Origin of the sequence: Mariniflexile aquimaris, from assembly GCF_042676825.1 — a bacterium.
GTDB lineage: Bacteria > Bacteroidota > Bacteroidia > Flavobacteriales > Flavobacteriaceae > Mariniflexile > Mariniflexile aquimaris.
On the sequence record NZ_JBHTIB010000002.1, the window covers coordinates 1 to 230,686 of the forward strand.

At 34.6% G+C, this 230,686-nt stretch carries 201 protein-coding genes and 2 tRNA genes (1 of these 203 cut by a window edge); 78 read left to right on the forward strand and 125 right to left on the reverse strand.

Features of this window, described 5'->3' with window-relative positions; all coding sequences use genetic code 11:
* Positions 1–874 (reverse strand): hypothetical protein (locus ACFQ0I_RS00005; RefSeq protein WP_379938234.1); only part of this gene is annotated, 874 nt, incomplete at its 3' end.
* A gap of 494 nt (positions 875–1,368) precedes the next feature.
* Positions 1,369–1,950 carry an NUDIX hydrolase gene (locus ACFQ0I_RS00010; RefSeq protein ID WP_379938236.1) on the reverse strand — a complete coding sequence of 194 codons (582 nt, stop codon included), beginning with the start codon at positions 1,948–1,950 and terminating at the stop codon, positions 1,369–1,371.
* 217 nt (positions 1,951–2,167) lie between these two features.
* Here ACFQ0I_RS00010 and pyrE point away from each other — a divergent pair, with 217 nt between their 5' ends.
* Both pyrE and ACFQ0I_RS00020 read left to right on the forward strand, forming a co-directional pair.
* Entirely contained in the window at positions 2,168–2,812 is a 645-nt protein-coding gene (gene pyrE / locus ACFQ0I_RS00015) for an orotate phosphoribosyltransferase (protein WP_379938238.1), read from the forward strand.
* 84 nt (positions 2,813–2,896) lie between these two features.
* Positions 2,897–3,292 carry an SRPBCC family protein gene (locus ACFQ0I_RS00020; RefSeq protein WP_379938240.1) on the forward strand — a complete coding sequence of 132 codons (396 nt, stop codon included), beginning with the start codon at positions 2,897–2,899 and terminating at the stop codon, positions 3,290–3,292.
* Here ACFQ0I_RS00020 and ACFQ0I_RS00025 read toward each other — a convergent pair.
* On the reverse strand, positions 3,289–4,020 hold the full coding sequence (locus ACFQ0I_RS00025; protein ID WP_379938242.1) for a biotin--[acetyl-CoA-carboxylase] ligase: 732 nt from the start codon (positions 4,018–4,020) through the stop codon (positions 3,289–3,291). The genes ACFQ0I_RS00020 and ACFQ0I_RS00025 overlap by 4 nt on opposite strands.
* 94 nt (positions 4,021–4,114) lie before the next feature.
* On the opposite strand from ACFQ0I_RS00025, the gene rsfS reads away from it, so the two are divergent.
* The 6 genes from rsfS (at position 4,115) to ACFQ0I_RS00055 (ending at position 8,893) form a co-directional block, all read left to right on the forward strand.
* Positions 4,115–4,486, forward strand: a complete 372-nt coding sequence (gene rsfS, locus ACFQ0I_RS00030) for a ribosome silencing factor (protein ID WP_379938244.1) — start codon at positions 4,115–4,117, stop codon at positions 4,484–4,486.
* Positions 4,487–4,494: 8 nt separating this feature from the next.
* Positions 4,495–6,438: an ATP-dependent zinc metalloprotease FtsH gene (ftsH, locus tag ACFQ0I_RS00035; RefSeq protein WP_379938246.1), complete on the forward strand. Its 1,944-nt coding sequence runs from the start codon at positions 4,495–4,497 to the stop codon at positions 6,436–6,438.
* Positions 6,439–6,555: 117 nt separating this feature from the next.
* A complete protein-coding gene (locus ACFQ0I_RS00040) occupies positions 6,556–7,164 on the forward strand; it encodes an LUD domain-containing protein (protein WP_379938248.1) in 609 nt (202 codons plus the stop codon).
* A 1-nt stretch (position 7,165) separates the two neighbouring features.
* The gene (locus tag ACFQ0I_RS00045) at positions 7,166–7,987 is read left to right on the forward strand and encodes a phosphatidate cytidylyltransferase (RefSeq protein ID WP_379938249.1); all 822 of its coding nucleotides are present in this window, start codon (positions 7,166–7,168) and stop codon (positions 7,985–7,987) included.
* A complete protein-coding gene (locus ACFQ0I_RS00050) occupies positions 7,977–8,627 on the forward strand; it encodes a phosphatidylserine decarboxylase family protein (RefSeq protein WP_379938251.1) in 651 nt (216 codons plus the stop codon). Before ACFQ0I_RS00045 ends, ACFQ0I_RS00050 begins: the two co-directional genes overlap by 11 nt.
* Positions 8,627–8,893 carry an acyl-CoA-binding protein gene (locus ACFQ0I_RS00055; RefSeq protein ID WP_379938252.1) on the forward strand — a complete coding sequence of 89 codons (267 nt, stop codon included), beginning with the start codon at positions 8,627–8,629 and terminating at the stop codon, positions 8,891–8,893. The genes ACFQ0I_RS00050 and ACFQ0I_RS00055 overlap by 1 nt, the downstream gene beginning before the upstream one ends.
* A 24-nt stretch (positions 8,894–8,917) precedes the next feature.
* Here ACFQ0I_RS00055 and argS read toward each other — a convergent pair whose 3' ends face one another.
* Positions 8,918–10,693 (reverse strand): arginine--tRNA ligase, encoded by a 1,776-nt coding sequence (gene argS, locus ACFQ0I_RS00060; RefSeq protein ID WP_379938254.1) that lies wholly within the window; start codon positions 10,691–10,693, stop codon positions 8,918–8,920.
* 386 nt (positions 10,694–11,079) lie between these two features.
* Between argS and ACFQ0I_RS00065 the strand changes: the two genes are divergently transcribed.
* Positions 11,080–13,134, forward strand: a complete 2,055-nt coding sequence (locus tag ACFQ0I_RS00065; RefSeq protein WP_379938256.1) for a tetratricopeptide repeat-containing sensor histidine kinase — start codon at positions 11,080–11,082, stop codon at positions 13,132–13,134.
* A gap of 174 nt (positions 13,135–13,308) precedes the next feature.
* Here the strand turns inward: ACFQ0I_RS00065 and ctlX are convergent, their stop codons facing one another.
* Positions 13,309–14,244 (reverse strand): citrulline utilization hydrolase CtlX, encoded by a 936-nt coding sequence (gene ctlX, locus ACFQ0I_RS00070; protein ID WP_379938258.1) that lies wholly within the window; start codon positions 14,242–14,244, stop codon positions 13,309–13,311.
* A gap of 166 nt (positions 14,245–14,410) precedes the next feature.
* On the opposite strand from ctlX, the gene ACFQ0I_RS00075 reads away from it, so the two are divergent.
* Positions 14,411–15,352: an aldo/keto reductase gene (locus ACFQ0I_RS00075; RefSeq protein WP_379938260.1), complete on the forward strand. Its 942-nt coding sequence runs from the start codon at positions 14,411–14,413 to the stop codon at positions 15,350–15,352.
* Between the two features lie 112 nt (positions 15,353–15,464).
* Here the strand turns inward: ACFQ0I_RS00075 and ACFQ0I_RS00080 are convergent, their stop codons facing one another.
* The 36 genes from ACFQ0I_RS00080 to rpsL form a co-directional block, all read right to left on the reverse strand.
* Positions 15,465–16,379, reverse strand: coding sequence for a dimethylarginine dimethylaminohydrolase family protein (locus ACFQ0I_RS00080; protein WP_379939930.1), 915 nt, complete (start codon positions 16,377–16,379; stop codon positions 15,465–15,467).
* Positions 16,380–16,447: 68 nt separating this feature from the next.
* The gene (locus tag ACFQ0I_RS00085) at positions 16,448–17,734 is read right to left on the reverse strand and encodes a citrate synthase (RefSeq protein ID WP_379938261.1); all 1,287 of its coding nucleotides are present in this window, start codon (positions 17,732–17,734) and stop codon (positions 16,448–16,450) included.
* Positions 17,735–17,908: 174 nt separating this feature from the next.
* A complete protein-coding gene (gene eno, locus ACFQ0I_RS00090; RefSeq protein ID WP_379938263.1) occupies positions 17,909–19,201 on the reverse strand; it encodes a phosphopyruvate hydratase in 1,293 nt (430 codons plus the stop codon).
* Positions 19,202–19,357: 156 nt separating this feature from the next.
* Positions 19,358–20,461, reverse strand: coding sequence for a glutamine-hydrolyzing carbamoyl-phosphate synthase small subunit (carA, locus tag ACFQ0I_RS00095; RefSeq protein WP_379938265.1), 1,104 nt, complete (start codon positions 20,459–20,461; stop codon positions 19,358–19,360).
* 201 nt (positions 20,462–20,662) lie between these two features.
* Entirely contained in the window at positions 20,663–21,136 is a 474-nt protein-coding gene (gene rplQ / locus ACFQ0I_RS00100; protein WP_379938267.1) for a 50S ribosomal protein L17, read from the reverse strand.
* A 122-nt stretch (positions 21,137–21,258) separates the two neighbouring features.
* Positions 21,259–22,251 (reverse strand): DNA-directed RNA polymerase subunit alpha, encoded by a 993-nt coding sequence (locus ACFQ0I_RS00105; protein ID WP_379938269.1) that lies wholly within the window; start codon positions 22,249–22,251, stop codon positions 21,259–21,261.
* A 95-nt stretch (positions 22,252–22,346) separates the two neighbouring features.
* The gene (gene rpsD / locus ACFQ0I_RS00110; protein ID WP_379938270.1) at positions 22,347–22,952 is read right to left on the reverse strand and encodes a 30S ribosomal protein S4; all 606 of its coding nucleotides are present in this window, start codon (positions 22,950–22,952) and stop codon (positions 22,347–22,349) included.
* A 184-nt stretch (positions 22,953–23,136) separates the two neighbouring features.
* Entirely contained in the window at positions 23,137–23,529 is a 393-nt protein-coding gene (gene rpsK, locus ACFQ0I_RS00115) for a 30S ribosomal protein S11 (RefSeq protein WP_379938272.1), read from the reverse strand.
* A 101-nt stretch (positions 23,530–23,630) separates the two neighbouring features.
* A complete protein-coding gene (gene rpsM, locus ACFQ0I_RS00120) occupies positions 23,631–24,005 on the reverse strand; it encodes a 30S ribosomal protein S13 (RefSeq protein ID WP_379938274.1) in 375 nt (124 codons plus the stop codon).
* Between the two features lie 2 nt (positions 24,006–24,007).
* Positions 24,008–24,124, reverse strand: a complete 117-nt coding sequence (ykgO, locus tag ACFQ0I_RS00125) for a type B 50S ribosomal protein L36 (protein WP_074961360.1) — start codon at positions 24,122–24,124, stop codon at positions 24,008–24,010.
* 5 nt (positions 24,125–24,129) lie between these two features.
* The gene (gene infA, locus ACFQ0I_RS00130; RefSeq protein ID WP_028289261.1) at positions 24,130–24,345 is read right to left on the reverse strand and encodes a translation initiation factor IF-1; all 216 of its coding nucleotides are present in this window, start codon (positions 24,343–24,345) and stop codon (positions 24,130–24,132) included.
* Positions 24,346–24,354: 9 nt separating this feature from the next.
* Positions 24,355–25,701, reverse strand: a complete 1,347-nt coding sequence (gene secY / locus ACFQ0I_RS00135; RefSeq protein WP_379938275.1) for a preprotein translocase subunit SecY — start codon at positions 25,699–25,701, stop codon at positions 24,355–24,357.
* A 15-nt stretch (positions 25,702–25,716) separates the two neighbouring features.
* On the reverse strand, positions 25,717–26,169 hold the full coding sequence (rplO, locus tag ACFQ0I_RS00140; protein ID WP_379938277.1) for a 50S ribosomal protein L15: 453 nt from the start codon (positions 26,167–26,169) through the stop codon (positions 25,717–25,719).
* Between the two features lie 12 nt (positions 26,170–26,181).
* The gene (rpmD, locus tag ACFQ0I_RS00145) at positions 26,182–26,364 is read right to left on the reverse strand and encodes a 50S ribosomal protein L30 (RefSeq protein WP_379938279.1); all 183 of its coding nucleotides are present in this window, start codon (positions 26,362–26,364) and stop codon (positions 26,182–26,184) included.
* Between the two features lie 11 nt (positions 26,365–26,375).
* On the reverse strand, positions 26,376–26,900 hold the full coding sequence (gene rpsE, locus ACFQ0I_RS00150) for a 30S ribosomal protein S5 (protein ID WP_379938281.1): 525 nt from the start codon (positions 26,898–26,900) through the stop codon (positions 26,376–26,378).
* Between the two features lie 6 nt (positions 26,901–26,906).
* On the reverse strand, positions 26,907–27,263 hold the full coding sequence (gene rplR, locus ACFQ0I_RS00155) for a 50S ribosomal protein L18 (RefSeq protein ID WP_379938283.1): 357 nt from the start codon (positions 27,261–27,263) through the stop codon (positions 26,907–26,909).
* A 10-nt stretch (positions 27,264–27,273) separates the two neighbouring features.
* The gene (rplF, locus tag ACFQ0I_RS00160) at positions 27,274–27,816 is read right to left on the reverse strand and encodes a 50S ribosomal protein L6 (protein WP_379938284.1); all 543 of its coding nucleotides are present in this window, start codon (positions 27,814–27,816) and stop codon (positions 27,274–27,276) included.
* An 11-nt stretch (positions 27,817–27,827) separates the two neighbouring features.
* Positions 27,828–28,226, reverse strand: a complete 399-nt coding sequence (gene rpsH / locus ACFQ0I_RS00165) for a 30S ribosomal protein S8 (protein WP_304386786.1) — start codon at positions 28,224–28,226, stop codon at positions 27,828–27,830.
* 69 nt (positions 28,227–28,295) lie between these two features.
* Positions 28,296–28,565 carry a 30S ribosomal protein S14 gene (rpsN, locus tag ACFQ0I_RS00170; protein WP_379938286.1) on the reverse strand — a complete coding sequence of 90 codons (270 nt, stop codon included), beginning with the start codon at positions 28,563–28,565 and terminating at the stop codon, positions 28,296–28,298.
* Between the two features lie 3 nt (positions 28,566–28,568).
* Positions 28,569–29,120, reverse strand: coding sequence for a 50S ribosomal protein L5 (gene rplE / locus ACFQ0I_RS00175; protein WP_379938288.1), 552 nt, complete (start codon positions 29,118–29,120; stop codon positions 28,569–28,571).
* A gap of 2 nt (positions 29,121–29,122) precedes the next feature.
* Positions 29,123–29,434 carry a 50S ribosomal protein L24 gene (gene rplX, locus ACFQ0I_RS00180; protein WP_379938290.1) on the reverse strand — a complete coding sequence of 104 codons (312 nt, stop codon included), beginning with the start codon at positions 29,432–29,434 and terminating at the stop codon, positions 29,123–29,125.
* Between the two features lie 15 nt (positions 29,435–29,449).
* Positions 29,450–29,818 (reverse strand): 50S ribosomal protein L14, encoded by a 369-nt coding sequence (gene rplN, locus ACFQ0I_RS00185; RefSeq protein ID WP_132218421.1) that lies wholly within the window; start codon positions 29,816–29,818, stop codon positions 29,450–29,452.
* Position 29,819: 1 nt separating this feature from the next.
* Complete coding sequence (gene rpsQ / locus ACFQ0I_RS00190) at positions 29,820–30,077, reverse strand: 30S ribosomal protein S17 (RefSeq protein ID WP_117172447.1); 258 nt, start codon at positions 30,075–30,077, stop codon at positions 29,820–29,822.
* A gap of 12 nt (positions 30,078–30,089) precedes the next feature.
* Positions 30,090–30,281, reverse strand: coding sequence for a 50S ribosomal protein L29 (gene rpmC / locus ACFQ0I_RS00195; protein ID WP_092848742.1), 192 nt, complete (start codon positions 30,279–30,281; stop codon positions 30,090–30,092).
* Positions 30,282–30,294: 13 nt separating this feature from the next.
* Positions 30,295–30,714, reverse strand: a complete 420-nt coding sequence (rplP, locus tag ACFQ0I_RS00200; RefSeq protein WP_379938292.1) for a 50S ribosomal protein L16 — start codon at positions 30,712–30,714, stop codon at positions 30,295–30,297.
* 21 nt (positions 30,715–30,735) lie between these two features.
* On the reverse strand, positions 30,736–31,464 hold the full coding sequence (rpsC, locus tag ACFQ0I_RS00205; protein ID WP_379938293.1) for a 30S ribosomal protein S3: 729 nt from the start codon (positions 31,462–31,464) through the stop codon (positions 30,736–30,738).
* A 9-nt stretch (positions 31,465–31,473) separates the two neighbouring features.
* A complete protein-coding gene (gene rplV / locus ACFQ0I_RS00210; protein ID WP_379938294.1) occupies positions 31,474–31,881 on the reverse strand; it encodes a 50S ribosomal protein L22 in 408 nt (135 codons plus the stop codon).
* A 6-nt stretch (positions 31,882–31,887) separates the two neighbouring features.
* Positions 31,888–32,166: a 30S ribosomal protein S19 gene (rpsS, locus tag ACFQ0I_RS00215; RefSeq protein ID WP_028283873.1), complete on the reverse strand. Its 279-nt coding sequence runs from the start codon at positions 32,164–32,166 to the stop codon at positions 31,888–31,890.
* Between the two features lie 3 nt (positions 32,167–32,169).
* Positions 32,170–32,997 carry a 50S ribosomal protein L2 gene (gene rplB / locus ACFQ0I_RS00220; RefSeq protein ID WP_379938296.1) on the reverse strand — a complete coding sequence of 276 codons (828 nt, stop codon included), beginning with the start codon at positions 32,995–32,997 and terminating at the stop codon, positions 32,170–32,172.
* A gap of 10 nt (positions 32,998–33,007) precedes the next feature.
* The gene (gene rplW, locus ACFQ0I_RS00225; RefSeq protein ID WP_346240341.1) at positions 33,008–33,298 is read right to left on the reverse strand and encodes a 50S ribosomal protein L23; all 291 of its coding nucleotides are present in this window, start codon (positions 33,296–33,298) and stop codon (positions 33,008–33,010) included.
* A gap of 5 nt (positions 33,299–33,303) precedes the next feature.
* Positions 33,304–33,933, reverse strand: coding sequence for a 50S ribosomal protein L4 (gene rplD / locus ACFQ0I_RS00230; RefSeq protein WP_379938298.1), 630 nt, complete (start codon positions 33,931–33,933; stop codon positions 33,304–33,306).
* On the reverse strand, positions 33,933–34,550 hold the full coding sequence (gene rplC, locus ACFQ0I_RS00235) for a 50S ribosomal protein L3 (RefSeq protein ID WP_379938300.1): 618 nt from the start codon (positions 34,548–34,550) through the stop codon (positions 33,933–33,935). The genes rplD and rplC overlap by 1 nt, the downstream gene beginning before the upstream one ends.
* 128 nt (positions 34,551–34,678) lie before the next feature.
* Positions 34,679–34,984 carry a 30S ribosomal protein S10 gene (rpsJ, locus tag ACFQ0I_RS00240; RefSeq protein WP_111309258.1) on the reverse strand — a complete coding sequence of 102 codons (306 nt, stop codon included), beginning with the start codon at positions 34,982–34,984 and terminating at the stop codon, positions 34,679–34,681.
* 11 nt (positions 34,985–34,995) lie between these two features.
* Positions 34,996–37,122 (reverse strand): elongation factor G, encoded by a 2,127-nt coding sequence (fusA, locus tag ACFQ0I_RS00245; protein WP_379938302.1) that lies wholly within the window; start codon positions 37,120–37,122, stop codon positions 34,996–34,998.
* A gap of 6 nt (positions 37,123–37,128) precedes the next feature.
* Positions 37,129–37,605, reverse strand: a complete 477-nt coding sequence (rpsG, locus tag ACFQ0I_RS00250; RefSeq protein WP_117172458.1) for a 30S ribosomal protein S7 — start codon at positions 37,603–37,605, stop codon at positions 37,129–37,131.
* Between the two features lie 22 nt (positions 37,606–37,627).
* Positions 37,628–38,041 carry a 30S ribosomal protein S12 gene (gene rpsL, locus ACFQ0I_RS00255; RefSeq protein WP_106659416.1) on the reverse strand — a complete coding sequence of 138 codons (414 nt, stop codon included), beginning with the start codon at positions 38,039–38,041 and terminating at the stop codon, positions 37,628–37,630.
* Between the two features lie 155 nt (positions 38,042–38,196).
* Between rpsL and ACFQ0I_RS00260 the strand changes: the two genes are divergently transcribed.
* The 5 genes from ACFQ0I_RS00260 to ACFQ0I_RS00280 all read left to right on the forward strand — a co-directional run bounded on the left by ACFQ0I_RS00260 (position 38,197) and on the right by ACFQ0I_RS00280 (position 49,771).
* Complete coding sequence (locus tag ACFQ0I_RS00260) at positions 38,197–39,915, forward strand: POTRA domain-containing protein (protein WP_379938304.1); 1,719 nt, start codon at positions 38,197–38,199, stop codon at positions 39,913–39,915.
* Positions 39,916–40,014: 99 nt separating this feature from the next.
* Positions 40,015–43,119: a SusC/RagA family TonB-linked outer membrane protein gene (locus ACFQ0I_RS00265; protein WP_379938305.1), complete on the forward strand. Its 3,105-nt coding sequence runs from the start codon at positions 40,015–40,017 to the stop codon at positions 43,117–43,119.
* 10 nt (positions 43,120–43,129) lie between these two features.
* On the forward strand, positions 43,130–44,695 hold the full coding sequence (locus tag ACFQ0I_RS00270) for a RagB/SusD family nutrient uptake outer membrane protein (protein WP_379938307.1): 1,566 nt from the start codon (positions 43,130–43,132) through the stop codon (positions 44,693–44,695).
* Between the two features lie 376 nt (positions 44,696–45,071).
* Positions 45,072–48,335 carry a SusC/RagA family TonB-linked outer membrane protein gene (locus tag ACFQ0I_RS00275; protein WP_379938309.1) on the forward strand — a complete coding sequence of 1,088 codons (3,264 nt, stop codon included), beginning with the start codon at positions 45,072–45,074 and terminating at the stop codon, positions 48,333–48,335.
* Between the two features lie 11 nt (positions 48,336–48,346).
* The gene (locus ACFQ0I_RS00280; RefSeq protein ID WP_379938312.1) at positions 48,347–49,771 is read left to right on the forward strand and encodes a SusD/RagB family nutrient-binding outer membrane lipoprotein; all 1,425 of its coding nucleotides are present in this window, start codon (positions 48,347–48,349) and stop codon (positions 49,769–49,771) included.
* A 523-nt stretch (positions 49,772–50,294) separates the two neighbouring features.
* Here the strand turns inward: ACFQ0I_RS00280 and ACFQ0I_RS00285 are convergent.
* Positions 50,295–52,997, reverse strand: coding sequence for a T9SS type B sorting domain-containing protein (locus ACFQ0I_RS00285; RefSeq protein ID WP_379938314.1), 2,703 nt, complete (start codon positions 52,995–52,997; stop codon positions 50,295–50,297).
* Between the two features lie 890 nt (positions 52,998–53,887).
* On the opposite strand from ACFQ0I_RS00285, the gene ACFQ0I_RS00290 reads away from it, so the two are divergent.
* The 4 genes from ACFQ0I_RS00290 (at position 53,888) to rlmB (ending at position 60,178) form a co-directional block, all read left to right on the forward strand.
* Positions 53,888–57,112 carry a SusC/RagA family TonB-linked outer membrane protein gene (locus ACFQ0I_RS00290; protein WP_379938315.1) on the forward strand — a complete coding sequence of 1,075 codons (3,225 nt, stop codon included), beginning with the start codon at positions 53,888–53,890 and terminating at the stop codon, positions 57,110–57,112.
* Between the two features lie 13 nt (positions 57,113–57,125).
* Positions 57,126–58,613, forward strand: coding sequence for a RagB/SusD family nutrient uptake outer membrane protein (locus ACFQ0I_RS00295; protein ID WP_379938317.1), 1,488 nt, complete (start codon positions 57,126–57,128; stop codon positions 58,611–58,613).
* Positions 58,614–58,649: 36 nt separating this feature from the next.
* Entirely contained in the window at positions 58,650–59,378 is a 729-nt protein-coding gene (locus ACFQ0I_RS00300) for a hypothetical protein (RefSeq protein ID WP_379938318.1), read from the forward strand.
* Between the two features lie 62 nt (positions 59,379–59,440).
* Complete coding sequence (rlmB, locus tag ACFQ0I_RS00305; protein ID WP_379938320.1) at positions 59,441–60,178, forward strand: 23S rRNA (guanosine(2251)-2'-O)-methyltransferase RlmB; 738 nt, start codon at positions 59,441–59,443, stop codon at positions 60,176–60,178.
* 64 nt (positions 60,179–60,242) lie between these two features.
* Here rlmB and ACFQ0I_RS00310 read toward each other — a convergent pair whose 3' ends face one another.
* Positions 60,243–60,968, reverse strand: coding sequence for a rhomboid family intramembrane serine protease (locus tag ACFQ0I_RS00310; RefSeq protein ID WP_379938322.1), 726 nt, complete (start codon positions 60,966–60,968; stop codon positions 60,243–60,245).
* 238 nt (positions 60,969–61,206) lie between these two features.
* Here ACFQ0I_RS00310 and ACFQ0I_RS00315 point away from each other — a divergent pair, with 238 nt between their 5' ends.
* On the forward strand, positions 61,207–62,484 hold the full coding sequence (locus tag ACFQ0I_RS00315; protein ID WP_379938324.1) for a replication-associated recombination protein A: 1,278 nt from the start codon (positions 61,207–61,209) through the stop codon (positions 62,482–62,484).
* A 108-nt stretch (positions 62,485–62,592) separates the two neighbouring features.
* On the opposite strand, the gene ACFQ0I_RS00320 is transcribed toward ACFQ0I_RS00315, so the two are convergent.
* Genes ACFQ0I_RS00320 through radC form a run of 6 tightly spaced genes read right to left on the reverse strand, consistent with a single transcriptional unit; the run spans position 62,593 to position 68,169 of the window.
* Complete coding sequence (locus ACFQ0I_RS00320) at positions 62,593–63,459, reverse strand: hypothetical protein (protein ID WP_379938326.1); 867 nt, start codon at positions 63,457–63,459, stop codon at positions 62,593–62,595.
* Positions 63,449–64,852 (reverse strand): DUF5723 family protein, encoded by a 1,404-nt coding sequence (locus ACFQ0I_RS00325; RefSeq protein WP_379938328.1) that lies wholly within the window; start codon positions 64,850–64,852, stop codon positions 63,449–63,451. The genes ACFQ0I_RS00320 and ACFQ0I_RS00325 overlap by 11 nt, the downstream gene beginning before the upstream one ends.
* Positions 64,849–65,412 carry a hypothetical protein gene (locus ACFQ0I_RS00330; RefSeq protein WP_379938329.1) on the reverse strand — a complete coding sequence of 188 codons (564 nt, stop codon included), beginning with the start codon at positions 65,410–65,412 and terminating at the stop codon, positions 64,849–64,851. Before ACFQ0I_RS00330 ends, ACFQ0I_RS00325 begins: the two co-directional genes overlap by 4 nt.
* Before the next feature lie 36 nt (positions 65,413–65,448).
* Entirely contained in the window at positions 65,449–66,138 is a 690-nt protein-coding gene (locus tag ACFQ0I_RS00335) for a YjjG family noncanonical pyrimidine nucleotidase (RefSeq protein ID WP_379938331.1), read from the reverse strand.
* Entirely contained in the window at positions 66,128–67,429 is a 1,302-nt protein-coding gene (locus ACFQ0I_RS00340; RefSeq protein ID WP_379938332.1) for a polysaccharide deacetylase family protein, read from the reverse strand. The genes ACFQ0I_RS00335 and ACFQ0I_RS00340 overlap by 11 nt, the downstream gene beginning before the upstream one ends.
* A 41-nt stretch (positions 67,430–67,470) precedes the next feature.
* Positions 67,471–68,169 (reverse strand): RadC family protein, encoded by a 699-nt coding sequence (radC, locus tag ACFQ0I_RS00345; RefSeq protein WP_379938334.1) that lies wholly within the window; start codon positions 68,167–68,169, stop codon positions 67,471–67,473.
* A gap of 89 nt (positions 68,170–68,258) precedes the next feature.
* Between radC and ACFQ0I_RS00350 the strand changes: the two genes are divergently transcribed.
* The 7 genes from ACFQ0I_RS00350 to rlmF all read left to right on the forward strand — a co-directional run bounded on the left by ACFQ0I_RS00350 (position 68,259) and on the right by rlmF (position 72,565).
* Positions 68,259–68,855, forward strand: a complete 597-nt coding sequence (locus tag ACFQ0I_RS00350; protein WP_379938336.1) for an FMN-binding negative transcriptional regulator — start codon at positions 68,259–68,261, stop codon at positions 68,853–68,855.
* Positions 68,856–68,862: 7 nt separating this feature from the next.
* Positions 68,863–69,102: a CBU_0592 family membrane protein gene (locus ACFQ0I_RS00355; RefSeq protein WP_379938338.1), complete on the forward strand. Its 240-nt coding sequence runs from the start codon at positions 68,863–68,865 to the stop codon at positions 69,100–69,102.
* A 6-nt stretch (positions 69,103–69,108) separates the two neighbouring features.
* Positions 69,109–69,975, forward strand: coding sequence for an alpha/beta hydrolase fold domain-containing protein (locus tag ACFQ0I_RS00360; protein ID WP_379938339.1), 867 nt, complete (start codon positions 69,109–69,111; stop codon positions 69,973–69,975).
* Between the two features lie 273 nt (positions 69,976–70,248).
* Positions 70,249–70,524: a PID-CTERM protein-sorting domain-containing protein gene (locus tag ACFQ0I_RS00365; RefSeq protein ID WP_379938341.1), complete on the forward strand. Its 276-nt coding sequence runs from the start codon at positions 70,249–70,251 to the stop codon at positions 70,522–70,524.
* A complete protein-coding gene (locus ACFQ0I_RS00370) occupies positions 70,511–71,107 on the forward strand; it encodes an archaeosortase/exosortase family protein (protein ID WP_379938342.1) in 597 nt (198 codons plus the stop codon). The genes ACFQ0I_RS00365 and ACFQ0I_RS00370 overlap by 14 nt, the downstream gene beginning before the upstream one ends.
* Complete coding sequence (locus tag ACFQ0I_RS00375) at positions 71,085–71,489, forward strand: hypothetical protein (protein ID WP_379938344.1); 405 nt, start codon at positions 71,085–71,087, stop codon at positions 71,487–71,489. The genes ACFQ0I_RS00370 and ACFQ0I_RS00375 overlap by 23 nt, the downstream gene beginning before the upstream one ends.
* Positions 71,490–71,599: 110 nt before the next feature.
* Entirely contained in the window at positions 71,600–72,565 is a 966-nt protein-coding gene (gene rlmF, locus ACFQ0I_RS00380) for a 23S rRNA (adenine(1618)-N(6))-methyltransferase RlmF (RefSeq protein ID WP_379938346.1), read from the forward strand.
* An 81-nt stretch (positions 72,566–72,646) separates the two neighbouring features.
* On the opposite strand, the gene ACFQ0I_RS00385 is transcribed toward rlmF, so the two are convergent.
* Together ACFQ0I_RS00385 and ACFQ0I_RS00390 are read right to left on the reverse strand one after the other, a co-directional pair.
* Positions 72,647–74,002 carry a UDP-N-acetylmuramate--L-alanine ligase gene (locus tag ACFQ0I_RS00385; protein ID WP_379938347.1) on the reverse strand — a complete coding sequence of 452 codons (1,356 nt, stop codon included), beginning with the start codon at positions 74,000–74,002 and terminating at the stop codon, positions 72,647–72,649.
* Positions 74,003–74,160: 158 nt separating this feature from the next.
* On the reverse strand, positions 74,161–75,114 hold the full coding sequence (locus ACFQ0I_RS00390; protein ID WP_379938349.1) for a tetratricopeptide repeat protein: 954 nt from the start codon (positions 75,112–75,114) through the stop codon (positions 74,161–74,163).
* Between the two features lie 135 nt (positions 75,115–75,249).
* Between ACFQ0I_RS00390 and ACFQ0I_RS00395 the strand changes: the two genes are divergently transcribed.
* Genes ACFQ0I_RS00395 through ACFQ0I_RS00405 form a run of 3 tightly spaced genes read left to right on the forward strand, consistent with a single transcriptional unit; the run spans position 75,250 to position 83,517 of the window.
* Positions 75,250–81,549: an alpha-2-macroglobulin family protein gene (locus tag ACFQ0I_RS00395; protein ID WP_379938351.1), complete on the forward strand. Its 6,300-nt coding sequence runs from the start codon at positions 75,250–75,252 to the stop codon at positions 81,547–81,549.
* 49 nt (positions 81,550–81,598) lie between these two features.
* Positions 81,599–82,093 (forward strand): hypothetical protein, encoded by a 495-nt coding sequence (locus ACFQ0I_RS00400; protein ID WP_379938353.1) that lies wholly within the window; start codon positions 81,599–81,601, stop codon positions 82,091–82,093.
* Between the two features lie 2 nt (positions 82,094–82,095).
* On the forward strand, positions 82,096–83,517 hold the full coding sequence (locus ACFQ0I_RS00405) for a T9SS type A sorting domain-containing protein (RefSeq protein ID WP_379938354.1): 1,422 nt from the start codon (positions 82,096–82,098) through the stop codon (positions 83,515–83,517).
* A gap of 2 nt (positions 83,518–83,519) precedes the next feature.
* Here ACFQ0I_RS00405 and ACFQ0I_RS00410 read toward each other — a convergent pair whose 3' ends face one another.
* The 3 genes from ACFQ0I_RS00410 to ACFQ0I_RS00420 all read right to left on the reverse strand — a co-directional run bounded on the left by ACFQ0I_RS00410 (position 83,520) and on the right by ACFQ0I_RS00420 (position 86,424).
* The gene (locus tag ACFQ0I_RS00410) at positions 83,520–84,041 is read right to left on the reverse strand and encodes a DUF4136 domain-containing protein (RefSeq protein ID WP_379938356.1); all 522 of its coding nucleotides are present in this window, start codon (positions 84,039–84,041) and stop codon (positions 83,520–83,522) included.
* A gap of 216 nt (positions 84,042–84,257) precedes the next feature.
* Complete coding sequence (gene obgE, locus ACFQ0I_RS00415) at positions 84,258–85,256, reverse strand: GTPase ObgE (protein WP_379938358.1); 999 nt, start codon at positions 85,254–85,256, stop codon at positions 84,258–84,260.
* 58 nt (positions 85,257–85,314) lie between these two features.
* Positions 85,315–86,424 carry an adenylate kinase gene (locus ACFQ0I_RS00420; protein WP_379938360.1) on the reverse strand — a complete coding sequence of 370 codons (1,110 nt, stop codon included), beginning with the start codon at positions 86,422–86,424 and terminating at the stop codon, positions 85,315–85,317.
* Between the two features lie 137 nt (positions 86,425–86,561).
* On the opposite strand from ACFQ0I_RS00420, the gene ACFQ0I_RS00425 reads away from it, so the two are divergent.
* The 4 genes from ACFQ0I_RS00425 (at position 86,562) to ACFQ0I_RS00440 (ending at position 91,130) form a co-directional block, all read left to right on the forward strand.
* Complete coding sequence (locus tag ACFQ0I_RS00425; RefSeq protein WP_379938362.1) at positions 86,562–87,716, forward strand: 5-(carboxyamino)imidazole ribonucleotide synthase; 1,155 nt, start codon at positions 86,562–86,564, stop codon at positions 87,714–87,716.
* Positions 87,717–87,856: 140 nt separating this feature from the next.
* Positions 87,857–88,339: a 5-(carboxyamino)imidazole ribonucleotide mutase gene (purE, locus tag ACFQ0I_RS00430; RefSeq protein WP_379938363.1), complete on the forward strand. Its 483-nt coding sequence runs from the start codon at positions 87,857–87,859 to the stop codon at positions 88,337–88,339.
* A 145-nt stretch (positions 88,340–88,484) separates the two neighbouring features.
* Positions 88,485–90,524 (forward strand): M3 family metallopeptidase, encoded by a 2,040-nt coding sequence (locus ACFQ0I_RS00435; protein ID WP_379938365.1) that lies wholly within the window; start codon positions 88,485–88,487, stop codon positions 90,522–90,524.
* A 51-nt stretch (positions 90,525–90,575) separates the two neighbouring features.
* Entirely contained in the window at positions 90,576–91,130 is a 555-nt protein-coding gene (locus ACFQ0I_RS00440) for a sigma-70 family RNA polymerase sigma factor (RefSeq protein ID WP_379938367.1), read from the forward strand.
* Positions 91,131–91,391: 261 nt separating this feature from the next.
* On the opposite strand, the gene ACFQ0I_RS00445 is transcribed toward ACFQ0I_RS00440, so the two are convergent.
* Complete coding sequence (locus ACFQ0I_RS00445) at positions 91,392–92,222, reverse strand: hypothetical protein (protein ID WP_379938369.1); 831 nt, start codon at positions 92,220–92,222, stop codon at positions 91,392–91,394.
* 120 nt (positions 92,223–92,342) lie between these two features.
* Here ACFQ0I_RS00445 and gcvP point away from each other — a divergent pair, with 120 nt between their 5' ends.
* The 4 genes from gcvP (at position 92,343) to ACFQ0I_RS00465 (ending at position 97,783) form a co-directional block, all read left to right on the forward strand.
* Positions 92,343–95,192, forward strand: coding sequence for an aminomethyl-transferring glycine dehydrogenase (gene gcvP / locus ACFQ0I_RS00450; protein WP_379938371.1), 2,850 nt, complete (start codon positions 92,343–92,345; stop codon positions 95,190–95,192).
* Positions 95,193–95,292: 100 nt separating this feature from the next.
* Complete coding sequence (locus ACFQ0I_RS00455) at positions 95,293–96,351, forward strand: 3-oxoacyl-ACP synthase III family protein (protein ID WP_379938373.1); 1,059 nt, start codon at positions 95,293–95,295, stop codon at positions 96,349–96,351.
* Positions 96,352–96,385: 34 nt separating this feature from the next.
* A complete protein-coding gene (locus tag ACFQ0I_RS00460) occupies positions 96,386–96,907 on the forward strand; it encodes a methyltransferase (RefSeq protein WP_379938375.1) in 522 nt (173 codons plus the stop codon).
* A gap of 24 nt (positions 96,908–96,931) precedes the next feature.
* Positions 96,932–97,783 (forward strand): glycosyltransferase, encoded by an 852-nt coding sequence (locus tag ACFQ0I_RS00465; protein ID WP_379938377.1) that lies wholly within the window; start codon positions 96,932–96,934, stop codon positions 97,781–97,783.
* Between the two features lie 40 nt (positions 97,784–97,823).
* On the opposite strand, the gene ACFQ0I_RS00470 is transcribed toward ACFQ0I_RS00465, so the two are convergent.
* A complete protein-coding gene (locus tag ACFQ0I_RS00470) occupies positions 97,824–98,600 on the reverse strand; it encodes a DNA/RNA non-specific endonuclease (RefSeq protein ID WP_379938379.1) in 777 nt (258 codons plus the stop codon).
* 34 nt (positions 98,601–98,634) lie between these two features.
* Positions 98,635–100,287 carry an alkaline phosphatase PafA gene (pafA, locus tag ACFQ0I_RS00475; protein ID WP_379938380.1) on the reverse strand — a complete coding sequence of 551 codons (1,653 nt, stop codon included), beginning with the start codon at positions 100,285–100,287 and terminating at the stop codon, positions 98,635–98,637.
* A gap of 110 nt (positions 100,288–100,397) precedes the next feature.
* Here pafA and ACFQ0I_RS00480 point away from each other — a divergent pair, with 110 nt between their 5' ends.
* Positions 100,398–101,135, forward strand: a complete 738-nt coding sequence (locus ACFQ0I_RS00480) for an MlaE family ABC transporter permease (RefSeq protein WP_379938382.1) — start codon at positions 100,398–100,400, stop codon at positions 101,133–101,135.
* Positions 101,135–101,902, forward strand: a complete 768-nt coding sequence (locus ACFQ0I_RS00485) for an ABC transporter ATP-binding protein (RefSeq protein ID WP_379938384.1) — start codon at positions 101,135–101,137, stop codon at positions 101,900–101,902. The genes ACFQ0I_RS00480 and ACFQ0I_RS00485 overlap by 1 nt, the downstream gene beginning before the upstream one ends.
* A 1-nt stretch (position 101,903) precedes the next feature.
* Here the strand turns inward: ACFQ0I_RS00485 and ACFQ0I_RS00490 are convergent, their stop codons facing one another.
* The 4 genes from ACFQ0I_RS00490 to ACFQ0I_RS00505 form a co-directional block, all read right to left on the reverse strand.
* On the reverse strand, positions 101,904–103,373 hold the full coding sequence (locus ACFQ0I_RS00490) for a DUF389 domain-containing protein (RefSeq protein WP_379938385.1): 1,470 nt from the start codon (positions 103,371–103,373) through the stop codon (positions 101,904–101,906).
* A gap of 78 nt (positions 103,374–103,451) precedes the next feature.
* Positions 103,452–104,531 carry a mannose-1-phosphate guanylyltransferase gene (locus ACFQ0I_RS00495; RefSeq protein WP_379938387.1) on the reverse strand — a complete coding sequence of 360 codons (1,080 nt, stop codon included), beginning with the start codon at positions 104,529–104,531 and terminating at the stop codon, positions 103,452–103,454.
* A 4-nt stretch (positions 104,532–104,535) separates the two neighbouring features.
* Positions 104,536–105,132 carry a SprT-like domain-containing protein gene (locus ACFQ0I_RS00500; protein ID WP_379938389.1) on the reverse strand — a complete coding sequence of 199 codons (597 nt, stop codon included), beginning with the start codon at positions 105,130–105,132 and terminating at the stop codon, positions 104,536–104,538.
* A 135-nt stretch (positions 105,133–105,267) separates the two neighbouring features.
* Positions 105,268–105,948: a hypothetical protein gene (locus ACFQ0I_RS00505; RefSeq protein WP_379938391.1), complete on the reverse strand. Its 681-nt coding sequence runs from the start codon at positions 105,946–105,948 to the stop codon at positions 105,268–105,270.
* Positions 105,949–106,275: 327 nt separating this feature from the next.
* On the opposite strand from ACFQ0I_RS00505, the gene ACFQ0I_RS00510 reads away from it, so the two are divergent.
* The 4 genes from ACFQ0I_RS00510 to ACFQ0I_RS00525 all read left to right on the forward strand — a co-directional run bounded on the left by ACFQ0I_RS00510 (position 106,276) and on the right by ACFQ0I_RS00525 (position 109,687).
* Complete coding sequence (locus ACFQ0I_RS00510; protein WP_379938392.1) at positions 106,276–107,496, forward strand: sulfite oxidase; 1,221 nt, start codon at positions 106,276–106,278, stop codon at positions 107,494–107,496.
* On the forward strand, positions 107,497–107,970 hold the full coding sequence (locus ACFQ0I_RS00515; RefSeq protein ID WP_379938393.1) for a monoheme cytochrome C: 474 nt from the start codon (positions 107,497–107,499) through the stop codon (positions 107,968–107,970).
* A gap of 55 nt (positions 107,971–108,025) precedes the next feature.
* Positions 108,026–108,901, forward strand: coding sequence for a sterol desaturase family protein (locus ACFQ0I_RS00520; protein WP_379938395.1), 876 nt, complete (start codon positions 108,026–108,028; stop codon positions 108,899–108,901).
* Positions 108,902–108,979: 78 nt separating this feature from the next.
* Entirely contained in the window at positions 108,980–109,687 is a 708-nt protein-coding gene (locus tag ACFQ0I_RS00525; RefSeq protein ID WP_379938396.1) for a VIT1/CCC1 transporter family protein, read from the forward strand.
* A 22-nt stretch (positions 109,688–109,709) separates the two neighbouring features.
* Here the strand turns inward: ACFQ0I_RS00525 and ACFQ0I_RS00530 are convergent, their stop codons facing one another.
* From ACFQ0I_RS00530 to porU, 7 genes are all read right to left on the reverse strand, one after another.
* Positions 109,710–110,345 carry an HAD family hydrolase gene (locus tag ACFQ0I_RS00530; RefSeq protein WP_379938398.1) on the reverse strand — a complete coding sequence of 212 codons (636 nt, stop codon included), beginning with the start codon at positions 110,343–110,345 and terminating at the stop codon, positions 109,710–109,712.
* 3 nt (positions 110,346–110,348) lie between these two features.
* On the reverse strand, positions 110,349–111,032 hold the full coding sequence (locus ACFQ0I_RS00535; protein ID WP_379938400.1) for an SDR family NAD(P)-dependent oxidoreductase: 684 nt from the start codon (positions 111,030–111,032) through the stop codon (positions 110,349–110,351).
* A gap of 103 nt (positions 111,033–111,135) precedes the next feature.
* Entirely contained in the window at positions 111,136–112,785 is a 1,650-nt protein-coding gene (locus tag ACFQ0I_RS00540; RefSeq protein ID WP_379938401.1) for a pyruvate dehydrogenase complex dihydrolipoamide acetyltransferase, read from the reverse strand.
* A gap of 3 nt (positions 112,786–112,788) precedes the next feature.
* Positions 112,789–113,787, reverse strand: a complete 999-nt coding sequence (gene pdhA, locus ACFQ0I_RS00545) for a pyruvate dehydrogenase (acetyl-transferring) E1 component subunit alpha (RefSeq protein ID WP_379938403.1) — start codon at positions 113,785–113,787, stop codon at positions 112,789–112,791.
* A gap of 210 nt (positions 113,788–113,997) precedes the next feature.
* On the reverse strand, positions 113,998–114,480 hold the full coding sequence (cdd, locus tag ACFQ0I_RS00550) for a cytidine deaminase (protein WP_379938404.1): 483 nt from the start codon (positions 114,478–114,480) through the stop codon (positions 113,998–114,000).
* Positions 114,481–114,574: 94 nt separating this feature from the next.
* On the reverse strand, positions 114,575–115,816 hold the full coding sequence (gene porV / locus ACFQ0I_RS00555; RefSeq protein ID WP_379938406.1) for a type IX secretion system outer membrane channel protein PorV: 1,242 nt from the start codon (positions 115,814–115,816) through the stop codon (positions 114,575–114,577).
* 34 nt (positions 115,817–115,850) lie between these two features.
* Complete coding sequence (porU, locus tag ACFQ0I_RS00560; RefSeq protein ID WP_379938407.1) at positions 115,851–119,735, reverse strand: type IX secretion system sortase PorU; 3,885 nt, start codon at positions 119,733–119,735, stop codon at positions 115,851–115,853.
* A 265-nt stretch (positions 119,736–120,000) separates the two neighbouring features.
* Between porU and gldJ the strand changes: the two genes are divergently transcribed.
* Together gldJ and ACFQ0I_RS00570 are read left to right on the forward strand one after the other, a co-directional pair.
* Entirely contained in the window at positions 120,001–121,692 is a 1,692-nt protein-coding gene (gene gldJ / locus ACFQ0I_RS00565) for a gliding motility lipoprotein GldJ (RefSeq protein ID WP_379938408.1), read from the forward strand.
* 175 nt (positions 121,693–121,867) lie between these two features.
* Positions 121,868–123,148 carry a UDP-N-acetylmuramoyl-tripeptide--D-alanyl-D-alanine ligase gene (locus ACFQ0I_RS00570; RefSeq protein WP_379938409.1) on the forward strand — a complete coding sequence of 427 codons (1,281 nt, stop codon included), beginning with the start codon at positions 121,868–121,870 and terminating at the stop codon, positions 123,146–123,148.
* Positions 123,149–123,230: 82 nt separating this feature from the next.
* On the opposite strand, the gene ACFQ0I_RS00575 is transcribed toward ACFQ0I_RS00570, so the two are convergent.
* From ACFQ0I_RS00575 to ACFQ0I_RS00610, 8 genes are all read right to left on the reverse strand, one after another.
* A tRNA-Val gene (locus ACFQ0I_RS00575) sits at positions 123,231–123,305 on the reverse strand.
* Positions 123,306–123,367: 62 nt separating this feature from the next.
* Positions 123,368–124,585, reverse strand: a complete 1,218-nt coding sequence (locus ACFQ0I_RS00580) for a bifunctional folylpolyglutamate synthase/dihydrofolate synthase (RefSeq protein WP_379938411.1) — start codon at positions 124,583–124,585, stop codon at positions 123,368–123,370.
* Positions 124,586–124,588: 3 nt separating this feature from the next.
* The gene (locus ACFQ0I_RS00585; RefSeq protein ID WP_379938413.1) at positions 124,589–125,437 is read right to left on the reverse strand and encodes an energy transducer TonB; all 849 of its coding nucleotides are present in this window, start codon (positions 125,435–125,437) and stop codon (positions 124,589–124,591) included.
* A gap of 62 nt (positions 125,438–125,499) precedes the next feature.
* The gene (locus ACFQ0I_RS00590; protein WP_379938414.1) at positions 125,500–125,892 is read right to left on the reverse strand and encodes an ExbD/TolR family protein; all 393 of its coding nucleotides are present in this window, start codon (positions 125,890–125,892) and stop codon (positions 125,500–125,502) included.
* Positions 125,893–125,894: 2 nt separating this feature from the next.
* Entirely contained in the window at positions 125,895–126,602 is a 708-nt protein-coding gene (locus ACFQ0I_RS00595; protein ID WP_379938415.1) for a MotA/TolQ/ExbB proton channel family protein, read from the reverse strand.
* A 51-nt stretch (positions 126,603–126,653) separates the two neighbouring features.
* A complete protein-coding gene (nhaD, locus tag ACFQ0I_RS00600; protein ID WP_379938416.1) occupies positions 126,654–128,045 on the reverse strand; it encodes a sodium:proton antiporter NhaD in 1,392 nt (463 codons plus the stop codon).
* Between the two features lie 12 nt (positions 128,046–128,057).
* Positions 128,058–129,284, reverse strand: a complete 1,227-nt coding sequence (locus ACFQ0I_RS00605) for a Glu/Leu/Phe/Val dehydrogenase dimerization domain-containing protein (protein ID WP_379938418.1) — start codon at positions 129,282–129,284, stop codon at positions 128,058–128,060.
* A 146-nt stretch (positions 129,285–129,430) separates the two neighbouring features.
* Positions 129,431–130,501: an anhydro-N-acetylmuramic acid kinase gene (locus ACFQ0I_RS00610; protein WP_379938420.1), complete on the reverse strand. Its 1,071-nt coding sequence runs from the start codon at positions 130,499–130,501 to the stop codon at positions 129,431–129,433.
* A gap of 94 nt (positions 130,502–130,595) precedes the next feature.
* Between ACFQ0I_RS00610 and ACFQ0I_RS00615 the strand changes: the two genes are divergently transcribed.
* The 11 genes from ACFQ0I_RS00615 (at position 130,596) to ACFQ0I_RS00665 (ending at position 143,348) form a co-directional block, all read left to right on the forward strand.
* Complete coding sequence (locus ACFQ0I_RS00615; protein ID WP_379938422.1) at positions 130,596–131,738, forward strand: acyl-CoA dehydrogenase; 1,143 nt, start codon at positions 130,596–130,598, stop codon at positions 131,736–131,738.
* A gap of 159 nt (positions 131,739–131,897) precedes the next feature.
* A complete protein-coding gene (locus ACFQ0I_RS00620) occupies positions 131,898–132,233 on the forward strand; it encodes an arsenosugar biosynthesis-associated peroxidase-like protein (RefSeq protein ID WP_379938423.1) in 336 nt (111 codons plus the stop codon).
* 87 nt (positions 132,234–132,320) lie between these two features.
* Positions 132,321–133,373 carry an arsenosugar biosynthesis radical SAM (seleno)protein ArsS gene (gene arsS / locus ACFQ0I_RS00625; protein ID WP_379938425.1) on the forward strand — a complete coding sequence of 351 codons (1,053 nt, stop codon included), beginning with the start codon at positions 132,321–132,323 and terminating at the stop codon, positions 133,371–133,373.
* A 25-nt stretch (positions 133,374–133,398) separates the two neighbouring features.
* Positions 133,399–133,893 carry a rhodanese-like domain-containing protein gene (locus tag ACFQ0I_RS00630; RefSeq protein ID WP_379938427.1) on the forward strand — a complete coding sequence of 165 codons (495 nt, stop codon included), beginning with the start codon at positions 133,399–133,401 and terminating at the stop codon, positions 133,891–133,893.
* A 9-nt stretch (positions 133,894–133,902) separates the two neighbouring features.
* Positions 133,903–134,568 (forward strand): TIGR04282 family arsenosugar biosynthesis glycosyltransferase, encoded by a 666-nt coding sequence (locus ACFQ0I_RS00635; protein ID WP_379938429.1) that lies wholly within the window; start codon positions 133,903–133,905, stop codon positions 134,566–134,568.
* The gene (locus ACFQ0I_RS00640; protein WP_379938431.1) at positions 134,561–135,373 is read left to right on the forward strand and encodes a purine-nucleoside phosphorylase; all 813 of its coding nucleotides are present in this window, start codon (positions 134,561–134,563) and stop codon (positions 135,371–135,373) included. Before ACFQ0I_RS00635 ends, ACFQ0I_RS00640 begins: the two co-directional genes overlap by 8 nt.
* Positions 135,374–135,478: 105 nt before the next feature.
* Positions 135,479–136,447, forward strand: coding sequence for an arsenosugar biosynthesis arsenite methyltransferase ArsM (gene arsM, locus ACFQ0I_RS00645; protein ID WP_379938433.1), 969 nt, complete (start codon positions 135,479–135,481; stop codon positions 136,445–136,447).
* 84 nt (positions 136,448–136,531) lie between these two features.
* Positions 136,532–138,055 carry a hypothetical protein gene (locus ACFQ0I_RS00650; protein ID WP_379938434.1) on the forward strand — a complete coding sequence of 508 codons (1,524 nt, stop codon included), beginning with the start codon at positions 136,532–136,534 and terminating at the stop codon, positions 138,053–138,055.
* A gap of 36 nt (positions 138,056–138,091) precedes the next feature.
* The gene (locus tag ACFQ0I_RS00655) at positions 138,092–138,976 is read left to right on the forward strand and encodes a DUF547 domain-containing protein (protein WP_379938436.1); all 885 of its coding nucleotides are present in this window, start codon (positions 138,092–138,094) and stop codon (positions 138,974–138,976) included.
* Entirely contained in the window at positions 138,969–139,718 is a 750-nt protein-coding gene (locus ACFQ0I_RS00660) for a TIGR04283 family arsenosugar biosynthesis glycosyltransferase (RefSeq protein WP_379938437.1), read from the forward strand. The genes ACFQ0I_RS00655 and ACFQ0I_RS00660 overlap by 8 nt, the downstream gene beginning before the upstream one ends.
* 177 nt (positions 139,719–139,895) lie before the next feature.
* Entirely contained in the window at positions 139,896–143,348 is a 3,453-nt protein-coding gene (locus ACFQ0I_RS00665; RefSeq protein WP_379938439.1) for a pyruvate carboxylase, read from the forward strand.
* Here the strand turns inward: ACFQ0I_RS00665 and ACFQ0I_RS00670 are convergent.
* Complete coding sequence (locus ACFQ0I_RS00670) at positions 143,345–144,076, reverse strand: metallophosphoesterase family protein (RefSeq protein ID WP_379938441.1); 732 nt, start codon at positions 144,074–144,076, stop codon at positions 143,345–143,347. The genes ACFQ0I_RS00665 and ACFQ0I_RS00670 overlap by 4 nt on opposite strands.
* Before the next feature lie 116 nt (positions 144,077–144,192).
* A complete protein-coding gene (locus ACFQ0I_RS00675; RefSeq protein ID WP_379938443.1) occupies positions 144,193–145,200 on the reverse strand; it encodes a glycoside hydrolase family 113 in 1,008 nt (335 codons plus the stop codon).
* Positions 145,201–145,294: 94 nt separating this feature from the next.
* On the opposite strand from ACFQ0I_RS00675, the gene ACFQ0I_RS00680 reads away from it, so the two are divergent.
* The 7 genes from ACFQ0I_RS00680 (at position 145,295) to ACFQ0I_RS00710 (ending at position 153,397) form a co-directional block, all read left to right on the forward strand.
* Positions 145,295–146,593 (forward strand): NAD(P)/FAD-dependent oxidoreductase, encoded by a 1,299-nt coding sequence (locus ACFQ0I_RS00680; RefSeq protein WP_379938445.1) that lies wholly within the window; start codon positions 145,295–145,297, stop codon positions 146,591–146,593.
* 59 nt (positions 146,594–146,652) lie between these two features.
* Positions 146,653–147,213, forward strand: coding sequence for a transposase (locus tag ACFQ0I_RS00685; RefSeq protein ID WP_379938446.1), 561 nt, complete (start codon positions 146,653–146,655; stop codon positions 147,211–147,213).
* 60 nt (positions 147,214–147,273) lie between these two features.
* On the forward strand, positions 147,274–148,866 hold the full coding sequence (locus tag ACFQ0I_RS00690) for a 4Fe-4S binding protein (protein ID WP_379938448.1): 1,593 nt from the start codon (positions 147,274–147,276) through the stop codon (positions 148,864–148,866).
* Positions 148,867–148,940: 74 nt separating this feature from the next.
* Positions 148,941–149,633 (forward strand): glycosyltransferase family 2 protein, encoded by a 693-nt coding sequence (locus ACFQ0I_RS00695; RefSeq protein ID WP_379938450.1) that lies wholly within the window; start codon positions 148,941–148,943, stop codon positions 149,631–149,633.
* Positions 149,630–151,120: a cellulose synthase family protein gene (locus ACFQ0I_RS00700; RefSeq protein ID WP_379938452.1), complete on the forward strand. Its 1,491-nt coding sequence runs from the start codon at positions 149,630–149,632 to the stop codon at positions 151,118–151,120. Before ACFQ0I_RS00695 ends, ACFQ0I_RS00700 begins: the two co-directional genes overlap by 4 nt.
* A gap of 483 nt (positions 151,121–151,603) precedes the next feature.
* Complete coding sequence (gene meaB / locus ACFQ0I_RS00705; RefSeq protein WP_379938454.1) at positions 151,604–152,614, forward strand: methylmalonyl Co-A mutase-associated GTPase MeaB; 1,011 nt, start codon at positions 151,604–151,606, stop codon at positions 152,612–152,614.
* Between the two features lie 30 nt (positions 152,615–152,644).
* Positions 152,645–153,397 carry an acyl-[acyl-carrier-protein] thioesterase gene (locus tag ACFQ0I_RS00710; protein ID WP_379938456.1) on the forward strand — a complete coding sequence of 251 codons (753 nt, stop codon included), beginning with the start codon at positions 152,645–152,647 and terminating at the stop codon, positions 153,395–153,397.
* 29 nt (positions 153,398–153,426) lie between these two features.
* On the opposite strand, the gene ACFQ0I_RS00715 is transcribed toward ACFQ0I_RS00710, so the two are convergent.
* Complete coding sequence (locus tag ACFQ0I_RS00715; protein WP_379938458.1) at positions 153,427–154,194, reverse strand: DeoR/GlpR family DNA-binding transcription regulator; 768 nt, start codon at positions 154,192–154,194, stop codon at positions 153,427–153,429.
* Between the two features lie 314 nt (positions 154,195–154,508).
* On the opposite strand from ACFQ0I_RS00715, the gene ACFQ0I_RS00720 reads away from it, so the two are divergent.
* From ACFQ0I_RS00720 to ACFQ0I_RS00735, 4 genes are read left to right on the forward strand one after another with little or no spacing between them, the layout of a single operon-like run.
* A complete protein-coding gene (locus ACFQ0I_RS00720; RefSeq protein WP_379938459.1) occupies positions 154,509–156,065 on the forward strand; it encodes a glycerol-3-phosphate dehydrogenase/oxidase in 1,557 nt (518 codons plus the stop codon).
* A gap of 35 nt (positions 156,066–156,100) precedes the next feature.
* On the forward strand, positions 156,101–157,597 hold the full coding sequence (glpK, locus tag ACFQ0I_RS00725; RefSeq protein WP_379938461.1) for a glycerol kinase GlpK: 1,497 nt from the start codon (positions 156,101–156,103) through the stop codon (positions 157,595–157,597).
* Positions 157,598–157,630: 33 nt separating this feature from the next.
* On the forward strand, positions 157,631–158,368 hold the full coding sequence (locus tag ACFQ0I_RS00730; protein WP_379938462.1) for an MIP/aquaporin family protein: 738 nt from the start codon (positions 157,631–157,633) through the stop codon (positions 158,366–158,368).
* Between the two features lie 33 nt (positions 158,369–158,401).
* The gene (locus tag ACFQ0I_RS00735; RefSeq protein WP_379938464.1) at positions 158,402–159,169 is read left to right on the forward strand and encodes a hypothetical protein; all 768 of its coding nucleotides are present in this window, start codon (positions 158,402–158,404) and stop codon (positions 159,167–159,169) included.
* 315 nt (positions 159,170–159,484) lie between these two features.
* Here ACFQ0I_RS00735 and scpA read toward each other — a convergent pair whose 3' ends face one another.
* The 8 genes from scpA to mce all read right to left on the reverse strand — a co-directional run bounded on the left by scpA (position 159,485) and on the right by mce (position 169,036).
* Complete coding sequence (gene scpA / locus ACFQ0I_RS00740; protein ID WP_379938465.1) at positions 159,485–161,617, reverse strand: methylmalonyl-CoA mutase; 2,133 nt, start codon at positions 161,615–161,617, stop codon at positions 159,485–159,487.
* A gap of 4 nt (positions 161,618–161,621) precedes the next feature.
* Complete coding sequence (locus ACFQ0I_RS00745) at positions 161,622–163,430, reverse strand: methylmalonyl-CoA mutase family protein (RefSeq protein ID WP_379938467.1); 1,809 nt, start codon at positions 163,428–163,430, stop codon at positions 161,622–161,624.
* 68 nt (positions 163,431–163,498) lie between these two features.
* Complete coding sequence (locus ACFQ0I_RS00750) at positions 163,499–164,788, reverse strand: acetyl-CoA hydrolase/transferase family protein (protein ID WP_379939932.1); 1,290 nt, start codon at positions 164,786–164,788, stop codon at positions 163,499–163,501.
* A gap of 58 nt (positions 164,789–164,846) precedes the next feature.
* Positions 164,847–166,163, reverse strand: coding sequence for a sodium ion-translocating decarboxylase subunit beta (locus ACFQ0I_RS00755; protein ID WP_379938469.1), 1,317 nt, complete (start codon positions 166,161–166,163; stop codon positions 164,847–164,849).
* A 47-nt stretch (positions 166,164–166,210) separates the two neighbouring features.
* Positions 166,211–166,630 carry a biotin/lipoyl-containing protein gene (locus tag ACFQ0I_RS00760; protein WP_379938471.1) on the reverse strand — a complete coding sequence of 140 codons (420 nt, stop codon included), beginning with the start codon at positions 166,628–166,630 and terminating at the stop codon, positions 166,211–166,213.
* A 44-nt stretch (positions 166,631–166,674) separates the two neighbouring features.
* Entirely contained in the window at positions 166,675–167,037 is a 363-nt protein-coding gene (locus tag ACFQ0I_RS00765; protein WP_379938472.1) for an OadG family protein, read from the reverse strand.
* On the reverse strand, positions 167,037–168,596 hold the full coding sequence (locus ACFQ0I_RS00770) for an acyl-CoA carboxylase subunit beta (RefSeq protein ID WP_379938474.1): 1,560 nt from the start codon (positions 168,594–168,596) through the stop codon (positions 167,037–167,039). The genes ACFQ0I_RS00765 and ACFQ0I_RS00770 overlap by 1 nt, the downstream gene beginning before the upstream one ends.
* 35 nt (positions 168,597–168,631) lie before the next feature.
* Positions 168,632–169,036: a methylmalonyl-CoA epimerase gene (gene mce / locus ACFQ0I_RS00775; RefSeq protein ID WP_379938476.1), complete on the reverse strand. Its 405-nt coding sequence runs from the start codon at positions 169,034–169,036 to the stop codon at positions 168,632–168,634.
* Between the two features lie 178 nt (positions 169,037–169,214).
* On the opposite strand from mce, the gene ACFQ0I_RS00780 reads away from it, so the two are divergent.
* Complete coding sequence (locus ACFQ0I_RS00780) at positions 169,215–170,642, forward strand: mannosyltransferase (protein ID WP_379938478.1); 1,428 nt, start codon at positions 169,215–169,217, stop codon at positions 170,640–170,642.
* An 8-nt stretch (positions 170,643–170,650) separates the two neighbouring features.
* On the opposite strand, the gene ACFQ0I_RS00785 is transcribed toward ACFQ0I_RS00780, so the two are convergent.
* The 16 genes from ACFQ0I_RS00785 to ACFQ0I_RS00860 form a co-directional block, all read right to left on the reverse strand.
* Positions 170,651–171,064 (reverse strand): VOC family protein, encoded by a 414-nt coding sequence (locus tag ACFQ0I_RS00785; protein WP_379938480.1) that lies wholly within the window; start codon positions 171,062–171,064, stop codon positions 170,651–170,653.
* Between the two features lie 11 nt (positions 171,065–171,075).
* The gene (locus tag ACFQ0I_RS00790; RefSeq protein ID WP_379938482.1) at positions 171,076–171,306 is read right to left on the reverse strand and encodes a hypothetical protein; all 231 of its coding nucleotides are present in this window, start codon (positions 171,304–171,306) and stop codon (positions 171,076–171,078) included.
* A 21-nt stretch (positions 171,307–171,327) separates the two neighbouring features.
* Positions 171,328–171,735 (reverse strand): hypothetical protein, encoded by a 408-nt coding sequence (locus ACFQ0I_RS00795; RefSeq protein WP_379938484.1) that lies wholly within the window; start codon positions 171,733–171,735, stop codon positions 171,328–171,330.
* A gap of 17 nt (positions 171,736–171,752) precedes the next feature.
* The gene (locus tag ACFQ0I_RS00800; RefSeq protein WP_379938485.1) at positions 171,753–172,739 is read right to left on the reverse strand and encodes a deoxyhypusine synthase family protein; all 987 of its coding nucleotides are present in this window, start codon (positions 172,737–172,739) and stop codon (positions 171,753–171,755) included.
* On the reverse strand, positions 172,720–173,655 hold the full coding sequence (gene speB, locus ACFQ0I_RS00805) for an agmatinase (RefSeq protein WP_379938487.1): 936 nt from the start codon (positions 173,653–173,655) through the stop codon (positions 172,720–172,722). Before speB ends, ACFQ0I_RS00800 begins: the two co-directional genes overlap by 20 nt.
* Positions 173,645–175,042 carry an arginine decarboxylase gene (locus ACFQ0I_RS00810; protein ID WP_379938489.1) on the reverse strand — a complete coding sequence of 466 codons (1,398 nt, stop codon included), beginning with the start codon at positions 175,040–175,042 and terminating at the stop codon, positions 173,645–173,647. The genes speB and ACFQ0I_RS00810 overlap by 11 nt, the downstream gene beginning before the upstream one ends.
* A 332-nt stretch (positions 175,043–175,374) precedes the next feature.
* Complete coding sequence (locus ACFQ0I_RS00815) at positions 175,375–176,253, reverse strand: pseudouridine synthase (RefSeq protein WP_379938491.1); 879 nt, start codon at positions 176,251–176,253, stop codon at positions 175,375–175,377.
* A 70-nt stretch (positions 176,254–176,323) separates the two neighbouring features.
* On the reverse strand, positions 176,324–177,229 hold the full coding sequence (locus ACFQ0I_RS00820) for a geranylgeranylglycerol-phosphate geranylgeranyltransferase (RefSeq protein WP_379938492.1): 906 nt from the start codon (positions 177,227–177,229) through the stop codon (positions 176,324–176,326).
* A 53-nt stretch (positions 177,230–177,282) separates the two neighbouring features.
* Entirely contained in the window at positions 177,283–178,212 is a 930-nt protein-coding gene (locus ACFQ0I_RS00825; RefSeq protein ID WP_379938493.1) for a mevalonate kinase family protein, read from the reverse strand.
* A gap of 37 nt (positions 178,213–178,249) precedes the next feature.
* The gene (locus ACFQ0I_RS00830; RefSeq protein WP_379938495.1) at positions 178,250–178,603 is read right to left on the reverse strand and encodes a four helix bundle protein; all 354 of its coding nucleotides are present in this window, start codon (positions 178,601–178,603) and stop codon (positions 178,250–178,252) included.
* Positions 178,604–178,618: 15 nt separating this feature from the next.
* Complete coding sequence (locus ACFQ0I_RS00835; RefSeq protein WP_379938496.1) at positions 178,619–179,734, reverse strand: diphosphomevalonate/mevalonate 3,5-bisphosphate decarboxylase family protein; 1,116 nt, start codon at positions 179,732–179,734, stop codon at positions 178,619–178,621.
* Position 179,735: 1 nt separating this feature from the next.
* The gene (locus tag ACFQ0I_RS00840) at positions 179,736–180,275 is read right to left on the reverse strand and encodes a DUF1697 domain-containing protein (RefSeq protein ID WP_379938497.1); all 540 of its coding nucleotides are present in this window, start codon (positions 180,273–180,275) and stop codon (positions 179,736–179,738) included.
* Between the two features lies 1 nt (position 180,276).
* On the reverse strand, positions 180,277–180,549 hold the full coding sequence (locus ACFQ0I_RS00845; protein ID WP_379938499.1) for a hypothetical protein: 273 nt from the start codon (positions 180,547–180,549) through the stop codon (positions 180,277–180,279).
* Positions 180,539–180,784, reverse strand: coding sequence for a hypothetical protein (locus ACFQ0I_RS00850; protein ID WP_379938501.1), 246 nt, complete (start codon positions 180,782–180,784; stop codon positions 180,539–180,541). The genes ACFQ0I_RS00845 and ACFQ0I_RS00850 overlap by 11 nt, the downstream gene beginning before the upstream one ends.
* 39 nt (positions 180,785–180,823) lie before the next feature.
* Positions 180,824–182,035 (reverse strand): BaiN/RdsA family NAD(P)/FAD-dependent oxidoreductase, encoded by a 1,212-nt coding sequence (locus ACFQ0I_RS00855; protein WP_379938503.1) that lies wholly within the window; start codon positions 182,033–182,035, stop codon positions 180,824–180,826.
* The gene (locus ACFQ0I_RS00860) at positions 182,032–182,718 is read right to left on the reverse strand and encodes a glycerophosphodiester phosphodiesterase (protein ID WP_379938504.1); all 687 of its coding nucleotides are present in this window, start codon (positions 182,716–182,718) and stop codon (positions 182,032–182,034) included. Before ACFQ0I_RS00860 ends, ACFQ0I_RS00855 begins: the two co-directional genes overlap by 4 nt.
* A gap of 489 nt (positions 182,719–183,207) precedes the next feature.
* Here ACFQ0I_RS00860 and ACFQ0I_RS00865 point away from each other — a divergent pair, with 489 nt between their 5' ends.
* Positions 183,208–184,005, forward strand: a complete 798-nt coding sequence (locus ACFQ0I_RS00865) for a hypothetical protein (protein ID WP_379938505.1) — start codon at positions 183,208–183,210, stop codon at positions 184,003–184,005.
* On the opposite strand, the gene ACFQ0I_RS00870 is transcribed toward ACFQ0I_RS00865, so the two are convergent.
* Entirely contained in the window at positions 184,002–187,688 is a 3,687-nt protein-coding gene (locus ACFQ0I_RS00870; protein WP_379938506.1) for a metallophosphoesterase, read from the reverse strand. The genes ACFQ0I_RS00865 and ACFQ0I_RS00870 overlap by 4 nt on opposite strands.
* 42 nt (positions 187,689–187,730) lie before the next feature.
* Between ACFQ0I_RS00870 and ACFQ0I_RS00875 the strand changes: the two genes are divergently transcribed.
* Positions 187,731–188,906, forward strand: a complete 1,176-nt coding sequence (locus ACFQ0I_RS00875) for a Pycsar system effector family protein (protein WP_379938508.1) — start codon at positions 187,731–187,733, stop codon at positions 188,904–188,906.
* A gap of 1 nt (position 188,907) precedes the next feature.
* On the opposite strand, the gene ACFQ0I_RS00880 is transcribed toward ACFQ0I_RS00875, so the two are convergent.
* The 16 genes from ACFQ0I_RS00880 to ACFQ0I_RS00955 form a co-directional block, all read right to left on the reverse strand.
* Positions 188,908–191,250, reverse strand: coding sequence for a GAF domain-containing protein (locus tag ACFQ0I_RS00880; protein ID WP_379938510.1), 2,343 nt, complete (start codon positions 191,248–191,250; stop codon positions 188,908–188,910).
* Between the two features lie 109 nt (positions 191,251–191,359).
* Positions 191,360–192,226, reverse strand: coding sequence for an acyl-CoA thioesterase (locus ACFQ0I_RS00885; protein ID WP_379938511.1), 867 nt, complete (start codon positions 192,224–192,226; stop codon positions 191,360–191,362).
* Positions 192,227–192,334: 108 nt separating this feature from the next.
* Positions 192,335–193,279, reverse strand: a complete 945-nt coding sequence (locus ACFQ0I_RS00890; protein ID WP_379938513.1) for an aldo/keto reductase — start codon at positions 193,277–193,279, stop codon at positions 192,335–192,337.
* A gap of 29 nt (positions 193,280–193,308) precedes the next feature.
* Positions 193,309–194,871 (reverse strand): protein adenylyltransferase SelO, encoded by a 1,563-nt coding sequence (locus ACFQ0I_RS00895; RefSeq protein ID WP_379938515.1) that lies wholly within the window; start codon positions 194,869–194,871, stop codon positions 193,309–193,311.
* Positions 194,872–194,875: 4 nt separating this feature from the next.
* Complete coding sequence (locus ACFQ0I_RS00900) at positions 194,876–195,364, reverse strand: peroxiredoxin family protein (RefSeq protein WP_379938517.1); 489 nt, start codon at positions 195,362–195,364, stop codon at positions 194,876–194,878.
* Between the two features lie 39 nt (positions 195,365–195,403).
* Entirely contained in the window at positions 195,404–195,943 is a 540-nt protein-coding gene (gene msrA / locus ACFQ0I_RS00905) for a peptide-methionine (S)-S-oxide reductase MsrA (protein WP_379938519.1), read from the reverse strand.
* Positions 195,933–196,394, reverse strand: coding sequence for a peptide-methionine (R)-S-oxide reductase MsrB (gene msrB / locus ACFQ0I_RS00910; protein WP_379938521.1), 462 nt, complete (start codon positions 196,392–196,394; stop codon positions 195,933–195,935). The genes msrA and msrB overlap by 11 nt, the downstream gene beginning before the upstream one ends.
* Positions 196,395–196,603: 209 nt before the next feature.
* Complete coding sequence (locus ACFQ0I_RS00915) at positions 196,604–198,265, reverse strand: alpha-amylase family glycosyl hydrolase (RefSeq protein ID WP_379938522.1); 1,662 nt, start codon at positions 198,263–198,265, stop codon at positions 196,604–196,606.
* A 1-nt stretch (position 198,266) separates the two neighbouring features.
* Complete coding sequence (locus ACFQ0I_RS00920) at positions 198,267–200,147, reverse strand: alpha-amylase family glycosyl hydrolase (RefSeq protein ID WP_379938524.1); 1,881 nt, start codon at positions 200,145–200,147, stop codon at positions 198,267–198,269.
* 4 nt (positions 200,148–200,151) lie between these two features.
* Positions 200,152–202,542, reverse strand: a complete 2,391-nt coding sequence (locus ACFQ0I_RS00925) for a glycoside hydrolase family 31 protein (protein WP_379938526.1) — start codon at positions 202,540–202,542, stop codon at positions 200,152–200,154.
* 8 nt (positions 202,543–202,550) lie between these two features.
* Complete coding sequence (locus tag ACFQ0I_RS00930) at positions 202,551–203,681, reverse strand: alpha/beta hydrolase (protein WP_379938527.1); 1,131 nt, start codon at positions 203,679–203,681, stop codon at positions 202,551–202,553.
* A gap of 1 nt (position 203,682) precedes the next feature.
* The gene (locus ACFQ0I_RS00935; protein ID WP_379938529.1) at positions 203,683–205,632 is read right to left on the reverse strand and encodes a glycoside hydrolase family 13 protein; all 1,950 of its coding nucleotides are present in this window, start codon (positions 205,630–205,632) and stop codon (positions 203,683–203,685) included.
* A 15-nt stretch (positions 205,633–205,647) separates the two neighbouring features.
* Positions 205,648–207,954 (reverse strand): glycoside hydrolase family 65 protein, encoded by a 2,307-nt coding sequence (locus ACFQ0I_RS00940; RefSeq protein WP_379938531.1) that lies wholly within the window; start codon positions 207,952–207,954, stop codon positions 205,648–205,650.
* An 89-nt stretch (positions 207,955–208,043) separates the two neighbouring features.
* The gene (pgmB, locus tag ACFQ0I_RS00945; protein WP_379938533.1) at positions 208,044–208,697 is read right to left on the reverse strand and encodes a beta-phosphoglucomutase; all 654 of its coding nucleotides are present in this window, start codon (positions 208,695–208,697) and stop codon (positions 208,044–208,046) included.
* A 4-nt stretch (positions 208,698–208,701) separates the two neighbouring features.
* Complete coding sequence (locus ACFQ0I_RS00950; RefSeq protein ID WP_379938534.1) at positions 208,702–210,063, reverse strand: MFS transporter; 1,362 nt, start codon at positions 210,061–210,063, stop codon at positions 208,702–208,704.
* A 131-nt stretch (positions 210,064–210,194) separates the two neighbouring features.
* Positions 210,195–211,268, reverse strand: a complete 1,074-nt coding sequence (locus ACFQ0I_RS00955) for a LacI family DNA-binding transcriptional regulator (protein ID WP_379938536.1) — start codon at positions 211,266–211,268, stop codon at positions 210,195–210,197.
* A 340-nt stretch (positions 211,269–211,608) separates the two neighbouring features.
* Between ACFQ0I_RS00955 and ACFQ0I_RS00960 the strand changes: the two genes are divergently transcribed.
* From ACFQ0I_RS00960 to ACFQ0I_RS00980, 5 genes are all read left to right on the forward strand, one after another.
* On the forward strand, positions 211,609–214,512 hold the full coding sequence (locus ACFQ0I_RS00960; RefSeq protein ID WP_379938537.1) for a SusC/RagA family TonB-linked outer membrane protein: 2,904 nt from the start codon (positions 211,609–211,611) through the stop codon (positions 214,510–214,512).
* 11 nt (positions 214,513–214,523) lie between these two features.
* Positions 214,524–216,125: a RagB/SusD family nutrient uptake outer membrane protein gene (locus ACFQ0I_RS00965; RefSeq protein ID WP_379938539.1), complete on the forward strand. Its 1,602-nt coding sequence runs from the start codon at positions 214,524–214,526 to the stop codon at positions 216,123–216,125.
* A 17-nt stretch (positions 216,126–216,142) separates the two neighbouring features.
* Positions 216,143–217,273 carry a SusE domain-containing protein gene (locus ACFQ0I_RS00970; RefSeq protein ID WP_379938541.1) on the forward strand — a complete coding sequence of 377 codons (1,131 nt, stop codon included), beginning with the start codon at positions 216,143–216,145 and terminating at the stop codon, positions 217,271–217,273.
* 17 nt (positions 217,274–217,290) lie between these two features.
* The gene (locus tag ACFQ0I_RS00975; protein WP_379938543.1) at positions 217,291–218,967 is read left to right on the forward strand and encodes a SusE domain-containing protein; all 1,677 of its coding nucleotides are present in this window, start codon (positions 217,291–217,293) and stop codon (positions 218,965–218,967) included.
* 67 nt (positions 218,968–219,034) lie between these two features.
* Positions 219,035–221,941, forward strand: a complete 2,907-nt coding sequence (locus tag ACFQ0I_RS00980) for an alpha-amylase family glycosyl hydrolase (protein ID WP_379938545.1) — start codon at positions 219,035–219,037, stop codon at positions 221,939–221,941.
* Positions 221,942–222,014: 73 nt separating this feature from the next.
* Here ACFQ0I_RS00980 and ACFQ0I_RS00985 read toward each other — a convergent pair whose 3' ends face one another.
* Genes ACFQ0I_RS00985 through ACFQ0I_RS00995 form a run of 3 tightly spaced genes read right to left on the reverse strand, consistent with a single transcriptional unit; the run spans position 222,015 to position 225,441 of the window.
* Positions 222,015–222,701: an NUDIX hydrolase gene (locus ACFQ0I_RS00985; protein ID WP_379938546.1), complete on the reverse strand. Its 687-nt coding sequence runs from the start codon at positions 222,699–222,701 to the stop codon at positions 222,015–222,017.
* 35 nt (positions 222,702–222,736) lie between these two features.
* Positions 222,737–223,393: a fructose-6-phosphate aldolase gene (gene fsa, locus ACFQ0I_RS00990; protein ID WP_379938548.1), complete on the reverse strand. Its 657-nt coding sequence runs from the start codon at positions 223,391–223,393 to the stop codon at positions 222,737–222,739.
* A gap of 11 nt (positions 223,394–223,404) precedes the next feature.
* The gene (locus ACFQ0I_RS00995) at positions 223,405–225,441 is read right to left on the reverse strand and encodes a transketolase family protein (RefSeq protein WP_379938550.1); all 2,037 of its coding nucleotides are present in this window, start codon (positions 225,439–225,441) and stop codon (positions 223,405–223,407) included.
* 358 nt (positions 225,442–225,799) lie between these two features.
* Between ACFQ0I_RS00995 and ACFQ0I_RS01000 the strand changes: the two genes are divergently transcribed.
* Positions 225,800–226,843 carry a Gfo/Idh/MocA family oxidoreductase gene (locus ACFQ0I_RS01000; protein WP_379938551.1) on the forward strand — a complete coding sequence of 348 codons (1,044 nt, stop codon included), beginning with the start codon at positions 225,800–225,802 and terminating at the stop codon, positions 226,841–226,843.
* Between the two features lie 54 nt (positions 226,844–226,897).
* Here ACFQ0I_RS01000 and ACFQ0I_RS01005 read toward each other — a convergent pair whose 3' ends face one another.
* Together ACFQ0I_RS01005 and ACFQ0I_RS01010 are read right to left on the reverse strand one after the other, a co-directional pair.
* Positions 226,898–229,336, reverse strand: coding sequence for a DUF4982 domain-containing protein (locus tag ACFQ0I_RS01005; RefSeq protein ID WP_379938552.1), 2,439 nt, complete (start codon positions 229,334–229,336; stop codon positions 226,898–226,900).
* Between the two features lie 184 nt (positions 229,337–229,520).
* A tRNA-Leu gene (locus tag ACFQ0I_RS01010) sits at positions 229,521–229,602 on the reverse strand.
* Positions 229,603–229,745: 143 nt separating this feature from the next.
* Here ACFQ0I_RS01010 and ACFQ0I_RS01015 point away from each other — a divergent pair.
* On the forward strand, positions 229,746–230,686 hold the 5' portion of the coding sequence (locus ACFQ0I_RS01015) for an alpha/beta hydrolase (RefSeq protein WP_379938553.1). Its footprint extends 1 nt past the window's final position; only the first 941 of its 942 coding nucleotides appear in the window; its start codon is at positions 229,746–229,748; its stop codon straddles the right edge of the window (only 2 of its three bases are visible, at positions 230,685–230,686).

Here is a 230,686-nt window from a genome sequence, read left to right on the forward strand (position 1 = left end):
TTGCACTGATGGTTGCTTTACCATTGATTAATGTTACAGATTCTGAATCTGCCATTAAGCTCCCGGCATCGGCTGCACATTCGGTTACCATAAATGGTGCTCCGGCCACGTCTAAACTCGCACAAATACTACCGCCTCCTGCTATGATTAAACCATAAACATCAAATCCTGTTGTTTGTCCTGGTACTACAATGCCTGTATCTAAAGTTTCTGCATTAAATACAATACTATGGATAGTATAATTTCCTGCTTCCATGACTTCGAAACTCGGGGTTCCACCTAAGGCCTGAATCACTAATCCTTCACCTTTGGTTAATACGTAAGCATTTGTATAGCCTGACGGTATATAAGGCGCATCTTTTACTGTTGCACTGATGGTTACTTTACCATTAATCAAGTTTACTGATTCTGAATCTGCCATTAAGCTTCCGGCATCGGCTTTACAGTCTGTTAAAGAAAAAGTATATGTTGCCAAATCACATTTACTGCCAAAAGCAAAATTGTACTTATGCAAAGACACTGTTACCTTATACCTCCCAACACCTAAACTCCACGGCCTATTACCCGCTGGAAATGTGTAAGGCTCATAATTTTCGGTAATTCTATATTTCTTACCTGTATCTAAATTTTCAACAATATATCGAGCACTTTGAGAATACCCCTCCACTTGCAAACGCAAATAAAAATTATCTGGCAAATCTCCAAGTTCGTACGTTCCTCCATCAGTTAATTTGACAGAGTTTTGCTCATTGGCAAATTCTAATCCATTTATTTCTCCACATGTTGTAGCAAAAGCTTGAACAGAAATAAAAAGTATTAAACAACTAAGTAGATATCTAAATTTGGGGGATCGAGTAAGTAATTTAACTATCATAATATTTTGTTTAATGTATTCTTTGTAAAATTAAACAAAAATATATTATGTTTAATCTTTTTTACTTTTATTTAAACAAAAAAATCTGCGCTTTGTCGAAAAACTCATGATTAGATCGCATTATTTTAGATATATTCTTACAAAAGATCAAAAAAAAATAATTAATAAAAAATATTATGTACGTATAAAAATTTAGAAATAGCGGAACGGAACAGCCGATTTATATGTTGCTATTTATGAAAAAAAAGAATTATTAATAATTGATTTTCAACACATTAATATTATACTAAAGAGATATAAAATCATTTGAAAATGTTAAAGACTTGGTGTCACCACTTTAAATCAACCCTGTAATCATTATAAAGTCAAATTAAAAAAGTGACATAAATTTGAGAAGAACAATAAATTTCGATAAGATTTAAAGCACAGAAGCTTTCTACACTTCTTAATTATACCTTAAAATAAAATATAAGTAAATATATCTGATACGATTATTAAATTAGAAGCCTGATGTTAGCGTAAGAATTTCCAAGCGCTTTTTGCGTTTGCTCATGGTTTAACCATTCTACTTTAGTAATGCCTTCTTCTTCTTGCGCATATAGATTCCCGTTAAAGCTGGTTTTCATCTCAAACCAATAAGTGACCTTGATTCTATGATTTCCGTTGCGCTTAAAAATATGGTAGGTAGTTTCCAAAGGTTTTGTTATTTCTAGTCCTGCAACCCCTGTTTCTTCGGTAACTTCACGAATGGCAGTCTTTTCAATACTTTCTGTCCCTTCTATTTTACCCTTTGGCAAGTCCCATTTGTCATTTCGGTAAATAAATAAAATCTCATTATTATCATTTATTACTTTACCACCTCCAGCAATAACATTGGGTAATTTTTTAAGAAATTTGTTAAGCAGTTTTTCACCATTTTTATGAATCAATCGTACCTCTTCTAATTTTGTGGTGCTAAGTTCTTTAATAACTTTTCCAACATTTACGGTATTGAGTAAATAGTTTTTAAAGTTCGTTTCTTGTTCAACAACGGTGGTTAAAATGATAGGTTTATCGCCAACAAATATTTTATACATGCTTTAACTAAATAATTTAATCCGATTCTAAAATCTTGTTTTACAGCTTCCTTGCAACAGTCTTTATAATAGACCTGACTGAATAAATTTTAAAAAGGAATATTTCATTTTGGTAAAAATATCATTTTTAGTTACAATTAATACATTGTTGAAAAAAATATTTTAAATCACAACCAACAAGACTTGTAAAACTAATTTAATGTTTATTTTTGCCTTCATGATTTTCAATAAAGATACTGCTCGAAAAACTGCTGAAGTTTTATTACAGATAAATGCAATAAAACTTAGCCCGAAGGAGCCATTTACTTGGGCTTCAGGCTGGAAATCGCCAATTTATTGCGATAACCGCATTGTATTATCGTTTCCGCCAATTAGAAATTATATTCGCGAAACCATGGCTAAACAAATAGAAAAGCAATATGGCAAACCCGATGTGATTGCGGGAGTCGCCACTGGCGCTATTGGAATTGGCATGCTGGTTGCCGAATATATGGGATTACCATTTATATATGTAAGACCAGATGCGAAAGGCCACGGACGAAAAAACCAAATAGAAGGATTTATACAAGGCGGACAAAACGTTGTTGTTGTTGAAGACCTTATTAGCACAGGTGGAAGTAGTCTAAATGCTGTAAAAGCTTTAAAGGAGGCACGCATAAATGTAAAAGGCATGATTGCTATTTTTACTTATGGATTTGATGTTTCTATTGAAAACTTTGAGAAGGCTGGCGTTAAATTACAAACACTAAGTGACTACAATAGTTTGTTGGAACAAGCTTTAAAAACCAATTATATTTCTGAAAAAGAGCTAAAAACATTATCAGAATGGAATTCCAATCCGAGTGAATGGAACGCTATTTGATATAAATAAAGCATGCCGTTTAGCTGTTAAGTCGTTTATTTCTCTAACACCTAAACAACTTAATGAATAACAACAAACAATAAAATGAATTTAGAATCGCCAAAAATAAGTGTAAAGAAATCGCCCGAAGACGTATTTAATTTTTTATCGGAAATTAAAAACTTTGAATCTTTAATGCCTGAAAACATCAGTAAATTTGAGGTTTTAAGTGAAGACACCTTCTTATTTGCACTTAAAGGCATGCCCGAAATTATTTTAAAAAAGAAAGAATCGCTCCCTCCTAACAAAATTGTTTTAGGAGCTGCCGGTGGAAAAATTGATTTTTCACTAATAGGAAACATTACCAAAAAAGAAGATAACTCTAGCGATGTACAATTAGAATTTACGGGAGATTTTAACCCAATGATGGCGATGATGATAAAAGGCCCAATTAGTAAATTTATTGAAACGCTTGTTACTAGTATTCCTAAAGCTATTTAATACAACAGCGTTATTGTTTTAAATTCGAATTCTTTTATAACATTATCTTCTAACAAGACTTGAAGACTTCCGGTTTCGGAAACACTTTTTATAAAACCAGCAAATACAGAACCCTGAGCATCTACAAATGTTGAGGGTTTGTTTTTTCTAAACAGATAAGATTCATATTCAGCCTTTAAAACATCAAACTGATTTCTTTTTAAAAGAAGAAAATAATGCTTTAAATTTTTGATTATTTCGTGCAATACTTCATCTACATCGTAAAAGCGTCCTGTAATTATCTTTAGAGACGATGCTTGGGGTAAATTATCAAACTCTGTTTGATTGACATTCAACCCAATACCAATAAAAGACTCATAGAATTTATTATGTTTTATAACGTTTTCTATTAATATACCACAAATTTTCTTGTTTTCTGACAAAATGTCGTTCGGCCATTTCACACTTAATTTAGTAATTGAAAAAAATTCTAAGGTCTTTAATAGGGCCAACGCGGTTACAATACTTATATAAAACGGATACTCAATTTGATACCGCGAAATATCTTTATAAACGCTGAATGTGAGGTTTTTAGCAGACTCAGAACTCCATACCGTACCCATTTGTCCGCGTCCTTGCGTCTGTTTTTTTGCCAAAACACTCGTATAATCTACAACAGATTCGCTTGCACTAAGCCTTTTTAAATAGCTATTAGTCGAATCGGTGGCATTAAGTTTGATTATACGCATTTACAAGTTATTAAAAGTATCTGAAATCTTATGATTATTTTAAACTATAAAGAACTAAAAAAATAATAACTTTGCAAAAATTTAAAATTAATTAATGGCGAAAAAAAATATAGGAGCAGACGAACTAATCTCTGTCATAATAAGTGGTATTGAAGATGTAAAAGGCAAGGAAATCAACATTCTAGATTTAAGAGAAATTGACAACACGGTATGTGATTACTTTATAATTTGCGAAGGTACATCAAACACTCAAGTAAACGCTATAGTTAATTCGGTTCAAAAGAAAGTCAGCAAAGAACTTAAAGATCATCCTTGGCACACCGAGGGCATGGACAATGCCGAATGGGTGCTCATAGATTATGTAAATGTGGTTGTACATGTATTTCAAAAACACATAAGACAATATTACGATATTGAAAGTCTTTGGGGTGATGCAAAAACAACAGTAATAGAAACTAGTTACTAAAAAAAAGAATGGCAAACGAGAAAAAAAACATAAATGACAACAAACCTAAATTCAGTCCGTACTGGATTTATGGTATATTGATTGCTCTATTTTTAGGGTTCCAATTATTTAACAATAGTGGTTATGAAGAAGGTAGCAGTACTACCCCTTCAGACTTTTTTAGATATTTAGAAGATGGCGATATCGCTCAAGTTGATATTATAAAAAACACGCGAGTTGCAAAAGTTTATTTAACTTCTGAAGCAGAAAGCAAAGAAGTACACAAAAAATCGAAACCTACATCGTTTATACCTTCTGCAACCAAATTACCTAATTATAAATTTGAATTTGGTGATCTTCAGAATTTTGAAAATCAGTTAAATCAAATCACAACAGAATTACCAAACAAACCAATCATAAAATTTGATACAGAAACTGATAATTGGGGTAGCCTTTTAATGGGATTACTACCATTTATTTTGTTGATTGGAGTTTGGATTTTTATCATGCGACGTATGTCTGGTGGTGCTGGCGGAGGCGCTGGCGGGCAGATTTTCAATATTGGAAAATCGAAAGCAAAACTTTTCGATCAAAATACTGAAGTTAAAACAACTTTTAAAGATGTTGCAGGATTAGAAGGCGCTAAAGAAGAGGTGCAAGAAATTGTAGACTTTTTAAAACAGCCAGAAAAATACACTTCTTTAGGAGGTAAAATTCCAAAAGGAGCCTTATTAGTAGGACCTCCAGGAACAGGAAAAACCTTATTAGCAAGAGCCGTTGCTGGCGAAGCTAAAGTACCTTTCTTCTCGTTATCGGGATCAGATTTCGTTGAAATGTTTGTAGGGGTTGGAGCCTCAAGGGTTCGCGATTTATTTAAACAAGCTAAAGAAAAATCGCCTTCAATCATTTTTATTGACGAAATTGATGCGATTGGTCGCGCCAGAGGTAAAAATGCCATGTCTGGAAGTAATGACGAGCGTGAAAATACCTTAAACCAACTGTTAACAGAAATGGATGGTTTTGGCACAAACACAAACGTAATTGTATTGGCAGCAACCAACAGAGCGGATATTTTAGATACTGCTTTAATGCGTGCAGGCCGATTTGACAGACAAATTTATGTGGATTTACCAGATGTTAGAGAACGTAAAGAAATCTTTGAAGTTCATTTAAGACCTTTAAAAAAGGCTCAAGATTTAGACTTAGACTTTTTATCGAAACAAACCCCTGGGTTTTCTGGAGCAGATATAGCTAACGTATGTAACGAAGCGGCTTTAATAGCAGCCAGAAACGGTAAAAAAGAAGTAGATAAACAAGATTTTCTTGATGCTGTAGATAGAATTATTGGTGGTTTAGAAAAGAAAAATAAAATCATTACACCAAGTGAAAAAAGAGCTGTGGCGTTTCACGAAGCGGGTCATGCGGTTGTTAGCTGGATGTTAGAACATGCTGCACCATTAGTAAAAGTAACTATTGTACCACGTGGACGATCGTTAGGAGCTGCTTGGTATTTACCAGAAGAGCGCTTAATTGTTCATCCAGAGCAAATGCTAGACGAGATGTGTGCCGCTTTAGGAGGTAGAGCCGCTGAAAAAGTTATCTTTAATAAAATATCTACGGGTGCTTTAAGCGATTTAGAAAAAGTAACAAAACAAGCCAGAGCCATGGTTACTATTTATGGTTTAAGTGATAAAATTGGAAATTTAACGTATTACGATTCTAGCGGACAAAACGAGTATGGATTTACAAAGCCCTATAGCGAACAGACTGCTGAGTTAATAGATAAAGAAATTTCAGATATTATTGAAACACAATATAAGCGAGCTATTAAGCTGTTAGAAGAACATAAAGATAAACTAACAGAACTTGCCGAAGTATTGCTAGAGAAAGAAGTTATCTTTAAAGACAATCTTGAAAAAATATTTGGCGAGCGTACCTTCGATAAAGAGGAAATAAAACAGCCGGAAGAATAAATGTGCTTGATATATTATTAAGCTTCAAGTAAAAATCTTAAATTAGCTGTATGGTTAATTTAAGATTTTTTATATTTGATAACCTCAACAAAAATTTGATTAATAGCAGCTTACTAAATGAGTTTATTTAGAAAAATATTTGGTCTCAAACCAGATCAATCGTCAGACGAGATTAAGTCTACTGAAAGAGGCAAATACATGCCTGAAATTAAGCTACCTATAGATGAAAAATTTACCATAAACTTTAAAGCCAACGGCGGAAAATTCTTGTATTGCGAAAACTTAAACGAGATATTTCAGAACTTACAAAACATCGTCGAAGAAAATAATTGGGATGACAAGAAGGTATTATTATTTGATACAAACTTAAAAGATAAGTTTAAAAATTCCGGTTTAAACCCTACAACGAAAATAAGTGAGTGTGCTTTTTTCTTAACAACTTGCGAAAACTTAATTGCCAACGACGGTTCGCTACTAATTTCGTCGAAACAAATATTTGAAAAAAAGCTTCCTGAATTACCTGTAAACTTTATTGTGTTTGCTACTACCAGTCAGATTGTAGAAAATATTGGCGAAGGATTACGCGGTATAAAATCTAAAAACAAACAGAAAATCCCAACTAATATTACTACAATAAAACACTTTAAATCTAACGACGAAAAAGATTTTTTAAGTTATGGTAGTAGTGCAAAAAACCTATACTTACTTCTATTAGAAGACCTGTAGAATGAAAGAATTCCTAACTCGATCACTTTCTGGTATACTTTACGTAACATTACTAGTTTTATGTTTAAATTATGAAGCTTCATTAATTGCTTTATTCTTTATTTTCGGACTTATATGTTTAGCAGAGTTTAATAAATTGATTCAATTAAAAAGTTATATTCCCTACTTAATTTTCATATTACTGTATGGTATTTTTGTGTATTGGCAACTTATCTTAAATTCAAACGAAGGTTTAGTACAAGCAACCCAAATACTTTTGGTGCTTACTATATTTGTTGAATTGTTTTTAATTAAAGATTTATTTTCAGAAAAAACAATTCCTCTGTTTAGTACAAAACGATTTATACTCACCACGTTTTATTTATCAAGCGCCTTTGTTTTTTTAATTTTAATTACAGACTACCACGAAAATTATAATCCTAATGTCTTATTAGGCTCGTTTATATTAGTATGGGTAAACGACTCGTTTGCCTACCTAGTAGGTAAGAATTTTGGTAAACAAAAGCTCTTTGAAAAAATTTCACCTAAAAAAACTGTTGAAGGTTTCTTAGGCGGTTTACTTTTTTCCTGTATTGCAAGCTATTTTATTGCTACCTTTACACACACTTTAAACTTTAACAGCTGGTTAGTTTTAAGCATCATTATAAGTGTATTTGGCACCTTAGGCGACCTTATAGAATCGAAGTTTAAAAGACAAGCTAATGTAAAAGATAGCGGTGTTATTATGCCTGGGCATGGTGGTTTATTGGATAGATTGGATAGCATCATTTTTGCTGCGCCTTTTATATATTTATTTTTAAGAATTTTTTCGTATGTTTCATAAAGAAGGTCATAAAATCATATTAATTACATTTTTAATAGTTGTTGGTGGTATTTTTGTAACCGACTTAGTTATTTCTCTGGAATGGCTCCGCGTTACTATTATGCTACTTTTTCTAGTGTTTTTAATCCTTATTCTTCAATTTTTTAGAAATCCTAAAAGACAAACATCTATAAACGACAAACAAGTGGTTTCTCCTGTAGATGGTAAGGTTGTTGTTATTGAAGAAGTTTTTGAAAAGGAGTTTTTTAATGAAAAGCGCTTACAGGTTAGTGTTTTTATGTCGCCAATAAATGTGCATGTTACGCGTTATCCTATTGGGGGAAAAGTGATTTTTAGCAAATACCACCCAGGAAAATATTTAGTTGCATGGCACCCAAAAGCAAGCGAAGAAAACGAACGCACTACGGTTGTGGTAGAAAACGAAACCTATGGTAAAGTGTTATATAGACAAATTGCTGGTGCTTTAGCAAAACGTATTGTAAATTACGCCAAGGTTAACGACAACGCTATTCAAGGTGGCGATTCTGGGTTTATAAAATTTGGTTCGAGAGTTGATTTGTATTTACCTCTTAACACCAATATAAAAGTTAAACTTAACCAAAAAGTTCGCGGAGGAGAAAGTATTATTGCAGAATTATAATGACTAGTGAAGAATTAGAAATAGAATTTCAAGAAGCTGTATCCCGGGTAAGTGCTTATACCGACCCGTTCCCTGCAGATATTCTCCTTAACCTGTATGCTTACTACAAAAAAGCTACGAATAATTATAGCCGACCAAAAAGTAAAAAGGCCATTATAAATGCCTTTAAAACAAACGCATTATTTCAAGTTAAAGATTTAACCCAAGACGAAGCAAAACGTTTGTACATCGATTTGGTAAATAAGTACTTTTTATACGGCAAATAGAATCTTAACCCAACGATAATAAAATTACATCCTTTCAGGAACCTGAATCCCTAAAACACTAAACGCATTTTTAATTGTTTGCGCTACCGCTTTAGAAAGTTGTACTCTAAATACTTTTTCATTTAAATTATCGGCACCTAAAATAGAGACGTTTTGATAGAATGAATTAAATTCTTTTACCAAATCGTATGTATAATTAGCAACTAATGCCGGACTATGTTGTAATGCTGCATTTTGAATAACTTCAGGAAATAACTCTAACTGCTTTAAAAGTTCTTTTTCTTTTGGATGCAGAGACACATCTATTTTAGTTGACAAATCGAAATCTGCCTTTCTAAGAATGGCTTGAATTCTAGCGTAGGTATATTGTATAAAAGGTCCTGTATTCCCTTGAAAATCGATTGATTCTTTGGGGTCGAATAGTATCCGTTTTTTAGGATCTACTTTTAATATGTAATATTTTAAGGCTCCTAAACCAATGGTTTTATATAAGTCTTGTTTTTCTGCTTCCGAATACCCATCAAGTTTTCCTAATTCTTCAGAAATTTCAGCAGCAGTTGCTGCCATCTCGTCTATTAAATCGTCTGCATCAACCACAGTTCCTTCTCTACTCTTCATTTTTCCGCTAGGTAAATCTACCATACCGTAGCTTAAATGATAGAGATTCTTAGCCCATTCAAATCCTAATTTTTTCAGAATTAAGAATAGCACCTGAAAATGGTAATCTTGCTCGTTACCAACGGTATAAACCATACCACCAACATCTGGAAAATCTTTAATTCGCTGTATAGCGGTTCCTATATCCTGGGTCATGTACACAGCCGTTCCATCAGATCGTTGTACTATTTTTTTATCTAATCCGTCTTCTGTTAAATCACACCACACAGAACCATCGGCTTCTTTAATAAATACCCCCGATTTTAAGCCTTCAGCAACAAACTCTTTACCCAACAAATAGGTGTTACTTTCGTAATATAAAGTATCAAAATCGACTCCTAAGTTTTTATATGTTTCATTAAACCCTTCATAAACCCAACCATTCATTTTTTCCCAAAGAGCTACCGTTTCTTCATCTCCAGCTTCCCACTTTAAAAGCATTTCTTGGGCTTCTAACAAAAGAGGCGCTGTTTTTTTCGCTTCTTCTTCAGATTTCCCATCATTGATTAAATGCTCTATTTGCTTCTTATATTCCTGATCGAATTTCACATAATAATTTCCAACCAATTTATCACCTTTTAAACCACTGCTTTCTGGTGTTTCGCCTTTACCAAAAAGTTTCCAAGCCAACATACTTTTACAAATGTGAATACCGCGATCGTTTATAATTTGTGTTTTATACACTTTTTTACCCGATGCCTTTAATATTTCGGCAACACTATAACCCAACAAGTTGTTCCTAACATGCCCTAAATGCAAAGGTTTATTGGTGTTGGGTGATGAATACTCGACCATAATAGCCTTTTCATCTGCTTTTGGCGATACAAAACCAAAGGTGCTTACATCTTTAATACCATTAAAGAATTGCATGTAATACGCATCGCTAATTTCAATATTTAAAAAACCTTTTACAACATTAAATGCTTTTACCTCGTTAACCTGTTCTACGAGATAATTACCAATTGTTTCGCCGATTTGTACCGGATTTCCTTTTATAAAGCGTAGCATGGGAAAAATTACCACAGTAATATCTCCCGCAAATTCTTTGCGTGTCGCTTGAAATTCTACCGTTTCTAAATCTGTATTAAAGGTTAATTTAACCGCTTGTTTTACATGGTTTGATAAAGTGTCTTGAAGGCTCATTAATACTAACTTTTTTTAGGTGAGCAAAGATAAAACTTTTATTCACGCATTTAATTAATTTTGTGGTTTTATAAAAAACAGCCTATTTGTAAGCTAATTTTTAAATCAAAAAAACGCCGTGCATTTCATCGACAAAAGTGCTCTTATTCTATGAATTTTGCCGTTAATCTATTCGTCGGATTTTTGCCCTTTTTTGCTATGTCTGTTTAACTAATTTATTGGTATTAAATCGCAGAAATTAGATTTTAAAGTCTCTTTTTCCAACTTTTGTTTAGTAAAAGCTATTATAACTAACAAGTATTACAATTTAATAAAGCAGTCTTTATTTCCCTCAAATAAAACAAATCTGTTTCGTGCTTTATAATTTGTTGTAATGTGTTCATTGTATGAGGAAAATAATTACTTTAATTATCTGCATGTCCTTTTTCTTTGGTTTGTCTCAAACTAAAGAGATAGATAGCTTGTCCTTAAGATTAGCCTACGAATCGCAAGATACCTTAAAGGTTCAAACCTCCTTAAAACTTATTAAATCGCTTTATAAATTAAAAGATTATGATAGAGCTTTAAAATATATTATCGAGAGTGAAAAACTTTCTACCAGTTTAAAATACACCAGAGGCATTGCCGATATTACCTACTACAAATCCTTAATTTATGCCGAAAAAGGCGACTATATTAACGCCGTAAGTGGTTATATTAAATCGAAAGAATTATATAAAAAACTAAATGATTCGCTCGGTGTTGCCAAGGTAAATAACAGTATTGGTTTAATAGAAATTAAACGCGGTAATTACGCCAAAGGGTTGCAATATTCGCTCGCAGCCATTAAAGAATTAGAAAAACAAAATCTTTTAAAAGACCTAAGCTTAGCTTATAGCAATTTAGCAAATGCATATTACAAAGTAAATGCTGTTGAAAAATCGATAGAATTTAATTTAAAAGCCAGAGATATTCAGCAACAATTAAAAGATGTTACAGGTCTTATAGAATCCAACATTCAGTTAGCCGAACTTTATTCTTATAAAAATGAAAATAGAAAAGCTATTGAATATTATGAAAAAGCACTTAACATATCTAAAAATGGTGCCGATTCGTTGCGAGGAAGCATTTTCCCAAGATTAGGGTCTGAATATTTAAAATTTAACGACTTTAATAAAGCATCCCAATATCTGTTAGAAGGATTAGAAATTAACCGTAAAGCGAATAATAAATCTGGAATTCTATTATCGTTAAATAGCTTGGGTGAATTAAACCTACAAAATAACCGCTTAAAGCTAGCAGAACAACTACTTTATGAGGCAGGTACTATCGCTAAACGTATAAACAACAAACCAGAGCTATTAAGATATTACAAATTAATGATTGCCCTCGATTCTACTCAAAAGCAATTTGATAGAGCCTTTATCTGGCAACGTGAATATTACAACTTAAAAAGCAGTCTTAACCGATCTTCGAATTTTAAAGTTTCTGATTCTGTAGAATTAGAATTTAACCCAGATTTCGAAAAAGAAATACTTAGTTCTAATTACCCGATATCGTCACCCGAAGACTTCCAAGAAGTCCACGAAGAGTTTGATAAATTTAAATTAATATTTTACGGGCTCTTAGCGGCACTTGCCATCGTTTCTACTTTTTTAGTTTTAATCTATTTAAAAAGAAACAGCAACATAAAATACACACAAGAATTAGAAGAGAAAAACCTTAAAATCGAATTACAAAACCAGGCATTTTTAGAACAAACTAAACATCTGGAAAATGTTAATAATGTAAAAGATAAATTATTTTCAATCGTTTCTCACGATTTAAAAGATTCTTTGTCTTCTATAAATGGCTTTATCGATTTATTAAAAGACGGTTCGTTATCTAGAGAAGAATTCGATAATTTAATTCCAGAATTAAGCGAAAATGCTAATAACGCCTCGTTGCTGCTATTCAACCTTTTAAACTGGTCTAAGTCTCAAATGCAGTCCTTAGAACCAAAACCAACCTTATTCGACGTACAGGAAGTGTTTGAAGAAAAAGTGCGATTAATTGAGCAGCGCATGGAAAATAAAGGCATTGAATTAATCGACCATTCTCTGCGCGATTTTGCTTATGCCGATAGAAGCATGTTCGAAATAGTGGTTCAAAATCTACTTGCCAACGCACTAAAATTCTGTAAAAGGGGCGATACCATTACCATTTCTAACCATATTAGCAATGGCAATTGCATTATAAGTATTGCAGACACTGGTATTGGCATTTCAAAACAAAACATCGATAAATTATTCAAAAATAGTTCGTTCACTACAGTCGGTACTAATAACGAAAAAGGAACTGGCTTAGGATTATCTATCTGTAAAGAACTGGTAGAACTTAACAATGGTAAAATTTGGGTAGAAAGCACCCTAAATGTTGGCAGCACCTTCTACGTGCAGTTACCAAAATCTAAACCAGCATAATTTATTTTTTGGGCGTTACCCAAGGGTCGGGCTTTTCGCTATATCTTTTGTTTTTTTACTTCTAATAAGTTAAAAAGCTATCTCAAAAATTAAGGGCTTTCTAAAGCACATTTTTAGGTATCAAGAAAAACAAAAGGATGCCGCTTCAATCCCTAACGCAAACCTATCAGCCAATTAAGCTTTAGGCAAAAACACCTCTGCCATCATACAACGTGCACTACCGCCTCCGCAAGCTTCAATAGTATCTAAAGAACTAGAAAGAATATTACTGTGTTTTTTAAGCTTTTCTAGTTGATTTTCGGTTAACGCATCGTGAGCAGCTTGACTCATTACCAAATATTTAATACCATTATCACCAATAACCTGCAACATATTACCAGCAAAATTATTTATTTGTGCTTCAGTAATATCTATTATCTCTTTGCCATCTTCCTTTAAATGGTCAATCACATTTCTTCGTTCTTTTTTATCGTCAATACTACTTAAACAAATAACTGCAAATGTTTCGCCCAAACACATCATCACGTTTGTGTGATAAATGGCTTTTCGTTCCCCACTTACGGTTTGGTTTGCCGTAAAAATTACCGGCATAAACTCAAAATCTTCACAAAATTCTATAAACAATTCTTCATCGGCTCTGGGCGACAAAGCGCAATAAGCTTTATGGTTCACTCTGTCTAGTACAACGCTTCCTGTGCCTTCAAGAAACAAATGTTCTTCTTCAGCACTTGTATAATCAACAATGTTATTTATTTTAAAGCCTTCGGCCTCCAGAGTTTCTAATATGTCTTCTCTACGCTCTAAACGCCTGTTTTCGGCAAACATAGGATATAACCCCACATCGCCATTTTCATGAAAAGACACCCAGTTATTCGGAAAAATAGAATCGGGTGTGTCAAACTCTTCGGTATCATTTACAACAATTACGTTTACCCCGACACTTTTTAATTTCTCAACAAAAGCATCAAACTCTTGTTGCGCTTTCGCGTTAACCGTTTGAGGCATTAAATTATCTATTACCTTTTGGTAATAATTATTTACAGCGGTTTGTTCGTTCATCCTAAAATTAATTGGACGAATCATTAAAATGGTGTTTGTGGTTTGTTGCATAACAATAAATTATTTTACAAAAATATAACTATTTATGCGATAAAAGTTAGAATTACAAATTTGAATTAAAGTAGAAAAATACCTAAATTTGAGTATCTAAGACTTGATATTTCATGCGGTGTACTTCTTAAAATGTCAAGGCTATAAAAAAAATTAATATCAATTCATGAAATACAATAAATTAATAAGCAATGCTCCTTTAGTTTCAGAAATAGGACTTGGGGCTTGGCAGTTAGGAATAAATTCTGGCTGGAAAAGTTTAGAAGAGAATGAGGCTATAAATTTGGTCCATAAATCCATTGAATTGGGCGTTAACTTTTTTGATACGGCGCCTAATTACGGACATGGCACTGGCGAGCAAAGACTAGGAAAAGCATTGAAAGGTGTTGATAGAAGTAACATTGTAATTAACACCAAATTCGGCCATACCCATACCGGGCAAACTAATTATAATGCAAACTACATTCGCGAATCTTTAGAAGGCAGCTTAAAACGGTTACAGCTAGATTATGTAGATTCACTGATAATTCACAACCCGCCGTATGAATATCTTGATGGCAATAAAAACGACCATTATGAAATTTTAGAAAAACTTATAGACGAAGGTAAAATTAAAGCCTATGGCGCGTCTTTAGATACACCGAAAGAAATGACGCTTTTTATGAATACTACCAGATGTGAAGTTATCGAAGCTTTTTTTAATATTTTGCATCAGGATGCGGCTGATTCTTTTGACTTGGCAAAAGAAAAAAAGGTTGGAATTATTGTTAAAATACCGCTTGACTCTGGTTGGCTTTCTGGCAAATACAATGAAGCCAGTGTTTTTAATGATATTAGAAGCAGATGGTCTAGAGAAGATATAAAAACGCGAGCCAAATTAATAGATGCTGTTAAAAATATTATTGATAAGAACATGAATCTTGCGCAAGCCGCTATAGCATTTTGTTTAGCGTATGATGCCGTATCAACTGTAATTCCTGGTAACACAAGCATCGACCAATTAAAAAGTAATCTAGACAGTATTAAAAACCCACTTCCAAAACAACTTATAGAACAACTTGAAAAATTCTATCAATCTGAGGTTAAACAATTAAACTTACCTTGGTAAGATTCAGTAATTAACCTATCAAATTTTTAAAATAGCTTCAAAGATTATGCTTTAAATAAGATTCCAGAGGCAGTAAATCGCAGTTAAATAAAGCGCTTTTAACGCGCATTATTTAATCGCGTACTAATGGCATTGTAGAACATCTTAGCAATCCTTCTTGCTTAGAAATTTCGGCATAAGGCACTTCTTCAACTGTAAACCCTTGGCTTCGCAACCAGGTGTTTAGACGCGTAAAGTTCTTTTCTGAAATAATAACGTCTTCCGAAATAGAAAAAATATTGCTATTCATATCGTACATTTCATCTTTAGTAATTTCAAAAATGTTTTCTTTTCCGAAAAAATCAACCAACCAATTATATTCACGTTCTATTAAAAACCCATTTTTGTGAATAATGGCTTTTCCTTTGCCTATAGGTTGAAAACAGCAATCTAAATGCAGCGCGTTTTCTTTGGCATTGGTATTTGATTTTCTAAGCTCGAAAGACTTTACAATTTTATCTGGAAATAATTCTTGAATCGCAATAACCGCGTCCATATTAGTACGCGCCGTAATTAATTGCGCATAATCTTCACCAGAATAGGTTCCAATAAAAATATAATCGTTCCAAGGCATGACATCGCCGCCTTCAACATGACATTCTGGGGGTAATATAATTCTGTTTTTTCTATCTACTTGGTTCCAAACATACCTTATGGCTTCGATTTCACGTTCTCGATCGGGCAAAATATTGGCTCTAATAATTTTATCTTCGATTACAAACGCGATATCGCGAGAAAATATCTGATTACAGTCTTTAATGACTTTCGGTCTATAAACAGTAACATCGTATTTTTTAAAAACGGCAGCCACAGCCTCCATTTCCCGAATCATATCCGCTTCTTTAGGATAAGTACCAGCAAGCACATGTTCGACACTTTTAGGGTCGTAACAATCTTCTAAACTAGGTTCAGGTCCGTTGCTCTCCGCAGTTCCTAAAATAACTGCTCTAAGCCTTGATGTTTCGTTTTTTATATTGAGTTGTAGCATAGTGTAAATATAAAAAAGCTTCATAATGTTTAGTTATGAAGCTTCTTATTTTTTTACACTAAAATGTATTATCTTTTATCTAAAGGTACAAAAGGTCTGTGGGTAGCACCTACATATATTTGTCTTGGTCTTCCTATTGGTTCTTTATTTAAACGCATTTCTCGCCACTGGGCTATCCAACCTGGTAAACGCCCTAAAGCAAACATTACAGTAAACATATCTGTTGGAATACCCATACCACGATAGATTATTCCTGAATAGAAATCGACATTAGGATATAATTTTCTATCTACAAAGTATTGATCTTCTAAGGCTTCTTTTTCAAGACCTTTCGCGATGTCTAAAATAGGATCTTCAACGCCTAAATTAGCTAATACTTCATCGGCAGCTTTTTTAATAATCTTAGCGCGTGGATCGAAGTTTTTATAAACACGGTGACCAAAGCCCATTAAACGGAAAGGATCGTCTTTATCTTTAGCTTTCGCCATATATTTTTTTGTATCCCCATCGTCTGCTTTAATAGCCTCCAACATTTCTAATACGGCTTGATTAGCACCACCATGAAGTGGGCCCCAAAGCGCAGAAATACCGGCAGATAACGATGCAAATAACCCCGCATGAGAAGAACCTGTAATTCTAACTGTAGAGGTAGAACAGTTTTGTTCGTGATCTGCATGCAGAATTAATAATTTATCTAAAGCATCCACTAAAATTTTACTTTGTACATAACATGCATTAGGCTGGCTAAACATCATTTTAAGTATGTTCTCCACATACCCCAATGAATTATCGCCATAATCTAACGGTAAACCAAATTTTCTACGATAAGTCCATGCAACTAAAACCGGGAATTTACCTAATATTTTAACGATTGCTTTATACATATCCTCTTCAGAATTAACATTTACTGAAGAAGGGTTAAAAGCTGTTAAAGCACTTGTTAAAGAGGCAACAACACCCATTGGATGTGCCGTTTTTGGAAATGCATCTACAATTTTTCGAACATCATCATCTACAATAGATTGTGCTTTTATGTCGTTGTGGAATTTATCATTCTGCTCTTTCGTTGGTAATTCACCAAAAATTAAAAGATAAGCCACCTCTAAAAAATCTGCTTTTTCTGCTAATTCTTCAATAGAGTAACCTCTATATCTTAAAATACCTTTTTCTCCATCTAAAAACGTAATAGCACTTTCGCAAGATCCTGTATTTTTGTAACCTGGATCGATAGTTATTACCCCTTCTGAGGCGTTTCTAAGATTGGAAATATCAATTGCGAATTCTTTTTCTGTCCCTTCTATTACCGGAAGCTCTATTCTTTTTCCGTTGACTTCGATGGTAGCCGTGTTTGCCATAAGTTTGAATGAGTATTTAAATTTTAAATTGGAAAGCTAATTTACAAAATATCTCATCATTTTAATGATTGTAGAAAGCAAAAGATTTACGCATTTAACAAATTATTTAAATTTAATGCAAAAAAAAGCGATTATTAAAATAATAACCGCTTTTTAAAGTAATAATATTTACTATTATTTAATTTTAAATGCTTTTTCTTGTGGAAAATAAGCTGTTTTACCTAATTCTTCTTCTATACGAAGTAATTGGTTGTATTTAGCCATACGGTCGCTACGTGAAGCAGAACCTGTTTTAATTTGACCACAGTTTAAAGCAACTGCTAAATCGGCAATCGTGTTATCTTCAGTTTCTCCAGAACGGTGAGACATTACAGAAGTATAACCCGCATTTTTAGCCATATTTACAGCCGCAATAGTTTCGGTTAACGAACCTATTTGGTTTACTTTAATTAAAATTGAATTTGCGATACCATTTTCAATACCACGTGATAAACGCTCTACGTTAGTTACGAATAAATCATCTCCTACTAATTGAACTTTATCACCAATTTTATCGGTTAATAATTTCCAACCTTCCCAATCGTTTTCATCCATACCATCTTCAATAGAGATGATTGGGTATTTAGCTGCTAATTCTGCTAAGTATTCTGCTTGTTCTGCTGAAGTTCTAACTTTTCCTTTATCACCTTCAAATTTAGTGTAATCGTATTTTCCGTTTACATAAAACTCTGCCGCAGCACAATCTAAAGCAATCATAATATCACCACCAAAAGTATATCCAGCTTTTTCAACTGCTAATTTGATAGAATCTAAAGCGTCTTCAGTTCCACCAGCTAATGTTGGAGCAAAACCACCTTCATCACCAACAGCAGTACTTAACCCTCTGTCGTGTAAAACTTTTTTAAGGTTATGGAAAATTTCAGTTCCCATTTGCATAGCGTGTGTAAAAGTTTTAGCTTTTACAGGCATAATCATAAACTCTTGAAACGCGATAGGCGCATCACTATGAGAACCACCATTAATAATGTTCATCATTGGAACAGGAAGTGTGTTAGCTGATACACCACCAACATAACGGTAAAGAGGCATATCAAGCTCATTAGCTGCTGCTTTAGCAACTGCTAATGAAACACCTAAAATAGCATTAGCTCCTAATTTTGATTTGTTTTTAGTTCCATCTAAATCAATCATTAATTGATCGATTAAATTTTGTTCAAAAACTGAAACTCCCATTAATTCTGGAGCAATTATAGTGTTTACGTTTTCAACCGCTTTTAAAACACCTTTACCCATATAGGCTTTTCCGCCGTCACGTAATTCTACAGCTTCATGCTCTCCTGTTGAAGCGCCCGATGGCACTGCAGCTCTTCCTAACACATTGTTTTCTGTAATTACGTCTACTTCTACTGTTGGATTTCCTCTTGAATCCAAAATTTGTCTTGCGTGTATATTAATAATTATACTCATAATTGGTTTATTTTACCTTTTTTAATAGTTCAAATTTACGTTTAAATCTTGTTTTTTTTAAGTGTTTTATAACAAATATTTAAAAAACACTTCTACAACGTTTTAGTAATTGATAACCTCATAAATTCATACAATTTTAGAGGTTCTACAAATTACTTATTTTTTTATGTTTTCAATAAATTGATCGAATAAATATGACGAATCATGTGGTCCAGGACTTGCCTCTGGATGGTATTGAACAGAAAAACAGTTTTTGTTCTTCATTGCTAATCCGGCAACTGTATGATCATTTAAATGTATATGCGTTACTTTTAAATCTGGATGCGCTTCCGCTTCTTCTCTATTCACAGCAAAACCATGATTTTGCGATGTAATCTCACCTTTTCCAGTAAGCAAATTCTTTATTGGATGGTTAATACCTCTATGCCCATGGTGCATCTTATAGGTAGACACTCCATTTGCCAAGGCAATTACCTGATGACCTAAACAGATACCAAACAATGGTAAATCTCTTTTTATTATTTCTTTAGCTAAAGCTTGTGCTTCTACCAAGGGTTCCGGATCTCCAGGTCCATTCGATAAAAAGTAACCATCTGGTTTAAAAGCCTCTAAATCTTCAAACTTAGCATTATACGGAAACACTTTTATATAGGCGTCTCTTGATGCGATGTTGCGTAAAATATTCTTTTTTATGCCAATATCTAAAGCTGCAACTTTGTAAGTTGCGTTTTCATCACCAAAATAATACGGTTCTTTTGTTGACACTTTAGACGCTAATTCTAAACCTACCATGTCTGGAACTTCCGCAAGTTGCTTTTTTAATCCTTCTATATTATCCACATCTGTAGATATAACGGCATTCATCGCGCCATTGTCTCTAATATAGCTTACTAACGCTCGTGTATCGACGTCTGAGATTGCGAAGAGTTTATTTTCATCTAGAAAACTCTCTAGCGATCCATCTGCTGCAGGACGCGAATAATCATAACTGAAATTTTTACAAATTAAACCAGCTATTTTAACAGAATCTGATTCAACCTCTTCATTATTGACTCCATAATTTCCGATGTGCGCATTGGTTGTAACCATTAATTGACCGAAATAAGATGGGTCGGTAAAAATTTCCTGGTAACCCGTCATTCCCGTATTAAAACATACTTCACCAAACGCAGTTCCCTGTTTGTTACCTACCGCCTTTCCATAAAAAATGGTACCATCTGCTAAAAGAATGATGGCTTTTTGTTTTTTTTGATATTTCATGTGTTAGTTTATATTTTTATCGATTGACATCTCGTGTTGCACCCAAACAATATCTGTAGTAGCATCCATACAATTTCTGTATAAGCGTTTGATATTATGCAACATGGATGATTTCATTTAATAAAAAGTTTTACAAAAATGCATAAAAAAAAGGATAAACTAAAATAGTTTATCCTTTATATTTTCAATGCTTATTAACATTTACTCTTCTTCTTTTGTGTCTTTTGGTTCAACAGCTGGAGCAGCGGCCGGTTTAGCACCACCTCTTCTACTTCTTCTAGTTGTTTTCTTTTCTGGCTTAGCAGCGTTATAAATTTCGTTATAATCTACAAGCTCAATCATTGCCATATCAGCGTTATCTCCTAAACGATTTCCAAGTTTTATGATTCTTGTGTAACCTCCTGGACGATTCGCAACTTTCGCTGCAACATCTCTAAACAACTCTGCTACTGCATCTTTTTGTCTTAAACGAGACATAACAATACGTCTGTTATGTGTTGTATCTTCTTTAGACTTAGTAATCATTGGCTCAACAAATTGTTTTAAAGCTTTTGCTTTAGCAACTGTTGTGTTGATACGCTTGTGCTCTATTAAAGAACAAGCCATATTTGCCAACATAGATTTTCTATGCGCAGTCTGTCTACTTAAATGATTTATTTTTTTTCCGTGTCTCATGACATTTTTGTTATCATCATCTTGCTTCTATACCTTTTTAGGGAGCAAACTATGATGGGTTAATGATTTACAATTTTTGATTTACGATTTCAGGTATCCAAAACCGTAAATCTTAAATTGTTCTAGTCTTTATCTAATTTATATTTGCTTAAATCCATTCCGAAATTTAAACCTTTAACGTTTACTAGTTCTTCTAGCTCGGTTAAAGACTTTTTACCAAAGTTTCTGAATTTCATTAAATCATTTTTATTGAAAGATACTAAGTCTCCTAAAGTATCAACCTCTGCAGCTTTTAAACAGTTAAGTGCACGTACAGATAAATCCATATCGATTAACTTAGTTTTAAGCAACTGACGCATGTGAAGTGATTCTTCATCATAAGTTTCAGTTTGTGCAATTTCATCAGCTTCTAAAGTGATACGCTCATCAGAGAATAACATGAAGTGGTGAATTAAGGTTTTAGCAGCTTCTGTTAAAGCATCTTGAGGAGTAATAGAACCATCAGTAATGATTTCAAAAACCAGTTTTTCGTAATCTGTTTTTTGCTCAACACGATAGTTTTCTATACTATACTTAACATTTTTTATTGGTGTGTAAATTGAATCTGTAAAGATTGTTCCAACTGGTGCAGCAGCTTTTTTATTTTCTTCTGCAGGAACATATCCTCTACCTTTTTCAATTGTAATTTCCATGTTGAAATTAACTTTAGGATCTAAATTACAGATTACTAATTCTGTATTTAATACTTGGAATCCTGAAATAAATTTTTGAAAATCTCCAGCTGTAATTTGCTCTTGACCAGATATTGATATTGAGATTGACTCATTATCGATATCATCTATTTGTCTTTTAAAACGCGCTTGTTTTAAGTTTAAAATGATTTCGGTAACATCTTCAACCACTCCAGCTATTGCTGAAAATTCATGATCGACGCCTTCTATTCTAACCGATGTAATTGCAAATCCTTCTAATGAAGAAAGCAAAACTCTTCTAAGAGCGTTACCTACTGTTAAACCATAACCAGGTTCTAAAGGTCTGAATTCGAATTTACCTTCGAAATCAGTAGAATCAATCATGATTACTTTATCTGGTTTTTGAAAATTAAATACTGCCATGTTTTTCTTCGTTTTAATTGTTACTTAGTTGCGCGGTTTAAAAGTTTGAAGAAGACTAATAAACCCTTTGGCTAAATACCAATGTGATTAATTTATTATTTAGAATATAACTCGACGATGAATTGTTCGTTTATATTTTCTGGAATTTGAATTCTCGCTGGAACAGAAACATATGTTCCTTGTTTTGTGTCGTCGTTCCAAGTAATCCACTCATAAACTTTACTTGAGTTTGCAAGAGATCTTTCAATTGCTTCAAGTGATTTAGATTTTTCTCTTACTGCAACAACATCTCCAGCTTTTAATTGGTATGAAGGAATGTTTACTAATTCTCCGTTAACAGTAATGTGTCTGTGAGAAACTAATTGTCTTGCAGCACTTCTAGAAGGTGCAATACCCATTCTGTAAACAACGTTATCTAATCTAGATTCGCAAAGTTGTAATAACACTTCACCTGTAATTCCTTGAGCAGCTCTTGCACTCTTGAAAATGTTTCTAAATTGACGCTCTAAAATACCATAAGTATATTTAGCTTTTTGTTTTTCTTGTAACTGAATTGCGTATTCAGATTTTTTTCCACGACGTCTTGCGTTTCCGTGTTGTCCCGGAGGATAATTTCTTTTTTCGAATGATTTATCTTCTCCGAAAATAGCTTCACCAAACTTACGAGCTATTTTAGTTTTAGGACCAGTATATCTTGCCATTTTAAATTGTTTTTTTAAGAGTGATTATGAATTAAGGTCTTAATCTTATCCTTCGATAATCGTTGATCTCTTGTTGATACTTGTTAATATTATTTTTTTTCAGTTTGCAAATTTACACATAAAAAATTAATATCAACTGTTTAAAAACAATTGATACTAATTTTATTTATAATGTTATGTAAAATTATACTCTTCTACGTTTTGGAGGACGACATCCATTATGTGGAAGTGGCGTAACATCGATAATTTCTGTTACTTCAATTCCTGCATTGTGGATAGAACGGATAGCAGATTCTCTACCGTTTCCTGGTCCTTTAACATAAACTTTTACTTTCTTTAATCCAGCCTCTGATGCAACAGCTGCAGCATCTTCAGCAGCTAATTGCGCAGCGTATGGGGTGTTCTTTTTAGAACCTCTAAATCCCATCTTACCTGCAGATGACCATGAAATAACATCTCCTTTTTTATTTGTAAGTGCAATGATGATGTTATTGAAAGAAGCATTAACATGAGCTTCTCCTACAGAATCTACTATAACTTTACGTTTTTTAGTACTCTTTGTATTTGTTTTTGCCATTTTTAATAGTTTTCAGTTATTAGTTGATAGTCGCTAGAATCCTAAACCTTTTATAATTTCAAACAGATTCCTTCCAACGTCTAAATACTAAAGACTAATTGTTATTTAGTTGCCTTTTTCTTGTTAGCAACAGTTTTTCTTCTACCTTTTCTAGTTCTAGAGTTGTTCTTAGTACGTTGCCCTCTTAAAGGAAGACCCGATCTGTGACGAATTCCTCTGTAACAACCAATATCCATTAAACGTTTAATGTTTAATTGCGTTTCAGAACGTAATTCACCTTCGATTTTAAAAGTACCAACAGCTTCACGAATACCACTAATCTGGTCGTCGTTCCAATCTTGAACTTTAATACTTTCATCAACATTAGCTTCTGCTAATATTTCTTTAGCTCTACTTCTACCTATTCCATAGATATAAGTTAAAGAGATAACTCCTCTTTTGTTTTTTGGTATGTCTACACCTGCAATTCTTGCCATAATTACCCTTGTCTTTGTTTAAATCTAGGATTCTTTTTGTTTATCACGTAAAGTCTACCTTTTCTTCGCACGATTATACAATCTGCACTTCTCTTTTTTACTGATGCTCTTACTTTCATCTGTGTTAGTATCTATAAGTTATTCTAGCCTTAGATAAATCATAAGGACTCATTTCTAATTTTACTTTATCTCCTGGTAATAATTTAATATAATGCATACGCATCTTACCAGAGATATGCGCAGTCACAATGTGACCATTTTCTAATTCAACACGAAACATAGCATTTGATAATGCTTCTATAATCGTTCCGTCTTGCTCTATTGCTGCTTGTTTTGCCATAGTATAATATTAAGCTATTGCCTTTCTATTCTTACCTGTTTTCATCAAGCCGTCGTAGTGTCTATTTAACAAATAAGAATTTACTTGTTGCATAGTATCAATGGCAACACCCACTAAAATAATTAATGAAGTGCCTCCAAAAAATAGCGCCCATCCTTGTTGAACACCCATAATTTTAACTATTATCGCTGGGAACACAGCTAAAAAGGCTAAAAATATAGAACCCGGTAAGGTTATTTGAGACATTATTTTGTCAAGATATTCTGAAGTTTCAGAACCTGGACGAATCCCTGGAATAAAACCACCGCTACGTTTTAAATCATCGGCCATTTTATTTGTAGGTACGGTTATCGCTGTATAGAAATATGTGAAAATTATAATCAATATAGCGAATGTTATATTATAGGCTAAGCCAAAAATATCTGCATAATTAGTTTGCATCCATGCTCCAAAAGCCGTTTCTTTTAAAAGTGACGACCCTCCTATTAAACTAGGAACAAACATAATTGCTTGCGCAAATATGATAGGCATTACTCCAGAGGCATTAAGCTTTAATGGAATATACTGTCTTGATCCTGCCATAGCACTTTTCTCGTAACTACCTGTAGCCGTTCTACGCGCATATTGCACAGCAATTTTTCTAACAGCCATTACAAGCATAATACAAGCTAAAATGATTGCGAACCATAACACTAATTCAAAAAGAATAAGCATTACGTTATTACCTTCTAATCTTGTTGCAGCATTTTGAATAAATGATGCAGGTAGTCTTGCGATAATACCCACCATAATTAATAAGGATATACCATTACCAATACCTTTATCGGTAATTTTTTCTCCTAACCACATCGCAAAGATACATCCTGTTACTAATATGGTAACAGAAGAGAAATAGAATAATGGACCAGTACCTAATAAGAATGCACTTGTAGGAATACCTAAAGCTGGTAAACTAGCTAAGTAACCTGGTGCCTGTAGCAAACAGATCGCTATGGTTAACCAACGTGTAATCTGATTAATTTTCTTTTGACCACTAGCACCTTCTTTTTGTAGCTTTTGTAAATAAGGAATAGCAATTCCCATTAATTGCACCACAATAGAAGCAGAAATGTAAGGCATAATACCCAATGCAAAAACCGAAGCATTTGCAAAAGCACCACCTGTAAAGGCATTAAGTAATCCTAATAAACCTCCATCTGTACTATCTGCTAAACCTCCTAATTGAGCAGCATCAATACCTGGTAATACAACTTGAGCACCAAAACGATAAACTAATAACAAACCAAGTGTAATCGTGATTCTGTTTCTCAGTTCTTCGATTTTCCAAACATTCTTTAACGATTCTATAAATTTCATACTTATAATAAGGTCTTATAAAGTTACGGCTTCTCCTCCAGCAGCTTCGATAGCAGCTTTTGCTGAAGCAGTAAATTTATGTGCTGATACTTTTAATTTTGCTTTTAATTCGCCTCTACCTAATATTTTAACAAGATCATTTTTTCCTGCTAAACGGTTTGAGAATAATGTTTCAAAATCTACTGTATCAGTTGCTTTTTTCTCATCAACCAATAGTTGTAACGTATCTAAATTAATACCTTGATACTCCACACGGTTAACGTTTGTAAAACCAAATTTAGGAACACGTCTTTGAAGTGGCATTTGCCCACCTTCAAATCCTACTTTCTTAGAATAACCAGAACGAGATTTAGCTCCTTTGTGACCACGTGTAGCAGTACCACCTTTTCCAGAACCTTGTCCTCTACCTATTCTTTTTCCTTGATTTTTAACTGAACCCTCTGCAGGTTTTAAATTACTTAAATCCATTTCAGTATATTATTATTTAATTTCTTCTACAGAAACTAAGTGATTTACTTTACTTACCATACCAAGTATACTTGATGTAGCTTCGTGCTCTTTTACTTGACCAATTTTTCTAAGACCTAAAGATTCTAAAACTCTTTTTTGTCTTAGCGGACAATTGATTGCGCTTTTTACTTTTGTTACTTTAATTTTTGCCATCTCTGTCTGTATTAAGCTTTAAAAACTTGTTCAAGTGAAATACCTCTGTCTCTAGCAATTGTATTAGCGTCTCTTAATTGTAATAAAGCATCAAATGTTGCTTTTACAACGTTATGAGGATTTGAAGATCCTTGAGATTTAGATAATACGTCATGCACACCAACTGCTTCTAATACTGTTCTAACAGCACCACCAGCAATTACACCGGTACCAGCAGCTGCAGGAATAATATTTACTCTTGCTCCGCCGTATTTACCTTTTTGTTCGTGTGGTAAAGATTTTCCTTTTAATGGAATACGAACTAAGTTTTTCTTAGCATCTTCAACAGCTTTTGCAATTGCACTCGCTACGTCTTTAGATTTTCCTAAACCTTGTCCTACTACACCAGCTTCATCACCCACTACAACAATAGCTGAAAAACCAAATGCTCTACCACCTTTAGTTACTTTAGTAACTCTTTGTACACCAACTAAACGATCTTTTAAATCTAATCCACCTGGTTTTACTAATTCTGCGCTTTTATATTTACGATACATAATTTCTTAGAATTTAAGTCCTGCTTCTCTAGCTCCTTCAGCTAATGATTTTACTCGACCATGATATAAATAGCCACCTCTATCAAAAGCAATAGTTTCTACACCTGCTTTTAAAGCTTTTTCAGCAAGAGCTTTTCCTACTAATTTAGCTACTTCAATTTTAGTTGCTTTCGCAGAACTAACATCTTTATCTCTTGAAGAAGCTGCACTGATTGTTACACCAGTTACGTCATCTACAATTTGAGCATAAATTTCTTTATTGCTTCTAAAAACAGATAATCTAGGTCTGGCTTCAGTACCAGATACTATCTTACGAATTCTGCTTTTAATTCTTATTCTTCTTTCGTTCTTTGTTAATGCCATAACTTAATTATTAAGCTGATTTACCTGCTTTTCTTCTTAATACCTCACCAACAAACTTAATTCCTTTTCCTTTGTAAGGTTCTGGTCTTCTAAAATCACGGATTTTAGCCGCTACCTGACCTACAAGTTGTTTATCATGCGAAGTTAGTTTTATAATAGGGTTTTTTCCTTTCTCACTTATTGTCTCAACTTTAACTTCTGGAGCTAAACTCATAACAATTGCGTGAGAATATCCTAATGCTAATTCCAATTTTTGACCTTGGTTACTAGCTCTATATCCTACACCTACTAATTCTAATTCTTTAGTCCACCCTTTAGACACACCTTCAATCATGTTACGCATTAATGATCTGTATAAACCATGTTTTGCTTTTTGATCTTTAGTATCTGAAGAACGTGTTACTAATACATTTCCATCTTCAACTTTAATATCTACAGAATCAAAATTTTGAGTTAATTCACCCAATTTTCCTTTAACTGTAACTACTCCGTCGTTTATATCAACTGTAACGCCTTGTGGAATTACTACTGGGTTATTACCTATTCTTGACATATCTTATCTTTTTAGTAAACGTAACACAATACTTCACCACCTACGTTATCTCTTTTTGCTTGTTTACCTGTCATTACTCCATGAGAAGTAGAAACGATGGCAATACCAAGACCATTAAGAATTCTAGGTAGTTCTTTAGAACTTGCATACTTACGTAAACCTGGTTTACTGATTCTTTCAATCTTTTTAATTACAGGCTCTTTAGTTTCTTTGTTGTACTTAAGGGCTATTTTAATAGTACCTTGTACTGAAGAATCATCGAACTTGTAACTTAAAATATATCCTTGCTCGAATAATATTTTAGTGATGTCTTTTTTAAGATTAGAAGCAGGGATTTCAACCACTCTGTGGTTTGCACGCACTGCATTTCTAATTCTTGTCAAATAATCCGCTATTGGATCTGTGTACATAATGAATTGATTTTGTGATTTTGGTTTTCAACCTCGTGTTGAACCTTAAATCTGATTATTTAAATAATATTACCAACTTGCTTTTGTTACTCCAGGAATTAGGCCTTGATTAGCCATTTCTCTAAAAGTTACACGTGAGATACCAAACGTTCTCATGTATCCTCTAGGTCTTCCTGTTAATTTACATCTATTATGAAGACGAACTGGATTGGCATTTCTTGGTAACTTTTGTAATGCTTCATAATCGCCAGCTTCTTTTAAAGCCTTACGTTTTTCAGCATATTTAGCTACTACTTTAGCTCTTTTTACCTCACGGGCTTTCATTGATTCTTTAGCCATAACTTAGTTCTTTTGAAAAGGTAATCCTAATTCGGTTAATAATGATTTTGCTTCTTTATCAGTTTCAGCAGTCGTTACAAATGTAATGTCCATACCTGAGATTTTGTTCACTTTATCAATGTTAATCTCTGGAAATATAATTTGCTCAGTAACTCCTAAATTGTAGTTACCACGTCCATCAAATCCTGTAGCTTTAATTCCGTTAAAATCTCTTACACGTGGAAGTGCAGAAGTAACTAAACGATCTAAAAACTCGTACATTTTTTCGCCACGTAACGTAACTTTACAGCCAATTGGCATCCCTTTACGTAATTTAAACGATGCAACGTCTTTCTTAGAAATTGTTGCTATAGCTTTTTGTCCAGATATAGTAGTTAATTCTTCTACTGCGTAGTCAATTAACTTTTTGTCTGCAACAGCTGCTCCCACACCTTTAGATATTACTATCTTTTGTAGTTTAGGAACTTGCATTACATTTTTATATCCAAATTCATCTGTAAGAGCTGCAATTACTCTGCTTTTATACTCTTCTTTAAGTCTCGGTGAATATGCCATAACTATATTACTTCTTTAGATTTTGTTGAAAATCTTACTTTCTTTCCGCCTTCAACTTTGTAACCTATTCTTGTTGTTTCTCCTTTAGAAGTTAACAATGATAAGTTAGAAATATGAATAGCAGCTTCTTTTTCTACGATTCCTCCTTGAGGGTTTTTAGCACTTGGTTTAGTATGTTTCTTAACCATGTTTACACCTTCAACGATCGCTTTGTTCTTGTCTATTAATACTTTTTGTACTTTACCTTCAGAACCTTTATGGTCTCCAGCAATTACTTTTACAGTATCTCCAGTTTTTATTTTAAGCTTTGTCATCTTAAATTTAATGTATTAAAGCACTTCTGGTGCTAATGATACAATTTTCATGAATTGTTTATCACGAAGTTCTCTAGCAACCGGACCAAATACGCGTGTTCCTCTCATCTCACCTTGAGCGTTTAAAAGCACACATGCGTTATCGTCGAATCTAATATAAGATCCGTCTGGTCTTCTTACTTCCTTTGTTGTACGAACAACCACTGCAGTTGAAACAGCACCTTTTTTAATGTTTCCATTAGGTGTTGCATCTTTAATTGAAACAACTATTTTGTCTCCCACAGAAGCATATCTTCTTTTAGTACCACCTAGAACACGGATAGTTAAAACTTCCTTTGCTCCAGTGTTATCTGCTACTTTTAATCTTGATTCTTGCTGTAACATATTATTTAGCTCTTTCTATGATTTCAACTAATCTCCAACATTTAGATTTACTTAAAGGTCTTGTTTCCATGATTCTTACGGTATCTCCAATGTTACAATCGTTCGTTTCGTCGTGCGCAACATATTTTTTAGTTTTTAACACGAACTTTCCATACATAGGGTGTTTTACTTTTTTAACCTCTGCAACAACTATTGATTTTTGCATTTTGTTACTAGTAACAACTCCTATACGTTCTTTTCTTAAATTTCTTGTTTCCATCTTGTAGCAGAATTATTGTAATTCTCTTTTAGTTAATTCGGTCGCAATTCTTGCCACGGTTCTTCGTAAAGAACGTAACTGAATTGGATTTTCTAAAGGAGATATTGCATGAGCTAATTTTAGGTCTGAATAACTCTTTTTTGTTTCACCAAGTTTCTCTTGTAACTCAGCTACAGATAATTCTTTAATTTCTGATTGTTTCATAATATCAAATAAATTATGCTTCGTAATCGTTAGCAATTATAAACTTAGTTTTTACTGGAAGTTTTTGTGCTGCTAGACGTAACGCTTCTTTTGCGATTTCTAACGATACACCTCCCACTTCAAAAAGCATTCTTCCTGGTTTAACAACAGCTACCCAATATTCAACGGCTCCTTTACCTTTACCCATACGTACTTCAAGAGGTTTCTTTGTAATAGGCTTATCTGGAAATATTTTAATCCAAAGTTGACCTTCTCTTTTCATATAACGAGTAGCAGCAATACGTGCAGCTTCTATTTGACGTGATGTTAAAAACTCAGACTCGAGTGATTTTATACCAAAAGTTCCGTTTGAAAGTAAGTGTCCTCTTTGAGAAAGACCTTTCATACGTCCTTTTTGTTGCTTACGAAATTTTGTTCTTTTAGGCTGTAACATTTTTCTTTACTTTATAAAAAATTACTTTCTACGACGTGGCTTAGAATTATTTCCTCCACGTGGTGCTCCTGCACCTGCCTTTCCTTGCTTTTTGGACAATCCAACTAGCGGAGAAAGTTCTCTTTTACCATATACTTCACCTTTCATAATCCACACTTTCACACCTAATCTACCATACGTAGTGTGTGCCTCAACAAGTGAGTAATCAATATCGGCTCTAAAGGTTGATAAAGGAATACGTCCTTCTTTGTAGTGTTCTGAACGAGCCATCTCAGCACCATTTAAACGACCACTAATTTGAACTTTAATTCCTTCAGCGTTCATACGCATTGTAGCAGCAATAGCCATCTTAATTGCGCGTCTGTATGAAATTCTGTTTTCAATTTGACGAGCGATGCTTGATCCTACTAAAAATGCATCAAGTTCAGGTCTTTTAATTTCAAAGATGTTAATCTGAACTTCTTTTCCAGTAATTTTCTTAAGTTCTTCTTTTAACTTGTCTACCTCTTGACCACCTTTCCCGATAATGATACCAGGTCTTGCAGTAGTGATAGTAACGGTTACAAGTTTTAAAGTTCTTTCAATAATTACTCTACTTACACTAGCTTTAGATAAACGTACGTGTACGTATTTTCTAATTTTATCGTCTTCGGCAAGCTTATCTCCATAATCATTACCTCCGTACCAGTTAGATTCCCATCCTCTGATAATTCCTAAGCGATTTCCGATTGGATTTGTTTTTTGTCCCATACTTCTATCTTAGCTTTGTGTGTTATTGTTTGCTCCAACTACGATTGTTACGTGGTTTGAACGTTTTCTTATTCTGTGTGCACGACCTTGAGGTGCTGGACGCAATCTTTTTAACATTGCACCACCATCTACTCGTATCTCTTTTACTACCAATTCAGCATCTTCAATGCTAGCCTCTTCGTTTTTAGATTGCCAGTTAGCAATTGCCGATAAAAGCAATTTTTCTAATTTAGCTGAAGCTTCTTTTTGACTGAATTTTAAGATATTAAGTGCTTTCTCTACTTTTTCACCTCTTACTAAATCGGCTACTAAACGCATTTTTCTCGGTGACGTAGGACAATTATTAAGTTTCGCAAAAGCAACTTGCTTTTTATCTTCCTTAATAGCGTCTGCCATTTGTTTTTTACGACTTCCCATAGCTTACTACTTTTTACCTTTGTTTTTAGCACCTGCATGTCCACGGAATGAACGTGTTGGTGAAAATTCTCCTAACTTATGACCTACCATGTTCTCTGTTACATAAACAGGAACGAATTGACGGCCGTTGTGTACTGCAATAGTTTGTCCAACAAAATCTGGCGTAATCATAGAGGCTCTAGACCATGTTTTGATTACCGTTTTTTTGTTTGCCTCAACATTGTCAGCAACTTTTTTCTCTAATTTATAATGAACGTAAGGTCCTTTTTTTAATGATCTTGCCATGTCTTATTTCTTTCTACGTTCTACAATATATTTATTACTTGCATTCTTTTTAGAACGAGTTCTATAACCTTTAGCTGGAATACCTTTTCTAGAACGTGGATGTCCTCCTGAAGATTTTCCTTCTCCACCACCCATTGGGTGATCTACTGGATTCATTACTACTGGTCTTGTACGTGGACGTCTTCCTAACCATCTTGTTCTACCTGCTTTACCAGATACTAACAATTGATGATCTGAGTTAGATACTACACCTACAGTTGCTAAACAATTAACAAGAACTAAACGTGTTTCACCTGAAGGTAATTTAATGGTTGCAAATTTACCATCTCTTGCCATTAACTGAGCAAAAGCACCAGCACTACGAGCCATAATTGCTCCTTGTCCTGGACGTAATTCTACACAAGAAATAATAGTTCCTAAAGGAATTTGGCTTAACGGCATCGCGTTTCCAATTTCTGGAGCTATATTACTATCACCTGAAACCACTGTTTGACCTACTTGTAAGCCATTTTGAGCAATGATATATCTTTTTTCGCCATCTTGATAATTCAATAACGCGATAAAAGCGGTTCTGTTTGGATCGTACTCGATAGATTTAACCTCAGCAGGAATACCAGCTTTGTTACGTTTAAAATCGATAATACGATACTTCTTTTTATGACCACCACCTATGTAGCGCATGGTCATTTTTCCTTGACTGTTTCTACCACCAGACCTTTTATTCGGAACGAGTAAACTCTTTTCCGGCTTATCAGTAGTTATGGCGTCAAATCCATTTACTACTCTAAATCGCTGTCCTGGTGTGATTGGTTTTAATTTTCTTACTGACATTAGTCTTTAATTACATGTTACTGTATAAATCAATCATTTCACCTTCCGCCAGTTGTACAATTGCTTTTTTAACAGCATTTGTTTTACCATGTTGAATACCAGTTTTTGTATACTTGGTACTTCTATCTGGACGGACATTTATAGTACGAACTTTTTCAACAGAAACGCCATAAGCAGCCTCAACCGCTTTTTTGATTTCTACCTTGTTCGCCTTAGTATTCACCGCGAAAGTATAGCAATTTCTTAACTCGCTATTTGCTGTCGCTTTTTCTGTGATTATAGGTTTAATTAAGATACTCATGGTTTCTATTTACTTAAATTTGTTTCAATTCCTTCTAAAGCTCCTTCTAAAAGCACTACTTGATTTGCATTTAAAATCTTGTAAGTGTTTAATTCTGAAGCAGTTATAACTTCTGAGCCTTGTAAATTGCGTGACGACAAATATACATTATTATTTGACGCACCCAACACAAACAGAGATTTTTTGTTTTCAAGATTTAACGCCTTTAAAACAGCTGTAAAATTCTTAGTTTTTGGCGCTTCAAAATTAAAGTCTTCTAACACCACAATTGATTGTTCTCCAGCTTTAATACTTAATGCTGATTTACGTGCTAAACGCTTTAAATTTTTATTTAATTTGAAGCTATAGTTTCTTGGTCTTGGACCGAACATACGACCACCACCTTTAAAAACACCAGACTTAATACTACCAGCTCTTGCTGTACCAGTACCTTTTTGCTTTTTAAGCTTACGCGTACTTCCAGAAATCTCAGCACGCTCTTTAGCTTTGTGAGTTCCTTGTCTTTGGTTTGCTAAATATTGTTTAACATCCAAATATACTGCGTGATTATTAGGCTCAATAGCGAATACATCTTGAGAAAGCTCTGCTTTTCTACCTGTATCTTTTCCGTTTATATCTAAAACTGCTACTTTCATTATTTTCTAATAATTACATAAGAATTTTTATGTCCAGGTACACAACCTTTAACAACTAGTAGATTTTTATCTGCTACTACTTTTAAAACTCTTAAATTTTCAACTTTTACTGAGTCGCCACCCATTCTTCCTGCCATACGAATTCCTTTAAAAACTCTTGCAGGATACGATGCTGCACCCACAGAACCAGGAGCTCTTAAACGGTTATGTTGACCGTGTGTTGCTTGACCAACTCCACCAAATCCATGACGTTTTACAACACCTTGGAAACCTTTTCCTTTTGATATCCCAGAGATATCAACAAATTCACCTTCAATAAAGTGCTCAACAGTGATTGCATCACCTAATTTGTACTCCTTATCAAAACCTTTGAATTCAACGATTTTGCGTTTTACAGAAGTCCCTGCCTTTTTAGCATGACCTTGGTCAGCTTTAGTAGCACTTTTTTCTGTCGCGTCATCGAAACCTAATTGAACAGCTTTGTAGCCATCAACTTCTTCAGTTCTGACTTGGGTAACGATACATGGTCCAGCTTCGATTACTGTACATGGAATGTTTTTTCCATTTTCATCGAAAATGCTGGTCATACCGATTTTTTTTCCAATTAACCCAGACATAATTATTATTTATTTGTTATTACTTACTATTTGTTATTAAAAAACTCAAGGCCAAAAATACATTTCAGCCTTGAATTGTATTTTACCGTTTTTCCTTAACCATCGTTAAGGACATGTTTGTGTTCTACCTAAACTTTAATCTCTACTTCAACACCACTTGGCAATTCAAGTTTCATTAAAGCATCAATTGTTTTTGAAGACGATGAGTAGATATCCAATAATCTTTTATAAGAACTTAATTGGAATTGCTCTCTAGCCTTTTTATTTACGTGTGGAGAACGTAATACAGTGAAAATTTTCTTGTTTGTTGGTAATGGAATTGGACCCGTTACCACCGCACCTGTACTTTTTACTGTTTTTACAATCTTGTCAGCAGATTTGTCTACTAAATTGTGATCGTAAGATTTTAATTTTATTCTGATTTTTTGACTCATTTTCTTAAATTTTAAGCTTCAACGCCTTTAGCTGCTTTAATTACCTCTGCAGAAATATTTGCAGGTGTTTCAGCATAATGTGAAAATTCCATAGTTGATGTTGCACGACCCGACGATAATGTTCTTAATGTAGTTACATATCCAAACATTTCTGATAATGGCACGTGTGCTTTAACTGTTTTTGCACCAGCACGATCACCCATATCATTTACTTGTCCGCGACGTCTATTTAAATCACCTACTATATCTCCCATGTTTTCTTCTGGAGTAATTACCTCTAGTTTCATAATAGGCTCCATGATTACAGCTTTTGCAGCTTTAGCAGATGCTTTAAAACCTAATTTTGCAGCTAACTCGAACGATAATTGATCAGAATCCACATCGTGGTAAGAACCGTCTAATAAAGTAACTTTCATTGCATCTACTTCGTAACCTGCTAAAGGTCCGTTTTGCATAGCAGCTTTAAATCCTTTTTCAATTGAAGGGATAAATTCTTTAGGAACGTTACCACCTTTAATCTCTGAAACGAATTCTAAACCAGTTTTTCCTTCTTCTGCTGGCTCGATAGTAAATACGATATCAGCAAATTTACCACGTCCACCAGATTGTTTTTTGTAAACCTCTCTGTGTTGTGCTTTTTGAGTAATAGCTTCTTTGTACTCTACTTGAGGAGCACCTTGATTAACTTCTACTTTAAACTCACGACGTAAACGATCTACAATAATATCTAAGTGAAGCTCACCCATTCCTGAGATAATGGTTTGACCCGAAGCCTCATCTGTACGTACTGTAAACGTTGGATCTTCTTCAGCTAATTTAGCTAAAGACATACCTAATTTATCTACGTCCGCTTTAGTTTTAGGTTCAACAGCGATACCAATTACAGGATCTGGGAAATTCATACTTTCTAAAACAATAGGATGTTTTTCGGCAGTAAGAGTATCTCCTGTTTTAATATCTTTAAAACCAACTGCTGCTCCAATATCTCCAGCTTCGATAAAATCGATAGCATTTTGCTTGTTAGCATGCATTTGGTAAATTCTAGAAATACGCTCTTTATTTCCTGAACGATTGTTCAAAACATAAGAACCTGCATCTAAACGACCAGAATATGCACGGAAGAATGCTAAACGACCAACATAAGGATCGGTTGCAATTTTAAATGCTAAAGCCGCGAATGGCTCTTTTACATCTGGTTTACGAATTTCTTCTTTTTCTGTATCTGGGTTAACTCCTACAATACCTTCCTTGTCCATTGGAGAAGGCAAATAACGACATACAGCATCTAATAAAAACTGCACCCCTTTATTTTTAAATGAAGAACCACAAATCATTGGAATGATAGACATATCCATTACAGCAGCTCTAAGTGCAGCGTGCACTTCGTCTTCTGTAATAGAATCTTCATCTTCCATATATTTTTCAAGCAAATTTTCGTCGTAAGCAGCAACTTCTTCAATAAGTTTACCACGTAACATTTTTGCTTCAGCTTTCAATTCTTCTGGAATTTCGATAACATCAAAAGTTGCCCCTTGAGTTTCGTCATGCCATACGATAGCTCTGTTTTTCACTAAATCAACAATACCTTTAAAATCTATTTCGTCACCAATGTTTAAAACGATTGGCACCGCGTTAGATTTTAACATATCTTTTACTTGTTGACAAACTTCCATAAAATTAGCACCTTGACGGTCCATTTTATTTACGAAACCAATACGTGGCACTTTATAGTTATCAGCAAGTCTCCAGTTAGTTTCAGATTGTGGCTCAACACCATCAACCGCACTAAATAAGAATACTAAACCATCTAACACACGTAATGAACGGTTTACTTCAACAGTAAAATCAACGTGACCGGGAGTATCAATGATATTAAAATGATAACTCATTGAATCATCCGTTGGCTCTCCGTTTACTCTAGGGAATACCCATTCGCAGGTTGTAGCAGCAGAAGTAATGGTAATACCACGCTCTTGCTCTTGCTCCATCCAGTCCATTGTTGCAGCACCATCATGTACTTCACCAATTTTATGAGAAACTCCTGTATAATAAAGTATACGCTCTGTTGTTGTTGTTTTACCAGCATCAATGTGAGCAGCAATACCTATATTTCTTGTATATTTTAAATCTCTTGCCATTTCGTATTAAAATCTAAAGTGAGAGAATGCTTTATTAGCTTCTGCCATTTTGTGAGTATCTACTCTTTTCTTAACCGCCGCACCTTCTTCTTTAGCTGCTGCTAAAATTTCAGAAGCTAAACGTTGCGCCATAGATTTTTCGTTTCTTTTACGAGAATAGCTAATAAGCCATTTCATAGCTGTTGAAACTTTACGGTCTGGACGGATTTGCATTGGAATTTGAAATGTTGCACCACCAACACGACGACTACGTACTTCTACGTGAGGCATAACGTTTGATAAAGCATCTTTCCAAGTTTCTAAAGCTGTCTTTTCTTCGTTTGTTTTTTTCGACTCTACGATGTCAATCGCATCGTAAAATACTTTAAAAGCCACAGACTTCTTTCCATCCCACATCATCATGTTAACGAAACGAGTTACTAACTGGTCGTTAAAACGTGGATCTGGTAAAAGCGGTCTCTTTTTTGCTGCTCTTTTTCTCATGTCTTCTTCTTAAAAGTTTTAATTACTTTTTCTTACCTTTTGCTGGAGCTGCTGCTGCTTGTCCTGGTTTAGGACGCTTCGCTCCATACTTAGATCTACGTTGTGTTCTACCTGCAACACCTGCGGTGTCTAGTGCGCCACGAACGATGTGATATCTAACTCCTGGTAAATCTTTTACTCTTCCACCTCTAACCAATACTATCGAGTGCTCTTGTAGATTGTGACCCTCACCTGGGATGTATGCATTCACTTCATTACCATTTGTTAATCTAACACGAGCAACTTTACGCATTGCTGAGTTAGGTTTTTTAGGTGTAGTAGTGTAAACACGCGTACAAACCCCACGACGTTGTGGACACGAATCTAAAGCAGCCGATTTACTCTTCTTGGTTATTTTGGCTCTTCCTATTCGTACTAATTGTGAAATTGTTGGCATATATATTCTATATAAATTTTAAAATCCTCTTTTAAGAGGGCTGCAAAGGTAGAAATTAAAATGAATAATTCAAATCCTAAATCATTAATTTTCACAACATTTATAATATTTCATTATTAGTTATATTATTAGTGTAAGTTTTCCGTTAGATTTACATGTTAAATACTGACAATTTCACTGTGCGAAAAACATTCTTTTTATACCTTATTATATATGTATTTTTTTCTTCGCTATTACATAGTCAAAATTTACTGCTTAAAATTGAAGGTGAAACCGAGCGCGAAACCACATTAATTGACTCTATTACCTACAAAAAAATTCATTTAGACTATGCATCTATTAAAAATGAAGTACTATCCCTTCAAAACACCGTTTTAAAAAATGGCTATATAGAAAATGATTTTAAAGGCATCAATAAAATTAACGACACTGTTTTTTTAGCAAGCCTTCATCTGAAAAAAAAATACCAAAAACTATCAATCTATTACGATACTTCGATACTCGATAAAAAATTACTACAATTAATTTCAAAAGACATTTTTAAAGATCACTTTATTATCGACATTAAAAACACAGATGATGTTTTAAACTTTATAAATGCGAAAATTTCGGAGAAAGGCTACCCATTTTCCAGATTATATTTATCAGACATTACCATTAAGGACAACACCAATTTAGAAGCTAATTTGATTGTTGAATCGAATGAACAAAAAAGAACAATTAACAACATAGTCATTAAAGGTTATGAAAAATTCCCTCGCTCGTTCCTAAAACACTACATTAAAATAAAGCCCTCGCAGACTTTTAATTTAGATGCCATAAAAAAGAAATCTGAAAAATTTCGAGATTTGAGATTCGTAACCGAAGCAAAAGCTCCTGAAATATTATTTTCTAAAGATTCCACAACCTTATATTTATACCTAAACAAAACTAAAAGTAACTCGTTTGATGGTTTTCTTGGCTTTGGAACAAACGACAAAACAAATAAATTAGATTTTAATGGCTATTTAGATTTAAACCTTACTAATAATTTAAACTATGGCGAATCTTTTAAATTATTATATAAAGGCGAACAAAATGAACAAAAACTATTCGAAACGAATTTAACTTTGCCTTATTTATTTAAATCGCCTATTGGGCTGGATTTAGCTTTACGCATTTTTAACAAAGACTCATCGTTTATAACAGTAAATCAATCTGCAAAAATTCATTACCAAATAAACCCCAATCAAAAAGTATCTTCCGGCATCCTTTCTATTCAATCTAACAATTTACTTAACATAAATACTAGCTCTACTATTGTTGACTATAAATCGAACTACTTCACACTTGCTTATCAATTTTTAAAAAGGCAATCACATAATGCAATATTTCCAATAAAAACTAATGTTTCTATTGAAACTAACTTTGGAAAAAGAAAGCAAACGAGCCAGACAGAACAACAGTCGCTAATAGCTCTTGACGCATATAAGATTTTCAACTTAGACCCTAAGAATAGTATTTTTTTAAGAACTCAAGGCACAACTTTAAATTCTAATACCTACCTAGAAAATGAATTAATTAGATTCGGTGGCATTAATTCTTTAAGAGGATTTGAAGAGAACAGTATTTATGCTACACTTTACGGTTTGATTAATACAGAATACAGATTTTTGTTAAACAACAACTTATACGCACACACCTTAACTGACGCGGCCTATTTAGAAAACAAGATAACAGCTACAAAACAGAAATTATTTGGCTATGGAATCGGTTTCGGACTCTTCGCAAAAACCGGATTATTTAAATTGAATTACGCTATCGGACATACTGAAAATCAAGACTTTAACTTCTCCAATTACAAGATCCAAATTAGCTTTATTTCATCATTTTAACTTTTTTGTTAACAAATTCACATTTATTTAACAAACACTATTGTTTTATATTTAATTTATTACCATTTTTGGCGCAACTAATTCAAATCAAATTCATTTATGAAAACAAAGTTTAATGGGATTCTGACGCTATTCCTAGCGCTCGTTGTGCACATTGCATTTGCACAAGAAAAAACAATTACTGGAACGGTGACCGACGGGTCGGGTTTACCGCTCCCAGGCGCCACTATTCTGATTAAAGGTACCACAACGGGAACTTCGTCAGATTTTGATGGAAAATATTCAATTAAGGCGAATCAAGGAGCAACTCTTGTATTTAGCTTTGTTGGATATATTACTACCGAAAAAAAAGTAGGTACATCAAATTTACTTAATGTACAAATGTCTGATGACGCATCACAACTTGAGGAGGTTGTAGTTGTTGGATATGGTGTTCAAAAAAAGAAGGAAGTAACTGGTGCCATTACTAGCATTTCAGGGTCTGACATTAGCGGCTTGGTTACACCAAGTTTTGAAAGCCAAATTGCGGGTAGAGCTGCTGGGGTGCAAGTTACTGTAAACAACGGTATTATTGGTGAAGCACCAAGAATTAGAATTCGTGGAATCGCATCGATTGGTTCTGGAACTTCTCCCCTTATTGTTGTTGATGGGATGCCAATTTATTCTGGCGATATAGGTGGTTATGCGTCTACTAATGCATTAGGTGATATAAACCCAAATGATATTGAATCTTTCGACATCTTAAAAGATGGTGCTGCAACAGCTATCTATGGTTCGAGAGCTGCCAACGGGGTTATTTTAATTACTACTAAGAAAGGAAAAAAAGGCACAATGAAAGTTAACTACAATATGGTTACTGGTTTTGCATCGGCCGTTAAAACTTTTGATTTATTAGAAACACCCGACTTTCTTACAATTGCAAACGAAAAAAGAACTAATAGAGGACAAGCAGCTTGGGCAATTGGTAGCGAGTACAACACCGATTGGCAGAAGGCTGTATTAAATTCGAGTGCATTACAAATGGACCATAGTGTTTCGCTTAATGGCGGAACAGATAAAACAAAATACTTTTTATCTTTAGGTTACTCAGAACAGGCAGGTGTTGCCGTAGCGAATAACATGGAACGTTACACCATTAGAGCTAATGTTGATCATCAAATAAGCAAATGGCTTAGCATGGGTGGTAATATAGCGGTTACAAGAACCGAATATAGCGGTTTAAATACTGGAAGAAACTCTTTATCTGGTAACATTTTTAATGCGACCAGACAATTACCAAATACCCCGATTTACAATCCAAATCATGCAACAGGATATAACATTTCTGCAGATGGTAACAATGTTGGACAATGGGACAATACAGATCCTGTTGGCGATAACATTTCTAATATTGCTTATGTTTTAGCAAATAACAAATACGAATCTAAAATCAACAGAACAATTGTAAACACGTTTGCTTCTATTAAGTTTAATGATGATTTAAATTACAGATTCCAAGTAAGTGCAGATAACCCGTTAACATCTGGATTTTTATACTGGAGCCCTGTACATGGCGATGGTAGAGGGTCTAATGGACGTCTACAAAACAACAATGCCGATTTACTAAGATGGAATGTTCAACACATCTTATCTTATAACAAATCATTTAATGATGAACACAACATTGGTTTAACTTTAGTAAATGAATATCAAAAAGAAAACAACCAATCGTTTTTTGGCTATGGAACAAATTTACTTGACGAATTTTATAATCAAAATTTAGTAACTGGTGCCTATGGCACACAGGAATCTGGAGGAAGTATCACAGAAAACGGTATCATATCGTATGTTGGAAGACTTAGCTACAACTATAAGCAAAAGTACTTTATACAAGGCTCTGTAAGACGTGATGGGATTTCAAAATTAAGCGCAGAAAACAGATGGAATAATTTCCTTGGATACTCTGCTGGTTGGGATATAGCAAACGAAGGTTTTTTCGAATCTTTAAAAGACATCATTGGTCAATTTAAAATTAGAGGCTCCTATTCAGAAGTAGGTAACACTGAGATTGGTAATTACCCTTATCTAGGCCTAACTTCGGCATCTCAATACGGCTCACTTAACGGTATTGCCTTTACACAATTTGGTAACGATCAATTACTTTGGGAGACCAGTAAAAAAACCGATTATGGTGTAGATATATCATTTTTAAAAGATAAAATTACTTTTTCTTTCGATCACTACAAAAATGATGTTGACGGTTTAATATTAGCAGTCCCTGTAGCTCATTCGCTTGGGGTACCAGATAACGTTGTTAGAAAAAATATTGGTTCTATGTACAACAAAGGCTATGAGTTTTCATTAAACGTGAATGCGATAAATAAAGAAAAATTCAGCTGGAATATTACTACTAACGTAACTTTAGATAAAAACGAAGTTACAAGTATTCCAGATGGCCAAGATATATTAGGTGGTAGCTTTACAGATGTAAATATTAACCAAAACCTGATTATTAGAGAAGGAGAATCTATCAACTCACTTTATGGCTACAGATATTGGGGGGTTAACCCAGCGAACGGAAACCCAGTTTACTACAAAGCAGATGGTTCTTTAGTGCAAGGAAACTTACCAACTCAGAATTATAAGGTTTTCGACCCTAGCAACCCAACAGACGTAGCTACGGCCGCTTCTTTAAGTGCTGGAGAAGATAGAGTTGTTTTAGGCAACACTTTACCTAGATATTTCGGATCGCTTATTAACAATTTTAAGTTTGGTGATTTCGATTTCTCTTTCATGTTCCGTTTTAGTGGTGGTAACAAAATTTTCAACTCCACTCGTAGAGATTTAGTAACACAAAACTTTAATAATAACAGCACCGAAATTTTAGGAAGATGGCAAAGTGTTGAAAACCCTGGTGATGGTATTACTCCAAGACTATGGGCAAGCACAAACACCTTTACCAACTTAACAGGAAGTGCTACTTCACGATTTATAGAAGATGGAGACTTTATCAGTCTTGACAACCTAACATTTGGCTATAAAATCCCTAAAGACATTACAGATAGAATAAATATAGAGTCTTTAAGATTTTATATCCAAGCTCAAAACCTATTAATAATAACCGATTACAAAGGTTTAAATCCTGAAATGGAAACTGGCGGCGTTGATTTAAATGGTACGCCACGTGCGAAAGTGTTATCGTTAGGTTTAAATGTTAATTTATAATTGTTATAAAATGAAAAATATATATAAACTTTTAATACTTTGTATTGCTGGAATCGGAATGATTTCATGCTCTGAAGAAAAAATCTTAGACCTAAGCCCTGTAAACAACATTTCGATTGATGATGCTTTTTCATCAGCTTCTCTAATTGAAAGTTCAGTTAACGGCATGTATAATGCTGCGGCTATTGGACAATATAACTCAACATTACCTAACGGCGGTAGAGGTTATATATGGGGAGCCGCTTTTGTTCAACAAGGAGACTGCCGAGGTGAAGACATGGTTAACACAGCTACGTTCTACCAGCTAACTTACACCGCAACTTACGACGCCACAACAGCGAACAATGTTTACTATTGGATAGATGGTTACCGTCTTATAAATAGAGCAAATCTCATTATAGAAGGCGTAACAAATGCGGTATCTAAAGGTATCATTACAGAAGCAGTTGGTAATGACTATATTGGTCAAGCCAAGTTTTTACGTGCTATCACGCATTTTGAATTATTAAACTTCTTCGCAAGACCATACAACTATACTACAGGAGCAACACACCCTGGTGTTCCTTACAGAACAGTTGGTATTAATACGCAAGCAGAAATAGATTCAGAACTTCTAAAAGGTCGTAACACCGTTGCAGAATGCTATGATAAAATATTAGCTGATTTGAATGATGCTGAAACTTTAATAACTAATACTACGTTAACAAAGGCATCTAAGAATGCAGCAATTGCATTTAAAACAAGAGTGTATTTGCACAAAAGAGATTGGAATAACGTAATCGCAGAAGGTAACAAATTAACTACGTATACCCTTACTGCATCACCAAGCGGGGTATTTACAAGCAATTACAGTAATACTGAATCTATTTTCTCTATTCTTCATGCAGCTACACTAAACCCAGGTGTAAATGCAGCGTTAGCATCTCAGTATGTTAGAAGAACACTTGTATGTATTAGTCCAATAATTTGGAGAGATCCAAGTTGGTTAGTTGATGACAAACGAAGAGAAGACAATTCTACTGCAACATCAAAAGGTACTGGTATGGTATTTACAACTAGCGGCAGAAAGTACACTTATAAATATAAAGATGAAGTAAATTATACTGATGCTGCTCCTGTAATAAGATATGCCGAAGTTTTATTAAATATGGCGGAAGCATATGCTAGAAAAACGCCTACAGATTTACCTAACGCATTGGCAAAATTAAATCAAGTAAGAAATCGTTCTTTAGCCGACCCAGCAACACAAGCCTATACCGCTGCATCTTTTACAACACCAAGCACTATGGTGGGTGCTATTTTAAAAGAAAGACGCATAGAGTTTTTAGCTGAAGGAAGAAGATGGTCAGACATCCACAGATTACAAGGAGACGATTTACATCCAATAGACGGTATTCCAGCTAAAATTGCCAACGGAAATCCTGCGGCATCAACTTTTACATTAGGAACTCCTTATACAGGTCCTTATGGCGTTGCTGCTATTCCGGCATCAGATTCTAGATTTTTATGGCCAATACCGCAAGTTGAGCTAAATGCTAATCCAACATTAGCAACACAGCAAAACCCAGGCTGGTAAAATGTAATTTTTATAAAATTTAGGTTGACAATAAAATCTCCAAAAAAAAATATTTTTTTGGAGATTTTTTTTACATAAAAATCAGCGTAAACCCTAAAGAAAAAACAATGCAAACGAAAAATAATTCATAACCAATTTATAATAAAGCTTTTATACAAATAGTTATATGTTTTTTTACGTAAAAGGGTCGCCTGATTGCGAATATTAAAAATTATTATCCAGAAATAATGAATTTCTCAATTTAACAATAAAATAAGCATATTTTTTTATCAAAATCCTAATTATTATTTGTAAAATCCAAATTTTAACTAATCTTTATTGTTTTATTAACATTTTATTATCACATTTGGCATTGACTAATTCAAATAATTATAAAATGAAAACAAAGTTTAGTGGAATTCTAACGCTATTACTAGCGTTTGTCGTGCAACTAACATTTGCACAAGAAAAGACTATTTCAGGTACGATATCAGATGGTTCTGGTTTGCCGCTTCCTGGAGCAACTGTAATTGTTAAAGGTACTACTTCTGGTACTTCAACAGATTTTGATGGTAAATATTCGATAAAAGCAAATACAGGCGCTACGCTTGTTTTTAGTTTTGTTGGATACACAACCAAAGAAATTAAAGTAGGAGCATCAAGCACCATTAATGTTCAATTAAGCGAAGACGCATCTATTCTTGATGAAGTGGTTATTACTGCATTAGGAATTAAACGTGAAAAGAAAAGTCTAGGTTATGCGACTCAAGAAGTTTCCGGAGAAACGGTCTCTAGGGTGCAAAGCCAAAACTTCGTTAACTCGCTTTCTGGAAAAGTTGCTGGTTTAGATATTAAATCTTCAGGAACACTTGGTGGTTCTGTAAATGCCGTAATTAGAGGTAGTAGTTCGATTGCAGGTAATAACCAAGCACTCTTTGTTGTAGATGGTGTTCCAGTTAATAACGACACGCCTAACACTTCAAATCAAAGTACTGGTAGAGGTGGTTATGATTATGGTAACGCTGCTGCCGACATTAACCCAGACGACATCGAGTCTATTAACGTATTAAAAGGTGCTGCGGCATCTGCTCTTTATGGATCTAGAGCTGCCAACGGTGTTATTATGATAACAACCAAAAAAGGCCGTAAGCAAAAAGGCATTGGTGTAACCGTGAATTCAAGCATAATGGCTGGAACAGCCGACAAGGAAACACTTCCTGTTTATCAAAAGAAATATGGTGCTGGTTACGGACCATTTTATGATGGCCCTGGAAGCTATTGGGGTTTATATGATGTTGATGGTGATGGAACCGATGATCTTACTACTGTATTTACTGAAGATGCGTCTTATGGAGCAGCATTCGATGAGAATTTATTAATCTACCAATGGAATTCTGCCTTTCCAGATTTAGCTACTTACCAACAAGCTACGCCTTGGGTAGCTGGCGCGAACGACCCTAACTATGTTTGGGGAACGTCTTCTACAACTGTAAACTCTGTATCTCTTGATGGTGGTACCGAGAAAAGCGCTTTTAGATTAGGTATTACAAATATGTTACAAGAAGGTAACTTACCTAATAGTGAAATTAAGAGAAATTCTATTAACTTTACAGGATCTCATGACTTTACAGATAAATTAACCATATCTACACTATTCAATTTTACTAAAACAGATGGTAAAGGACGTTACGGTACTGGTTATGATGCTAACAACGTAATGCAACAGTTTAGACAGTGGTGGCAAGTAAACGTGGATTTAGCTGAACAAAAAAGAAGTTATTTCCAAACAAGACAAAACACAACTTGGAATATTAATGCTTATGATGATGCTACGCCAATTTATTCTGACAACCCTTATTGGACTTTTTATGAAAACTTCCAATCGGATTCTAGAAATAGATTTTGGGGTAACGTAGTCTTAGATTACGAACTTACTGACTGGTTAACAGTTATGGGGCGTTTCTCATATGATACTTATGCTGAAATACAAGAAGAAAGAACTAATGTGGGAAGTTCTAATGTTCCTAGCTATTTAAGAAGAAACAGAAATATTTCTGAATACAACTACGACTTAATGTTCAATTACAACAAAGATTTAAGTGAAAAATTAAATCTTGCTGGAACTGTTGGTTTTACTTTAAGAAGGAACACCTGGAACAATATAACTGGTACTACCAACGATGGTCTTTTATTGGCCGGTCTTTACACCTTATCTAATAGCGAAGGAGCAATTACTACAGCCGAGTACGATGCTACAAAAATGGTTGATGGTGTTTATGGGCAGGCAAGTTTAGGATATGACGATTTTGCGTTTATTGAAGGTACTTACAGAAGAGACAGGTCTTCGTCTTTACCAAAGGCAAATAATACCTTTGATTATTGGTCTGTTACCGGTTCGTTAATTTTTTCTCAATTATTAGAAGCTGATTGGTTAACGTTTGGTAAATTAAGAGGAAATTATGGTATTGTGGGTAACGACACAAACCCTTACAATGTTTTTAATACATATACCATTGTAACACCAACATTTAATGGTGGTTTAGCTACTAACCCAAGTGCACGTTCTAATCCTGATTTATTACCTGAAGAACAAAAAAACTGGGAAATAGGTTTAGAGATGCAGTTTTTAAATAAAAGATTAGGTTTTGATGTTACTTATTATAACGCTCAAAACATTAATCAAATTACAAGTGTTCCAGTATCAAATAGTACTGGATATACATCAGCATTATTAAATGCAGGTACTATTGAAAATAGTGGATGGGAAGTTCAAGTAAACCTTACTCCTGTAAAAACTACTAATTTTTCATGGGACATTAATCTTAACTGGGCGAAAAACAAAAGTTTAGTTGTTGAACTAATTGATGGTGTTAATAACTTACAACTTGGCTCTTTCCAAGGTGGTGTATCTTTAAATGCAACGCCTGGTCAACCTTATGGTACTATTAGAGGTTCTAACTATGTTTTCCATGATAACGGACAACCAATAGTTTACACATCTGCCGACGCTCCTAGTGGTTCTTGGGTTGGTGCTTATGCTAGAACTTCAGACAGCAACCAAGTTATTGGAGATATAAACCCAGAATGGACCGGGGGTGTTTTCAATAGTTTTTCTTACAAAAATTTAACTTTTAGTTTTTTAGTTGATATCCAAAAAGGTGGTAGTGTATTCTCTCTAGACACATGGTATGGCTACGCTACAGGTCTATATGACTTCACAGCTGGAACAAACGATTTAGGAAACCCTGTTAGAAATGCCGTTGTTGGTACTGCAGGAAACTATGACTCAACAAGTGGAGGCGTTATTTTACCTGGTGTTAATGCTGATGGTTCTGCTAACGAAACTAGAAATTATGTTGGTTATTATGCAAATGGTTGGGGATACTCAAGATCTCCAAATGCTGCGCACGTTTACGATGCTGGATTTGTTAAACTTAGAGAAGCTAGTTTAACTTATAACCTGTCTGCAAAAGTTCTTGACAAAACACCGTTTACAAGTGCCTCATTATCTGTAATAGGAAGAAACCTATGGATAATTGATAAAAATGTTCCTTATGCTGATCCTGAAGCTGGTTTAGGTGCTGGAAACATTCAAGGATATCAATCTGGTTCATACCCATCTATTAAAGAAATAGGTGCAAGTCTAAAATTACAGTTCTAAAAAAATTAATTATGAAAAAAATATTTTTAACCGTTCTATCTTTAATAGTGTTAGCGTCGTGCCAAACAGATGCTCAATACGAAAATTTAAATAGAGATCCAAAAAACCCCACTCAAGTAGACGCTGATTTTTTATTCAATAGTGCTGCTAAGAGTTTGGTTGATCAAATGACGAGTACAAATGTTAATACTAACATTTATAGATTGTTGGCGCAATATTGGACAGAAACAACTTATGTTGATGAAGCCAATTATGATTTCAACACAAGAAACATTCCTCAAAATCATTGGTCTGAAATGTACAGAGATGTGCTTTTAGATTTAACAGATGCACAAGAAAGAGTTTTAAACGATGCCTCTTTATCAACTGCCGATAAAACAGTAACCGCTGCTCAAGCTGAAGTATTACTTATTTATACTTGGCAACAAATGGTTGACACTTTTGGTGACATCCCTTATTCTCAAGCATTAAATGCCAATGCTTACCCACTTCCTGCCTATGATGATGCTGCGACTATCTATACAGATTTATTATCTCGTATTGATACAGCCATTTCTGGTTTAAGTGCTGGTGGCAGTGGTTTCGCTGTAGATAACCTTTACTCTGGAGATATTACCAAATGGAAAAAATTTGCTGCTTCTTTAAAGCTAAGATTAGGAATACGTTTATCTGATGTAAATGCTACGGTAGCTAAAGCTGCTGTGGAGAGTGCTTATAGTACAGGCGTATTTTCTTCTAACAGTGATAATGCCTCTTGGGCATATTTAGGAACTTCAAATCCGAATCCACTTTGGACTGACTTAGTACAATCTGGAAGAAGCGACTTCGTAGTTGCAAACACTACTGTGGATTTTATGAATACCTTAAGTGATCCGAGACGTGCTCAATATTTTGACGACAATCTTAGTGGAGGTTATGTAGGTGGCCCTTACGGAGCAAACAACACTTATGAAAACTATACGCATGTTGGAGATATCATGATTGACCCAACAACTCCAGCTTGTTTAATAGACTACGCCGAAGTATCTTTTTACCTTGCGGAAGCTGCAGCTAGAGGATGGTCTGTTGGTGGTACAGCACAACAACACTATAACAATGGTATTACTGCATCTTTTGATTATTGGGGTGCTACCGGTGTTGCATCTTATTTATTAAACCCTTCTGTGGCATATGCGACAGCTTCAGGCGATTGGAGAGAAAAAATTGGTAAACAATTTTGGTTAGCCATGTATAACAGAGGATTTGAAGGCTGGACAGTTTGGAGAAAGTACAACACACCTACTTTCAATCTTCCTGCCGTAAGTGGACTTCCAGTTCCAACTAGATATACTTATCCAATTAACGAACAAAATTTAAACGTAGATAATTGGACAGCGGCTTCTACTGCCATTGGCGGTGATAAGCAAACAACAAAATTATTCTGGGATGTAAATTAGATTTCACCTGATAATTGTATTTAAAAAAGGGCTGTTTAAAACAGCCCTTTTTTTATTTACCTAGATTAAATTTTGATTTTAGAATATATCATTTGTAATATATACAACCATTGAGCTTGGAATTAAGTAATACCTAAAACATCCATATTGTTTTAAAAGTTCTTTCGACAATTCAAACAGGGCTAATTAATACTATAAAGTTTTAGAAACTTAGAAATTATATATAAAAACAAAAGTTGCAAGATTTTCTACTCTCCTTAAAATTAATTCTTTCAAATACGAACTTGATAATCGAGGCTTTAAGAAACACACACAATATAGCCTAACAACTTTATAATTTCACTTGAAAAAGAGATTAAAACTGAACCAATAATGCGAAAAAGAAAGGTTATTACGAAATATTCAAACTACGTCTGAATAACGATTAAACTGGAATATCCATAATTTAATTGCGACAAACACAGAAGCTAAAGTGCAATAAATAGTCAAAAAAATTAACAGCAGTTTTAATTGATACTAAACATCAAAATTTTAAGGCAAAGTGTCCGGTAAATTCTTCGCCATTTGGCAATTTTAAACTATACCAATAATCATCGGCTATCATTGGTACATTCTTAAACTTTCCATCCCAACCATCAGAATAAAAAGGATTAAAAATTTTCAGCAACTTTCCATATCGGTTGTAAATTTTCACAACAAAATTATCGGTATCAAAATCGGCCCTATTTAAACCATAAGCATTCCAGGTGTCGTTAGATCCATCATCGTTAGGCGTAAAGTATTTTGGGAAGCCGAAAATATAAAAGTCATAATTCACCATTTCGCAACTGTTAATATCACTAACATAAACGGTATGCGAACCTGGTTCAAGATTTAAAAATAAATTACTTTGCTGAAAATCAATTTCATCATCTACTTTATACACATACTTTTCTAAATCACTGTTATTTAATAGCACAGACATAGAACGCCCTTCAATTTCGAGTTTCTTAATTATAGGACTTTCATATCGCTCTATATTAATTACTATTGTTTTGTCGCAATTTGCAAACGGTTCTGTTACGGTAACCTCATATATCCCAGGCTGGTTCACAACTATTTTATTAGTTGTTTCTTGAGTATTCCAGTAATAATCATAAGCCCCTACTTGTTCATCACTTATACCAGAATCAATTGTAACTGGGAAGTCTGTGGAGCAAACAGTAAAAGTTTGACTGCTTATAACAGGGAATGGCTTTACATTTAATTGTAATAGACCGTTACCATAACATATATTATCACTTTCAACCCTAACAAATAAGGATTTACTTTTAGATGAATAAATACCTGATAATGCATTAACACCTATTAAAGCATCATATTCTTTCTCGTAAAAAGTAATAGAAATATCAAAAGGCAAATTTAACTGTGTTGAAATTTTATCAGCCTGTACTTCTAAATTAAAATCGGCTATATCGTCGTTATCAAAATCACATTCCGATAATTCAAGCAAACCAAGATCTAATGATTGCGTTGTTTTCAATCGCACGGTCGCGATACTATAACACTCTGTATTGGCCTTATACACTTTGGCATATAACAATTCATCGTTTACCACATTAGTGTAAATATCTCCTAAGCCTTTTACATTTAAAGTATCATTTGTCGCATCCACCAACGATTGATAATAATAAATTTCTATGGGTTCGGTTGTATTTAAACTTATTGCCTCATTCGCATGTGTTAAATTAAACACCGATATTCCATCATTAGGGTTAGCATCATAGGAATCGCATTGAATTAAATCATACGTATCACTCAAGATGTTTGGTGGCTCCGAAATAATTAGTTGTTTTATTAAAGGATCTCTTTGTATTCCATTTAAAGACATTGTTAAACTTACAGAATAAACCCCTGCCGCATTATACACATGATTAGGGCTTTCCTCGATAGACGTTTGTCCGTCGCCAAAATCCCATACTACAGAGTCATATGGTTCTTCAGACGTTATATAGAAATGCGTTTGGTCGCCCAAACATGTTAACTCATAATCAAAACTGTAAAGAAAAATAGACTGAACAAATGGCGGTAATCCTAATTTTGATGCCTTACCTCCTAGGCTTATAGAATTTTCTAAATAATCGCATCCCACACCGATAGTATTTGGGCTTTTTATTACGGATATATTTAAACCAACAGATGCAACTTTGTAACCTGCTCTGTAAATCTTTCCGTCTATAGCTAATTGCAAAGCACCTGCAATATTTTGACTTGAACTTATTACTTGTTTTGATCCGCTGACATTCGAAGCTTCTAAATTATATTGATAAAGTTCCCCTGTAACGAATGTATCATTTTCATCAAAAATACTATTGGTAATATAGAGTCGTTTTGAATTAGGTGAAAACTCTACACCATATGGATATCCGCCAGAAAGAATTTCAATTTGGTTAGATACGGCGCCATTCGAATTATTGAAATTATACAACAATACTTTTCCTGATTTTTTTTGACCTGTTCTTGGACTTCCGGCAACAGTTGAACTATGCGCGATGGCTATGTTCTTACCATTTGGCGACACCTTTAAATAACCTATAGCTGAAACATTTGCACCATCGTCATTTAACACTGGCAGAACCGATTGTTGAACCGTTGAAACTACAGGATTTGAGTTTACACCATTTACATCCACTAAAAAGGAATAAAATCGATCCATAAAATTGGTGATAACCCAAATAGAGCTTCCATCACTATGGGTAACAGCGGTTATTTTTTCTGAAGATTTATACTTGTTTTCGGTAGCATCATTTGGGTTGTAGGTAACTAAATGCTTGTTTTTTACACCATCAACAATGTCACCATAGCCACCATTTAAAGTCAAATCTACTTCAGAATAATTAACACCATTAATTACGGCAATATCTTTTAAATAATAACTAGGCTGATCTATCGTGAATATATAAAATCTCGATTTACTTCCTGGTTTAGGAATAATTAAAGCAGATTCTGTACTAGAACCATGACCCAATAACATTTGGCCATTCGGCATGACTTTATGAACTCTATCCCAAACTGTTACACCGTCGGTATAAAACAATAAATTTCCATTAGGATCAGAAATTGTGGCACATCCTTCTCGAGTATCAAGCTTGCCATCTAAAAGTGGTACAGGATTTCCGGAATTAAAATTAAGACCAGCAAATTCTCCAAAATACCAATTGGCAGACTCTTTTTGGCTAAATACCAAGGAGATATTTAGACAAAAAATAAACATAAAAAGATTAGACCTCAAATACAAAAACAATTTTTATGTAAATATAACAATTATAACGATTTATGTTTAATTTTCTTATAATTTAACAGTTAGACTTTTGATACAAATTACTGGTTAATAAATAATTACAATTTATTACGCAAACAAAAAAAAATACTTAGCATATTCCAAAAGTGTAATAATGACTATCCTAAATTTTCTATTCAATCAAATTAATTTAAATTTAAATCTGATTGAGCAGCAAGCATCGCAGTTCCCAATAATATCTTAAAGAAGATTATTTTTTCAAACTCAAAATAACAGATTAACTAAAACACCAATCTAAAATAATTAGACACTGTTGAATAGTTAAAATGACTGGCAATTTAAAACTTTCCATGGCATCATCAGTATATTTTGAGCTTGGAGTTTTATGAATAGGAAACATATTCTATTTACTTTGACATTTAATTAATTATTGAGAATTAATTACGCTAACCCATCAGTTCATTATTTCGAATACTTGCACAATAACTCAACACTAGAGGACAATACTAATCTATAATCTTTTAACCCATGTGCCCCATTCTTAATAATGGAATAGAAAAAGATATTGCTCAGCTTCCTTAAAGTTTTTATTCTAAACTGTTTTTCCTAAAACTTATAAATTTTTAAAATCTCACAACGAACAAGTCTGACTATTATTGTGCATTTATTTTTATTAAAATTAACAAAACAGCGAATTAATAAAATGCTAGCTTTTTTCAAAAAAGCATATATTTTACATTAGATATTTATTGTTTTTTTGAATTTTAACCATTTTTTGTTGTTTTATTAACTTTTTATTAAGATTTTTGAAGTTGACTAATTCAAATAATTATAAAATGAAAACAAAGTTTAGTGGAATTCTAACGCTATTACTAGCGTTGGCTGTGCAACTTACGTTTGCTCAAGGAAAGACAATTTCAGGTACCGTTTCAGACCCTTCTGGTTTGCCGCTGCCTGGAGCTACAGTCTTAGTAAAAGGTACTACTTCAGGTACATCAACAGATTTCGATGGTAAATATTCAATAAAAGCCAATCAGGGTGCTACGCTGGTTTTTAGTTTTGTTGGATATATAACTAAAGAAATTGTTGTAGGAGCTTCCAACACCATTAATACAACAATGCAGGAAGATTCAACAGCTCTTGAAGAAATATTAATAGTTGGTTATGGTACATCAACAAAACAATCTTTTGCAGGTACTGCGAAAACAGTACAAAGTGAAAATCTGGAAATAAAAAATGTTTCCAACTTATCACAAGCCCTCTCGGGTGAGATTGCTGGTGTTACTGTAATTAACACTTCTGGACAACCAGGTACAGTGGCTACAATAAGGATTAGGGGTTATGGTTCTGTAAACGGTAACAGAGACCCTTTATATGTTGTTGATGGTGTACCTTATAACGGAAGCATAAATGCCATTAATCCTGCCGATATAAAAAGCACAACAGTATTAAAAGATGCAACCGCGACTGCGATATATGGTTCTAGAGGAGCTAACGGTGTTATATTAATCACTACAAAAACCGGATCTGCATCAGATTCTTACATCGAGTTAGATGTAAAAACAGGTATTAATACACAAATGATTCCTAGATACGATGTTGTAAAATCTCCAGAAGAATACATAGGTTATGTTTGGGAAGGGATTTATAATAGAGGAGTAATTACAGGAAATGCGAATCCAGTAAATTACGCTAATACAAACTTATTCACCAACAATTACGTTGCTTCTGGGTACAACATGTGGAATGTAGCTAGTGGTGCCGATTTAATCGACCCGACTACGCATATGGTTAGAGATGGTGTTACCAGAAAATATACCCCAGAACTGTATTCGGATGCTGCTTTTGATTCTGCCTACAGAAATGAAGGAAGTGTACGTATGGGTGGAGGAAGCGAAAAGTCAAAATATTTCTTCTCTTTAGGATATTTAAATGATGATGGTTACGCCAAAAATACGAGCTACGACCGTTATACAACGCGTTTAAACTTAAATTCAGATATCAAAGATTGGTTAGAAGTTGGAGCGAACATAGGTTACGCTTATTCTGAAAGTTTAAACAACGGGCAAACCGAAGGTTCAGAAAACGTTTTTGAATTTGCTGATAAAATGGCTCCTATTTTCCCAGTATATTTAAGAGATGATAATGGACAATTGGTTCCAGATTTAATTTATGGTGGTAATCAATATGACTATGGTACTGTTTCTGGTTTTAGAGATAGACCTAATGCCAACAACTTAAACCCAATTGCATCAGCAATTTATGATTATGTTGGCTTTAAAAGACATGAAATTAATGGTAACTTCAACATGAACATTAAGTTTACTGATAACTTAACTTTAGAAATGCGTTATGGTAGCCAATATTCTATCGAACGTTATAAAAACTACTCTAACCCATTTTATGGGACCGCAACTGGTGACGGCGGTAATTTATTTACAAGAGATAGAGAACGATTAGGCACCAACTTCTTACAATTATTACGTTATAAAAATGATTTTGGCGATCATACTTTAGAAGTATTAGCTGCGCATGAGAATAATGAATATACATTTAAAGAATCTACTCAATACAAAGGAAAAGTTGTATTAGATGGTTTATTAGAATTAGATAACTTTATAAATAACTTATCTCCTCCTACTGGCTTCACAGAAGGAAGTGCTATTGAATCTTATTTTGGTCAAGTAAATTATGATTTTCAAGATAAATATTATTTAACAGCTTCTGTTCGTCGCGACGGTTCTTCTAGGTTTGTTAATGATAAATGGGGTACTTTTGGCTCTGTGGGTGGTGCTTGGGTTATTTCAAATGAAAGTTTCTTTAAGCACAATGTATTCTCTTTCTTAAAATTTAAAGCTTCATACGGTATTACGGGTGATCAAGCTGGTGTCGGTTATTATTCTGGTTATGACACGTTCAATAGCGGTATTTTAGGAGGTGAAATATCAATTTCTGCCAATACAAACGGTAATCCTGATTTAACTTGGGAAACGTCTAACATGTTTCAAACTGGAATTGAGTTCAGTTTAGGCACTTACTTAGATGGTTCTATTGATTATTATAACAAATTAACAGACAATTTAATTTTCGAGAGACGCGTTGGGCCATCACAAGGTATCGCTGTAATTACCGTGAATGACGGAGAATTGAAAAATCAAGGAATTGAATTCGATTTAACAGGGCATTTAATTAACAAAAAAGATTTCAAATTAGATTTAACCGTAAATGGTGAAATTATTAAAAATGAAATCGCAAAAATGCCTATCGAACCTTCTACAGGTTTACCTAGAATTCTTGATACGTCTCCTGGTGATTATGCATATTCTAAAGGTAGTTCTATATATGAATTTTACTTACGTGAATGGGCAGGTGTAGATCCTGCTGATGGTGCTCCAATGTGGTATCAATATTTTAACGATACGAATGCCAATGGCATATTAGATAGTGGTGAGGAATCAATTTCAACAATGACTCCTTATTTAGATGAAAACCCAGATGCTATCATCGCTAAACAAGTTACTAAAACATACGCACTTGCTACAGATAAATATGTAGGTAAATCAGGTATTCCAGATTTACGTGGAGCTGTCAGATTAGGTGGTATTTATAAAAACTGGAATTTCTCTACATTATTCACCTACAGCATTGGTGGCTATGCTATCGACTATCAGTACGGAGAATTAATGAGTGATAGATTTGGTGCTGTTGGAAACAATTATCATACAGACATTGCTGATAGATGGATGCAACCTGGAGATCTTACTAATGTGCCTAGATTAGCAGATGGTATCGATCAAAATAGTACTTCTACATCAACACGTTTTTTAACTAAAACAGATTACATATCATTAAACAATGCTATGATTGGTTACACGCTACCAAAAGAATTTTTGGCAAATACAGGTCTTAGCTTTGTTAATATTTGGGCGTCTGGAGATAATTTATTTGCCAAAACAGCACGTAATGGTTTCAACCCAACTACTACTGAAAGCGGTAATACAGAACGTAGGTTATATGCCCCATTAACTACTTTTAGTTTAGGTGTAAGAGTTAAATTTTAAAAAAAGAATGAAAATGAAAAATATAATAAAATTAACATTAATGGCGGCTATAGCTAGTTTTACTTTTAGCTGTGGTGAAGATTTCTTAGATAAACAGCCTTCTGAATTTTTAACCACCGACCAAATTGGTGATGCGGCTTCAAGAAATCCGGATGTAATTGCAGGTACAATGAATGGTATTTATGCCTTAATGTTTGAAACAGAAACTGGTGGTACTACGGGGCACGATGATTTTGGTCAAAAGGCTTATGATATCTTCGGTGATTTTCTGTCTAGTGACGTAGCACTATCTGTAAGTACATATGGATGGTACAGAGCCAGTATTACAGAATATCAATGTACACAAGATTACACCTTTACAGATAACTACCAAGTTTGGAGATATTACTACAGAATTATAAGATCTGCTAACACTGTAATTGATGCATTAGGCGGTAATGATGTTACCCCAGAATTAGCTGAAAACAAATACATCATGGGACAAGCAAAAGCCATAAGAGCACATTCTTACTTTTACTTAGCTCAATATTTTCAAAAAAGTTACAATCCATCAGAAGCTATTTTACCACTTTACGACGATTTATTAGACCAAAACGGTCCTAAAGTTCCAGCTTCGGAGATTTATGCTCTAATAGAATCTGACCTTTTAACAGCCATCGATTTATTAGACGGTTTTAATAGAAGTGCTAAAAGTCAAATAAATAAAGATGTTGCCAGAGGTATTCTAGCTTATGTTTATGGCGCCATGGGCAAAGATCCAGAAGTTAAAACATTAACAGCCGAAATCATTGCTACTGGAGCATTTCCTATCATGGATTCTACTGAAGTTTTAGGTGGATTTAATGATCTTTCTACTCCAGGCTGGATGTGGGGTGTTGATTTGACTACCGATAATGAAATAGGTCTTGTTTCATGGTGGGGACAAATGGACTACTTCTCTTATAGTTATGCTGGTTATGGCGATTCAAAAGCTATCGACGCTGGTTTATATGCTCAAATTCCTGCTAACGACGTTAGAAAAGGTCAATTTTACACTGGTGCAACCCCTGTTAATCAGTACTTACAGCCTCTTAACAAATTCTATGAAGCGGCAAGAGTACCAAGAGGTTCTAGTACTACAATTACATCAGATTTACTTTATATGAGAATTTCTGAAATTTATCTTTTACATGCTGAAGCTTGCGCTAAAACGTCTGATCCAACTGGAGCACGCACAAGTTTAAAAGCTTTACTAGCAAAGAGAATTCCAGATGCTAGCTATGTAGACGCATTGTCTGGACAAGCTTTACTAGATGAAATTTATCTTCAAATGAGAATAGAACTTTGGGGTGAGGGGAAAACTTACTTAAACATGAAGAGAAATAAAAAATCTGCAACAAGAGGTGCCAATCACTTATCATTTGTAGGAGTGACTATCCCTTATAACGATGAACGTATGACTTTTGAAATTCCAGAAGCAGAGATTCTTTATAATCCTTTTATTAGTACTCAAAATGAGTAATTAAAATGATTGAATAAAACTTAAAATATAAAATTTATGAAAAAAATAGCATATATACTCTTGATAGTATTATCAGTAGTTTCTTTACAAAATTGTGAAGACACCTATTTACCACCTAGCCTTGAATATATTACATTTGGGAAAACAGTATATTCTACAGGTGTAGATGTTGGAGGTTCCACTACGGTTGAGATACCTGTTTATACTGGAAATATTGTTTCTACAGATAGAACATTTAACGTTGATGTTGATGGTTCAGCAGCTGCTGCTGGATCTTATACGGCACCTTCTAGCGTTACCATTCCTGGAGGCACTAATAAAGGTACAATATCGGTTAACCTAACAGACACAAACCTAGGAATAGGGGTAAACAAACTTTCAATTAAATTTATTGCCGACGGATCAACTACCGTTGGTGCAGCCACCAGTATTGAATACATTCAAAACTGTGAGGAAGTAACACTTACCCTTAATATTGTTTTTGATGGTTACGGTAGTGAAACAGGTTGGAATATAAAAGATGCCTTAGGTGGCGTTGTTGTTTCTAAACCAATAAAAACTTATGCAGACGGACAAGCTACTGCCTCCGAAACTATAACATTATGTGCAGGAAGAGATTATACTTTCACTATTATTGATGATTATGGCGATGGTTTAAGCTATCCTGCTAATGGCAGTTACACACTATCATTAGGTAACACAGTTAAAGCTACAGGCGGGGGTGACTTTGGAGCTAGTGAAACCACTGCTTTCGACACTAATTAATTTTTGAATTTTGAACTTAAAAAACCACTTCAGTTGAAGTGGTTTTTTTATACCTTTACCCCATGGAAAACCAAACACAAATTTTCGGCATTCGCGCGGTTATTGAAGCTGTAAATGCAGGCGAAACTATTGATAAAGTCTTTCTTCAAAAAGGCCTTAAAGGAGACTTATTTAGTGAATTAGAATCGTTGCTAAACAGAAATTCTATTAACGTATCTTACGTGCCTATTGAGAAGCTAAACAGACTAACCAATAAGAACCACCAAGGTGCGGTTGCCCAAATTTCTCCCATCGAATTTCACGATTTAGAAACCCTAGTTATGAATGTGATGGAGTCTGGTAAAACGGCTTTATTTTTACTTTTAGACCAGTTAAGCGATGTGCGAAATTTTGGTGCCATTATACGTACTGCCGAATGTACCGGTGTTAACGGTATCATTATTCAGAAAAAAGGTGGCGCACCCGTAAATGGCGATACCATAAAAACGAGTGCCGGTGCCGTGTTTAAAATGCCTATTTGTAAAGTAGACCACATTAAAGATGCCGTTTTTTATATGCAATCTTCGGGCATAAAAGTAATTGCTGCTACCGAGAAAACAGATGATACCGTATACGATGTGTCTTTTACAGAACCGTGTGCTATCATTATGGGTTCGGAAGACAGAGGTATCAATCCTTCTATTCTAAAAGTGGTGGATGCCAAAGCAAAATTACCTTTACTTGGAGAAATTGAATCTTTAAATGTATCGGTGGCTTGTGGTGCTTTTTTATATGAAGCGGTTAGACAAAGACGTTCTTAGAAACTTAGACTAATTAGATTCTTAGACCTTTTAGATTCTTAGACTTCTGTAACGTTAGACGAAATTATTCCTTATTTTCTTTATAGGTGTAATTTACTTTGGGCTGCTCCTCCTCTATTGGCGGTTCTATTATTTCTATAAAATTGCCATTTTTATCAAAGTGTTTTAAAAATGGGTCGTCATCTTCATTATAATTTTTTTCTTCCCAAACATATTTTTTAGGTTTTGCAATGGCTTTTCTAAATACCAAAGCAAATAACAAACCAGTTATTAAACCTGATAAATGTCCTTCCCACGAAACTCCTTCTTCCAATGGTAATGCATACCAAATCATACTTCCATAAAGAAACACAACCAGTAGCGATAATGCTACTAGCCTATAATACTTTGCAAAAACACCTTTAAAAAATATAAAACTTACTAATACATAAATAAGTCCGCTTGCCCCAATATGGTAAGATGGCCTGCCAATGTACCATGTTAAAATACCCGATACCAAAATTCCGAAGACTAGAACCTTCCACGCTATTTTTCGGTAGAAATAAAATAATGCCATTGATAAAACAAACAACGGAATGGTATTATGATACAAATGCTGAATACTGCCATGAATAAACGGACTTAAAACAACACCTCGTAACCCAGAAAATGTTTGTGGGTAAATGCCGTAGCTACTAAAATTATATCTAAATCGAACTTCAAACCAGAACACCAACCAAATTGTGAGCACAAAAAAGATGGGGTAAGCCACTACGCCCGTTGAGAATTTAAATTGTTCTTGGTTACTCATAAAATAAAGATAGCAAATAGTTAACCAATTTTGGGGTTTATGTTAAAATGGCAGAAGGGCACCGCGTGAGAGGTTGAAGCCCTTCGTCTGCGCTCAGGACAAGTTCACCATTTTTTGAGGCACGAAAAAAAGATTTAACGTAAAACCCGACCTTGCTTTTTGTAAGGGCACGCCAAAATATTTAAACATTCTATTATCGAGATTCCGTTTTGCAAAGGAATTGTTTTAATTTTACAGTATGAACGAACCGTTAGCAGAACGATTACGACCCAATACGTTAAACGACTATGTGAGCCAAACGCATTTAGTGGGCGAAAACGGTGTGTTAACGCAGCACTTAAAGCAAGGTTTGATTCCTTCCATGATTTTCTGGGGACCACCAGGGACCGGAAAAACCACCTTAGCTAATATTATTGCGAAAGAATCTGGCAGACCGTTTTATGCCTTGAGCGCTATTAATTCTGGCGTAAAAGATATTAGGGATGTTATTGAAAAAGCAAAGCAAAGCGGCGGCTTATTTACCACTAAAAACCCTATTTTATTTATCGACGAGATTCACAGATTTAGCAAATCGCAACAGGATTCCTTATTACAAGCAGTAGAAAAAGGTTGGATAACGCTTATTGGCGCCACTACCGAAAACCCGAGTTTCGAGGTGATTTCGGCACTTTTGTCGCGTTGCCAGGTTTATATTTTAAATGCTTTCGAAAAAAGCGACTTAGAAACACTTTTAAAGCGCGCCATTGAGCAAGACGAATATTTATCTAAAAAGAAAATAAAACTAAAGGAAACCAACGCTCTTTTAAGACTCTCTGGTGGCGATGCCCGAAAATTGCTGAATATTTTTGAGTTAATTATTAATTCTGAAACTTCAGACACCATCGAGATTACCGACGAGACGGTTCTTAAAAAAATACAAAGCAACACAACACGCTACGATAAAACCGGTGAACAACACTACGATATTATTTCGGCCTTTATAAAATCTATTCGTGGTAGCGACCCCAATGCGGCGGTGTATTGGTTAGCCCGCATGATTGAAGGTGGCGAAGATGTGAAATTTATAGCCCGCCGATTGCTTATTCTATCCAGCGAAGATATTGGAAACGCCAACCCTACCGCACTCGTTATTGCCAACAATACATTTCAGGCGGTTTCGGCAATTGGCTATCCCGAGTCCAGAATTTTACTCAGCCAGTGTGCTACCTATTTGGCGTGTTCTCCAAAAAGCAATGCCTCTTACATGGCCATTGGCAAGGCGCAGCAACTCGTGCAACAGACTGGCGATTTATCGGTGCCATTAGAAATCAGAAACGCACCCACCAAACTCATGAAAGAACTGGGTTACGGCGAAAATTACCAATACGCGCACAATTACGAAAACAATTTCGCCAATCAGGAGTTTATGCCCGATAGCATTGTAAATACCAAACTGTACGAACCAGGAAATAATGCGCGCGAAAACGCACATCGCGAATTTTTAAAACAACGCTGGAAAGATAAATATAATTATTAGGGCGTTACCACAAGGGTCGGGCTTTACGCTAAATCTTTTGGTTTTTCCATAAAAACCAAAAGGATACCGCTGCAATCCCTAACGCGAATTAGGATATAAAAAGCGAGTTTAGAACTTAATATTTAAAACATCTTGCTTTAAAACATTGTTTTCATAATATTCCAGAATCCAATCGGCGCCTCGTTTATAAACTGTAGCATTTTTTCCTTCAACCAAATACACGTCTACAATACTGGTTTTTCTAATTCTATAAACCACTTTTGGCGAACTATCTACCAACTGAAATCCGTTTTCAATAGCTTGTGCATATAAAACATCAGAAGTAGCGTCTTTCACTTTAGTTTCAACCTTTTCTACCTTAGTTTCATTTACAACTTCTTTAGCTACAGGCGTAATTACTGGCTCTATTTTTTCAGTATTTACTAATTCTTTTTCCTTTTTTAAATTCTGTATTTCTTCTCTAAGCTGCTCAATTTCATTCGTTAAACCCGTATCTGTTTTAGTCTCTTGTTCAACTGCTGCTACAGTCTGGTTTGCTAATGGCTGGTATAAATAATTTAATGCCTCAATAGAATTAAAAGCATCTCGTAACGCTTGATTATACGCCTTATCGTATTCCTTTTCTCTGCTTTCTCCCGTTGCAGAAGTAAACACTATCTGGTCATTACAATTTTTAAGTTCTATAATAAGTTTGGTTTTAAACATACTTGAGTCTTTGTTCAAGTTAGATTTTAATGCCAAACATCTGTTTTTTATTAGATCTTCAGGATAATTAGTCCCCTCTACTAAGGCTTCAAACCCATATTTATTAAATAAAAATACGGTTAACGAGTTTAATTGATATTGATCTTTCTCTTTTAAAAAATCATATTTTGCAGGTACAATCACATACTTGTAAGTATTTAAATTAGACTGCGAAAATGCGCTTATTGCTAAAAAATAGATTACAAATAATGATAAAAATTTAGTCTTCATTTTTCTTAAATATATAGTTAAACCCAAGTTGTAAAGATACACTTTGTGCATCGTAAACGTTTCGATATTGTAAAAAATTATCTGCCATAACATAAAAATTTAGACCTCCTAAATTAGCCGATAAACCTAACCCCAGATTATATAAAGAATACGAATCTAAGGTATAGGTGGTCTTTGCCGATAAGCCTTTAAACAATTTTCTATAATAATATAATGTTAAAGCAAGTTGTGGTTGCCTTGGTCTGTTTATAGCAAATAATTGTGCGCCTACAGCATTTAAATACTCCTGTTTATTTTTTACACAATTACAGTCTTTCTCCTTTTTTTCTCCAAAAGCATAATTTAGCGACGCATTAAACTTAATTGGCCGCCAAGTTGTATATTTATTATAAGTGGTATCCGCCTGAAAAACATCGTTAAATTCATCTTCAATTTTACTCCAGTATTCATCAGCAGTTTGTCCGGTTTCAAACTCAGTAAAAAACGGATCGATTCCTTCAAATTCATAAGTGCCTTTTACCGAATAATTTTCAACATCTTTGCTGTGGGTTATAAAACCAATGTCTAACAAACTCGCATCAACATACCATTGTTTATCTAGTTGATAGCTGAAACCTACATCAAATCCCAATCCTTTATCGCCACCCATTAAAGCGCGTTTCTTTATTTCAGTTACTGCAGCATCAGAATCGCTTTCCCGTAACTGTGTCAATCCAGAACTTCTAAATTCTAAATCTAAATTAAAAATATGATTGTAAATATTATTGTCGCCTATCTCAGTTACAAAACTCCCTTTATTATTTACAGAGTTCATATTTAAAATATTGGAATATATTTTCCCTCGCACACCATAGGTTAATTGGTTGTTTACTTTTTTATTGTACCCAACATGTAGTACCGAAATAACCTCGGCACTTGCCTTTAAATGGCCCGCATCAAAAACCCTGTTAATATTGTTCTGATTCCCTTCTAAAGCTAATACGGCATAATCTTTAGGAAAATAGCCTATCGCATCCAGTTCCTGGTACAGACCAAAACTTAAGTACTCGTTTTTCTCAAACAAACTGCCAAAAGCAAAGCCTCCAGAAAATATTTCGACCTGTTCGTTTATAGTTGCAAAATTTCTGGGTTTAGCATTATAAATAGCGTTTTGTAGTTTAATATTAAAATCTACGCCATTATCGGCAAACAAATCATAGAGCGTCATCCCCGAAGTACCAGTATTTACATGAATATGTGATAGCATAGGAATGCCAAAGAAACCCGAATTTTTAACTTGACCTCCAGGGTTAAGCATTAAAGCTTGTGGTATTTCTGAAAACCCATATAGAAGTTGTTTGTTTTGCGCAAACGAGCAAGATGCAATTAGAAATACAAGTGCTAAAATTCTCATAAGCTACTATCTATATTAAGATAAAATACCGCTTTAGATTTTAAACTTATGCTCCCTAATGTATTTTGATTAATTGCTGCTCCTGGAAGCATGTTTAATGTAAACACCAATACCGATGTATTTTTTAATGCTTCTAAAGTACCATCTTCAAACACTTCTGTGTAATTAGAAACTACTTTTGCGTTATTTGAAGATGCTGCTACAAAAATTGTAAAGGCATGTTGCATTTGAGAATTATCGTCAAAAAAATCGACTCTTACCCTAAAATCTCTGTTTATAGAATTTGTAATCTCGAACACAAATTCGGCTTTTTCAAGATTTTCAATAATAAACTCGCTATTAAAAAATTCAACCTGAACATAGTCTTGAATAGTAGCAATTTGCTCTCCATTATCTAAAAAACTAGTGGCAGGTTCGTCGAAATAAATTAAACTTGATTCTACTACCGGATTAATTTCAAAATCATTTATTTGATCAAAATCAACAGGTTTAGAGCAAGACACACAAAGGCTATTTGCTAAAACCAATAAACTTAAATATGTAATTAACCGCTTTCTCACCTTAATTAAAACGCTATAAAAAAAATATAGTGTGTTTTATAAATATTTTTTTATTTCTATTAAGTCGCTAATTTGCTTTACGTTTTCTTCAATAGTAACATTATTAGTATCGAAATATATTACATCCATGCCTACATTTAATGCACCTAAAATATCTGCTTCATAACCATCGCCAATCATAATACTTTTGCTTGGATGCGTATTTGCCTTTTCGAATGCATAATGAAAAATTTCTGGATGCGGTTTTTTAACCCCAATATCTTCGCCATTAGTAATGGTTTTAAAATAATGAAGAATATTTGCTTTGGTTAATTTTCTACTCTGCACCTCTTCAAAACCATTAGATATAATATGAAGTCGATATCGCGGACTTAAGTAATCGAGAATTTCGATAGCATTATTGAACAAATAATTATTATCTGTTAAGTAAGCAATATAATCGGTTGAAAGTTTACTGATAACAGACTCTTCTACCCGAATGTTCGATGCCAAAAAAGAATCTCTTAAACGCCCCATACGCAGTACTTCTTTATCTATTTTTGCATCTCTATACAGTTTCCAATACTGGTGATTTATCTCATGGTAATGAGACATAAACTCCTCAACACTTAATTGGATATTGTGTAATTTGAAAATTTTATTGAAGGTTAATGCTGAATTTTTATCAAAATCCCACAGGGTATGATCTAAATCAAAAAAAACATCGGTTACGCCACTAGTATTCATTTCCGGACTCTAAAATAATATTAAACAATTCTTTAAACCCATACCATCGTTCTATTTCACTAAATGTATAATTATGAAATACAGGCACAAATTCGCCATCTACTTGTTTTACTTCATTTATAATTTCATCTAAAACTTTCTTTTTATCTAGCAATGAATTTGTTTTTAACAATGTATAATCCATAAGATGATATGAATGGATTTTTAACGGGGTTTGTATTTCGTAATCTAAATCGTAAAATAAAAACGGCGTACAAGTACCAGCTCTAAAACCCATATGGTTTACATATCCCATGGTGTAATCTTCGAGAATTTCGAGTTCTAACAAGTTTCTATACGATTCTGGTAAATTTAACTTTGAAAACGATTGCCTTGACGCGTTTAGTTTTGTATTTACGATATCTTCCATTTTAAGCTTTTCCTTTTTCAAAATAGTGACATCGTCTATTGCGAAAAACGATGTTTTTAAACCTACTTCGCAATAATCGGCCACATGTTTTATAAGAGAAACAAATTTCTTTTTATTCGGATTAATGCCTTTATCATAAGTAGAATATTCACCAATTAAAAAGAAAAACAGAAATTTAGATTTGCTTTGTTTTTGTTTATTTATAATATATTTAAACGTATCGTATGGGTCGTGTTTCAGTCCAAAAATCACCATAAATCTGTAGTACAAACTTCTAAACTTAAACTGAAACAAATCTTTAACGGTCCCTCCAAAACTTCTCATAATGCCCTTCAATTTAAAATGGTAGGCACTCGGAACATCGATAAGCGGTTTTATACTGTAGTGTCGCTTGGCAAAAAAACACTCTGGAAACTGTACTTGTAAGATTTCCTTAAATTTATAGGCCCATATATCTACCACTGGCTGATGCAAAAACCCATGTTTAAATGCAATACTTTCGGTTGCCAAAAAACGACCATATTGATCTTTTACGTGTGGTAAATATTCTTCGTATCTAGAAAGCAAATAAAAAGCGGCTGCAAAAATATCGAAAGGCAATGCGCTTTTATCGCCACTAAAAAAAAAGCATTTGGTACGTCCCCACTTTTGCACATTTATATCGATATCATTTAATCCTTGTTCGAATAATATATCGTGACTTTTAATAAAGAACTCGTTACCTAACTGTTGCTTTGTATATGATAACTTAAAGCTGTCGTATGCAATAAATTCTTCGATTTTTGTAGTAAATGAAACCTCTAAACCTAAAATTCTGGTGCAAATATGTTTAAAAATATATTTTAAACGGGGGGTTATATTATGAGTATAAACTAATAGCATAAATAAGTGTGCAATAGTAGTATTTGGTAATTTTAAATTATTTATAAAATTCCGTCGTCTGCAAAACTAAAGTATGCATTTTCGGTTATAATCAAGTGATCTAAAACTTTTATATCTAAACTTTCTGATGCTATTTTAAGTTTATTGGTAATTTGCTTATCGGCTTCGCTAGGTTTTAAAGTTCCTGACGGATGGTTATGCGCCAAAATAAGTCCTGTAGCACCAACTTCTAAGGCATTTTTAAGTACCAGACGAACATCGACTAAGGTTCCTGTAATGCCGCCTTTACTTAATTGGTTTTTTAGAATGACTTTATTCGAATTATTTAAATATATAATCCAGAATTCTTCGTGTTGCAGCTCTCCAATAATAGGTTGCATTAATTCGAAAACAGACTTACTCGATGTTATTTTCTTTTTTTCTAAAGCTTCCTCCCCTCGCCTTCTTCTACCCAATTCTAAAGCCGCTGCAATGCTAATGGCTTTTGCTTCGCCAATACCTTTAAACTCCATAAGTTGCTTAATAGAGAGCTTTCCTAATTCGCTTAAATTATTATCAACACTGGCTAAAATACGCTTACTTAATTCTACCGCGCTTTCTGTTTTATTCCCAGAACCAATTAAAATAGCCACCAATTCGGCATCACTTAAAGCTGCTTTGCCTTTGTGGAGTAATTTTTCGCGTGGTTGATCGTCTTGACTCCAGTTTTTTATGGAAAACGAAGTGGTTTTTTCTAGCATGAGGTAAATATAAATATTGTAATTTTCAGAAGCAATATAATTATTAACTAAATAGTGAGATACCTGCCTTTGCAGGAATACCAAATACCATGAGTTATCCACCAAAAATACATCAAGATAATGACAACCAACATATGGTTGAAGTTATTAAAACCTATCCATTAGCAACACTAATTTCAGTAAAAAATAACGAACCATTAATTACCCATTTACCCTTAGTTTACAACGAATCGGGAAAATTAATTGGCCATATTGATAAATTGAATCCGCAAGCAGCATTGTTAAAAGACAATAACTTAGTGACCATTATTTTCTCCGGTCCGCAATGTTACATTTCGCCAAGTATTTACACGACAACACAATTACCTACATGGAATTACATAAAAGTTCATTTAAAAGGTAAAGCAACGGCTATTGAAAGTAAGGAGGCTTTAAAAAACTCGCTCATAACTATGACCGAATTTTTAGAACAACCAAACCCCAAATATATTTTAGAACCCGATAATCAACGCATGCTGGGTGCATTAAATTATATAGATATGTTTGAAATCTCTATTGATTCTTGGGAAGGAAAATTTAAACTTTCTCAGGATAAAAAGCCACAAGATATTGAAAATGCCCGCGAAGAACTTATTAGGTTGAATAAATTAAGTATTGAGTTATTTTTGCAAAAAGTTTTTAAATAAATATTCTATGGCATTCAACGATATTATTGGCACACTCGGAGTCGGACTTATTCTTTTAGCTTATTTTTTTAACATAAAAGCGCTCATTCCTAAAGATGGTTTTTTGTATTTTTCACTTAATATTATCGGTGCTGGTTTAGCATGCTACGCGTCTGTTTTAATTAATTATGTGCCTTTTATAATCTTAGAAGCAACTTGGGTATTGGTAAGTGTATGGGGTTTTATAGGAGTTATGAAAAAACAATAATATTATATGAAACATTTTTTTCTGTTAAGCCTTTTTATTTCGGGTATATCTTGTAATCTTTTAGCACAAAAACAACCCTTTAAACCAGTAAGTTTTCCTGATACATATAACCAGCTTTTAGATGTTATTTATACGCAAGTAAATGGTTGGGACGGTCGCATGGATTTATATTTTAATACCAAATCTGCCACACCAACACCTATTGTAATAAATATTCATGGTGGCGGTTGGAATCATGGTGAAAAAGAATCACAAAGCGGTTTTGGCTCCTTTTTTAAAAATGGTTACGCCGTTGCGAATGTAGAATATCGTTTGGTTGCTGTTGCTCCAGCTCCAGCCGCTATTGAAGATGTGAGATGCGCTTTAATCTATTTATATAACAATGCAAATGCGTTAAATATCGATACTAATAAAATAGTTATTATGGGTGGTTCTTCTGGTGGGCATTTGGCACTCATGGCAGGATTATTAGGTAATGATAAACCATTCGACACCAACTGTACTTATGATGGTGATATAAAAGTAGCGGCCATTATCGACAAATATGGCGTAAGTAATTTATTACCATTAACTGCTTGGAAATCTGCAAAAAACTGGCTCGGTATAAACCATACCAACAAAAAATTCATAGAGTCGGTTTCTCCGTTATACCACGTATCAAAAACAAGTCCTCCTACGTTTATTGTACATGGAAACGAAGACCCAATTGTTCCTTATTCCCAATCGGAAGACCTTTATAAAAAGTTAAAAGATTTCAATATTACAACAGAGTTTTTAACGATTCCTGGAGGTAAACACGGTAAGTTTAGCAGCGAAGAAAATGCATTACTAAGTAAACGAATGTGGCTGTTTTTAAAGGCATTAGACTTATAAATTGTAAATAAAAACAAATAAAACTTCTCATTTAGAATCCTAAAAATGACTAGGTTTTCTTTAATAATGAATTTCATTTTAAAGTTAAAAAAGTGTTTAATAGAGTAAATTTACACCTTCATCGAAAATAAGGGGTAGTTTAAAACAATAGGATTACTTTTACAAAGCTATTAATCAATTCTCAAAATTTTACAAATGAAAAATATCAAAAATACATTGTCAAATGGACTCAAAGCATTTTTTATTGTAATTGCTTTAACATTTTCTACAAAAATGAATGCATCAACGTCACTTTCCTCTGGGGGAAGTTGGTATTCTTTTTTCGTTTCCATTTTTGGGGGCGATCGTGATAGAGGCGATCGAGATAGAGGTGATCGTGACAGAGATGGTGGTAGAAATCATCGCCATTTTCGTGGTTGTGGTCATGACGGCGGTAGCCAAGGTGGTGGTGATACCATTCCAATTGATGGCGGACTTGGTATTTTATTAGTAGGTGCTGCGGCATTTGGTGTTAAAAAATTGCGCGAAAATAAGAATGAAAAAAATTAGATTATTATTCAACAACATACCATTACCAATCAGGCTTTTTTTAGGAAAAGCCTTTTTGTTTTTTGTTATCTGGAAACTTATTTACAGTTTTTTCTTGTTCGATTCGCAGGTTGTAGATAATTTTTTAACAACACATGTGGGAGAAGCGTCTGTTAAAGTGTTGAACAGCCTAGGTTCCATGTCTGGATTTACAGCTATTAATGAAATTGTCCAAGAACCTCATTATGGTGAATTTCAAGCATTTAACATGTCTGTTATATACCATAATGGCGAAAGAATTTTAAACATAGCGAATGCATGTAACGGTTTAGAATTATTAGTTTTATATGTGGGCTTTATTGTTTGTATGCCTTCAAGTTTTAAACGTAAATTATTGTATATCGTTATTGGCGTAGTTCTATTAGATGTTGTGAACATATTAAGATGTGTAGGATTAATTTACTTAAGAGAATATTTCCACGCCTATTTTGATTTTGCACATCACTATGTATTTAAGATTATAGTTTATTCATCTACATTTATTTTATGGGTGATATTTTCTCGAAAAATCCAATTAAAAAATGAATCTATACAAGTCGGATAAGGTTCGATTTATTTCCGGCCTTATACTTATTCTTATTATTTATACCTGCTATTATGTCTATTTCTTTGAAAATAGCGACTTGGTATTACCAACAAAAATAAAGCACGTTATTAAGTTTGGAACAACCATAATAGTGTATTTTGTTGGTACGTACCACCTCGGAAAATTATCAGATTCCTGGATGTCTTTCATATGGCACGTTGTCCATATTTCAGGATTAACAATTATTACATCGCTTGGGTTGTTCGATTGGTTTATTGGAGGCATGAGTCTTAATTTAAGAGCATTTGCCGGAAGTATCCAAGAAATATTAATTTCACCCATGTTATACGTAGCGATGGGATTATTGAACAAAATTTTAAAAAACTCAGCTACAACGTAATAATTCATTATTCCTTAATTTACCGCTAAGATTTAAAGTAACTGGAAATTATTAATTGTAATTTTGAACAATTGGAAGGCAATAAATTTAAAACCCTCCCATATAGTTAGATGAAACAAGGCGATAAAAATAATGAGGTAGAAAAAACAAGGCTCCACCCACGAAACAAAAACCGAGAACGCTATGATTTAGCGGCGTTAGCAAAAGCTTCTCCTGAATTGGCGACGTATATTAAGCCTAATAAATTTGGAGTGGAAACGGTCGATTTTTCAAATCCTGTTGTTGTGAAGCTTCTAAATAAAGCTTTGTTAAACCATTATTATGGTGTAGAATATTGGGAATTTCCCGACGAAAATTTATGTCCTCCAATACCAGGAAGAGCCGATTACATCCACTTTATAGCTGATTTGTTAAGCGAAAATAATTTTGGAAGAATTCCAAAAGGTGATAAAATAACTTGTTTTGATATTGGTGTTGGTGCGAATTGTATCTACCCGATAATTGGCGTTACAGAATACGGTTGGAAATTTATTGGATCTGATATTGACCCAAAATCTATTGCATCGGCGCAGAACATCGTAAAAGCCAATGCGTCGCTTCAAGGTAAGATTTCTTGTAGATTGCAGGACAATCCAAAAGATGCTTTTTATGGCATTATAAACCGAGAAGAATTTATTGATGTATCTATTTGCAACCCACCTTTTCATGCTTCGGCAGAAGAGGCGCAAAAAGGAACACTTAGAAAACTAAAAAATCTTTCAGGGAAATCGGTTAAAACACCTGAACTCAATTTTGCGGGTATTAGCAACGAATTAATATGCGATGGTGGGGAACATAAGTTTATTCATAATATTATTCGGGAAAGTCAAAAATTCTCTAAAAACTGCTATTGGTTTTCAACCTTAGTCTCCAAACAATCGAATTTAAAAGGTATTTACAAAGCCTTAGAAAAAGAAAAAGCACTTGAGGTTAAAACCATTCCTTTAGGAACAGGTAATAAATCGTCTCGCATAGTGGCATGGACATTTCTTACTAAAGCAGAGCAAAAAGAATGGATTGAAACACGATGGAAATAGATACTAATGCCGTTTAATTTTAGATGCAAAAATTAAACCGAATTCATCTCAAATAACCATTGTAACCCGTCTTGAAAAAAACTACTTAATCAAATTTTTAACCTCATTAAAATCCAATCCTCCATAATTACCAGAACTCATTAAAAGCAATGCCTTATTATCAAAGTTTTGCGAAAATAAAAAGTTCTTAAAATCGTCCGGATTGGTGTAAATAATTAAATCGTCGCGTTCAAACGCATTTGCTATTTGTTCGTGAGTTACTTCCTTAAGCTTTTTAATTTCAACCGCATGTGGCGAATAAAACACAACCGCAACATCGGCAGCATCTAAAGCGCCTTTGTATTCTTTTAAAAATTCAGCATTTAAACTGCTATAGGTATGCAATTCTAAACAGGCCACAACGGTTCGGTTTCCGTATTGTTCTTTAACGGCATTTGTAGTTGCTTCTACCTTACTTGGCGAATGCGCAAAATCTTTATAAGCCACACTGCTTTTACTTTCTGCAATTTTTTCTAATCGTTTGCTGGCACCTTTAAAAGTAGCAATGGCTTCATAAAAATCGTCTTCATCTATGCCCATATGCTGACAAATCCATTTAGCACCTGCTAAATTATTAAGGTTGTGTTTACCAAAAACTTCAATAGGCAACGGACCTTCGGGTGTTTCTAAAAGGGTTTGTCCGTTATCAACCGTGTATTCTGGGGTATGATAAGATAATTTCCGAATGGGGTTTGCAGAGGCTTCTACAACACGTTTCACTTCTGGATCTTCTTCATTATAAGTGATGCTTCCACCGCTTACAATACTATCTACAAAAATCCGGAATTGCTCCACATAATTATCATATGTTGGAAACACATTTATATGATCCCAGGCAATACCACTTAAAAGCGCAATATTAGGTTTGTATAAATGAAATTTTGGTCGTCGGTCTATTGGCGAGCTTAAATATTCATCGCCTTCAAGCACCATAAAATCGTTGGTTTCGGTGAGTTTTACCATCACATCAAAACCTTCTAATTGTGCACCAACCATATAATCGACATCGCGGTTATGGTAATGCATCACGTGCAAAATCATAGACGTAATTGTCGTTTTTCCATGACTTCCTCCTATTACTACACGTGTTTTATTTTTAGATTGCTCGTACAAAAACTCTGGATAGCTATATATTTTTAATCCTAATTCTTGTGCTTTTAACAACTCTGGATTATCGGCTTTAGCATGCATACCTAAAACAATAGCATCTAAATTTGTATTAATTTTTTCTGGAAACCACCCATATGATTCGGGTAATAACCCTTTTGCATTTAGTCTCGATTTTGAGGGTTCAAAAATCTCATCGTCGCTTCCTGTTACTTGGTATCCTTTGTTGTGTAATGCTATGGCTAAATTATGCATGGCAGAACCACCGATAGCTATAAAATGTACGTTCATGAAGTTGATTTAATGCAGTAAATATAATAATAGATATTGGAAGACTAATGCCTGAAAACCGAAGTTTTTGCGTTAACGATTGAAGCGGCATCCTTTTTTGCTACTAAAGGCAAAAAAGATATAGCTGAAAGCGTGACCCTCGCGGTAACGCCCAAATATTACAATTTTAATATTTTGATTTTTTCTTGTTTAAAAGACTTCATATCTGGGGCCTCGGCAAGCGCCAAATCGATATATTTTAAGGCTGCAGCTTTATTCTTTTTATGCGAATAAATTTGCGAAAGCCTGTAATGAGCCCATGCTTTTGGAACTCCATCTTTTGGTGAATAATTTTTTAAATAGGTTTGCAAACATTGCACGCCTTTTTGTGATTCAATGTTATACTCCGCAGCCAATTTTCCAATCTTATACTGTAATTCGTTACGTTGCAACTTCTCTTTAGCAATTTCTAAATTAGCGAGTGCTTTTTCTGGTTGTTTTTGCTTTTCGTAAAAGTCGGCAAGCTTGTTATAACACCAAAGCGAACCACTTTCTTTTATAGCTAATTTATAATACTTTTCGGCTAATTCCGGATCTTCATCATACTCGTAAATAAAGCCTTTTGCTAAATAGCCATCTACCTTTGAAAGTTGCTCTAACTGATAGGCATATTTTAGCGCCATATTCTTGCTTCCGCCCAAAACCCCTGGTACTTTCATGTAGTATTCTACCAAGGCCCAACGTACATTTTTGTGATCGGGATCTAATTTTGCGGCTTTTTGAAGTGTTGATTCTATATCGTCTAACATACCAATCGCGGTAATTTTGCTAGACTCTAAAGCTTTCATACCCATAGCGCCACCGTATTTATAATGATACTCGGCACTTTTTGGATTCGCTTTTATTAGTTTTTTATAAATTTCAATAGCTTCATCCCACTTTTTTTGGTGCCCATAAGTATCGCCCAAAAGTTCTAAAGCATCAAAATCTTTAGAATGTTGTTCTAAATACACTGTTAATTTAATTTCGGCGACATCAAACTTTTTATGTTTAATATAATCTTCGAATCTATCGAGTTGAGATTGACCGAATGACAACAGCGGAAAAAGTAGTAGGCATATAATTCTTCTCATATCACAACGTGTTAAACAAATCTATCTGTAAATTTTTATTAAATTAACTAATTTCAATAAACAAACGAAATTATAGTAAATCGTATTGCTTTTTGGAATAACTTTTGACTGTAAATTATTTACAAATGTAATCAAATGAGACAATCAGTTATTTTTTTAACAATTCTTTTGCTTTCCAACTTTAGCTTCGGCCAAAATTCAAATTACGAAACCCTTTGGAAGTCTGTCGAAAAACATGAAATGGAAGGCTTGCCAAAGTCGGCTTTAAACGTTGTAGAACAAATTTACGTACTCGCCAAAAAAGACAAAAACCATGTGCAACTTATAAAAACAATGTTTTTTAAGAGCAAATTTGCTTTGGTTTTAGAAGAAGATGCGCAATTAAATATTATTAATGATTTTAAACGCGAGATTGAACAAAATACATTTCCAACTAAAAATATACTGGAAAACATTTTAGCCAATTTGTATTGGCAGTACTTTAACCAAAACCGTTGGCAATTTTATAACAGAACAAAAACTGCCGAAAAAGTTGATAAAGTCGATTTTAGAACTTGGGATCTTGAAACCTTGTTCGAAGAAATACACGTGCATTACCAAAAGTCGTTACAAAATGGGTTGGCGCTTCAATTAGAATCCTTAAATAAGTACGATGACATATTAAATCTTCAAAACGATTCGAAAATTTATCGCCCTACGCTGTTCGATTTTTTAAACCATAATGCATTAGAATTCTATAAAACTAGCGAAACTCATATTACAAAACCGGCCTATAAATTCGAAATAGATAATCCAGCTTACATAACTGATGCTGCAACATTCACAAACCTTAAAATAACATCTAGAGATTCGACCTCGTTACAATTACATGCTTTAAAAATTTATCAGGAATTGATAAAATTTCATTCAAAAAAAGAAGCTTCGTATGCCTTGGCTGATGTAAACATAGATCGCTTAAAATTTGTAAACCAACATGCTACTTTCAATAATAAAGAAGCTCTGTTGTTAAAGGCTTTAAAATTTGAAAGTGAAAAAATAGCGTCTGATGAAGTTTCTGGATTATACAACTTCGAAATTGCTTCAATCTATAAACAACAAAGCAATCAATTTCAACCTAACAAAACAGAACACCGTTGGAAAGCCAAAGAAGCTATGGAACTTTGTAAGCAGGTTATTTCGAGCTTCCCCAATAGCAAAGCCGCGATTAAATGCAAGGTGGTAATACAGCAAATAGAACAGCAATCACTGCAAATTACTAGCGAAGATTTTTTACCCATTCAACAACCTGCGCGTTTGTTGGTGAGTTATAAAAATTTAGAAAATCTTCAATTTAAAATTTATAAAATTACCCGTAATCAGTTAGAAAAATTCAATAAAACATACAGAAAAGACGAGCAATTAGCGTTTATAAAAAAGTTAGATGTTTCGATGCGATGGGACAGCACACTTCGCAATGAAAACGATTACCAAAATCATACTACAGAAATTTTAGTACCTCAACTAAATAACGGTACTTATGTTATTTTTGCGTCTCCAAAAAATAACGATGAAACTTTTGCTTTTAGCACGATTCAAGTCACCAATTTGGCCTTAGTAGAAACTGAAAGCGAAAATTATAAAACGCTACAAATTATTGATAGAAATCACGGGAAACCAATCAGCAATGCCTTGGTTGAACTTAGCTATTACGAAAACAATAGTCGCAGTCTTCAAACTGAAAACTATTCCACCAATTATTTGGGTGAAATTAAAATTGAGAAAACCACAGATCGCTACAGAAACATCTCTTTAATAGTTACAAATGGTAAAGACACGGCGTATTTTGGGGATTATTATGTGAACAGTTGGCGAAAAAGAGAGAAATCAGAAACTAATTACAAGGCTTTTTTGCTTACAGACCGAAGCATTTATCGACCTGGGCAAACCGTTTATTTTAAAGCGATTGCTATGAAAACTAAAAACGAAAAATCGGAAGTTTTAGTTAACGAACCGGTGAATGCCACTTTATATAACGTTAATAATGAGAAAATAAAAGAACTCAAATTTATGACCAATGATTTTGGTTCGATTGCTGGTGAGTTTATTTTACCAAACAATGGCTTAACTGGTACGTATCATATAAAATTTGATGCTGAATCTGGTGAGATGAATATAGCGACTACAACGTATTTTTCAGTTGAAGAATACAAACGACCAAAATTTGAAACAACATTCAATCCGGTTACAGAAACCTATAAAGTCAATGATTCTATAACCGTTAAAGGAACCGCTTTAGCATATGCAGGAAGCAACATTACCGATGCCAAAGTGGTGTATCGAGTACACCGAAAAGTGGAATATCCGCGATGGTATTTTTCGTATCGCCCAAGTTTTTACAGCGAAGCTCAAGAAATAACTCACGGTGAAACCACCACAAATAATAAAGGCGCATTTGAAATTACATTTAAAGCGCTACCAGACCAAAGTGTAGAACAGAGTAGCTTGCCTATTTTTAACTACGAAATTACAGCCGATGTAACCGACCTCAACGGTGAAACCCGAAGCGCGACTAGCATAGTAAATGTAGGTTACCATGCGTTGGTTGCGAACATGAGTTTAGGTGAGAACTTAGAAAAAACCAATAAAACACATAGCATTTCCATTGATACTAAAAACCTTAATGGCGAATTTGTCCCAGCCACTGGCACTATAAAAATTTACAAATTACAAGCCCCAAAACATGTTTTACGACAACGCACCTGGGCTGCTCCAGATTATCAGGAGTTTTCTGAAGAAGCCTTTAAAAACTTATTTCCGCATGATGCTTATAACAACGAACATCATACAGCCAATTGGGAAAAAGGTAATTTGGTTTTTGAAAAAACTTTTGATACTAAAAAATTTAAAGAACTTGCTTTAGGCAATATTAAAAACTGGGAATCTGGTGCATATATCATTACTTTAGAAAGTAAAGATAAATTCGGACAGTTGGTAAAAGACGAACTAAAAACCAGTTTATACAGTGATGATGATAAAACTTTAGCCGACAATAAATTGTTTAGTATCACAACCAATAAGCCTTCTTTTGAGATTGGTGAAACGGCTATTGTAACTCTGGCTTCGGCTGCAGAAAATTTAAGTATTACTGTAAGCATTGAAAAGGATCATAAAGTTGTAAAAACAGAACTAATTCAATTAAATAATAATAAGAAATCGTTAAGTATTCCTGTTACCAATAAAGATGTCGGTGGCTTTGCAGTAAATTATAGTTTTGCTGCTTTCAACAGTTTTCAAACGGGTACAGAAATTATAGCAGTTCCCTACCCTAAAACCGATTTAGATGTTGAAACCACTACATTCCGTGATAAATTACAACCGGGGACCGATGAAACCTGGAGTTTCAAAATTAAAGGTCCGCAAGGCGAAAAGGTAGCTTCAGAATTATTAGCAAGTATGTATGATGCCTCTTTAGACCAGTTTAAACCGCATACTTGGAGTTTTAACCCTATAAATAAGCCAACATATTATTCTTATAATCGCAGTAATGCACATCGCAGTTTTGGCACACAAAATTTTAGAGTTTATCTAAATAATTCAAACAGCAATTATTCACAACAGCAATACGACCAGTTAAATTGGTTTGGGTTTTATTTTGGAAACGTTCGAAGACATACAATGTATAAATCTTTAAAAGGAAATGTTTCAGCCATTCAAATTGTAGAAGACAATAAAGAGGTAGCAGAAAGAGTAATGTTAAATACTGAAATTCAATTAGAAGAAGACATTTCAGTTGAAAACGCTCTTGAAAAAAAATTCAAAGGTTTAATTATTAAAGGACAATCATTAATAAATAATCTCGAATTCCCACTTTATATTATCGACGGAGAAATAATTAAAGGGTCTCCCGATTTGAGTAAATTAAAAATAAGCTCAGTTGAAATATTAAAAGGCTCTGAAGCAATTGCTTTATATGGGATTAAAGCATCTGGTGGGGTAATAATAATAAAAACTAGTTTAAATGATTTAGACCAAGTTCAAATTCGAAAAAACCTTCAGGAAACCGCATTTTTCTTTCCACAATTACAAACAGATATAGACGGCAATATAAGTTTCAGTTTTACCACTCCCGAGGCCTTAACCCAATGGAAATTACAATTATTAGCGCATACCAAAACCTTAGAAAGCGCTACCAAAACCTTAACAACGGTGACTCAGAAAGAATTAATGGCTATTCCAAATGCACCGCGTTATTTACGTCAAGGCGACCAAATAAGCATCAGTACTAAAATCGCAAATCTAACAGACAAACCACTTTCCGGACACGCCATGTTAGTACTAACCGATGCCATTTCAGGAACAGACATTACTAACAAACTTGTCACGTCGAGCGCAGTCGAGATGTTTTCAACTGAACAAAACGGCAACACCCAAGTGTCTTGGAACTTAACAATTCCTGATGATGTAGATGCTGTTCAATATAAAATCATTGCGAAATCTGGTGCGTATAGCGATGGCGAACAAAACGCGCTGCCAGTTTTAAGTAACCGCATGTTGGTAACAGAAACTTTACCTATGTGGATACGAAGTAATGAAACAAGAACATTTACATTAGATAAGCTAAAAAATACTTCGACTCCGCTCAGTGCAGGCGTAACTTCAACAACGCTTAAAAACCATAAACTGACTTTGGAAATGACTTCCAACCCGGCGTGGTATGCGGTACAGGCACTACCCTATTTAATGGAATATCCGTATGAATGTAACGAACAAACATTCGCGCGATTTTATGCGAATGCACTGGCGAGTCATATCGCCAATAGTAACCCAAGAATTCAGGAGGTTTTTAATCAGTGGAAAAACACCGATGCTTTAATTTCTAATCTAGAAAAGAATGAAGAATTGAAATCCATCCTCATTCAAGAAACGCCATGGTTACGCGATGCACAAAGCGAAACCGAGCAGAAAAAACGCATTGCTTTGTTGTTCGACATCAATAAAATGACCAACGAATTACAATCGGCAAAACGGAAACTAGAAAATAATCAATTAAGTAATGGTGCCTGGGCTTGGTTTAACGGCGGAAGAGCGAATCGTTATATTACCCAACACATCATTACAGGTTTTGGGCATCTTTCGAAACTGGGTGTCACCCTGAGCCCTTCGACTGCGCTCAGGACAGGCTCCGTCGAGACGTCCCAAATGATTGAACAAGCTATTAATTATTTAGATGCTGAATTCATTCAGGAATACAAAGACCTTAGAAAATACGATGCTAAAATCGATTTGAGTAAAGACCATTTAAGTTATACCCAATTGCATTATTTATACATGCGCAGCTTTTATCCGGAAATTAAAAAAACGAAAGAAGTTGAAGGAATTATCAAATATTATCAATCACAAATCCAAAAATATTGGTTGAGTCGTTCATTATATTCCAAAGGATTAATGGCTTTGGTTGTTGATAGATTAGGAGATAAAACAACTTCATCTAAAATTTTAAAATCGTTAAAAGAAAACAGCATCACCTCTGATGAATTAGGCATGTATTGGAAAGCAAACACCAATTCATGGCACTGGTATCAGGCACCTATTGAAACACAGGCATTACTTATTGAAGCCTTTTCAGAAATTGATCCCGATAGCCATCGGGACGACACCATAACCATCGATAATTTAAAAATTTGGTTACTTAAAAACAAGCAAACCAATCAATGGAAAACCACTAAAGCCACCACTGAGGCCGTATATGCACTATTGCTTCAAGGCAGCGATTGGTTAAGTGTAACCGATGCTGTTGAAGTGGTTATAGGCAATCAAAAAATTGAGCCTTCAAATCCCGATAGCAATCGGGAAGAAAATGTAAAAGTTGAAGCAGGAACGGGTTATTATAAAACCTCTTGGAGCGCTTCAGAAATAAAACCAGATATGGCAACCGTTACCCTTACCAAAAAAGGTAATGGTATTGCTTGGGGCGGTTTGTACTGGCAGTATTTTGAAGATTTAGATAAAATCTCATCGGCAGAAACTCCGCTTAAATTAAAGAAAAAACTATTTCTTAAAACCAACACGGATAGGGGTGAAGAAATTTCAGAAATCACTTCGGAAACTAATTTGAAAGTTGGGGATTTGGTTCGGGTTCGCATTGAATTGCGGAGCGACAGAGCTATGGAATTTGTACATATGAAAGATATGCGCGCTTCAGGTTTAGAACCCATTAACGTTATATCTCAATACAAATGGCAAGATGGTTTGGGCTATTATGAAAGCACTAAAGATGCCTCAACCAATTTCTTTTTTGACTATTTACCCAAAGGCGTTTTTGTATTTGAATACGATTTACGTGTGAATAATTCAGGTAATATGAGCAATGGTATTACCACTATACAAAGTATGTATGCGCCAGAATTTAGTAGTCATAGTGAAGGGGTGAGAATTAATGTAAGCAATAGGCAATAGGCAATAGGCAATAGGCAATAGGCAATAGGCAATAGGCAAATTTATTATTATGTATAAACTTCTATCTAAATTAGTAATCTCATCTGTTTTTTTAGTGATTTTTGCCTGCGCTTCTAAAAAGGTAAAAATTGAAGATTCATTACCCCAAGACACACCTTCAAAACTTATTTTTTTAAATTACACGATTTCAAAAGATGACCATGGCAATAAAAACATTCAGTTCATAAATAAAATAGTTGCAGACAGAAAGCTGAAAAACAACACCAATCAATATCTTAATAAAGGTTCGATTGGTGATTTAATTTGCCGTCAATTAGACAAAGATTCTACCGAAATTACTTCTATTATCATTAAAAACCCTTTATCGAAACATATTGAATTTCTTAACGATTCCCTTATATTTGAAACCAAAAAAGTAGACTTAAAAAGCGCACCGCTTTCATTAAGACTACAAATACACCACAACACAAAATTTATAGCTATTAACCACATAATCGATTCGCTGCAAAACAGCAAGACTTTAATAATTACTAAGCTAGATTGAAAATGAAACATCAACTACTCACCATTTTATTAATTGGTTTTCAGCTTGCTTCTGCTCAAGTTTTCGATAAGGAGACTATTAAAAACTCTGGTAATAATGATAAAAGAATCAATTTAGTTATTTTAAGTGAAGGCTACCAAACCAGTGAATTAGCACAATTTAAAACTGATGCTATCAATTTTATGGATGGCATGTTTAATCAATCGCCTTTTAAAGAATATGCGAATTATTTTAATGTTCATATTATAAAGGTGCCATCGAATGAAAGTGGCGCCGATCATCCTGGAACCGCTACAAATGTCACTGAGCCTTACAACAATTTATCGACAAAATTTGTAGACACCTACTTTAATGCCACCTATGATTCTTTTGGCTCCCATTGGCTGCTTTATTATGAAATAGATGGCTATAGTGCGAATAATACAGAAGCAAAAATCAATAATGTATTGGCTAGCAATTTCCCAACATTCGATCAAGCCTTAATTTTAGTAAACTCGACAGAATATGGTGGTAGCGGTGGAAATTTCCCGATGGCTTATAAAGGTACTTGGGGTACCAATGTAATTATGCACGAATTGGGGCACTCGTTATTCAATTTAAAAGATGAATACTACCCGGGTGACATTTTAGCTGCCGAAGCCATAAACATGACTCAAGAAACAAATACCAGTTTAATTAGATGGAAAAATTGGCTAAACATTAATAATGTTGGCATCTATCAATATACCTGCGCTACTGGTAATTGTGCTAATTGGTATAAGCCTCATCAAAATTGCATAATGGAGAAAATTGACAAACCTTTTTGTTCGGTTTGCAAAGAAGGAATTATAGAAAAAATACACAGCATGGTGTCGCCCATAGATTCTTACACACCTGTTTCAAGTGCCATTACAAATCCATCCTTTCCAATCGATTTTCATTTGGAGCTCATCAAACCCAATCCCAATACTTTAAAAAGTGTCTGGACTTTAAACACTTCAGATTTTGCTAATGATGTGGATGACATAAGTATTGTAGAAACTGATTTAATTATTGGAATGAATACAATAACGGTTGCAGTAAACGATGCCACCTCGATATTGAAAGTAGATAATCATGATAGTTTTCATGTACAAACCGTAACCTGGACGATTGATAACACAGCTCTTGGCATTAAAGATATTGCTAGTGAAATGGCAAATTACAATATTACTATGTATCCAAACCCAACAAATACGGTGGTTAATTTCAAGTTTGAAAGTAACACCGATGCCATCTTAAAAGTCGACATTGTTGGAATTAACGGAAATATGATAAAAACACTCTCGATTAACAACTATCAAACCAATATGGTTGATATTAGTGATTTGAATAGCGGCATCTATTTAAGTAATTTCTATATTGGAAACGTACGTATTGCCAGTAAAAAATTAATTAAATTTTAGCCTTAGCGCTTTGGCGGGTATTTCGCTAAAATTTTTTCTGCAATGGCATTAAACAGTTGTTCGCGCCTTTCTGGTGACGCATTCGGATTAAAACTTGTTTCTGTAGCCGCTTGCCAAAACAAGCCAGTACCATTTTCGTCAACGAAATCAACTATAATCTGGCGGTTTATATTAGATTGACCCAAAGGCAACCCTATGGATATGCCACCTCCCATATTTCGTCCGCCACCACCTAATCCAACACCTACAGTATTGCGCTGTACTTGTTGATATTCGCTGCTTTTTATATCTACTAAAAAATCGGGGGTTTCTGAAAATGAAAAACCTTTAGCCGCCATATTAGCATCGAATGCGTCTAAAAACCGTTTGGTGTCGAGTTCGCTTAAACCCGTTTTTAAATCGCCGTAATAACTGTAGGTTTTGTATTTACTGAAGTCTGTTCCTCTTTCAAAATCGTAGTTTACGCGAATGGGTGCGCAAGAAACAAAAAGCACAACTAATAGTAGGGAGGTTAAGATTCTCATAACTTAATATTTTTATTATAAAGTTAATCAAAAATTATTCCAATAACATGATTCTTGTTCTGAATTGCGTTAGGGATTGCAGTGAAAATCCTTTTTAAACTGAAATAACACCAAACTTTGTATTGAACTAAAAATTGAAAGATGGCTTCGTCTTTCCGTCCTCGTCATGACGTTTAAAAAGATTGCAACGAAAAGCCCGACCCTTGTGGTAACGCCCTAGCTATTCAACATTTTCCATAGCCTATCCTTCAATTCTGTAATGCCTTGTTGGGCAACCGAGGAAATGAATAGATACGGAATTGGCAATTCGTTATCGAGTAATTCTTTTAATTCTGCTTTAAGTTCATCGTCTAGCATATCGCATTTTGAAATGGCGATAAGGCGATCTTTATCTAACATTTCTGGATTGTAGCGACGCAACTCGTCCAACAGAATATCGTATTGCTTGCGAATATCTGGCGCATCGGCTGGAATTAAAAATAGCAAGATAGAGTTACGCTCGATGTGGCGCAAAAAATAATGCCCTAATCCGCGACCTTCGGCAGCACCTTCAATTATTCCAGGAATATCGGCCATTACAAAGGTTTGAAAATCGCGATATTTTACAATACCCAAATTGGGTTTAAGGGTTGTAAATTCGTAATCGGCAATTTTTGGTTTTGCCGAAGTTACCACAGAAAGCAACGTTGATTTTCCGGCATTAGGAAACCCTACCAAACCAACATCGGCAAGTACTTTTAACTCTAAAGTAATGTGTTTTTCTTCGTGAGGAATACCCGGTTGTGCATACCGTGGCGTTTGGTTCGTGGCCGTTCTAAAATGCCAGTTTCCTAAACCACCTTTACCACCTTCGGCTATAATTTTTTCTTCACCATGTTCGGTGATTTCAAAAATAATGTCGTTGGTTTCGGTATCTCGTACTACGGTTCCTAAAGGCACTTCAACATAGGCGTCTTCGCCATCGGCACCAAAACTACGGCTACTACCACCATGTTCGCCATGTCCTGCACGTATGTGTTTTTTAAATTTTAAATGAAGAAGGGTCCAAAGATTTGAGTTGCCGCGTAAAATTACGTGACCACCACGACCACCATCTCCCCCATCTGGTCCGCCTTTTTCAATAAATTTTTCGCGGTGTAAATGCGACGATCCTTTACCTCCGTTACCAGAGCTAACAAACATTTTTACGTAGTCTACGAAATTCCCTTCTGTCATGAAATGAGTTTAAAGTTTATAAAGTTTAAAGTTTAAAGTTTTAAACCCTTTAGATAATTTATAATTTATCAATTACGGCACTTAATCGCTTTGTAATTTCTTCAATACTACCAACGCCATCAACACCAAAATACTTTTTTTGGGCCGAATAGTAATCTTTTAAAATAGCCGTTTTGTCGTAATATTCTTTAATTCTGTTTCTAATAATAGATTCATCAGCATCATCTGGACGACCACTTGTTTTTCCTCTGCCAATAAGGCGCTTTACTAGAATTTCATCTTCAACTTCCAAAGCCACCATGGCATTAATTGAAGAATCTTTACTTTCCATAAGTTTATCTAAAGCTTCAGCTTGTGCATTAGTGCGTGGAAACCCATCAAAAATAAACCCTTTTGCTCCAGAATTCTTTTCAACTTCGGCATTCAACATATCTATGGTTACTTGGTCTGGAACCAATTCTCCTTTGTCCATATACGATTTGGCCAGCATGCCTAATGCAGTTTCGTTTTTAATATTAAACCTAAAAACATCGCCGGTAGAAATATGCACCAAATTGTATTTATGCTTTAAAAATTCTGCTTGCGTTCCTTTTCCTGCACCTGGAGGGCCAAATAATACTAAATTTGTCATGAATTGTGTTTCTTTTATTTGATAGACTTCTGGTATGTTGCGTCCTAAACCATCATAGTCTAAGCCATAACCAACAATAAATTTATTGGGTATTTCTATACCAATGTAATGTAATTTAAAATCCTTTTTATATGCTTCTGGCTTGTAAAATAAGGTCGCAATTTTAAGCGATTTTACATTTTCATTTTTAAAAATTCTATGAACCTCTGCCAATGTATTACCCGTATCGATAATATCTTCTAAAATAACAACCGTTCTACCCGTTAAATCTTGGGTTAACCCAATTAATCGCTGAATATCTTCTGTAGATTTCACACCTTCATACGATGCTAATTTAATAAAGGTAACCTCGCATGGCTTAGGGTACTTTTTTACAAAGTCGCTTACCACCATAAACGAACCATTCAAAATACCAACAAAAACAGGTATTTCGTCTCCCACATCGTTTGCAATCTCGTTGGCTAAACGCTGCATCGCATCATCTATTTCCTTAGCTGAAATAAACGGTTTAAAATATTTATCGTGTAACTTTATCACTGTATGTTATTTTTTGGAAGTCGCAAAGATAATCAATAGATTAAGTAATAACGATTTTTTGAATTACGATTTAGGCACAAATTGATATTTAAGTGTATTTTTGCATTGCAATAATCAATTTTAGCACAAATAATTACATGAATTTCTTTTCTTCAAATTTTAAACTCGGTATTCTAGGTGGCGGACAATTAGGTAAAATGTTATTAAACGATACCCGGAAATTTGATATTTACACCTGTGTTTTAGACGCTAGTAACGAAGCGCCTTGTAAAATTGCAAGTAATGAATTTCATTTAGGTGATTTAATGGATTTTGAAGCGGTTTATAACTTCGGAAAGCAAGTAGATGTATTAACCATTGAAATTGAAAACGTTAATGTTGATGCTTTAGAAGCCCTTGAAAAAGAAGGCAAAAAAGTGTATCCGTCGTCTCAAACTTTAAAAAGAATACAGAATAAGGCTACTCAGAAATTGTTTTATTTAGATCATAATTTACCCACAGCAGCTTTTTCGCGCTTCGCATATCTATCAGAAATTGAAGATGCCGTTAATAATGGTGGTTTAGCATTTCCATTTGTTTGGAAAGCAGCACAATTTGGCTATGATGGAAATGGTGTGAAAGTAGTTAGAAAACTTTCAGATTTAGAAGGCTTGCCAACAGGAGAATGCATCGCAGAAAATTTGGTGCCTTTTAAAAACGAATTAGCCGTTATTGTTGCCAGAAATGCATCAGGCGAAATAAAAACGTTTCCTGTAGTAGAAATGGAATTTCACCCCGAAGCAAATCAAGTGGAATATGTTATTTGTCCAGCAAGAATTCCGGAGGCAGTTGCAAAAAAAGCTGTAGAAGTCGCTTTAAACACTTCAAAAGCATTTAATCATGTGGGATTATTAGCCGTTGAAATGTTTCAAACACAAAACGATGAGATTCTAATAAACGAAGTGGCGCCAAGGCCTCATAATTCTGGACACCAAACCATTGAAGCGAGTTTTACTTCTCAATTTGAGCAACATTTACGGGCTATTTTAAATTTACCTTTGGGTAGAACCGACAGTAAAGTTGGTGGCGTTATGGTAAATTTAGTAGGTGCTGAAGGTTTTAGTGGTAATGTGGTTTATGAAAATATTGAATCCATTATGAATCTTGATGGCGTAACACCTCATATTTACGGAAAAAAACAAACAAGACCATTTCGTAAAATGGGCCATGTAACGATTGTTAATGAAGATTTAAACGAAGCGCGTCGCATTGCCGAAGAAGTAAAAAAGACTATTAAAGTTATCAGTGAATAAATAATACCGCCCCTGGCACTATCTACATAAAACCTTTGTTTTTTTTAAGATAGAAACGCAGTTTGCAAGGGGATTTTACATTTTAAGTTTTTAAATTGAGGTCTCGACTGCGAGCGACCAGACATAAAAGCAATCAACATATGAATAAAGTAGGAGTTATTATGGGAAGCAAAAGCGATTTGCCAGTTATGCAAGACGCTATCGATATTTTAAAAGATTTTAATATTGAAGTTGAAATTGATATTGTTTCGGCTCACAGAACTCCAGAAAAACTTTTCGATTATGGTAAAAACGCCCATTCCAGAGGCTTTGCTGTAATTATTGCAGGCGCTGGTGGTGCTGCCCATTTACCTGGAATGATTGCTTCTTTATCGCCATTGCCGGTTATTGGTGTTCCTGTAAAAAGCAGTAATTCTATAGATGGATGGGATTCTGTTTTATCTATTCTACAAATGCCTGGCGGTGTACCAGTTGCCACCGTTGCACTTAATGGCGCCAAAAACGCAGGCATTTTAGCTGCTCAAATTATTGGTTCGAATAATCCTGAAGTTCTAAATAAAATAATCGACTATAAAGAAGCCTTAAAACAAAAAGTTCACGAATCTGCTAAAGATTTAAAATAAGAAAACCTCGAAGGTCATTCGAGGTTTTCTAGTTATTAAGAATAATTTTTTGAGTTAGTCACTCTTCAAATTGTTGAGGCAAAAATATAAAAATCTTATTATGTATGCATAATAAAATTTACTTTTTAATTTATTTCCTATTAAAATGACACAAAACATCCTATTAAAAAAGTTTAATACACCATATAATTCAGCTCCATTTTCTAAAATTAAAAATGACGATTTTCTTCCGGCATTTAAACAAGCTATAGAAGATGCTAAGGCCGAAATTGATATTATCGCCAACAATAGCGAAGCAGCAACTTTCGAAAATACCATTGAAGCTCTGGAGTTTTCTGGGGAGCAATTAGATAGAATTTCTAGCCTCTTTTTTAATTTAAATTCTGCCGAAACTAACGATAGCATTCAGAAAATTGCACAGGAAGTTTCACCGCTTTTATCAGAATTCAGCAACGATATCACCTTAAACGAAGCTCTTTTTAAAAGAATAAAATCGGTTTTTGATGCTAAAGACAGTTTGAATTTAAACACCGAACAACACACACTTCTCGATAAGAAATATAAAAGTTTTTCCAGAAATGGTGCTAATTTACCAGAAGACAAAAAGCTCATACTCCGTAAAATCGACAAAGAATTGAGCCAGTTAAAATTAAAATTTGGTGAAAACGTGCTGGCTGAAACCAATAAATTTGAAATGCTAATTACCGATGAAAAAGAACTTTCTGGACTTCCCGAAGGCACTATTGAAGCGGCCAAACAATTAGCCGAATCTAAAGAAAAGGAAGGTTGGTTGTTTACATTAGATTATCCAAGCTACATTCCATTTGTTACTTATGCCGATAATAGAGCGCTTCGGAAACACATAACCTTGGCGGCAGGAAGCAAAGGCTTTCATAATGATGCTTTAGACAATCAAGACATCGTTTTAAAAATTACAAAACTCAGACACGAACGCGCTAATTTATTAGGATATAAAACCCATGCTCATTTTGTTTTAGAAGAACGCATGGCTAAAACACCCGAAAAAGTTGAGAGCTTCTTAAACGAATTACTCGAAAAAGCAAAACCCGCTGCCGAACGTGAATTTGAAAATCTTCAAAATTTCGCCAAAGAATTAAACGGCATTGAACAACTCGAAAAATGGGATAGTGCGTATTATTCAGAAAAATTAAAACAAAAGTTATACAATCTAGATGATGAGCTTTTAAAGCCATACTTTAAACTAGAAAATGTTATTACTGGTGCCTTTACCGTTGCCAATAAATTATTCGATTTAAGTTTTGAAGAAATTAAAGATGTAGACAAATACCACGAAGATGTTTTAACTTATAAAGTGGTGAATAGCAATGGTGATTTAATCTCTTTATTTTACGCAGATTTCTTCCCCAGACCAGGAAAACGTAATGGTGCGTGGATGACCTCGTACAAGCCACAATTCATTAAAAACGGGAAGAACGACCGACCACATATATCTATTGTTTGCAACTTTACAAAACCTACAAAAAGCAAACCATCGCTTTTAACTTTTAACGAGGTAACTACCTTGTTTCACGAGTTTGGTCATGCTTTACATGGTATGTTGGCAAACACCACCTACCCGAGTCTTTCTGGTACTTCAGTGTATTGGGATTTCGTAGAATTACCAAGTCAGATTTTAGAAAACTGGTGTTATGAAAAAGACGCCTTAAAACTTTTTGCTACACATTATAAAACAGACGACGTTATACCAATGGATTTGGTTGAAAAAATAAAAGAATCGGCAACCTTTCATCAAGGTATGCAAACCTTACGTCAAATAAGTTTCGGGCTGCTCGACATGAGTTGGCATGGTCAAGACCCTTCAAACATAAACAATGTAAAAACCCATGAGGTTGAAGCATTTAAAAACACAACTTTATACCCAGAAGTTGCCGAAAATTGTATGAGCACCTCGTTTTCACACATTTTTCAAGGTGGCTATTCATCAGGATATTACAGTTACAAGTGGGCCGAAGTACTCGACGCTGATGCCTTCGAATATTTTAAAGAAACCGGCGTTTTCAACAAAGAAATTGCTACTAAATTTAAGGAACACATTTTATCTCAAGGCGGTACCGAAGATCCTATGGTACTTTATAAACGTTTTAGAGGCCAAGAACCAAGACCCGAAGCCTTGTTAAAACGTGCTGGATTGATAAACAATTAAAATATTCAAAAGAATTAGCTTATTTTTGAAATTCAATAAATCCGTGTAAAAATGTCTAATCATCAAATTAATCCGAATAAATGGATCGATCTTTATTCAGATTACCTTTATAATTACACGGTAGCGCGTGTTAATGATAAAGTTATAGCCCAAGATTTGGTGCAAGACACATTTTTAGCTGCCTTAAAATCAATGAAAAATTTTAAAGGAGAAGCCAGTGAACGCACCTGGTTAATTTCTATTTTAAAAAGAAAAATTATTGATTATTACCGTAAAATAAATTCAAACAAAGGAAAAGCTGAAGTCCGCATTTCATATAACAACGAGAGCGAAACCGAAGGCGATTGGCTAGAAGAACGCGTTGCAGACCCTTTTGATAAAACAGCCGAAGACATCATGCAAAACACCGAACTTGGCGACGCTATTTTTAATTGTTTAAGCAAGCTACCAGAAAAACAGGCCGAAGTTTTTAGAATGAAAACTATTGAAGGCTACGAAACCGATGTTATTTGTAATGAACTAAATATTACAGCGTCTAACCTATGGGTAATAATTCATAGAGCTCGAACCGCCATGGCAGAATGTTTAAAAGAAAATTGGTTTTAATTATGATTGAAAAAATTAAACTCATGCTAAAGTGCGATGAAGCAAATCATGTTTGCGATAAAGCGCAATATAAAAACGCTTCATTATGTGAAAAAATAAAATTACACATTCATTTAATTTTTTGTCGCGCTTGCAGAAAATACACGATAAACAATATAAAGCTTACAAAAACTATTAAAAAAGCACATATTGAATGTTTAGATAAAAACTGCAAACAAAAAATGAAACAAAATTTAGACAAAGCTATTAAAGAAAACCACATTAACTAAAAACGAATACTAGTAAAAGCCAAAATATTGGCACCCCTTCTACCCAAAACGAGCTATAATATTTATTCTGATCTTTTTTAGCTCGAATTAAAAACCACCCGGTTAAAAGTGCGATAACAGTAACTACCTCAAGGTTTGTTATATCAAATTCCTTCTTAAAAAATTCTAATAAAACAATAAAAAGCAATAAGACAACTCCAATCACTTTGGTTTGTCGGACGCCTATTCTCTGAGGAATTGTAGCAAGTTTCAAGCTATCGTATCGCAAGTCTCTAATTTCAAAAGGCAGCATTAAAACGATTATAAAAACGAATCGCTGAAAGCTTACCAAAAATACATCAGCATTAAAAATATAATCTGAATTTATTAATGGGAAAATCACTGTAACTCCCATCCAAACTAAGGCAATAACATACACCTTTAAGCCTTCAATTGTTCTGAGATTGTTAATTTTTATAATAAACCGTTTGGGTAAGTATGGAATCGCATAAAAAAATGTTATACCCGCCAAACCACTAACACAAATTAAAGCAGTAAAACTTAATTTGAAGGCATAATAACACATCAGTAAAAAAGAGACAAAAGAAAAATACTGTATGGCTTTTAGCCAATTTGCCAAACTTCTGTGATGAAATTTAGCCAGACCGAAAAACTTAACAAAATTATACCCTGTAATGGTGGCAAAAAACACAAAAAACAATAAGCCTTTATCATACAAAACCCCAAACTCCATATAGGTTGTCGCGGTTAACGACAATACCGATAAAGCTACATGAATACTGCTATTTATGTAAAAGTTAAAAACCTGCTTCAGTACCTTCATTTCACAAAACTAAGCAAACTGTTAATAACGATTGCAATTGGTTAAAAACTTTCCATTTTATGCAACTAAACACGCTTTATATTATGTAATTTTGCGAATTATCTAAACAATTATAGCTTAATGAATACAAACGCTTTTGCATTGCGTCATATTGGACCTAGAGAAGAAGACCAAAATCTTATGTTGAAAACCATTGGTGTTGACTCTTTAGACCAGCTAATTTATGAAACAATTCCAGACGACATACGATTAAAAAACGGTTTAAATTTAGAAGAACCAATGACTGAGTATGAATATTTACTTCATATTCACGAATTATCTAAATTAAATAAAGCCTACAAAACATATATTGGTTTAGGATATCATCCAACAGTAATGCCGGCTGTTATTCAGAGAAATATTCTTGAAAATCCGGGATGGTACACGGCTTACACACCGTATCAAGCAGAAATTGCTCAGGGACGTTTAGAAGCGCTTTTAAATTACCAAACTATGGTAATGGATTTAACAGGTATGGAAATTGCCAACGCCTCACTTTTAGATGAAAGTACGGCTGCTGCCGAAGCCATGAGTTTGTTATTCGCTGTTCGCGAACGCGATCAAAAGAAAAATAACGTTAACAAGTTTTTTGTTTCAGACAACATTTTGCCTCAAACACTTTCTTTACTACAAACAAGAGCAACACCTATAGGCATTGAATTAGTAGTTGGTAGCGAAGACACCTTCGATTTCTCTTCAGAATTTTTTGGTGCTATTCTTCAATATCCGGGTAAAGATGGGCAAATTACAGATATAAAAACATTTATCAGAAAAGCCAATGAAGCACAAATAAAAGTAGCAGTAGCTGCCGATATTTTAAGCTTAGTCAAACTGGAAGCGCCTGGTAAATTTGGCGCCGATGTGGTGGTTGGTACAACTCAACGTTTTGGAATCCCTATGGGGTATGGCGGACCGCATGCTGCCTTTTTTGCAACGAAAGAAGCTTATAAACGTGATATTCCTGGTAGAATTATTGGCGTAACCAAAGATGCCAGTGGAAACCGTGCGTTACGTATGGCCTTGCAAACACGAGAACAACATATTAAGCGCGATAAAGCAACCTCAAACATTTGTACTGCACAAGTTTTATTAGCGGTAATGGCAAGTATGTATGCGGTTTATCACGGTCCTAAAGGCTTGAAATTTATAGCTAATAAAGTACATAACACGGCTTCAACACTTGCTTCAGCTTTAAAAACTTTAGGATATACACAAGCAAACACCTCGTATTTTGATACGCTTCAAATAAAAACCGATTCAAAAAAATTAAAAAAATTCGCGAAAGAGAAAAAAGTGAATTTATTTTATCCTGATAAAGAAACGGTTACCATTTCTGTTAATGAAACTACGTCGGTTCGAGATGTTAACTATTTAATATCTGTATTTGCTGAAGCGGCTAATAAAGAAACCATTGTTATTGCTTCTATTTCAGAAGGCAATAATATCGCAAACGACATCAAAAGAACTTCAGATTTTTTAACACTAGACGTTTTCAATCAGTATCATTCTGAAACCGAATTGATGCGTTATATTAAATCCTTAGAGCGTAAAGATTTAGCATTAAATCACTCAATGATTTCTTTAGGGTCTTGTACCATGAAGTTAAATGCTGCCTCAGAAATGTTGCCATTAAGCATTTTTAAATGGGCTAATATCCATCCGTTTGTTCCAAAAAAACAAGCACAAGGCTACTTAACTGTTTTAAAAGAATTAGAAGACCAATTAACCGAAATTACAGGTTTTGCAGCCACTTCTTTGCAGCCAAATTCTGGTGCACAAGGTGAATATGCTGGTTTAATGGTTATTAAAGCCTATCATGAATCTCGTAATGAAGGCCATCGCGACATTTGCTTAATCCCCTCATCTGCACATGGCACCAATCCTGCAAGTGCGGTTATGGCAGGTATGAAAGTGATTGTAACCAAATCGACTGCCGAAGGAAATATTGATGTGGAAGATTTGCGCGAAAAAGCCATTTTACACAAAGACAACCTATCGTGTTTAATGGTTACCTATCCGTCTACGCATGGTGTTTACGAATCGGCTATCAAAGAAATTACCAAAATTATTCACGATAATGGCGGTCAAGTTTATATGGATGGCGCGAACATGAACGCGCAAGTTGGACTTACAAATCCTGGAAATATTGGTGCCGACGTGTGCCATTTAAATTTACACAAAACATTCGCCATTCCTCATGGTGGTGGTGGCCCAGGAGTTGGACCTATTTGTGTTGCGAAACAATTAGTGCCCTTTTTACCAGGAAACCCTGTTGTAAAAGTTGGTGGCGAGAATGCCATTACTGCCATTTCTGGTGCACCTTATGGGTCTGCTTTGGTTTGCCTCATATCATACGGCTATATTAAAATGTTAGGAGCAGAAGGATTAACCGAATCGACCAAAATAGCCATTCTTAACGCCAATTACATAAAACACCGCTTACAAGGTAGTTTTGATACGTTATATTCTGGCGAACGCGGGCGTGCAGCACACGAAATGATTGTGGATTGCCGACCATTTAAAGCAAATGGTATTGAAGTTACAGATATTGCAAAGCGATTAATGGATTACGGTTTCCATGCGCCAACAGTATCTTTCCCGGTTGCTGGAACCTTAATGATTGAACCAACCGAAAGCGAAAGCAAAGCGGAAATCGATCGTTTTTGCGATGCCATGATTTCAATTAAAAAAGAAATTGATCAAGCTTCAAAAGACGACACCAACAATGTTTTAAAGAATGCGCCACATACCTTGGAAATGATTACGGCAAACGAATGGTATTTCCCATACTCACGTGAAGAAGCGGCATTCCCATTAGACTTTGTAAAACAAAATAAGTTTTGGCCTAGTGTTAGACGTGTAGATGACGCCTATGGCGATCGAAATTTAATATGCAGCTGCGCACCAATAGAGGCTTACGCAGAAGCATAAAACACCCGTTGAACATCGTAAAATAATTTAAAATCAGTTTTGCCTTTTTTTATAAACCCGTACTTTTATACGTAAATAAAAAAAGGCAAATTTTCTTTTTATGAATATTAAAATTACCGGTACTGGAAGCTATATTCCAGATACCATCGAAAAAAACGAAGCATTCCACGAACATATATTTCTAAATAACGATGGCTCAGTAATTAACTCCCCTAATGAAGTTATTATTGAAAAATTTCAAGCCATTACTGGAATTGCCGAAAGACGCTATGCGAAGGCACATTTAAACTCTTCCGATTTAGGGTTTTTTGCTGCCGAAAAAGCTATTATTGACGCTAAAATTGATCCTGAAACATTAGATTATATAATTGTTGCTCACAATTTTGGTGATGTTAAACATGATACCATTCAAAGCGATATGTTGCCTTGTTTGGCAGCGCGAATTAAACATAGCTTACGCATTAAAAACCCAAAATGTGTGGCCTATGATATTCTTTTTGGATGCCCTGGGTGGATTGAAGGCGTAATACAAGCCAAAGCATTTATAAAAGCAGGAATGGCAAAACGCTGTTTGGTAATAGGATCTGAAACATTGTCGAGAGTTATAGATAAACACGATAGGGACGCTATGATTTTCTCTGATGGTGCGGGCGCTACCGTTATTGAAGCTACCGAAGAAGAAGGTGGTATTTTAGAACATGAATGTGCTAGTTACACCTACGACGAAGCTTACTATTTATACTTTGGGAATTCAAACAATCAAGCATTAGACAAAAACACCCGATACATTAAAATGGACGGTCGTAAAATCTACGAATTTGCATTAACAACGGTTCCTAATGCTATGAAAACCTGTTTAGATAATAGCGGTTTAGACATTAAAGATGTAAAAAAGATTTTTATACATCAGGCAAACGAAAAAATGGATGAAGCGATTTTAAAACGTTTTTACCGACTTTATAGAACAGAAATTCCAGAAGGTGTGATGCCAATGAGTATTCAAACCCTTGGTAACAGTTCTGTGGCAACGGTACCTACACTTTTCGATTTGGTAAGAAATAATCAGATAGAAAACCAAAGTCTTAAAAAAGGCGATGTACTTATATTTGCAAGTGTTGGCGCAGGAATGCACATTAACGCCTTTGTTTATAAATATTAAAGATTTCTGCCATTGCGGAAATAAAGAAATTTAAATGTACGAAAAGACTTTTCCGAACAAACGATTTAAACATACCATTCAGTTTTTAGAAAAACATGTTTCAAAAAATGAGACTATTTTAGATTTGGGCGTTGTAAATCCGTTTTCAGAGATTATGACTAAAAATGGTTATAAAGTTGAAAACACTGCAGGCGAAGATTTAGATTTTGATACTTCAAACATTGAAAACTCGAAGGCAACAGTAGTGACGGCTTTCGAAATTTTCGAACATTTACTATCTCCGTTTACGGTACTTCAGTCGATTAAATCGGATAAATTAGTCGCTAGCGTTCCTCTAAAATTATGGTTTTCTTCGGCATACCGAAGTAAAACCGATATGTTAGACAGACATTATCATGAGTTTGAAGATTGGCAATTCGACTGGTTATTAGAAAAATCTGGTTGGAAAATTATCGACCGCCAAAAATGGACAAACCCTACAAAAAAGTTTGGCATTCGCCCGATTTTGAGATGGTTTACCCCTAGATATTACATAGTTTATGCAGAAAGAGTTTAACTTTGAATATTTAAAATTTCAAATTTGAATTTCTACATCATTATTCCGGCACATAACGAAGCTAGTTCAATTGCATTAACCTTAGACTCGTTAGTGAAACAAACACTTCAACCAAAACGAGTGGTTGTTATAAATGATAATTCAACCGACAGCACTCGAGAGATTGTTGAAGGCTATTGTGCAAAACATAAATGGATTCAACTGGTCAATTCAAAATCATCTAATGAACACTTACCTGGTTCTAAAATAATTAATGCTTTTTACAAAGGTTTTGAAACGCTAGATGAGCACTACGATGTGCTTTGTAAATTTGATGCCGATTTAATTTTTCCAAACAATTATTTAGAACAACTGGCGTATCATTTCAGCACAGATAAAAAACTTGGTATGGCAGCAGGGTTTTGTTATATTGAAAAAGGCGACCTCTGGGTATTGGAAAATTTAACCCGAAAAGATCATATTCGTGGTGCATTAAAAGCGTATAGAAAAGACTGTTTTTTACAAATTGGCAAACTTAAACGGTCTATGGGTTGGGATACTGTGGACGAATTGCTTGCTAAATTTTATGGCTGGGAAATTCTTACAGACGAATCGCTTCAGGTAAAACACCTAAAACCAACAGGAATTAGTTACAACAAAGCATCAAAATATTTACAAGGTGAAGCTATGTATAAAATGCGTTACGGCTTTGTAATTACATTTATTTCAGCAATAAAATTAGCTTATAAAAAAGGAAGTTTTTCGCTATTTAAAGATTATTTGGCTGGTTATTTTAGAGCAAAGAAACACAACACAGAATTTTTAGTGTCTGAAAAAGAAGGTAAATTTATTAGAAATTTACGTTGGAAAGGCATTTTTAGAAAATTTAAATACTAATTTTCCAAGTGTTTCCCTCGTTCAAAGGAATGACAAAACTCTAATTAAAGCTCCAGTCTTTATAACTGCTAGAAGCTTCTAACCTATCTTCTAAAGCATCTTCTAATTGCGGAAAGAAATCGATGCCGGTTAGCTTTTCGATAGAATCTACCGATACTACAAATTTATACAGTGGCTCATTAGATTTTTCGTGAGGCATTAAAAAGGCAATCATTTTCACCTTGCCAGAATTTGCATCAATCAATACTTTATAAAACTGATTAGGAACGGCGACTCTTTCGCTTCCAATGGTTCTCATTTTCCCTTTTAATACGCCTCCGGTTACTACAAAAACACCGTCGTATTTACTTGCCCAATAGCGTACTTTTTGTTCTAAAGTATTCCAAATACCTGAATTAAACTCGTGTTCCTGCGGACTAATATTGCTGGTTAGAAAGGTTTCATCAAAGGCAAATTTACTGTAAGTCCTATCCCCCGCCGGACATAAATGCCCACGATCGAAACCAGAATTCTTATAATTTCTCCAACTGGCCGCACCTGTTTTTACGGCGTTGTCTATTTCGAAATAAGGTCTTTTAAAATTAGTATTGGTTAAATGCGATTTCTTTAATTCGTACGCAACCCATTCAGCTTGTTCATGCGGCTCACTGTAAGACAACGAATACCCTTCATGGTGAATAATTTGCCCTGTGGTACTTGTTGGTAAGAAAAATTCGTTAGTGCTTAATTTTACTTCTTTGCCACTATTAACAATTTCCGTCTTCTCTTCGGTGTTTAAAAAATGCTCGTAGCCATAAATACCCAAAACAAGTATCATCGCTAATAGTGTATATTTTGCCTTTCTATTCAAACTAATCTAATACAAAATCTAGTGGCTTACCTATAGAACCGTTTGGAAAACTAATATTTAAAAGTGCAGACATGGTTGGAGCAATATCGGTTATTTCTGTTTTTTGTAATGTTTCCCCGTGTTTTATCCCTTTGCCGAAGAATAATAAGGGTACATGGGTATCGTAATTTAGACCACTACCATGTGTTGAACCCGTTTTTCCGTACGAAATAAATGCTGGATCGTACACAAAAAGCACATCACCGGAGCGTTTTTGGTTAAACCCTTTTTTCAACAAGGTTTCAATTCCCGCAGTAAACTCTGTAGAACTCATAACTTTTGCGGTGTACGCCCTGTCAATATTGGAATAGTTGATTATTTCGTTAACAATCGCTTCTTGTACAGCACCTAAATCTAACTTCAATTCTTTAATTTTTGATCTATTTAAAAACACCTGATTATTACTTACGTTTTCAATTAAATCGGCTGAACCAAAAGTAGTTTTCATAAATTCAGTAAACTTCACTTTTTGTGTGTTCGAATCAATATAACCAGCAGGTACTTTAACACTTTGCAAATACGCTGGCACATCTATTGCCGCATGATCGGCAGTTAAAAAAACGGTGTAATTTCCTTTGCCAACTTTACTATCTAAAGCTTTAAAAAAGCGTTCTAAATCTTTATCTAAACGAATATAGGTATCTTCAACTTCTTTAGAGTTTACTCCAAAATTGTGTCCCACGTAATCTGTACTCGAAAAACTCACCGCAAGCACATCGGTAATAGCATCTTGACCGAGTTGTTCTCCCGTTACCGCAGCTATAGCAAAATCTGCTACAATGCTATTGCCATAGGGTGTTCCTTTCAAAATATCGAAACCACCATTTTGCTCTTTTAAAACATTTAAATCATATGGGAATGTTGCAGTTTCTTTTCCTTTAAAACCGCCTTCAAAATTATTTAAATCACTACCGCTTTCGGTATAAGTTTCTATGGCATATAAGGTATTCCAAGGTTTTAAATACGACTGTGCTTTATTAGAATTATTAAATTCTATTACCCAATTAGGTAAACTATTCATGTAAAAGGTACTACTAATAAAATGGCCCTTATCTTTTCCATAAAACCAATACGCCGCATTTGCGGTATGACCAGCCGGTAAAATTGCACCGCGGTCTTTTACCGAAATACCAATGGTTTTACCACGCATTTGTGTAAACAATCGGTTTTCGTCTGCAAAGGTTGTTGTCTTCATTCTATGTGGAGACATTTTACCTTCTTCGGTATCAATGCCAACAGCTTCAACTTTATCATCACCAGCACAATACACACTTTTTTTAGCCTCTTTATCGTACCAATCGTTAGCTATAATGCCATGATAACTAGGCGTCGTGCCTGTATAAACTGATGCATGCCCAGGACCTGTATAAGTAGGCACATAATTAAAATGATTGTTCTTACAATTAAATCCTTCATTCATCATGCGTTTAAACCCACCATCGCCAAATTTACTGTAAAAACGGGTTAAATAATCGTATCGCATTTGGTCTACTACGATCCCAACAACCAGCTTTGGTTTGCCAGAAGTTTCATTATGCCTAGACACTTGACTGTTTTGTGCTTTGCATGAAAACATTAAAATTATGGCAAATAAAAAAGAAACTGTATTTTTCATTATAACTATTCGTATTTTGATTCAAAAATACACCTTTTAATATATCTTAATTTAAAATTAAAGTTAAATACCTCTAACTTTTTTTTACTTTAGCGCTATTAAAATTGAATATGACTTATTTACATAATATTGGTTCCTATTTTTTAATGATAGCCGAAATGTTTCGCAAACCCACCAAATGGTCTGTGATGAAAAATCTTATCTTAAAAGATATTGACGATTTAGTTATTGGCTCTTTAGGTATCATCGCATTTATATCGTTTTTTGTGGGAGGTGTAATCACTATTCAAACGGCATTAAATATAAGTAACCCTTTAATTCCACGATATTTAGTCGGATTTGCAACTAGGCAATCCGTTATACTAGAATTTGCACCAACTTTTACCTCGATAATTATGGCAGGGAAAGTAGGGTCGTTTATTACCTCGAGTATAGGCACCATGCGCGTTACAGAACAAATTGATGCCTTAGAAGTTATGGGAATAAACTCATTAAATTATTTAGTGTTTCCTAAAGCAGTTGCCTTAATGTTATATCCTTTTGCCATTGCCATTGGTATGTTTCTGGGTATTCTAGGAGGTATGGCCGCTTGTGTTTACGGTGGGTTTAGCTCGCTTGAAGATTATATTTTTGGTATTCAAACAGATTTTATTCCATTTCACATTACTTATGCGTTTATAAAAACCTTTGTTTTTGCATTTGTTTTAGCCACCATTCCATCGTTTCATGGTTATTACATGAAAGGTGGTGCGCTTGAAGTAGGGAAAGCTAGTACAACAGCCTTTGTATGGACGAGTGTTGTTATTATCTTACTAAATTATTTCTTAACCCAAATGCTTTTAAGTTAATGATTGAAGTTAAAAATTTACATAAATCGTTTGATGGTGTTGAAGTTTTAAAAGGAATAAGCACCACATTTGAAAAGGGACAAACCAATCTTATTATTGGGCAAAGTGGCTCTGGGAAAACCGTGTTTATTAAATGCCTTTTGGGGTTATTTCCATATGAAGAAGGATGCATCTCATATGATGGAAAAATATTTTCTGAATTATCTGAAGACCAGAAACGAAATTTAAGAGGTGATATAGGAATGGTATTTCAAGGTAGCGCCTTGTTTGATTCTATGACCATCGCAGAAAACGTTATGTTTCCATTGCGCATGTTTACCAATCAAAGTAAAAGCGAAATGGAAGACCGTGTGGATTTTGTTTTAAATCGCGTGAATTTATCCGATGCACATAAGAAAAAACCGAGTGAAGCCTCGGGAGGTATGCAAAAACGTGTTGCTATAGCAAGAGCGATTGTAAACAAGCCTAAATATTTGTTTTGCGATGAGCCAAACTCTGGGTTAGATCCTAAAACAGCAATTGTTATAGATAATTTAATTAAAGAAATTACCGAAGAATACGATATTACCACCGTAATTAATTCTCACGACATGAACTCGGTTATGGAAATAGGCGAGAAAATAGTATTCTTAAAAAACGGGCTAAAGGCTTGGGAAGGTTCAAAAAACACCATCTTTAAAACCGACAATCAAGTGGTAACCGATTTTGTTTACTCTTCAGAACTAATGAAAAAAGTGCGACAAATGTATATAGAAGAGAAGCAATAAATTAATCGTGTTTTATAATAACATTCTTTACTTTAAGCTCGCTTTTTAACCAATCGTTTAACTCTTTTTCTTTCTTTTCTAAAACACTTTCTTTTAATTTAGAATGCCATTTTACTGTTACCACGTTTAACGTATCTATCTTTATAAAATCTTTAGATTCTAACACCTTAGCAAAACTAAAATAGTCTAAATCGCTAAAACGCACTTTGGCATCTCTCGATAAAGACGAAAAAGCGACCTGATTGTTTTGCGAATTATTGTGCTCTATTTCCTCATTTAATTTTACAATTTCGGTTTGCAACTCTTCAATTTCCTTTTGAAGTCCTGCGATAATATTTTTACTTTCTTTCAATTCTATTCGGGCATCTTGATACGCACTCGAAATTAACTCGTAACTTTTAGTATCGCTCCCTTTAATTTTTAGCGATACGTTTTTTAAATTTAAATACTGCGGATTATTTTTCAATTCATTATACAAGTCCTTTTTGGTAGCTTCGGTGATTTCATTAAAAAAATTAAGCTCAAGCGATTTGTTAGTATAATCACTTTCATAGTGCATTAATTGTAAGGCATCATTCGACTTTATTTCAACTTCAATGAATCTTTTTAATTCTACATCAAACATGGTTTCGTTATAAACATTCCAAAATGTAAAACCTGCTGGTATCATTACAACAATAGCGGTTAACATGGCTAATCTAGAAATCATGCGTCGTCTTTGCGAATTCGCATATTTAAGCATTGGAAAACGCAGTGTTTTTAACACTAAAAATGTAGATAAAGCGATAAAAATTGTATTTATAGAAAACAAATACATGGCACCAAAAAAGAACTTTAGGTTACCAACTGCTAAACCATAACCTGCTGTACATAATGGTGGCATTAAAGCTGTTGCAATGGCAACACCAAAAATTACAGAAGCAATGGTTCCTTTTTTTGTTCTGGCAACAATAAGTGCTAAACCACCAAATATGGCCACAAAAACATCCAGTATATTTGGCTGTGTTCTTGCCTCAAGTTCTGGTGTTAATTGCGTGAGGGGCGACAATTTAAAGTACAAATAAGCGGTTAATACACTTAAAAATACCATTACAACTAAGCTAATTAAAGAACGTTTTAAGGTATCAATATCATTAATAGCTAAAGCCATTCCAACCCCTAGAATAGGCCCCATTAAAGGCGAAATTAACATGGCACCGATTACCACGGCAGTAGAACTTACATTCAAACCAATAGAGGCGACAAAAATGGCAAATATTAAAATCCAAGCCGTAGCTCCCTTAAATGGAATATCGGTTTTTATTGCCTGAATAGTAGCATCTCTATCGGTATCATCTCTAAAATCGAGAAGTTCTTTTAAAAACTTTTTAATACTAATAAAAATTCCTTCTGCGTCTTTATTAATTACAGGCTCTGCCTGTTCAGTTGCACCATTTCCAACCGCAGGAGATTTTAAATTATTTTCTTCCATTTAATGTATTTTTATAGCGTAAACCCACCAACAAAAACTTTATTAGACTTAATTATTCTTGCAATAAATTAAAATTGCCTATCCGTAATGTTTTCCAAATTTATCTTTAACCTTTTGCAATACTTTTTTAATATCCTGCTCTTTGGTCTTTGGATAAATTAGCAATACCTCGTCCTTATCAACAATAATATAATCGTTTATACCATCAATCACCACAATTTTATCTTTTTTGGTTCTTATCATATTCCCCGAAGCATCTTCGGTTAAAGTTCTGGCATGAACCACCGCATTGTTTGCAGCATCTTTATCTAATTTATCATACAAACTACCCCAAGTTCCAAGGTCGTTCCAATCAAACTCAGCAGCAATTACAAATACATTTTTAGAGGTTTCCATAATGGCGTAATCCACCGAAATATTTTCCGCCTTCGGGTAATTTTCTTTTATAAAACTGTCTTCTAAATCTGTATTATATGCGCTAATACCATTCTCAAAAAGCGCATATAAATTTGGTTGATTGTTTTGAAAAGCTTCAATGACGCTTTTTACACTCCACATAAAAATACCAGCATTCCATAAAAAATTACCTTGAGCGATAAATTCTTTTGCAGTTTCGTAATCGGGTTTTTCTCTAAACTGGTTTACAGATTTTATTGTATTGGCAGACGTTTTGTCAAACTCAATATAACCATATCCGGTATTTGGGAACGTTGGTTGAATACCAAGTGTCATCAGTGCATTATTTTTCGAGCAAAATTCAAACGCTTGTTTTACATTTTTAGAGAATGTTGCTTCGTCTTCAATCCAATGATCACTAGGTGCCACAATCATAATAGCATCTGGATTTTCTTTCTGAATTTTTAAAGAGGCATATAAAATACAAGGCGCTGTATTTCTCATGGCAGGTTCTAAAACCACCTGACGCTGTGTAACTTCTGGTAATTGTTCAAAAACCAAATCGTTATACCGCTCGTTAGTTAATATAAAAATATTTTCCTTCGGAATTAAATGTGAAAGTCTTTGAAAGGTTTTTTGAATTAATGTATCGCCAGTTCCTAACATATCGTGAAACTGTTTTGGAAATTCTTCGGTGCTAATAGGCCAAAAGCGTGATCCTACACCACCTGCCATTAATATTGCGTAATAATTTTTATTCATATTATTATGTTATTATTTCAACTTCTGCGTTTGGGTTAAAAAGATACAATTTTCCTGTTTTAATCTCAAGACACTCGAAACGCTTTGTTCGTTTTTCTCCTTTTTTAAAAACTTTTCCGTTATAAATTTTAAAAGTATGTCCTAAAGGTACTTCAAAAATAAAGGTTTTATTGTTAGGTTCGTCGAATTGCTTTAAAGCTAAGGCCAAAACCGCATCGCTATCGCTCGATGCTTTCGGGTTTTTAAAATGCTTCGCTAGCATAGGCAATAAATAATTCGGAAAAATATCTGGATTTAAAAAAGGTAACATTAAATGCTGAAAGGTTTTTTTCCACTCTATCCCATGTGGTTTAATAAACCGCCCATAAGTTCTATAAGCTTCAAAATGCGCTATTTCATGTATAAGTGTAATTAAAAAACGGTATTCGTTTAAATTAGAATTTATAGTAATTTGATGCTTCCCATTTGGCAAACGCATATAATCGCCATGGCGGGTTTTGCGTTCGTTTTTAATTTTAACAACCAAATGATCATGCTCCAAAAGTTTTATAATTTGAGGCATGGCGTTTGGCGAAATATAGTCTCGAAGTTTATTTTGCATTAGCGCAAAAATACACGAATTCTTTTAAGAAATACAATTGGAAATATATTTAACTTAATCGTAACAGCAAATGAAAAGGCACTGAATAAAATGATTATTCAATGCCTCTTATAAATTTCTATGATATAAAAAATATTAAGATTTCTCTTCTTTAAGATTAACGCCTTGTTTTAAAAGCATCACACCCATAGCTACTAACCAAATAACTTTTACATGAAATAATGGTTTGTAAATTTCGAAATTATCTGGTATCGATATAATTACTCCTACGGCAGCAAGTCCTAATAAAATAGTAAACCATCCTAACCATTTGGCAACAATATTCCATTTAACCAAGCCAGCACCTAATAGCACCAATCCCACACCAGAAAAAATTCGTCCAAAACGCACAAAACAGGTTACATATTGGTTTGTATATAAAATATCATTCATAAATAATTCTATTTCTTCTGCCGATTTACCAGCGATTTGTCCCACGCCCCAAGCACCATAATTATAATAATACGCTGCTGCGATGGCAATGGTAAAGGTTCCAACAATCACCATTCCTGCTCCGGGTAATATTAAAACTCTATAAGGTTTTTTTGCTGTAATAGACACGAAAGCAAACATGGAAATAGCCATGGTTACCCAACCAAAAATATGAAATCGATACATCCAAATCCAGTACCATACATTTTCGCCAATGGCTGTAAAATCTGAGGCAACAAAATATTCACCTACATGATGTGAAGACAATGCCCATCCTCCCCACAGTAACAAAGCGGCCACAATAAATGCCCAACCTGTAAATTTAGTTTCGAAATCTTTTACCATAATTAATTGTTTTTCATTAGTTTGGAAAAATACTAATAGCAATACAGTTTTAATGTAACCAATGTTACACAACAGTTCTGCCACCAGAAAACATCTTAGATAAAGATCTTAAATTATATGTTTTTCAAAATGATTTCAATCAGTTTGCTTAACCAATTTTTTAACTGATTTATATCATTTTGCAACTCAAATAAAATATTTAATATTATTTATTAATATACTTTTCGCATATCTCAATCAACCAATGTAACAATAGTTACAATTGAAGATTTTTAGAAATTGTACTTTAAACCAGTTTTATTAATATAAATCTTTAATACAGTCATTTTGAAAAGAAGAGATTTCGCTAAAAAAGCAACATTAAGCACGTTTGCAACTCTTATTGGTGCAGAGATTGTTTTTGGTTCTCGCCTACTAGATGGGTATAGCCCTTTGGCGCTACAAGACCCAGATCCTTTTAAAATGTTTAATAAACATAAGGACATGATTGTGCTTAATGATAAGCCATGGAATATCGAAGCACAGGCGCATTTGTTAGATGATAACATTACACCCAATTCCTGTATGTTTATAAGAAACAATGGCTTAGTACCAGAAGGAAATGACGCTAAAAAATGGAGCTTAACCATTGATGGAGAATCTGTTGTTAATAAAAAAACATACACGCTGGCTGAATTAAAATCAAAATTTGAACAACACACCTACCAAGTTACCATCGAGTGTGGAGGAAACGGCAGAAGTGAATTTAATCCACCTGCTAAAGGCAACCAATGGACTGTTGGTGCAGTGCATTGTGCTTCTTGGACAGGTGTTCGTTTACGCGATGTACTAAAAGATGCCGGCGTAAAAAGCAACGCGGTTTATATTGGTTACCATGCTACAGATTTACACTTGAGTAGAGACCCAAATAAAGAACCAATTTCTAGAGGTTGCCCAATGTGGAAGGCGAATGAAGATGAAACGCTATTGGCTTTTAAAATGAATGGGGAAGACATCCCGCTTATACATGGCTACCCGTTGCGTCTAATTGTAGGTGGCTGGCCAGCATCTGTTTCAGGAAAATGGATTAACAGAATAAGTATAAGAAACAAAGTTCATGATGGTGCAAAAATGACTGGTGATGCCTACAGAATGCCATGTAAACCAGTGGCTCCAGGGGAAAAAGTTAAAGATGAAGACATGTGTATTATAGAATCTATGCCCGTTAAATCTTTAATTACGTATCCAAAATCTGGCGCCATGATTAAGGAAGGAAAAGCGTTAAATATAAGAGGGCATGCTTGGGCTGGCGATTTAGAAGTTGCTAAAATGGAATACTCCATAGATTTTGGATCTACCTGGAAATCCTGCAGCGTTGAAAAACCGTCAAACCGATTTGCGTGGCAACATTTTAAGGCAAGTGTAAACTTTCCTAAAAAAGGATATTATGAGATCTGGGCAAGGGCTACAGATAGTAAAGGAATTGCTCAACCAATGTTATTACCAGGTTGGAATCCAAAAGGCTATTTAAACAATGCATGTCATAGAATCGCTGTAAAAGTTAGCTAAATGTCTAAAGAAGAAGATCTTAGGAGGCAAATTAGAAAAGTATACCGCTTAATGGTTTTACTTTTTAGTTTATTTGTAATTACAGGTGGTATACTTGTATATTACACCATTAATCCTAATTTTTTCACTTTTGAAACAAAAACCGAAACTATTGTTAGCGCTCCTGTTGAAGTTGATGAAGATAGAATAGAAAATGGTATTCATGTAAGAACCGGATTAATTGATGCCGAAGGATTAATGACTGTAGTAAATAATTGCACTAATTGTCATTCATCAAAATTAATAATTCAAAACCGAATGAATGCAGAGCGGTGGAATGCGACTATAAAATGGATGCAAGAAACACAAAACCTTTGGGAGTTAGGTAAAAATCAAGAAATAATAGTAAATTATCTGGTTAAAAATTACCCACCAAAGGATAAAGGAAGAAGAGAAATTTTAACAAATATAGAATGGTATGAATTAAAAGAGTAATCTTTCAATTCTGAAGTAAAAATTAAATAGTAAACAAACAATAAATTAATTAGTTATGGAAAAATATTTAGATGCCTTTATGAATGCCTTTAACGGCACTTTAACTTGGACATGGAAATCAATTCTTTTTGAAGTACCATGGTATACGAATTACTTTTGGGGACTTACAGTAATTTCTATAGTCGTTTGGCTATTAGAAATCACATTCCCTTGGAGAAAAGAACAATCTATTATTAGAAAAGATTTTTGGCTGGATGCCTTTTATATGTATTTCAACTTTTTTGTCTTTTCAATTGTAATAAGTGGTGTTTATAACATCTTAGGTGTTGTTTTTGGTGAATTTAATATCACCGCTAAAAGTTTCGCCATTATCGATATAGCCATCTGGCCAATGTGGGCGCAATTATTAATATTCTTTTTTATACTAGATTTTGTGCAATGGTTTACGCATGTTTTATTACATAAATATGCCTTTTTATGGAAATTCCACAAAGTACACCATAGTGTTAAAGAAATGGGTTTTGCGGCACATTTAAGATATCATTGGATGGAAAACATCTTATACAAACCCCTAAAAACCTTTGGCGTTATGCTACTTGGTGGTTTTGAGCCAGAACAAGCTTATATAGTACACTTTGTTGCTATTGCTATCGGGCACTTAAACCATTCTAACATTAAAATAACTTGGGGTCCGCTTAAGTATGTTTTTAATAATCCTGTGATGCACTTATACCACCACGCGTATGTGTTACCTAAAGGAACATATGGCGTAAACTACGGCATTAGCTTAAGTTTATGGGATTATATTTTTAAAACAAATTATATCCCTGAAGATAGTGGCACTATTGAAATTGGATTTAAAGGTGACGATAAATTCCCAAAAGATTTTATTCATCAAAACTTGTATGGCTTTAAAAAGGGGCAAAATTAAATTCTAATAGAATTAAAAAATTCATACTGAAAGTCTTACATTTATATACGCTTAATTGAATAAACTAAAACGTAAAAAATGGAAGACTTAGCAGATGGTTATTTAGACCCCCATTATATACAACGAAGTAATTGGCTTAGAGCGGCAGTACTTGGTGCTAACGATGGCATACTTTCAACGGCTAGTATTGCTATAGGTGTTGCCGCTGCAAGCGATTTAAGAGAACCTATTATATTGGCAACTTTAGCTGGACTTGTTGCTGGTGCGCTATCAATGGCTGCAGGAGAATATGTTTCTGTAAGTTCGCAAACTGATATTGAAAAAGCCGATATTGAACGCGAAAAACAAGAATTAGCCGATACGCCTGAAATGGAACTAGAAATGTTAGCGTCCATTTATGAAAAACGCGGATTAAAAAAAGAAACCGCCTTAATAGTTGCTAAAGAATTTACAGAATTTGATGCCTTAGCTACACATGTTAGAGACGAATTAGGTATTAACGAAGTCAGTCAAGCTAAACCCATACAAGCCGCTATAGCTTCAGGTGGCGCTTTTACTTTTGGTGGAGTTCTACCTTTATTAGTTACTTTACTCTTTCCTTTAACATATATGGAGTACTATTTGTATGGTTTCGCAACTCTTTTTCTAATAATTTTGGGAATTATTGCCGCTAAAGCTGGAGGCTCCAACATTGGCAAAGCTATAATTAGAATTACTTTTTGGGGTACCGTCGCCATGGGATTAACAGCGCTGGTTGGCTACTGGTTTGGCGTAAATGTTGGCTGACTTTAATCAAACAAATAAAAACTTAAATCATTTTTAAGAGCGAATTCATGCTTTTAAAGGTTTTCGTAGCATGTTCTTCTAACTCGTTGTTATAGTCGTGTGCGGTAAAACCAAACACATCGAAACCACCATTTTTTGCGGCATACACGCCAGACAAACTATCTTCAATAATCAGGCATTCTTCGGGCGCAAAACCCATAGTTTCGGCTGCCCATAAAAAAACTGCTGGATCTGGTTTCCATTTTTCAATGGTATAGCAACTGAAAATTTTATTTTCAAAATAAGGCAGCAAACCACTTAATTCTAAATTCAGTCTGATTTTATTTTCAGGTCCACTAGATGCCACACAAAACGGTAACTCCAAATTATTCAACAGCTCTCTTATCCCTTGTACGGGCTGCATATTTTTTTTAAAAGCTTCAAAACTTTGTTGTCTGTAGTCCTCTTCAAACGAATCGGGTAAAATAGTATCTGTTAATTGGGCAATTTTATTTTTACAGGAATAAAAAAAACTGCCTTTAAAATGTTTCATGCCATAGGCCATATCAATATTGGCTCCGTAGCCGTTGGCCATATCAACAAGTATTTGAATGCTTGTGGGTTCGCTATCAACCAAAACACCATCACAATCAAAAATTATGCATTTATATTTACTCATAATTTAAGGTGTAGAATTAGAAACCTGCAATAATTTGCCATTATAATATTTGTTTCCATTAAGGGAAAAATCGAAAATATATTCAGCCATTTGCAATGCCGAAGTTGAAGCAATGTAACCAGGAAATGCTTCTTCTAACATTTCCGTTTGAACCGCTCCAAGCGCCAACACATTAAAACTAGGACCGGTTTCCTTATATTCTTCGGCCAATAACTCCGTTAAGGTAATTACAGCGCCTTTACTACTACTATACGCAGCCAACCCAGGAAACTTCATGCTGCCTTGCACACCACCCATTGAACTTATGGTAACTACATGCCCATCTTTTTTCATAAACGGAATAATAACCCGCGTTAATTCGGCTACGCCAAAAACATTGGTTTTATAAACGCGCTCAAAATCTTCCATTGAAATCTCCGAAAATGGTTTATTTATAAGCATACCCGCATTGTTAATCAAAACATCTACCTGTTTCCAATTTGACGTTACAAAATCTTCAACTTTTTTATACGCTTCAGTATCATTTAAATCAAATGAAAACGATTTCACCTTCGCCAATTTAAGATTTTCAACGGGCTTTTCATTCCGCGAAAGCGCTAATACATTGTGTCCTGCGTTAGCAAATAATTTTACTAATTCAAAACCAATACCTCTACTTGTTCCTGTTATTATTATGTTTTTTGTCATTAACCCATTTTAAAGTTTAAAGATAAAAAAAACCTGTTTCAAACAGATGAAACAGGTTTTTAGTTTTATATAATTGATCCTTTTAAGGGAGTTTGTAATTATATTATACCAGCATCGTTACCGGATTTTCAATATATCCTTTTAATGTTTGAAGGAATTGAGCTCCCGTTGCACCATCAATAGTTCTATGATCGCATGCTAATGATAATTTCATGGTATTACCTACAACAATTTGCCCGTTTTTAACCACTGGTTTTTCAACAATATTTCCTACAGAAAGAATCGCCGAATTAGGTTGGTTAATAATAGAGGTAAATGTATCGATACCAAACATACCTAAGTTAGAAACTGTAAACGTACTACCTTCCATATCTTGAGGCGTTAACTTTTTGTTTCTAGCTTTTCCTGCAAGTTCTTTAACTGCAGCACCAATTTGTGGTAAAGATTGCTCGTTTGCGAACTTTACTACTGGCACTACTAATCCGTCTGGCACAGCTACCGCAACACCAATATGTACATGGTTGTTTAAACGCATTTTATCTGCAAACCACTGAGAGTTTACTTGTGGATGCTGTTTTAAAGCTAACGCACATGCCTTTACTACCATATCATTATAAGATATTTTAGTATCTGGTATGGTATTGAATTGCGCACGGAATGCAATCGCATTCTCCATATCGAATTCTACATTTAAGTAATAATGTGGCGCAGTAAATTTAGAATTCGTTAATGCTTTAGCAATGGCTTTACGCATTTGCGAGTTTGGAATTTCTTCAAAATCTTCCTGACCAGTTGCCACGAAAGGACCGCTTACAACTGCAGACTGTGCAGAAGGAACAAAATTCTCTACATCAGATTTTACAATACGACCGTTTTCTCCAGAACCTTTAACTTGAGCTAAATTTATTCCTTTTTCATCAGCTATTTTTTTAGCTAACGGCGAAACAAATACTCTTCCCGTAGTATTTACTGTGGCACTAGGCTGTGTCGAAACTGCTTTTGGAGCTTCTTGTTTAGGCGCTTCTTTTGCAACTTCAGCTTTTGGAGCTTCTTGTTTTGGTGCTTCAGCTGCTGCTGCAGGCGAAGCCACAGAAAAATTAGCCGCTACCCCAGAAACATCTGTTCCTGCAGGTCCGATAATTGCTAATAAAGAATCTACTTTCGCCGACTCTCCTTCTTGTAATCCTATATATAATAAAGTACCTGACTGGAATGATTCGAATTCCATTGTCGCTTTATCTGTTTCAATTTCAGCTAAAATATCGCCTTCAGAAACCTCATCGCCCACTTTTTTAATCCAAGTAGCAACCGTTCCTTCTTCCATCGTATCACTTAAACGTGGCATCGTAACAACGATAACACCTTCAGGTAATTCCGCTTTTTCAGCTACTACCTCAGCTTTTGCTTCTTTAGGAGTTTCTTTAACTTCGGCAACAGCTTCTTTTACTACTTCTTTTGCCGCTTCTTCTTTTTTAGGTGCAGAACCACCTGCAATTAACCCAGAAATATCTTCGCCTTCTTCACCAATAATCGCTAATAACTCGTCTACTTTTGTAGTTTGCCCTTCTTGAATACCTATATAAAGCAAGGTACCTTCATAAAAAGATTCAAACTCCATCGTCGCTTTATCAGTTTCAATTTCAGCTAAAATATCGCCTTCACTAATTTTGTCGCCCACTTTTTTCAACCAAGTAGCAACCGTTCCTTCTTCCATTGTATCGCTTAAACGCGGCATATTAATAATCTCTGCCATAACTTATATTTTGTGTTGAATAAATGGATAATCTTGTTGTTCGTAAACCATATCGTAAAGTTGTTGCTTTTCTGGGAATGGAGATTCTTCAGCAAATTTCTCGCATTCAGCCACTAAAGCTTTAACGCGTTTATCAATTGCTTTAAGATCATCTTCTGAAGCGTATTTCTTTTCAAGAATAACATCTTTTACTTGCGTAATAGGGTCAATTTTCTTGTACTCCTCTACTTCTTGTTTTGTTCTATAATGCTGAGCATCACTCATTGAATGCCCTCTATAACGGTATGTTTTTAATTCTAAGAATGTTGGTCCGCCACCTTTTCTAGCACGTTGAATGGCTTCATCAAAAGCTTCAGCAACTTTAATAGGATTCATCCCATCTACAGGACCACAAGGCATTTCATAGCCTTTTCCTAATTTCCAAACGTCTGGGTGATTTGCAGTACGCTCAACAGATGTTCCCATAGCGTAACCATTGTTTTCGCAAACAAAAACTACAGGCAAATTCCAAAGCATTGCTAAATTGAATGTTTCATGTAAAGAACCTTGTCTCGCAGCACCATCACCAAAACAACAAATTGTAACAGCATCTCTGCCGTGATATTTATCTCCAAATGCCATTCCTGCACCTAAAGGAATTTGTCCTCCAACAATTCCGTGACCACCGTAAAAACCGTGCTCTTTAGAAAAAATATGCATTGAGCCTCCCATACCTTTAGAAGTACCAGTGGCTTTTCCATAAAGTTCTGCCATTACGCGTCTTGGATCTTCGCCCATACCTATTGGCTGAACGTGATTTCTGTAAGCGGTTATCATTTTATCTTTAGTCAAATCCATAGCATGTAAAGCACCTGCTAATACAGCTTCTTGACCATTGTATAGATGTAGAAACCCTCTAACTTTTTGTTGAATATATACTGCAGCTAATTTGTCTTCAAACTTTCTCCAGAATGACATATCTTCATACCATTTGAGGTAAACCTCTTTTGTGATTTTTTGCATTGGCTAATCTTAGTTTATAAATAATAGGAATTACAAAAGTAACACTTTGAATGACATTGCAAAAACGTAAATTGATTAAAGTATAAAAAAAATAAAAAAACCACTGATTTTTGTCATTGTTGATTATTTATCAATTTTTTACTCTTAATACTACAAGATTGCAAATTTCAATCGTTTGAGTTCATCAAATTTTACTACTTTAATCAATAATTAAAGAAATGATTTATCAAAAATAAACGGTAAAAGGTTTGCTAACGAGTTTGATTTTGCCACCTTTCCTGTCTCTCCCATAAAATAAATTTCTATGGGCTTATCTTGTTTTATTTCATATTCGGAAATCGCTTGTCGGCAAGCACCACATGGAGGAATTGGAGTACTCGTGGGTTTTCTTTTGGACGTCGCCGAAATGGCCATTCTAATTATTTTTGCTTCCGGATATTGAGAACCTGCATAATAAATTGCGGTTCGCTCTGCGCATAAGCCCGAAGGATAGGAGGCATTCTCCTGATTGCTTCCAGTTATAATCACCCCATTGTCTAATAAAATAGCAGCGCCAACATTAAAATTTGAATAAGGCGCATAGGCTTTATCTCTTGCTTCGACAGCTTTTTGCATTAATGAAGCAACTTCGGCTGGAAGCGCATCAGTATTTTCGAATAGGTATAAAGTTGATTCAATTTTTACTTCCTTCATACATGATATGTTTTCATAAAGTTAAGAAACTATATTACACAAAAAAACTACTGCCTAAGCAATAGTTTTTAATATTTTAAAAATTGGTTTTATACTAATATTCATTATACTCTCCGGCACCTATATTAAAGGTTAACGAAAAACGCAAGGTGTTTTCTAGCGGACTTTGCACTTTCGAAGCCGAGAACAAGTAAGATAAATCGATATTTACCACATTGGCTTTAAAACCAGCTCCTAAGGATAAAAATTTTCTTGCACCTTTTTCTTCACTTTCATTAAAATATCCGGCTCTGAATGCAAACGAATCTTGATAAACGTACTCTGCTCCTAACGACCAGGTAAATTCTTTTAACTCTTCGCTAAAACCATCTGGTGCATCACCAAACGACTGAAACATCCCTGACAAGAAACCTACATTTGGGTCTTTTCCTTTGTATATACTAACATCTGAAGCGACTCTGCTCCCTAAAGTATCAGTTCCTTCATCGTAAACGCCATTTCCATTATTATCTGTATAATTATATTCATCGTTATAAATTGGCGGTGTTGGTACTAATAATTTTGCAACCTCAGCGGTTACTGCCACTTTATTATAATCATCAAATATAAAATCGAAACCAGCACCTAAACGTAAATTAGTAGGCTGAAAATTTTCTTCGCCACCTTCATCATATTTAAACTTTGGTCCAATATTTTGAATCGCAAATCCCATTCTCCAACGTCCGTTAAAATCGGAATAAGCTTCTTCTTCTGTTTGATAATATCCCGCTATATCAACACCAAAGGTACTTGCAGGTGTTGCATCGCCATCTACACCGTCTAATCTTAAATCTGATCGCAAATAACGCATGCCAACAGACATAGCAAATTGATCTGACAGTCTAAGCGCATAGGATGCATCGATTGTTAACTCATTTGGCCGTTGAATTAATGCTTCAGAAAATTCGTCTGTAACAAATTCAATATCACCAAGCGAGAAATATTTAAGACTTGCCGCAAATGCACTACGCTCGTCTAATCTGTTAAAATAAGTAACGTTACCTAAAAAGATATCATTCACTAATTTACTTAAGTAGGGCGTGTAACTTACCGCTATTCCAGATTTAGTTTCTGAAAACGCATATTTTGATGCATTCCATTGTTGTGAGAATGCATCCACCGAGGTGGCCACCCCCATATCTCCCATAGACGCTGCTCTGGCATCTGGGGCAATTAATATAAATGGTACTCCTGTGGTAATAACTCTCGAACTTTCTAGATCTGGAATTAAGGTTGTTTGCGCATCTACTTTTAACATAAAAGCGAAGGCAATTAGTAGCAATAGTTGATTCTTCATGAATTGATTTTAATTTAACAAATATAAATTTTTATTATAGTATTACAAGCTTTTCAATTTTTTCAACTTTTTTATTTAGCAAATCAGATTGAACGGTGAGTTTGTAAATATATACGCCTTTCCCGATTCTATCACCAAAATCGTCTCTTCCATCCCAAATGATATCTCGAGATAGGGAACTGTTGGTAATACCACCTCCAGATGTTTGCCCGTTTAAGGTTCTCACTAATTTACCAGAGACAGTGAATATCTGTATAGAAACGTTTAAAGAGGCAGAACTATTGTGATTAAACCAAAATTCTGTATAATTTACAAAGGGATTTGGGTAATTTAGAACGTTATTAATTTGTAATACTTCGTCTTCATCGTATACAATAAACTGAATTTCGGCTGTGGAAGAGTTATTATAAACATCCCAAGCTTTAATGGTTAATGTATGTAAACCAGGTTCTAAATCTCTAAAAGGAAAACTTACCACGCCTTTTTGATAATTATCTAACTCGGTTTGATAATAATCATTCAATACATAAGGATTTGTTTCATCGCCATCTAGAATAGCCACAATATCGTGCCCGATACCACTAGCGGTATTTATTCCATTAGCATCTTCTAATTTTACTAATAATGTTGGCGATTCGTTTGTAATACCTCCTGAAACAAAATTCTCGTCGTTCATGTAAAGTGTAATCACCGGCCCAATATTGTCTTCTTCTGCATTGGCATTTAACCCTCCAATTTTTACGGTATTTACACTAGCACCCGATTGGTCTTCTAGCAAGCCTTCATTTTTTGAGTAAAAGCTAACCTTCCCATAACCCACAGAAATACCAATGTCTTTAGGCACCACAAAATCGAATTCAAATTGTCCGTTTTTCACCGAAGCCTGTCCTCTAAAAATAACTTCGCCTAAGGTTTTAAAATTTAATTTAACCACTTGCCCGTTTAATGTGGTACCATCGTTTGCTAAAGTCTCTCTGTCAATATCCTTATCGTAAATAGTTGTTGACAAAATACCGTTGTAACTGGTTAAAATATTTCCTGAAATATCGGTTACTTCTCCAGCAAGTTTTACATAACTCAACCCTTGTAAAGTGTCTGTAGATTGCGCAATTGGCACATCGTTTATTTTGGTTAACCTAATATTTGGTTTGGCAAATGCTAATTTCATGGCAGGGTCGCCAATAAAAAAGATTAATCGTGTTTGACTTTGACCCGCAATGGAGGGATCGTTTTTTGTTAATCTTAAAGCTTCGGCCATTGAAGGATATTCGTAATCGCTATAAGTATCCTTATCGCTATACGAAAACAAATACTCCCCTAATAAATTATTGAAACTAATTGCAAAACTTACAAATATCTGTCTGGTAGTGGTAATTAAACCAATGGCGCCTGCCTCTTTGCTCCAGTAGGCATACTCGCCTGCTGTTTCTTTGTACGGGTTATCGAACTTGGTAAATTCACAAGTAACTGTTACAAAACAATTTAACTTGTAATAGTTACGCAACCCTTCAATATCGGTTTTTAAAAAAATACGTTCTTGAGCTAAACCATCTTCACCTCCATGTCCAAAATAATTAACAACCAACGCGCCATTATCTATGGCATTTACAAATTCAGTGTTTACTTCTGGATATCTGTTCCCTCCGGCAGAAGTTTCTTGTTTAAACGCATCTGAATGTATTTTAACCACATTCATAAACGGTTTATTTTGTGATACTAAATTACCAACATTATCGGTTGTTTCCTGTAAAATACCTTCCCAATCTTTATCAACATCGTCTGATACTACCACAAAATTATTTCGCCAACTTCCTAAAGCTTCTTTTTTATAATACGATTCTATTTTGTCTACCAATTCTTTGGCACGCAGCGGTGTATCTGCCAAAATTCTCCCGACTGCCACATCTAATTTATCGGATGTTGCCATAGTACCTTCACTGGCATCCATCATGCCATAAAAATCATCAGAAACAAAAGAATTAGTCAGGTTAAAACTACTGTAAGAATGCCATGAGGGCACAATATTAGTGTTATTTGGAACTCTATCTTTATAATCAAAAGAACCATCGCCAAACAAACATAGATACTTTATACTTTTATCTGATGTACTGGCATTATCATAAACATATTTTACCAAATTTCTTATGGCTCCAATATCCTGATTTCCTGTACTGAATTCGTTATATATTGCGTCAAGCGAATAAACTTTTACATTTAAATTATACTGATTTCTATTTATTTCTGCCAATCGCTCTGCCTGACTTAGCATATTAACTGGCGCTACAATAATATAATCCACATCTTGAAATGTGCCTTGATTATCTAAAAAAACCGTTCCTTTTATGTTTTGGTTGCTTATCGTAGTTTTTGAATCGAATTTAGGTTCAAAATAATCTGAAGGCGTTAATGCTACATAGGTTTTTAAGGTTCCAAGATTTGATGTAAAACTAAGGCTGGAAGCTGCATCTGTATTTATAAAATTAGAAACATTGTAAATATCTGTAACGTCCCAAATTTCATTTACTTGCGTTGCATTAGAAATGGTATATTGCCCAATACCCGATGCTGATGCCACAGCATTATTTTTAAATTGAAACTGCTTACTATTAAATTTTAATGCCCGCGTTGCGGTTATTGATATGTAATCTAAATATCCTAAAGCACTTGGATTCCCGTTATTATTATAGTTTAAACCAACCGTAATTTTTGATGCACTTACATTTACATTATTAGAATAAAACGACTCGTTTGCTAAACTTGGCGATGACGCTCCCGCAATTGATAAGGTAGAAACCGTTGTTCCGTTCACGGTTAATTGCATACTTGTAGTGGTAGAAGACGCTGCCGCCACATACACTTTTAGCGCAACAGGTTCTGTTGTTACTAAATCTGGAAAATTAAATGTGAAGGTTCTGTTACTTGTAACATCAAAACGTTCGCCAAACCAACGCCTTCCCAACGAGGCAATATTATAATTATCTACTTCGTGAAATTTGTATTCCTGAAACGTATTAATCATCATATCAATAGTTCCTGAAGGTTGCGTAAATGATTGAATACGTTTTCCTGTTCCAGAACTTACATTAATATAGTAATACGTTTTATCTGTATAACAATTAATATTGGTGTTACTTTCTGCATTATATTCTCTTGGTCCTTGTGCATAAAACAAAATATAATCGTCACTGTTAAAAACCCCATCTTCTTCACCAACAAATTTTATGGCATTTTCTTGAACGTCGAATGGATACGATACGGCATTAGAATATGGAATCATACGCCCACCATTTCCATATACTTTTATCGTTCTTGGGTCCACGGTACTAACTTTAACCCCTAAACGTTGCAAAAAACTCCTCGACAATTTAAATACTCCGGTGGTATCAACATAAAATCGGTACCATTCACCACTACTCAATACAGAATTTGAAACCGCTTTTGTAGAACCAAACTTATTGATTGTTGTGGTTTTACTTAAATTACCCCCAATGGAATAATTAACTTCAAACGATGTTATTTTTCTAAATCCACCATTGGCATCCTTTATTATTGGTGCCAATTCAAAAACAGCGTACTGTTTCTCTCTGGCGTAAGAATTTTTTAAACTATACTTTAATTTTGTTGGTATGGTATTTATATCCAAATCTTTTAATTCAGATTTAGAAATAGATTCATAAGTCACATTGCTTAGCGAAACAGACGCTTCGTTAATTACCGAAGTTGATTCCCATTGTGCAACAAACATCAATCCAGCTTCAAAATCAAAACTTAAGTACTCTTTATTAAAGGATGGAATTTCTAAGGAATAGCTTCCCGCAGATATTTTTTGAGACGCTTCCCAAGTGATCTCAAATTTTTGCTGTTGAGCAAATGCCGAAACACAAGTAAGACATAGTAAAAGTAAAAATTTCTTTTTCATCGATAAAATAACGTTATTAATGTTACGTTAGTATTCAATACAACTCACAATATTAAAAACTGAGTCAAAAATACAATAATAAATTAGGAAATCACACGTTATTAAAACACAAAACTGTGGTCAAATTCAGTAAAAACATCGGTGTAATGACTAAAAAATAGGGTGAAATACACTTTTTTTTGGTTAAAATGTAAAAAATAGCTTGCGGTATTCGGTTTAATTCTTATATTGCAGCACCAAAAATATTATTAGCTTACTTAAACGTATGGATATGAAAAAAGTAGTAGCATTCAAGGTTTTGTTAGTTTTAGCTTTAACTTTAGCTTCAACTAGCTGTAAAAAATCTTCGAGTTCAAAGAATAGTTCTAGAGCTACAGGGTGGCAAATTAACTCCCGTGAAGGTGGATTTCAATACAATACCGACTTTAAAGAACAAGAAACTTCTCCTGGTCTGGTATTTGTTGAAGGCGGAACTTTTACAAAAGGTCGCGTTCAAGACGACGTTATGCATGATTGGAATAACACTCCAAATCAACAGCATGTTCAGTCGTTTTATATGGACGAAACCGAGGTTACCAATGCCATGTACATGGAGTATTTAGACTGGATTAAACGAGTTTATCCACCTTCGGACGAGAATTTTAGAGCCATTTATAATGGTGCCTTACCAGACACACTTGTTTGGAGAAACCGATTAGGTTACAATGAAGTTATGACAGAAAATTACTTACGTCACCCAGGTTATGGAGAATATCCTGTTGTTGGTGTAAGTTGGATTCAAGCTGTAGAATTTGCAAATTGGAGATCAGACCGTGTAAACGAATATAATTTAGAAAAAGCTGGTTATTTAAAACGCGATGCTAAAATTGTAGACGTAAATGCCGAATCTACATTTAGCACCGATACCTACATCAATGCCCCGACTTTGACTTATGGTGGTAATGAGGAAATTATAAACGGTGAAAAACGTAACAGACGCTATGTTCGTACAGATGCCGATGGTAATGAATCTAACATTTATGCAACTAGAGAAACTGGGCTAATTACGCCTAAGTACAGACTCCCAACCGAAACAGAGTGGGAATATGCTGCCCTAGGATTAAGTGAAGTAAGAAGCTACAACCTTTACCGCGGACGTAAAAAATACCCATGGGATGGTCAGTACACTCGTAATGGCTCACGTAAATTCCGTGGCGATCAATTAGCAAACTTTAAACAAGGTAAAGGTGATTACGGCGGAATTGCTGGATGGTCTGATGATGGTGCTGATATTACAAACAAAGTAAAATCATACGCTCCTAACGATTTCGGTTTATACGATATGGCTGGAAACGTTGCAGAATGGGTTGCCGATGTATACAGACCTATTGTTGATGATGAATTTAACGACTTTAATTATTATCGTGGTAACGTTTATACCAAAAATGCTATTAATGACGATGGTACCGTTAAAGTAGTAACTGTTGATAATATTGTTTACGACACTTTATCAAACGGTAAAATCGTAGCCCGTAACTTACCAGGCGAAATTTTACAAGTACCAGTAGATGAAAATGAAACTTATTTACGTACCAATTTTGATAAGAGTAATACAATAAACTTTAGAGATGGCGACAGACAATCATCACGTCGTTTTGAAAGCTTTAACGAAGATGACGAAGCGAATGGTAATAAAGATGAAACCAGAAAAATGTATAATTCACCAAAAAATATTATTACAAGAGATTCATCTGGTAAATTAGTTAGACAATACGACAAATCGAATAACAGAACCTCATTAATTAACGATGAAGTAAGAGTTTACAAAGGTGGTTCTTGGAAAGATAGAGAGTATTGGTTAGACCCAGCGCAAAGACGTTATTTTCCACAAGATATGGCTACCGATTACATTGGATTTAGATGTGCTATGTCTCGTGTAGGTTCTAAATCTAAAACAACAACCAAAAAGAAAAATTAATAATTTTTTTAAAATAAGTAAAAAAGTCCTAATGAAAGTTAGGACTTTTTTAATACTTTTAAGTTTGCAACACAAACTTATCTTTTGAAATAAGCCATAACAATTCATAATATACCAACAAATAAGTTTAATGGCGAATTGCATCTGACAAATAAAAAACAATTAAGTATCACAGATGAACATAGAACAAATACATCGTCTTTTTTTAGAATGCACTAGTGCTTGTACCGATACCAGAAAAATTAAAAATAACGATATGTTTTTTGCCTTAAAAGGCGATAATTTTAATGGCAATACGTATGCGGAACAAGCTTTAGCAAGTGGCGCTAAATATTGTATTATTGATGAGGACGCTTACAAAACCTCAGAAAAAACAATCTTAGTAAACGATGTGCTTGAAACGCTTCAAGAATTAGCAACATTTCATAGACAATACTTAAACATTCCGATTTTAGCTATTACAGGTAGCAACGGAAAAACTACCACAAAAGAACTTATAAATGCAACCCTTTCGCAAAAGTTTAAAACTACAGCCACCGTTGGTAATTTAAATAACCATATTGGCGTGCCTTTAACCTTGTTATCTATGACAAAAGATACCGAAATAGGGATTGTTGAAATGGGCGCCAACCATCAAAAAGAAATTGAGTTTTTGTGCAGCATTGCAAAACCAGACTATGGTTATATAACAAACTTTGGAAAAGCCCATTTAGAAGGTTTTGGTGGCGTTAAAGGCGTAATAACAGGCAAAAGCGAATTATATGATTATTTGATAAAAAACAACAAAACCATATTTGTAAACGCAAATGATCCCATTCAAATTAGAAAAACCAAAAAGGCCCATGTATTTACTTTTGGCAACACGGTTTCAGGCACCAATGTTTCTATAAGTTTTGTAGAAGCGCAACCTTTTGTGTCGTGTCTTTACAAAGGCGTCATCATACAAAGTCAGCTTATTGGCGAGTATAATTTTAACAACATAGCCGTGGCCATAACAATTGGCGACTATTTTGAGATTGAACCAAACAAAATAAAACTAGCCATCGAAAACTATGTTCCAACCAATAATCGCTCTCAGATTATAGAAAAAGGAACCAACAAAATAATTTTGGACGCCTACAATGCCAACCCAACTAGCATGCGCGCGGCTCTTTTAAATTTCGAAAAACAAGCTGGATTTAAAACGGCTATTCTAGGAGATATGTTCGAACTTGGAAAATCGGCAAAATCAGAACATCAAACAATTGCTGATTTAGCGCTTTCGCTAAACATAGATCAATTAATATTTGTTGGTGAAAACTTTTTTCAATCTAAAATCAATTCGGAAAAAGCCATGAAATTTAATTCATTTGAAGATTTAAAAAATCTTTCTGATATGTCTAAACTTCAAAACACCTTACTTTTAATAAAAGGCTCACGAGGTATGGCTTTGGAGCGGGTTTTGGAATTGTTGTAATTCCATAATTTGAATTAAAAAGTATTTCAATATACTATATAAAACAAAAAATCCTAAAGTATAAACTTTAGGATTTTTTTTGTGGGCGACAAGGGATTCGAACCCCTGACCCTTTGGGTGTAAACCAAATGCTCTGAACCAACTGAGCTAGTCGCCCTTTAATTAGGTGTGCAAATATAACTTAGATTTTTAATCTGCAAAAACTTTTTTAATAAAATTTTAAATTATTTCTGCTACAACAAATGTACTACCGCCAACAAAAATAAAATCGTTAGCTGTAGCATTTTCTAATGCCATTTTATAAGCTTGATTTACAGAATTATAGGCTAAACCTTCAATACCATGAGGCTTTAATATGTTTTTTAACTCCTGAGCATCTAATCCCCGAGGAATATCGGGTTTGCAGAAATAATAGCGCGCATTTTTAGGTAATAAATCAATAATCGTACTTAAATCTTTATCATTTACCACTCCAAAAACAATATGCAACGCCTCAAACTGCTCTTTAGATAGCTGATTCATCACATAGGTTAAACCGTCTTTGTTATGTCCAGTATCACAAACTATCTTCGGATGTACTTGTAATACCTGCCAACGCCCCATTAAACCCGTATTTTTTACTACATTTCGCAGTCCGTCTTTAATGTTTTGCTTGCTAATGTTGAATCCCTTTAATTGTAATTCCTTTAAAGCATTGACAACCGTAACTATATTTTTTGATTGGTAAGATCCCGCTAAATCCGATGTGTAGCTTTCTGTTTCCTGTTGATCGGCAAATATAATATTGGATTTGTTTTTTTCTGCCAAAGCCTTAAAAACTGCTGTGGTCTCTTTTTGGGTTTCACCAATTACAACCGGAACATTAGGTTTTATAATGCCACCTTTTTCGAAAGCAATAGCCTCCAGTGTATCTCCAAGAAATTGTGTATGATCTAAGCCTATGTTTGTAATAACCGATACTTCGGGTGTAATAATATTGGTGGAGTCTAAGCGTCCGCCCATTCCAACTTCAATCACAGCTATGTCAACTTTTTGCTTTTTAAAATATTCGAAGGCCATACCAACGGTCATTTCAAAAAAAGACAATGAATGTTGCTCGAAGAACTCTTTATTACGCTTAATAAAGGCAGTGACAAACTGTTTACTTACTTCTTTGCCGTTTATTTTAATACGCTCTCTAAAGTCTTTTAAATGTGGCGACGTGTACAAGCCAACTTTATAACCCGCTTCTTGCAAAACAGAGGCTAACATGTGGCTAGTGGAACCTTTGCCGTTAGTACCAGCAATATGAATGGTTTTAAAATGTTTTTCAGGAAAATTTAAATGTTCGGCTAAGGCTAAAGTATTTGATAAGTCTTTTCTAAACGCCGATTGACCTTGTCGTTGATACATTGGCAATTGAGAAAACATCCAATTAAGTGTATCTTGATATGACATGAATTATTGCCCTAGTTTAAAGTTTACTTTAACAAAACCAATTTGTTTGGCAGGGGCATTTGCGTCTGGAGCCCATCGGTGAGATAAGGCTATTTTTTTTGCAGGTTCTAACAAACAGGCAGCAGTATTGGTTGTTCCTCTAACTCCTGGCTCTGCTTCAATAACATTACCATTTCTATTCACAACTATTTTAACAATCACCATTCCTGCTTCGTTACAATCTTGCTTAAGTGTACTGTAGGTTGCTTTTCCTCTTCCATTCAATCCGTATCCAACACCACCGCTTCCAGTACCAGGATCACCAAAATAACTTGAGGCATACGGGTCGCCATCTAATTGCCCTTTATCTCCTGCTCTATTATCATTGCCTTCTCCACCAGTAGCGGTTCCATCAGATTTACTAACCCCACCAATTAAAGCATCTAACTTTTTCTTTTTCTCTTCAAGTTCCCGCTTTTCTTTTGCTATTCGGTCTGCTTCTGCCTTCGCTTTTGCATCAGCAATAGCTTTGGCTTTCATTTCGGCTTCCCGTTGTTTTTTTATAACGATAGCCTCCTCATCTTCCTGAGTTAAAACAGATTCCTTTTGCTCTGACGCTTTTGATGCTTCAGCTTTAACAGGCTCTACTTCGGCAGGTTTATTAATATCGACAGGTTCAGATTTTATAGGTTTTAAGGGTTGCACATCACCTTGACCAACGTCTGAAGTACCAAAATTTACCGAAACACCGTATTCTATAGGAGGATCCATATAAGGCGCACCAACCACAAACAATAGCAGCACCAAAATAACAGTTATTAAAGCTGTTACTTTTGCTGAATTTCTTTCATGTGGGGTTTCGAGATACTTCATTAAAAAATGATTTCTTTACTTCTTAAAACTAGAATCGTGCCGATATTAAAACAATAATATAATTAATCGGGTTTTACGGCTAATATGACTTTGAATTTATTTCTATTGGCAATATCCATAACCTTTACAACATGTTCTACTGGCACCGTTTTTTCTGCCCTTAAAACAATGGTTGGATTTTCTTGTGTAGAAAGTTCGGCTACCAATTCGCTTTCTAATACCGTTTCTCCTACTCGCCTCTGGTCTATATAATAGGTTAAGTCTCCTTTAATACTTACCGCAATAGATTTTTTGTTTTCGGTTTTACCACTAGCTTTTGGCAATAATATATCTATGGCATTGGTGGAGACTAAAGTAGAAGCTATCATAAAAAATATGAGTAACAGAAATACAATATCTGTCATGGAAGCCATACTAAACTCTGGCGTTATTTTATTTCTACCCTTTAAATTCATTATTAAATAGGTTCGTTTAAATGATCTAAAAACTCTAAAGAGTTTGCTTCCATTTGATACACTACTTTATCTGTTTTAACTACCAAGTGGTTGTACGCCATAAACGACACAATACCTACAATTAATCCGGCAACGGTTGTGGTCATTGCTGTATAAAGTCCACTTGCTAAAACATCCATTTGTATAGTTCCACCGGCATTGGCAAGTTCAAATATTGCTAATATCATCCCAATAACGGTTCCTAAAAACCCAATCATCGGACCCGCTCCAGAAATAGTTGCGAGCATACTAACATTTTTTTCAAGGCCATAAACTTCTAACCTTCCTGCATTTTCGATAGCGGTGTTAATATCGGCAAGTGGCTTTCCTATTCTAGAAATCCCTTTTCCAATTAATCGAGAAACAGGCGAATTGACTTGAGCACATAATAGTTGCGCCGCATCTATTTTACCGTGTGACACATGATCTTTAATCTGGTTCATAAAATTACCATCTATTTTTGAAGCTGCTTTTATGGCAAACAATCGTTCAAAATAGATATAAATAGCACCAATAAGCATTAAAAACAATACACCTATTATAAATTGTCCTGCTACACCTCCACTACTTATTAATTCTATGATTGACAGTGATTTTTCAACCGATTCGGTTTCTAAAGGAACTGGTATTTGTGCCCCAGTTTGCACGTCTTGTATGAATGTATTTAGCATAAATTAAATGTTTCTAAAATTGTATAACGCTTCTTTTTTTAATAAAGTATATTAAAACCAAGTTCTAGTAACCATAAATGTCGCACAACCTAAAAGGAAGCCTACTAAAGCTAGCCAAGAGATCTTTTTTAGATACCAGAAAAAGTCTATTTTTTCCATCCCCATTGCTACAACTCCTGCTGCAGAACCAATAATTAACATACTACCACCAGTACCAGCAGAAAACGCCACAAAATGCCATAATTCATTATCCATTGGTTCAGAAAACATACCTAAACTTGCTGCTACTAACGGTACGTTATCAATAATCGCAGAACCTACTCCAAGCAATATCATTACCAAATCGGAAACCCCTGTGTGATGTAATTCTGTTCCTAACATCGGCATACCTTCTTTTAAAGATTCAGCAAATCCGAATAATATCCCTAAAGATTCTAACGCTGCAACAGCCATTAAAATACCTAAGAAGAATAAAATACTTGGTAATTCAATTTTTGATAATGAATGATGCACTGGGCTGTGGTGTGCATGCGAATCACTTTCTTCAGAATCTACTTTAGACATGCTAAATTTAGAACTACTATAAACTTCGGCAAAAACTGCCACAACACCTAACGATAACATCATACCAACATAAGGAGGTAAATGTGTTACCATTTTAAAAATAGGCACGAAAACAATGGCTCCAAGACCTAAATAAAGCATAATACCGCTATATTTAGATTTCTTTACCTCTTCTACTTCTTCAATTTCTAACTCGCCTCTAAAAACAGGTAGAAACGACGCTATAAAGGTTGGAACTGCCATACAAACAAACGATGGTAAAAGTAAATACCCCATTAAATGACCGGTTGATACTTTTTTACCGATCCATAACATAGTAGTTGTAACATCGCCAATAGGAGACCAAGCACCTCCAGCATTGGCAGCGATAATTATTAAACCAGCATACCAAATACGCATTTCTCTGTCTCTAACAATTTTTTGTAAGATTGAAATTAATACGATGGTAGCAGTTAAATTATCGATTATCGCAGATAAAATAAACGCTAAAAAGCCAAAAAGCCACAATATTTTCACTTTGTTTTTAGTTCTTACAAAGTCTTTAATGGTTGAAAATCCGTCGAAATAATCAATAATTTCAACAATGGTCATCGCTCCAAGTAGAAACACCAATATTTCGGCCGTTTTTCCTAGGTGATGCAATAAGGTTTCTTCCATAAGGTGCATTTTTTCTTCAGAAGAAAATCCGCCAAAACCTTCAAGCAATGCATGCTTAGAAGAATCGAACCAATTAGGAAAGCTTTCCAATCCTAAAGAGATTAACGCCCAACAAATAGCCATCATCACTAACGCTGGTATAAGTTTATCGATTTTAAGGTTATGTTCTAGCGTGATGGCTAAATAACCTATTACAAATACTAAAATAATTGCTGCTTCCATAAAATAAATTGATTAAATAAGTTGGCTTAGTGCAATTTCAAAAGCGGTTGCACTAATACCTGTTTTAGATTGGTTTTTATTATATACTTTTTTTATTGCTTCTTTAATTTTGTTTGATATATCATTAAATATCGCTTCATCAGTCATTTGCACACGTCGCTCCATAAAATACGCAAAAACCCTAGCTATGCCACAGTTTGAGATAAAATCAGGAATTAAACTAACGCGATAATCTGTATGCTCCATAATGGGTCCGAAGAAAATTTCTTTATCTGCAAAAGGCACATTAGCACCACACGATATTACTTCTAAACCACTGTCGATCATTTTATCAATTTGATGTATAGTAACTAATCTGGAGGCAGCACAAGGTGCAAAAATCTCGGTTTTAATTGACCATATTCTTTCGTTAGCTTCATCAAAAGGTATCAAATTTTTGGCGGCTAAGGTATTACCCTTTTTGTTTAGAAAAAAATGATTTATATCATGAAATGAAAATCCTTCTTCATTAATTACAGCCCCAGTAACATCGATAATTCCCACAATTTTTGCTCCCATTTTCGACAAATAAAACGCCGCTGCACCGCCAACATTACCAAATCCTTGAATTACGGCCTTTTTTCCAACAACACTTCCACCATAAATATTGTAATATTGTTTTACTGCTTCTGCCACACCATATCCGGTAATCATATCGGCAATTGTAAACTTTCTTTCTACACTCGGGGAATAATATGGGTTTTCAATAACTTTACTGACTCCTTGTCGTAATTGGCCTATTCTATTTATTTTATCGGCTTCTGTTGGTTTAAAATGCCCGTTAAAAACGCCTTCTTGCGGATGCCAAACGCCACTTTCCTCGGTTATTGGAATTACTTCATGTATTTCATCTACATTTAAATCGCCTCCTGTACCGTAATAACTTTTTAATAACGGTGAAACCACTTTATACCATCTTTCTAATACGCCTTTTTTTCTTGGGTCGTTCGGATCGAAATTTATTCCAGATTTCGCACCTCCTATGGCTGGACCTGAAACCGTAAATTTAATTTCCATGGTTTTCGCCAACGACAAAACTTCATTTAAATCTAAACCCTTTCGCATGCGTGTTCCGCCGCCTGCTGCACCGCCTCTTAGCGAATTTATTACAACCCAACCTTCAGCTTCTGTTTCAGAATCCTTCCAGTTAAATATAATTTCAGGTGATTTATCTTCAAATTTTTTTAATAATTCTTTCATTTTAACACTTAAATGTCTCTAATTCATATTAATAATTAATGCTAAACACTGTTTTTAAACCGAGCTAGAGTTGCGTCATCTTGTTAAATGATTTAATTGTTAAAGTAACAAATATAAAAAACTATTAGTCTAAATGTAATTTAATATTATTTTTTAGGCATATAAATTACCCCTGAACTATGGCTTCTTGAAGCTCCCGTAACACTCTGAAGGCAATTAACTTCGTTTCGAAGCCTTAAAACACCTAGAAAACCAAAAATAAGCGCCTCTTTAAATTCGATAATAGTTGCTGAAGGAATAACAATTTTATTCTTTGTGTGAGATTTTAATCGATTTATTAGAAATTTATTATAAACGCCGCCACCTGTAACATAAACTGATGCATTCGCTTTCTTATTGATTTCTGAAGCCAATTGAATAGCAATATGCTCTACAAAAGTTCTTAGAACATCTTTAATTTCTAATTTAAATGAATCTATTAAAGGAAATATGTTTTTAAAGACCCATTCTAAGCCCAATGATTTAGGATAACCAGCCCTATAAAATTCTAAATTATTTAATTGATTAAGCAACTCTTTATTTACCGTACCTCTTGAAGCTATTGTTCCTTTATCATCAAAATCGAAACCCAATTGCTTCACATATTTATTTAAAACAATGTTTACGGGACAGACATCATAGGCAATGCGTTCGCTATTAACGTCGGTAGACAGATTTGCAAATCCGCCTAAATTCAAACAAAAATCATATTCAGAAAACAACAATTTATCGCCAATGGGTACTAAAGGTGCGCCTTGTCCACCATATTTAACATCTTGCACTCTAAAATCGCAAACAACCGTTTCATTTAAAATTTCTGCAATCTGCGGTAAATTACCTATTTGATACGTGAGCCCTTTATCTGGCTGATGCAATGCGGTATGACCGTGAGAACAAACTGCATCTATTTCTTGAATATTGTACTTTTTAATAAAATGACTAATTTTTTCAGATAGATAATTTGTGTAACTAGCATCTAATTCTTTTAAATCTTCAGAAGAATATGAAACCAAGTTTCTGAGTTTTTCCACCCAATGTGAATCATAATTTACGGTTTCGCCATAAATAATTTCGAAAGACCAACGGGTATCGAAATGAAAATTAACATAAACCAAATCTATTCCATCTAAAGATGTTCCAGACATGACACCAATTACCTTATATTCGTTTTTCTGCATATCAGACAAAAATAATAATACTCATTGAAAAATTGACACTAATAAGCTATATTTGTACATATTTTTTAATAAAATAACAGCTTAATTGAGAATTATGGATTTTAGTCTATCAGAAGAACATATCATGATACGCGATGCAGCCCGCGATTTTGCCCAAACAGAGTTACTTCTAGGCGTAATTGAACGTGATGAAAAACAACATTTCCCAGCCGAATTAGTTAAAAAAATGGGTGATTTAGGATTCCTAGGCATTATGGTCGACCCCAAATATGGTGGCAGTGGCATGGATACGATTTCGTATGTATTAATCATGGAAGAATTATCTAAAATTGATGCCTCGGCTTCTGTAATTGTATCCGTAAATAATTCTCTAGTTTGCTATGGTCTGGAAGCTTTTGGTACAGAAGCGCAAAAAGAAAAGTATCTTACCAAATTAGCTACAGGCGAATTTGTTGGCGCCTTTTGTTTAAGCGAACCTGAAGCTGGTAGTGACGCCACTTCACAAAAAACATCTGCTATAGACAAAGGCGATTATTACCTACTTAATGGTACTAAAAACTGGATAACCAACGGCGGTCGTGCCGATGTTTATATAGTGATTGCTCAGACCGATAAACATAAAGGATCGCATGGCATCAATGCTTTTATAGTGGAAAAAGGCATGGAAGGATTTCATGTAGGCCCGAAAGAAAATAAATTAGGTATTCGAGGCAGCGACACGCACACCTTGCAGTTCAACGATGTAAAAGTGCCTAAAGAAAACCGCATTGGCGATGATGGTGCAGGTTTCCGCTTTGCGATGAAAACCTTGTCTGGTGGTCGCATTGGTATTGCTGCTCAGGCCTTAGGAATTGCTGCTGGCGCTTACGAACTTGCTTTAAAATACTCTAAAGAGCGAAAAGCTTTTGGTACAGAAATTTGCAACCACCAAGCGATTGCGTTTAAATTGGCCGATATGTATACCGATATTGAAGCTGCTCGCCATCTGGTTATGAAAGCAGCTTGGGATAAAGACCAAGGAAATAATTACGATGTATCGAGTGCCATGGCAAAATTATACGCTTCAAAAGTTGCGATGGAACACACCGTTGAAGCCGTACAAATTCATGGTGGTAATGGTTTTGTGAAAGATTATCACGTAGAACGACTGATGCGCGATGCCAAAATTACGCAGATTTATGAAGGCACTTCAGAAATTCAAAAAATTGTAATTTCAAGAAACATCATAAAAGAATAAGTCTTTTTATTAAAATTTTAAACTTCAATCAATTGAGAATCTAGTGATTACCCCACATGCCGTTGGTATTTTAAATAATTACCAACGGCATTTGTTATGTATTGCTAAATTTTCCGACTTTATTCAAATAGATTTATATTTACTAAAAATATATATTTCATGCAAAAAACATATTACGACCCTGCCGACTTAAAAAAATTTGGGAAAATCAGCGATTGGAACAAAGACCTAGGTGAAAAATTTTTTGAATACTATGGTAAAGTGTTTGAAGAAGGTGCACTTTCTGAAAGAGAAAAATCATTAATAGCACTTGCAGTGGCACACACCATTCAATGCCCCTATTGTATTGATGCCTATACGGGCGATGGTTTACAACGTGGCATAACCAAAGAAGAAATGATGGAAGCCTTACACGTTGCAGCAGCAATTAGAGGTGGCGCCTCGTTAGTACACGGTGTACAAATGATGAATAAAGTGAATAAGTTAGAAATGTAAAATGAAATTACGAATTTTGAATTACGAATTACGATTGATAATATCTCAAATTCTGAATTCAGAATTCAGAATTCAGAATTCGAAAAAATGATTAAATCCCTACATAAGCGCCATAGCGACTTGGCAAATAGTAAAAGACAATTAGAAATTTTATCGAATGGTATTTTCCAACAAGGAGCGTTACCAACCTTTAAAGAAAAAATTTCTGAAACAAATCAATTTCCATTAAAAGCTCGAAAGCTCGAAATTCTGCAAATAAATGTAGGTTACATGTGTAATCAAGTGTGCGAACATTGCCATGTAGATGCTGGTCCAGACAGAAAAGAAATCATGACACGCGAAACCATGATGCAATGCTTAGAGGTTATTAAAAATACGGGCGCTCACACCCTTGATTTAACCGGCGGTGCACCAGAAATGAACCCCGATTTTCGGTGGTTTGTTGACGAAGCCTATAAAGCAGGAATTAAAGATTTTATTGTACGCTCGAACCTGACCATTTTACAAGCCAATAAAAAATATTACGGATTACCAGAATTTTTCAAAAAACACAATATCCATGTGGTAAGCTCAATGCCCCACTGGACACGCGGCAAAACGGATAAGCAACGAGGCGATGGTGTTTTCGATAAATCTATAAAAGCATTACAAGCATTAAATGCGGTTGGCTATGGCATGCCAGAAAGCACATTGCGTTTAGATTTGGTTTACAACCCTTCAGGTGCATTTTTACCAGGCAATCAGGCTGCTATGGAAAAGGATTTTAAAAAAGCTTTAAAAGAGGAATTCGATATTTATTTTCATAATTTATTTGCAATCACCAATTTGCCAGTAAGCAGATTTTTAGATTATTTAATTGCATCAGAAAATTACGAAGATTACATGTACGCTTTAGTGGAATCTTATAACCCTTCCGCAGTACATAACGTTATGTGCACCAATACGCTTTCGGTAAGTTGGGATGGTTTTCTGTATGATTGCGATTTTAACCAAATGCTCGAACTTCCGGTAAACAGCAAGATAAAGCACATTTCTGAATACAACGAAGAACTTTTAGAAGGTCGCGAGATTGTTATTTCGCAGCATTGTTACGGCTGTACAGCAGGTGCCGGTAGCAGTTGCCAAGGTAGCGTTGCATAATAAAGTCATTTAAAATAAACTAAGGATGAAGAATTATTTTGCCATTGTACTGTTATTACTCACCACGTTGGGTTATGCACAAAGCTCCTTATCTGGCCTTTTAAAAAAGTACAATTCTGAAGCAATCCCTTATATAACTGTCGAAGAATTAAAACAATCTAAAAACGAGGTGATTCTTTTAGACACCCGCGAACGGAACGAATATAACGTGAGCCATTTAAAAAATGCAGTTTATGCGGGCTACGACCATTTTAATTTAGATTCTGTAAAAAAACATATCCCAAATAAAAACAACCCCATTGTTGTGTATTGCTCACTTGGTGTTCGCTCTGAAAAAATTGGTATTAAACTAAAAGATGCGGGTTACACAAACGTTAAAAATTTATACGGCGGCATTTTCGAATGGAAAAACCAAAACAATACCGTGTATTCTACTAAAGGTAAACAAACCGAAAACGTACATGCTTATTCCAAAACATGGAGCAAATGGCTGCTAAAAGGCGAAAAGATTATCAATTAAAATGAGTTTATGAAACCTTTTAAAAATAATGAAGTTATTATAAACGCCCATTTACAAGCTTCAAAACAAGCCATCATTATTTTTACCAGAAATCCGGAATTAGGAAAATGTAAAACACGTTTGGCCAAAACCATTGGTAACGAAGCGGCTTTAAATATTTACAAACACCTACTTGAACACACGGCACAAATTACGGCATCTGTAAATGTCGACAAGTTTGTGTTTTATTCAGAACAAATCGTTCAAGACGATCTTTGGAATGCCACTATTTTTAACAAAAAATTGCAGCAAGGTCAAAATTTAGGCGCCCGTATGGAACATGCTTTTTTAGAACTTTTTCAACAAGGTTACAATAAAATAGTCATTGTAGGTAGCGATTTACTAGACCTCAACACTGATATAATAAATGAAGCATTCTATAAATTAGACAATAACGACGTTGTTTTCGGGCCAGCAAAAGATGGTGGCTATTACCTTCTAGGACTTTCAAAAATGCAACCCTGTATTTTTCGCAATAAACCATGGAGCGAAGCAAATTTATTAGAAGTTACCCTTAAAGAATTAGGTCTAAAAAATGTATCTTTAACGTTACTTAAAACACTTAATGATATTGACAAGTTTGAAGACATAAAAGACTATCCTCAATTAAAAAAATTCTACACAAAACATGATTAAAGAAATAGAAGAAACCACCGATTATCTTATTCAAAAAGGTTTCGAAAACCCCGAAATTGGCATCATTTTAGGTACCGGACTTGGGCAATTACTTAACGAAATAGAAATTATAACCGAAGCCAGTTACAATCACATTCCAAATTTCCCAACAGCAACCGTCGAGTTCCATAAGGGCAAACTTATTTACGGCATTCTAGAAGGTAAAAAGGTGGTTGTTATGCAAGGCCGTTTTCATATTTACGAAGGCTACACACTACAAGATGTTACCTATCCGGTGCGTATTATGCAAAAACTAGGCATCCAAACCCTTTTAGTTTCTAACGCTGCTGGAGCCATTAATTTAAACTTCAAGAAAGGCGAATTAATGCTTATCGAAGACCATATCAATCTTCAAGGAAGTTCTCCTCTAGCGTTTAAAGGCGTAGAGTTTTTAGGCGAACGCTTTACCGATATGAGCGCACCATACGATACTAAAATAAACACTACATTTAAAACTATTGCAAAAAACAAAAACATAACCTTACACGAGGGTGTTTATGCAAGCGTTGTTGGTCCGCAATTAGAAACCAGAGCAGAATACAAAATGCTTAAAATTATTGGTGCCGATGCTGTTGGCATGAGTACGGTTCCAGAAATTATTGTAGCAAATCATTTAAAATTAAAAGCAGCAGCCGTGTCGGTTTTAACCGACGAATGCGACCCAAACAATCTAAAGCCTGTCGACATCGCCGAAATTATTTCAATGGCAGAAAAAGCAGAACCAAACATGATAATATTGTTTAAAGAATTAATAAAAACACTTTAAATAGTTTACAGTTTTCAGTCGCAGTTTGCAGAAACATAAATTCTAAACAAAAACTAGTCTAACATTCTAAAAACGAAGCTCTCTGAAGCTTCTATAAACTAAATTATGAGTTATCTAGAAACCACGCACAACGTTTATAAAGAAGCAGCACTAACACCAGATGTTGGCTTGTGTTGTACCACAAACCCTATTTGGGAATTACCAGGATTAAAGATTCCTAAAATCATGCAAGAAATGAACTATGGTTGTGGTAGCACGGTGCATGCACGCGATTTAACCAACAATCCTAAAATGTTGTATGTTGGTGTTGGTGGCGGTATGGAATTGTTGCAATTCGCTTATTTTAACAGACAAAAAGCTGGTGTAGTTGGTATTGATGTGGTTGATGAAATGCTAGAAGCTTCACGCAAAAATTTTATTGAAGCCGAAGCGCAAAACCCATGGTTTAAAAGCGACTTTGTAGACCTTAAAAAAGGTGATGCCATGAATCTGCCAGTTGAAGATAATAGCATCGACGTAGCGGCACAAAATTGCTTATTTAATATTTTTAAAGCTGATGATTTAAAACAAGCTATTGCCGAAATGTACCGCGTTTTAAAACCTCACGGCAAATTAGTTATGAGCGATCCAACCTGCGAACAACCAATGAATGATGCACTTCGAAATGACGAAAGACTCCGCGCCTTATGTTTAAGTGGTAGTTTACCCATTGCGGAATATGTAAAAGCATTAACCGATGCTGGTTTTGGTACCATAGAAATTCGCGCTAGAAAACCCTACAGAATTCTCGACCCTAAAAACTACCCGACGGAAGAACTTATCTATATTGAGTCAATTGAAGTGGCTGCCATAAAAGACCCCATGCCAGCAGATGGCCCATGTATTTTTACCGGAAAAGCCGCGATTTATTATGGCGACCAAGATTATTTTGATGATAAAGAAGGACACGTTTTATTAAAAAATCAGCCATTAGCCATTTGCGATAAAACAGCTGGTGCTTTAAAAAGTTTAAACCGAGACGATATTTTTATAAGCGAATCTACCTTCCATTACGATGGTGGGGGATGTTGTTAGGTCATAATATATCCATATATAAAAAACCAAATGATTATTCGTGCAAATTTCCTATTAACAGTTGGTAACTCACAACAACCTTTTATGATCCGAAAAATATTTTATATTACCTTTTTATTAGTGCCTTTTTTGAGTTTTGCTCAAGATATTTTAATCAATAAAGGTGAAATTATAAAAGACCGACAGTTTTTAATAGATAAAACTGAAATCACAGCCTGCGATGAAAACGGAAACTTTGTTTCCGTTAGACCTCATCGAATAAATGGCACATTACGTAATTATTTTATTGAGTTTTTTGATAAGTTAGATTTTATAGAAAGACAGGAAATTGAAACAGAAAATTCTACAGAGATTTTAGAAGTATTCATTAAAAATAATAAAGTTCACGTATTAATAAAAGAAATCGATAATAAGTATGCCACAATTAGGATTGATTTATTTGATTTAACAACAAAAAAGTTTGTTAAGAAAAATCTTATTAGTGCAGAAAAAGATAGCGAAAAAGTTTTTTTTGATGCTTTAAAATATAATAATCAAATATCTGTTATTCATGACGATAATTACCTGCTAAACTTTCCTGTTGTAGACGACAATATCGCTTTTACATACTTAGAATTTTTTGATGGCGATTTAAATTCACAATCTTATCATGAAATATATCCAAATAAAAATATTCACAGAAAAAACACAACATTTTTAAATGTGAGCCAATACAATAATAAAACCTATATTTTATACAGTTTACATGATGAAAAGGATGGTAATTACTATCAATTAACAGAATACTCAAACAACGAAACGCGCGATTTAATTTTACCAATTGAAGCAGATACGTATCAATTAATAAATACACTCTCAGATGACGAAAGCTTTATAATCAACGGATTATTTTCAAAAAAAAAGAAAGGCACTTTTGAAGGATTTTCTTATTACAAAGTAAACCTTAATAGGTTTGAATTAACCTCGTATAAAATATCAGATTTTCACTCTGAAGATGCCAAAAAATATTTTATTGGATTATTTAAAAGTAATAGAAGTATCGACATTAAAGAACTCTTTATTGACAAAGAACAAAATACTTATTTAATAGGACAATTTTATTCCATTAGACATCAACAAGTTCCAATTGGAATACCCATTGCTTCTTTTGCATCTTCAAGTTTTACAGCATTTATTACCTACAATCCGTTTAGTGTAAGTTATAAAGTATATGATGATATATTAATATCAAAAATTAATAGTTCTGGCGAACTTATTTGGGATAAAATTTTAGAAATTAAAGAAACAGAAAAAATAGATGTTCGATCTAACAAACAAGACTCTTCATATTTTGCTTACTTTGAGAATAATCAATTAAATATTTTAATGAATGGTTATATAGATATGGATAAAGATAAGCTGATTGTTAAGCAGGATAAAAGAAACTCGAAAACAAATTTTTACAATATTACTGTAAATAATCGCGGGGAAATTACTCCAAAAATCATCTTTCCTAATGCCGATTCTGATATATTATTTAGAGCCGAAGGTTCACTGAAATTTAACAATACCATTTTAAACCTTGGCCAAGGAAATATGACAAAACAACTATTAAAGTTAGATTTTTAATAGTATGGAATAAAAAAATAATTTGAATCAACTAAAATGAAAACCATACAATTATTCTTTTTAATATTAATAATAGTATCATGTTCATCTAATAAAAAGATTAGTGTAAACACTTCAAAACAAAGTTTAAAAAACCAACAATTAATAATAGACACCGATATTAATACTGAGAATATTATCGTTGAAGAAATAAGCGCTAATACAGAAATAAGGCTGAAAAAAGATTCTATAACAACTGTAAATAGTTATATCACCGCACCAGTATTTGATTCAATTTTAAAACCGAAACATGATTCTTTCAACAAATTGCTCTCAATGTTTGTGTCCAAAGAAGGTTTTGTACATTATAAAGATTTAAAAAAAAGACAGTTAGATTTACAAAAATATATTTTTTATTTAGGTGAAAATTTACCAACGCAAAATTGGACTAAATCAGACATACTTGCCTTTTGGATTAACACCTATAACGCTTTAACCATCGATTTGATTTTAAGGCATTACCCAGTAAAAAGCATTAAAGACATTAAAAATCCTTGGCAGCAACGCCATTGGAAATTAGGTGACAAGTGGTATAATCTTGATGAAATTGAGCATCAAATTTTAAGAAAAATGGACGAACCACGACTACATTTTGCCATTGTTTGTGCATCCATTTCTTGTCCGAAATTATTAAACGAAGCCTACACTGCAGAAAATTTAGAACAGCAATTAACAAATGCTACCCAAGATTTTTTAAGCGATTCAACCAAAAATTCTATCTCAAAAGACAAAGTGGAATTATCGAAAATATTTAATTGGTTTAATGCCGATTTTACTAAAAACGGTTCGTTAATCGACTTTTTAAATTTGTATTCACCTATTGAGATTTCAAAAACCGCCTCCAAATCGTTTAAAGATTATAACTGGGACTTAAATGAATAACATTTCCATTATCATTCCCATACTTAATGAAGCAGATACTATAGAAACTCTGCTAACACATTTACTGAAAAATTCATCGCAAGAACTTATTTCAGAAATCATTGTGGTTGATGGTGGGAGTAACGATGGTTCACTGGATATTGTTTCAACTTTTGTGTCAGGTCGAGTGCAGTCGAGACCTATTAAAAACATCTCCACTTCGCTTGAAGAGACACAAATTATATGTGTTAATTCAGAAAAAGGACGTGCCAAACAAATGAATGTTGGTGCAAAACAGGCATCGGGTAACATTCTGTATTTTTTACACGCTGACTCCATTCCTCCAAAAGATTTCGACCAAGCTATTATCGACGAAATAAAAAAAGGAAATCAAGCAGGTTGTTTTAAAATGGAATTTAATAGCCATCACTGGTGGTTAAAAATAACTGGCTGGCTTACCCAGTTTAATTGGCGCGTTTGCCGTGGTGGCGATCAAAGTCTATTCATAACAAAAAAATTATTTCAGAAAATTGGTGGCTTTAACGAAAGCTACATGGTTTATGAAGACAATATTCTTATTAATGCCTTATACAACAGAAATCAATTTGTTGTCATAAAAAAAACACTTAAAACTTCAGCTCGTTTATACCAAAAACATAGCATTTGGAAATTACAATATCACTTTATAATCATTCATTTAAAAAATTGGTTCGGTGCTTCAGCCGAAGAATTATATATTTATTATTTAAAACATATTACTTAATATTTTTTCGTATTTTCAGACAATCACATTACGTATCTCATTCAACATAAAATAGTCATTTTTAGTGATTTCACCATTTAAAAATGGGCTTAACTGAAAACGTACTACACAAGATGCGAATGACTCCTATTTGCCAGCGGGCAGGTATGAAAGCTAAGAATCAAATTGTATCTACATATGAAAATCAAAAAAGTACTTGTCGCAAATAGAGGCGAAATTGCCATTAGAATTTTTAGAGCCTGCACAGAAATTAATGTTAAAACCGTTGGTGTTTATACGTTTGAGGACCGGTACTCACTGCATAGATACAAATCTGACGAGTCCTACCAAATTGGTGAAAACAACGAACCTTTAAAGCCATATTTAAATATGGATGCCATTATAAAAGTGGCCTTAGAAAGTGGTGCCGATGCCATACATCCTGGTTATGGTTTTCTTTCTGAAAATGCCAGTTTTGCTCAGAAATGTGAAGACAACGGCATTATTTTTATCGGTCCTAAAGTGTCTGTTTTAAAATCTTTAGGCGATAAAATTACGGCAAAAGAAGTGGCTGTTGCTAATAAAATCCCCATTATCCGTAGTAACGAAAAACCATTAAAAGATATAAAAACAGCTTTAAGCGAAGCTAAAAAAATTGGTTATCCTATCATGCTAAAAGCTGCTTCCGGAGGTGGCGGAAGAGGCATGCGCGTTATAAGAAAAGAAGACGAACTTAAAGGCGCTTATAACGAAAGCAAACGAGAGGCTTTAAATGCGTTTGGAGACGACACCGTGTTTTTAGAAAAATTTGTCGAGAACCCTAAACATATTGAAATTCAAATTGTTGCTGATAATTATGGAAATACTGTTCATCTTTTCGAAAGAGACTGTTCGGTGCAACGACGTTACCAAAAAGTAATTGAATTTGCGCCTTCGTATGGCCTAAAAGACGAAACAAAAAATGCCTTATATAACTATGCTATAAACATTTGTAAAGCTGTAAATTATAACAACATAGGTACTGTAGAATTTTTAGTAGACGACGATGATTCTATATATTTTATTGAAGTAAACCCAAGAATTCAAGTTGAACACACCGTTACCGAAGTTATTACTAACATCGATTTAGTAAAAGCACAATTATTTATTGCCGGCGGATATAAATTGTCTGACAACCAAATTAAAATTCCTAATCAAGAATCGATACACATAAATGGATATGCGCTACAGTGCAGAATTACTACCGAAGATCCTCAAAATGATTTTAAACCAGATTACGGAACGGTTTCTGCCTACAGAAGTGCCGCCGGGTTTGGTATTCGCTTAGATGCTGGAAGCATTTATCAGGGCGCTGTAATTTCACCTTTTTTCGATTCTATGCTGGTAAAAGTCACCGCAAACAGCAAAACGCTTGATGGGGCGAGTAGAAAAATACGGCGTGCGTTGGCAGAGTTTCGAATTAGAGGGGTTAAAACAAACATGCCTTTTCTCGATAATATTTTAAAGCATGACACCTTTAGAAAAGGAAAAGTAACGGTAAACTTCATCAAATCGAATCCTGATTTATTTGTTTTTAAAGCGCCAAGAAATAGAGCCACAAAACTACTTACTTATTTAGCCGATGTTACTGTTAATGGAAACACCGACGTAAAAAAAATAGACCCTAACAAAACTTTTATTAGACCAACTGTTCCAAAGTTTGATGCGAATGCTAAGTTTCCTGAGGGCACCAAAGATTTGTTGACGAAACTAGGCCCCGAAAAATTTTCGCAATGGTTATTAAATGAAAAGAAAGTTCATTTTACCGATACCACCATGCGCGATGCGCACCAAAGTTTACTGGCAACCAGAATGCGTACCTATGATATGCTTGCAGTTGCCGAAGGTTACGCAAAAAATCATCCTGATATTTTTAGTATGGAAGTTTGGGGAGGCGCCACCTTTGATGTTTGCCTACGATTTCTTCAAGAAAACCCGTGGGAACGATTGAGACTATTGCGCAAAGCCATGCCAAATTTGCTATTACAAATGCTTATACGAGGCTCCAATGGTGTTGGCTATAAAGCCTATTCAGATAATTTAATAGGCGAATTTGTAGAACAATCTTGGGAAAACGGTGTTGATGTTTTTAGAATTTTCGATTCGCTTAACTGGATGAAATCCTTAGCTCCCTGCATAGAACATGTACGTTCAAGAACAAATGGATTAGCCGAAGGCTCTATATGTTATACCAACGATATTTTGAATCCCGAAAACAAGAAATACGATTTAAAATACTATATAAATCTTGCCAAAGAAATAGAAAATGCTGGCGCCCATATTTTAGGCGTGAAAGACATGGCAGGCTTATTGAAACCTTATGCCGCTTACGAACTGATATCGGCATTAAAATCTGAATTAAAAATTCCAATTCATTTGCATACGCACGATACATCATCAATTCAATCTGCTACCTATTTAAAAGCGATTGAAGCTGGTGTTGATGTTGTGGATGTGGCAATTGGTGGCTTATCGGGATTAACATCACAACCTAATTTTAATTCTATTGTTGAAATGCTAAAATTTCAAGATAGAGCGAGCAGCATAAATATTGATTCCTTAAATGAATATTCCAACTACTGGGAAAACGTAAGAGACTATTATTACCCCTTTGAATCTGGCCTAAAAGCAGGTTCTGGCGAAGTCTTTAAGCATGAAATTCCGGGTGGCCAATATTCAAACTTAAAACCTCAAGCTAGAAGTCTTGGACTGGAAGAACGCTTTCATGAAATCACAAAAATGTATAGCGATGTCAACATGCTTTTTGGCGATATTATTAAAGTAACACCAAGCTCTAAAGTGGTTGGAGATATGGCTCAATATCTTGTTAGTAATAATCTAACGGTTCAGGATGTGCTTGAAAAGGGTGATTCCTTATCGTTTCCACAATCGGTGGTGGACTTTTTTATTGGCGATTTAGGACAACCTGTTGGCGGATTTCCTGAAAAACTTCAAAAAATTATTTTAAAAGATCAGAAACCTTATACCGACAGACCAAATGCGCATATACCTCCCATCGATCTTAAAAAAGAATATGAAGCATTTAAGAAAATACATGAACAAGACTTAACGAGAAAAATAGAATATACAGATTTTCTATCCTATCAATTATATCCTAAAGTATTTACAGATGCTTATAACAGGCATTTAAAATATGACAACCTTATAAAATTACCCACCAAAAATTTCTTTTACGGGATGGAAATTGAAGAAGAAATTATTTTTGAATTGGATAAAGGAAAAACAATACTTGTAACTTTAGAATCAATTGGTAAACCTAATAGCGATGGTATGGTCACTGTGTATTTTAAGCTTAACGGACAAGGTAGAAGTGTAGATATAAAAGATAACAGCATTAAAGTTGAAAAGGTTGAACACATTAAGGCAGATAAAACAAATCCGCTTGAAATAGGCGCACCTTTACAAGGTATGTTGTCTAAGATTTTAGTTAAAAAAGGTGAAAAAGTTGTAAAAAATCAACCGTTGTTTATTATTGAAGCCATGAAAATGGAAACCACCATAACAGCAACCGAGGAAGCTACCGTAAAACAATTAGTTTTAAAACCTGGTATTATGGTACATGCCGAGGATTTGGTAATTAAGTTGCATTAAACTTTATTCCGACCTTTTTCGTTAGGATAGAGCGATGGTAATAAATCGCTTTGAAAAATTTCTTTTGTATTAATGTTCATGGCCGTTAATCTTCCTGTGAATGCAGCTCCTGTATCTACATTCCAAACATTAACCGCCAGCATGGGTTCAAAACAATTGTAATTAATAGTTGGCGTGTGCCCAATATATACTTCGTTATAATGCTTTAATCTGTTAGGGTAAATCAAAGAATCTTTTGCTATATCTTCTTTCATGGTGAGCGCCATTTCCCAAAGCGTTCTATCAAAATAAAAACAGGCTTTAAACACTTCTTTTTCAACCCCATGCATCGATGTAAAACCAGCGTGTACAAACAAACGATTTTCATTATCTAAATGATATAATGGCATGTTTTCGAAGAATATTAAATGTAATTTTTTAGCTTCAGCTGAAAAACCTTCATAACTTTCCATGGTTTCCTTACCACCATGCATATACCAAGTTGGATCCACATCGCCAGATCTTAGCCATTCTTCACACCAAACGTCGTGGTTCCCTTTAATAAATACACAGCTAAACTTGTCTGAAAGCTCTATTAAAAACTGAATAACTTGTGCAGATTCGCTCCATCCATCTACATAATCGCCCACAAAAATTAAGGCATCATCATCCTTAAGTTCCAATTTATTTAGCACCTGAATTAATGCTTTTAACCCTCCGTGAATATCTCCTACAACAAAAGTTCTCATAAAAAATGTTTTTGCAAATCTAATGGATTCTATTAATTATCAAAATAAGAAGCTAAAGTAAAAGCTAGTTAATAACTATATTACTCTTGTATTTTTAATTATATAAAAGGTGATTTTTAATACTTGGAATAAAACGACTTAATAATCGTTTCGGCTGGTTTGTTTTGCGGTGTAAATTGGCTGTCGTTTTCGCCACCGGCATCAGTATAATTATGAAACCATTTCCATAAAAAGCCACCAGCAAACCAATCTTCATTCCAGAATTCTTCAAAAAGCGCTTTTGTAGTATTTGATTGTGCTTCCAAATTAACTACCGTCATTGTTCTGTCACTTCGCCATGGTTCATTCCCAGAATAATCAACGCTTCTATAACCAAATTCGGTGAATAAAATCGGTTTTTTATGTGATTCAGAAAAGACCTTTATCACGGGCTTATAAACTTTCCAACCATTTTTGCAAGCTTCCAAAGTTGGCGTTTTTTCATCACTCACAGGAAAATAGGCGTCAATTCCAATATAATCTAAATCGCCCCAAAAAGGTGTTCGGTCGTACTCGTTCCAATTAGCGGCATAGGTTAATTTACCCTTGTAAATTTTTCGTATTTCCACAATTAATTGTTTCCAATACTCCGGACGATGGTCTATAAAACTTTCTAATTCGGTGCCAATACAGAAAATTTCAGCGTGTACCTCTTGAGCTAAATTGGCGTATTCTAAAATATACTTTGAATAGGAATCTTCTAACTGTTTCCAATCCGCTTCTGAAGCCATTTTAATTCCTCCCGTAAATTCTCCACGCCAAACCCAAATTTGAGGTTTTAACATTATTTTTATATGGTGCTTTCTTAAACTTTCAATGTATTGCTTCGCGCCAATGCGTGTTTCACCAAACCACTGTCGGTTGGTATTAAAAACAATTTCAGGATGCGTTAATTCTCTTATAAATCCGAAAGGCATAATAGCCGCCCAATTCGCATTTATATGATTCACAGGATAAATATGTGTATCATTTATGGGTTCTCGAGACGCTACAAAACTCACCCCATTAATTTTTTCTGGTCTAGGCGAAGTCATTGCGCAAGAACACATTAACAATAATATGCTTGTGATAAAAAATATTCTCATTCTTCGTGTTTAATGCTTAAATTTAATCAAATTATATTTATCTCATAAGGATTCTGGTTTTCCTGCGACAAACTACACAAGTACAAAAACACACATGGAACACATCGTAATAATTGGCAATGGTATTTCTGGAGTTACGGCGGCTAGACATATTCGAAAACTTTCAGACAAAAAAATTACCATCATTTCTGCCGAAACTGATTATTTTTTCTCCCGTACGGCTTTAATGTATGTGTATATGGGACATATGAAATTTGAGCAAACCCAACCCTACGAAAATTGGTTTTGGGAGAAAAACAACATCCACCTAAAAAAAGCCTTTGTAAAAAATATCGATACCACATCAAAAACGCTTTATTTTAATGAAGGCGATTCGTTACAATACGACAAGCTCATCATAGCCACCGGAAGCAAACCCAATAAGTTTGGCTGGCCAGGACAAGATTTAAACGGGGTTATGGGTATGTATCATAAACAAGATTTAGAAAGTTTAGAACACTACGCCCCAAATAATAAAATCTGCAAACGCGCCGTAATCGTGGGTGGTGGTTTAATAGGTATCGAACTTGCCGAAATGCTAAACTCCAGAAATATTCCCGTTACGTTTCTCGTGCGCGAATCCAGTTTTTGGAATGGCGTTTTACCAGAAGGTGAAAGCAATATGATAAATCGACATATTAAGGCGCATCATATCGATTTACGCCTGTCGACCAATTTAAAAGAGATTGTTTCTGATGAAAATGGCAAAGTAAAGTCTGTTATTATTGAAGAAACTGGCGAAGAAATTGCATGCGATGTTGTTGGATTAACCGCAGGTGTTACCCCAAATATCGATTTTATAAAAGATTCAACTATTGAAACCCACAAAGGTGTTATAGTGAATCGCTATTTAGAAACCAATATAAAAGACGTTTATGCTATTGGCGATTGCGCCGAACAACAAGAAGCCATAAACCAGCGCCGACCCATTGAAGCCGTTTGGTACACGGGTAGAATGATGGGCGAAACGGTAGCGCAAACCATCTGTGGAAACAGAACCCAATACACTCCCGGACATTGGTTTAATTCCGCTAAATTTTTTGATATAGAATACCAAACCTATGGTTGGGTATTTTCTAAACCGAGAGAAAATGAAGCGCATTTTCATTGGAAACATGAAGACGACACCAAGTGCATTACGTTTTGTTATGATAAAAAAACCTTCGAATTTCTAGGCATTAACACCTTTGGAATACGCATGCGCCATGAAACATTTGATAGATGGCTCAGCGAAAAGCGAGATATCGAATATATTTTGAATCACTTGTCTGAAGCCAATTTTGATCCTGAGTTTTACAAGCGTTTTGAACATGAAATTTTGAATGCTTATTACAATCAATTAAAATTAGTCTAATTATAGACCTCACAGGTTTTAAAAACCTGTGAGGTCTATATACTAATAAATATTTAAAGATGAAATACGAACCATTAGTAGAAGATTCTTATTACCACATTTACAATTGTGGCAACAATAAAGAAAACCTATTTATTGATGACGACAACTATTCTTATTTCTTGAAACTGATTAAAAAACATATATTAAATTCTTGTGATATTCTATCCTATTGTTTATTAAAAAATCATTTTCATTTATTAATAAAAACAAAATCTAATATTGAGAGCAAAGTAATTTCTCAATCCTTCTCTAACCTATTCAACGCTTATTCAAAAGCCATAAATAAAAAATATGCAAGAAGTGGTAGTTTATTTAAAGATCGATTCTCAAGAATTAAAATTGACAATGAAGATTATTTAAAATCACTAATTATTTACGTTCATACAAATCCTGTACACCACAATTTCACAAACAATTACAAAACCTACAAATACTCATCTTACAAAGCGTTTATTAGCGACAATCCAACGTTATTGCTAAGGGATTTTGTGATAAATTTATTTGAAGACAAAGAAAACTTCAGATATGCTCACAACGTTAAAGAAACCAATATTTTAAACGAAATATTATTAGAATAAAAACAATCCAGACCTCACAGGTTTTAAAAACCTGTGAGGTCTAATGAAACAACAAAGTAAATGAATCATAAAAGCATGTCTTTAGCAAAACCAGAAGCAAACAATTTATCAATAAAGCAAAAAATTGCGCTTGCAATTGGCGTGATTGGATTACTCTTTTTTGGATTAGCTATTTTTAACACCAATTTTCCTAATAAAACTATCTTCCTTTGGGCTTCATTAGGTCTGATAACATTAGGAACTGTTCTATTTGCAAACGATGCTTATTTAAATAAATCAAAAGGCATTAAGAATGATGGCGTTTGGTTTAAACCCATTTCATCACGAGGTGCTTTAGGTTGGGCTACAGGCGTTTTGTTAACTGGGTTTTACATCGTTTTATATTTTTACCCAAAATATTTAGGACTTGCTTCAAACGGAAACCCTAACACAGGACTCATTGCTTTATTCGACCCATTAAGCAAGCTATTGAATGGAAACCCAGCAAGCCAATGGTTTGTGTATGGTACGCTATACTCCTTGGCTATTTTAATTTTTGGTTATAAATTCATGCTTAAATATCGCCACAATCGATACGAACAATTACGAACTGCATCGGTCATGTTTTTTCAATTAGGGTTTGCATTCCTGATTCCGGAATTTATGTCGCGACTAAATGCAAGTCCCAATTACAATTTACCTTATTACGACTTAAAAAGCATGTGGCCATTAAACTATTATCTGTTCGATAGTTGGTCTATTAACGGGTTATTATCATCTGGCTCGTTAGGTTTAATCATGTTATTGTTTGGCATCGTTTCTATTTTTGTTATTTCCCCTATTCTCACCTACAAATATGGCAAACGCTGGTACTGTTCCTGGGTTTGTGGTTGTGGTGCTTTAGCCGAAACTGCTGGCGATTCCTTTAGGCAACTTAGCAGTAAAAAACTATCCGCGTGGAAATTAGAACGCTGGTTAGTACATACGGTACTTGTATTTTCTGTAGTCATGACTGTTGCTTTAATTTACACCTATTTAGGAAGCGACCCAAGCAAATTTTGGTTGACAAGGAACGTATTTCTAATAAGTGTCGGAATCTTTTTAACACTTCTATTTACCGTTATAATGCTGTTTAAAAGAAACGAACTAGGTAAAGATGCGCGCTATGGTGCCATCGGATTTTTTGTTGTTATTGCGGCGTTACTCATAATGCATTTCACAGGAACGACCAACGAAGTTTTTTTAATCAAATCCAACAGTTTGCGTTCTGCATATGGCCTGTATATTGGCTCCATTTTTTCAGGAGTTATTGGTACCGGGTTCTACCCTATTTTAGGGAACCGCGTTTGGTGCCGATTTGGATGCCCCATGGCCGCGGTACTTGGATTCCAGCAACGCATGTTTTCTAAATTTAGAATTACCACTAATGGCGGACAGTGTATTTCTTGCGGCAATTGTTCAACGTATTGCGAAATGGGAATCGATGTTCGCGCCTATGCTCAAAAAGGAGACAATATTGTACGTTCCAGTTGTGTTGGTTGTGGTATTTGTTCGGCAGTATGCCCGAGAGGCGTTTTAAAGTTAGAAAACGACAGCATGAAAGGACGCGTAAACTCCAACGAAATTCTACTAGGAAACGACCCCAATTTAATCGATTTATTAAAACAGAATTAATTTAACAAAATCATAATATTTTGTTAAATTATAAACAAAAGTATTGTACTTTTGCCTCCGAAAGTAAAAGCTTAATGCCTAACATAAAAGTCATAATACCTGCCTATAATGAAGCAGATTCAATTACTAATGTAATTAATGATATCCCTAAAATTGTTGGTGAAATAATTGTAGTTAACAATAATTCTACCGACAAAACAGAGGAAAATGCTAAAAAAGCAGGTGCGACAGTTTTAACTGAACATAATAGAGGTTACGGAAATGCATGTCTAAAAGGTTTAGAATACATTGCCAATCAGAACGAAAAACCAAATATTATAGTATTTTTAGACGGCGATTATAGTGATTACCCAGAAGAATTAACTAAAATTATTGCACCGATTATTGAAAATAATATCGATTTTGTTATTGGAACACGTGTAAAACATTTACGCGAAACGGGTTCGATGACAACACCACAAATTTTCGGCAATTGGTTAGCAACAAATTTAATGACGCTTTTTTTTAATGCAAAATTTACCGATTTAGGTCCGTTTAGAGCCATAAAATACGATAAATTATTGATGCTTAATATGATAGATAAGACCTATGGTTGGACTGTCGAAATGCAATTAAAAGCCCTAAAACAAAAATTAACCTATACAGAAGTACCTGTAAATTACAGAAATAGAATTGGTGTCTCGAAAGTTTCAGGAACCATAAAAGGTAGTATATTTGCAGGCATTAAAATCTTAAGTTGGATTTTTAAATACAGTATTAAAAAATGATTCTAGAAACAACAATTATCATCATTTACACCATTTCTCTAGTGCTTATTTTCATGTACGCATTAGCGCAATTAAATTTATTAAAGAATTACCTCAGTTCTAAAAAAATTAAAGACAATTCACCGACTTTCGATTTTTCAAAACCAGAAGAAATTCCTTTTGTAACCATTCAACTTCCTGTATATAACGAAATGTACGTTATGGAACGCTTGTTGGATAACATTGCAAAAATTGATTATCCAAAAGACAAACTTGAAATTCAAGTTTTAGACGATTCTACCGATGAAACAGTAGAATCTACTCGAGCGCATGTTGAAAAATTACATGCTACAGGCTTAGACATAAAACATATTACCAGAACAGATAGAACAGGCTTTAAAGCAGGCGCACTTAAAGAAGGTTTAAAAATAGCTAAAGGAGAATTTATTGCTATTTTCGACTCCGATTTTTTACCTGAAGCAGATTGGTTAAAACGTACCGTTCCTTATTTTAAAGACGAAAAAGTAGGCGTAGTTCAAACACGCTGGGGGCATTTAAACCGTAATTATTCTATCCTTACTAAAATACAAGCCTTTGCATTAGACGCACATTTTACTCTAGAGCAAGTAGGCAGAAACAGCAAAGGACACTTTATTAACTTTAACGGTACTGCGGGCCTTTGGAGAAAAACATGTATCATCGATGCTGGAAACTGGGAAGGCGATACCTTAACCGAAGATTTAGATTTAAGTTACAGAGCACAACTTAAAAACTGGAAATTCAAATATCTTGAAAATGTTGAAACTCCTGCCGAATTACCTATTGTAATTAGTGCTGCACGTTCACAACAATTTAGATGGAATAAAGGTGGCGCGGAAAATTTCCAGAAAATGATGAAACGTGTTTTAAAAAGCAAAAACATTTCGGCTAAAACTAAATTACACGGGTTGTTACATTTATTAAACAGCACCATGTTTTTAAACGTGCTTATTGTGGCGGTTTTAAGCATCCCTATGCTGTATATTAAAAACGAATACACGCATTTAAAACCCTATTTCTACGTAATGAGTTTCTTTGTAATAAGCTCCATCATATTTTTTATATGCTATTGGTTTATGTACAAAAACATTTATGGTAGTGGCTTTAAAAACTTCATAAAATATGTAGGTATGTTTTTCGTGTTTTTCTCAATAGCCATGGGCTTTTCACTGCATAACTCCATTGCCGTTTTAGAAGGTCATTGGGGTAAGAAAAGCGAATTTGTCCGCACACCAAAGTTCAACATCAGTTCAATTAAAGACAGCTGGAAAAAGAATAAATACATTAAAAAATCCATCTCAATACACGTTATTTTCGAAGGCTTATTAATGTCTTATTTCGCATTTGGCATGTACAGCGCCTTTATTGTAGGAGACCAAGGCGGCGATTTTGGTTTATTCCCATTTCACTTAATGCTGTTCTTAGGATTTGGCTATGTATTTATTAAATCGATAACTTCTAAAGTATAAGGCTTTTGGGCGTTACCACAAGGGTCGCGCTTTTCGTTATATCTTTTTTAAAAGTTTAACCTCAAACAACTATTCAAGCAATCTTCAAGCCTCATGGTTTATAGATTGCTTTTTTGTTCTTGCACTTTTAAAAAAGGATGCCACTGCAATCGCTAACGCAAATACAGAATCCAAAGGTCAATGCAAACGCTGTGAAGCAACCTGTTTATTTAGATATTACATCAAAAAAAGTTAAACGAGTGGCAGATTGCATCGTCGTACCTCCTCGAAATGACCTCAATAATGTAAAACCACGTATTGTAATAGGCAAGTTCTATCAAGTATATTATGTATTCTGCACTTTCTACTAAGAAGGTTAAATCATAGATGCGACACCTCATTAATAAATTATCAACAATCAATTCTTAATAAAAAAACACTTTTTTAATCACTTCGCTTTTTCACATTATCAGTATCTTTATCTCAGCAATTTTTAACCACCGCATGACGAACTACAAACGTAAAAACAGACTTACCGCACAGGCCTACATTGATGGTGTTTTAGCTGGCGACCGCGTAATTCTGTCTCGAGCCATTACCATTATTGAAAGCAATTTAGAAAGCGACAAACTACTTGCCAAAGATATTATTCAAGCCATTTTACCTGCTTCTGGAAATTCCATACGCATTGGCATAACAGGCGTACCTGGTGTAGGTAAAAGCACCTTTATTGAAGCCTTTGGCAAATACCTCATCACACAGGGTAAAAAGGTAGCCATCTTATCTATCGACCCGAGTAGCCAACGCTCTAAAGGCAGTATTTTAGGCGACAAAACCCGAATGGAAGAATTAAGCAATTTAGAAAACGCTTATATTCGTCCGTCAGCCTCTGGTGAAACCCTTGGTGGCGTTGCCAACAAAACAGCCGAAAGTATGTTACTTTGCGAAGCGGCAGGTTACGATGTTATTTTAATTGAAACTGTAGGTGTTGGGCAATCTGAAACAGCCGTTCATGGGATGACCGATTTTTTCTTACTCCTAATGCTGGCAGGTGCTGGAGACGAGCTTCAAGGTATTAAAAAAGGCATCATGGAAATGGCCGATATGGTTGTGATTAACAAAGCTGATGGCGACAACATTCGTATGAGTGAAATGGCACGCTTACAATATCAAAACGCATTGCATATCTTCCCACAATCGGAATCTGGTTGGGAACCCGTGGTTACCAAAGCATCCTCAACAAAAAATATAGGCATTGATACGGTTTGGGACGAGATTAAAAAATACAAGCTACTGGTTTCAGAAAATGGTTATTTCAACAAAAACAGAAACCACCAAAAAATACGTTGGATGTACGATAACATTAACGAAGAGTTAAAACGTATGTTTTATGGTTCTAAAACCATTGCCAACAAACTTACTGGGTTAGAAAAACGCATTATTTCTTCTGAAATTTCGCCCGTTAAAGCTGCAGAAGATATGATAGAAACTTTTAAAGCATCCTTTAACAAATAAATTACTAAGCCATATTGAAATAACCTAAAAATGATATTTGAAAATTATTTCGATAAACAATTTGAGCTTAGATATTTTGAAATGAATAAAATAGGGTTGGCTAGCCCTACAATAATTTTAGCCTTATTAGAGGAAACTGCTGCCGATCATTGTTACGCCATAAATTACAGCTTATTTAACCTCCTTGAAAGAAATATTGGTTGGGTGTTGGTTTCGGGCATTGTACAAATGAATCGCTACCCCAATTACAAAGAAAAAATCACTATTCGTACTTGGTTGTCAAGCTATTCTGCTATTAAAGGCTATAGAGAAAACATCATTTTTGATGAAAATAAAAACATCATAGGAACCGCAAAAGGTTTATGGGTGTTCTTCGATATTGAAAACAGAAAACCTTTGCCCATTTTTAATGATATTAAAGAACAATGGTCTGTAAATAACCAAGAATCTATAGTTCATAATATAAAGAAAAAGATAGCTGCTTTAGATACGGCCAATTATGTAAAACAATTCACCGTTAATAGGTTTAACACCGATACCAATAAACACGTTAACAACATAAGTTACTTACAATGGCTTATGGAATCGATACCAGATGAGATTATTGACAACTATTTTTTGCATGAAATAGATGGTCGGTTTATTGCCGAAGCGCAATATGGCGACCATATTTTATCTTTAACTAAACCGGATGTTACCGATAATGCATTTTTACATACCATAAAAATTGAAGGAAGCCATAAGGTTTGTGCGACTGCCAGAACCATTTGGAGAAAATATTGATAGTAATCTTAATCTATAAAAAAGAAAACTTAAGCAATTGTTACATTGATACCTAATTCGAACAATCTCGCCTTTGTTTTTTTATCGATACCACTATCAGTAATAATTTGATCTACATCTTCAATACCACAAATTTTTCCAAATCCCTTTCTCCCAAATTTAGAAGAATCTGCCAATACAATTATCTTTTGAGCCGCTTTAATCATTTGTTTATTTAAAGAAGCTTCCATAATATTGGTTGTAGTAAGACCGTATTCAATGTCTATACCATCAACACCCAAAAACAACTTAGTAAAAGTTAAATCAGCTAACATTTTTTCTGCAATTGGCCCAACTACAGATGAAGAACTTCTTCTAACGGTACCACCTAATTGAATAACATCGATATTCGGGTTTTCTGAAAGAATTAGCGCCGTATTTAGCGAAGCAGTTAAAACCGTTAATCCTTCCATTTGTTTTATGTGTTTCGCAAATTCAATTACAGAAGTACCAGAAGCAATAATAATACTATCATTGGGCTCTAAGTTTGATCCAGCTTCTATTGCAATACGAGTTTTTTCTTTAGCATGAAGTTTTTCCTTTACATGCACATAATGCTCGGTAATATATGGATTCACAGGAATGGCTCTTCCGTGTGAACGAAATAGAAGCTTACGATCTTCTAATAATTTTAAGTCCTTTCGTATTGTTACTAATGATACATTAAATTCTTGACTTAAATCATTTACGTTTACAAAACCTTGTTCTTCTAACTTATCTAAAATGAGTTTATGTCGATCAACAATATTTAGTATCATTTTGTTTCTATTTTAAAACAAATATAACTTATTCCTAATTTAAACTAAAATAATTATTACTGTATTTTGTGCTGTTTCACCGCCTTACAAGCGAAACTACAACTATTTGCAAATATGTGTTTTAGCCTTAAAAATCAAACAATATCAACATGAAAAAACATGCATGATATTGTATTTTCAACCTCATTTCCCTAGAAGATGACAAAAATCATGTTTTCAATTAAAAATAAAAAATAACTTGCGAAAGGTTTCGTTTTGTTACCTTTGACAACATTAACGTTGAATTCATAATAAAATAAATAAAAGAATAAGTCATGAGAAGAGATGAAATGATAAAGAAAATCAATGAAAATAACAAAGAATATGATTTCATTATAATTGGCGGCGGCGCTACAGGTATTGGAATTGCTCTTGAAGCTTCGGCACGAGGTTACTCCGTTATTTTACTTGAAAAATCAGACTTTACAAAATCCACATCAAGCAAAAGCACAAAGCTAGTTCACGGCGGCGTTCGTTACTTAGCCCAGGGAGATGTTGGCTTAGTTAGAGAAGCTGTTGTAGAACGAGGTTTACTCACTCAGAACGCGCCACACTTAGTAAAAAATCAATCTTTCATTATTCCCACTCACGGGTTGTTTGATGAATTACAATATACTGTAGGACTAACAATGTACGATTTGTTGGCTGGCAAACTAAGCTTAGGAAGATCAAAGAGAATCTCAAAAGCTAAAACATTAAAGCGCATTTCAACAATCAATCCCGATAAAATATCAGCAGGTGTTGTTTATCACGACGGCCAATTTGATGATACACGTTTGGCAATAAACACATTGCAAAGCGCAACAGATTTAGGCGCGGTTGTAATTAATTACTGCTCTGTTAATGGTTTGCTTAAAAATGACGAAGGATTAATTACCGGAGTTAAATGTTTTGACGAAGAAGGCAAAAAACAATACGAAATAAAAGGAAAGCAAGTTGTAAATGCAACCGGTGTATTCGCTGATGACGTTTTAATGATGGATTCTCCAAATGCTAAAAAAACAATTGCACCAAGCCAAGGCGTTCATTTAGTGCTAGATAAAACGTTTTTACCAGACAATGATGCCATTATGATTCCTAAAACAGATGATGGAAGAGTACTGTTTTTAGTGCCTTGGCACGGAAGAGTAGTTATTGGAACAACAGATACTCCGATAAAAGAAGAATCGTTAGAACCCATTGCATTAGAAGAAGAGATAGAATTTATTCTAAAAACTGCAGCAAGATATTTAACAAAAGCTCCAAAACGCTCTGATGTATTAAGTGTTTTTGCTGGACTTAGACCTTTAGCAGCTACAGAAGAAGGAAAGAAAACGAAAGAGATTTCTAGAAGTCATAAAATATTTACATCAGATTCTGGAATGTTAACTATGGTAGGAGGAAAATGGACAACATTTAGAAAAATGGGTGAAGATTTAGTTGATAAAACTGAAAATAAAAATTCTTGGAAGCATATTCCAACAAAAACAAGACATTTAAAAATTCACGGATATAAAGAAAATGTTGATTATAACGACCCTTTATACTTCTATGGATCGGATAAAGAAGCTGTATTAGAATTGGCTTCACAAAATGGAACGGGCGATCTTATAAGCACTTCCTTAAACGTTATTAGCGCACAAGTTGTTTGGGCAGTTAAAAATGAAATGGCGCGTACCGTTGAAGATTTTTTAGCCAGAAGAACACGTTGTCAACTTTTAGATGCCAAAGAAAGCATAAAAATGGCACCTAAAGTAGCAAAAATTATGGCTAAAGAACTAGGAAAAGATGAAGCATGGGAAACTACTCAAATAAATGATTATGTACAAGTAACATCTAATTACATTCTATAAAACAAGAAATCACATAAACTAAATAAATACATATAATGAAAAACAAATTAATATTAGCCCTTGACCAAGGCACCACATCTTCTAGAGCTATTTTATTTAATCATAATGGAGAAATTGTTAAGGTGTCCCAAAAGCCATTTGAACAAATTTTCCCAAAACCAGGATGGGTAGAACATTGTCCAAATGAAATCTGGTCATCCCAAATCTCTGTTGCAGCCGAAGTTGTTGCACAAGAAGGTATTTCAGGCGAAGAAATAGCCGCAATTGGTATTACAAATCAAAGAGAAACTACAATTGTGTGGGATCGTGAGACTAGTGAGCCTATTTATAATGCAATTGTATGGCAAGATAGAAGAACAGCTAAATATTGCGATGAGTTAAAAGAGGAAGGTCACATTGACATGATTAAAAAGAAAACTGGTTTAGTTTTAGACGCCTATTTTTCGGCAACTAAATTAAAATGGATTCTAGACAACGTAGAAGGCGCAAGAGAAAAAGCTGAAGCAGGTAAATTATGTTTTGGCACCGTAGATACTTGGTTAGTTTGGAAATTAACACGAGGAAGTATGTTTATCACAGATGTTTCGAATGCTAGTAGAACAATGCTGTTAAATATTCACACATTAGAGTGGGACGAAGAATTATTGAAATTATTCAATATTCCAAAAGCTATTTTACCAGAAGTAAAACAAAGTAGTGAAGTTTATGGAACAACCGCAACTACATTGTTCTCTACTAAAATCCCAATTGCTGGAATTGCAGGCGATCAACAAGCTGCCTTATTCGGTCAAATGTGTACAAAACCAGGAATGGTTAAAAACACCTATGGAACAGGATGTTTCTTATTAATGAATACTGGCGAAAAAGCAGTGTATTCTACCAATAATTTATTAACGACAGTTGGCTGGAAGATTAATGGTAAAACAACTTATGCCTTAGAAGGAAGTGTATTTGTTGGAGGAGCAGCAATTCAATGGTTGCGTGATGGTGCCAAAATGGTAAAAACTGCCCCAGGCATCAATCATTTAGCTGAAACAGTTGAAGATAACGGTGGTGTATATTTTGTGCCTGCAATGACAGGATTAGGAGCTCCTTACTGGGATCAATATGCTCGTGGTGTTATTATGGGAATTACACGTGGAACTACAGATGCTCATATATCTCGTGCAACATTAGAAGGTATTGCTTTTCAAGTGTACGATATCGTAAAAGCTATGGAAGCGGATGCAGGAGAAAAAAGTATTGAATTAAGAGTTGATGGTGGAGCCGCTGCTAGTAATTTATTAATGCAAATTCAATCAGATTTATTTGGATTTAAAATTATTCGTCCTAAAACATTAGAAACAACTGCTCTAGGCGCAGCATATTTAGCTGGTTTAGCAGTAGGCTATTGGGATAGCGTTGATGATATTCAAGCACAATGGATTGTAGACAAAGAATTCTTTCCAAAAATGAAAGAAGAGAAAGTTGCAGACATGTTACGTTACTGGCATAAAGCAGTAAAATGTGCACAAAACTGGATTGAAGATTAATAAATTAATTTAAAAAATATAAAATATTAGATTATGTCAATATTAATAGCAGAAATATTAGGAACCATGTTGCTTATTTTATTAGGTAACGGAGTGGTAGCAAACGTTGTACTAAAAGGAACAAAAGGCAACAATTCTGGATGGATTGTAATCACGACAGGTTGGGCTTTAGCCGTGTTTGTAGGCGTGGTAGTTGCAGGACCACACAGTGGTGCACATTTAAATCCAGCGGTTACAATTGCCTTGGCTACTGCAGGAAAACTTTCTTGGAGTTTAGTGCCAGAATACATCGCTGGCGAAATGATAGGAGCCATGTTAGGAGCATTTTTAGTGTGGTTATTTTATAGAGATCATTTCAATGCGACTGAAGATGAAGGAGGTAAATTAGCTTGCTTTAGCACCGGACCAGCAATTAAAAACACAGTATCGAATTTAATTAGTGAAATTATAGGAACTTTTGTTCTTGTATTTGTAATATTTTATTTAGCAGGACCAAGTCTTGATATTATTGGCGGTGTTGATGCGCGAGCAATTATTGGTTTAGGATCTATTGGCGCTGTTCCGGTTGCATTTTTAGTATGGGTTATTGGTATATCATTAGGTGGTACCACAGGATATGCAATTAATCCGGCTAGAGATTTAGGCCCAAGAATTATGCACGCTATTTTACCTGTAAAAGGAAGCAGCGATTGGGGATACGCATGGATTCCAATTGTAGGCCCAGTTATTGGGTGCGTCATTGCAGCTTTACTATATGTTGCTCTAGTATAAAAAGTCAGTAAATAACTAATTAAAAATAACAAAATGCAAAAAATAATATTACTAGTGTTTGCAGTGGCTTTATCAGCTCAAATGGTAATGGCTCAAGAAGTTGAACCTAAAGAAAGTCCCTTTAATTTTACTGTAAACTTACAATCAAATCATCTTTGGAGAGGTTTAATAATTACTGATAAACCAGTTATTATGGTTTTTTCATCTCTTAAATTAAATGAATCTGGCAGTTTTACTGCTGGATTTTGGGGAGGGACATCTTTTTCGAATGAATTTGATGGAACACATTACAAAGAAATAAACTATTATGCGCAATATGCTGCAAAAGGTTTTTCTATTGCATTGTGGAATCTATTTAACACCAGAGGAGTTGACAATCCAGATATTTGGAACTATGACAAAGAAACAACTGGTCATTTACTAGATTTAAGAACATCTTACACTTTTGGCAATAATTTTCCATTAAAACTAGAAGCTGATGTTTTATTATACGGTAGTGCAGATTCTCAAATGAATGACGGAGAATTGGAGCAACGTTATTCAACATATATCCAAGCATCATATCCATTAATTAAAGATTCAAAAGTTAATTTAATAGGTTACGTAGGTGCTGGATTCTCATTAAATGGCGACACGCATTTATATGGAGATAAAGAGCAAAATTTCGATATTGTAAATATTGGTTTAACAGCGTCTAAAACATTAAAATTTGCGGAATTAACAATTCCGGTATCGACAACTACCATGTGGAACCCTTCTACTAAAATAGCAAGAGTTCAATTAGCAGTTACTTTATTTTAGATAAACAACATTAATTAAGTCAGATTTTTTAAGTTACAAAGTCCATAATGCGGTTAAATTCCATAATTATGGGCTTTGTTATTTTATGTAATATTCTAGACACCTACTCTATCTATCTAAAAACTTCAACTTTGCAGTACAAATATTTGCTATCGTTTTCTTTAAAAACTCAGATGGAAATATTATTTCTTAGGACTTTATAAAGTTTTAAAGTATAAACTAAAGAACAAATACTTCCCAAATATTAAGAAAATAAAAACCCCATTTTCTGTTTTTCAACAGAAATGGGGCTTTTTAATCGAACGAGTTTTGCTATTAATCTTGTTCTAAATATTTTTCCATAATGGAAATAGCTGCTTTCGAAATTACAGTTCCAGGTCCGAAAATGGCAGCAACTTTACGCTCAAGCAGGTAATTATAATCTTGTTCTGGTATAACACCTCCGGCAAACACCATAATATCCGGTCTGCCAAGTTTTTCTAACTCACCAATTAATTGAGGAATTAAGGTTTTATGACCAGCGGCTAAACTAGAAGCTCCCACAAAATGCACATCATTTTCAATGGCTTGTTTCGCTACCTCTTCTGGCGTTTGAAACAATGGCCCCATATCAACATCAAAACCTAAATCGGCAAAACTAGAAGCAACAACTTTAGCACCTCTATCATGCCCATCTTGACCCATTTTTGCAATCATAACACGTGGACGACGCCCTTCAATTTCTGCAAATTTATCGGCTACTGCTTGCGCTTTCGCGAACATGTTATCATCTTTTACTTCTTTGCTGTATACGCCACTTATCAATTTAGTGTCAGCTTTATGACGACCAAAATGAGCTTCTAAAGCATCTGAAATCTCACCTAATGTGGCGAAATTTTCAGCAGCTTCAACTGCTAATTCTAATAAGTTTCCTTTTCCAGTTTCTGCACAATTTGATAAGGCTTTTAATTTCGCATCAACCACATCCTGATTTCTATTGGCTTTTAATTTTTTCAAACGTTCAATTTGAGACAATCTTACTACCGAATTATCTACTTCTAGAATTTCGATATTCGATTTCTCATCAGTTTGAAATTTATTTACCCCAACTAAAATATCTTGACCAGAATCTAAACGCGCTTGTTTTCTTGCTGAAGCTTCTTCAATACGCATTTTAGGAACACCCGTTTCAATCGCTTTCGCCATACCTCCTAGCTCTTCAACTTCTTCAATAAGTTTCCATGCTTTTTTGGCAATCTCTTTAGTTAAGTATTCTACATAATACGATCCAGCCCAAGGGTCGACCGCTTTTGTCATATGCGTTTCATCTTGAATAAAGATTTGTGTATTACGTGCAATACGCGCAGAGAAATCTGTTGGTAAAGCAATGGCTTCATCCAATGCGTTGGTGTGTAACGATTGTGTTCCTCCTAACCCAGCAGCCATAGCTTCAATACAAGTTCTAGCAACATTGTTAAATGGATCTTGTTCACTTAAACTCCAACCAGATGTTTGGCTATGCGTACGCAATGCCATTGATTTTGGGTTTTTCGGGTTAAATGATTTTATAATTTTTGCCCAAAGCATACGTGCAGCACGCATTTTTGCAATTTCCATAAAATGATTCATACCAACTGCCCAGAAAAAGGATAGTCTTGGTGCAAATTCATCAATTTTTAATCCGGAAGCTAGCCCTGTTCTAATGTATTCCATACCATCAGCTAAAGTGTATGCTAACTCAATATCGGCAGTTGCTCCAGCTTCTTGCATATGGTAACCACTAATAGAAATAGAGTTAAACTTAGGCATGTTTTTAGTGGTGTAATCAAAAATATCACCAATAATCTTCATAGAAGGTAATGGTGGATAAATGTATGTATTACGCACCATAAATTCTTTTAAAATATCGTTTTGGATGGTTCCACTTAATTGATCTAAAGGCACACCTTGTTTGCGTGCTGCAGCAATGTAAAATGCCATAATTGGTAATACAGCACCATTCATTGTCATAGAAACAGACATTTTATCTAACGGAATTTGGTCGAATAAAATTTCCATATCTAAGATAGAATCAATAGCAACACCCGCTTTACCAACATCACCAGTTACACGTGGGTGATCTGAATCGTATCCACGGTGAGTAGCTAAATCGAAAGCAACTGATAGTCCTTTTTGTCCAGCAGCTAAGTTTCTTCTGTAGAAAGCATTTGATTCTTCTGCAGTAGAAAAACCTGCATATTGACGTACTGTCCAAGGACGGGTAACGTACATGGTGCTATAAGGTCCTCTTAAAAAAGGAGGCACACCAGCGGCAAATCCTAAATGCTCAGCATCACTAATATCCTCTTTTGTAAAATGTTTTTTTACAGGAATTCCTTCAGGTGTGTTCCAAACATCTTTATTCTCTGCGGCAGCAACTGTTTGTTTTGTTGCTGAATTTAATTTTATATCTGAAAAATCTGGTCTCATATCCTTAGGCTTTTATAGATTTTTGAACTTTTTGCTGAATGCTTGAAATAGATGCAATTACATCTGATCTCAAATTTACACAACCGTCTAAACCAGCTTCAGTTAATTCATTCATATTTGCAGGAGCACCCGCTAATAATAATACTTTATCTGTATTTAATGCTCTAAATGCTTTTACAAAAGCAACGGCATTTTCATCGTAATCTTGGTCTGAACTACAAATAACAACAACATTAGAATTTGATTTTGCACTTGACTCAGCAGCTTCTAAAGCTGATGCAAAACTTTTTTCTTGTTGTACATTAAATCCGCTTACACCAATAAAATCATACGCAAAAGCAGCTCTTGCTTTACGCATTGTTAAGTTTCCAAAACTAGCTAATTCCACTATTGGTCTCACACCTGTTTTAGCTACCAATTCTTCGGTAGTTTTTCTAATAGCTTCAATTTCTAAAGAAGCTCTTCTTGGTTTAAGTACTTTGGTACTTGCGGCATCGTCTCCGTTAGAAAGCACTTCAGCTTTTACCGTTTCCATTAAGTTAGGGTATTTATTAACACCTACCAATGGTAATCTTCTTTGGCTGATTAGTTTTAATTTTTGTAAACGAATTTCAGCAATTTGTTGTTGAATGGTTTCGTTTTCAAAAGCTACAGCAAAACCACCGTTTGATTCTATAGATTTAAATAATTCTAAAGCTTTTTCAGCAATTTTAGTTGAAACTTCTTCTATATAATAAGACCCATCAACTGGATTTGAAACTTCACCAAAATAAGACTCTTCTTTTAAAATAGTGGTAATGTTTCCTGCAATTCTGCTTGAAAAATCTGAAGAATCTTTAAATTCTTTATCATAAGCATCAATTAAAATGCCATCTACATTTCCTAATATGGCAGACATGGCTTCTGTTGTACAACGTAAAATATTGGTTTCGGCATCGGTAACAGATTTACTCCAAATAGAAGTTTTTGCAGTTACTGTGTTCGAAAAATCTGCAACGCCATATTTGTTAGCAACTTCGCAAAGCAAGTTATTGAATGCTCTAAACTTTCCTATTTCAACAAAATATTCTAAACCAATAGCTAAATTGAAGTTTAAATTGTTAAAAATAGATGGCACTTCAATACCTCTTTTTGTTAATTCATCAATAACATATACTAATGAATTTAAAGTATAGGCTATTTCTTGAACTTGGTTTGCACCAGAATCTAAATATTCGGTTCCAGAAATAGTGATGGCTTTATAATTTGGATACGTATCGGCTAATTTAACTAATTCAGCAACCGCATCAAAAGCAGCAGCTTCAACAGTTCCTGTGGTTACATAATTTGAAATTAAAGACGTATTAAAATAACCCTTTAAGTTTTCTGTTTTTACACCATTTTTACTTGCATAAGAAAAGAAGTCTTTTGCAAATTCAACAGCATTATTTCCTAAAATAAATGATACGGTAATTTCGTTTAAGTTTAAACCTTGTAAAAGATCTGCAGCTTTACAGTTATCACAAATTTTAAAAATTAAACCATTCATGCCTTCTTCAATAGCTTTTAAAGCTAATTTATTTCCGCTTTCATTACAACAAGCATCAATTAAACGATAGTTAACCAACGACTGAGAATTTTCTCCCGTATTTTTTAATTGTGTAATGTTGTCTTCTGTGTTGTAAAAAGGTTGAATGCTGATGTCGCTTAAGTTCTTCCAAACTAAAGTTTTGTCGAAATCGGCACCTTTTAAATCAACGGTTACTTTTTCTATCCACTCCTGTTTAGAAACAGGGCTGAACTCAGAAAAAAGTGATTTTTTTGTAATGCTCATAATTTTTATATTAATTAAGATATAATTAATTGCTGGTAATTTAAATAATTACCAGCAATCAAATAAAATTATTTTACTGCTAAACTACTTCCAAAACGCTCAAAAATAGCTTTATCTAATTCTTCTCTATGATTTGGATGTGCAATGTCTCTTAAAGCAATGGCACGTTGTTTTAAGTTTCTTCCGAATAATTCTGCTACACCATACTCAGTTGCAACAAATCGAGCATGTGCACGTGTTGTTACCACACCAGCGCCTTGTTTTAACATAGGTGTAATTTTAGAAACTCCTTTTAATGTTTGTGAAGAAATTGCAATGATTGGTTTTCCGCCTTTAGATAAAGCAGCACCACGCATAAAGTCCATTTGTCCACCAACACCAGAGAACATTCTTGGACCAATTGAATCGGCACAAACCTGACCTGTAATATCTATTTCTATAGCAGAGTTAATTGCTGTAGCTTTTGGATTTTGACGGATAATAGACGTATCGTTTACATAGGCGATGTCTCTCATTTCAATTTCTGGATTGTTATCCATAAAATCATATAATCTTCTGGTACCCATTGCAAATCCTGATACAATTTTATATGGATTTGTTTTCTTTTTAGAACCGTTAACCACACCTTTTTCAACTAAATCTACTAAACCTTCAGAGAACATTTCTGTATGAACCCCTAAGTTTTTATGATTTGTTAAATATCTTAAAACGGCATTAGGAATACCGCCAATACCCATTTGAAGTGTAGCACCATCATCAATAATTGCAGCGATATTTTTACCTATAGCTTGTTCTTCTTCAGTTGGTTGCACAAATTTCATTTCATAAATTTCCTCAACCACTTCTACACACGCAGAAAAGTTTCTTAAATGAACCTGAGCATCTCCAAAAGTTCGTGGCATTCTTGGGTTAATTTGAGCAATAACAGTTTTACCGTGCTCAATTCCAGCTAATACAATATCTACTGAAACACCTAAAGAACAGAATCCGTGTTGGTCTGGTGGAGACACATTCACTAAAACAACATCTAAATTCATATATCCTTGACGGAATAAACTTGGAATATCACTTAAAAAAATTGGAATATAATCTACAGTATCACCAACCATTTTTCTCACATTGCCTCCAATAAAGAAAGCACTGGTATGAAAACTATCTCTTAATTCTGGAGCAACATATCCACATTCGCCTTCTGTATGTAAATGACATATTTCTACGCCTCTTAATTGAGGTCCTCTTGCTACCATCGCTTTAATAAGCGCCTGTGGCGTTGCAGAACCTCCTTGAATTAACACTCTATCACCCGATTTTATCAACTTCACAGCATCTTCCGCTGTCATCTTATTTGGTAAATTCATCATCTTTCGTTTAAATTAATAATTGTTTTTTGTCTTATTTATTTTTGTGTTTATTATTTTATCCTAAAAAACTTAGTATAATACCCGCCGCAATTGCAGAGCCAATAACTCCGGCAACATTTGGTGCCATAGCGTGCATTAATAAATAGTTATGAGGGTCGGCTTTAATACCCTCGGCGTGCACCACTCTGGCGCTATCTGGAACTGCAGAAACCCCTGCTGCCCCAATAAGTGGATTTAATTTATCGTCTCCTTTTAGAAACAGATTCATAAGTTTGGCAAACATTAATCCTCCCATGGTTGCTATAATAAACGATATGGCTCCTAAACCAAAAATCATTAATGAATCTTTGGTAATAAAAATATCGGCTTGGGTTGAAGCGCCTACGGTTACGCCAAGTAAAATAGTTACAATGTCTATTAATTTCGTGCGCGCTGTATCGGCTAATCGTTCGGTTCTACCAGATTCCTTTAATAAATTACCGAAGAACAACATCCCTAATAACGGTAATGCACTCGGTGATATAAATGTTGTAAGCAATAATGCTACCACTGGAAAAATCATTTTTTCTTTTTGAGTAACCGCTCTTGGTGGTTTCATTCGTATTAAACGCTCTTTTTTTGAAGTCAGCAACTTCATAATTGGCGGTTGAATTACGGGCACTAATGCCATATAGGAATATGCTGCAATAGCAATTGGACCTATTAAATTTTTAACTGTTGTGCCGTCTGGTAATATATTAACACCATTAGCTAATTTAGACGATAAGAAAATCGCTGTTGGCCCATCGGCACCACCTATAATTCCTATGGCGCCAGCTTCTGGAAGGTTAAATCCTAAATATAGCGCCCCTAAAAATGTTCCGAAAACACCAATTTGTGCCGCTGCTCCTAAAAGCATTAACTTAGGATTTGCAATCAGCGACGAAAAATCAGTCATCGCACCAATACCCAAGAAAATAAGTGGTGGATACACCCCTTTAACAACTCCAAAATAGAGATAATTTAACACCGATCCTGTTTCGTAAATACCTGTTTGATATCCCGCAACAAAGGGTATATTACCAATAATAACACCTGTACCAATAGGAATTAACAGCAAGGGTTCGTAATCAAATTTAATACCCAGATATATAAATACAATTCCGATAAAAATCATAATGAGGTTGCCCCCTTTTGCATTTGCAAAACCTGTAAAACTGTAGAATTGCTTAATTCCGTTAAAAGCTTCAGAAACAAAACTTTCGGCAGAGGTCTCGTCTACTTGCTCTACCGCCGTAGTTGCAGTCTTATCAGATTGTGCATTTAACCCTAAAACAGGTCTCGCAAAAACTAAAAGCGATAGAACTCCGAATATTAGTATAAGTTTCTTCATTTTTTTCAATTTGCCGTCATAATACAAATTATCATGACTTTGTATTTTTATTCTAGTTCTATCATTACTTCACTTTGTAATACTTGCTGTCCTACCGCCACATGAATAGCCGAAACAACCCCCGATTTTTCTGAAGTTATACTATTCTCCATTTTCATGGCTTCTAGCACTAATACCACATCGCCAACTTTAATCGTATCGCCAACTTTCACATGAATAGACATTATAACTCCTGGTATAGGTGCTATTATTTTTTCAACAGAAGCAGTCGATTTTACATTTATAGGTTCGATAGATTTAATAGATGGCTTACGAACAAGCGTAGGTGTTTTTATAGTCTTCACTTCTTCCTTCATTTTAACTGAATACGAAGTTCCGTTTACTTCTAATTCTATCACATTATCTTCGTGAGAAACAATTTTAACTCCGTAATTATTTTCGTTTATTTTGAATGTGAAATTTTTCATCTTCTTGTGTGTTTCTTGAAACGATTAATTTGATAATACAACAGTTATAGTCTGTTTCGATACGCGCTATAAATTTTAGAACTCCATGGCGAATATAATTTTCTCGCTTGCTTAATGGTTAACACCGCATTTTCGTTATCGTGCTGTGTGTTCAGGTATAAATGAATGGCTACCGAAATCGCAGCCGCAATTTCTCCTGTAAATTTTTCGCTTGCCTTAGGCGATATTTCTTCGATTTTTTTATCCGGTCCTTTCGTTATTATTTTATAAATAAAAAGCATATTTGGCAACCCATATTTAAAAAATAAGGTTAACAGCAACAACCCACTAAAAACGATAACAAGCCCTGTTATTAAAATGATATACCCTTCGGTAATTGTATCTGTTGATAAAAATAAATGTAGCATTATAACGGAATATTTGAGTGTTTCTTAGGTGGATTTACATCCTTCTTGTTTGCCAGTAACTCTAATGCTCTAATAATTCTAAACCTTGTATTTCTTGGTTCGATAACGTCGTCTATAAAACCATATTTAGCCGCCACATACGGATTCGCAAATTTGGTATTATATTCATGTTCCTTTTCTTCTATATAATGTTGTTTTTCGTCTGCATCTTCAATTTTACTAATGTTAGAACCTTCTAACACTTCTACAGCGCCTTTTGCTCCCATTACAGCAATTTCTGCGGTTGGCCATGCATAATTTAAATCGCCTCTTAGTTGTTTACAACTCATTACATCGTGTGCGCCACCATACGATTTTCTAAGGGTGATGGTTACTTTTGGTACCGTTGCCTCTCCATAAGCAAACAACAGTTTTGCACCGTGTAAAATAATACCACCGTATTCTTGCCCAGTGCCAGGTAAGAATCCTGGAACATCAACCAATGTTACAATTGGAATATTAAACGCATCGCAAAAACGAACAAACCTAGCTGCTTTTCTAGACGATTCGCAATCTAATACACCTGCATAATATTTTGGCTGATTCGCTACGATACCAACAGAACGTCCGTTAAAACGGGCAAAACCAACAACAATATTTCTGGCGTAATTTCTGTGAACTTCTAAAAACTCACCATTATCTGTTATGGTTGCAATAACATCAATAATGTCATATGCTTGATTGGCGTTTTCTGGGATAATATTATTTAAAACATCGTCTAATCGATCTATAGGATCTGACGTTGTTTTAATTGGTGGATCTTCAAGATTATTTGATGGTAGGTAGCTTAAAAGTTTTCTAATGAGCAAAAGATTTTCTTCGTCGTTTTCTGCCAAAAAATGTGATACGCCCGATTTAGTAGAATGAATATTTGCACCTCCTAACTGTTCTGCCGTTACAACTTCACCGGTAACAGATTTTACAACTTTAGGACCCGTAACAAACATATAACTGGTTTGATCGGTCATAATGGTGAAATCCGTTAAAGCTGGCGAATACACCGCACCACCGGCGCATGGACCTAAAATGGATGAAATTTGTGGAATTACACCCGATGCCATAATATTTCTTTGAAAAATTTCGGCATACCCAGCAAGTGAGCGAACCCCTTCCTGAATACGCGCACCGCCACTATCGTTAAGTCCGATAACAGGCGCGCCAATTTTCATGGCCATATCCATGATTTTACAAATTTTTAGCGCGTAGGTTTCAGAAAGCGAACCTCCAAAAACTGTAAAATCTTGAGCAAATACGTAAACAATTTTACCGTCAATAGTACCATGACCTGTAACGACGCCATCAGACAAATAAATCTCCTTATCTAAGCCAAAAGATTTCGTTCTGTGCGTTACAAACATATCAAACTCTTCAAAGCTATCATCGTCTAAAAGAATATCAATTCTTTCGCGAGCGGTAAGCTTTCCTTTAGCATGCTGAGAACTTATTCGTTTTTCGCCCCCGCCTAACTTAGCTTTTACCCTTTTTTCGATGAGTTCGTTAATTTTGTCTTGATTTGCCATGGCTATATGTTTATTAACGATTTCTGTTTATTCTTTTATTTTTTAGAACAAAACTCTGTAAGCACCCCTAAGGTTGATTTTGGATGTAGAAATCCAATATTTAATCCTTCGGCACCTTTTCTAGATACTTTATCTATTAATGTTACGCCTCTTTCTTCAGCTGTTTTTAAAGCATCTGTAGCATTATCTACTGCAAAAGCTATATGATGTATCCCTTGGCCTTTTTTCTCGATAAATTTACCAATAGGACCATCTGGCGACGTGCTTTCTAATAATTCAATCTTTGTGTCACCTACCAAAAAAAAGGCTGTTTTCACCTTCTGATCAACAACCTCTTCAATAGAATAACATTTCATTCCTAATACACCTTCATAATATTTAATGGCGTCTTCTAAATTTTCTACAGCTATTCCAATGTGTTCAATGTGAGATATATTCATAATCTATATATTTATATGTTTTAATGTAATGATTGCCAAAATTAAAGGAAGACTGTTTTTTAAATTATGACAGAAGTCATGTATTTCCATAATAATTAAGAATATTATAAACTATAACGATTTAGTAACATTTAAAGACATTTCAAATCGAATACGCAAATAAGCTTATATTTGATTTATGCTTTTAAACCCTACTTTTTTTAAATTAAACAAAGTGCCTTTGCTATGGGCGTTGGCATGTTTATTTTGCTATTTTGCATTTGCCTACAACCTTATTAGAACCGATTATATTAAGCTAATAGCGCTGTATTCTGTACTATTTTTTATATTTTATAAACTGGTTGGACTTATAAAAAATCACTCGTCATTTTTAATCTGGTTAGCCTTTATATTTAGAGCTGTTTTTTTATTTTCAATTCCAAATCTCTCCCAAGATTTTTACCGATTTATTTGGGATGGTCGCATGATTTTAGAAGGATATAACCCTTACATGTTTACCGTTGAATCTTTTATAAATATAAATAAATTCCCCGTTTCTCAAGCTCAAGAATTGTATAATGGCATGGGAGAACTTAACGCAAGTCATTTTACCAATTACCCACCTTTAAATCAATTCTTTTTTGCCTTGGCTGCCTTGTTTGCTGGAAAAAGCATTTTGGGTTCGGTGGTGGTTATGCGCTTGCTCATTATTGCGGCAGACTTTGGAACACTCTATTTTGGCAAAAAACTTTTAGGCGAACTTAATATCTCTACAAGTAATATATGGTGGTATATTTTAAACCCTTTTATTATTATTGAATTAACGGGCAATCTTCATTTTGAAGGCGTCATGATTTTCTTTTTAGTTTTGAGCTTATATTTGCTACAACGCGGAAAATGGCAATTCGCCGCTATAATTTTAGCACTCTCAATTTCAGTTAAATTAATCCCTTTAATTTTTTTACCTCTGTTTTTGCAATGGTTCTTGAACCGAAATTCTTCAGCCAAATCTTCTATAAACAACACAAATATCCGTGCAATATTCCCACATAAAATTGGCTTATTCGGATTTAAAAAGCTTATTATTTTTTATAGTATTATTGGCCTATTTACCCTATTGCTTTTTTTGCCTTTTTATTCAGAGGTATTTGTAACAAATTACTCGCAATCGGTGGGATTGTGGTTTGGAAAGTTTGAGTTCAATGCTAGTTTATATTATTTAGCGCGGGCCATTGGCTACCTTTTTAGAGGCTATAACGAAATTGCTATTATTGGCAAAATAATACCAATAGTTGTGTTTTTATTTGTTTTAGCAATTTCCCTATTTAAAAACAACAAAACCACTTTGTCGCTAATTTCAAGTATGCTACTAGCCTTATCTTTTTACTATTTTACGGCAACAACGGTGCATCCTTGGTACGTGGCAACCTTATTAATGCTATCTATTTTTACCAATTATAAATTCCCGCTCGTTTGGAGTTTCGCCATAATATTAAGCTATATAGCCTACTCAAACTCCAGTAACAGTGAAAACTTATGGATCATTACAATTGAATACCTAATTGTTTACACTGCGCTTGCGTGGGATATTTTTAAAAACAAAAAAGCTATGAAAATAATTTCATAGCTTTTTCTTTATTTTTCAAAAATCGCATCTTGCTTTTTAAAGGATTTGAATTCCAACATATAATCGTTTGGGTCTTTAATAAAAAAAGACATGTGTTCGCCAGCCTTATCTTTTAAAAACGTTGCTTGGGTTACCAAATCTAGTTTTTGTTCTTTAAGTCTGTCGTAAATCTGCTCCCATTCTTTTGATTCGACTATAACACCGAAATGAAATGAGGGCAATATTTTGCCTTCGAAAACATAATTAGGACTATTAAAACTAAATTTTTCGGCCTTAATAAAGGTTAATTGGTTGCCAAATAAATTAATATCTACCCAGTTTTGGTCTTTACGCCCCAAGGTAGCGCCAATATTATCTACATAAAAACTTTTGGTAGTTTTTACATTTAAACATGGCAACGACATATGAAATGATGCGCCCATAATAGTTATGATTAAATAGGTTTTAAACTTTCAACTCTGTAAATTACAAAATCTTCGTCATCATCTTCAAAATCTTCAACAAAAGTTATTCTAAAACTTTTATCGATTAAACTTTTATCGTTCTTTAAATCGAATTGTTTTAATACTCTTGGATGAACTTCCTCAAATACTAACTCTTCTCCATTTTCAAACCAAAACGTAAAATAACCGTTCTTGTAAGACTTAAAAACAGCTGTTCTCATTATTTAATACTTTTCTATAAATTAATCAAGGTCTTCGTCTTCGTCTTCATCTTCGTCGTAATCTGAATCTGCTTCATCATCCATATCTGCATCGTCATCATCATCAGTGTCATCTTTTTTAACAACTTCTTCATCAATATCGTCGTCATCTTCAACTTTTACATCTTCAAAATCTACAGTAGAAGTTTCATCATCTACGCCATCTGAATCATCATCGCCAAAGTCTTCCATAGCTTGTACAAGACGTTTTCCAACTTTTACTAAGTAAATAGTATCGTCGGTTCTTACCTCTACAGCTTCAATTATTTCATTTTGAGCATTTCTAAACGAAATAATATCCGTTTCATCATATCCATCTGGAAATTTTTCTACAAGAAGGTTTAAAATATCTTCTGTTAATTTTTTGAAATCTACAATTTTGCGTAACATTTTTATTTGGGTTGGGTTTATTGGTCTAACAAATATGCAAAAATTAATGGAGCTACAATAGTAGCATCACTTTCAATTATATATTTTGGGGTATCTATATCTAATTTACCCCATGTGATTTTTTCGTTTGGCACAGCGCCTGAGTACGAACCATAACTGGTTGTTGAGTCGCTAATTTGGCAAAAATAACTCCAAAACGGAATATCATGCATTTCCATATCCTGGTAAAGCATTGGTACCACACATATTGGAAAATCTCCAGCAATGCCTCCTCCAATTTGAAAGAAACCTACACCTTTTCCGCCTGAATTTTTAGGATACCAATCGGCTAACCACATCATGTATTCGATACCGCTTTTGGTGGTTGAAGCCTTTAATTCGCCTTTAATACAGTAGGATGCAAAAATATTACCCATGGTGCTATCTTCCCACCCTGGAACAACTATTGGCAGGTTTTTCTCTGCCGCTGCCACCATCCAAGAGTCTTTAGGGTCGATCTCGTAATATTGTTCTAAAACTCCAGAATTTATCATTTGATACATAAACTCGTGTGGAAAATAACGCTCGCCAGCTTTATCGGCTTTATTCCAGATGTGAAATAAATGTGATTGTAACCTTCTAAACGCTTCTTCTTCTGGAATACACGTATCGGTAACACGATTGTAATGGTTTTCTAATAAATCCCACTCTTCTTGTGGGGATAAATCTCTATAATTTGGTACTCTTTTGTATGAATTGTGCGCCACCAAGTTCATAATATCTTCTTCAAGGTTTGCTCCTGTGCAAGAAATAATATGAATTTTATCTTGACGAATCATTTCTGCCAACGATTTTCCTAACTCTGCGGTACTCATGGCACCCGCTAAAGTTACCATCATTTTACCATTTTCTAACAAATGAGTTTCGTACCCTTTTGCAGCATCTACTAAAGCGGCGGCATTGAAATGTAAATAATTTTTTTCTATAAATTGTGATATGGGTCCTTTAGTACTCATCGTCGTCATTAAATTTTGAAGCGTTATTCTTTTGTTTTGTGTTATCGTAAGTGTTATCGTAATCGTCGCCTACTTCCTCATCCATAAATTTATAACTTAACATTTTATAATACAATTTAGCAGCTAAAAAATCAGATGCTTTTTGTTTTACACTTGGACATAGTTCTACAATATCGAAGCCAACAACATTTTTTTCGGCAAAAACCTGCTTTAAAAATTCTAAGGTTTCGTACCAAAATAAACCACCTGGTAATGGCGACGCCGTATTTGGTAAAATTGAAATGTCTAATGCATTTAAACTAAAATTGATGAAAACATTATCGGTCATTTGGTCTATTGCCGAATCCATCCACGTATCATCTACGGCCATTTCATGAGCAAAATAGGTTTTATCGATGTCTGCAATCGTTTTTTCGTTGGCCGACATGGAACGAATTCCAACCTGAACTAAATTGGCTGTTTGGTTTGCTTCGCTAAGTGCGCAAGCATTATTAATTGAAGAACCATTATGGCTTTTACGTAAATTCGCATGAGCTCCGATATGCAATACGGTTAAGCTAGGAAACATCTCGTTAAAAGCACGAATTGTTCCTATAGACGTTGCATGTTCGCCACCAAATACCGTTACAAATTTATTTTTTTTAATGTATTTTTTTGTTGCTTGGTGTACCGCCTCTACCATTTCTTTTGGAGATTCGTCTTCGAGCGTTTCTGCCAAATAAATACCTTGCTGATAAACCTCTGTTTCGGTTTCTATATCATAAAGTTCCATATTTTTAGAAGCATTTAAAAAAGCCTCAGGACCTTTTGCGCTTCCTTTTATTACAGAACCTTCCCCTTCAAAAGGCACAGGAATTAAAACTATTTTAGCTTGTTCTAATTTTGCAAATTCTTCAGGAATTCCTGCATACGTGTTATTTGTCATAACCTAAAATTTTAAGTAAGTCTTCACTTTTTTGTTGTTCACTAAATAATTCTGTAGTGATGTTTCCATCCTCGTCTCTATCGATTAAAATATGTTTTGGCGACGGAATTAAACAGTGTTGTAATCCGCCAAATCCGCCAATAGTTTCTTGATACGCACCAATATTAAAGAACCCAATATACAAAGGCTTTTCCTTATTGTATTTTGGCAAATAAATAGCATTCATGTGCTGTTCGCTATTATAATAATCGTCGCTATCGCAAGTTAATCCCCCTAGCAATACTCTCTCGTAAGAATCGTTCCATCTATTTATTGGCAACATTACAAAGCGCTTATTTATAGCCCATGTATCTGGTAATGTTGTAATGAAAGAGGAATTTATCATATTCCACTTTTCTCTATCGTTTTGTTGTTTCTGGTATAGCACTTCGTAAATAGCACCACCACTTTCGCCTACGGTAAAACTTCCAAATTCGGTAAAAATGTTTGGCACTTCTACTTCTTCTTCTTCACAAACCAGTTGAATTTGATTCAGGATTTCATCAACCATATACTCGTAATCGAAATCGAAGGCCAACGAATTTTTTATTGGAAACCCACCACCGATATTTAAACTATCTAAGCTTGGGCAAATACGTTTTAAACTGGTATACACTTTTAAACATTTTGCCAACTCATTCCAATAATAGGCGTTATCTCGAATACCTGTATTGATAAAAAAATGAAGCATTTTAAGTTTCACTTTTTTATTTTCCTTAATTTGACTTCTATAAAACGGTAAAATATTTTTGTATCCGATACCTAAACGAGACGTGTAAAACTCGAATTTTGGCTCTTCTTCTGAAGCAATACGGATACCAATGTTAAATTTACCCTTTATTTCTTTTGAAAGCAAATCTATTTCTTCGTAGTTATCAATAATCGGGATACAGTTTTTGTGTCCGTTATTAATTAACTTCGCTATGTTAGATATGTATTGGTCTCTTTTAAAACCATTACTAATAACATATGTTTTGTTGGTTATCTTTCCTTCGGCTTTTAGGCTTTCAACAATATCAATATCAAAAGCAGAAGACGTTTCTATATGAATATCATTTTTTAAAGCTTCGTTTAAAACATGTTTAAAATGCGAACTTTTAGTACAGTAACAATAATGGTATTTCCCTTTGTATTTATGCTTTTTTATAGCTGTATCAAACCAGCGTTTTGCTCTGTTTATATTGTTTGATATTTGTGGTAAGTATGTAAATTTTAATGGTGCGCCATATTCTTCAACCAAGCCAATAAGGTCTATTCCATGAAACTCTAAGTTTTTCTCGTTTAGCTTAAATTCTTCTTGTGGAAAGTAAAATGATTGATTTATTAAATCAATGTATTTAGTATTCATTTTTTATACGGATGTAATAGTTTAATAATAATTTTTTTAAAGTTAAGAAACATTCGTTTCTAGGCAAATTATACTTCCCTATTAATCAAATTCGAATTTGACTTTGAGTAGTTGGAACAAAGCCGTATATATGCTGGCTACCGGCAATAGTATAAGGAGAAGTAAGTTTTAAAATTCGTTTGCTTATTCTACAAGCAATTATTGAAAAAAACTTCTCAATTTTCAAAAATCCGAATATATAAACACGTTTCAATTTGTTCTTCAATTACTTTACAAATGAAATATAAAAAATTTAATTTTATACTCATTTGACATTTTTTTTTAGATTTTTTTTAGAGCATCTTCAGGTTGTTTAATTCCTGTTCGGTAAGATGTTTCCAATGGCCACGAGGTAAATCTTTCTTTGTAAGTGGCCCGATAGCAACACAATCCAGATTAACTATTTCGTACTTAAAATAATCAAAAATAGTTCTTATCAAGGTGTTTCCTGTATTCTTGATTTTTAAGCCTATTTCATTTTTAGAGGCTCCATCTATATAGCTAATTTCTTCAACAGCGATAAGCTTTCCTTCAATTTTAAAACCGTTTTGAATCATTTTTAAATCTTCCAGCTTTAAATTTTTATCTAATTCCACATGAAACAATCTTGCTACACCATTTTTAGAATTCGTGAATTTTTCAGCAATATGGTCATCGTTGGTAAATAGCAACAACCCTTTGGAGTTTCTTCCTAATCTACCAATAGGTTTAATTCTGGACGTTGTAGCGTTTGCCACTAAATCCATCACTGTTCTTCCTTTACCTTCGCTGGTTGTGGTAGCGAAACCTTTAGGTTTATTTAGCAATACATAGGCCTTTTTCTCAGGATTAATTCGCGCACCATCGTAACGCACCTCGTCTCCCAGTTTAACTTTATAGCCCATTTCTGTTATTACCTTGCCATTTACGCTCACAAGACCTGTTGCGATATGAACATCGGCTTCTCTACGCGAACACATACCAGAATTGGCCACGTATTTATTTAATCTTATCTCATCTGGATTTGAAGCTTTTTTAACGGGTGGATTTACATTTCGAATAGGGGCATTACCTCTGGCAAGACTTTTACCTTTTGAATAATTGCCGCCACGACTTGAACCTTTACCGTTACCATTTTCCTGACCTCTACCTGAAGATCTTCCTTTTCCACTTGCTCCTTGCTTTCTGCTCATTACTTTAATTTTTTGCAAATATATACTATATATTACTATTAATTAGTGTTATAATTAACTAAAAAAGCTTCTAAAACAACCTGTTAAGAACAACATGAACATCGATTAACAAAATGCTAAAAACACCTAAAACAATAATAAATTTTAATACGTTGTGTAGCAACAAATAGTGCAATTTAGTTTTAGACTTCCAAAGCATAATTAGAAAAAACACTATTAAAATGATACTTAAGTAAAAATACAAATACATATGGCCAATTTCAAACTTATACAGAAGCAAATAACATGGAACTAAGGTTAATAAGGCGAGTATTGTCAGCATTTTTTTTGAAACCCCTTCGCCATAAACTACCGGGATTGTATGATAATCTTGAGTTAAATCGCCTGTAATATTCTCCAAATCTTTAGTAAGTTCTCGCATAGAGATTAGTAAAAACAAAAAGATGGCATGGACAAAAATGACTGTTTCGAAATTTTTGTAATACATAAAAATGGCAAAAAAAGGCGTAATTGTTAAAATGGCCGAAGTTAAATTACCAATAAAAGGTAGTTTTTTTAATTTATGAGAATAAAACCATATGCCAAAAATATAAATAGAGAAGAATATTACTGCTCTAAACGACACATAACTCGCCATAATAACAGCCATAAAATTTAAAACAAAATAAAAAGAAAGCTTTGTATTTTGGCTTATTAGCTTATCAAGCTTAGATTTAATTGGTCGGTTAATTAAATCCTTTTCTGAATCGTAAAAATTATTAATAATATAACCTCCCGCAATAGTAGCAGATGACGCTAAAACCAACATAAATAAATTAATATCGAAAACAACATGGCGTAGCGGCTTATCATGTGCTAGAATATAAATAGACGCCAGATATTGCGCAATTACAATAACCAAGATATTATACCCTCTTACCACAGAAAACATGCTAAAAAACTTGAGAAGTATATGTTTTTGTTTTCTGGAGAGCATGAAAAAGGTGTTTTATGAAACCCTGAAAATTACTTCAGAATACCAATAGAAATTTAAAAGTTATATACAACTTCTAAGTTATAATCTTTTAATGACTGTTTTGCTTTATCAATATTTTCAGTAAATCCTAAAATATAGCCTCCGCCACCAGAACCACAAAGTTTCAAGTAATATTCGTTGGTTTCAATACCTTTTTTCCATAGTTCGTGAAACTGAACAGGAATCATGGGCTTAAAATTATTCAACACCACTTTTGATAACTGCTTTGTGTTTTTGAATAAGGATTTTATATCGCCCTTTAAAAAATCATCCACACAAGCATCTGTATGTTTTATAAATTGGTTTTTAAGCATATTTCTGAAACCCTCTTGTTTCATATTTTCCATAAAAATACTTACCATGGGTGCCGTTTCGCCAATAATACCACTATCCAATAAAAACACAGCGCCTTTGCCATCAGCCTTTTGCGATGGAATGCCAGTGGCTTCTATATTATCTTTTGAATTGATTAGAATTGGAATACTTAAATAGCTATTTAAAGGATCTAAACCAGATGATTTACCGTGGAAAAAAGACTCCATTTCAGAGAAAATAGATTTTAAAGTCAGTAGTTTTTCACGTGTTAAGTTCTCTAAAACCGTAATTTTATTGTGTGCGTAATTGTAATAAATAGCCGCAACTAAAGCACCACTACTACCAACGCCATATCCTTGAGGTATTGAAGAATCGAAATACATTCCTGCTTCAACATCGTTTTTAAGGGTTTCGATATCAAAAGTTACTAAGTCCGGATTAATAGTTTCCAGATACGTAACAAAACGCTTTAAACTTTCGTTCGATTTTATCGCTATTTCCGAAGGATTGCTATCGGTTTTTAAGGCACCATTATAAAAATTATAAGGAATGGATAGCCCTTTAGAATCTTTTATGATTCCATACTCTCCGAAGAGTAAAATTTTAGAGTAAAATAATGGTCCTTTCATATAATTCAATTCATAATTGACAATTGATAATTGACAATTAATTTTGTTTTGATGTTTTTATGATACTTGTAAGAAGTTTTAAAATTTCTTTTATATCAACCTGAATACTAATATACTCAGAATTATTTAAATAGCCTGTTTCTTTAAGCAAATCTAACCAATACTCCGTTTCGTTTGCTTCCTTAAGAGCAATTGCTAATTTATGGATAAAATCTGCTTTACTTTCTGCATGTTCTGCTTCTCTAACATTAGCACCAATCGATGTTCCTGAGCGTAATAATTGTTTTGAAAGCACGAATTCTTTTCTATCTTCAGCTAAAAACTTATACAAATTTACAATTCTTACAGCAAATTGATAACTTTTAGTTCTAATTATGTTTTCTTGCTTCATTGTCAATTATCAATTTTACATTGTTAATTGATTTGCACCCAGTCCAATTTGGTCGCAAATATAATGACCGTTTTGACAATATGCAACTAATTCATTTTTAATGAATTCTAATATTTTAGATGCTTCGTTCTTTGGATACAACACATGCACATTGGCACCAGCATCTAAAGTGAAACTAATATGTAAACCCGTTTCTGCTCTAAACGTCCATATTTTATTAATTATTTCGAGCGTATTTGGTTTCATTAAAATAAAATAAGGCATACTGGTCATCATCATTGCATGCAATGTTAAGGCTTCACTTTCAATAAGTTGTATAAATGCGTCTAAATTACCCGATTCTAAGATGGGTTTTAATGCATCAAGATTATCGTGCGCCTGATTAAAACGGTTTTGGGCATACGGATGGTTGAACATTAAGTTATGCCCAACGGTGCTGCTAACCTGTTTTTCACCTTTATCAACCAATAAAATAGTATCTTGATAGTTCTTAAAATTGTCATGAACTTTATAGGGATATTTTATTCCGAATAAATCGCTACTTCCTTCAACAGTTTTGTTTTTTCCCCAAACAATTAAATCGCCTTCAATACTTCTGCAAGCCGATCCAGAGCCTAAACGTGCTAAAAAAGAGGCTTTTTGGTTGAAATATTCATTGTTTAATGACGCCTCAACCGCGCCGGACGCGACATTTGATTCCGACAATTGTTTTTCAATACTCATTAAACACAATGCCAATGCACTCATACCACTTGCCGATGAGGCGATACCAGAACTATGCGGAAAGGTATTTTTAGTGTCAATTTTGAATTTATAGTACTTTAAAAAAGGCAAATAAACTTCAACACGCTTAAAAAAGGTTTCAATTTTTGGTTTAAAATCATCTTTCTTTTCACCATCTAAAAAAACTTCAAATTCAAAATCGGAAGTGTTTTCTTTTTTTGAAAAACTTAAACTTGTAATTGTTTTACAGTTATTTAGGGTAAAACTTATGGAAGGGTTTTCTGGAATTTGGTCTTTCTTTTTGCCCCAATATTTTACTAAAGCTATGTTACTTGGACTTTCCCAAGTTACTTTACCACTTTCAATGGTATTGGTATATTTTCTAGGAATGAATTTTTGTTCGGTCATGCTAACTTAAATCTGACGACAAAGATAATAGTTTTACCATTGTATTATAGTTTCTGGCGGTTCCAGACACTTTTAACTTTCGTTCATATGTATTCATGTTGAATTTTGATTTTCCGTAGCCAGCATCGCTATAAAAATAAAGACAATCATTTTTAATTACAACGTCTTCATTTTCGTAAATCATATTTCCAACTTCTTGCAACAAATTACTATCAGGAATTTTGTTTAAAAGGATAAAATAACTCGTTTCAAGTTTTTCTTCAGAAAAAGGCGACGCTTCAAAAATAGTTTTTAACTGGATATTCGTTTTTACAATCACCGAAATTTCAAATCCGAATTTGTTTAAAATAGCCGTTTGAATATTACGTTCTAATTCAGAAATAGCTGTTATTGAAGATTGAAAAACAACATTTCCACTTTGAATATAGGTTTGAACGTTTTGAAAACCCACACTTGTTAACAAATCGCACAATTCAGCCATAGGCACTTTTTTATAGCCTCCAACATTAATACCTCTTAAAAACGCGATAAATATTGGCATTTTAGAAATCTTGATTTTGGTTTAGAAATCGATACACAAGTATGCCATAAGGCTTAGTTACGTAATGAATGGAATAATTGAATTTATTTAAAGTAATAATACGCACATTTTTGTACCTAAATTGAAAGGCATCTGGCAATTGTAAAATAAGTTCTAATTGTCTGTTGACGTCTTCCCAGAAAACAGCTTCTTTACCTGAAAATTCCATAAAGCATTTAGCCTTGTGAAACTCAATTCTAGCTTCTTCTGTAAACTTCACTATCTTATTTACCATATTCAGCCTTCATCTCATCCCAAGAATAGGTTTTAAGCTTGCCTTCATCATCTCTTTTTATCATGTCATCTATCATTTTTTTATATGCTTCAGAGGGTTCGCTGTAACGCATGGCTGTATCTTCCAAAGTATATTCTAAATAATTTTTGAGTGAGCGTTTTTGGAGTTTTGCTTGCTTTTCAAGAATTTCTAAAGCTTTATTATCTAACTCGATTAATTTTTTAGTCTTTCCCATGATATATAAATTTTAAATAGTAAATATATAAAAAATATATTATTTTGATATAGATTTAGCTGCAATATAAGCCCCTGTCCATGCATTTTGAAAATTAAAACCGCCTGTAACAGCATCTACATTAATCACTTCACCAGCAAAATACAGGTTTTTATGCAGTTTACTTTCAAAGGTTTTGAAGTTGATTTCTTTTAAATCGACACCTCCAGCGGTTACAAATTCTTCTTTAAAAGTACTTTTACCGGTTACTTGAAAAGTGGCCGATGTAAGTTGTGACGATAAGGTTTCTAATTGATTTTTATTTAAATCTGCCCATCTAGTTTCCTCATCCATTTGAGATGCTAACACCAATTTTTGCCATAAGCGTTTTGGTATTTCAAATTGCGCCGATTTAAAAACTGCTTTTTTGGCTAAATCGTGTTTTAGTTGTTTTAACTGATCTAAGCAATCTAAAAACGAATATTTGATAAAATTAATTTCTATCTGAAAATTATAGTTTCGTTTTGCCAATTCGACTGCTCCAAAAGCCGATAATTTTAAAATGGCTGGCGCGCTCATACCAACGTGGGTAATAAGCAACGGCCCTTCACTATACAAATCGGTGCCAACAACTTTAATTTCTACGTTTTGGGCTACAACTCCAGGAATATCTTTAATGCGTTCGTCTTTAATATCGAAGGTAAATAAGGACGGAACGGGTTGCACAATTGTATGTCCTAACTTCTTTAAAAGAGTCCATATTTTAGTACTGCTACCAGTGGCAACGAGTAATTTTTGTGCTGAAAAATCGTCTTCCGATGTATTTATTATCCAATTATCATCTAGTTTTTGTATGGATTTGACGGCATGATTGTATAACACTTCAACCTGATGCGTTTTAGCTTGATTTAAAAAACAATCAATAATAGTTTGCGAAGTATTTGACATTGGAAACATGCGTCCATCGTCTTCAATCTTTAATTCAATTCCTCGTTTTTCAAACCATTCGATGGTATCGCCAGTCATGAATTGATGGAAAGGCCCTAATAATTCCTTTTCACCACGCGGATAATTTTTAACCAATTCTTGGGGAATAAATTCGGAATGTGTAACGTTGCAACGACCTCCACCGGACACTTTAACTTTTTGCAATCCTTCTTTACCCCTTTCTAGAATCGCTACTTTTAAGTGTGGATTTTGTTCTGCAATGTTAATCGCTGCAAAAAAACCGGCAGCACCACCACCAACAACAATCACATCTTTTTCAATCATAATCTATCTGGGTAGTCTGAAATAATGCCATCTACACCATACGTTTTTATGCGTTTTATTGGTTTTAGGTTGTTTACGGTAAAGGTAAATACTTTAAAATCTTCTTTAAGTTTTGCAACAATCTCTTCGGTTAACATGGTGTAATCTACATGAATAGAAACCGCATTTATGGTTTTTGCGAATACTACGGCTTTCTCCAAATTAGAATCGGTTATCACACCTAACGGAATATTTGGGTTTGCTTTATGCACCGTTTCCAACAAATTGCTTTGAAAACTAGAAACTATAATGTTACTATAATCCCACCCTTTTTTTTCTATAAAAAATGTTATTAACCTGCTTGCTTCTTCAGCTGTGTCATGTCCTTTTAATTCAACATTTAAAAGACATCTATTGTTCACAAAAGTTAAAACTTCCGATAGGGTTGGAATTTGGCAATGCCCTTTTACTTCAACACGTTTTAATTGCGTAAGCGTAAATTTTGAAACTTCGCCAGAAGTATTGGTCATTCTATCTAATGTAAAGTCATGAAAAACCACTAACTGACCCGACGCACAACGATGCACATCTATTTCAATTCCATCAACACCTAAACTCAATGCTTTTTTTATAGATTCTAACGTGTTTTCGGCAAAATGTCCTTTAGCGCCTCTATGCCCTATTTTTAAAATTGTATTATTCATGAAAACTTAATGCTGAGAGATTTTTTAGTAATAATATGGTTGATAATTTGATGCTTAAAAAAGTACCAAACTTAGTCTATTTATTCTAAATATTCATCCAAAAACAAACTTTCGTATAGTTCGCTAATGTAATAGTAGTAATAGTTTTACTTCTGTTGAAAAAATTCATTTTCAATATTCATTTAAAACCCAATTCCACAAGCTCTTTTCTGAAATTAAAAAACTTTTACTGTAAAAAAACTCCTTTTAAAACTAATACTGCTAGATATATTACTGAAAACTACCCTATTTCTTTTAAATAGAGTACGAACTTTAAAGTTAATCATAATTCCTTATCTTACCAAAACTGATATTTTAATACTTTCGTTTTACACTTTAAGTATCTAAGCTTTTGAAGCGAGACACAATTTAACAAATCTTTAAAGCTATAAGATGTACTTTCGCTTTGAATTTATAGTTATACTATTGGTTTTAAAATGGAATTATAGCATGTTAAAAATTAAACTACTCTTTTTTATAAGTACGTGTTGCCTTTTTTCTTGTAAAAATGGAGAACTTAGCGTTATTGCCAATTTACCTATTAGCTTAAACGAAGTTTCTGGGGTTGAAACCCTCAGGAATTCTGAGTTATTATGGGTAATTGAAGATTCGGGTAACAAAAACCACGTTTATGGTCTAAACAGCAAAGGCTCTATAATTCGAGATATTAAAATTACGAACGCAAAGAATAGAGATTGGGAAGATTTAACATCAGATAATTTAGGAAATATCTACATTGGAGATTTTGGCAACAATAGTTTTAACCGAAAAAAATTTACAATCTATAAAGTTTCAGATTTAACATCGAATAACACTACTGCAGAAAGTATCAGCTTTACACTTCCAAAAAAGCTTCGTCACAACGATTTCGAAGCCTTTTTCCTCTTCAAAAAACACTTTTATATTTTTAGTAAATCGGATGGAAAAGGCGTCATGGTTAAGGTTCCGAACCAGACGGGAGACCATATTGCCGAATATGTTACTTCTTTTAATCTGAAAGGAAAAAACAATAAAATCACCTCAGCTGATATTAGTGAGAATTGCAAAGCGATTGTCCTTTTAAATCATGATAGTGTTTGGCAAATTACCAATTTTAAATCTGATGACTTCTTTTCAGGAAAAATTAAAAAACTAAATTTAGATCACAATTCACAAAAAGAAGGTGTTTGCTTTAAAACGGATTCCGAACTTTTTATCACCGATGAACGAACAGGGAATTTGAATGGCAATATTTACCTGTTTAATTAAAAACCGAATCCTAATTTAAATGCTAAACGCAAACCATCATCGCTATTAAAAGCCGATAAATTAAACGTAACAATATCGGCTGCAGTAGCAAATATCCCACCACCAACAGAGGTATTCCAAATTCTAGATGAATCATCATGCAACCAAACCCGACCGTAATCAAAGCCACCATAAAGTCCAAAATTAACTGGTAATAAGGCTGTTTTTACTTTTCGTAAATTCAACCGAATGTCTGTGCTTTGCACAAAGGCATTTTTACCCGTGAATCGCTGATTTCTATATCCTCGCAATCCGTTATTAGCTCCAATAGAAGCTGCTTGATAAAACTCGTAACCATCGTTAAAATTTAAATGACCCAACAGATTGGTTGCAAAAACAAGATTATTGCTAGATGTTAATTTATATTCAAAACCTATATGTGGCAACATATAGAAAAACTCGTTAGAATTATTAATATTAGATTTATATCCCATTTGTAAATTCACTACCATGCCATTGGTTGGAAACGCTTTATTATCGTAATTCTCATAGCTATATGCCACCTCTGCTCCAATAAAACTGTTGCTAACTTCTACACCGTTTCCAATAATTTGGTTTATAAAACGCCCTTGCGATTTCTCTACTTCATAAGCTTCATAAGCTATTCCAACTTTAAAACTCGCCCCCATTTGTCCTTTCCAAATTAAGGCTGGCGCTACATTAAAGGCTTGTATTTTTACGCGATTATAGTCCATATCAACATCTAATCCGTCGTTTTCATCAGCCTCAGGATTTAGAGTTTCATTTCCATAACCAAAAAAGTTTACGGCATAATTAGGACTGGTATAATTAACATTCACGCCTAAATTCATCTTACCCACCACATGTGCAAATTCGCCCATATACCCTATTTCAATTCCGTTTGTCGCAAAATAATGTGATGCTTTTAGTATGTGCTGCGATGTAAACGGATTTCTATCGAACCCGTAATTTGTATAGGTATTTGTAAGGCCTATTTTAAAACCATCGTCTGGATTAGCGCCTATGGTTGGCATTAATTGATTCGAATTATTTTTTAGTTTCTTATAATCGTAAACATTTGTAATATAATCGTCGGTTAAATTTTTGCTTCCTAAGTTGGTTTCAAATTCGTTAGGCTTCGTTTTATAATCATAAATTTTAACACGCTTGCCATTTTTAATATTGTATCTGTCATTATTTTGTCCGCCAATTAATCGAAGTGTTATTTCGTTATCGCTTTCTTTTCCTGATACCTTAAACACATCATCATCGTCTAAACCATATATCCAAATCTCTTTAGTATCTGCTGCATCATAAATTCTGGTATGAAAAACACCTTCTTTATCTCCTTTTTTTATTCGATACGCCGTTACTTTTGTTTTACCTTCTGGCAAGCGCTTAATATCGAACCAATCGTCTCTATTTGTTCCTTTTATAACCGCATATTTATTGAGGTGTTTGTAATAGGAATCTGAAATTTTTTGAAGATGCTGTCTTCTACCAATTAATTTTTGCTTAATGTTTATGATAGTTTCATCGTTAACTTCTTCTGGGATATTTAAGAACGCTTTATCAATAACATCATCAGTTAAATTATTAATAATATGATTGACTTCGCGGTCCCATACAGTTTTATCTGACCCGATAATTAAAGCCATATCTAGCGGATAGGGTTCTAAATTAAACCACTTCGGACTTTTTAAATCCTCTTCATAACTTTGCATTAAACGTAATGCGGGTATGGCTTTTGTTGCAAAACTTAAAAGCGCCCCATCGGCCATTATAGAAAAAGCCTGGTCTCGGTCTCTGGGTACCGGGCGATAAATTGTTTTTCCTTTTTCTTTAAATTGTGCCCAACGCCATTGGTCTTCATGTCTGTCCCAATCGCCAATTAACATATCGAACAATCGCGCTCTTATGTAAGCAGGTTCATCTAAAAGAAAATCTTCATCTTCATTTAGTTTTTTAAGCACATCGTCTGTACTTATTAATTTATCAGAAAAGCCAAAACTCGCTTTATCACCATGACCAGAATCGGCACTTTCTTCTATCATATAAATGGCATCACCAAATTCGTTATTAAAATGTGCTAATGCTTCTTGTTTTGGCACATAATAAAGTTTTGGATTGGAATGATAAATCCCAACAGCATCAGACAAGGCACCTATAGTAAACGGCGCATAAGGATGTGCTCCTGCAAACACATCTAACAGTAAATTTTCGGCATAGGTATTTTTAAATTCTCCTTCAATATACTGATCTTTAAATGCGACCGCTTGTAAATACTGCAAGGCACTTTTACGAAGTGCGCGCATAACATACTCCCTACCTTCTTTATCAACTAAACGCAATGATTTCGATTGATGCCCACCACCCTTTCTAACCGGCACAACTCCTCCAAACAGGGTATCAAGATTAACCGTTGGTAATTTTACATCTGTACTGTAATACTTTCTATAGCGCTCGCCCCAAAACAAAGTATGCCACCACCCTTTTGTTGTTTCGTCTTTGGTGTAAATTGATGCTGTTTTTTCTGTTGGAAACAACGCGTAATTTGTTTTCAAAATATCATTTGATTGATCTTCTGGATACACCTCAGCTTCAAAAACAACCTGCTTGTTTTTAGTGGCGTAAAAACGCACGAACGAAGAGCCGTCTTTAAAAACATCTAACCGCGCAAACCCAGGCGTAGCAAAAGAAAACTTACCACCACCAATATTTTTTGTCGGCGATAATTTTGAACCAGAACCGCTTATAATTTGTGCTAAATTGTCTTGAACAATGTATTGTAAATTATGGTCGTGACCCGAAACAAAAACAGCCTTGTCATTCTCTTGCGATAGTGTAATAAGGCGCTTTCTGAATTCATTATAGCGCTTATTTTGAACATCGACCGTTGTTATACCGCTTGTTTTTCTAATCACATTTTTTAGGGTGCCTAAAACGGGCAGTGGTGACAAATGACTTTTAAACGAATACTGACCGCCATGGCTACCATTAGTAAACATAGGGTGATGCACAGCAATCACTGTTGTTTTACCCCGTGCTTTTTTTATTTCGCTTTCAAACTCATCGAAAAATTTAGACCGCGTTTTTATTTCGCAATCATCATTCATGGTTGGATGCTTATCCCAATTGGTTAAATACCATTCTGAATCGACTATTATTAAAACAATATCGTCTGTAATAGTTACTTTTTCAATAGGACAACCATTTTCTGGTAAAAAAGTATTTTTTCCTAAGGCGTCTTCTATAAATTCTTCTTGCCGTTTTAATCCTTCAAGCCCATTAGAATACCAATCATGATTTCCTGGAATAAAAATGACTTCTCCTTTAAAATCTTTTACTGAATTTATTTGAACGTTAAGCTGATGCTCTGCAAAATCTCTCCCGGATTTATTCTTTTTAGGCAAGCCTTTCGGGTAAATATTATCCCCCAAAAATATGGCGGTACTGTTTTTGGAAGCTTTAGTTAATTCCGATTTAAAATATTGAATCGTTTCGGTTTCGCTACCAATAGGCGAATTGCCCGCATCGCCTATTAAATAAAAAGTGTGTGCAATAGTTTTTTCCGTTGGAAAGTTTTCTTTGTTAGTATCGACAGAATATTGCGGTTTATACGTTGCACAAGCAACAACAAAAAAAGTTGATATGATTAAAATGATACTTTGGCGAAACCCCATGTTAATAGATTAATTGCTATTTTCGTAAAAATAATATTTTAAATGAATCAATTGCTTACCACAGTCGAGAAATACGTTTCAAACTTACTTAGAAACGAATTGCCAGACACCTTTGTTTATCATAATTTAGGCCATACACAACGTGTGGTTCAATACACCAACGAACTTATTGAGGGAGAAAACATAAATGAAATAGATGCAGAAAATCTACGTATTGCCGCGTGGTTTCATGATACAGGCTATACTAAAGGCACCGAAAAACATGAGGAACAAAGCGCTTTAATAGCTACTGAATTTTTAAAAGCACAAGGTTTAGAGGCTGAAAGAATTGACATTATCACCAATATTATTTTGGCTACCAAAATAGGTCACGAACCCAAGAATTTACTAGAACGAATCATTCAAGACGCCGATTGTGCCCATTTTGGAACAAAGAATTTTTTTGATATTAGTGAACTGCTGCGTTATGAATTGGAACAGACGCACAATAAAACATTTACTGAAAGTGAATGGACACAAGAAAACATTTCATTTTTAACAAAACATCACCAATTTCATACCCGTTTTGCTATTGAAAATTGGTTGCAAGGCAAGGAAAAAAACTTAGCAACACTTTTTAAAACGAGTAAAAAAGAAAAACAAGCAGAAAAAACAAACAAAAGAAAAAAGGATAAGATTAAATCGCCAGAGCGTGGTATAGAAACCATGTTTCGAGTGACTTTAAGAAACCACATAACGTTAAGTAACATTGCCGATACGAAAGCTAATATTCTGCTGTCGGTAAATGCTATTATTGTATCGATGGTATTGTCTAATTTAATTCCTAAACTAGATAGTCCTTCCAATCATTATTTAATTATGCCGACTGTTATTTTTACGCTTTTTACCGTTGTAGCTATGGTGTTATCTATTATAGCTACCAGACCCAATGTAACAAGCGGAAAGTTTACCAAGGAAGATGTGAAAAACAAAAAAGTAAACTTGTTGTTTTTTGGTAACTTTCATAAAATGAATTTAAAAGATTTTGAATGGGCTATGGGCGAAATGATGGAAGATCGCGACTACCTATACTCTGCCATGAAAAAAGACCTGTATTTTTTAGGCTTGGTGCTTAACAGAAAATATAAAATTCTGCGCTTAACTTATACTATTTTTATGATTGGAATTATAGTAAGCGTTATTGCCTTTACTGTCGCTTTTCAATATGCAGGAAAATAAATTAAGCTTTAATTTCTTTCATTAAATCTTCGTAGGTATAAAACTCTTTGTCTTCGGGTGTTTTATGGTATAAGATACTCACACGAATAGCCTTTAAACCTGTCACCGCTTGTAAATCTTGTAACTCTACAATTTCAACATCGGTATCTAAATACTTTTTAGCTTGCAAGAATTTAATATACTTTAAATACTCGATTTCATCTTGTTTCTGAGAATATACAATCGAAATTTTCCCTTTTTCGGTGACGCGCTTATTGGTGCCTTTAACAAACGCTTTATCAACGCGTTTTTTTACAATTTCGTAACGCGCATTGTAAGTACCATCTACGTCAAACTGTTTTTCGTCCATTCTAAAACTAATAGATAGCGGTTGGCTAAATACTAAAACCATGGAAGCCACATCTAATTGCACTGGGAAATTTGGCTGCATTTGGTAATAGGCATTCTCCATTTCGCACATAACCTGTAATTGCCAAAGCCTTAAATTGTACAAGTAAACAAGATTAAAATTATCTTCTTTAGTTATAGATTTACCAATGTACATATTATGCTCTACCCCATCTGTTTTAAAACGCTCAAAATAATGTGGGTACATGCTTTGTGCTTCTTCTTGCTTTTTATCTAAAAGCGAAGCCATTCTTTTGTTGATTTTTGAAATGGTATCATCGTACTTTTTTCTGCTATCGTAAACAATATTCAGTTCATTGTGAATACCTTGATAATACGCATCTAATAATTCCTTAACACCAGCTAATTTGTTTAAATGCTCAAGCACTAAATTAATATCATTTTTAAGGAAATCGCTTATTTGCTGCTCACTATCTACCTGAAAATGATTTTCTAAACTTTCTAGATACACATCTATTTGATAAATATACTGCTGATAAATAGGCAAATTCTCTATTATTATAGCTGATTTTAAAATAGTTTTAAGGCTATTTAATTGTACTGCTAAATCTTGTTTTGTTGCCCAGTTTCTTGCTTCAGAAGATCCTTTAATATCAATTTGACCATATAATGGGTAAACATCATTAAACGCTATTTTATTAAACGTTGCTGGATTACCAATTTCCTGTTCATATACAAATCTTTTAGCTTCCTTTTTAAACTTCCAGTGTACACTTGGATGTATAGACGTGCATTCCTGCTGAATGACGGCGTCTATTAAATTTTCTTCTTCTCGTTTTGAACGCTTAACGGCCGAAACTATAAACGGCATCACATCTGCTAATTTATTAGCGTTGATGCTATTCAGTATTTTTGGTTTATTTGATACGATCTCTAAAATCCCAAACAAATTAGAATTAACAGCAATGGGCGCTAAGATTACACTTTTTATACCTTGTCTCTTAAAAATATTTAACTGCGGAACTTTGCAATTAGATGCTTTATGCTTTTCATCGACATCTGAAATAGCTAGAAATTTATTGTTTTCGAGAAGGCGACTATACGACGCATCACATAATACATCATGGCATTTAGATGATTCTGTATTATCTAACAAAAAGCTTTCTATCTCGCCACCAAAAATATGTTCGAATGAGTTTTCTTCTTTATTATAACTCGAAAACCCTACTTTAAGATCTTTTATTCCAAACAGCGACCTGAATGTTTCTTGAAAATCTATAAAAAATTTATCGTCGTTATTATTCTTTTCACTTATAAGACTCGACTTCACATTAGAGATAGACTGATCGTCGGTTACATCAAAAATATTAGAAATTACGAAACCTTTATATGTATAGCTATTTGGCGGGAATTTCTCTTTCCAAAGCTCTATGTTGTCAAAATTATCCAATAACAAATTATAATCTTCCTCGGTTATTTTTGGAGCCTTTTCGGTTGGTATAATTTCTGTAAAATCGGCATTATATAAAATCTTATAATACCTAATAATACCGTTCGCATCTGGAATTTCGTATAAAAATGGTCGCTTAAAATTTATATTATAGCCGTAATAAAAATTTAAAATCACACTACAGGCAATGATGTAAAAATCATCTTCTGGCATGTTTTTTATTTTTAATTCGAATTGATTTCCGGCGGCTTGAATTATTTTTTTAAAACGCTCTGAAGAATTAAAAACCACATCTTCAAAAGGAATTGAAGCCGCTTTAATTTCGTTATTTGTTAAAACAGGGCTAAAAGAATCTTGAAGAATATAACGAATCTCGTTTTTATAGGTTTCAAGAATGGAAACATCTGTAAAACCTTCACGAAGCACCGGAATAGCTTCTCCTATTTGCAAGATACGCTTTGCTCTATTCGCTGTAAGCTCATCATCACTATTAGTAAAATGCTCGTATTGCGCTATCAGTTTATTAAAACTGATAGTTAATGTCATTGGAGATTCTGAATAATTGAACATAAAACTTCTAAAATGATTTACAAATGCAAAATTACAAATTATAATCTTAGTCTAAGTAACATTGGTATCTTACAAAAACAATACATTATTTAATAATTGGTCGCATTAACCCTTCTTGCGCTACCGATGCAATGAGCTTACCTTCCCTAGTAAAAATATTGCCTCTTGCAAAACCTCGGGCATTCGACATGCTGGGAGATTCCATAGAATACAACATCCAATCGTCGAAATCGAAATCTCTAAAATACCACATAGAATGATCTAAACTCGCTGTTTGGGTATTACCCCAATGCGCTTTACTAGCATGCGGGTATAATGCTGAAGTTAAGATATTATAATCTGATATATAGGTTAAAATCTGTTGTTTGGTTGCCAAATCTAAATTGCTGGCATCGCCTTTTAACTTAAACCACACATCGCAAAATGGTGGTAAATCTTTTTTATCTGAAGGATTAACAATTACCGTAGGTTTAAACTCTATAGGGCGTTTAATTTCGAAAAAGGCTTTTAAACTTCTTGGTAAAAAATCGCCGTATTGCTGAAGAATATCGGTCCAGCTTAACAAATCTTCAGGTTGTTTTAGATCAGGCTTCATATCCATTTGATGCTCATGACCGGATTCTTTTTTATGATAGGATGCCGATAAAATAAAAATAGTCCGGTCTTTTTGATGCGCGGTTACTCGACGCACCGAAAAACTACCACCATCTCTCACAATGCTAACATTGTAGGTAATGGGTAATTCTAAATTTCCTGCTTCTAAAAAATAAGAATGCATGGAGTGTAATATTCTATTATTATGAATAGTATTGGTTGCAGCATGAATAGCCTGCGCCAATACCTGACCACCAAAAACTATAGGGCTACCTATGGTTTTACTTTTACCGTTATATTCGGTATCGCTAATTTTATCTAAAATTAATAAGTCTAATAAATCGTTTACAGAAGTCATATAATTTCTTTAAGACTGCAAAAATACATCAGATAGTATTTTAAATATAATAATTCCTGTTTTATCTGATGTTACTTTACCAAATATCCAATACAAACGAACCAAGATTTAATTCCATTTTAGTTGCTTGCGCTCCTTCCAATATTTCTCTGGAGTAACTTTAAAGGTTTTCAATCTATTTAAGTCGTCTTCGGTTAAATGAAAGCTATTCATTTTTAAATTTTCCTGTAATTGTTTTACGGTACTTGCGCCACTTAAAACAACAGCTTCCGGAATTGTGCTGGCACAAAATTGTAACGCGATAGCATCTACACCTACATCGTATTTTGAAGATAAGCTTTCTAACACATTATAAAACGCTTGATATTCTGGATATTTCGCGTTTTTAAACATTCTCCCGTTTGCTAAAGCTTCTTTAATAATGAGCCTTTTATTGGCTTGCTTCAACGTATCGCTCATAGTTAAAATACTCTGATCTAAAAAATTGTAAGTACTTTGAAAGGTTTCAAACAAGGGCTTGCCTTCAACAACAACATCTAATGCTTTTTTTATGACTTCAACTTGATTTTCGCCCGTTGTTGAAATGCCTATCTTTAAATTACATTCATTTTTTAAATGATACAATTCATTTAAAACAGCCTCATTTTTTAACACACCAGTATCTAAAGTCGCCGAATGAATTTGATAGGTTGTTAAAAAAGGTAACAGTTTTTTAGATTCCTGCCATTGTTCCTTTAATTTAAACAGACTATGCTCTTTCAATTCATGAACTGGCGCATTGGCATCAAAATTAGCAACGTAGGTATAGCCCCATTTTGTTGCTACTTCTATAGTTTTATCACTTTTGTTTGCTAACCACTCTATGAGTAATTTTTCTGCTAACCCATAACCAGGGGCCGTATCAAAATACCGGACGCCTAATTTATAGGCCTCATCCAACACTTTAAAACCCTCCGTTTTTAACTCATTTACATTGCTTTTTGCTACGGTATTGGTTCTTACATTTATATAATGCGGTCTTCCAATTGCCGCCATTCCAAGTCCTAAAGTCACTCTGTTTTTATTTTAATTTATTAAACAATTTACGAACTGCAAGATAACATGGAACAACCTACTTTATGGCGTGCCCATTCGGGTCGTTTAGCAAACCATTTTTCGTGTTCGGGTTGCTCATCATAGGGTTTTTTAAGCAAATTGAACAAAGTATCAATTAACTTATAATCGCCTTTATCGGCATCATCGATTGCTAATTGTGCCATGTAGTTTCGCAATACGTATTTCGGATTTACAGCATCCATCTTTGCTTTTCTTTCTTCGGAAGTAATTGGTTCTTGCTTCAAACGGTTTGCATAACGCTCAAACCATACAAGCCATTTCGTTTCAATATCGCCTGAAACTTCTTTTGGAACATAAAACGCATCGTTCACAATCTTTAATCCTTTCGATTTATGTTCCAAATTGAAATCACATAATTTCCTAAAAAACATTGTCATATCGGTTTCCGTTAAAAGCAGATTATCTTCCAATTCTTGAATTAAGGCAGTATCAGAAGCATCTTCAACTTCTAATCCCAATTTTGAGCGCATCATTTTTAAAGACTTCTTTTCAAAATCGTCTTTATACTGATTAAAAATAGCTTCAAAAGGTTTTGCATCGTTAATCAATGGATACACCGAATTTGCCAATTTGTATAAATTCCAGAGTCCAATATTTGGTTGATTCCCATATCGGTAGCGCTTATGTTGGCGATCGGTTGTGTTTGGCGTCCACCCAAAATCGAAGCCTTCTAACCAACCATATGGACCATAATCGATTGTTAAGCCAACAATGGACATATTATCGGTATTCATTACGCCATGTACAAAACCTACCCGTTGCCATTCGATAATCGTCTCTAAGGTGCGTTGAGAAACTTCGTTAAAAAATGCTACATAGGTATCTTTTGATGGTTCTCCCAAATGAGAAAAAAAATGTTTAATAGTATAATCTACCAAGGTTTTTAAGGTCTCAAAATCTTGTCGTGCCGCGAAAATTTCGTAGTTACCAAATCGCAAAAATGTTGGGGCTACTCTACAAACTATAGCGCCTTTTTCATAATCTGGATTGCCGTTGTACATGACATCGCGTAATACTTGGTCGCCCGTAATTGCTAAAGACAAAGCTCGCGTAGTTGGCACCCCTAAATGATGCATGGCCTCACTACACAAATACTCTCTTATAGAAGAACGCAACACCGCTAAACCGTCGGCAGTTCTGGAATAAGGCGTTGCACCGGCACCTTTAAGCTGCATAGCCCAACGGCTGTTATTATGTACAACTTCGGCTAAATTAATCGCGCGTCCATCGCCTAACTGTCCTGCCCAATTACCAAATTGATGTCCGCCATAACACATGGCGTAAGGCTTTGTATTAGCTATCACCGCGTTACCAGTGAAGATTTTTAGAAATTCTTCCGATTGCGAATCCTTTTGAGTCAACCCCAGATTTTCAAGCATTTCTGGCGATGCATGAAGCAATTCTGGATTGGAAGTTCGTTTAGGATGCACATAAGAAAAACAGGCTTTTTCAACCTGTCTTCGGCTGTTTTCCAGAATTGGATCTGCGGGTAATTCCTTAGTAAATGTATCGTTTAATTTAAATTTCATGTTGTTAAATCGTTTTCAAAAAATCTATAGCGTGTTTAGGATACAAATGAAAATCTGAAAACACCACAAAATCATTTTTATCTATAAAAATAAACCAAGGCGTCCCTCCTGTTTTATAATTTTTCATAATGTTGGATATGGACGTTCCATCATTTCCTGCATCATGCCCGAAAGGGATTTGAATGTTATAAAGCCTCTGAGTTTCAGCCATTCTTTCATAAGTGTTGGTATGATGTCCCTCAAAAACCGTTTGAATCGCTAAAAAAACAACATTCTCATTTTCATTTAAAGCCTCAACCATACGTTTTAAATCTGGCAAACCCTTTGAATGGCAGCCTCTACACCAACTTTGAAAGCAGAACACTACTTTGAATTTATCTTTAAAATCTGATAATTTCAACGGCTCTGTTTTATTACCATACTTATCTAGCCAATCATTTACTTGAAACTCTGGAGCCTTAAACAATTGCGCTCTGTCTTTATAAATTGACATTTGTTTAGTCCTTTCTTTTTATAAATAGAATATTAAAGATTACTTTAATCTATCAGCAAAAAGCTTTCTAAGCTTTGATAATTTAGGCGTAATTACAAAACTACAATACCCTTGTTCTTTATTGTTTCTATAATAATTTTGATGAGAGTCTTCCGCTTTATAAAACACTTCCAACGGACTCACTTCTGTTACAATGGCAGCGTCGTAATATTTAGAAACTTCTTTAATAACCTTTTCAGCTGTTGCCTTTTGTTCGTTATCATGATAAAAAATAACCGAACGGTATTGTGTTCCTACATCGGCACCTTGTTTATTTAAAGTTGTTGGGTCGTGTGTGGTCATGAAAATAACTAAAATTTCTTCAAATGAAATGATATTCGCATCAAATGTTATTTGAATTACCTCGGCATGACCCGTTAATCCAGAACAAATTTCGCGATATGTTGGATGCCCTGGCACTGTACCGCCCGAATAGCCCGACACCACTTTTTCGACACCTTTAATTTCTTGAAAAATTGCTTCTGTACACCAAAAACAGCCTCCACCAATTGTGGCCAATTGTAAATTTTTATTCACCATCTTTTTGCGCTGTTTCTAATTGCATGGATTCTGAATTGATACAATAACGCAATCCACTTGGTTCTGGTCCGTCTGGAAAAACATGCCCTAGATGGGCGTCGCAAGTATTACACATAACCTCAATACGTACCATACCATACGCCGTATCGCGTTCGTATTTTATAGCGTTAGGTTTTATTGGCTGGGTAAAACTTGGCCATCCTGTACCCGATTCAAACTTTATGGTAGAATCAAACAACGGTGTATTACAACACACACAATTGTATTTACCTGCTTCATGAATAGTACAAAGCGCGCCACTATGCGGACGTTCGGTTCCTTTTTGTCTTGTAATTCTGAATTGTTCTGGCGTTAATTCTTGTTGCCATTCGGCTTCCGTTTTTTCAACGCGCTTGTCAGGAACTGGGTTGCCTTTTACTGAAAAATTAATTACATCTTTCCAAGTTATCATAGTATATCGGATCGTTTTTTTTCGTGAAATTGCTTAAATTTTGATTCATCTACAGTCGACAAGATACCTGTTTCCTTTCAAAATGCTGCTTAATAAAGTTACATATATTTAATAAAAAAAACCAGAGAAATTAACTTTCTCTGGTTAAACTTATGTAGAAAAACCAAATGTCTTGTATGTAACAAGGCGTTTATTTTAAAAAATCAACATTATATTTTTTCTAAAAGAACGATTTCAAACTCAGAATTAATTATCACTTTTCCATTCTTTACTTTGACAGATTTGTTTGAATATGCATCGCGCAACTTATCGCCATTTTTGAAAACTTTTGAAACATCCAATTCCTTTTCACCTTTTGAAACATCTAATGCAACCACTACCACATCGCTATAATTTCCTTTTGAAAAATGTCTGGAAAACAGATAAGGACTTTTAGATATCATGTTATGAGAACCCGCACCTACTGCAGGATGGTTGGCTCTGAATTGCCCTAATTTTTGCCAGTGATTTAAAATGGCTTTTGTTTTTACATTATTTTGTATGGCATCCCAATTCATGAAAGAGCGTAAGGTTGCATCACCCTGAGTGCCTTCAATTATTAAAGGGCGCGATGACTCGTCGCCATAATACACCTGAGCAGTTCCGGGCGCCAACAATAATTTTGTACCAGCTTCTACGGCCTTCATACGTTCGGGATCAAAAGGCGCGCCATCATCGTGCGACGACACATAATTCAATGTTCCGAAATTTTTTAAATCGGTACTTAAGTAGTTTGAATAGGTGCTAAACAAGGTTTCATAATCTTGCTGTGCTGCATTCCATTTAAACTGAAAATTTATCAAACTTTGAAACGCATTATCAAAATAATTTACTTTTTTATCGCCGAAATCAAAAAACTGTCCGGTATTGATTCCGTAGTTATAAACCTCGCCTACCAAGTAAAAACTATTATCATCCAAAACCTTTTTGGGGTTGTTCTTTTTAAATTCCGCGAAAGCGATATCGCATTCTTTTTTAAACTCTTGCCAAACATAGGCTTCGGTATGTTTAACCGTATCTACTCTATAGCCGTCAAATCCGAACTCTGTAATATAATCGGTTAACCATTTTATAATGTAAAAACGAGGTGCCCGCGGATATCCGGTTCTGCTAAAAAATGCATCGAGTTCTTTAACTTCTTGCTCGTAACGCCCTTCAGCCTTCCATTTTGAGACTAATTGCGGAGGTAATTCTACATTTTCATCGCTATCGGTTTTTATATCTGGCAGGTTTTTAACCAGGGTACAAGACGTTGTGTTTTCGTAATTATCATAGGCACATTGCGGACTGGTTCTTACCCACGACTCTGGCCATACCGGATCTTTTTCTGTTACCGGACCGGTGTGATTTATAACAGCATCTAGCAATATACGAATGCCTTTTTTATGGGCTGCTTCAATTAATGCGTGTAAATCGTTTTTGGTTCCAAAATTAGGGTCGATGGCTGTCCAATCGCTTGCCCAATACCCATGAAATGGATAAGAAAAACCAGTACCTTCATCGGTTCCACCGTGTATTTGTTCTACAATTGGTGTCATCCAAATGGCATTGATACCCAAATTAGTAAAATAGCCTTCTTCAATTTTTTGAGTAATCCCTTTAATATCGCCACCTTCAAAACCACGAAGTTTTCCCGTTTCTTTTGTTCTGTCAAAATTCACATCATTAGAAGTATCGCCATTGTTAAATCTATCGGTAAGCAAAAAATATACATTGGCACCTTCCCAAACAAACACGCTTTCTTTGTTTGAAACTATGTCCGCTTTCTTTTTTTCTTCGCAATTAAAAAAAGTAATGACACCTATTAGGGCTAGTAAGAATCTAGTTTTCATATTATTTTAATTTAAGAATGAAAGACTCTAATGGTTTAATATCAACCCTAACTTTAGCTTGCTTATTGCTCACTTTTAGTGTTGATTTATAGGTTTTGTATAATTGATCTTCAACCTTATAATTCCCGTCTTTTAATTGCCATTTTTCTATAATATCCTGTGGAAGACTTAATTCGAAACCATAGGTGTTTTCTGCATTAAAGTTTGAAATGATAATTAATTTTTCGGTATCACTCCATCTTACAAACGATAAAACTTTGTCGTTGTACCATTCGGTATGTTGTCTATTAAAATGATGTATGTCTTGATAATGTCCTGCTAAGGCGGAACTTTTTATTGTAAAGTTTAATAAACGCTTATAAAAATCTCGTAATGCTTTTTCTTTCTCTGTGGATTGCCCACCATCGAATTGCTTATTATTTACCCATCGTTGTAAGGTTGGAACCCCTATATAATCGAAAATGGAGGTTCTGGAAGGATCGCCAAAACCAGCATCTTCGGCTCCGGGTTCCCCAAATTCCTGTCCGAAATAAATCATGGTTGGCGAGGTACTAATAGTTGCCGAAACTACCATAGCGGGCTTCCCTTTTTCTGGACTTCCTGCAAATTCCGGACTTGCAATACGTTGCTCGTCATGATTCTCTAAAAAGTGCAGCATGTTATGCTCAATATCTTTTAAATTATCTTGAATAGGCGCAATGTAATCGGTACTTCCATGCCCTTGCATAATATGTTTTATGGTATCGTATAGCTGTACTTTGTCATACAAATAATCCATTTTTCCGCGTTTAATATAATCTCTATACAAATCTGGATTATAAACTTCAGCTAATAAAAAAGCGTCTGGTCTTTTCATTTTTATACTGGAATTCATATAACTCCAAAATTCTACCGGAACCATTTCTGCCATATCGTATCTAAAACCATCGACTCCAAAATCTAACCAATACAGTGCGATATCTCTAAATTTAATCCATGAACTTGGTACGGTTTTATCTTTCCAAAACTCAAAATGCTTTTTATAGTCTTCGTTTTCAAAACCTTCAGGTAGTTCGTTAAAATCTTTTTTTCCTTCTGGTGAAATGCCATAATTTACTTTTACGGTTTCGTACCAATCATTAATATGAGGTTGGGATAATCGCGATCCGTTGCCCGTCCATTTCGCAGGAACTTCTTTAAAAACACCATCGGCTAAAGGTGCCTTTTCGCCACCTAAGGGCAAATAACCGTTTTCCCATACGGGCACTTTAAACGCTTCGTTCGGGTTGTAATAAAAGTTATTATTAACATCATAGGTTTTAGAGGTATCGTCTGAAGCTCCAAAATCTTCAACCCCTTTCGGATTTGTTAATCCTTTATAATTACGCGCCACATGGTTTGGCACAATATCAATAATTACTTTAAGACCCACTTTATGAGTTCTATCTACCAATGCTTTAAATTCTTGTAACCGGTTTTTAGGATTGACCGCTAAATCTGGATTTACATTGTAATAATCTTTTACGGCATAGGGTGAACCTGCTCTACCTTTAACAATATCTGGATCGTCGTTAGAAATACCATATTTTGTGTAATCGCGAATAACATCATGATGCGGAACACCGGTATACCAAATATACGTGACTCCTAAATCTTTAATTTCTTTTAAAGCTTTTTCGGTAAAATCGTTAAACTTACCAACACCGTTTTCTTCGATGGTTCCCCAAGGTTTATTGTTGGTATTTGTATTACCAAAAAGACGTGTGAAAACCTGATATACAACTTCTTTTTTAGGACTTTCTTTCATAACTGTATTTTGAACTGATTCTGATTTTTTATTGTTTTGGCAGCTAAAAAGCGCTACTACTGCAATTAACAATAAATATTTTAACTGATTTCTCATAACACTAAATTTTTAGTTTAATTTTAATTTCAACCTTATTTTTTGTATCCCAAACTAATGGAATGCTTAGAGTTTTTGACATCGCATTATGAGCAACTTGAAGCTTTTTGCCATTCAATTTTATATACTTAGGCTTTTGTGTGATATTATGAAGTATTAGCTCCACCTGCTTGTTGGTCGATTGATAAACATTACCAGTTTCGGCCTCCAATTCTATTTCTAAAATCTGTTTATTTAATTCACCTTCAAAATGGAGTATTTCATAAAGACCTTTTTCAAAAGCAGCTGATGTTAACCCATCGTCGTTATAAAGTTGCCCTTTACTTTCGTTAACCGATGTATCAAAATAGTAATGTAGTTCTATGTCGTTTCCGGTGTATTCTTTGGTTGATTGCATGGGTTTTGCCATCGGTATAAATGCACCAGCCTTTACGTACGTTGGAATAGAATTGTTGTTAAGAAACACCTTTTTTGATTGTCCCCCTTCAAATCTTTGGTTCGTATAAAAATCGAACCACACCGAATTTTTTGGAAAGTAGACCTCTTGCATTTTTTTACCAGACTCTAAAATTGGAGCCACTAAAAAATCAGATCCCCATAAATAGGCATCAGCATAGGCAAAAAGCGCTGAATTGTTAGTTTCTTCAAAAAACAAGGGACGCATTAAAGGCGCTCCAGTTTGATTGTTTTCGAATGCTACCGTATAATTATATGGTAATAATTTGTAACGTAACTCGATAGCTTCTTTAGCTAAGGCTTTGGCATTATCGCTTCTAAATACGGGTTCACTCGGAACTTCTTCCTGAGCGTGGGGTCTGTAAATTGGCTGAAACACGCCATATTGCAACCAGCGCACATACAACTCATCGTCTAAATTATCTCCGGCAAAACCACCCAAATCTGAATGCATATAGCCTATACCCTGCATGCCCATTTGCAAAGCGATTTCTGGTTGCGATTGCAATCCGCCCCAAGTTCGGTTTACATCTCCCGACCAAGGAATTAGACCATAACGCTGCGAGCCTGAGTACCCTGCACGCATTAATACAAAAGGACGTAGACTTGGACGCGCTTCTTGACAAGCTTCCTGCACTAAACCTGCCCAATCGTGCCCATAAATATTATGTACCTCATCAGCGGTACCTGTGGCATGAATTAATTTGGACGGATGTACTTCGGGTTCACCTAAATCGCCCCAAAAACCTGTGACACCCATATTTGCCAGATCTTTATAAATATTTTTAAACCAGCGATTACCTTGATTACTGTAAATATCAATCAATCCGGTATTACCAAAATAGAAATCGTACTTAAACGGGTTTCCAAGTGAATCTTTGGCTAAAATATCGGCCTCAACGGCTTCTTGCCAACGATTGGAAGTGGTTAAAATAAAGGGTTCTGTTATCAGTATCGTTTCAACATTTTTGGCCCGTAAGTTTTTAATCATTTGCTTCGGATTAGGGAACGAATCTCTATAAAATTCCAAATTACCCATGGTGCCTTGCAATTCTTTACCAAACCAGTATAAATCTAAGATTATCGCATCTACCGGAATTTTTTCATCATTAAACTTTGCAATAGTAGCTTCTGTTTCTTGTTGAGAATGATACCCAAATCTGCTAGAGAAATTCCCTAACGCCCATCGGGGTGGCAACGGTTGTTTTCCAGTTAATTTTGTGTAACTATTTAGCATTTGGTACCATGAATCGCCCGCAATAACCTGATATGTTTTTCTGCCTGAAATTGTTTCGTAAGTGAGTGTGTTATCTTGCTTACTATCTAAATCTAAAAACCCAATGGGTGCATTATCAAAATGGATTAAATATTCGTTTGAAGACAATACAATTGGCATGGTGAAATTCATTAATTCACTTCGGGTTTCGTACCCATAATGCGCTCTGTTGTAGAGTTTCAAACGATTTCCGCGACGGTCCATTCCTAAAGCGCGCGCACCACCACCGTATAAAACCTCATCCTTTTTCAGATTGAATTGAAGCGTTTCTAAACTATCATTTTTTACATATCCTGCCTTTTCTGAAATAATTGGTTTCCCCTTATAACTATAAGCTATTTGAAAAGGTTGATTTTTTATATGGACTGAAATACCGCTAGACGCATACAGCATTTCTGAAGCCCCGGCCACTAAAGTAGTTTCAATCTTTTTCGGTTTTAAAACAACAGCATGCGATTCGGGGTTAATAACTTGTCCATTTGGAATAAAGGTAGTTTCAACAATTTCGGGGGTATAAAATTGAATATGATAGTTCCCATCATTTACTTTTAAAATGATGCCACGATCGTTTTCAATCATGTTTTCAAATATTCTATTGGCATTTTGCCCATACGTTGTTTGAACAACAAATAGAATAAGTACTAGTCGATACAACTGTTTCATTATATAAATTATTTAGAAAACAACCAGAGAATGGCGTTTTCAAATTCCGATTTCCAGAAGGATTCACTATGCGTGCCTTCTGGTACTATTTTAGTAAACATATTTTTTTCTGGGAACTTATTTTGCTTCATTAGGTTCACCATGTTTTCAACATCCTCAACCACACCTTCACCTTCACTACCGCCCACCAAATAATAGATTTTTACATGGTTTACATGGGCGTGTTTTTCGGTATAATTATAACTCTCGTTTGCATACCAAAACGAGGGCGAAAAAACTCCAGCTTTCCCAAACACATCTGGATATTTTAAAGCTGCATAATGTGTTATTAAGCCGCCCATAGAACTTCCCATAATGGCGGTATTTTTTGCAGATTTTTTAGTTCGATAGGTTTTATCAATTTCTGGTTTTAAGGTATTTACTATAAAATCTAAATAAGCATCACCTTCGGCTTCTGCATATTTTGGATTCGGCCATGGTGAATATTCGCTTAATCGTTTATCATTTCCATGATAGATGGCAACAACTATAAGGTTTAACCCTTTTGTATTACTTAAGCTATTTAAGGTTTCATCTACTTCCCACTCCCCAGAATAGGATGTTGCCAAATCGAACACATTTTGCCCGTCGTGCATATACAGGACAGGATATTTGTTACTAGACTGGTTGTAATTTGGTGGCAAGTACACACTTATTTTCCGCTCTCTATGCAACTGTGGTATTTTAAAATTTTCAGCAAAAACGTGTACATTTTTAGCGGCTGTTGAAATTCCTAATTTACTGGATTCAGATTGCCAATTCGCAACCTTTACATAAACGGTATCTTGGGCTTTATTAAAGTTATAAACTCGGTTTTCTATCGGATTTCCATTTAACTGACATTCCACAGCATCCCATGAGCCTAAGGTGAATTTAAAGCTTATAGTTTCTTTTGTGTTTGGTAATGTTATTTGGTAGTGCATATTATTTTTTAGCAGCTTAAAGTCTTCTTTACCTCCTGTCCAACCTTCAAAATTTCCAGAAATATAAATGTTCTTTTCGTAATTGTGATTAATTGGTAAACTGTCGATAATAAACGTGACCTGACAAAACAAAACTTGAGTTAATGAAACACTTATTATAAACAATAAAGATTTCATTCTAATTTGCTTTCGTAGTGAACAAGGTGATTCCTTTAGACGTTAATGTGATGTTATCTTCCCAAGTAAACGTTTCGTTAGTAATAATGTTTTTTAAGGTTTTTCCGTTTAAACCAATCTCATCATAACGGTTTAAATTAACGGTGATGGGCTCGGTGTTTTTGTTAACTATTACTACTACGGTTTCTCCTTCTATTATTCTAAATAAAGTATAGACGCCATCTATAGGTGCAAAATGAAGTGTTTTACCATCGTGAATAGCTTTACTATTTTTTCGATAGTTTAACATTTTACTTACAAAACGTTGCATATCTTTTTGCGTGTCTGTGAGTCCTTCGCCCGTAAATGCATTCACGCTATCGCCATCCCATCCACCTGGAAAATCGGTTCGAATTAAACCATGGTCGCCAGGGTTCGCTGTATCGTTCATTAAAATTTCGGTTCCATAATATATTTGCGGAATTCTAGGCAGGGTTAAAATATAGCCTAAGGCCGCTTTTGTATTGAGAACATCTTCTTTTAATTGCGTGAATATGCGACTCATATCATGATTATCGGGAAAAATCATTAAATCTTTGGGTTTCGCATAATGAAAATCGTTAGCCAATCCTTCATACATTTTAACCAAACCTGTGTCCCAATTTTCCGACTCATTTAAAGCATTAACGATATTGCGCTGCAACGGGAAATCCATAGGAGATTTCAAATTAGATTGATACCCATCTCTGTTTTTAGCTCCTTTTTGCCAATATCCAACAATTAATGGATTATAACTCCACTCTTCGCCAACTATACTGAAATTTGGATACTGTTCCATAATAGCACCTGCCCATAAACTCATAAAATCTTTATCGGAATACGGATAGGTATCTTGACGAATCCCACCTAAACCAGCAGTTTCAATCCACCAAATACTATTTTGAATAATGTATTTAGCCATAAACGGATTGCGCTGATTTAAATCGGGCATTCCCGACACAAACCATCCATCGCTCATCTCTTCTTTATCCTTTTTTGAAGAATAAATATCCTGATTACTAGTACGACGATGATTTGATGTAATAGTAGATTTTTTATCCCACGAATCTAAGTTTTCTTCGAAGTTTTTCTGATAGTTTACCCAATCTTTAAAAGGTAAATCTTTCATCCACCAATGCTCTAGTCCGCAATGATTAGCAACCTGGTCCATGATTAGCTTCATACCTTTTGCTCTCGCTTTGTCTGCCAATTCCAGATACTCGGTCATGGTACCAAAACGCGGATCGATTTCATAAAAATCGGTCATAGCATACCCATGATAAGAGCCACTTGGCATGTCGTTAGTTAATAACGGACACGGCCAAATTGCCGTAAATCCCATATCATGAATATAATCTAAATGATTCGTTATACCTTTAATATCGCCGCCATGCCTCGCGTAATTATCGCTTCGATCTATGGTTTTTTCAAGTAAATTTTCATGAATATCGTTTGATGGTTCTCCATTCGAAAAACGATCAGGTGTAATAAGATAAATAACATCAGAACTATTAAAACCAACATACTTATCGGCTGGTTTTGTTCTCGATTTTAATTCATAGGTCTGAATTTTTTCTGACCCATCTTTAAGTTTAAAAACAATATTGAATTTCCCTGCTTTTGCAGATTTATCAATAATTAAATCTACAAAAAGGTAATTAGGACTGTCTGCGTTGTGAACCTTTTTAACTGAAACACCAGGATACTTTATTTTTGGTATCGCGCCAGAAATATTTGGATGTTTTACCAACAACTGCAGTTCTGGATTTTTAAAACCCACCCACCAATTTGCTGGCTCTACACGTTCTATATCTTGATGTTCTATCATTAAGCTGTTTTTTTGATATTCGGTTGAATGATTATTATCTAATTGAATCATTGGCAAATTCAATGCCACAAAAAACAGAATAAATATACTACTTACCTTTATCATTTTATTAAATTTATATTAAACAGTCACCAAATGATTTGGTTGAATAGTTATCAACTTATCATTAACCATTATTTGTAAATCTGAATTTCCTTCTACTGTAAAGGTGGTTTGATCCTGACTTACATGCATTTTTAAAATTTTATTTCTAAAATTTATTTTAAACGAATACGCATCCCACTGTTTCGGAATTTTTGGCGTAAATGATAACATATCGTTTTTAATACGCATGCCTCCAAATCCTTCTACAATACTCATCCAAGTTCCTGCCATAGAGGTAATATGTAAGCCTTCGTGTACTTCGTGATTATAATCGTCTAAATCTAATCGGGAAGTCCTTAAATAAAAAGTGTAAGCTTGTTCCATTCTATCTAGTTTTGCCGCTTGAATGCTATGCACACATGGCGACAGAGAACTTTCGTGCACTGTAAATGGCTCGTAAAAATCGAAATGACGCTCTAATTCTTCGGTAGTAAATTGATCCTCGAAAAAGTAAAAACCTTGCAGGGTATCTGCTTGTTTAATATACGGTGAGCGTAAAATTCTATCCCAGCTCCATTTTTGATTAATTGGGCGCTGCGATTTATCTAAATCTGCAACCGTTATTAATTCTTTATCTAAAAATCCATCTTGCTGTAAATAAACCTGATGTTCTTCTGAGTATGGGAAATACATGCCATCTGCCACTGTTTCCCATTGCTCTAATTCGGCTTTAGACAAATTAGTTTTAGCCATGATTCGGGTATAATCTGAGTTATATTCCGAGGCTACTTTGTCAATGGTTTCTAAAGTATATTTAATACACCACTGTGCTAAATAGTTGGTGTAAAAATTATTATTTACGTTGTTTTCGTATTCATTCGGACCCGTTACTCCCAAAATTACATACTTGTTTTTATGGGTAGAAAATGTGGCGCGTTGTTGCCAAAAACGTGCAATACCTATTAACACTTCTAGTCCTTTTTCTGGAATGTACGAATAGTCTCCTGTATAACGATGGTAGTTGTAAATGGCAAATGCAATAGCTCCATTTCTGTGAATTTCTTCAAATGTTATTTCCCATTCGTTATGGCATTCTTCACCATTCATAGTTACCATAGGATACAAGGCTGCACCGTTTTTAAAGCCTAATTTTTCGGCGTTTTCGATAGCCTTTTCTAAATGATTGTAGCGATATTCTAAAAGACTTTTAGCCACCTGCTGGTCTTTTGTTGCCATATAGAAAGGAATGCAATAGGCTTCGGTATCCCAATAGGTGCTTCCACCATATTTTTCACCAGTAAAACCTTTCGGACCTATATTTAATCGGGAATCTTTCCCTAAATAGGTCTGGTTTAACTGAAAAATATTAAAGCGAATACCTTGTTGTGCTTTGACATCGCCTTGAATAGCAATGTCTGCCATTTCCCAAATATTTCCCCAAGATTTCTTTTGCTTTTCTAACAAGCCATTAAAGCCTAAATCTGTGGCTGTTTTTAAAGTTTTCTTAGCGGCAGAAATTAATTCGTTTTTATCATGATTTCTATCAACCGTGTAACCTCCAAATTTATGAATTGAAAAAACGTCTCCTTTTTTTACTTCCTGCGTGTAACTGAAAGACACCAAATTTTCGCTTTTTTGAGCATCTAAGTTTATAGCAATGCTGTTATCATTTACGTATAACTGCGATTGCATAAACGTGCAGGTATGAAACTCTGTTTTCATGGTTTTAGCCTGAATAAAGGCTAGCTCATTTTCGTGACTTACTTGTAAAGTATCCCAAAATTTATCAGACCAGTTCGTGTCTTTATTTGTAATCGCACTACTTAAATACGGCTGAAACGTTATAGTAGCGTTATTATTTACCGGTTTAACACTGTATTTAATCGCGCCAACTTCATCTAACTCTAAACTTAAAAAACGTTTTGAGTTAACTTCAACTTGCATGTTATTTTGCAACGTAGCCGTAAAACTTCGCGATAGCCAACCCTCTTTCATATTGAGTTCTCTTCTAAAGTTTTCAACTTTTTTGCATGCATGTAAATCGAGTTGCTCGCCATTTATAGACACATTAATTCCTATCCAACTTGGAGCATTTAACACTTTAGCGAAATATTCTGGATAGCCATTTTTCCACCAGCCCACACGCGTTTTGTCTGGATAATAAACTCCAGCTATATAACTTCCTTGAAAGGTTTCTCCTGAATAATGCTCTTCAAAATTGGCACGTTGTCCCATGGCGCCATTACCTATACTGAAGAGACTCTCTGAAGATTCAACACGCGATGCATCAAAACCTTCTTCTATGACTGACCAATTATTTGGTATGATATAATCCTGATTCATTTTAATTTTTGATAAATGAACAAAGCTATTAGACCGCTTAACTCAAATTCTATGCTCGCTAATCTATTCTCTCTATTCTGAATTCTTACTTATTTTATTAAATTGCTTAAAAAATCCGATGGCATTTCAGTAAAATCTTTGAAATTATAATCGGCCTTATTAAGCACGTTTTCATCTCCTATTCCAATACTTATCATGTTGGCATTATTTGCAGCTTCAATTCCAGCAACGGCATCTTCAAAAACAACACAATTTTCTGGAGTAACACCTAATTGTTTTGCAGCAATTAAAAAAACCTCTGGATCTGGTTTTGCTTTTGTTACATTATTTCCATCAACAATGGAATCGAAATAAGGTAGCAGTCCTACCTTTTCTAAAATAGGCTGTGCATTTTTACTTGCCGAACCTAAGGCGATAGGCTGTTTGTTTGCAACCAAAAACTCCAATACTTTTTTAACATCTGGAAGAATTTCAGAGGCATCCATTTTGTCGATATATTGTAAATAGTCGACATTTTTTTCTACCATCCAAGTATCAAATTGTTCTTGAGTCGCTTTTATGTCGCCTATTTCCAATAGTATTTCCAAGCAGCGTTTACGACTTACCCCTTTAAACATTTCATTTTGTTCTTCGGTAAAATCGAAACCCAATTGGTTTGCTAATTTTTTCCAAGCCAAATAATGATATTTGGCGGTGTCTACAATGACACCATCTAAATCGAATATAAATCCTTTTTTATTCATTAATTTAAGATTGTATTACATCATCAACATCTTTTACTTTATACACTAAAGCAGCAGCAATAATAAAACTTGCACCACTTAGCATTAAAGCAAAAATTGCCTGATTGTTATATGCATATTTAACTAGCGGACCGCCAATTAATGCATTAATTATTTGAGGAATTACTATGAAAAAATTGAAAATTCCCATATAAACTCCCATCTTTTTAGGTGATATAGAGCCTGCTAAAATAGCGTAAGGCATCGCTAAAATACTTGCCCAAGCAATCCCAACACCTATCATAGAGACTATTAACCAGTTTTTATCTGGCATAATGTAAACAGAAAGCAACCCGATACCTCCAATAATTAAAGAGATAGCGTGCGTTTTTTTACGACCTATTTGCTTCGCAATATACGGCAATGCAAATGCATACAAAGCAGAAACTAAATTATAAACTCCAAATAGAATCCCTATCCAGTCGCCTGCATCTTGGTAAGCGGCACTACTACTATCGGTATGTGGTAATCCATATAAATGCTGTGCGATTGCTGGTGTAGCAAACACCCACATTCCGAACAACCCAAACCAAGAGAAAAATTGCACCCAACTAAGTTGGCGCATGGTATCTGGCATTTTTTTGAAATCTTCAAAAATATCCAACAGACTAGATTCTTTAACTTCCTCATCATTCGATATGGTTTCGGCATGAACTTGGTCGTCGATAAAGCTCTCCAATTCTTCGGGAGAATATTCCTTAGTTGTTAAAACGGTTACTAAAATAGAACCTATAAGAATAGCGGCACCAATGACAAACGATAGAATTAAATTTAAAGGAACCGATCCTTCTGTAGTTTGGTTGGAGATACCAAACCAATGCGTTAAAACATAAGGTAACCACGAACCAACTACCGCCCCAAAACCAATTAAGGCCGTTTGCACGCTAAAACCTAAGGTGCGTTGGTCTGTTCTAAGGTTATCGCCTACCAATGCCCTGAATGGTTCCATGGCAATATTAAACGAAGCATCCATAATCATTAACATTCCTGCACCAACCCAAAGAGCTGGCAAAAATGCAATAAACATATCTGCCCGAGGCATTAATATTAAGCCAATAGACGCCAATATGGCTCCAACTAAAAAGTAAGGTTTTCTTCGTCCAAATCGACTCCAAGTTTTGTCGCTGTAATGACCTATTATGGGTTGAACAATTAATCCCATTAGTGGGGCTATAATCCAAAACCACGATAGTTCGTGAACATCGGCTCCGAAAATTTGAAGTATTCTACTTGCGTTGGCATTTTGTAGGGCAAACCCCATTTGAATTCCTAGAAATCCAAAACTCATGTTCCAGATTTGCCAGAAACTTAATCTACGCTTTTCCATTAAATAGTATATTAAAATTGATACTATTTTGATAAGCTTTTCTTATCAAAACTTTTTCTGTGAGAAGTGAAAATATAAGTTTTGATTCGTGGCAAAGATATAAAAGATTTTAATTCAACCTAAAAAAATAATTATTTAGTAGAATCTCTTTCAATTAATGCGGTTTCAATTACAACGGTTTTAAAGTGTTCGTTTCTGTCACTTTCTTCAATATAATCGGCCTCTTCTAACTCATCGCGCTCCAATCGATCTATTAATAAATCGGCTGCTTTTTCACCAATTTTTTGACCATGTTGGCTTACCGTAGTTAAACTTGGCCTGGCGTGTTTAGACAAAACACCGTCTGTAAAACCAATAACTTGTACATCGTTAGGAATATGTAACCCTAACTTTCGCACAACTTTCATAGCAGTTACGGCATACAATTCGTTAACCGCAAAAACACCATCAATTTTCTTGTTTACTTTAAAGAAATTCTCGACTTCGTTTTCCAAATTATCCAACTGGTCTTCAACATCTAAGCTATCATCTATTTTTAAAATTAAGTTAGAATCTGCATGCATCTTATGTTCCTGCAATGCTTCTAGATAGCCCTGTGTTCTTAACCTTCCAACACTCACATAATCCATAGTAGTTATTAAAGCTATGTTTTTACAACCTGTTGAAATTAATTTATTAACGGCTTTCACAGAACCTTTAAAATCATCTACCACTACTTTATCGCATTTCACTTCATTAACCACCCTGTCGAACAACACAATAGGCATGCCTTGATTTATGGTTGCATGAAAATGATGGTAATCTTGCTTTAATAAGGTTTCTTTTGAAATGGATAATATAAAACCATCTATACTGCCATTTGCCAGCATTTCCATATTGATAATTTCTTTTGTAAACGACTCGTTTGATAGTCCTACAATAACATTATAACCACGATTATTAGCCACTAACTCGATACCCCGAATTACGGTTGAAAAGAAATGATGAACAATTTCGGGGATTAAAATCCCAATAGTTTTTGTCTTTCTGTTTTTTAAACTAAGGGCAATATTATTAGGCCTATAATTATATAATTTAGCAAAGGCCTGTATTTTTTGAGTAGTATCTTCGCTAATCTCTTTGCTATTACTTAACGCTTTTGAAACGGTTGAGATGGAAACGTCTAATTCTTTTGCTATTTGTTTTAAAGTTATTTTTCGTTTCATGCGTTACATTTAGTTCTTTAGTTAAGGCGGAATAAATATAGCAATCTTAATTCATAAAAAAATTATAAATCCAGTACTTCTTCATAACAACATCACAAAATGCCAATTTTCGAAGTGGTGAACTTTAAACAAGCTTTCTATATAGCTATTTTTATTATATTCATAAATTTACTCATAATACTTAAAATTACTCATAATACTTAAAAAGTTGTCAACACGAAAACGTTTTCGTTGAGAATTTCGTAATGCTAAATTATTAGTTTACACTAAATTTACATAGATTTGAACTGAGAAGTGACAATATAATAAACTAAACAAAACATTACTTTAATTATTTCATATGAAAACAACTACAATTAGTTTGCTGTTTTTTATGCTTTTATCGCCCGTAATTTTATTCGGTCAAACAAAGCTTACAGGAACAGTAACAGAACAATCAACTTCATCTCCGTTACCCGGAGTAAATGTTATTATAAAAAACACCACAAAGGGTACTGCAACAGATTTTGACGGGAAATTCCAAATTGAGGTTAAAAAAGGAGACGTTATTCAATTTTCTTATGTAGGCTACATACCTATGGAAGTAACGTATTCTGGACAAGCAACATTAAATGTGCAGCTAAGAGAAGATGCCGCACAATTAAGTGAAATTGTTGTAATTGGATATGGTTCTACTACCAAGAAAGATGCAACAGGTTCGGTTGAAGCCATTACTTCTAAAGATTTTACCCGAGGTAACATTGTAACGCCCGAAAACTTATTAAGTGGTCGTGTATCTGGTGTTAGTGTAACAACTAGTGGGGCTCCAGGTGCGGGTTCAGAAATCAGAATTCGTGGTGGATCTTCCATCAACGCATCTAACGACCCACTTATTATTATTGATGGTTTACCAATAGATAACAATGGATTAAGTGGATCAAATGGTGTTTTATCAAGTATAAACCCAAATGATATCGATTCATTTTCTGTTTTAAAAGACGCTTCGGCTACAGCCATTTATGGTTCTCGAGCATCTAACGGTGTTATTATTATCGTTACTAAAAAAGGTAAATCTACTTTTAGTGCTACCTACGATGCACAGTATACCTTTGGAGAAATTACCAACAACATTGAGGTTTTCTCTGGAGACGATTACAGACAGTTAGTAGCATCTCAACCAATTCCTGGCACTACTTTAAATGTAAATGCTTTAGGAACTGCCAGCACAAATTGGCAAAATGAAATTTTTAGAAATACGGTTTCTACAAACCATAATATTTCTATGCAAGGCGCACTTTTCAAAGTTTTACCAGCTCGTTTCTCGTTTGGAGTAACCGACCAACAAGGAGCATTATTAACCTCTAAATTTGAAAGAAGAAATTTAAGTTTAGCTTTAAATCCGTCGTTCTTTGACGATCATTTAAAAGTTAATTTAAATGCAAACTTAGCTTATGAGGATAACCGATTTGCAGATTCAGGACAAATAGGAACCGCATTACAATACGATCCTACACAACCTGTTTACGATGCAACATCACCTTTTGGTGGTTTTTACCAACACAGATCAGGATCAAATCTTTTAAGCGGCGCAACCAATCCAGTCGCAAATTTATTACAAACTAATAATAAAGGTGATTTAAACAGAACTTACGGGAATTTAAATTTCGATTATAAATTCCATTTCCTTCCAGATTTAAGAGCTGTTTTAAATATTGGATACGACGAAAGCCAATCTAAAATCATTAACTCAGCGACTTACGCTACCAATGATGATGTAAAGGGAAATTCTTCTTTTGGAAACCAAACAAGAACCAACAAATTACTTGATGGGTATTTAACTTACAACAAAGAGTTTAACACGTTACGTACTGAGTTTACTGCTGGTTATTCATACCAAAAATTCACCAATAGTGGTGACGACACAGGAAACAGACTAGATGCCTTAAGTTTTCCAAGTAGTTATGAAGACCCAGACGTGGTTTTAATAGGATTCTTTGGTAGAGCTAATTTTACATTATTAGACAAATACTTATTAACGCTTACCTACAGACGCGATGGGACTTCTCGTTTTAGCAAAGACAACCAATGGGGCGATTTCCCAGCGGCGGCGCTTGCTTGGAATTTAAGCGATGAAGATTTCTTAAAAAACTCTACAACCATTTCTAATTTAAAATTAAGAGCAGGATATGGTATTACAGGGCAACAAGCGGTAAGTGAAAAAGATGTATTCTTAAACCGTTACCGTGCTGGTGATGCCAATTCACAATACCAATTTGGAAACGTTGCCATTCAATCTTTAATAGCTTCAGAAATTAACCCAGACTTAAAATGGGAAGAAACTGCAACTATAGAATTAGGTTTAGATTACGGATTATTTAACAACAAACTTTCTGGATCATTAAACTTCTTCCAAAAAAATTCAAAAGACTTATTATTTACTGCTTCGGTGGCTGATGGAACAAACTTTTCAAACAGTATTATCCAAAACATCGGTGAGTTAAGAATTAACGGTTTAGAATTTTCTGTAAATGCTAACGTGGTTCAAAAAGAAGATTGGAATGTTGATTTTAATTTTAATGCGACATTCTTAGACAGAGAAATTACAAAATTAGCATTAGGACAAGATGTTAGAACTGGAGGTATTTCTGGTGGAACAGGAAATAACATTCAAATATTAAGAGAAGGACAAGCTCCTAACTCATTTAGTGTTTACAAACAATTGTACGATACTTCTGGAAATCCTATAGAAGGTGCTTATGTAGATTTAAATGGCGATAATATTATTAATGATAACGACCGTTACATAAAAGAAAATCCAGGAGCCGATGTTATTCTAGGATTCCAATCTAATATCAATTACAAAAATTTAGATTTATCGTTTAACCTTAGAGCTAATTTAGGCAACTATGTGTATAACAACGTAAACTCTTCAAGAGCGCAATATGAGCTATTACAAGATGTGGCTGTACCTGCTAACATTCCAACCTCGGTATTAAATACAGGTTTTGTTCGTACTGCAGATGTTATTATCTCAGACATTTATGTAGAGGATGCATCTTTCTTAAAAATGGATAACATTACACTTGGGTATACCTTCAATAATATCACCAAAAATTTAAAAAGCATCCGTGTATGGGGAGGTGTTCAAAATGTATTCACCATCACCAACTATAGCGGATTAGATCCTGAAGTATTCAATGGAATTGATAACTTGATTTACCCTAGACCAAGAAACATTTTGGCTGGAGCTAATTTTAAATTTTAAAAAAAACAACTATGAAAACAAGATTTAAAATAAACAAAACAATTGGGTTTATATTTCTTTTTATCGTGTCATTAACTTCTTGTACCGATGATTTAAATATCACCCCTAAAGACGACCAAACCACCTTAAGCGAAGAGCTTTTTACAAGCGAAGCCGCTTACAAACAGGTATTGGCGGGTATTTATGCTAACTTAGCATTAACTGGTACCGACGGAGCTGGAAGTTCCAACCTTAAAAACATTGATGCTGGAACCAGTCAATTTGGACGTGTATTATTATATGTGCAATCCCTTTCGGCCGATGAAATGATTTGGTCTTATGAAAACGACCCAGGAACCAGAGAAATTCAAAGAAATATCTGGACTGCTCAAAATCCATTATTACTAGGTATGTTCAGTAGAGCACATCTTTCAGTAGCATTGGCGAACAACTTCCTTAGAGAAACTACCGATGCTAAATTAGATGCTAGAAATGTTTCGGCTGCAACAAGAAGCCAAATTACTACCTATAGAGCAGAAGCTAGATTGATGCGTGCTATGGCTTATTATTACATGATGGACATCTTTGGAAAAGCTAATTTTGCTACCGAAGAGGATGCTATTAATTCGATACCTGCCGTTTACGACAGAGCTCAATTATTCACATTTATTGAAAATGAGTTAAAAGACATCGATGCTGATTTAGTGGCACCAAGACAAAATGAGTATGGTAGAGCCGACAAAGCGGTAGCTTACATGATTTTGGCTAAAATGTACTTAAATGCACAAGTGTATATTGCAACCGATCGTTATGCCGATTGTATAACTTATTGCGATAAAATTACAGATGGTGGTTATTCTTTAGCAACTAACTATCTTCATAACTTTATGGCAGACAATAATACCAATTCTGCTACTAACGAGATTATTTTCCCAATCGTATCCGATGGATCTACCACTCAAAATTATGGTCCAACAACTGTAATGATTAATGGCGAAGTAGGAAGTTTAGAAGAAAATGGTACTGCATTAGGTGTTAGTGAAGCAGGATGGGGAGGCGCTCTTAGAATTAGAAAACAATTAGCCAATCTATTTGGTTCTGCGTTTGCTAATGATACCCGTAACACCATTATTTCTGCAAATAGACCGATTGAAATAACAGACATTTCAGATAAAGACACTGGATATGTTATTACAAAATATTCGAATGCAAAATCTACTGGAGGTTTTGGAATTGACCAAACATTTGTTGATACCGATTTCCCATTATTTAGATTAGCCGATGTATATTTAATGTATGCCGAAGCACATTTAAGAGGCGGTGGCGGAACCCAAACAAAAGCCCTTGGCTATGTTAACGCATTAAGAACTAGAGCAAACAATACAAACACCATCTCATCTGCTGGTTTAACATTAGACTTTATTTTAGATGAACGTGCAAGAGAACTACATTGGGAAGCTCATAGAAGACAAGATTTAATTCGCTACAACAAGTTTACAGGTGGTAATTACAACTGGACTTGGAAAGGAAATGGAAGTAATGGTATCTCATTACCTACCTATTTTAATCTTTACCCTATACCAACAGCAAGTATGGCTGCAAATCCTAATCTTACTCAAAATACAGGGTACTAATATTAAAAGAATTTAAAATGAAGAATTTGAAAAATATATCGATTTATATGCTCACAGTGTTTACAATACTACTGATGAGCTCATGTACCGACACCACTGATACCTTTAGTGTATCTGATACAGATCCTGTAGTGTTGTCTGATTTGGCCATAACAGATATTGAGTTAGATGCCGTAAACACGAACAACCCTGCAATAACCCTTAACTGGACTGAGGCCGATTATGGCCAACAAGCTGCTGTTAAATACAGTATTGAATTTGCTGGAAATAGCGACTTTACTAATTCAGTAGTAGTAGCTACTATTACAGGAAATACTACAGTTACCATGTCTGTTAACGAATTAAATGCGGCTGCAGGTAATGCCGGCTTATCTCCTTTTGAATGGAATACCATTTACGCAAGAGTGGTGTCGTCTTTAGGAACACAAACCGGACTTCCAGTAGCTTCTAACACCATTAGCTTTAATGTGTATCCTTACTTTAATTATACATTTGAAGATTACTATTTAGTAGGGAATGGTGTAGCTCCAGGATGGAATAATAATAACAATAACCCAGCTTTATTTAGAGATAGCGGCAATAGCAATCTGTTTTATTACACTGGTTATTTTAATAAAGCAAGCTCCGATTTTAGCGAGGGTAGATTTAAAATACTAGAAACTAGAGGTTTATGGCAGCCGCAATGGGGTGTTGTAGAAAATGAAGGTAGTGATACACCAAAAGCGGCTGGCGACATTGCTGGAAACCCAGGTACACAATCTTCAGATCCTGGACGATTTGGCGTATCTGCAAGTGGTTATTACGAATTTACCATAAACTTTTCTAGCAAAAAATACACCATGACGGCGTATAACGCTACAGGAGCAGCGAACTTTACAGGCATTGAATTATTTGGGTCTGCTGCTACTACAACTGCTATGATTAAATCAACTTTTGATGGTCATATCTGGAACATACCAAACATACGCTTAGTACCAGGCGACTTACAATTTAAAACCAATACTGGCGCTGTTTGGGCAGGAACTACAGAATTTTCTGGACAAGCAACTTTAAACGGCGGAAGTATTCCCGTGGTAGTTGAAGACGATTACGAGGTTTGGTTTAACGATTTAACTGGTCGTTATATCATGATACCGTTGAATTTATAATAAATAAAAAAATAGATATGAATTTATATATTAAAAAATTAGGTTTCCTATTTCTTTCACTAGCTCTTATTTTTACTGCTTGTGAAACTCAGGAAAGCATCGAAATAACCTCTCCAGATCCTGCATTTAAGTTGCAGGAACCTGGAATAAGCAATGTGTTTTTAAACTTTGCATTGCCCGATAATCCTGCTTTTACTATTTCTTGGAATGATGAAGTAACAGGAAGCAGCTCTTACACTGTAGAAATGGCAACCGATAGCGATTTTACAACACCTATCGTTATTGGAACTTCTAATAGTAATAATTTCACAATCAGTGTAACAGACCTAAATCAATACTTAAGTGCAGCATCCATTAAATCTTATACAGAAACAGCCATTTATGTAAGATTGGTGACTGGAAGTTTTATGTCGAATGTCATATTATTTCAAGTATCTAAATTCCCTACAACTGTACCGAGTATTACAAGTCCGAACAATACCTTTAGTGCTGTTTTAGAGGATGCAAAAGCCAATGAAACGGCATTAACAATAACTTGGAACGATCCTGAAATTGGAGAAAACAGCATCATAGCGATCGATTATGAGATAGAAATGGCACTAGCTGGAACAGATTTTGCTGCTTCAACCGTAATAGGATCTACTAATAGCAATACGTTTTCTATAACCCATGATGCACTTAACGATTTGGTAATTGGCAGTGGTGGAAAACCAGACATTGCTTCAAACTTCGATTTTAGAGTAAACGCTATCGTAAATTCTGCTTCGGGAGAATTAACAAGAACTTCAGCAAAAATAACTATTGCACTTACAGCTTACATTGTACCAATCCCAGACAATTTATTTATGGTTGGCGACCATAATGGTTGGAACAAAGGGGATGCTTCTCAGCAATTTTACAACAACGGAGCTGGAGTATTTGTAAAAGTACAAGCGTTTAATGCTGGCAATGCTTTTAAAATGATACCAACATCTGGTTCTTGGGAAGGCGATTATGGCGAAGACAAAGTAAATCCTGGCAAACTTGTTCAGGATAATGAACAAAATATTACAGTAACAGAAACTGGAAACTATGTGGTAATTGTTGACTTTAATACGCTAAGTTTTAAAGTGGCTAAAATTGATAACTTATACATGGTTGGTGACCATAATAATTGGAACAATAATGATGCAACGCAAAAGTTCAATACCACTGGAAATGGTGTATTTGTAAGAATGCAAACATTTGCCGCTGGCAATAGTTTTAAAATGTTACCAACTTCTGGATCATGGTCTAATGATTGGGGTGAGAATAAAACATCACCAAACGTATTAGAACAAGATAATGAGCAAAACATCCCAGTTACAACTGCTGGAACGTATATGGTAACTATTGATTTTAATACTTTATCTTATTCTCTGCGAGAAGTCCCTCAAAATCTATTTCTAGTAGGTTCTCCTAATAGCTGGAACAATGGTACAGCACCAGCTTTCACCAAAGTATCTGAAGGTTTATTTACTATTAGTCAAGCATTAACAGCTTCCGACGAATTTAAATTCCTTCCTGTTCAAGGCTCTTGGGATAACGATTGGGGTGCCAGCAAAAAGTATAATGGAATGATTGTTAGAGATGACGAAAACAACGTAGCATCTCCTGGCGCTGGAACATATACCATAACTGTAGATTTCACAAAAGGAACATACAGTGTAAATTAAAGTTTCAAGTAATTATTTAAAAAAAGGCTGATTTACATCAGCCTTCTTTGTCAAAAACAAATAGATTATGAAAAAAATTACATTTCTTTTATTCTTGTTATTCAAATTATCTGGACTATCTCAACAACAAACAGTAACCTACAGTATTAGTCCCGCAACTTATAATGAAGGAGATCCTATTACAATTACGTTTAATGGCAATAGCATTAACGAATCAACTTGGGGTGTTACTGGTAACGCGCTTTATTTATGGGCATGGTCTTATGATTTGAATGACACTAATGAACTTAATTGCCCTACAAATGGCGCCTGGGCCAGCTCCAACGAAGCAAATAAATTAACTTACAATTCAGGACCTGACACCTACACGATTTCTTTTACGCCAACAACATTCTATGCAAGAACAGACATTGGACGAATAGGGTTCTTAATAAAAACTAAAACTGGTAATGGACAAAGTCAAGATATTTTTTCAGAGGTTGGTTTCTTTCAAGTAACATTAAACACGCCAACCCAAAACAGTGCCACCGTTTTAACATCAGGAGGCAGTTTAAACATCACAGCCTCCAATACAAACGGAAACGCTAGCTATGTTTTAAAATCTAACGGCACAACCATTAATACAAACGCTTCTACCTCTAGTTATGTGTTTAATCACACTAATATTACTTCAAACCAAAACTATGAATTATCGGTTACGCAAGCTACTACAACCATAGTTAAAAAGTTTGCAGTGATTGTTAATCCAAACATTGCTAGTGCAACAATTCCGGCCGGTTTGGTAAATGGTATTAATTACAACCCTTCCGATCCCACCAAAGCAACTTTGGTTCTTGATGCGCCATTAAAAGATTTTATTTATGTGGCTGGAAGTTTTAATAACTGGCAACCAAATGCTACTTATGCCATGAAGAAGGACAATACGCCTTCGAGTACCAAATTCTGGTTAGAACTTACAGGATTAACTGCTGGTCAAATTGAGACTTACCAATATTGGGTGGTCGATCAAACCCCTATATCTGGCACGCCGGTTTTAGTAAAAACTGCCGATCCTTTTTCAACACTTGTGTTGTCACCTTTTGATGATCCGGGCATTCCTAACGCCTCTTATCCGAACCTACCCACATATCCAACAGGGCAGGAACGAGAAGTTACCGTATTGCAAACAGGGCAAAACAGCTACCCATGGCAAGTAACCAACTTTTCTAAACCTAAAAAGGAAGATTTAGTAATTTATGAAGTTCTTATTAGAGACTTTGATGCCGACAGAAATTTTCAAGATTTAATTGATAAAATCAGTTACTTCAAAAACTTAAATATTAACGCTATCGAACTCATGCCAGTCATGGAATACGAAGGCAATGAAAGCTGGGGCTATAACACCGCATTTCATATGGCGCTAGATAAATATTATGGTACTTCAGATAAGTTTAAAGAATTGGTAGATGTATGCCACCAAAACGGTATTGCGGTTATTTTAGACATTGCTCTAAACCATGCTTTTGGAAGAAATCCGATGGTGAGAATGTGGATGAATGATCCTGATGGCGATGGCTGGGGAAGTCCGTCGTCTGAAAATCCTTATTTTAATACAGCCGCACGACATAGTTATAATGTAGGTGAAGATTTTAATCACCAAAGCCCTTATACTCAAAACTATGTGAAGCAAGTTGTAAATCATTGGATAACTGAATATAAAATTGATGGGTTCCGCTGGGATTTAACTAAAGGTTTTACTCAAAATTGCCCATCGAATGTTACGGGAGGCCAAGAGTCTTGTACCAATGCTTATCAAGCAGATCGCGTTGACATTTTAAAAGCCTATGCCGATTATTCATGGACATTAGATGAAACACATTACGTTATTTTCGAACATTTAGGCACCGATAATGAAGAACAACAGTGGGCCAATTATAGATTAACCGATGCCATTCCTAAAGGTATTATGATGTGGGGTAAAATGACCGACCCATATAACCAATTAACCATGGGGTATAGTTCTAATTCAAACATTAATAGAATGGGGCATGTTAGCAGAGGGTTTACGTCTCCACGACTTGTAGGGTATGCCGAAAGTCATGACGAAGAACGATTAATGTATAAAAACCTGCAGTTTGGTAACGCACAAACAGTTTCTCCCTTTTATAGTGTTAAAGATTTAAATACTGCCTTATCTAGAATGCCGGCACTTGGCGCCGTTACATTAACCATTCCTGGTCCTAAAATGATTTGGCATTTTGGAGATTTAGGTATGAATAATTCAATTTGGACGTGTAATAATGGTGTAGTAAATTCTGACTATGATGGCAATAACGATGGTGATTGTAAATTAGATACCAAACCACAGCCGCAATGGACTAATAATTGGCTAACCGATTCTAACAGAAGCCAAATTTATAACACTTGGGCAAGATTAAACCAATTAAAGATTAACGAACCCGTTTTTGAAGGTAGTTATAACATAACATCCGGAAGCTTAACGCCTCGAATAAGTATTTATACGGGTAGTGAAACTGCCACGGGTGCTTCACTGAAAAACGTCATTATTCTTGCTAATTTTGATATAGTTTCACAAAATGTGAATCCGAGTTTTCCTTATTCCGAAACTTGGTATGATTTAATGGATGCTACTGGAAGCACATCTATAAGTGGCGCTACAACAAGTGTTACTATTCCTGCTGGTGGATTTAAAATTTATGGTAACCAAAAATCTATAACCTTAAGCACCAATAACCTTACGCTAGATTCTGGCTTAACATTATATCCAAATCCTGCAAATAATTCGTTCTCAATAAATAAAAATATTGAAGCATTAAATGTTTATGATGTTACTGGAAAACTTGTTAAATCCTTTAAAGGCAGTTTTGAAAAAGGTTACTTATTCGATGTTTCAAATTTGCCAAAAAGTATTTATATCATAAAAACAGCCAACAATTTAGGCGAACAAGGCACTAACAAACTCATTAAACTATAAGTAGTAAAAACTGACTCAAAACAAAAAAGCATCCAAAAATTTGGATGCTTTTTTTATTTCTAATCTAAAACTTTTATAAATTAAAGTTTTGTTCTATTTCATATAAAGCTTCATCAAAATAGTAATAATAAGCCCCTTTTTTTGATTCGGACATATCTTTCTCGCTAAGCTTTACCAAATACTTCATTTGAGCGACCTTTCTTCTAAAATTTCTTTTATCAATGGGCTCGTTTAAAATACCTTCGTATAACGCTTGCAGCTGCGGTAACGTAAATTTCTCTGGCAACAAATTAAAAGCTATTGGGAAATTTCTAACCCGTCTTCGCAATCTTTTTATAGCAGAATCTACCATATCTCTATGATCAAAAACTAACTCTGGCAAATTGTCGATTGGAAACCATTTTGCATTATACTTATTTACATGCTCCTCATTGTACTGCGATTTTAAAATCATAGCACTATAAGTGGTCGAGATAACTCTTCCAGACGAATCACGATTTGCTTTACCAAAGGTCTTAACCTGTTCCATATAGATGTTTTCTAAACCAGATAATCCATACAAAACGCGGTTGGCAGCATCGTCTAAATCCTCGTCATTACCAATAAATTCACCTATTAAAGACCATTTACCTTTCTCTGGCTGAAAACCTCTGTGAATTAATAACAACTCCAAACGGTTATCATTAAAACCAAAAATAATACAATCAACCGCAACTTTAATTTGTTGTATTTCTTTATATTTTCTTATGTCAACTGTCATATTTATAAAGAAATATTACAATAAAGCAATTCTATTTATTGATTTCCTTTTTGATAATCAGCTAAAAACTGTGCTAAACCACTATCAGTTAAAGGGTGTTTTAATAATCCTTTAATTGCAGATAAAGGTCCAGTCATTACATCAGATCCTAATTTTGCACAATCAATTATATGCATGGTGTGACGTACAGATGCCGCTAATATTTGTGTTTGAAAACCATAGTTATCATAAATCATTCTGATTTCTGAGATTAGGTTTAATCCATCGGTAGAAATATCATCTAAACGACCGATAAATGGTGACACATACGTAGCTCCTGCTTTTGCCGCTAATAAGGCTTGACCAGCAGAAAATACCAAGGTTACATTGGTTCTGATACCTTTATCTGAAAAATATTTACATGCTTTAATACCATCGGCAATTAAAGGTAATTTTACAACGATTTGTGGGTGTAAAGCCGCTAAAGCTTCGCCTTCTTTAACCATACCATCAAAATCGGTTGAAATAACTTCTGCACTTACATCGCCATCTACCAATTCGCAGATTTTTTTGTAATGTGCGATAATATTTTCAGCTCCAGTAATGCCTTCTTTTGCCATTAATGATGGGTTTGTGGTAACACCATCTAATACGCCTAAAGCTTGTGCTTCGGCAATATCTTTAAGATTTGCTGTATCAATAAAAAATTTCATTTGCTTAAGTTTTATACTGTTTTTAAATATTCTAATACTTGTTTGCTCACTTTTTCGCCTGTAAATCCGAATTTCTCATCTAATACATTTGCTGGTGCAGAATATCCAAAATGTTCTAATCCGAACACTTTACCATTTTCGCCAACCAATCCTTCTAAATTAACAGGCAATCCTGCTGTTAATCCAAATAATGGCTTGTTTTTTGGAATTACTGAGTTCTGATAGTCTTTAGATTGCAGTCTAAATACACCTTCTGAAATTACTGAAGCAATGTTCACCTTTAAACCATTTTCTGCTTCTAAAATTTCGGCAGCAGCAATAAGTGTTGAAACTTCTGATCCGTTGGCGATTAAAACCACATCTGGATTTTCAACTTCTTTTACTAAATACCCACCTTTTTCAGCAGCTAATGCTTCCTGATATCTTGAAGTTCCTTTTGCAGGAATATCTTTGATGTTTTGTCTTGAAAGTATTAATCCTGTTGGGGTATTTTTATTTTCTAAAGCCATTTTCCATGCCACACTTGTTTCGGCAGAATCTGCAGGACGTAAGGCTAAGAAACTTGGTTTACCACTATGATTTTTTAATTTTTCTAATAAACGAATTTGCGCTTCTTGCTCTACTGGCTGGTGTGTTGGTCCGTCCTCACCTACTCTAAAGGCATCGTGCGTCCAAACATATTTCACGCCTAATTCTTGAATACCACTTAAACGTATAGCTGGTTTCATATAATCTGAAAACACAAAGAATGTTGCCACCACAGGAATGATACCTCCGTGTAAGGCTAATCCGTTAGCAATACATGCCATGGTTAACTCTGCTACACCTGCTTGTAAAAATGACCCTGAGAAATCTCCTTTTTTAAGAGCATGGGTTTTCTTTAAGAACCCATCGGTTTTATCTGAGTTAGATAAATCGGCAGAAGACACAATCATGTTTTCTACTTTCCCTGCTAAATAGCCTAAAACACCAGATGATGCAGCTCTAGAGGCTAATCCTGCTTTGTGTTCTATTGATTCGAAATCTAGGGCTGGTAATTCACCAGACAAGAAGAAATCTAATTTATCTGCTAAGGCTTTGTTTGATGCTTTCCAAGCTGCAATTTCTGCTTTCTTTCCTGCAGCCTTCGCTGTTTTTGCTTTTAAAATATCTTTATAAAAAGCCGCAACCTCTGGATAAATATCAAATGGATTTTCAGTACTAGCTCCTAAGTTTTCTAAAGTTTTTGCGTAATCTGCACCAGTATGACCAATTGGTTGCCCATGCAATTCGCAGTGACCTTCGTACATACTACCATCGGCAGTTACACAACCTTTACCCATAATAGTTTTACCTATTATTAAGGTTGGTTTTTCGGTTTCGTTATTGGCATCAGTTAATGCTTTTCTAATTTCATCGTGGTTATGCCCATCAATCGTTACTACCTTCCATCCCCATGCTTCGTATTTCATGGCAGTATCCTCGGTAGTTACCTCATCGGTAGACGTTGATAATTGAATATCATTCGAATCGAAGAACATGATAAAATTACTTAATCCTAAATGACCAGCAATTCTACCCGCACCTTGCGATATTTCTTCTTGTACACCACCATCAGAAATAAAACCATAAATTTTATGATTCATCCAATCTCCAAATCTGGCTTGTAAAAATTTAGCGCCAATAGCGGCACCAATACCCATAGTATGGCCTTGTCCTAACGGACCAGACGTATTTTCAATCCCTCTTTTTACATCTACTTCTGGGTGACCTGGAGTTATTGAACCCCATTGTCTAAAATTAGCAACATCATCCTTTTCATAATTTCCTAATAGATAATACTGAGCGTACATTAAGGTAGATAAGTGACCCGCATCCATGAAAAAACGGTCTCTGAAAGGCCATTCCATATCGGTTGGATCAAAATTAAAGAACTCCGAATATAAAATATGCATAAAATCTGCACCGCCCATCGGGCCACCCGGATGTCCTGAATTTGCCTTTTCTACCATGGCTACAGCTAAAGCTCTGATATTATCTGCTGCTTGTTGATCTAATTTTTTGTTCATTTTAATTATGGTTAATTTTTAATAGCCAACTATGTTGTTGGAACTCATTAGATTGATTTTAGAAATAATTTTGCAAAACTACAAAAACATTTATCTAATGGCTATATTAAATTCATTAGATATATACTTTAGCAAATATAAAATAAAATTATTAGTTAAGTGTCTCTAAAACACTTAATTTTAAAAAGCACACAAAATTACTATTACAATTAGTTGAAAGCCATGTGTTTTTTGTATAAAATTCGTGTTTCATCTATAGAGAACTCGATCTTAGTCCACTTTTCACTATTTTTATAATTCTATTCTGCAGTCAATAATAATGAGCGCAGATGTTCAGACATATAATATCACTAATCCTATGAAACCAATTAATACAGCCTTATGTTCTTTTGGTATGAGCGGTCATCTTTTTCATGCCCCGTTTATATCAGCTAATCCCAATTTTAATTTATATGGCGTCTACGAGCGCAATAAGAGTCTGTCTAAAGAAAAGTATCCACAGGTAACCCTTTTTAGATCTTTAGAAAGCATGTTGAGCGATGATGCTATTGAATTGGTAATAGTAAACACGCCGAACGTTACACATTTTGAATTTACTAAAATGGCCTTAAACGCGGGCAAACATGTGGTTGTTGAAAAACCTTTTACCACATCGGTTGCCGAGGCAAACGAATTAATTGCATTAGCAAAGACTAAAAAACTAATGCTATCCGTGTATCAAAACAGAAGATATGACAGCGATTATTTGACAGTAAAAAAGGTATTAAACGAGCATTTATTGGGAGACATAGTTGAAGCCGAATTTCATTACGACCGATTCGATTCTAATTTAAGTTACAAAACTCATAAAGAAACCCCTGTGTTGGGTGTTGGGAGTATTTACGACTTAGGCTCACATCTTATAGATCAAACCTTGCAACTGTTCGGAATGCCTAAATCTGTTTATGCCGATTTAGATGCACTGAGACCCAACTCGAAAGTTGGTGATTATTTCGATTTGAAACTATATTATCCGTCGCATAGAGTCATTTTAAAATCGAGTTATTTTGTTCGTGAACCTCTACCTGGATATATCATTCATGGCACTAAAGGGTCTTTTATAAAACCTAAAACAGATGTTCAAGAAACAGAACTTCAATCTGGCAAAAGCCCCGACAATGTTAATTGGGGTATTGAAGCAGAAACCAACAGAGGCCTACTCCATACCGAAATAAATGGAAAGATTATAAAAGAACACGTCCCGACATTACAAGGAAATTATATGGCGTATTATGATGGCTTATACAATGCTATTAGAAACAACAAACCACTTCCTGTTACTGCTGAAGATGGCATGTTAGTGATTAAGGTGATTGAAGGTGCCTTATTAAGTAATGAATTAAAAAAAGTGATTGATTTATAGGAGTAACACCCAAATTATTATAGCTAGACAAAATAGAACATCAAGCTTCTTAAGTTATTCCGACTCAATTTTTTCAGATTTCAAAATCACGTTTGCTGTTTTTAAGCCTTTGCCCGTTACCGTTAAACGCATATCGCCAGCTTCCTTATCAGATTGAACCAATACCACTAATTTGCCACTAAACAATTTCATAGTTGGCAAATGAAATTGTTCTAAAGATGTAGCATCACCATTACATGCGGCACGATACCTGCCTTTGCCAGTAACACTAAATTTTAATTGATTTGTTGCCGTAGGGCAAACATTCCCTTCCTTATCAACCACCGAAATAGTTACAAAAGCTAAATCCTCTCCATTGGCTTTTAATATTGTTCTATCGGGTTCGAGGATAATTTTATAAGGTTTTCCGGCTGTGCGCACTTCCTTTTCTGCAACCATATTGCCTTCATCATCAAACGCAACGACTTTAACAGTACCCGGTTGGTATTTTACATCCATCCACATTAAACGATATCGGTTTTGTGGCGTATCGTTATTTTTTTTCTGAACGCCCATACTTTTTCCATTTACAAAAAGTTCGGCACTCTTATAATTGGTATAAACAAATACCGGCGTAGTTTCGCCCTCGCGTCCTTCCCAATTCCAATGTGGTAAAATATGCAAAGTGTTATCTGATGTGTTCCACCGACTTCTGTATAAATAAAAACGGTCTTTAGGTAATCCAGCCAAATCGTTTATTCCGAAATACGAACTGCGCGATGGCCATTGTTCGTCGTACGGCGTTGGTTCTCCTAAATAATCAAAACCCGTCCATACAAACTCTCCTATTACCCAAGGTTTATCATCTTGAAGTATAAAATCATCATCGGGTAAATTCGACCAGCTACAATATTCTAAATCGTACGAAGAACTTTGAAAATCGTCATACTGTTTTGATACCGCTTTTTCAACCGGAAATTTATAAATACCTCTGGAACTTACTGTTGATGCTGTTTCAGATCCTAAAATAAATCCTTGCGGAAATTTTTCGAAGGCTTCTTCATATAAATGCACCCTGTAGTTTAATCCAGGAATATCTAATAAGGCGCCAAAGCCCGATTCCATAGTAGCTTTAACCTGATCCATACCAACAGTTACAGGTCGGGTTGGATCTTCTCTATGAAAAATATCTTGCAAACGCTTCGCGCGCTTTACGCCATCAGCACCCCATTGATCTGGCACTTCATTGCCAGAACTCCACATAACGATACTTGGATGATTTCGAGTAGCATGAATTAAATTAACCAAGTCTTTTTCAACATCGGTTTCAAAAAACAAATGGTAGCCATTGTCTACTTTTGGTTTTGCCCATTCATCAAAACTTTCTGCTAAAAACATAAACCCCATTTCGTCGCATAATTCTAATTGCTCTAAAGATGGCATATTGTGGGAACTCCGTATAGCATCACAACCCATATCTTTTAAAATTGTTAATTGGCGACGTAAAGCGGCTTTATTAATTGCCGTACCAATAGGACCCAAATCATGATGTAAACAAACACCTTTAAATTTTCTGATGTTTCCATTTAAACTAAAACCTTTGTTGGCTTCATATTTAATTTCTCGAATTCCGAATGTCGTAGTTATTTCATCTTTTAGGCTGTCGTTGGAATACAATTGAGAGATTGTTGTGTATAAATACGGTGTTTCCGGACTCCATAAATTCGGGTTTTTTACAGCCATATTTTGATCGAATTCGTTGCCAAAACAAGTGGTAGTGGTATCGGCACTAACCACGTTCCCGGATGCATCTTTAATCTTTGTGATGAGTTTAAACTGATTACCTGAAACTTTTGTTTTAATGTTCACTTTAGCCAAATCCTGAGTAATGAAAGGCGTGGTAATATAGGTTCCCCAATGCTTTATACTTTCTTCATTTTTGATAATAATTTTCACTTTTCGGTATAAACCAGCTCCTGGATACCATCTAGAAGACAATTCACGGTTTGTTAACTTCACAGCTAACGTATTAGAAGTTGTAACCACATCTGTGATATCGAAGTAAAAATAATTGTAACCATAATTCCATTCGCCTACCTTCTTTCCGTTTAAATAAATGCGTGGTTCGCTCATGGCACCATCAAAAGTCAACAATACTTTTTGGCCTGGTTTTATTTGAGGCATGGAAAAATTATTGCGATACCAAGCTTCACCAATGTACGGAAGCGCTCCTGTACGTCCAGTTTTTTCCGTAGCTATCTTTTCACCATTTTGTTCAATAGCCACAATTTGCTTGTCTATTTCTTGGTCGAAAGGTCCATAAATAGCCCAATCGTGCGGAACCGTAACTGTTTGCCATTTTGAATCGTTAAAGGCACTTTGATAAGCATTCTCATGATTACCTTTTGCAAACTTCCAGCCTTCTTTTAATTCAATTTCGGTTCTTGTTTGAGCGTTAAAACTAGTTACTATGAAACCGAATAATGCTACGAATATGAATTGTAAATTTCTCATGCTGCAACTTGTTTTCAATATTTTGAATTCAGGAAGGTAAGAATATAAATTAAAATGATTACATGAAAAAAAGCTTATTTTATAAAGCCACCAGAGCATTGGTGCTGTTTAAATCTAGTTGATATACGAAAAGCAAATTCAAAAAAAAAGCCTCTCAATTTCTTGAGAAGCTCTTGCTTTATTGTGCGGGCGGGGAGACTCGAACTCCCACACCTCGCGGCACCAGATCCTAAGTCTGGCGTGTCTACCAATTCCACCACGCCCGCTAGTAGTCCCGATAATTATCGGGATGCAAATATAAACAAGATTTTTAAATTGCAAACTTATAAGCGCTAAAAACATTCTTTTTTCTACTTTTAAATACTAATTGCAGATACTTTTATTTATCCACATAGAATTCGATATCATTATGCTTAAGAAAATCGTTTCCCTCTTCATTACATTCATGCTAAGCCATGCTATTTTTTCTCAATCACAAGAAACATCTATTACTTTAGAAACCCAAACTGGAACAATAGCAGGTTCTATAATAATCGCAGATACTACTAAAGTCACACCCATTGTACTACTAATTGCGGGCTCCGGACCTACGGACAGAAACGGAAACAATCCCATGATGACTAACAATTCATTAAAAATGTTGGCAGAGGGCTTGTCGGAACACGGTATTTCATCACTGCGATTTGATAAACGTGGCATTGCGGAGAGTAAAAATGCTGGTGCAAATGAAGCTGATTTACGTTTTGAAACGTATGTAGACGATGTTAAAAGCTGGTGCGATTTAATTAAAAAAGACAGCCGATTTAATGGTTTAATTATTCTTGGGCATAGTGAAGGCTCATTAATAGGTATTATGGCATCTCAAGACAAACAAGTTGATACATTTATTTCTATTGCAGGTCCTGGACTACCTGCAGGCGAGGTATTACTTAAACAATTACAAGAACAATCGCCTTTAGCGTATCAAATGTCGCTCCCAATTATAGAAAAACTCGAACAAGGCGAACTGGTTAACAATGCTCCCGAAATGCTTCATGCCTTATTTCGCCCAAGTGTTCAGCCTTATTTAATCTCCTGGTTTAAGTACCATCCACAAACAGAAATCGCTAAACTGAACATCCCCATATTAATTATTCAAGGAACTACCGATATTCAAGTAAGTGTTAAAGATGCAGAACTATTAGCGCAATCCAACAAACAAGCACAAAAAGTCATCATCGAAAATATGAATCATATTTTAAAAGACGCTGAAGCGGACAGAACACTAAATATTCAAACATATAACAATTCAAAATTGCCTTTAAAAGAAGCATTAATTCCTGCCATTGTAAATTTCATCAATGCAAATTA

Coding starts and splice junctions, on each gene's coding strand:
- ACFQ0I_RS01000 (WP_379938551.1), top strand. CDS start 225,800: ATGAAACCAATTAATACAGCCTTATGTTCTTTTGGTATGAGCGGTCAT.
- ykgO (WP_074961360.1), bottom strand. CDS start 24,124: ATGAAAGTAAGAGCATCAGTAAAAAAGAGAAGTGCAGATTGTATAATC.
- pafA (WP_379938380.1), bottom strand. CDS start 100,287: ATGAAAAATACAGTTTCTTTTTTATTTGCCATAATTTTAATGTTTTCA.
- rlmF (WP_379938346.1), top strand. CDS start 71,600: ATGAAACAAGGCGATAAAAATAATGAGGTAGAAAAAACAAGGCTCCAC.
- ACFQ0I_RS00290 (WP_379938315.1), top strand. CDS start 53,888: ATGAAAACAAAGTTTAGTGGAATTCTAACGCTATTACTAGCGTTGGCT.
- ACFQ0I_RS00830 (WP_379938495.1), bottom strand. CDS start 178,603: ATGAAGCAAGAAAACATAATTAGAACTAAAAGTTATCAATTTGCTGTA.
- eno (WP_379938263.1), bottom strand. CDS start 19,201: ATGAGTATAATTATTAATATACACGCAAGACAAATTTTGGATTCAAGA.
- rpsC (WP_379938293.1), bottom strand. CDS start 31,464: ATGGGACAAAAAACAAATCCAATCGGAAATCGCTTAGGAATTATCAGA.
- ACFQ0I_RS00850 (WP_379938501.1), bottom strand. CDS start 180,784: ATGGGAAAGACTAAAAAATTAATCGAGTTAGATAATAAAGCTTTAGAA.
- ACFQ0I_RS00275 (WP_379938309.1), top strand. CDS start 45,072: ATGAAAACAAAGTTTAGTGGAATTCTAACGCTATTACTAGCGTTTGTC.
- porV (WP_379938406.1), bottom strand. CDS start 115,816: ATGAAGAATCAACTATTGCTACTAATTGCCTTCGCTTTTATGTTAAAA.
- ACFQ0I_RS00730 (WP_379938462.1), top strand. CDS start 157,631: ATGTCAATATTAATAGCAGAAATATTAGGAACCATGTTGCTTATTTTA.
- rplB (WP_379938296.1), bottom strand. CDS start 32,997: ATGTCAGTAAGAAAATTAAAACCAATCACACCAGGACAGCGATTTAGA.
- radC (WP_379938334.1), bottom strand. CDS start 68,169: ATGCTAGAAAAAACCACTTCGTTTTCCATAAAAAACTGGAGTCAAGAC.
- rpsN (WP_379938286.1), bottom strand. CDS start 28,565: ATGGCTAAAGAATCAATGAAAGCCCGTGAGGTAAAAAGAGCTAAAGTA.
- ACFQ0I_RS00435 (WP_379938365.1), top strand. CDS start 88,485: ATGACACAAAACATCCTATTAAAAAAGTTTAATACACCATATAATTCA.
- ACFQ0I_RS00840 (WP_379938497.1), bottom strand. CDS start 180,275: ATGCCAATATTTATCGCGTTTTTAAGAGGTATTAATGTTGGAGGCTAT.
- ACFQ0I_RS00580 (WP_379938411.1), bottom strand. CDS start 124,585: ATGTCATATCAAGATACACTTAATTGGATGTTTTCTCAATTGCCAATG.
- ACFQ0I_RS00870 (WP_379938506.1), bottom strand. CDS start 187,688: ATGGGGTTTCGCCAAAGTATCATTTTAATCATATCAACTTTTTTTGTT.
- ACFQ0I_RS00685 (WP_379938446.1), top strand. CDS start 146,653: ATGAAATACGAACCATTAGTAGAAGATTCTTATTACCACATTTACAAT.
- rpsE (WP_379938281.1), bottom strand. CDS start 26,900: ATGTATCGTAAATATAAAAGCGCAGAATTAGTAAAACCAGGTGGATTA.
- ACFQ0I_RS00105 (WP_379938269.1), bottom strand. CDS start 22,251: ATGGCAGTATTTAATTTTCAAAAACCAGATAAAGTAATCATGATTGAT.
- ACFQ0I_RS00375 (WP_379938344.1), top strand. CDS start 71,085: ATGAATCTATACAAGTCGGATAAGGTTCGATTTATTTCCGGCCTTATA.
- ACFQ0I_RS00700 (WP_379938452.1), top strand. CDS start 149,630: ATGATTCTAGAAACAACAATTATCATCATTTACACCATTTCTCTAGTG.
- ACFQ0I_RS00470 (WP_379938379.1), bottom strand. CDS start 98,600: ATGATACTTGTTTTGGGTATTTATGGCTACGAGCATTTTTTAAACACC.
- ACFQ0I_RS00940 (WP_379938531.1), bottom strand. CDS start 207,954: ATGAATCAGGATTATATCATACCAAATAATTGGTCAGTCATAGAAGAA.
- ACFQ0I_RS00635 (WP_379938429.1), top strand. CDS start 133,903: ATGAAACCTTTTAAAAATAATGAAGTTATTATAAACGCCCATTTACAA.
- pgmB (WP_379938533.1), bottom strand. CDS start 208,697: ATGAATAAAAAAGGATTTATATTCGATTTAGATGGTGTCATTGTAGAC.
- rplX (WP_379938290.1), bottom strand. CDS start 29,434: ATGACAAAGCTTAAAATAAAAACTGGAGATACTGTAAAAGTAATTGCT.
- ACFQ0I_RS00815 (WP_379938491.1), bottom strand. CDS start 176,253: ATGAGCAGAAAGCAAGGAGCAAGTGGAAAAGGAAGATCTTCAGGTAGA.
- pdhA (WP_379938403.1), bottom strand. CDS start 113,787: ATGCAAAAAATCACAAAAGAGGTTTACCTCAAATGGTATGAAGATATG.
- ACFQ0I_RS00535 (WP_379938400.1), bottom strand. CDS start 111,032: ATGACAAAAAACATAATAATAACAGGAACAAGTAGAGGTATTGGTTTT.
- ACFQ0I_RS00370 (WP_379938342.1), top strand. CDS start 70,511: ATGAAAAAAATTAGATTATTATTCAACAACATACCATTACCAATCAGG.
- rpmD (WP_379938279.1), bottom strand. CDS start 26,364: ATGGCAAAAATTAAAGTAACAAAAGTAAAAAGCGCAATCAATTGTCCG.
- fusA (WP_379938302.1), bottom strand. CDS start 37,122: ATGGCAAGAGATTTAAAATATACAAGAAATATAGGTATTGCTGCTCAC.
- ACFQ0I_RS00605 (WP_379938418.1), bottom strand. CDS start 129,284: ATGAAAGAATTATTAAAAAAATTTGAAGATAAATCACCTGAAATTATA.
- carA (WP_379938265.1), bottom strand. CDS start 20,461: ATGAAATATCAAAAAAAACAAAAAGCCATCATTCTTTTAGCAGATGGT.
- ACFQ0I_RS00460 (WP_379938375.1), top strand. CDS start 96,386: ATGTACGAAAAGACTTTTCCGAACAAACGATTTAAACATACCATTCAG.
- ACFQ0I_RS00615 (WP_379938422.1), top strand. CDS start 130,596: ATGGATTTTAGTCTATCAGAAGAACATATCATGATACGCGATGCAGCC.
- ACFQ0I_RS00950 (WP_379938534.1), bottom strand. CDS start 210,063: ATGGAAAAGCGTAGATTAAGTTTCTGGCAAATCTGGAACATGAGTTTT.
- ACFQ0I_RS00425 (WP_379938362.1), top strand. CDS start 86,562: ATGAATTTCTTTTCTTCAAATTTTAAACTCGGTATTCTAGGTGGCGGA.
- speB (WP_379938487.1), bottom strand. CDS start 173,655: ATGACAAATAACACGTATGCAGGAATTCCTGAAGAATTTGCAAAATTA.
- ACFQ0I_RS00400 (WP_379938353.1), top strand. CDS start 81,599: ATGTATAAACTTCTATCTAAATTAGTAATCTCATCTGTTTTTTTAGTG.
- rpsJ (WP_111309258.1), bottom strand. CDS start 34,984: ATGAGTCAAAAAATCAGAATAAAATTAAAATCTTACGATCACAATTTA.
- meaB (WP_379938454.1), top strand. CDS start 151,604: ATGACGAACTACAAACGTAAAAACAGACTTACCGCACAGGCCTACATT.
- ACFQ0I_RS00445 (WP_379938369.1), bottom strand. CDS start 92,222: ATGAAGGTACTGAAGCAGGTTTTTAACTTTTACATAAATAGCAGTATT.
- ACFQ0I_RS00995 (WP_379938550.1), bottom strand. CDS start 225,441: ATGAACAAAAAATTAGATCAACAAGCAGCAGATAATATCAGAGCTTTA.
- infA (WP_028289261.1), bottom strand. CDS start 24,345: ATGGCAAAACAAGCAGCAATAGAGCAAGACGGAACGATTATAGAAGCA.
- ACFQ0I_RS00020 (WP_379938240.1), top strand. CDS start 2,897: ATGAATTTAGAATCGCCAAAAATAAGTGTAAAGAAATCGCCCGAAGAC.
- ACFQ0I_RS00885 (WP_379938511.1), bottom strand. CDS start 192,226: ATGACTTCTGTAAACGATTTATTAGACTTATTAATTTTAGATAAAATT.
- gcvP (WP_379938371.1), top strand. CDS start 92,343: ATGAATACAAACGCTTTTGCATTGCGTCATATTGGACCTAGAGAAGAA.
- ACFQ0I_RS00810 (WP_379938489.1), bottom strand. CDS start 175,042: ATGAATACTAAATACATTGATTTAATAAATCAATCATTTTACTTTCCA.
- ACFQ0I_RS00265 (WP_379938305.1), top strand. CDS start 40,015: ATGAAAACAAAGTTTAATGGGATTCTGACGCTATTCCTAGCGCTCGTT.
- msrB (WP_379938521.1), bottom strand. CDS start 196,394: ATGATAACTTGGAAAGATGTAATTAATTTTTCAGTAAAAGGCAACCCA.
- ACFQ0I_RS00260 (WP_379938304.1), top strand. CDS start 38,197: ATGTTAAATACTGACAATTTCACTGTGCGAAAAACATTCTTTTTATAC.
- rpsL (WP_106659416.1), bottom strand. CDS start 38,041: ATGCCAACAATTTCACAATTAGTACGAATAGGAAGAGCCAAAATAACC.
- porU (WP_379938407.1), bottom strand. CDS start 119,735: ATGAAAAAGAAATTTTTACTTTTACTATGTCTTACTTGTGTTTCGGCA.
- rpsG (WP_117172458.1), bottom strand. CDS start 37,605: ATGAGAAAAAGAGCAGCAAAAAAGAGACCGCTTTTACCAGATCCACGT.
- rplO (WP_379938277.1), bottom strand. CDS start 26,169: ATGGATTTAAGTAATTTAAAACCTGCAGAGGGTTCAGTTAAAAATCAA.
- ACFQ0I_RS00655 (WP_379938436.1), top strand. CDS start 138,092: ATGAAAACCATACAATTATTCTTTTTAATATTAATAATAGTATCATGT.
- pyrE (WP_379938238.1), top strand. CDS start 2,168: ATGATTTTCAATAAAGATACTGCTCGAAAAACTGCTGAAGTTTTATTA.
- ACFQ0I_RS00640 (WP_379938431.1), top strand. CDS start 134,561: ATGATTAAAGAAATAGAAGAAACCACCGATTATCTTATTCAAAAAGGT.
- ACFQ0I_RS00570 (WP_379938409.1), top strand. CDS start 121,868: ATGAACATAGAACAAATACATCGTCTTTTTTTAGAATGCACTAGTGCT.
- ACFQ0I_RS00355 (WP_379938338.1), top strand. CDS start 68,863: ATGGCATTCAACGATATTATTGGCACACTCGGAGTCGGACTTATTCTT.
- rplW (WP_346240341.1), bottom strand. CDS start 33,298: ATGAGTATCTTAATTAAACCTATAATCACAGAAAAAGCGACAGCAAAT.
- ACFQ0I_RS00495 (WP_379938387.1), bottom strand. CDS start 104,531: ATGAATAAAAATTATTACGCAATATTAATGGCAGGTGGTGTAGGATCA.
- ACFQ0I_RS00825 (WP_379938493.1), bottom strand. CDS start 178,212: ATGAAAGGACCATTATTTTACTCTAAAATTTTACTCTTCGGAGAGTAT.
- ACFQ0I_RS00665 (WP_379938439.1), top strand. CDS start 139,896: ATGAAAATCAAAAAAGTACTTGTCGCAAATAGAGGCGAAATTGCCATT.
- ACFQ0I_RS00530 (WP_379938398.1), bottom strand. CDS start 110,345: ATGAGTAAATATAAATGCATAATTTTTGATTGTGATGGTGTTTTGGTT.
- ACFQ0I_RS00630 (WP_379938427.1), top strand. CDS start 133,399: ATGAAGAATTATTTTGCCATTGTACTGTTATTACTCACCACGTTGGGT.
- ACFQ0I_RS00365 (WP_379938341.1), top strand. CDS start 70,249: ATGAATGCATCAACGTCACTTTCCTCTGGGGGAAGTTGGTATTCTTTT.
- rplR (WP_379938283.1), bottom strand. CDS start 27,263: ATGGCATTAACAAAGAACGAAAGAAGAATAAGAATTAAAAGCAGAATT.
- msrA (WP_379938519.1), bottom strand. CDS start 195,943: ATGGTGAATAAAAATTTACAATTGGCCACAATTGGTGGAGGCTGTTTT.
- ACFQ0I_RS00340 (WP_379938332.1), bottom strand. CDS start 67,429: ATGCTATTAGTTTATACTCATAATATAACCCCCCGTTTAAAATATATT.
- ACFQ0I_RS00985 (WP_379938546.1), bottom strand. CDS start 222,701: ATGACAGTTGACATAAGAAAATATAAAGAAATACAACAAATTAAAGTT.
- ACFQ0I_RS00915 (WP_379938522.1), bottom strand. CDS start 198,265: ATGAAAACTAGATTCTTACTAGCCCTAATAGGTGTCATTACTTTTTTT.
- ACFQ0I_RS00715 (WP_379938458.1), bottom strand. CDS start 154,194: ATGATACTAAATATTGTTGATCGACATAAACTCATTTTAGATAAGTTA.
- obgE (WP_379938358.1), bottom strand. CDS start 85,256: ATGACAGAAGGGAATTTCGTAGACTACGTAAAAATGTTTGTTAGCTCT.
- ACFQ0I_RS00455 (WP_379938373.1), top strand. CDS start 95,293: ATGAATATTAAAATTACCGGTACTGGAAGCTATATTCCAGATACCATC.
- ACFQ0I_RS00525 (WP_379938396.1), top strand. CDS start 108,980: ATGGAAGACTTAGCAGATGGTTATTTAGACCCCCATTATATACAACGA.
- ACFQ0I_RS00860 (WP_379938504.1), bottom strand. CDS start 182,718: ATGAATAATACAATTTTAAAAATAGGGCATAGAGGCGCTAAAGGACAT.
- ACFQ0I_RS00505 (WP_379938391.1), bottom strand. CDS start 105,948: ATGGTAAAAGATTTCGAAACTAAATTTACAGGTTGGGCATTTATTGTG.
- ACFQ0I_RS00440 (WP_379938367.1), top strand. CDS start 90,576: ATGTCTAATCATCAAATTAATCCGAATAAATGGATCGATCTTTATTCA.
- ctlX (WP_379938258.1), bottom strand. CDS start 14,244: ATGCAACAAACCACAAACACCATTTTAATGATTCGTCCAATTAATTTT.
- ACFQ0I_RS00930 (WP_379938527.1), bottom strand. CDS start 203,681: ATGAAATCTTTATTGTTTATAATAAGTGTTTCATTAACTCAAGTTTTG.
- rpsK (WP_379938272.1), bottom strand. CDS start 23,529: ATGGCAAAAACAAATACAAAGAGTACTAAAAAACGTAAAGTTATAGTA.
- arsM (WP_379938433.1), top strand. CDS start 135,479: ATGAGTTATCTAGAAACCACGCACAACGTTTATAAAGAAGCAGCACTA.
- ACFQ0I_RS00970 (WP_379938541.1), top strand. CDS start 216,143: ATGAAGAATTTGAAAAATATATCGATTTATATGCTCACAGTGTTTACA.
- ACFQ0I_RS00880 (WP_379938510.1), bottom strand. CDS start 191,250: ATGACATTAACTATCAGTTTTAATAAACTGATAGCGCAATACGAGCAT.
- ACFQ0I_RS00965 (WP_379938539.1), top strand. CDS start 214,524: ATGAAAACAAGATTTAAAATAAACAAAACAATTGGGTTTATATTTCTT.
- cdd (WP_379938404.1), bottom strand. CDS start 114,480: ATGAAGGAAGTAAAAATTGAATCAACTTTATACCTATTCGAAAATACT.
- ACFQ0I_RS00710 (WP_379938456.1), top strand. CDS start 152,645: ATGATATTTGAAAATTATTTCGATAAACAATTTGAGCTTAGATATTTT.
- ACFQ0I_RS00350 (WP_379938336.1), top strand. CDS start 68,259: ATGAGTTATCCACCAAAAATACATCAAGATAATGACAACCAACATATG.
- ACFQ0I_RS00025 (WP_379938242.1), bottom strand. CDS start 4,020: ATGCGTATAATCAAACTTAATGCCACCGATTCGACTAATAGCTATTTA.
- ACFQ0I_RS00845 (WP_379938499.1), bottom strand. CDS start 180,549: ATGGTAAATAAGATAGTGAAGTTTACAGAAGAAGCTAGAATTGAGTTT.
- ACFQ0I_RS00075 (WP_379938260.1), top strand. CDS start 14,411: ATGAAATACAATAAATTAATAAGCAATGCTCCTTTAGTTTCAGAAATA.
- ACFQ0I_RS00650 (WP_379938434.1), top strand. CDS start 136,532: ATGATCCGAAAAATATTTTATATTACCTTTTTATTAGTGCCTTTTTTG.
- ACFQ0I_RS00680 (WP_379938445.1), top strand. CDS start 145,295: ATGGAACACATCGTAATAATTGGCAATGGTATTTCTGGAGTTACGGCG.
- ACFQ0I_RS00765 (WP_379938472.1), bottom strand. CDS start 167,037: ATGCTACATTTATTTTTATCAACAGATACAATTACCGAAGGGTATATC.
- ACFQ0I_RS00270 (WP_379938307.1), top strand. CDS start 43,130: ATGAAAAATATATATAAACTTTTAATACTTTGTATTGCTGGAATCGGA.
- ACFQ0I_RS00895 (WP_379938515.1), bottom strand. CDS start 194,871: ATGAAATTTAAATTAAACGATACATTTACTAAGGAATTACCCGCAGAT.
- ACFQ0I_RS01005 (WP_379938552.1), bottom strand. CDS start 229,336: ATGAGAAATTTACAATTCATATTCGTAGCATTATTCGGTTTCATAGTA.
- argS (WP_379938254.1), bottom strand. CDS start 10,693: ATGAGCCTTCAAGACACTTTATCAAACCATGTAAAACAAGCGGTTAAA.
- ACFQ0I_RS00900 (WP_379938517.1), bottom strand. CDS start 195,364: ATGTCAATTTATAAAGACAGAGCGCAATTGTTTAAGGCTCCAGAGTTT.
- rplC (WP_379938300.1), bottom strand. CDS start 34,550: ATGTCTGGGTTAATTGGAAAAAAAATCGGTATGACCAGCATTTTCGAT.
- ACFQ0I_RS00675 (WP_379938443.1), bottom strand. CDS start 145,200: ATGAGAATATTTTTTATCACAAGCATATTATTGTTAATGTGTTCTTGC.
- ACFQ0I_RS00595 (WP_379938415.1), bottom strand. CDS start 126,602: ATGCTAAATACATTCATACAAGACGTGCAAACTGGGGCACAAATACCA.
- arsS (WP_379938425.1), top strand. CDS start 132,321: ATGATTAAATCCCTACATAAGCGCCATAGCGACTTGGCAAATAGTAAA.
- rpsM (WP_379938274.1), bottom strand. CDS start 24,005: ATGGCAAGAATTGCAGGTGTAGACATACCAAAAAACAAAAGAGGAGTT.
- ACFQ0I_RS00670 (WP_379938441.1), bottom strand. CDS start 144,076: ATGAGAACTTTTGTTGTAGGAGATATTCACGGAGGGTTAAAAGCATTA.
- ACFQ0I_RS00395 (WP_379938351.1), top strand. CDS start 75,250: ATGAGACAATCAGTTATTTTTTTAACAATTCTTTTGCTTTCCAACTTT.
- ACFQ0I_RS00620 (WP_379938423.1), top strand. CDS start 131,898: ATGCAAAAAACATATTACGACCCTGCCGACTTAAAAAAATTTGGGAAA.
- glpK (WP_379938461.1), top strand. CDS start 156,101: ATGAAAAACAAATTAATATTAGCCCTTGACCAAGGCACCACATCTTCT.
- ACFQ0I_RS00980 (WP_379938545.1), top strand. CDS start 219,035: ATGAAAAAAATTACATTTCTTTTATTCTTGTTATTCAAATTATCTGGA.
- ACFQ0I_RS00360 (WP_379938339.1), top strand. CDS start 69,109: ATGAAACATTTTTTTCTGTTAAGCCTTTTTATTTCGGGTATATCTTGT.
- ACFQ0I_RS00610 (WP_379938420.1), bottom strand. CDS start 130,501: ATGCAGAAAAACGAATATAAGGTAATTGGTGTCATGTCTGGAACATCT.
- nhaD (WP_379938416.1), bottom strand. CDS start 128,045: ATGGAAGCAGCAATTATTTTAGTATTTGTAATAGGTTATTTAGCCATC.
- secY (WP_379938275.1), bottom strand. CDS start 25,701: ATGAAATTTATAGAATCGTTAAAGAATGTTTGGAAAATCGAAGAACTG.
- rsfS (WP_379938244.1), top strand. CDS start 4,115: ATGGCGAAAAAAAATATAGGAGCAGACGAACTAATCTCTGTCATAATA.
- ACFQ0I_RS00050 (WP_379938251.1), top strand. CDS start 7,977: ATGTTTCATAAAGAAGGTCATAAAATCATATTAATTACATTTTTAATA.
- ACFQ0I_RS00385 (WP_379938347.1), bottom strand. CDS start 74,002: ATGAACGTACATTTTATAGCTATCGGTGGTTCTGCCATGCATAATTTA.
- ACFQ0I_RS00585 (WP_379938413.1), bottom strand. CDS start 125,437: ATGAAGTATCTCGAAACCCCACATGAAAGAAATTCAGCAAAAGTAACA.
- ACFQ0I_RS00390 (WP_379938349.1), bottom strand. CDS start 75,114: ATGAGAAGAATTATATGCCTACTACTTTTTCCGCTGTTGTCATTCGGT.
- rplP (WP_379938292.1), bottom strand. CDS start 30,714: ATGTTACAGCCTAAAAGAACAAAATTTCGTAAGCAACAAAAAGGACGT.
- ACFQ0I_RS00820 (WP_379938492.1), bottom strand. CDS start 177,229: ATGCTCTCCAGAAAACAAAAACATATACTTCTCAAGTTTTTTAGCATG.
- ACFQ0I_RS00540 (WP_379938401.1), bottom strand. CDS start 112,785: ATGGCAGAGATTATTAATATGCCGCGTTTAAGCGATACAATGGAAGAA.
- ACFQ0I_RS00800 (WP_379938485.1), bottom strand. CDS start 172,739: ATGACGACGATGAGTACTAAAGGACCCATATCACAATTTATAGAAAAA.
- ACFQ0I_RS00515 (WP_379938393.1), top strand. CDS start 107,497: ATGTCTAAAGAAGAAGATCTTAGGAGGCAAATTAGAAAAGTATACCGC.
- ACFQ0I_RS00045 (WP_379938249.1), top strand. CDS start 7,166: ATGAAAGAATTCCTAACTCGATCACTTTCTGGTATACTTTACGTAACA.
- ACFQ0I_RS00920 (WP_379938524.1), bottom strand. CDS start 200,147: ATGAGAAATCAGTTAAAATATTTATTGTTAATTGCAGTAGTAGCGCTT.
- rplE (WP_379938288.1), bottom strand. CDS start 29,120: ATGGCATATTCACCGAGACTTAAAGAAGAGTATAAAAGCAGAGTAATT.
- ACFQ0I_RS00695 (WP_379938450.1), top strand. CDS start 148,941: ATGCCTAACATAAAAGTCATAATACCTGCCTATAATGAAGCAGATTCA.
- rplV (WP_379938294.1), bottom strand. CDS start 31,881: ATGGGAAGTCGTAAAAAACAAATGGCAGACGCTATTAAGGAAGATAAA.
- mce (WP_379938476.1), bottom strand. CDS start 169,036: ATGAATATATCTCACATTGAACACATTGGAATAGCTGTAGAAAATTTA.
- ACFQ0I_RS00755 (WP_379938469.1), bottom strand. CDS start 166,163: ATGAAGAAACTTATACTAATATTCGGAGTTCTATCGCTTTTAGTTTTT.
- ACFQ0I_RS00785 (WP_379938480.1), bottom strand. CDS start 171,064: ATGGGCGCATCATTTCATATGTCGTTGCCATGTTTAAATGTAAAAACT.
- ACFQ0I_RS00520 (WP_379938395.1), top strand. CDS start 108,026: ATGGAAAAATATTTAGATGCCTTTATGAATGCCTTTAACGGCACTTTA.
- ACFQ0I_RS00975 (WP_379938543.1), top strand. CDS start 217,291: ATGAATTTATATATTAAAAAATTAGGTTTCCTATTTCTTTCACTAGCT.
- rpsS (WP_028283873.1), bottom strand. CDS start 32,166: ATGGCAAGATCATTAAAAAAAGGACCTTACGTTCATTATAAATTAGAG.
- ACFQ0I_RS00735 (WP_379938464.1), top strand. CDS start 158,402: ATGCAAAAAATAATATTACTAGTGTTTGCAGTGGCTTTATCAGCTCAA.
- ACFQ0I_RS00795 (WP_379938484.1), bottom strand. CDS start 171,735: ATGTTACGCAAAATTGTAGATTTCAAAAAATTAACAGAAGATATTTTA.
- rpsD (WP_379938270.1), bottom strand. CDS start 22,952: ATGGCAAGATATACTGGTCCTAAAACTAAAATAGCTCGTAAGTTTGGT.
- ACFQ0I_RS00310 (WP_379938322.1), bottom strand. CDS start 60,968: ATGAGTAACCAAGAACAATTTAAATTCTCAACGGGCGTAGTGGCTTAC.
- ACFQ0I_RS00925 (WP_379938526.1), bottom strand. CDS start 202,542: ATGAAACAGTTGTATCGACTAGTACTTATTCTATTTGTTGTTCAAACA.
- rplF (WP_379938284.1), bottom strand. CDS start 27,816: ATGTCAAGAATAGGTAATAACCCAGTAGTAATTCCACAAGGCGTTACA.
- ACFQ0I_RS00590 (WP_379938414.1), bottom strand. CDS start 125,892: ATGAATTTAAAGGGTAGAAATAAAATAACGCCAGAGTTTAGTATGGCT.
- rpsQ (WP_117172447.1), bottom strand. CDS start 30,077: ATGGAAACAAGAAATTTAAGAAAAGAACGTATAGGAGTTGTTACTAGT.
- ACFQ0I_RS00010 (WP_379938236.1), bottom strand. CDS start 1,950: ATGTATAAAATATTTGTTGGCGATAAACCTATCATTTTAACCACCGTT.
- rplQ (WP_379938267.1), bottom strand. CDS start 21,136: ATGAGACACGGAAAAAAAATAAATCATTTAAGTAGACAGACTGCGCAT.
- ACFQ0I_RS00335 (WP_379938331.1), bottom strand. CDS start 66,138: ATGAATACTAGTGGCGTAACCGATGTTTTTTTTGATTTAGATCATACC.
- ACFQ0I_RS00490 (WP_379938385.1), bottom strand. CDS start 103,373: ATGGAAGAAAATAATTTAAAATCTCCTGCGGTTGGAAATGGTGCAACT.
- fsa (WP_379938548.1), bottom strand. CDS start 223,393: ATGAAATTTTTTATTGATACAGCAAATCTTAAAGATATTGCCGAAGCA.
- ACFQ0I_RS00690 (WP_379938448.1), top strand. CDS start 147,274: ATGAATCATAAAAGCATGTCTTTAGCAAAACCAGAAGCAAACAATTTA.
- ACFQ0I_RS00660 (WP_379938437.1), top strand. CDS start 138,969: ATGAATAACATTTCCATTATCATTCCCATACTTAATGAAGCAGATACT.
- ACFQ0I_RS00295 (WP_379938317.1), top strand. CDS start 57,126: ATGAAAAATATAATAAAATTAACATTAATGGCGGCTATAGCTAGTTTT.
- ACFQ0I_RS00320 (WP_379938326.1), bottom strand. CDS start 63,459: ATGAAGACTAAATTTTTATCATTATTTGTAATCTATTTTTTAGCAATA.
- ACFQ0I_RS00865 (WP_379938505.1), top strand. CDS start 183,208: ATGTTAAAAATTAAACTACTCTTTTTTATAAGTACGTGTTGCCTTTTT.
- ACFQ0I_RS00760 (WP_379938471.1), bottom strand. CDS start 166,630: ATGAAAAATTTCACATTCAAAATAAACGAAAATAATTACGGAGTTAAA.
- purE (WP_379938363.1), top strand. CDS start 87,857: ATGAATAAAGTAGGAGTTATTATGGGAAGCAAAAGCGATTTGCCAGTT.
- gldJ (WP_379938408.1), top strand. CDS start 120,001: ATGGATATGAAAAAAGTAGTAGCATTCAAGGTTTTGTTAGTTTTAGCT.
- ACFQ0I_RS00955 (WP_379938536.1), bottom strand. CDS start 211,268: ATGAAACGAAAAATAACTTTAAAACAAATAGCAAAAGAATTAGACGTT.
- ACFQ0I_RS00055 (WP_379938252.1), top strand. CDS start 8,627: ATGACTAGTGAAGAATTAGAAATAGAATTTCAAGAAGCTGTATCCCGG.
- ACFQ0I_RS00790 (WP_379938482.1), bottom strand. CDS start 171,306: ATGAGAACAGCTGTTTTTAAGTCTTACAAGAACGGTTATTTTACGTTT.
- ACFQ0I_RS00040 (WP_379938248.1), top strand. CDS start 6,556: ATGAGTTTATTTAGAAAAATATTTGGTCTCAAACCAGATCAATCGTCA.
- ACFQ0I_RS00875 (WP_379938508.1), top strand. CDS start 187,731: ATGAATCAATTGCTTACCACAGTCGAGAAATACGTTTCAAACTTACTT.
- ACFQ0I_RS00855 (WP_379938503.1), bottom strand. CDS start 182,035: ATGATTGAAAAAGATGTGATTGTTGTTGGTGGTGGTGCTGCCGGTTTT.
- ACFQ0I_RS00085 (WP_379938261.1), bottom strand. CDS start 17,734: ATGGCAAACACGGCTACCATCGAAGTCAACGGAAAAAGAATAGAGCTT.
- ACFQ0I_RS00835 (WP_379938496.1), bottom strand. CDS start 179,734: ATGACCGAACAAAAATTCATTCCTAGAAAATATACCAATACCATTGAA.
- ACFQ0I_RS00780 (WP_379938478.1), top strand. CDS start 169,215: ATGCTTTTAAACCCTACTTTTTTTAAATTAAACAAAGTGCCTTTGCTA.
- ACFQ0I_RS00480 (WP_379938382.1), top strand. CDS start 100,398: ATGACTTATTTACATAATATTGGTTCCTATTTTTTAATGATAGCCGAA.
- ACFQ0I_RS00960 (WP_379938537.1), top strand. CDS start 211,609: ATGAAAACAACTACAATTAGTTTGCTGTTTTTTATGCTTTTATCGCCC.
- ACFQ0I_RS00745 (WP_379938467.1), bottom strand. CDS start 163,430: ATGAGCATTACAAAAAAATCACTTTTTTCTGAGTTCAGCCCTGTTTCT.
- ACFQ0I_RS00300 (WP_379938318.1), top strand. CDS start 58,650: ATGAAAAAAATAGCATATATACTCTTGATAGTATTATCAGTAGTTTCT.
- ACFQ0I_RS00485 (WP_379938384.1), top strand. CDS start 101,135: ATGATTGAAGTTAAAAATTTACATAAATCGTTTGATGGTGTTGAAGTT.
- rplN (WP_132218421.1), bottom strand. CDS start 29,818: ATGTTACAGCAAGAATCAAGATTAAAAGTAGCAGATAACACTGGAGCA.
- ACFQ0I_RS00080 (WP_379939930.1), bottom strand. CDS start 16,379: ATGCTACAACTCAATATAAAAAACGAAACATCAAGGCTTAGAGCAGTT.
- rpsH (WP_304386786.1), bottom strand. CDS start 28,226: ATGTACACAGATCCAATAGCGGATTATTTGACAAGAATTAGAAATGCA.
- ACFQ0I_RS00405 (WP_379938354.1), top strand. CDS start 82,096: ATGAAACATCAACTACTCACCATTTTATTAATTGGTTTTCAGCTTGCT.
- rplD (WP_379938298.1), bottom strand. CDS start 33,933: ATGAAAGTAGCAGTTTTAGATATAAACGGAAAAGATACAGGTAGAAAA.
- ACFQ0I_RS00770 (WP_379938474.1), bottom strand. CDS start 168,596: ATGGCAAATCAAGACAAAATTAACGAACTCATCGAAAAAAGGGTAAAA.
- ACFQ0I_RS00500 (WP_379938389.1), bottom strand. CDS start 105,132: ATGCAAAATAAACTTCGAGACTATATTTCGCCAAACGCCATGCCTCAA.
- ACFQ0I_RS00935 (WP_379938529.1), bottom strand. CDS start 205,632: ATGATAAAGGTAAGTAGTATATTTATTCTGTTTTTTGTGGCATTGAAT.
- scpA (WP_379938465.1), bottom strand. CDS start 161,617: ATGAGACCAGATTTTTCAGATATAAAATTAAATTCAGCAACAAAACAA.
- ACFQ0I_RS00065 (WP_379938256.1), top strand. CDS start 11,080: ATGAGGAAAATAATTACTTTAATTATCTGCATGTCCTTTTTCTTTGGT.
- ACFQ0I_RS00315 (WP_379938324.1), top strand. CDS start 61,207: ATGAACGAACCGTTAGCAGAACGATTACGACCCAATACGTTAAACGAC.
- rlmB (WP_379938320.1), top strand. CDS start 59,441: ATGGAAAACCAAACACAAATTTTCGGCATTCGCGCGGTTATTGAAGCT.
- ACFQ0I_RS00750 (WP_379939932.1), bottom strand. CDS start 164,788: ATGAATTTACCAAATAAGATGACAGCGGAAGATGCTGTGAAGTTGATA.
- ACFQ0I_RS00280 (WP_379938312.1), top strand. CDS start 48,347: ATGAAAAAAATATTTTTAACCGTTCTATCTTTAATAGTGTTAGCGTCG.
- rpmC (WP_092848742.1), bottom strand. CDS start 30,281: ATGAAACAATCAGAAATTAAAGAATTATCTGTAGCTGAGTTACAAGAG.
- ACFQ0I_RS00720 (WP_379938459.1), top strand. CDS start 154,509: ATGAGAAGAGATGAAATGATAAAGAAAATCAATGAAAATAACAAAGAA.
- ACFQ0I_RS00410 (WP_379938356.1), bottom strand. CDS start 84,041: ATGAGAATCTTAACCTCCCTACTATTAGTTGTGCTTTTTGTTTCTTGC.
- ftsH (WP_379938246.1), top strand. CDS start 4,495: ATGGCAAACGAGAAAAAAAACATAAATGACAACAAACCTAAATTCAGT.
- ACFQ0I_RS00325 (WP_379938328.1), bottom strand. CDS start 64,852: ATGAGAATTTTAGCACTTGTATTTCTAATTGCATCTTGCTCGTTTGCG.